192 protein-coding genes, 5 pseudogenes and 1 riboswitch (1 of these 198 cut by a window edge) are annotated in these 230,686 nt (G+C 67.9%); of the genes and pseudogenes, 86 read left to right on the plus strand and 111 right to left on the minus strand.

Annotation, left to right across the window (positions count from 1 at the left end):
• Positions 1-194: hypothetical protein (locus tag CJ177_RS48025; RefSeq protein WP_218835212.1), on the minus strand; the 194-nt coding region annotated here is incomplete at its 3' end.
• Positions 195-478: 284 nt separating this feature from the next.
• Between CJ177_RS48025 and CJ177_RS44710 the strand changes: the two genes are divergently transcribed.
• The 3 genes from CJ177_RS44710 (at position 479) to CJ177_RS44720 (ending at position 6,329) form a co-directional block, all read left to right on the plus strand.
• The gene (locus CJ177_RS44710; protein ID WP_025432627.1) at positions 479-2,008 is read left to right on the plus strand and encodes a membrane protein; all 1,530 of its coding nucleotides are present in this window, start codon (positions 479-481) and stop codon (positions 2,006-2,008) included.
• A gap of 213 nt (positions 2,009-2,221) precedes the next feature.
• The gene (locus tag CJ177_RS44715) at positions 2,222-3,454 is read left to right on the plus strand and encodes a hypothetical protein (protein ID WP_005246528.1); all 1,233 of its coding nucleotides are present in this window, start codon (positions 2,222-2,224) and stop codon (positions 3,452-3,454) included.
• A 19-nt stretch (positions 3,455-3,473) separates the two neighbouring features.
• Entirely contained in the window at positions 3,474-6,329 is a 2,856-nt protein-coding gene (locus tag CJ177_RS44720) for an FtsW/RodA/SpoVE family cell cycle protein (RefSeq protein WP_005246527.1), read from the plus strand.
• On the opposite strand, the gene CJ177_RS44725 is transcribed toward CJ177_RS44720, so the two are convergent.
• From CJ177_RS44725 to CJ177_RS44740, 4 genes are all read right to left on the minus strand, one after another.
• A complete protein-coding gene (locus CJ177_RS44725; protein WP_061698503.1) occupies positions 6,330-7,319 on the minus strand; it encodes a rod shape-determining protein in 990 nt (329 codons plus the stop codon). It abuts the gene before it with no gap.
• Between the two features lie 98 nt (positions 7,320-7,417).
• Positions 7,418-8,131 carry a TIGR02206 family membrane protein gene (locus CJ177_RS44730; protein WP_005246525.1) on the minus strand — a complete coding sequence of 238 codons (714 nt, stop codon included), beginning with the start codon at positions 8,129-8,131 and terminating at the stop codon, positions 7,418-7,420.
• Between the two features lie 18 nt (positions 8,132-8,149).
• Entirely contained in the window at positions 8,150-9,496 is a 1,347-nt protein-coding gene (locus CJ177_RS44735; protein WP_061698496.1) for a permease prefix domain 1-containing protein, read from the minus strand.
• The gene (locus CJ177_RS44740; RefSeq protein WP_005246523.1) at positions 9,496-9,858 is read right to left on the minus strand and encodes a PadR family transcriptional regulator; all 363 of its coding nucleotides are present in this window, start codon (positions 9,856-9,858) and stop codon (positions 9,496-9,498) included. The genes CJ177_RS44735 and CJ177_RS44740 overlap by 1 nt, the downstream gene beginning before the upstream one ends.
• 131 nt (positions 9,859-9,989) lie before the next feature.
• On the opposite strand from CJ177_RS44740, the gene CJ177_RS44745 reads away from it, so the two are divergent.
• Positions 9,990-10,733 (plus strand): Clp protease N-terminal domain-containing protein, encoded by a 744-nt coding sequence (locus CJ177_RS44745; RefSeq protein WP_005246522.1) that lies wholly within the window; start codon positions 9,990-9,992, stop codon positions 10,731-10,733.
• 31 nt (positions 10,734-10,764) lie between these two features.
• Here CJ177_RS44745 and CJ177_RS44750 read toward each other — a convergent pair whose 3' ends face one another.
• Both CJ177_RS44750 and CJ177_RS44755 read right to left on the minus strand, forming a co-directional pair.
• Entirely contained in the window at positions 10,765-11,661 is an 897-nt protein-coding gene (locus CJ177_RS44750) for a glucose 1-dehydrogenase (protein ID WP_005246520.1), read from the minus strand.
• 108 nt (positions 11,662-11,769) lie between these two features.
• Entirely contained in the window at positions 11,770-12,693 is a 924-nt protein-coding gene (locus CJ177_RS44755; RefSeq protein ID WP_061698497.1) for an AraC family transcriptional regulator, read from the minus strand.
• Positions 12,694-12,843: 150 nt separating this feature from the next.
• On the opposite strand from CJ177_RS44755, the gene CJ177_RS44760 reads away from it, so the two are divergent.
• Positions 12,844-13,926, plus strand: coding sequence for an aldo/keto reductase (locus CJ177_RS44760; RefSeq protein ID WP_061698504.1), 1,083 nt, complete (start codon positions 12,844-12,846; stop codon positions 13,924-13,926).
• 21 nt (positions 13,927-13,947) lie between these two features.
• Here CJ177_RS44760 and CJ177_RS49700 read toward each other — a convergent pair whose 3' ends face one another.
• On the minus strand, positions 13,948-14,457 hold the full coding sequence (locus CJ177_RS49700; protein WP_082833370.1) for an NUDIX domain-containing protein: 510 nt from the start codon (positions 14,455-14,457) through the stop codon (positions 13,948-13,950).
• Entirely contained in the window at positions 14,394-15,212 is an 819-nt protein-coding gene (locus tag CJ177_RS44770; RefSeq protein ID WP_226955487.1) for a hypothetical protein, read from the minus strand. Before CJ177_RS44770 ends, CJ177_RS49700 begins: the two co-directional genes overlap by 64 nt.
• A 271-nt stretch (positions 15,213-15,483) precedes the next feature.
• Between CJ177_RS44770 and CJ177_RS44775 the strand changes: the two are divergent.
• Positions 15,484-15,795: pseudogene (locus tag CJ177_RS44775) on the plus strand (3-oxoacyl-ACP synthase); the annotation flags it as partial.
• Positions 15,796-15,971: 176 nt separating this feature from the next.
• Here CJ177_RS44775 and CJ177_RS49035 read toward each other — a convergent pair.
• Positions 15,972-16,127: a hypothetical protein gene (locus tag CJ177_RS49035; RefSeq protein ID WP_257015099.1), complete on the minus strand. Its 156-nt coding sequence runs from the start codon at positions 16,125-16,127 to the stop codon at positions 15,972-15,974.
• Here CJ177_RS49035 and CJ177_RS49040 point away from each other — a divergent pair.
• From CJ177_RS49040 to CJ177_RS44790, 3 genes are all read left to right on the plus strand, one after another.
• The gene (locus tag CJ177_RS49040) at positions 16,105-16,263 is read left to right on the plus strand and encodes an RGCVC family protein (RefSeq protein WP_226955788.1); all 159 of its coding nucleotides are present in this window, start codon (positions 16,105-16,107) and stop codon (positions 16,261-16,263) included. The two genes, CJ177_RS49035 and CJ177_RS49040, sit on opposite strands and share 23 nt — an antisense overlap.
• 101 nt (positions 16,264-16,364) lie before the next feature.
• Positions 16,365-17,129, plus strand: coding sequence for a haloacid dehalogenase type II (locus tag CJ177_RS44785; protein WP_005246502.1), 765 nt, complete (start codon positions 16,365-16,367; stop codon positions 17,127-17,129).
• Positions 17,130-17,229: 100 nt separating this feature from the next.
• Positions 17,230-17,634 carry a hypothetical protein gene (locus CJ177_RS44790; protein ID WP_005246501.1) on the plus strand — a complete coding sequence of 135 codons (405 nt, stop codon included), beginning with the start codon at positions 17,230-17,232 and terminating at the stop codon, positions 17,632-17,634.
• Between the two features lie 81 nt (positions 17,635-17,715).
• Here the strand turns inward: CJ177_RS44790 and CJ177_RS44795 are convergent, their stop codons facing one another.
• Positions 17,716-18,705 (minus strand): glutamate ABC transporter substrate-binding protein, encoded by a 990-nt coding sequence (locus tag CJ177_RS44795; RefSeq protein WP_025432621.1) that lies wholly within the window; start codon positions 18,703-18,705, stop codon positions 17,716-17,718.
• The gene (locus tag CJ177_RS44800; protein ID WP_060968981.1) at positions 18,705-20,054 is read right to left on the minus strand and encodes a hypothetical protein; all 1,350 of its coding nucleotides are present in this window, start codon (positions 20,052-20,054) and stop codon (positions 18,705-18,707) included. The genes CJ177_RS44795 and CJ177_RS44800 overlap by 1 nt, the downstream gene beginning before the upstream one ends.
• Before the next feature lie 151 nt (positions 20,055-20,205).
• Between CJ177_RS44800 and CJ177_RS44805 the strand changes: the two genes are divergently transcribed.
• Positions 20,206-21,297, plus strand: coding sequence for a substrate-binding domain-containing protein (locus CJ177_RS44805; RefSeq protein WP_095871014.1), 1,092 nt, complete (start codon positions 20,206-20,208; stop codon positions 21,295-21,297).
• Between the two features lie 20 nt (positions 21,298-21,317).
• Here CJ177_RS44805 and CJ177_RS44810 read toward each other — a convergent pair whose 3' ends face one another.
• Positions 21,318-21,740 carry a nuclear transport factor 2 family protein gene (locus CJ177_RS44810; RefSeq protein WP_005246494.1) on the minus strand — a complete coding sequence of 141 codons (423 nt, stop codon included), beginning with the start codon at positions 21,738-21,740 and terminating at the stop codon, positions 21,318-21,320.
• Between the two features lie 161 nt (positions 21,741-21,901).
• On the opposite strand from CJ177_RS44810, the gene CJ177_RS44815 reads away from it, so the two are divergent.
• A complete protein-coding gene (locus CJ177_RS44815; RefSeq protein ID WP_037180785.1) occupies positions 21,902-22,531 on the plus strand; it encodes a bifunctional 2-polyprenyl-6-hydroxyphenol methylase/3-demethylubiquinol 3-O-methyltransferase UbiG in 630 nt (209 codons plus the stop codon).
• Here CJ177_RS44815 and CJ177_RS44820 read toward each other — a convergent pair.
• Positions 22,482-23,252, minus strand: coding sequence for a MerR family transcriptional regulator (locus tag CJ177_RS44820; protein ID WP_060968979.1), 771 nt, complete (start codon positions 23,250-23,252; stop codon positions 22,482-22,484). The two genes, CJ177_RS44815 and CJ177_RS44820, sit on opposite strands and share 50 nt — an antisense overlap.
• A gap of 63 nt (positions 23,253-23,315) precedes the next feature.
• Here CJ177_RS44820 and CJ177_RS44825 point away from each other — a divergent pair, with 63 nt between their 5' ends.
• The gene (locus CJ177_RS44825; protein ID WP_025432620.1) at positions 23,316-23,786 is read left to right on the plus strand and encodes a DUF6194 family protein; all 471 of its coding nucleotides are present in this window, start codon (positions 23,316-23,318) and stop codon (positions 23,784-23,786) included.
• Positions 23,787-23,848: 62 nt separating this feature from the next.
• Here CJ177_RS44825 and CJ177_RS44830 read toward each other — a convergent pair whose 3' ends face one another.
• Positions 23,849-24,190 carry a hypothetical protein gene (locus CJ177_RS44830; protein ID WP_060968978.1) on the minus strand — a complete coding sequence of 114 codons (342 nt, stop codon included), beginning with the start codon at positions 24,188-24,190 and terminating at the stop codon, positions 23,849-23,851.
• Between the two features lie 305 nt (positions 24,191-24,495).
• On the opposite strand from CJ177_RS44830, the gene CJ177_RS49045 reads away from it, so the two are divergent.
• Complete coding sequence (locus CJ177_RS49045) at positions 24,496-24,993, plus strand: alpha/beta fold hydrolase (protein ID WP_231914078.1); 498 nt, start codon at positions 24,496-24,498, stop codon at positions 24,991-24,993.
• Positions 24,994-25,265: 272 nt separating this feature from the next.
• Here CJ177_RS49045 and CJ177_RS44840 read toward each other — a convergent pair whose 3' ends face one another.
• Positions 25,266-26,300 (minus strand): Gfo/Idh/MocA family oxidoreductase, encoded by a 1,035-nt coding sequence (locus CJ177_RS44840; protein WP_095871015.1) that lies wholly within the window; start codon positions 26,298-26,300, stop codon positions 25,266-25,268.
• Between the two features lie 201 nt (positions 26,301-26,501).
• Between CJ177_RS44840 and CJ177_RS44845 the strand changes: the two genes are divergently transcribed.
• The gene (locus tag CJ177_RS44845; RefSeq protein WP_095871016.1) at positions 26,502-27,092 is read left to right on the plus strand and encodes a class I SAM-dependent methyltransferase; all 591 of its coding nucleotides are present in this window, start codon (positions 26,502-26,504) and stop codon (positions 27,090-27,092) included.
• 52 nt (positions 27,093-27,144) lie between these two features.
• Here the strand turns inward: CJ177_RS44845 and CJ177_RS44850 are convergent, their stop codons facing one another.
• Positions 27,145-27,465 (minus strand): hypothetical protein, encoded by a 321-nt coding sequence (locus CJ177_RS44850; protein WP_005246478.1) that lies wholly within the window; start codon positions 27,463-27,465, stop codon positions 27,145-27,147.
• Positions 27,466-27,709: 244 nt separating this feature from the next.
• On the opposite strand from CJ177_RS44850, the gene CJ177_RS44855 reads away from it, so the two are divergent.
• The 3 genes from CJ177_RS44855 to CJ177_RS44865 all read left to right on the plus strand — a co-directional run bounded on the left by CJ177_RS44855 (position 27,710) and on the right by CJ177_RS44865 (position 29,769).
• Entirely contained in the window at positions 27,710-28,420 is a 711-nt protein-coding gene (locus tag CJ177_RS44855) for an SDR family oxidoreductase (RefSeq protein WP_025432617.1), read from the plus strand.
• The gene (locus CJ177_RS44860) at positions 28,417-29,475 is read left to right on the plus strand and encodes an S-adenosylmethionine:tRNA ribosyltransferase-isomerase (RefSeq protein WP_005246475.1); all 1,059 of its coding nucleotides are present in this window, start codon (positions 28,417-28,419) and stop codon (positions 29,473-29,475) included. Before CJ177_RS44855 ends, CJ177_RS44860 begins: the two co-directional genes overlap by 4 nt.
• Before the next feature lie 99 nt (positions 29,476-29,574).
• Positions 29,575-29,769: a CsbD family protein gene (locus tag CJ177_RS44865; protein ID WP_060968974.1), complete on the plus strand. Its 195-nt coding sequence runs from the start codon at positions 29,575-29,577 to the stop codon at positions 29,767-29,769.
• Between the two features lie 22 nt (positions 29,770-29,791).
• Here CJ177_RS44865 and CJ177_RS44870 read toward each other — a convergent pair whose 3' ends face one another.
• The 11 genes from CJ177_RS44870 to CJ177_RS44920 all read right to left on the minus strand — a co-directional run bounded on the left by CJ177_RS44870 (position 29,792) and on the right by CJ177_RS44920 (position 35,761).
• Positions 29,792-30,124 (minus strand): gas vesicle protein K, encoded by a 333-nt coding sequence (locus CJ177_RS44870; protein ID WP_005246472.1) that lies wholly within the window; start codon positions 30,122-30,124, stop codon positions 29,792-29,794.
• A complete protein-coding gene (locus CJ177_RS49275; protein WP_005246471.1) occupies positions 30,117-30,326 on the minus strand; it encodes a gas vesicle protein in 210 nt (69 codons plus the stop codon). Before CJ177_RS49275 ends, CJ177_RS44870 begins: the two co-directional genes overlap by 8 nt.
• A 4-nt stretch (positions 30,327-30,330) precedes the next feature.
• A complete protein-coding gene (locus tag CJ177_RS44880) occupies positions 30,331-31,110 on the minus strand; it encodes a GvpL/GvpF family gas vesicle protein (RefSeq protein WP_005246469.1) in 780 nt (259 codons plus the stop codon).
• On the minus strand, positions 31,097-31,504 hold the full coding sequence (locus CJ177_RS44885; RefSeq protein ID WP_061698502.1) for a gas vesicle protein: 408 nt from the start codon (positions 31,502-31,504) through the stop codon (positions 31,097-31,099). The genes CJ177_RS44880 and CJ177_RS44885 overlap by 14 nt, the downstream gene beginning before the upstream one ends.
• Positions 31,501-31,791: a gas vesicle protein gene (locus tag CJ177_RS44890; protein WP_005246465.1), complete on the minus strand. Its 291-nt coding sequence runs from the start codon at positions 31,789-31,791 to the stop codon at positions 31,501-31,503. The genes CJ177_RS44885 and CJ177_RS44890 overlap by 4 nt, the downstream gene beginning before the upstream one ends.
• A 6-nt stretch (positions 31,792-31,797) precedes the next feature.
• Positions 31,798-32,049 carry a gas vesicle protein GvpG gene (locus CJ177_RS44895; protein ID WP_005246463.1) on the minus strand — a complete coding sequence of 84 codons (252 nt, stop codon included), beginning with the start codon at positions 32,047-32,049 and terminating at the stop codon, positions 31,798-31,800.
• 3 nt (positions 32,050-32,052) lie between these two features.
• Entirely contained in the window at positions 32,053-32,841 is a 789-nt protein-coding gene (locus CJ177_RS44900) for a GvpL/GvpF family gas vesicle protein (protein ID WP_005246462.1), read from the minus strand.
• The gene (gene gvpJ, locus CJ177_RS44905; RefSeq protein WP_060968971.1) at positions 32,841-33,254 is read right to left on the minus strand and encodes a gas vesicle protein GvpJ; all 414 of its coding nucleotides are present in this window, start codon (positions 33,252-33,254) and stop codon (positions 32,841-32,843) included. Before gvpJ ends, CJ177_RS44900 begins: the two co-directional genes overlap by 1 nt.
• Positions 33,251-34,429, minus strand: coding sequence for an SRPBCC family protein (locus CJ177_RS44910; protein WP_095871033.1), 1,179 nt, complete (start codon positions 34,427-34,429; stop codon positions 33,251-33,253). The genes gvpJ and CJ177_RS44910 overlap by 4 nt, the downstream gene beginning before the upstream one ends.
• A gap of 5 nt (positions 34,430-34,434) precedes the next feature.
• Positions 34,435-35,151, minus strand: a complete 717-nt coding sequence (locus CJ177_RS44915) for a hypothetical protein (RefSeq protein WP_005246455.1) — start codon at positions 35,149-35,151, stop codon at positions 34,435-34,437.
• 280 nt (positions 35,152-35,431) lie between these two features.
• The gene (locus CJ177_RS44920; RefSeq protein WP_226955486.1) at positions 35,432-35,761 is read right to left on the minus strand and encodes a hypothetical protein; all 330 of its coding nucleotides are present in this window, start codon (positions 35,759-35,761) and stop codon (positions 35,432-35,434) included.
• 1,010 nt (positions 35,762-36,771) lie between these two features.
• Between CJ177_RS44920 and CJ177_RS44935 the strand changes: the two genes are divergently transcribed.
• From CJ177_RS44935 to CJ177_RS44945, 3 genes are all read left to right on the plus strand, one after another.
• Positions 36,772-37,971 (plus strand): serine hydrolase, encoded by a 1,200-nt coding sequence (locus CJ177_RS44935; RefSeq protein ID WP_061040934.1) that lies wholly within the window; start codon positions 36,772-36,774, stop codon positions 37,969-37,971.
• A gap of 93 nt (positions 37,972-38,064) precedes the next feature.
• Positions 38,065-39,114, plus strand: a complete 1,050-nt coding sequence (locus tag CJ177_RS44940; protein ID WP_063886918.1) for a sigma-70 family RNA polymerase sigma factor — start codon at positions 38,065-38,067, stop codon at positions 39,112-39,114.
• Between the two features lie 205 nt (positions 39,115-39,319).
• Positions 39,320-39,706 carry a hypothetical protein gene (locus CJ177_RS44945; RefSeq protein ID WP_061700137.1) on the plus strand — a complete coding sequence of 129 codons (387 nt, stop codon included), beginning with the start codon at positions 39,320-39,322 and terminating at the stop codon, positions 39,704-39,706.
• An 11-nt stretch (positions 39,707-39,717) separates the two neighbouring features.
• Here the strand turns inward: CJ177_RS44945 and CJ177_RS44950 are convergent, their stop codons facing one another.
• The gene (locus CJ177_RS44950) at positions 39,718-40,644 is read right to left on the minus strand and encodes an LLM class F420-dependent oxidoreductase (protein ID WP_025432612.1); all 927 of its coding nucleotides are present in this window, start codon (positions 40,642-40,644) and stop codon (positions 39,718-39,720) included.
• A 173-nt stretch (positions 40,645-40,817) separates the two neighbouring features.
• Between CJ177_RS44950 and CJ177_RS44955 the strand changes: the two genes are divergently transcribed.
• Positions 40,818-41,318, plus strand: a complete 501-nt coding sequence (locus tag CJ177_RS44955) for a DoxX family protein (protein ID WP_063819493.1) — start codon at positions 40,818-40,820, stop codon at positions 41,316-41,318.
• Between the two features lie 30 nt (positions 41,319-41,348).
• Here the strand turns inward: CJ177_RS44955 and CJ177_RS44960 are convergent, their stop codons facing one another.
• From CJ177_RS44960 to CJ177_RS44985, 6 genes are all read right to left on the minus strand, one after another.
• Entirely contained in the window at positions 41,349-41,615 is a 267-nt protein-coding gene (locus CJ177_RS44960) for a hypothetical protein (RefSeq protein ID WP_218835210.1), read from the minus strand.
• A gap of 41 nt (positions 41,616-41,656) precedes the next feature.
• On the minus strand, positions 41,657-41,974 hold the full coding sequence (locus tag CJ177_RS44965; protein WP_061040926.1) for a chorismate mutase: 318 nt from the start codon (positions 41,972-41,974) through the stop codon (positions 41,657-41,659).
• A 135-nt stretch (positions 41,975-42,109) separates the two neighbouring features.
• Complete coding sequence (locus CJ177_RS44970) at positions 42,110-43,513, minus strand: phenylacetate--CoA ligase family protein (RefSeq protein WP_061040932.1); 1,404 nt, start codon at positions 43,511-43,513, stop codon at positions 42,110-42,112.
• A gap of 129 nt (positions 43,514-43,642) precedes the next feature.
• Positions 43,643-43,900 carry a hypothetical protein gene (locus CJ177_RS44975; RefSeq protein ID WP_082764373.1) on the minus strand — a complete coding sequence of 86 codons (258 nt, stop codon included), beginning with the start codon at positions 43,898-43,900 and terminating at the stop codon, positions 43,643-43,645.
• 101 nt (positions 43,901-44,001) lie between these two features.
• Positions 44,002-44,733, minus strand: a complete 732-nt coding sequence (locus CJ177_RS44980) for a hypothetical protein (RefSeq protein WP_061700134.1) — start codon at positions 44,731-44,733, stop codon at positions 44,002-44,004.
• 94 nt (positions 44,734-44,827) lie between these two features.
• Positions 44,828-46,432 carry an AMP-binding protein gene (locus CJ177_RS44985; RefSeq protein WP_005246426.1) on the minus strand — a complete coding sequence of 535 codons (1,605 nt, stop codon included), beginning with the start codon at positions 46,430-46,432 and terminating at the stop codon, positions 44,828-44,830.
• Positions 46,433-46,623: 191 nt separating this feature from the next.
• Between CJ177_RS44985 and CJ177_RS44990 the strand changes: the two are divergent.
• From CJ177_RS44990 to CJ177_RS45005, 4 genes and pseudogenes are all read left to right on the plus strand, one after another.
• Positions 46,624-46,746, plus strand: a pseudogene (locus CJ177_RS44990) (LuxR C-terminal-related transcriptional regulator); the annotation flags it as partial.
• Between the two features lie 488 nt (positions 46,747-47,234).
• Positions 47,235-47,858 carry a transglycosylase family protein gene (locus CJ177_RS44995; protein WP_095871017.1) on the plus strand — a complete coding sequence of 208 codons (624 nt, stop codon included), beginning with the start codon at positions 47,235-47,237 and terminating at the stop codon, positions 47,856-47,858.
• A gap of 67 nt (positions 47,859-47,925) precedes the next feature.
• Positions 47,926-48,213 (plus strand): hypothetical protein, encoded by a 288-nt coding sequence (locus CJ177_RS45000; RefSeq protein WP_005246421.1) that lies wholly within the window; start codon positions 47,926-47,928, stop codon positions 48,211-48,213.
• Positions 48,214-48,343: 130 nt separating this feature from the next.
• Positions 48,344-49,180 (plus strand): CoA ester lyase, encoded by an 837-nt coding sequence (locus CJ177_RS45005; RefSeq protein WP_061700132.1) that lies wholly within the window; start codon positions 48,344-48,346, stop codon positions 49,178-49,180.
• Here the strand turns inward: CJ177_RS45005 and CJ177_RS45010 are convergent.
• Complete coding sequence (locus CJ177_RS45010; protein WP_061700131.1) at positions 49,177-50,586, minus strand: MFS transporter; 1,410 nt, start codon at positions 50,584-50,586, stop codon at positions 49,177-49,179. The genes CJ177_RS45005 and CJ177_RS45010 overlap by 4 nt on opposite strands.
• A 50-nt stretch (positions 50,587-50,636) precedes the next feature.
• On the opposite strand from CJ177_RS45010, the gene soxR reads away from it, so the two are divergent.
• Positions 50,637-51,077, plus strand: coding sequence for a redox-sensitive transcriptional activator SoxR (gene soxR, locus CJ177_RS45015; protein WP_005565550.1), 441 nt, complete (start codon positions 50,637-50,639; stop codon positions 51,075-51,077).
• 168 nt (positions 51,078-51,245) lie between these two features.
• Positions 51,246-51,548, plus strand: a complete 303-nt coding sequence (locus CJ177_RS45020; protein ID WP_061040921.1) for a hypothetical protein — start codon at positions 51,246-51,248, stop codon at positions 51,546-51,548.
• 52 nt (positions 51,549-51,600) lie between these two features.
• Here the strand turns inward: CJ177_RS45020 and CJ177_RS45025 are convergent, their stop codons facing one another.
• The 4 genes from CJ177_RS45025 to CJ177_RS49055 all read right to left on the minus strand — a co-directional run bounded on the left by CJ177_RS45025 (position 51,601) and on the right by CJ177_RS49055 (position 53,565).
• Positions 51,601-51,795: a hypothetical protein gene (locus tag CJ177_RS45025; protein ID WP_005246414.1), complete on the minus strand. Its 195-nt coding sequence runs from the start codon at positions 51,793-51,795 to the stop codon at positions 51,601-51,603.
• Positions 51,796-51,863: 68 nt separating this feature from the next.
• Positions 51,864-52,325 (minus strand): Rrf2 family transcriptional regulator, encoded by a 462-nt coding sequence (locus tag CJ177_RS45030; protein ID WP_061040931.1) that lies wholly within the window; start codon positions 52,323-52,325, stop codon positions 51,864-51,866.
• A gap of 59 nt (positions 52,326-52,384) precedes the next feature.
• The gene (locus CJ177_RS45035) at positions 52,385-53,134 is read right to left on the minus strand and encodes an SDR family oxidoreductase (RefSeq protein ID WP_061700416.1); all 750 of its coding nucleotides are present in this window, start codon (positions 53,132-53,134) and stop codon (positions 52,385-52,387) included.
• A 308-nt stretch (positions 53,135-53,442) separates the two neighbouring features.
• Positions 53,443-53,565 carry a hypothetical protein gene (locus tag CJ177_RS49055; protein WP_257015054.1) on the minus strand — a complete coding sequence of 41 codons (123 nt, stop codon included), beginning with the start codon at positions 53,563-53,565 and terminating at the stop codon, positions 53,443-53,445.
• Positions 53,566-53,784: 219 nt separating this feature from the next.
• On the opposite strand from CJ177_RS49055, the gene CJ177_RS45040 reads away from it, so the two are divergent.
• Positions 53,785-54,105, plus strand: a complete 321-nt coding sequence (locus CJ177_RS45040) for a hypothetical protein (RefSeq protein ID WP_005246405.1) — start codon at positions 53,785-53,787, stop codon at positions 54,103-54,105.
• 92 nt (positions 54,106-54,197) lie between these two features.
• Here the strand turns inward: CJ177_RS45040 and bla are convergent, their stop codons facing one another.
• The gene (bla, locus tag CJ177_RS45045; RefSeq protein WP_061700415.1) at positions 54,198-55,151 is read right to left on the minus strand and encodes a class A beta-lactamase; all 954 of its coding nucleotides are present in this window, start codon (positions 55,149-55,151) and stop codon (positions 54,198-54,200) included.
• 147 nt (positions 55,152-55,298) lie between these two features.
• Here bla and CJ177_RS45050 point away from each other — a divergent pair, with 147 nt between their 5' ends.
• Positions 55,299-56,192 carry a LysR family transcriptional regulator gene (locus CJ177_RS45050; protein WP_061700414.1) on the plus strand — a complete coding sequence of 298 codons (894 nt, stop codon included), beginning with the start codon at positions 55,299-55,301 and terminating at the stop codon, positions 56,190-56,192.
• Positions 56,189-57,097 carry a serine hydrolase gene (locus CJ177_RS45055; RefSeq protein ID WP_061700413.1) on the plus strand — a complete coding sequence of 303 codons (909 nt, stop codon included), beginning with the start codon at positions 56,189-56,191 and terminating at the stop codon, positions 57,095-57,097. The genes CJ177_RS45050 and CJ177_RS45055 overlap by 4 nt, the downstream gene beginning before the upstream one ends.
• Positions 57,098-57,102: 5 nt before the next feature.
• Here the strand turns inward: CJ177_RS45055 and CJ177_RS45060 are convergent, their stop codons facing one another.
• Genes CJ177_RS45060 through cobG form a run of 3 tightly spaced genes read right to left on the minus strand, consistent with a single transcriptional unit; the run spans position 57,103 to position 60,386 of the window.
• A complete protein-coding gene (locus tag CJ177_RS45060) occupies positions 57,103-58,605 on the minus strand; it encodes a precorrin-2 C(20)-methyltransferase (protein WP_061040915.1) in 1,503 nt (500 codons plus the stop codon).
• A complete protein-coding gene (locus CJ177_RS45065) occupies positions 58,602-59,228 on the minus strand; it encodes a precorrin-8X methylmutase (RefSeq protein WP_005246397.1) in 627 nt (208 codons plus the stop codon). The genes CJ177_RS45060 and CJ177_RS45065 overlap by 4 nt, the downstream gene beginning before the upstream one ends.
• A 24-nt stretch (positions 59,229-59,252) precedes the next feature.
• Positions 59,253-60,386 carry a precorrin-3B synthase gene (gene cobG / locus CJ177_RS45070; RefSeq protein ID WP_005246396.1) on the minus strand — a complete coding sequence of 378 codons (1,134 nt, stop codon included), beginning with the start codon at positions 60,384-60,386 and terminating at the stop codon, positions 59,253-59,255.
• A 6-nt stretch (positions 60,387-60,392) separates the two neighbouring features.
• A riboswitch (cobalamin riboswitch) is annotated at positions 60,393-60,536 on the plus strand.
• Positions 60,537-60,591: 55 nt separating this feature from the next.
• On the opposite strand from cobG, the gene cobN reads away from it, so the two are divergent.
• From cobN to CJ177_RS49060, 5 genes are all read left to right on the plus strand, one after another.
• Positions 60,592-64,194: a cobaltochelatase subunit CobN gene (gene cobN / locus CJ177_RS45075; RefSeq protein WP_061697358.1), complete on the plus strand. Its 3,603-nt coding sequence runs from the start codon at positions 60,592-60,594 to the stop codon at positions 64,192-64,194.
• 31 nt (positions 64,195-64,225) lie between these two features.
• Complete coding sequence (locus tag CJ177_RS45080; protein WP_005246394.1) at positions 64,226-64,627, plus strand: PPOX class F420-dependent oxidoreductase; 402 nt, start codon at positions 64,226-64,228, stop codon at positions 64,625-64,627.
• 200 nt (positions 64,628-64,827) lie between these two features.
• Entirely contained in the window at positions 64,828-66,195 is a 1,368-nt protein-coding gene (locus CJ177_RS45085; protein WP_231913868.1) for an NAD(P)/FAD-dependent oxidoreductase, read from the plus strand.
• A 354-nt stretch (positions 66,196-66,549) separates the two neighbouring features.
• On the plus strand, positions 66,550-67,302 hold the full coding sequence (locus tag CJ177_RS45090) for an ABC transporter substrate-binding protein (protein ID WP_231913870.1): 753 nt from the start codon (positions 66,550-66,552) through the stop codon (positions 67,300-67,302).
• A gap of 466 nt (positions 67,303-67,768) precedes the next feature.
• Positions 67,769-68,086 (plus strand): hypothetical protein, encoded by a 318-nt coding sequence (locus CJ177_RS49060; RefSeq protein WP_231913871.1) that lies wholly within the window; start codon positions 67,769-67,771, stop codon positions 68,084-68,086.
• On the opposite strand, the gene CJ177_RS45100 is transcribed toward CJ177_RS49060, so the two are convergent.
• The gene (locus tag CJ177_RS45100) at positions 68,047-68,631 is read right to left on the minus strand and encodes a TetR/AcrR family transcriptional regulator (protein ID WP_005246388.1); all 585 of its coding nucleotides are present in this window, start codon (positions 68,629-68,631) and stop codon (positions 68,047-68,049) included. The genes CJ177_RS49060 and CJ177_RS45100 overlap by 40 nt on opposite strands.
• Before the next feature lie 79 nt (positions 68,632-68,710).
• Here CJ177_RS45100 and CJ177_RS45105 point away from each other — a divergent pair, with 79 nt between their 5' ends.
• Positions 68,711-69,898, plus strand: a complete 1,188-nt coding sequence (locus CJ177_RS45105) for a DUF418 domain-containing protein (protein WP_061697361.1) — start codon at positions 68,711-68,713, stop codon at positions 69,896-69,898.
• Here the strand turns inward: CJ177_RS45105 and CJ177_RS45110 are convergent.
• The 5 genes from CJ177_RS45110 to CJ177_RS45130 form a co-directional block, all read right to left on the minus strand.
• A complete protein-coding gene (locus CJ177_RS45110; protein WP_061040909.1) occupies positions 69,867-70,214 on the minus strand; it encodes an ANTAR domain-containing protein in 348 nt (115 codons plus the stop codon). The genes CJ177_RS45105 and CJ177_RS45110 overlap by 32 nt on opposite strands.
• Positions 70,211-70,417 (minus strand): hypothetical protein, encoded by a 207-nt coding sequence (locus tag CJ177_RS45115; protein ID WP_005246380.1) that lies wholly within the window; start codon positions 70,415-70,417, stop codon positions 70,211-70,213. The genes CJ177_RS45110 and CJ177_RS45115 overlap by 4 nt, the downstream gene beginning before the upstream one ends.
• A gap of 218 nt (positions 70,418-70,635) precedes the next feature.
• Positions 70,636-71,997, minus strand: a complete 1,362-nt coding sequence (locus tag CJ177_RS45120) for a metallopeptidase TldD-related protein (RefSeq protein ID WP_061697362.1) — start codon at positions 71,995-71,997, stop codon at positions 70,636-70,638.
• Complete coding sequence (locus CJ177_RS45125; RefSeq protein WP_025432602.1) at positions 71,994-73,514, minus strand: TldD/PmbA family protein; 1,521 nt, start codon at positions 73,512-73,514, stop codon at positions 71,994-71,996. Before CJ177_RS45125 ends, CJ177_RS45120 begins: the two co-directional genes overlap by 4 nt.
• A 22-nt stretch (positions 73,515-73,536) precedes the next feature.
• Positions 73,537-74,304, minus strand: a complete 768-nt coding sequence (locus CJ177_RS45130; protein WP_061697363.1) for a TSUP family transporter — start codon at positions 74,302-74,304, stop codon at positions 73,537-73,539.
• Positions 74,305-74,350: 46 nt separating this feature from the next.
• Between CJ177_RS45130 and CJ177_RS45135 the strand changes: the two genes are divergently transcribed.
• A complete protein-coding gene (locus tag CJ177_RS45135) occupies positions 74,351-75,514 on the plus strand; it encodes a sensor histidine kinase (RefSeq protein WP_005246372.1) in 1,164 nt (387 codons plus the stop codon).
• 10 nt (positions 75,515-75,524) lie between these two features.
• Here the strand turns inward: CJ177_RS45135 and CJ177_RS45140 are convergent, their stop codons facing one another.
• The 3 genes from CJ177_RS45140 to CJ177_RS45150 form a co-directional block, all read right to left on the minus strand.
• Positions 75,525-75,929 (minus strand): hypothetical protein, encoded by a 405-nt coding sequence (locus tag CJ177_RS45140; protein ID WP_005246369.1) that lies wholly within the window; start codon positions 75,927-75,929, stop codon positions 75,525-75,527.
• A gap of 117 nt (positions 75,930-76,046) precedes the next feature.
• A complete protein-coding gene (locus CJ177_RS45145; RefSeq protein ID WP_005246368.1) occupies positions 76,047-77,702 on the minus strand; it encodes an amidohydrolase in 1,656 nt (551 codons plus the stop codon).
• 64 nt (positions 77,703-77,766) lie between these two features.
• Positions 77,767-79,293 carry an APC family permease gene (locus CJ177_RS45150; RefSeq protein WP_061697364.1) on the minus strand — a complete coding sequence of 509 codons (1,527 nt, stop codon included), beginning with the start codon at positions 79,291-79,293 and terminating at the stop codon, positions 77,767-77,769.
• A gap of 171 nt (positions 79,294-79,464) precedes the next feature.
• On the opposite strand from CJ177_RS45150, the gene CJ177_RS45155 reads away from it, so the two are divergent.
• Positions 79,465-80,193 (plus strand): TetR/AcrR family transcriptional regulator, encoded by a 729-nt coding sequence (locus CJ177_RS45155; protein ID WP_061040905.1) that lies wholly within the window; start codon positions 79,465-79,467, stop codon positions 80,191-80,193.
• A gap of 48 nt (positions 80,194-80,241) precedes the next feature.
• On the opposite strand, the gene CJ177_RS45160 is transcribed toward CJ177_RS45155, so the two are convergent.
• On the minus strand, positions 80,242-80,688 hold the full coding sequence (locus CJ177_RS45160) for a nitroreductase/quinone reductase family protein (protein WP_231913873.1): 447 nt from the start codon (positions 80,686-80,688) through the stop codon (positions 80,242-80,244).
• 265 nt (positions 80,689-80,953) lie between these two features.
• On the opposite strand from CJ177_RS45160, the gene CJ177_RS45165 reads away from it, so the two are divergent.
• The gene (locus CJ177_RS45165; RefSeq protein ID WP_063886783.1) at positions 80,954-82,375 is read left to right on the plus strand and encodes an FAD-binding protein; all 1,422 of its coding nucleotides are present in this window, start codon (positions 80,954-80,956) and stop codon (positions 82,373-82,375) included.
• Here the strand turns inward: CJ177_RS45165 and CJ177_RS45170 are convergent.
• The 4 genes from CJ177_RS45170 to CJ177_RS45185 form a co-directional block, all read right to left on the minus strand.
• Complete coding sequence (locus CJ177_RS45170) at positions 82,347-83,900, minus strand: hypothetical protein (protein WP_061697365.1); 1,554 nt, start codon at positions 83,898-83,900, stop codon at positions 82,347-82,349. The two genes, CJ177_RS45165 and CJ177_RS45170, sit on opposite strands and share 29 nt — an antisense overlap.
• Before the next feature lie 198 nt (positions 83,901-84,098).
• The gene (locus tag CJ177_RS45175) at positions 84,099-84,770 is read right to left on the minus strand and encodes a PAS and ANTAR domain-containing protein (protein WP_005246357.1); all 672 of its coding nucleotides are present in this window, start codon (positions 84,768-84,770) and stop codon (positions 84,099-84,101) included.
• Positions 84,771-84,892: 122 nt separating this feature from the next.
• Positions 84,893-85,177, minus strand: a complete 285-nt coding sequence (locus tag CJ177_RS45180; RefSeq protein WP_005246356.1) for a YciI family protein — start codon at positions 85,175-85,177, stop codon at positions 84,893-84,895.
• Between the two features lie 11 nt (positions 85,178-85,188).
• Positions 85,189-85,617 carry a CBS domain-containing protein gene (locus CJ177_RS45185; protein WP_005246355.1) on the minus strand — a complete coding sequence of 143 codons (429 nt, stop codon included), beginning with the start codon at positions 85,615-85,617 and terminating at the stop codon, positions 85,189-85,191.
• A gap of 177 nt (positions 85,618-85,794) precedes the next feature.
• Between CJ177_RS45185 and CJ177_RS45190 the strand changes: the two genes are divergently transcribed.
• Positions 85,795-86,454 carry a response regulator transcription factor gene (locus tag CJ177_RS45190; protein ID WP_005246353.1) on the plus strand — a complete coding sequence of 220 codons (660 nt, stop codon included), beginning with the start codon at positions 85,795-85,797 and terminating at the stop codon, positions 86,452-86,454.
• 27 nt (positions 86,455-86,481) lie between these two features.
• Here the strand turns inward: CJ177_RS45190 and CJ177_RS45195 are convergent, their stop codons facing one another.
• Entirely contained in the window at positions 86,482-87,099 is a 618-nt protein-coding gene (locus CJ177_RS45195; protein WP_095871018.1) for a hypothetical protein, read from the minus strand.
• Between the two features lie 202 nt (positions 87,100-87,301).
• Here CJ177_RS45195 and CJ177_RS45200 point away from each other — a divergent pair, with 202 nt between their 5' ends.
• The 5 genes from CJ177_RS45200 to CJ177_RS45220 all read left to right on the plus strand — a co-directional run bounded on the left by CJ177_RS45200 (position 87,302) and on the right by CJ177_RS45220 (position 121,631).
• Positions 87,302-87,808, plus strand: coding sequence for an FxsA family protein (locus CJ177_RS45200; protein WP_005246351.1), 507 nt, complete (start codon positions 87,302-87,304; stop codon positions 87,806-87,808).
• A 12-nt stretch (positions 87,809-87,820) separates the two neighbouring features.
• Complete coding sequence (locus CJ177_RS45205) at positions 87,821-89,425, plus strand: amidohydrolase (protein ID WP_061697366.1); 1,605 nt, start codon at positions 87,821-87,823, stop codon at positions 89,423-89,425.
• Positions 89,415-91,118, plus strand: coding sequence for an apolipoprotein N-acyltransferase (gene lnt, locus CJ177_RS45210; RefSeq protein ID WP_095871019.1), 1,704 nt, complete (start codon positions 89,415-89,417; stop codon positions 91,116-91,118). Before CJ177_RS45205 ends, lnt begins: the two co-directional genes overlap by 11 nt.
• The gene (locus CJ177_RS45215) at positions 91,045-91,827 is read left to right on the plus strand and encodes a polyprenol monophosphomannose synthase (protein WP_037180769.1); all 783 of its coding nucleotides are present in this window, start codon (positions 91,045-91,047) and stop codon (positions 91,825-91,827) included. The genes lnt and CJ177_RS45215 overlap by 74 nt, the downstream gene beginning before the upstream one ends.
• A gap of 269 nt (positions 91,828-92,096) precedes the next feature.
• Positions 92,097-121,631, plus strand: coding sequence for a non-ribosomal peptide synthase/polyketide synthase (locus CJ177_RS45220; protein ID WP_257015059.1), 29,535 nt, complete (start codon positions 92,097-92,099; stop codon positions 121,629-121,631).
• Positions 121,632-122,162: 531 nt separating this feature from the next.
• Here CJ177_RS45220 and CJ177_RS45225 read toward each other — a convergent pair.
• A complete protein-coding gene (locus CJ177_RS45225) occupies positions 122,163-122,501 on the minus strand; it encodes an RNA polymerase-binding protein RbpA (protein WP_005255751.1) in 339 nt (112 codons plus the stop codon).
• Positions 122,502-122,673: 172 nt separating this feature from the next.
• Between CJ177_RS45225 and CJ177_RS45230 the strand changes: the two genes are divergently transcribed.
• The 7 genes from CJ177_RS45230 (at position 122,674) to CJ177_RS45260 (ending at position 155,577) form a co-directional block, all read left to right on the plus strand.
• A complete protein-coding gene (locus CJ177_RS45230) occupies positions 122,674-123,006 on the plus strand; it encodes a hypothetical protein (RefSeq protein WP_005246337.1) in 333 nt (110 codons plus the stop codon).
• 215 nt (positions 123,007-123,221) lie between these two features.
• Positions 123,222-150,008, plus strand: coding sequence for a non-ribosomal peptide synthase/polyketide synthase (locus CJ177_RS45235; protein ID WP_095871021.1), 26,787 nt, complete (start codon positions 123,222-123,224; stop codon positions 150,006-150,008).
• Between the two features lie 117 nt (positions 150,009-150,125).
• Positions 150,126-151,346 (plus strand): lipase family protein, encoded by a 1,221-nt coding sequence (locus CJ177_RS45240; RefSeq protein WP_061045196.1) that lies wholly within the window; start codon positions 150,126-150,128, stop codon positions 151,344-151,346.
• Positions 151,347-151,466: 120 nt separating this feature from the next.
• Positions 151,467-152,153 (plus strand): SDR family NAD(P)-dependent oxidoreductase, encoded by a 687-nt coding sequence (locus CJ177_RS45245; protein ID WP_005246329.1) that lies wholly within the window; start codon positions 151,467-151,469, stop codon positions 152,151-152,153.
• Positions 152,154-152,228: 75 nt separating this feature from the next.
• On the plus strand, positions 152,229-154,586 hold the full coding sequence (locus CJ177_RS45250; RefSeq protein WP_061045194.1) for a LuxR C-terminal-related transcriptional regulator: 2,358 nt from the start codon (positions 152,229-152,231) through the stop codon (positions 154,584-154,586).
• 275 nt (positions 154,587-154,861) lie between these two features.
• A complete protein-coding gene (locus CJ177_RS45255; protein WP_025432597.1) occupies positions 154,862-155,251 on the plus strand; it encodes a Zn-ribbon domain-containing OB-fold protein in 390 nt (129 codons plus the stop codon).
• Between the two features lie 5 nt (positions 155,252-155,256).
• Positions 155,257-155,577, plus strand: coding sequence for a hypothetical protein (locus CJ177_RS45260; protein WP_005246323.1), 321 nt, complete (start codon positions 155,257-155,259; stop codon positions 155,575-155,577).
• Positions 155,578-155,587: 10 nt separating this feature from the next.
• Here CJ177_RS45260 and CJ177_RS45265 read toward each other — a convergent pair whose 3' ends face one another.
• From CJ177_RS45265 to CJ177_RS45275, 3 genes are read right to left on the minus strand one after another with little or no spacing between them, the layout of a single operon-like run.
• Positions 155,588-157,684 (minus strand): xanthine dehydrogenase family protein molybdopterin-binding subunit, encoded by a 2,097-nt coding sequence (locus CJ177_RS45265; protein WP_005246311.1) that lies wholly within the window; start codon positions 157,682-157,684, stop codon positions 155,588-155,590.
• Positions 157,681-158,673: a xanthine dehydrogenase family protein subunit M gene (locus CJ177_RS45270; protein ID WP_095871022.1), complete on the minus strand. Its 993-nt coding sequence runs from the start codon at positions 158,671-158,673 to the stop codon at positions 157,681-157,683. The genes CJ177_RS45265 and CJ177_RS45270 overlap by 4 nt, the downstream gene beginning before the upstream one ends.
• A complete protein-coding gene (locus CJ177_RS45275) occupies positions 158,670-159,197 on the minus strand; it encodes a 2Fe-2S iron-sulfur cluster-binding protein (RefSeq protein WP_061698083.1) in 528 nt (175 codons plus the stop codon). The genes CJ177_RS45270 and CJ177_RS45275 overlap by 4 nt, the downstream gene beginning before the upstream one ends.
• Positions 159,198-159,322: 125 nt before the next feature.
• Here CJ177_RS45275 and CJ177_RS45280 point away from each other — a divergent pair, with 125 nt between their 5' ends.
• Genes CJ177_RS45280 through CJ177_RS45295 form a run of 4 tightly spaced genes read left to right on the plus strand, consistent with a single transcriptional unit; the run spans position 159,323 to position 162,337 of the window.
• A complete protein-coding gene (locus CJ177_RS45280; protein WP_061045190.1) occupies positions 159,323-159,988 on the plus strand; it encodes a glycosyltransferase family 2 protein in 666 nt (221 codons plus the stop codon).
• Entirely contained in the window at positions 159,985-160,950 is a 966-nt protein-coding gene (locus CJ177_RS45285) for an acyl-CoA dehydrogenase family protein (RefSeq protein WP_061698082.1), read from the plus strand. The genes CJ177_RS45280 and CJ177_RS45285 overlap by 4 nt, the downstream gene beginning before the upstream one ends.
• Positions 160,951-160,952: 2 nt before the next feature.
• Positions 160,953-161,726, plus strand: coding sequence for a PIG-L deacetylase family protein (locus tag CJ177_RS45290; protein ID WP_061698081.1), 774 nt, complete (start codon positions 160,953-160,955; stop codon positions 161,724-161,726).
• Positions 161,720-162,337: a class I SAM-dependent methyltransferase gene (locus CJ177_RS45295; protein ID WP_061698080.1), complete on the plus strand. Its 618-nt coding sequence runs from the start codon at positions 161,720-161,722 to the stop codon at positions 162,335-162,337. The genes CJ177_RS45290 and CJ177_RS45295 overlap by 7 nt, the downstream gene beginning before the upstream one ends.
• A 13-nt stretch (positions 162,338-162,350) precedes the next feature.
• On the opposite strand, the gene phoU is transcribed toward CJ177_RS45295, so the two are convergent.
• Positions 162,351-162,998 carry a phosphate signaling complex protein PhoU gene (phoU, locus tag CJ177_RS45300; RefSeq protein WP_005246296.1) on the minus strand — a complete coding sequence of 216 codons (648 nt, stop codon included), beginning with the start codon at positions 162,996-162,998 and terminating at the stop codon, positions 162,351-162,353.
• 39 nt (positions 162,999-163,037) lie between these two features.
• Positions 163,038-163,307, minus strand: a complete 270-nt coding sequence (locus CJ177_RS45305; protein ID WP_095871023.1) for a DUF4235 domain-containing protein — start codon at positions 163,305-163,307, stop codon at positions 163,038-163,040.
• Positions 163,308-163,440: 133 nt separating this feature from the next.
• Here CJ177_RS45305 and CJ177_RS45310 point away from each other — a divergent pair, with 133 nt between their 5' ends.
• Both CJ177_RS45310 and CJ177_RS45315 read left to right on the plus strand, forming a co-directional pair.
• Positions 163,441-164,763 (plus strand): NAD(P)/FAD-dependent oxidoreductase, encoded by a 1,323-nt coding sequence (locus CJ177_RS45310; RefSeq protein ID WP_061698088.1) that lies wholly within the window; start codon positions 163,441-163,443, stop codon positions 164,761-164,763.
• Positions 164,764-164,805: 42 nt separating this feature from the next.
• Entirely contained in the window at positions 164,806-165,024 is a 219-nt protein-coding gene (locus CJ177_RS45315; RefSeq protein ID WP_061698087.1) for a hypothetical protein, read from the plus strand.
• Here the strand turns inward: CJ177_RS45315 and CJ177_RS45320 are convergent.
• The gene (locus tag CJ177_RS45320) at positions 165,021-165,710 is read right to left on the minus strand and encodes an HAD family hydrolase (RefSeq protein WP_061698079.1); all 690 of its coding nucleotides are present in this window, start codon (positions 165,708-165,710) and stop codon (positions 165,021-165,023) included. The two genes, CJ177_RS45315 and CJ177_RS45320, sit on opposite strands and share 4 nt — an antisense overlap.
• A gap of 112 nt (positions 165,711-165,822) precedes the next feature.
• Here CJ177_RS45320 and CJ177_RS45325 point away from each other — a divergent pair, with 112 nt between their 5' ends.
• Both CJ177_RS45325 and CJ177_RS45330 read left to right on the plus strand, forming a co-directional pair.
• Complete coding sequence (locus tag CJ177_RS45325; protein ID WP_025432592.1) at positions 165,823-166,266, plus strand: SRPBCC family protein; 444 nt, start codon at positions 165,823-165,825, stop codon at positions 166,264-166,266.
• Positions 166,267-166,270: 4 nt separating this feature from the next.
• Positions 166,271-167,884, plus strand: a complete 1,614-nt coding sequence (locus CJ177_RS45330) for an NAD(P)/FAD-dependent oxidoreductase (protein ID WP_061045185.1) — start codon at positions 166,271-166,273, stop codon at positions 167,882-167,884.
• On the opposite strand, the gene CJ177_RS45335 is transcribed toward CJ177_RS45330, so the two are convergent.
• Positions 167,881-168,291 (minus strand): NYN domain-containing protein, encoded by a 411-nt coding sequence (locus CJ177_RS45335; RefSeq protein ID WP_005246270.1) that lies wholly within the window; start codon positions 168,289-168,291, stop codon positions 167,881-167,883. The genes CJ177_RS45330 and CJ177_RS45335 overlap by 4 nt on opposite strands.
• Before the next feature lie 76 nt (positions 168,292-168,367).
• On the opposite strand from CJ177_RS45335, the gene CJ177_RS45340 reads away from it, so the two are divergent.
• Positions 168,368-169,351 carry a magnesium transporter CorA family protein gene (locus tag CJ177_RS45340; RefSeq protein ID WP_005246268.1) on the plus strand — a complete coding sequence of 328 codons (984 nt, stop codon included), beginning with the start codon at positions 168,368-168,370 and terminating at the stop codon, positions 169,349-169,351.
• 558 nt (positions 169,352-169,909) lie between these two features.
• Here the strand turns inward: CJ177_RS45340 and CJ177_RS45345 are convergent.
• Both CJ177_RS45345 and CJ177_RS45350 read right to left on the minus strand, forming a co-directional pair.
• On the minus strand, positions 169,910-171,055 hold the full coding sequence (locus tag CJ177_RS45345; protein ID WP_025432590.1) for an RNA polymerase sigma factor: 1,146 nt from the start codon (positions 171,053-171,055) through the stop codon (positions 169,910-169,912).
• A gap of 6 nt (positions 171,056-171,061) precedes the next feature.
• Positions 171,062-171,469 carry a YciI family protein gene (locus tag CJ177_RS45350; protein WP_218835211.1) on the minus strand — a complete coding sequence of 136 codons (408 nt, stop codon included), beginning with the start codon at positions 171,467-171,469 and terminating at the stop codon, positions 171,062-171,064.
• A gap of 309 nt (positions 171,470-171,778) precedes the next feature.
• On the opposite strand from CJ177_RS45350, the gene CJ177_RS45355 reads away from it, so the two are divergent.
• Complete coding sequence (locus tag CJ177_RS45355) at positions 171,779-172,003, plus strand: hypothetical protein (RefSeq protein ID WP_061700151.1); 225 nt, start codon at positions 171,779-171,781, stop codon at positions 172,001-172,003.
• 73 nt (positions 172,004-172,076) lie between these two features.
• On the plus strand, positions 172,077-172,226 hold the full coding sequence (locus tag CJ177_RS47875) for a hypothetical protein (protein WP_156517671.1): 150 nt from the start codon (positions 172,077-172,079) through the stop codon (positions 172,224-172,226).
• A 24-nt stretch (positions 172,227-172,250) separates the two neighbouring features.
• On the opposite strand, the pseudogene CJ177_RS49065 reads toward CJ177_RS47875, so the two are convergent.
• The 3 genes and pseudogenes from CJ177_RS49065 to CJ177_RS45370 form a co-directional block, all read right to left on the minus strand.
• Positions 172,251-172,922, minus strand: a pseudogene (locus tag CJ177_RS49065) (endonuclease); the annotation flags it as partial.
• 11 nt (positions 172,923-172,933) lie between these two features.
• The gene (locus CJ177_RS45365) at positions 172,934-173,284 is read right to left on the minus strand and encodes an STAS domain-containing protein (protein ID WP_061700152.1); all 351 of its coding nucleotides are present in this window, start codon (positions 173,282-173,284) and stop codon (positions 172,934-172,936) included.
• Between the two features lie 366 nt (positions 173,285-173,650).
• Complete coding sequence (locus CJ177_RS45370; protein ID WP_061700153.1) at positions 173,651-174,376, minus strand: GAF and ANTAR domain-containing protein; 726 nt, start codon at positions 174,374-174,376, stop codon at positions 173,651-173,653.
• Positions 174,377-174,580: 204 nt separating this feature from the next.
• Between CJ177_RS45370 and CJ177_RS45375 the strand changes: the two are divergent.
• Positions 174,581-175,902: pseudogene (locus tag CJ177_RS45375) on the plus strand (HNH endonuclease).
• Positions 175,903-176,017: 115 nt separating this feature from the next.
• A complete protein-coding gene (locus CJ177_RS45380; RefSeq protein WP_005246256.1) occupies positions 176,018-177,745 on the plus strand; it encodes a cutinase family protein in 1,728 nt (575 codons plus the stop codon).
• On the opposite strand, the pseudogene CJ177_RS45385 reads toward CJ177_RS45380, so the two are convergent.
• From CJ177_RS45385 to CJ177_RS45420, 9 genes and pseudogenes are all read right to left on the minus strand, one after another.
• Positions 177,711-178,330, minus strand: a pseudogene (locus CJ177_RS45385) (DinB family protein). The gene CJ177_RS45380 and the pseudogene CJ177_RS45385 sit on opposite strands and share 35 nt — an antisense overlap.
• Positions 178,327-178,650, minus strand: a complete 324-nt coding sequence (locus CJ177_RS45390) for a hypothetical protein (RefSeq protein WP_061699846.1) — start codon at positions 178,648-178,650, stop codon at positions 178,327-178,329. The pseudogene CJ177_RS45385 and the gene CJ177_RS45390 overlap by 4 nt, the downstream one beginning before the upstream one ends.
• 38 nt (positions 178,651-178,688) lie before the next feature.
• Positions 178,689-178,838, minus strand: a complete 150-nt coding sequence (locus CJ177_RS47880; protein WP_179443474.1) for a hypothetical protein — start codon at positions 178,836-178,838, stop codon at positions 178,689-178,691.
• A 14-nt stretch (positions 178,839-178,852) separates the two neighbouring features.
• Positions 178,853-179,089 (minus strand): DUF3618 domain-containing protein, encoded by a 237-nt coding sequence (locus CJ177_RS45395; protein WP_061699844.1) that lies wholly within the window; start codon positions 179,087-179,089, stop codon positions 178,853-178,855.
• On the minus strand, positions 179,086-179,529 hold the full coding sequence (locus CJ177_RS45400; RefSeq protein WP_061699845.1) for a phage holin family protein: 444 nt from the start codon (positions 179,527-179,529) through the stop codon (positions 179,086-179,088). The genes CJ177_RS45395 and CJ177_RS45400 overlap by 4 nt, the downstream gene beginning before the upstream one ends.
• 76 nt (positions 179,530-179,605) lie before the next feature.
• Positions 179,606-180,133: a DUF6328 family protein gene (locus CJ177_RS45405; protein ID WP_061044850.1), complete on the minus strand. Its 528-nt coding sequence runs from the start codon at positions 180,131-180,133 to the stop codon at positions 179,606-179,608.
• A gap of 118 nt (positions 180,134-180,251) precedes the next feature.
• A complete protein-coding gene (locus CJ177_RS45410; RefSeq protein WP_037232227.1) occupies positions 180,252-180,530 on the minus strand; it encodes a GlsB/YeaQ/YmgE family stress response membrane protein in 279 nt (92 codons plus the stop codon).
• Between the two features lie 99 nt (positions 180,531-180,629).
• Complete coding sequence (locus tag CJ177_RS45415) at positions 180,630-180,866, minus strand: general stress protein CsbD (RefSeq protein WP_025432584.1); 237 nt, start codon at positions 180,864-180,866, stop codon at positions 180,630-180,632.
• Between the two features lie 41 nt (positions 180,867-180,907).
• Positions 180,908-181,447 carry a Dps family protein gene (locus CJ177_RS45420; RefSeq protein WP_005246242.1) on the minus strand — a complete coding sequence of 180 codons (540 nt, stop codon included), beginning with the start codon at positions 181,445-181,447 and terminating at the stop codon, positions 180,908-180,910.
• A gap of 483 nt (positions 181,448-181,930) precedes the next feature.
• Between CJ177_RS45420 and CJ177_RS45425 the strand changes: the two genes are divergently transcribed.
• From CJ177_RS45425 to CJ177_RS45435, 3 genes are all read left to right on the plus strand, one after another.
• Complete coding sequence (locus CJ177_RS45425; protein ID WP_043943796.1) at positions 181,931-182,176, plus strand: cold-shock protein; 246 nt, start codon at positions 181,931-181,933, stop codon at positions 182,174-182,176.
• Between the two features lie 146 nt (positions 182,177-182,322).
• Positions 182,323-182,754 carry an ATP-binding protein gene (locus CJ177_RS45430; protein WP_005246240.1) on the plus strand — a complete coding sequence of 144 codons (432 nt, stop codon included), beginning with the start codon at positions 182,323-182,325 and terminating at the stop codon, positions 182,752-182,754.
• Positions 182,754-183,551 (plus strand): SigB/SigF/SigG family RNA polymerase sigma factor, encoded by a 798-nt coding sequence (locus CJ177_RS45435; RefSeq protein WP_005246239.1) that lies wholly within the window; start codon positions 182,754-182,756, stop codon positions 183,549-183,551. Before CJ177_RS45430 ends, CJ177_RS45435 begins: the two co-directional genes overlap by 1 nt.
• Positions 183,552-183,560: 9 nt before the next feature.
• Here CJ177_RS45435 and CJ177_RS45440 read toward each other — a convergent pair whose 3' ends face one another.
• Positions 183,561-183,815, minus strand: coding sequence for a hypothetical protein (locus tag CJ177_RS45440; protein ID WP_005246238.1), 255 nt, complete (start codon positions 183,813-183,815; stop codon positions 183,561-183,563).
• A gap of 1 nt (position 183,816) precedes the next feature.
• Between CJ177_RS45440 and CJ177_RS45445 the strand changes: the two genes are divergently transcribed.
• Both CJ177_RS45445 and CJ177_RS45450 read left to right on the plus strand, forming a co-directional pair.
• Positions 183,817-185,058, plus strand: coding sequence for an aromatic acid exporter family protein (locus tag CJ177_RS45445; protein ID WP_231914112.1), 1,242 nt, complete (start codon positions 183,817-183,819; stop codon positions 185,056-185,058).
• A gap of 85 nt (positions 185,059-185,143) precedes the next feature.
• A complete protein-coding gene (locus CJ177_RS45450; protein WP_005246233.1) occupies positions 185,144-185,914 on the plus strand; it encodes a GAF and ANTAR domain-containing protein in 771 nt (256 codons plus the stop codon).
• 21 nt (positions 185,915-185,935) lie between these two features.
• On the opposite strand, the gene CJ177_RS45455 is transcribed toward CJ177_RS45450, so the two are convergent.
• The 3 genes from CJ177_RS45455 to CJ177_RS45465 all read right to left on the minus strand — a co-directional run bounded on the left by CJ177_RS45455 (position 185,936) and on the right by CJ177_RS45465 (position 188,429).
• A complete protein-coding gene (locus CJ177_RS45455) occupies positions 185,936-187,375 on the minus strand; it encodes a trehalose-6-phosphate synthase (RefSeq protein WP_061698789.1) in 1,440 nt (479 codons plus the stop codon).
• Positions 187,372-187,827, minus strand: a complete 456-nt coding sequence (locus tag CJ177_RS45460; protein ID WP_095871025.1) for an STAS domain-containing protein — start codon at positions 187,825-187,827, stop codon at positions 187,372-187,374. The genes CJ177_RS45455 and CJ177_RS45460 overlap by 4 nt, the downstream gene beginning before the upstream one ends.
• 368 nt (positions 187,828-188,195) lie before the next feature.
• Positions 188,196-188,429 (minus strand): CDGSH iron-sulfur domain-containing protein, encoded by a 234-nt coding sequence (locus tag CJ177_RS45465; protein ID WP_005246226.1) that lies wholly within the window; start codon positions 188,427-188,429, stop codon positions 188,196-188,198.
• Positions 188,430-188,453: 24 nt separating this feature from the next.
• On the opposite strand from CJ177_RS45465, the gene CJ177_RS45470 reads away from it, so the two are divergent.
• Positions 188,454-189,500 carry an iron-containing redox enzyme family protein gene (locus tag CJ177_RS45470; RefSeq protein ID WP_095871034.1) on the plus strand — a complete coding sequence of 349 codons (1,047 nt, stop codon included), beginning with the start codon at positions 188,454-188,456 and terminating at the stop codon, positions 189,498-189,500.
• Positions 189,501-189,503: 3 nt separating this feature from the next.
• Here CJ177_RS45470 and CJ177_RS45475 read toward each other — a convergent pair whose 3' ends face one another.
• From CJ177_RS45475 to CJ177_RS45485, 3 genes are all read right to left on the minus strand, one after another.
• Entirely contained in the window at positions 189,504-190,889 is a 1,386-nt protein-coding gene (locus CJ177_RS45475; RefSeq protein WP_025432581.1) for a wax ester/triacylglycerol synthase family O-acyltransferase, read from the minus strand.
• Between the two features lie 119 nt (positions 190,890-191,008).
• Positions 191,009-192,175, minus strand: a complete 1,167-nt coding sequence (locus CJ177_RS45480; protein WP_061698791.1) for an AI-2E family transporter — start codon at positions 192,173-192,175, stop codon at positions 191,009-191,011.
• Positions 192,172-192,621 (minus strand): DUF6292 family protein, encoded by a 450-nt coding sequence (locus CJ177_RS45485; protein WP_061044859.1) that lies wholly within the window; start codon positions 192,619-192,621, stop codon positions 192,172-192,174. The genes CJ177_RS45480 and CJ177_RS45485 overlap by 4 nt, the downstream gene beginning before the upstream one ends.
• 121 nt (positions 192,622-192,742) lie before the next feature.
• On the opposite strand from CJ177_RS45485, the gene CJ177_RS45490 reads away from it, so the two are divergent.
• On the plus strand, positions 192,743-193,453 hold the full coding sequence (locus CJ177_RS45490) for an enoyl-CoA hydratase/isomerase family protein (protein ID WP_025432580.1): 711 nt from the start codon (positions 192,743-192,745) through the stop codon (positions 193,451-193,453).
• Between the two features lie 106 nt (positions 193,454-193,559).
• On the plus strand, positions 193,560-193,976 hold the full coding sequence (locus CJ177_RS45495) for a cupredoxin domain-containing protein (RefSeq protein WP_005246219.1): 417 nt from the start codon (positions 193,560-193,562) through the stop codon (positions 193,974-193,976).
• A 5-nt stretch (positions 193,977-193,981) separates the two neighbouring features.
• Here the strand turns inward: CJ177_RS45495 and CJ177_RS45500 are convergent, their stop codons facing one another.
• The 5 genes from CJ177_RS45500 to CJ177_RS45520 are packed head-to-tail and all read right to left on the minus strand — an operon-like array spanning position 193,982 to position 198,001.
• Positions 193,982-194,434 (minus strand): nitroreductase/quinone reductase family protein, encoded by a 453-nt coding sequence (locus tag CJ177_RS45500; protein WP_005246218.1) that lies wholly within the window; start codon positions 194,432-194,434, stop codon positions 193,982-193,984.
• Positions 194,435-194,442: 8 nt separating this feature from the next.
• On the minus strand, positions 194,443-194,847 hold the full coding sequence (locus CJ177_RS45505; protein ID WP_061698794.1) for a Rid family detoxifying hydrolase: 405 nt from the start codon (positions 194,845-194,847) through the stop codon (positions 194,443-194,445).
• Between the two features lie 7 nt (positions 194,848-194,854).
• On the minus strand, positions 194,855-196,099 hold the full coding sequence (locus CJ177_RS45510; protein WP_061698796.1) for a MalY/PatB family protein: 1,245 nt from the start codon (positions 196,097-196,099) through the stop codon (positions 194,855-194,857).
• Positions 196,096-196,569: a DinB family protein gene (locus tag CJ177_RS45515; RefSeq protein WP_061698799.1), complete on the minus strand. Its 474-nt coding sequence runs from the start codon at positions 196,567-196,569 to the stop codon at positions 196,096-196,098. Before CJ177_RS45515 ends, CJ177_RS45510 begins: the two co-directional genes overlap by 4 nt.
• Positions 196,570-196,603: 34 nt before the next feature.
• Positions 196,604-198,001, minus strand: a complete 1,398-nt coding sequence (locus tag CJ177_RS45520) for an MFS transporter (protein ID WP_061698801.1) — start codon at positions 197,999-198,001, stop codon at positions 196,604-196,606.
• A gap of 153 nt (positions 198,002-198,154) precedes the next feature.
• Here CJ177_RS45520 and CJ177_RS45525 point away from each other — a divergent pair, with 153 nt between their 5' ends.
• Complete coding sequence (locus tag CJ177_RS45525) at positions 198,155-198,715, plus strand: ABATE domain-containing protein (protein WP_061698804.1); 561 nt, start codon at positions 198,155-198,157, stop codon at positions 198,713-198,715.
• Here CJ177_RS45525 and CJ177_RS45530 read toward each other — a convergent pair.
• Entirely contained in the window at positions 198,712-199,593 is an 882-nt protein-coding gene (locus CJ177_RS45530) for a DUF4436 family protein (RefSeq protein ID WP_025432579.1), read from the minus strand. The genes CJ177_RS45525 and CJ177_RS45530 overlap by 4 nt on opposite strands.
• A 14-nt stretch (positions 199,594-199,607) precedes the next feature.
• On the minus strand, positions 199,608-200,768 hold the full coding sequence (locus CJ177_RS45535) for a zinc-binding dehydrogenase (RefSeq protein WP_095871026.1): 1,161 nt from the start codon (positions 200,766-200,768) through the stop codon (positions 199,608-199,610).
• Between the two features lie 133 nt (positions 200,769-200,901).
• Here CJ177_RS45535 and CJ177_RS45540 point away from each other — a divergent pair, with 133 nt between their 5' ends.
• Positions 200,902-201,438: a carboxymuconolactone decarboxylase family protein gene (locus CJ177_RS45540; RefSeq protein ID WP_025432578.1), complete on the plus strand. Its 537-nt coding sequence runs from the start codon at positions 200,902-200,904 to the stop codon at positions 201,436-201,438.
• 41 nt (positions 201,439-201,479) lie between these two features.
• On the opposite strand, the gene CJ177_RS45545 is transcribed toward CJ177_RS45540, so the two are convergent.
• Positions 201,480-201,905 carry a hypothetical protein gene (locus CJ177_RS45545; protein ID WP_061698807.1) on the minus strand — a complete coding sequence of 142 codons (426 nt, stop codon included), beginning with the start codon at positions 201,903-201,905 and terminating at the stop codon, positions 201,480-201,482.
• 46 nt (positions 201,906-201,951) lie between these two features.
• The gene (locus CJ177_RS45550; protein WP_061698809.1) at positions 201,952-202,638 is read right to left on the minus strand and encodes a phosphatase PAP2 family protein; all 687 of its coding nucleotides are present in this window, start codon (positions 202,636-202,638) and stop codon (positions 201,952-201,954) included.
• Positions 202,639-202,743: 105 nt separating this feature from the next.
• Between CJ177_RS45550 and CJ177_RS45555 the strand changes: the two genes are divergently transcribed.
• Entirely contained in the window at positions 202,744-203,421 is a 678-nt protein-coding gene (locus CJ177_RS45555; RefSeq protein ID WP_005246198.1) for a response regulator transcription factor, read from the plus strand.
• On the opposite strand, the gene CJ177_RS45560 is transcribed toward CJ177_RS45555, so the two are convergent.
• The 3 genes from CJ177_RS45560 to CJ177_RS45570 form a co-directional block, all read right to left on the minus strand.
• Positions 203,394-204,797 (minus strand): cell wall metabolism sensor histidine kinase WalK, encoded by a 1,404-nt coding sequence (locus tag CJ177_RS45560; RefSeq protein ID WP_061698811.1) that lies wholly within the window; start codon positions 204,795-204,797, stop codon positions 203,394-203,396. The genes CJ177_RS45555 and CJ177_RS45560 overlap by 28 nt on opposite strands.
• Positions 204,798-204,812: 15 nt before the next feature.
• On the minus strand, positions 204,813-209,213 hold the full coding sequence (locus CJ177_RS45565; protein WP_095871027.1) for a non-ribosomal peptide synthetase: 4,401 nt from the start codon (positions 209,211-209,213) through the stop codon (positions 204,813-204,815).
• Positions 209,214-209,349: 136 nt separating this feature from the next.
• Entirely contained in the window at positions 209,350-210,831 is a 1,482-nt protein-coding gene (locus CJ177_RS45570; protein ID WP_005246193.1) for an MFS transporter, read from the minus strand.
• A gap of 250 nt (positions 210,832-211,081) precedes the next feature.
• Here CJ177_RS45570 and CJ177_RS45575 point away from each other — a divergent pair, with 250 nt between their 5' ends.
• Positions 211,082-211,759 carry a hypothetical protein gene (locus CJ177_RS45575; RefSeq protein WP_061698814.1) on the plus strand — a complete coding sequence of 226 codons (678 nt, stop codon included), beginning with the start codon at positions 211,082-211,084 and terminating at the stop codon, positions 211,757-211,759.
• Positions 211,760-211,770: 11 nt separating this feature from the next.
• Here the strand turns inward: CJ177_RS45575 and CJ177_RS45580 are convergent, their stop codons facing one another.
• Both CJ177_RS45580 and CJ177_RS45585 read right to left on the minus strand, forming a co-directional pair.
• The gene (locus CJ177_RS45580) at positions 211,771-212,010 is read right to left on the minus strand and encodes an antibiotic biosynthesis monooxygenase (protein WP_025432576.1); all 240 of its coding nucleotides are present in this window, start codon (positions 212,008-212,010) and stop codon (positions 211,771-211,773) included.
• Between the two features lie 38 nt (positions 212,011-212,048).
• On the minus strand, positions 212,049-212,903 hold the full coding sequence (locus CJ177_RS45585; protein WP_061044835.1) for an alpha/beta fold hydrolase: 855 nt from the start codon (positions 212,901-212,903) through the stop codon (positions 212,049-212,051).
• A gap of 158 nt (positions 212,904-213,061) precedes the next feature.
• Between CJ177_RS45585 and CJ177_RS45590 the strand changes: the two genes are divergently transcribed.
• Entirely contained in the window at positions 213,062-213,808 is a 747-nt protein-coding gene (locus CJ177_RS45590; protein WP_061044834.1) for a response regulator transcription factor, read from the plus strand.
• Here CJ177_RS45590 and CJ177_RS49070 read toward each other — a convergent pair.
• Positions 213,784-214,029, minus strand: coding sequence for an alpha/beta fold hydrolase (locus tag CJ177_RS49070; protein ID WP_257015079.1), 246 nt, complete (start codon positions 214,027-214,029; stop codon positions 213,784-213,786). The genes CJ177_RS45590 and CJ177_RS49070 overlap by 25 nt on opposite strands.
• 13 nt (positions 214,030-214,042) lie before the next feature.
• On the minus strand, positions 214,043-214,750 hold the full coding sequence (locus CJ177_RS45595; RefSeq protein WP_231914114.1) for an alpha/beta fold hydrolase: 708 nt from the start codon (positions 214,748-214,750) through the stop codon (positions 214,043-214,045).
• 53 nt (positions 214,751-214,803) lie between these two features.
• On the opposite strand from CJ177_RS45595, the gene CJ177_RS45600 reads away from it, so the two are divergent.
• Entirely contained in the window at positions 214,804-215,343 is a 540-nt protein-coding gene (locus CJ177_RS45600; RefSeq protein ID WP_061698816.1) for a TetR/AcrR family transcriptional regulator, read from the plus strand.
• Positions 215,344-215,382: 39 nt separating this feature from the next.
• Here CJ177_RS45600 and CJ177_RS45605 read toward each other — a convergent pair whose 3' ends face one another.
• Positions 215,383-217,026: an ABC transporter permease gene (locus CJ177_RS45605; protein WP_061698818.1), complete on the minus strand. Its 1,644-nt coding sequence runs from the start codon at positions 217,024-217,026 to the stop codon at positions 215,383-215,385.
• The gene (locus CJ177_RS45610) at positions 217,023-217,952 is read right to left on the minus strand and encodes an ABC transporter ATP-binding protein (RefSeq protein WP_061698820.1); all 930 of its coding nucleotides are present in this window, start codon (positions 217,950-217,952) and stop codon (positions 217,023-217,025) included. The genes CJ177_RS45605 and CJ177_RS45610 overlap by 4 nt, the downstream gene beginning before the upstream one ends.
• Positions 217,953-218,139: 187 nt before the next feature.
• Between CJ177_RS45610 and CJ177_RS45615 the strand changes: the two genes are divergently transcribed.
• The 3 genes from CJ177_RS45615 to CJ177_RS45625 all read left to right on the plus strand — a co-directional run bounded on the left by CJ177_RS45615 (position 218,140) and on the right by CJ177_RS45625 (position 220,492).
• Positions 218,140-219,636 (plus strand): DUF4389 domain-containing protein, encoded by a 1,497-nt coding sequence (locus CJ177_RS45615; protein ID WP_061699727.1) that lies wholly within the window; start codon positions 218,140-218,142, stop codon positions 219,634-219,636.
• A complete protein-coding gene (locus CJ177_RS45620; protein WP_061699726.1) occupies positions 219,633-220,175 on the plus strand; it encodes a flavodoxin domain-containing protein in 543 nt (180 codons plus the stop codon). The genes CJ177_RS45615 and CJ177_RS45620 overlap by 4 nt, the downstream gene beginning before the upstream one ends.
• A 74-nt stretch (positions 220,176-220,249) precedes the next feature.
• Positions 220,250-220,492: a PLDc N-terminal domain-containing protein gene (locus CJ177_RS45625; protein WP_061699730.1), complete on the plus strand. Its 243-nt coding sequence runs from the start codon at positions 220,250-220,252 to the stop codon at positions 220,490-220,492.
• A gap of 15 nt (positions 220,493-220,507) precedes the next feature.
• Here the strand turns inward: CJ177_RS45625 and CJ177_RS45630 are convergent, their stop codons facing one another.
• Both CJ177_RS45630 and CJ177_RS45635 read right to left on the minus strand, forming a co-directional pair.
• Positions 220,508-221,515: a TrkA family potassium uptake protein gene (locus tag CJ177_RS45630; RefSeq protein WP_061699725.1), complete on the minus strand. Its 1,008-nt coding sequence runs from the start codon at positions 221,513-221,515 to the stop codon at positions 220,508-220,510.
• A 41-nt stretch (positions 221,516-221,556) separates the two neighbouring features.
• Complete coding sequence (locus CJ177_RS45635) at positions 221,557-222,096, minus strand: universal stress protein (RefSeq protein ID WP_061699724.1); 540 nt, start codon at positions 222,094-222,096, stop codon at positions 221,557-221,559.
• 828 nt (positions 222,097-222,924) lie between these two features.
• On the opposite strand from CJ177_RS45635, the gene CJ177_RS49080 reads away from it, so the two are divergent.
• The 4 genes from CJ177_RS49080 (at position 222,925) to CJ177_RS45665 (ending at position 227,683) form a co-directional block, all read left to right on the plus strand.
• Entirely contained in the window at positions 222,925-223,860 is a 936-nt protein-coding gene (locus tag CJ177_RS49080; protein WP_231914224.1) for a GyrI-like domain-containing protein, read from the plus strand.
• The gene (locus CJ177_RS45655) at positions 223,857-225,401 is read left to right on the plus strand and encodes an FAD-dependent monooxygenase (protein WP_095871035.1); all 1,545 of its coding nucleotides are present in this window, start codon (positions 223,857-223,859) and stop codon (positions 225,399-225,401) included. Before CJ177_RS49080 ends, CJ177_RS45655 begins: the two co-directional genes overlap by 4 nt.
• Before the next feature lie 128 nt (positions 225,402-225,529).
• Positions 225,530-226,888, plus strand: coding sequence for a phosphoribosyltransferase family protein (locus CJ177_RS45660; protein WP_061699361.1), 1,359 nt, complete (start codon positions 225,530-225,532; stop codon positions 226,886-226,888).
• Positions 226,889-227,131: 243 nt separating this feature from the next.
• Positions 227,132-227,683, plus strand: coding sequence for a GNAT family N-acetyltransferase (locus tag CJ177_RS45665; RefSeq protein ID WP_257015082.1), 552 nt, complete (start codon positions 227,132-227,134; stop codon positions 227,681-227,683).
• Here the strand turns inward: CJ177_RS45665 and CJ177_RS45670 are convergent, their stop codons facing one another.
• From CJ177_RS45670 to CJ177_RS45680, 3 genes are all read right to left on the minus strand, one after another.
• Positions 227,684-228,103, minus strand: a complete 420-nt coding sequence (locus CJ177_RS45670) for a hypothetical protein (protein WP_061699390.1) — start codon at positions 228,101-228,103, stop codon at positions 227,684-227,686. It abuts the gene before it with no gap.
• A gap of 153 nt (positions 228,104-228,256) precedes the next feature.
• On the minus strand, positions 228,257-229,132 hold the full coding sequence (locus tag CJ177_RS45675; RefSeq protein WP_061699362.1) for a universal stress protein: 876 nt from the start codon (positions 229,130-229,132) through the stop codon (positions 228,257-228,259).
• Between the two features lie 83 nt (positions 229,133-229,215).
• A protein-coding gene (locus CJ177_RS45680; RefSeq protein ID WP_061699391.1) for an MBL fold metallo-hydrolase RNA specificity domain-containing protein crosses the window boundary here: on the minus strand, positions 229,216-230,686 show its 3' portion. 101 nt of this gene lie beyond the right edge of the window; the window shows 1,471 of its 1,572 coding nt (coding positions 102-1,572); its start codon lies beyond the right edge, outside the window; the stop codon is at positions 229,216-229,218.

The raw sequence follows: 230,686 nt of genomic DNA on the forward strand, positions 1-230,686 counted from the left end.
TCGCTGAGTTCGTGGACACCGGCGGGGCTGATGGCCACGCGGTATTCGTGGTTCTTGATCTCGCGGGGGATGCCGATTTTCACGGGTAAAGCTCCTGAGCCTGTGGGTGTGGGTTGTGCGCGACGGGAGTCGCGGCGAACGGTGAATGTGAGGCGCATCACTTCATCGCGGAACCAAGTATGAATATTCGCCAATTCAGTGCCAAGAGAACTGCAGATAATTCTGTTTGGAAGCGTGTCGGATGCTGAAGATTCAGTTCGAGGAGTGGATGCGGCCCCGGAACCGAAGCATGTTCAGGAGTCGAGCGATCACCCGAGCCTGCCCAACCGCCGGGGACATGGGCGGGAGGACATCCGGGTCGCATCGACGCAGCGGGGGCTGTCCGATCCAGCTGGGTCGGCCGCGGACCTGACAACCTGTCCTGCGTGGTCGCCGCACGGGTTGTGCAGGACCACGAACAGCGAGTACAGCGAAAGATATGACGTCGACGAAGTGGACGCGGTGGTCGCCGTTGGCCGCCGCCGCGGTGCTCGTCGTCGTGCTCGCGGCGAGCGGGATAATTCCCGTCTGGCCGGGACTGCTGCACCTTGTTGCGCTGCCGCCGCTGGATCAGTTCGCGGACCTGCGACTTCTGCTGGTACGTACTGCCTCGTGGCCCCAGTTCCTGATGTTGCTGGCCGTGGTGTCGGCCGCGCGGGTCATGTTGATGGCCTGGCTTCTCGGTGGACTCGATGCCCGACGCCTCCGCTTCGCCGCGGTGTTCTACGCGACGGCGTTCGGCCCCGTCCTCCTGGCGACGCTCGGTGACGCGACCGCCTACGCGACGCTGTACTCGCGGGCGTTCTGGCCGGCGGTGGCGCTGGTCGGGCTGCTGGTCCTGATACTCGGCCCGGTCCCGTGGCAGGGTGGGGTGACCCTGCGCGGGGCGATGGCGCGGGTGTGGCGTCGCGGCCTGCGGATCGAGGTGATGGCGCCGTACTGCGCGGCGGTCCTCGGGCTCGGCGCTCTGGCCGACCGGGCCCCGGCCGTCACTGTGCTGCTCGTGCCGATCTCGGCTGCGGCGACAGGGCTGACGGTGTGGGCGATGGACCGTGCGCCGCTCACCCGGCCCGTCACTGCGCTCGCTGCCGTCCTCGTCGCATTGAGTGTGATGTCGGTGGTCTTTGTTCAGACACGACGGTATGACGATCCGGAACCCGGGTCACGACAGGCCGGTTCGCTGTTCATCATGTCCGGAATCAATTCGCGTTCGGGTCAGGGGAGCATCCACCGGGCGGACGTGCACCGGCTGGGTTACGAATGCGATCAGGTCTATTACTTCTCCTACGCCGGCCCCGGTGACGGGCAGCCTCAGCGCGACTCGACGTGTCCGATCAGATCGGGTGCCCCGTACGAACCTGCCGACACCCAGCGCCCCGTCGAGGAACAGGTCGCCTTGTTTGCCGAACAGACCGCAAACCTGCAGCGGCCGTTGGTCGTTGCCGCACATTCCCATGCCGCCTGGATTGCGTGGGAAGCGGTTGCCACGGGTCGGGCGCGGGTCGACGTGCTGGTGCTGGTGGGTGTCTTTCCGGAAACCCCGCTCGGCTTTCCGCCTCCGGACGTCGACCGACGGGGCAGGGTGTTCGGCGACCTGTTGCGCTGGGCGGCGCCCGCGACCGACATCGTCTTCTTCCACTTCGACCCCGATACGCCCGCGGCGCGGCAACTGCTCGGCACCGCGGGCAGTGCCCAGGCCATTCTCGGCGAGCCGCTGCCCGGGGAGGTGCGTGTTCTGAGTATCACCTCGGCTGCCGACCTTCCACTGATGCCGCACGGCTGGCGGCTGGACGTCGCACGCAATGGCTGCCCGGTCCGCGCCGAACACTCGTCGCTGCCGACATCGGCTGCCTTCGACGACGAGGTGATCCGGTTCCTGGACCGCCGGGATCCTCCACCGTGCCCGATGTGGCGGGACTGGGGTGCGGTCGTGATGCAGGCGTTCGGGGTACCGCCGAGCGTGAGCTGACCGGCACCGTGGCGAACCAGCTGTCTGATCGACGACACACAATTGTGTCGAAGCGGACGGGGCGATTTCTCGGACGCCGGAGCACGGCCCGGAGTTAAATGGAATGACAAAGGCGTAAAGGATTTCGGCAGCGAGTAAGCCCAACTCAAGGTCCGCCGCCGCCCGCTCCGGTGTCGTCCCAACCGTGCGGGAGGCATAGCGTCGGGGTGCACGATGATCGAAGCAGTGACAGGGCTCCTTGCGAGGAGAACCGAACCCGCCGATGCCCGCCCCGACCCGCCCGAACACATCGATCACCACGAACGTGTCCGCGGTGTCGCACTCGGACGACTTCTTGCGGTCGCGGCCCTGACACCAGCCCAGGCTGCGTTACTCGTCACGGATGCGCTCGATCAACTCGAACCTGCGCGCAGCGAAGGGCCCTACCCACTCCACCTCCGGGACGTGACGGTGTCCGAAAGCGGACAGCTCACGATCGGGTGCACGGGCAGTGCGTCACGGCAAGGCATGAGCGAGGCGGTGATCGAGCTCGTCCGACGTATCGCGACGAACTGTCGCGGTTCGGCATTGGCCGACCGGTTGCACGAAACGCTCGCCGAAACAACAGATCTGGATGCGTTGGTGCAACGGGTCCGTCATGCGATCACACCCGACGTCGACCCGGCACAGGAGAGCAGGAAACGCTGCCAACTTGCCGGGCTCGTCGCAGCGACGATGGGACTGCCGCGTACTGACAGTCGAGTCGTGGGGGAGCGGACGGACGTACAGGACTGGCCGTATGTTGCGGAGGAATCCACCCTCGCACCGTCAGGTTGGTTCCCGCCGGTCCGGAATCCGTGGCATCGCAAAAGGAGACGACCGTCGCGGCGGCAGGGAGCGCTCGGTCTGATCGCGATCCTGATACTTGTCGCTGCAGCGTTGATGGCTCCACGGGTGTGGTCCGAGCTGCGCCGGGGGTGGGACGCCGTCCTGAATCCCGTGAATCCCGCGGAGCAGAATCAGATTCGGCCCGTGTCGCCGCCTCCACCGGAACCCCCGGCTGATCAGGCCGCGCCGGCGACGACCGATGTCGGCCGGGCGCCGTCGTCCGTCGACGTCGGTGCCCCCGGGAGCGCAGGGCCGATCACCCTCGTCACGGCCACGCGCGCCAACGGTGGGTGTCGCCCCGGGCAAGCGTGCGCGGTCCGGGTCGACGTTCACCTCGATCCGGCGGCAGCTGTCGGCGCCGTGACGTGGCGGGTGAACGTGTACGACCGCTGTTCCGGCGAGGTGCGGACGGGCAGTGACGTGACGCTGCCCGTTCAGTCCGGGTCACAACAGGTCTACGGCATCGTCCGGACCGATCTGCCGCCGAGCGCCGCGCTTGCCGTCGCGGCCGTCACCAGCGCCCCGGCGACGGCCGCGTCCGAGCCGCTGCTGGTGCCCGCCGAAAACGCTCGCTGCTGAGCGCCGGGGGAGGGGTGGGATGCACGACGACAAGCACGACGACAAGCACGACGACAAGCACGAATCCGACCCGTGGATCGTCGGTGCGGCGATCGTTCTCGTCGTGCTCGGCCTTCTGAATTTGCTCTCGACAGGGAAGACAGCAGACGCTGTTCGCCACACGCTCTTCGCCGTTGCCGGTCTCGGCATCATGTATGTGGTGTCCCGCCTGCGGATGAGTGATCTCCGCGCCTTCGGCTGGGCAGTGTTCACCGTGGCCACCGTGTTGCTGGCGGTCGTGCCGCTCGCGGGGGTCGCGACCAAGGGTGCTCAACGCTGGCTGGACTTCGGCGTGTTCACCGTCCAGCCGTCCGAACTGGCGAAGCTCGCCCTGGTTCTCGTGCCTGCGAGCATGCTCGCAGGTGGGTTCACGCCGGCACGATTCGTCGCGACCTTGGCGATCGGGGGTGTACCCATCGCACTCGTCGCACTCCAACCCGACCTGTCGACTGCCGTCGTCCTTGTCGCGACGTTGGGATTCATGCTCATCCTCGCCCGCGTCCCGCTGCTGCCTCTGGTTCCGCTGTTCGTGCTGGGTCTCGCGTCGCTTCCGCTGGCCGTGCTCTTCCTTCGCCCCTACCAGCTCGAACGGGTCCACGTGTTTCTGTCGAGCAACGCCGACCCCGCCGGCGCGGGATGGGCCGAGTTGCAAGCGAACATCGCGATCGGCAGCGGTGGCCTGTGGGGGCTGGCGCGCGACCCGATGTACGCGGTGCGGGCCGAGTATCTTCCCGAATCGGAGCACGATCTCGCGTTCGCCAGCCTGGTGTACGGGTGGGGTTTGATCGCCGGCTTGGCTGTCGTGGTGGCAACTTCGGTCATCGTGTGGCGGGCTGCACTCTCCGCGCGCACGGCGCGCACTCGCGAGGCCGCACTCGTCGCGGCCGGAATCGGCGCGTTGTTCGGCATCCACGCGCTGGTGTCGATCGGTCAGAGTCTGTCGCTTCTGCCCCATACCGGCATGCCGATTCCCCTCTTCAGCTACGGGGGCACCGCCGCCATCGTCGGTTTCGTCGCCATCGGACTGGTGCTCGCGGTGCGCCGAGACGGCGTCGCGCGACCGCTGTGGACCCCGGATCCCCGACGGCGACGCCGCCCGCGCGGAATGTCGGCGGGCACCCTGACGATGACCGCGGCATTCGTCGCGATGTCGGTATTCGCGTGGCAGTTGCAACACGACCGGGGTGCGGAGTTCCGGGCGATGAGCGACCAGCAGATGATGCGGTGCATTCGCCTGCCCGCAGAGCGCGGACTGATCCTCGACCGCAACGGTATTCCGCTCGCGGTCAATGTCGCCGAGTACGCCGTGGCGGTGGTCGCTCGGATGTTCGAGGAGAACGACGACGACACCCGCAACCGGTTGGCCGCTCTGCTAGCCACGTCTCCCGACGAGTTGGCGGACCTGATCGAGGCCGGTGGCGAGGGGGAATCTCAGGTGGCGGTAGGCAGAGTCGCGCCCGACCAGGCTCGCCGCATCGTGGATGCGCGACTTCCCGGTGTGCTCGTGGTGCCGTCCGGTCGCAGGCAGTACCCGTACGGTGCCGTGCTCGCCTCCGTCCTCGGACACGTCGGGGTCGCCGACGCCGACGACATGGAACGCTGGCCGCATCTCGCGCTCGGGTCACGCGTCGGCAAGGCGGGACTCGAGAAGCAGTACGACGCTCTGCTCCGCGGCAGCGACGGCAAACAGTGCATGTACGTCGATCCGTCCGGGCATCCGGTGGCGGCCGGCGAACGCGTGGACCCGGTACGGGGCCACGATCTGCGCCTGCACCTCGACATCGGGGTCCAGAACCTGGCCACCGACGCGCTCGTGGAGGCGATGCGCACCAGCAAGGGCGACCTCGGTGCCGCCGTCGTGATGGACGCGCGGAACGGAGCCGTGCTGGCCCTCGCCAGTGTTCCCGGGGCCGACAACAACGTCTACGGACCTCCGGCCGACCTCGTCGCCCTCGCGGCGCAGAGTCAGACCCCGGGGCCGAGCCCGTTGCTCAACAACGCCACCCAGACCGCGGTCCCGCCCGGTTCCACCTTCAAGATCGTCGTCGCGGCGGCGAATACCCGATACCCGGTGCTGTCGCCGGACACGGTGATCGACACCGGCGCCGCCTACACCTACGGCGGTCACACGTTCCGGAACTGGCAACCGATGGGCCCGCACAATCTGCTCCAGGCGATCCAGTGGTCCGACAACGTCTACTTCTACAAGCTCGGTGAACTCCTGGGCCCGGAGAAGATGGCGGACGTCGCGGGGCAACTCGGCGTCGGCCGGCGGTCCGGAATCGACCTACCCGGCGAGGCCGAGGGGTTCCTCGGCACCCCGGAGAACGTCGGAAGTATCGGGGCCACCTGGTATCCCGGGTCGACCCTGTTGATGGGCATCGGACAGGGCACCGTCAGCGCGACCCCGATACAGGTGGCGCGCTGGACGTCGGGGATCGCCACAGGCGCGATGGTGACGCCCCAGCTCGCCGCGGCGTACGGGTCGGACTCGGTGCCCATACCGACGGCGGCGCCGCAGCGTCTACCCTTCGCCGACCTGCTGGGTCCCGTCCGGGCAGGAATGCGGGCGTCCGCGTCGGCGGGGACCGCCGGGCAACTCGCGGACCTCCCGGTCCCGGCCGGCGCGAAGACCGGCACGGCGGAGGACCCGTCGGCGCCCGGAGAAGGACTGAACGCCTGGTTCTCCGCGGTCGCGCCTTTCGACGCACCCCAGATCCAGGTGTCGGTGCTGATCCGCGGTGGTGGCTTCGGGTCGGCGACGGCGGGCCCCGTGGTCAAGAAACTCCTCGACCACTACTTTCCGCGACCACCCGCGCCGGCGCCGATTCGGTGATCAGGCGCTGTAGGCGGCAACCACCTCAGGGTGCACCAGACACGCCGTAGCGCCCTCGGCGACGCAGGTGAGCGGGCGCTCGGCGGTCTTCACCGGGAATCCGAAGGACTCTTCGAGCAGCTGGGACAGCCCGCGGAGCAACGCGCCGCCACCGATGACGAGCAGCCCCTCCGACATCACGTCACCGATGGCCTGCGCGGGGAGGTCGTCCAGGCATTCCGTCAATGTCTGCACGATTCCGGTTGTCGTCGGCCGCAACGCCTCCACGATCTCTTCGGTCTCGAGTGTCACCAGGCGTGCGCGGCCGGTCACGGCGTCGCGGCCCTCGACGACGAGCGACTGCCCCTCGGCGCTGTCGGGTTCACCCAACTTGGCACGCTCGGCGGTGAGTTCGCCGACGACGATCTTGTGCTCTGCCTTCAGGTACTGGTATAGCGCGTTCGTCAATTCGTCGCCCGCGACGCGGCAACTACGGTGAGAGAGAATGCCACCGAAACAGATGGCGGTGACTTCCGAAGTGCCGCCGCCGATATCGACGACGAGGTGTGCGCGTGGTTCCATGGGGTTGATTCCGCAACCGAGCGCACCCGCCACCGGCTCCGGTATCAACCCCACTTTCCGCAAACCGGCCTCGTGGCCGACCTCGAGCAGGGCCCGACGCTCGAGCGGGGTGGCACCCGCGGGGACCGAGATGACTCCCTTGGGCCGCAGCCCGTATCGCCGTGCAGAGGAGACCCGCTTGATGACGGCCGTGACGAATGCCCGCGCCGACTCCAGGTCCACGATCACCCCGTCACGCATCGGTCGAACCGGCGTGATTCCGATAGGAGTGCGGCCGACGAGACTTCGCGCCTCCGTGCCGATCGCGAGAGCACGGTGCGGATCCTTCGTTCGAACGAGCATGAAGGACGGCTCGTTCAGTACGATGCCGTCGTCGGGAGTTCCGACGACAGTGTTGGCAGTTCCGAGATCGATACCAAGTCCACCCACGTCGGCCTCCATCGGGATTCCAGCGAGATGGATCTGATGTTACGCAGCGGCAGCGTCGTTCGGAAGATAATGCGCGACACCAAAGACCCGGGACAACGTCAGGACGGCAGGGGGCCTTCCTCGGCGCGCCGTCGTGCCCGCTCCCACGGCCAGGTCATCAGGGCCCACACGACGAGAATCAGTGTCGTCGCCGTCAGTAGGTACACCGGCCACGGACCCAGAACGTCCAGAAGGGTCGCGGTGGCGGGCTTTCTGTTGAGGAATCCGTAATTGGTTCCGGCGACACGGTTGAACGTGAAGGTAGCCGCCGCCCACACGACCGTGACCAGGACCGTGAACCGGTAGCTGCGCCACCGAGGCCGCATCCTTCGGCCCCACGTCAGATAGATGGCCGCCCACACCACGAGCAGGTGAATCGCCCAGAACGCGAGGAACTGGTAGTGGGGGAAGTCCGGACCGGTCAGAACAGGCGAGATCAACGCCTGGGTGCTCAGCACGAGTCCCCAGTAGTACGTGAGCGCGTAGGCCCACTGCGCCCGGGACCACAGCGCACAGGCCGCCGCCACGGTCGCGAGATCGGTCAGGCGCAGCGGTACCGAGCCGCCGATCGTGGGCGGAAACGAGAAATAGACCAGCGTCGCGCCGTAGATCGCGGCAGTCAGCACCGCAAGGACGCGGCCGAGGCGTCGGGCCTGCGATTCGGTCTGGCGGCGTCCGCGCCAGACCAGAATCGCGGACCCCACGACGAACAGCGCGATCATGGCCCAGTAGGACGGGCCGTATGCCGTGAATTCCCTTTGCGAGGAAAACAATCTCGATCAGCTCCGTGGTCACACGAAGTCGAAAACCGGTGGGAGAACGCCGACCATCAACGCCGCCCACACGCCGAAGACGGGAAGGTAACGGGTCTGCCAGCGTTCGGTGGAGCTGAAACCGCGGCGGCCGCGCAGGAACCCGAGGATGAGATGAGCCGACCAGGTCAGGTTGACGAGGAGGACCAGGTTCATTCCGAGTGCCGCCACCTTGTTCGGGGTGAAGCCGAATTCCGCGATTCGAGTGAGCATGGCGAACAGCATCAGCAGGTCGACCGCGAGGGCACTGACGACGAGGACGAGTTGGAGGCGGTCGAAGAGGTCGGGTGGCAGGTAGGGGTCACGGGCGGAAATCGCGTACAACAGCAATCCCAGGACGACGACGAGAATGAGATCCATCAGGATCAACAGGTTTCGGTCGACGTCGACGACGCTGCCGGTCGTAACGAATGCCGTGAGCAGCACGAGCAGCATGAGAGTGGTCAGTGGGGTGAACACGCGGGTGAGGACTGGGGCGATGTTCTCGACTACATTCTGTTTCGCCTCCACGAGCCATGCTGCGACGATGACCGCGCCGGCCGCCCCGAACGGCAGCACCCAGTCCTCGATGAACCACTCGACACTCAGGCCGAGCGCGTCGAACGCACCGATCGTCAGGCCGATGAGGACGCCGCCGCCGAGGGCGAGGAGGGTCAGGTAGACGACCCATTCGCCGGTGAATCTGATGAAGTCCATTCGCCGCCGATCCGATCGCCACTGACCCCCGACATACGCGAGACCGACGGCGAACCACAGCGCGATCGGTGCGTGAATCGCCGCGATCACCTCGGTGGAACCGTTCGACGCGAACGGGAAGACGTTCAACAGAACCGCCGCCAGGGCGAACGGCACCAGCAGTACCGCGGCGAGACGGGCCGTGACCTGTCGCTTCCAGGCGAAATATCCGGCGAGGAACGGAAGAACGAACAGACTGACGTTGCGTGCGAGGTCCTGCTCGCCGAGTGTCGCCACGCCTGCCTTGACCGACAGTGCCGCGCCGACGGCGAGCCCGAGAACGACGAACAGCTCACGTGTGGGGCGAGTGCCGCCGCCATCCGACGCGGACGGCATCAGAACGAGTTGCTTCCAGAGCCGATCGGAGTGCTCCCGCGCGAACTCGCGGGAGATGTCGTCGACGTTGCCCATGCGTTTGACCGCGACCAGGAATGCCTCGTCGGTCCTCAGCCCGGCGGCGGACAGGTCCGAAATCTGATCACGTAGATGGTCTTCCATCTCGTCGGTGTCGGCGGCGGATATCGCGTGACGGCGCTCGACGAAACCCCGCCACTGACCGATCTGCGATTCGAGTTCCTTGTCGGTATCCATCACGACCATCCTTCGGCGGAGGCTGGGGGTAGCTGGACGGAGCGCCAGACCTGGCTCAGAGCGTCCGCGACGACGTCCCATTGGGCGCGTCGCTCCGCGAGCATCTCCCGGCCCGCAGCGGTGATCGTGTAGTGCTTGCGCCTTCGCCCGCTGTCGGAGGCCCCCCACGACGCCGACACGTATTCCAACCTTTCCAGGCGATGCAGGAGGGGGTACAACATTCCGTCGGTCCACTGAATCCGTCCACCGGACAAGTCGTTGACTCGCTTCAAGATGGCATACCCATAGGACTCGCCTTCCGCGAGAATTCCGAGCACGAGGGGAGTGGCCGAAGCTGCCACCAGATCTTTCTCGATATGCATAGAACCCCTATCCCTAGAACTGCTAGTCATCAAAGTTAGCAGATCGGGTCGCGGGTCCGTGTGCAGCTCGTGGAAGTCGACATCGACAACCTGGGGTTGACGCTCGCTGTGCGTCAACCTAGAGTTGACGCATGGAGAATTCGGATCGTACGACCCCACCCATCCGACTCGACGAGCTCATCGACGCGATCAAGAAGGTGCACGCCGAGGCCCCACTCGAGCAACTCACCGACGCGGTCCTCGCCGCCGAACACCTCGGTGAACTGGCCGACCATCTCATCGGCCACTTCGTTGATCAGGCCCGCCGCTCGGGGGCATCGTGGACCGAAATCGGCAAGAGCATGGGCGTCACGAAGCAGGCCGCGCAGAAGCGGTTCGTCCCCAAGGATCCCGGGCAGGCCTCCGACCTCGACCCGAATCAGGGATTCAGCCGGTTCACTCCGCGCGCACGACAGGTGGTGGTGGTCGCGCAGAACGAGGCCAGGGCGGCGCGCAACGCCGAGATCCTGCCCCAGCATCTCATCCTCGGACTCCTGACCGATCCCGAAGGGCTCGGCGCCCGGGCGATCGCCGCGCAGGGCGTGAACCTGGATTCGGTCCGGCACGCCGCGACCGCGACGCTGCCCCCCGTGGTCGAGGAGATGCCCGCACTCGTTCCCTTCGATGCTCAGTCACGCAAGGCGCTCGAACTGACCTTCCGTGAGGCACTACGTTTGGGGCACAACTACATCGGAACCGAGCACATCCTGCTGGCCCTCCTCGAGGTCGAGGACGGGGTCGGTGTGCTCACCGGACTGGGTGTCGACAAAGCTGCCGCCGAGGAGAACATCGCCGCCAACCTCGACGCCATCGTCGCCGCCCGCGAAAAGGAGTGACCTCGCAGGGCCTCCGTCACCCGCGCGGTGCTCAGGTGAAGGGCGTCCCGCCGGTGACGCCGAGCACTTCTCCGGTGACGTAGCTGGATTCGTTCGATGCGAGGAATACGTACGCGGGTGCCAGTTCGGCCGGCTGGCCCGGCCTGCCCAGAGGCACGTCGTCCCCGAACTGCCGATAACCGTCGGCGGGCATTGTCGCGGGGATCAGTGGCGTCCAGATGGGCCCCGGCGCAACGGCATTGACCCGGATTCCCCGCTTCGCCACATCGGCCGCCAAACCCTTGGTGAAATCGATGATCCCTGCCTTCGTGGTGGCGTAGTCGAGAAGCCCGGGAGACGGATTCATCCCCTGGATCGACGAGGTGTTCACGATCGTCGATCCAGGTTCCATGACCGCGATGGATTTCTTGCACAACCAGAACAGCGCGTAGAGGTTCGTGCGCAGGACACGGTCGAACTGCTCGGTGGTGATGTCGGCGATACCACCCGCCTGCACCATCTGAAAGGCCGCGTTGTTGACGAGTATGTCGAGACCGCCGAGTTCACGGACCGTCAGGTCCACGAGCGCCTGACAGTGGTCCTCCGACGTGATGTCGCCGGTCGCGACGACGCCTTGTCGTCCGGCCTCGTCCACCAGTCGCACGGTCTCCCGTGCGTCCGACTCCTCGGCGTCCAGGCAACTGACCACGACATCGGCACCCTCGCGAGCAAACGCAATCGCGACCGCTCGTCCGATGCCCGAATCCGCGCCGGTGATCAGGGCGCGGCGACCGTCGAGGCGCCCGCTTCCCCGATAGGACTTCTCGCCGTGATCCGGGGCGGTCACCATGTCGGAGGTCAGTCCTGGGTGCGGTAGCTCCGGTTGGTGTTCGCGATCGGGGGCGGGGTATTGCGTAGTGGGATCCTGCCGGGCGTACTGGTCGGCCATTCTCGTACCCTTCGTCTTCTGTCGAATCGGCAAGCAGGACCGACAAGTTCGTCGAATCAGTGAGGCGCTTCCCGTCACGCTTACCCCTTCGAGAGCACCCGGAAACCGTCAGGGCAGGGGACCGGTGTGCGATAGTGCGGTGTTCGTGCGTAGGCCTTGGGCGTCTTTGCCGGGGGAGGCGCCGAACAGGCGGCGGTATTCGCGATTGAAATGTGAGGGGCTGTCGTAGCCGACGTGATGCCCGACGCCCGCGACGTCACCGGGGTGGGCGACCAGCATCGAGCGGGCTTGTTGCAGTCGAATCCGTTTCTGAAACTGCAAGGGGCTCATGGCCGTGACGGCTCGAAAGTGCCGGTGAAACGCTGATGGACTCATGCTGGCCAATCGTGCGAGATGATCGACCCGCATCGGCTCGGCGTAGTTGTCGCGGATCCAGTGGATCGCCCGGCTGACATGCGACAGGTCGCTGTCGGCCATCCCGATCTGGCGTGTCGTGCTCCCGTGTGGGCCGGTGAGTAGCCGCCAGAGGATCTCCTGCTCGATCAGCGGGGCCAGCACGGGCGCATCCGCGGGATGATCGAGCAGCCGCAGCATCCGGGCCGCGGCGTCGAGTAGATCGTCGTCTGCGTCGCCGGTCTCGATCGCCGGCAGGCCGGCGGTGCCGCGGGACCACCGTTCGGTCGGGGCCTGCAGCATCAGTGCGGCGATGGTGGCCGGGCGCAGCACCAGTCCCATGGCCAACGAGGGCGCGCCTTCGCTGATGTCGATGTAGTGGCCGGTGACAGGCAGACTGGCGGTGACGACAAGACATTGCCTCGCCCGGTACTCGTAGACCCGGTCGCCGAGCAGGAGCCGCTTGCCGCCCTGGGCCATGATCACCAGCAGCGGTTCGGTCAGCGAATACTCCTGGACCGCCGACGTGGCCGTCACTTTCGACAGCAACAACCCGTCGATCGGCGTCTGCAGATCCGGCCGGGCATGGAGCGTGATGCCGGCGCGGATCTCGTCCAGCAGGTCGGGGGAGTTGCGCACAACTCACGAAAGCATCCGTGTGGCAGTCCGGCAACCCGATCGTGGCGACATCGAGAGGATCGTGCAATGCCCAGCGTCGATCGATCTACCGCCGTCACCGCAGGTCGCGTTTCGATAGATGTGCACATTCCGATACACAAGGAGCAGATCATGCGACTCGATCAGTACGTCACACTCGGCCGCTCGGGACTGCGAGTCAGCCCGTTCGCCCTCGGAGCGATGACATTCGGCGAAGACGCCGGTGGCGCCGGCTGCAGCGTCGAGGAATCCGAGAAGATCCTCGCCACCTATCTCGACCTCGGCGGCAACTTCATCGACACCGCCAATTTCTACACGAACGGCCACTCGGAGAAGATCCTCGGCGACTTCTTCGCCGCCCATCGCGGTCGGCGCGAGCGGGTGGTGCTGGCATCGAAGTTCTTCGCGAACCTCTATCCCGGCGACCCGAACGGCGGCGGTGCGGGCCGCGCGGCCATCATTGCCCAACTCCACGAGACCCTTCGCCGCCTGCGCACCGACTACGTCGACGTGTACTGGCTGCACAACTGGGACCGCCACACCCCGATCGAGGAAACCCTGCGCACCCTCGACGACCTGGTTCGCGCCGGCAAGATCCGCTACATCGGGATCTCCAACAACCCGGCGTGGGTGACCGCGCAGGCCCAGACCACGGCGTTGTTGCGCGGCTGGACCCCGCTGATCGCACTGCAGGTCGAATACTCACTGCTGGCCCGCACCGTCGAGGGCGAACTCGCGCCCCTCGCACTCGATCAGGGCATGGCGCTGGTGCCGTGGAGCCCACTGAAGAACGGTTTCCTGTCCGGCAAATATCGCCGCGGCACAGAGGTCACCGACTCCGCCCGCACCGCCTTCGTCGGCGGCCCGACCGACGCCGAGTTCGTAGTCATCGACGCCGTCGCCGCAATCGCCGACGACCTCGCGACCACCTCGGCCGCCGTCGCGCTGGCCTGGCTGCGTGCCCGATCCGGGACCGTCGTGCCCATCCTCGGTGCCAGGCGCGTCGAACACCTCACGGACAACATCGCCGGCCTGGAGGTGACCCTCAGCCCCGAACACCTCCGCACGCTCGACGAAGTCTCGGCGCCGACGTTGAACTACCCGGTGCCGATGCACGGCGAGCAGCGGGCGATGCTCCAGTTCGCCGGCACCACCGTGGACGGGGAATCCTCCACCGTGTATCCGCCGCTGCTGCAGAGCGACGTCCGGTACTGACGGCCCACATACTTGTGCGGATCACGCTGTGCGTGCCGCAGGTGGCAGTCCCGAATTCGGCGACGCCTGCCAGCGACGGGGGTCGGGGCCCAGCAGGCGGAGCCTCCGCACCTGTTCCCGACAGCACGGTTTCAGAGACCGCGCATCGCCACCCGCCCGTGCGACGAGGGCAGTCCACGGAATCCAGGCAAGGATCTCCACTTCGTTCGGATCAGGGTGGACCAGCCGGGTGTGGGCGGTGACCCGATAGACCGGGCAGATCGAGTTCTCGAGGATGCCGGCCTTCGTGACTGTCCGGCACCGGAAATCGGGAAGAATCAGTGTGATGTCGGCGGGGATGATTCCGAGTACCTCGTCGACGCGGCGTGCGACCGCCGCCGGTAGCTTCTCGCCGCGGCAGGGGTGACCGGAACAGCTGTTGGTCCAGAACCCGGTCGACTTCCACCGAGCCGGCAGAGAGGCTGCCCCTAGTTCGCCGGCAATATCCGCCGAACCGCGCGAATCGTGGCGGCCGGGCTCGCTGGATGCCAGACCTCGCGATCAGAGTAGGACCAGGCGTACGTCGGACTACCGTCACAAATGCAGTCGAGCAGCCTCGGCTCGTCGAGTTTTTCGGCTGACCATTCGTACAATCGCTGCAGTCGCGGCCCGATCAGGCCGTAATCCAGCATCTCGCCCACGTTGTGCTCAGCAGCGACATATGCCGCGACGTCGTCCCCGAGGGGATATCGGTCGGGGAGGACCCGAGAAAGGGACAGGAAGATCCCGGTCATCGAGAGACGGGGATCTCCCAGAAGAGGACCGGCCGGCGCGAGCCGCCCGAGCGCCAGACGCGGCGCCGCGACCAGGGCATGGGCATAGAGAACACGGAGCAGTACGACGTTGAGAAAGAAGCGCTCCGGGCGGCTCTCGGTGCAGGCAAGGTCGCGATGGTCCAGGTAGGCGGAGGCGATGCTCGCATTGTGCGCCCGGTACCACGTGCGTGCGGTCGGATCGGCAACGAAGAGCATCCACAGATCGACCGTGTGCGAGGACGGCGTCCCTCCCATTCCGCCGCTCCGGGCGACAGCCTCGCAGCCGTCGCGCATCAGCCGCTCGTTGACCGCTCGCCACCACGGACTGCCGGGCGGCATCGCACCGAGCGGCGCCAGCACGCCGCGGCGAATCTGCCAGCGCATGAACGACAAAGCCGCACGGCGGAACGGCAAGTGCCGGGGTGCGCGGCCGATCGGACCGTGATAAGTACGGGCGATCAGCTCGTGACGGGCTGCAGGGTCGTCACGCACGGCGTGGACCTGACTCAGCGCCCACTCTGCGGCGGAAGGTCGAGAACTCACGCTCCCTATTGTCGGACCCACGGGCGCGGGGCGGAAGTGTGCGATTTCTACTCGACTACCTCGCCGGTCGGCCGCTGATCGGTCGCCGACACCGGGAGGGTGCCGTCATCTCCACCCTAGGGTGGCTGTCTCGCGCCGCGGCTCACGCGGACACTGGATGGCATTGCCACCCGGCGGATGCCACCGATGAATGTCGCGGGTGCAACAGCGGAGAAGCCCCATTACTGCCTCGATAGCCAATGCAGAAGAGCTACAACACAATTCCATTCTTGGGTTGGGGGTCTACCGGCCGGAGCGGGTGGTGACCAATGACGAGATCTGCCGGCAGATCGACTCCACCATCGGCTGCGTGATCGTGGCAACCTCGACCTATCCCTGTCAGACGCCGGCGGCCGGCCCGCAGATCGCGCACCGGCTGGGGATCGTGGGATGCTCGTTCGACGTGTCCTCCGGGTGCGCGGGCTTCTGCCTCGCCTTGGCTCTCGCCTCCGATGCCGTCCGCGGCGGCACCGCCCGCAATGTACTCGTTATAGCGTGACGACCTGAGCGGCATACGTGAGACCTGCACCGAATCCGATGAGCAGTGCGGTGTCTCCCCCGCAACGCCATACGCTCCCTGACGGCTCGGCGATCGCCCGGGGATCGGCGGGGGTTGGGCGGCGGGGGGAGTAGCGTGGTGGGTGTCGAGGGTTATTCGAATATGCGCGGTCATGCCATGTCGTCCTCGGCGCCCACACCGGCCCGCAGTCCAAGGGCCGAGAACTGGAGCGCCGCCATGGCGTCGAACCCGACTGATGTGTCGAATTTACTCGTGTCCGAGTCACCGAGCTCCGCGCTGACGGTGGAATCGGCGGCGTCGTGCACGGCATGCCCACACAGCGCGGATTCCCACGATGCGCTCGGGATTCGGTTCTGTGCCGTGACCTCGGCGCGAAGCCTCGATCGTAAATGCATCTGCGCCGGTGAACAGGTGAGTGGACAGCACTACTCCCGGTACTGAAAAAGACGCTCACACATGGGCGCTCCGTTCGATTCGCCGACGGCCTTGCATGACGGCACTATTCTGATGCCACGTCGTACGTTCGAGTCGAAAGGACGCCCATGGCTGGTGTGCCGTTCCGGTCCCCGTCGACGGGACGCGCTGTTCGCGCCGTGTTGTTCGATACCTTTGGCACCGTTGTCGACTGGCGCACCGGTATCGCCGCCGCTGTCGCGGACTACGCGGCGCGCCATCAGCTCGACGTGGACGCAGTTGCGTTCGCCGACCGGTGGCGCGCCCGTTACCAGCCATCCATGAACGCCATCCTTTCCGGCGCCCGCGAGTTCGTGACTCTCGATATCTTGCACCGCGAGAACCTCGATTTCGCGCTCCGTGAATCGGGCATCGACCCCACGAATCACGATGCCGGAGCGCTCGACGAGCTCGCGCGCGCCTGGCATGTGCTCACCCCCTGGCCCGACAGCGTGCCAGGTCTCACGGCACTCAAGACCGAGTACATCATCGGTCCGCTCTCGAACGGCAACACCTCACTTCTGCTCGACATGGCCAAGAACGCCGGAATCCCGTGGGACGTGATCATCGGATCCGACATCAATCGGAAATACAAACCTGATCCCCAGGCTTACCTGCAAACGGCGCAGTTTCTCGGTCTTCACCCGGGCGAGGTCATGCTCGCCGCCGCCCACAACGACGACCTCGAAGCCGCGCACGCCACGGGACTGGCTACAGCGTTCGTTCTCCGGCCCGTCGAACACGGACCGCACCAGACCGATGATCTGGCGCCAACAGGCAGCTGGGACATTTCAGCCACCGACATCACTCATCTCGCAGCGCAGCTCCGTGCGGAATCGGCAGGGTTCAGGTGAGGTGGCGAACCTTCGGGTCGCGTGACTCACCTCTGTCAGGTAATCCTTGACGCCGCGTACCACTCCTGTCAGGCTATACCTGACAGAGATGGAGGTTGTCATGGAATTAGTCGAACGCGCCGTCAGCGCGGATATCGACGCCGCTGCTCGCGCGGTGATAACGGCTGCGGCCGCCGAAGCTAGCCGTCACGCTGACGAAATCATCGGCACCGGGCCGCTTCCCGGCACCGCGGAATGGGACGCCGAGCAGGGCACGGACATCCCCGACCAGCGAACCCTTGCCTGGCACCTACTGAGTCTTCGCATCCAGCTCGCCGCCGGGCTGGACGGCATCGAAACCGTTCTCGGCCTGCGCTTTCAGGGAGCAACATGGGCAACCATCGGCAGGGCCGCCGGGATGACCCGTCAGTCCGCGCACGAGCGATGGGGTTCCCGCACGACCGCCCTGCTCGACCCGATGGGGACCGGCTTGCCCAAGACCGTCGCCGACGACGATCCGAGTTGACCTGGGACGTGGTCTGTCGCCTCACCCGTTCGCCATCTGTCGGGACTGCGCGCGAGTACGAGCGCTCGCGGTCTGGGGTCGTCAGTCCCGGTACTCCGGGGCCGGCGGTCCGGGTGCCGGGCCGAGCGACGACAGCCACCGATCGTAGAGAGCAGTCCAGGTTCCGTCTGTGCGCAGCCGTTCCAGTGTGCCGTTGACGAACCGGACGAGGTCGTCGTTTCCGGGAGCGAGGCCGATGGTGTATTGGGCGGAATCGGTTTCGGGACCGACGATTTCGAGATTCGGATCCTGGGCGACGAGGCCGGCGAGGACGGCAGCGCCTGCGACCGCGTCGACCTGCCGCTGCTGGATGGCCATGAGGCAGTCGTCCCAGTCGGGTACCGCAAGGATCGTGGCTTTGGGGGCGATACGCGACAGCGCCGACACCGACGCCGGATCGTTATGCGTGCAGACCCGTCGCCGGGCAAGGTCGGCCGGACCGGAGATGCCCGACCCGTCCCGCACCACGAGCCGGCGGGATGCCTCGAGATACACCGTGGAGAACGCCAAGTCCTGGGAAACCTCACAGGGGAGGGCAACCGGACGCACGACCATGTCCGCGTCGCGGTGGGCGAGCATCTCGGCGCCGTCATCGGTTCCGAGCGGCCGGAACTCGACCTTGGTGGGATCGCCGAGTAGATCACGTGCGACCTCCCGCGCGAGGTCGACACCGAATCCGGTGAGGGTGCCGGTAGTCGGGTCGCGGAAGCTGAACAGGTTGGTGTTCTGGTCGACCGCGACGACCACCGTGCCGCGGGCACGGATATCGTCGATCGTGCCGCCGAGGCTCGGCGCCCCCGGACGGAGACTGGCCTGTGCTACACATGCCGACGGCTCCGTGGCCGGTGGCGGCGCCTCGGACGGTGCGATGAGCTGGGCGCCGGCCGACAGGGGAAACTCCGTGAAGTCGCCGGAGAACCTCGGGGTGGGTGCATCGGGCGCGCCGCAGCCGGCAAGCAGGACAGCTCCGAACGCGAGGCTGCCGAGCAGCCGGGCGGAGCGCGGTCGCCGATCCGAGTGTGGTCGCACCATCAGTGATACTCGCTCACTCTGGGCTCGATCCCCGCGACGACGGCGAGCGCTGCGGAAACGGCGAGCACGATGCCACCCACGGCGAGCGCCGCCATCGTGCGGTACGACTCCCGCATCGCGTCGAGTTCCTCGGTGCGCAGGGCCGTCATGGCGTCTTCGAGCCCTTCGTCGAGGGCCCGGAACTGGGCCGTCGATGCCGTCGATCCCGGACCGACCGCAACGTCCGCCGCGCCCTGGTAGTCGCCGTCTGCGAGCTTCTGCTGCAGATCCCGGTGGGCGGCCCGCCATCCGTCGAACGCGGCGGACGCATCGTCGACGGTGTTCCGCGACGCGTCCGAATTCAGAATCTCGGCGAGTGCGTCCGTGTGCCGGGTGTAGTCGCTCCCGGCCGGATCGAAACCCGGACGAAGCAGTCCGAGCGTCTCGTCGGCGCGCGCCTGCTGGGCGAGGATCCTCGCCTTCGTGACCGCCGCGAGGGGCTCCGCGCCGTCGATCCGTGCGCGTTCGCTCGCCGACGTCGACAACAGCCCGGCGACCACGATCCATACGACGAGAGCAGCCAGCAGGACGGTCGCGCACGCCAGTCCCGGATTGACCCGGCGGCGGCTTCGATGAGCCACGTACGCGTGCGCGACGGCGAGGACGACGACCCCGGCCGACGCGACGATTATGGCGGTGGCGGGCAACCTGGCGGTGTGGGACTGCGTGTCGGCGACGGCGCGGGCCTGGTCGTTGTAGAGGCGTTCGGCCAAGGGCAGGATGGTGTCCTGCATCAGAGCCGAAGCGGTTCCGAGATACGCCACCCCGACCGGATTTCCCGCGGAGTCGTTGGACCGTGCGGTCGCCACCAGGTCCGTGTACACGGCGACGTGCCGCGACATCTCGGTGAGCAGTCGCAGCGATTCCACATCGCCGGAGGTGACGCCGTACGACGCGGTGACGAGTGCGTTCGACGCGTCGCCGATCGCCTGGTTGTACCGGTCGCGTACCGCCAGCGGCTCGATGGCACCCGCGATGAACGACGACGTCGCTGCCGCGTCGGCGATCGACAACGAGCTGAACAGGTTCTGCGCGGCGTCCGCGAGCGGTTCGGTGTGGGCGCGAAGGGTTTCCATGCGCTGCTGCCGTGCGGCGACCACGGCGGACGTCACGAGGCCGGCCGTCAGCGCCACCGCGACGAGGACGACGGCCAGGAGGGACAGGCGTCCGGGCGTGGACGCGAGGAATTCGCGCCAGGGGCGGCGGTGGACCTCGGGTTCGACGAGCAGGGATTCGTCCAGGAGATGCTCGTCGGCCGGCGAAGTGTCACGATCTGCGCTGGATACGGCGCCGCGGTCCTGGTGGTACACCTTCTCCTCCTCATCCCTGCACTCAGTGTGCGCCGATCACGGTCGGAAAACACCGAAAGCATCGACGAGCGCGAGTAGCCTGCCTTGCCTGCGGGTACCTCCAGACTGGGCACGATCAGACTGGAGATGCTCGGGTCATGAAGGCAGGCTCATGAGGAAAAGGGTGCGCGCGTCTTCCGTCGCCGCCGCGGTCGCAGCGGTGGTGCTCGGGGCTTGCGCGGTCCCTGCGCAGCAGGGTGACGACGCACCGGAGAAGGTCTACTTTCTCTTGCCGAACACGACGACCACCCGATTCATGGAGCGAGACGAACCCCTGTTCACCGACTTCCTGGAGCTGTTCGCACCGGAGGCGACGGTGACGGTCTGCAACGCCGAGGGCGATCCTGCCCGTCAGCAGAGCCAGGTCGAGTCGGCGATCGCGGAGGGCGCGTCCGTGCTCGTGCTGATCTCCGCGGACGCGAGATTTTCGGGTGGAGCCTTGACTGCCGCCGCCGAGGCGAACGTTCCGGTAGTGCTCTACGACCATGACGCGGTCGGTGGACCGGCAGACGTTCAGGTGATCTTCGATCCACTCGAGGTCGGCCGACGGCAGGGGAGCCGCGCCGCGGATCTGATCGCCGCGATGCCCGGCGACGGTGTGAAGATCGCCCGGGTGGAGGGAAACCTCGGTGAATACGGAACCCGTCAATTTCGGCTCGGTCAGGACGAGTATCTGCAGCCACTCGCCGACAGTGGCAAGATCCGCGTGGTCTGCGAGACCGCGATCGACGACTGGGACCCGGCCGAAGGTCAGGCATTCGCGGAGGAATGCCTGACCCGCGAGAACAACGACATCGCCTTGTTCGTCACCATGAACGACGACCTGGGAGGCGGAATCGTCGCGGCACTGGCCGGCCGCGGGCTCGCCGGACGGATCCCGGTCACCGGGGGACAGGACGCCAATCTCGCTGCGCTGCAACTGATCGCGCAGGGGACTCTCGACAACACGATCTTCAAGAATCTGGCCGACCAGGCGAAGGTCGCCGCGCAGCTGACCACGTCGATCCTCCACGGCGAAGGCATTCCGGAGGAGATGATCAACGGCACGATCGACAACCAGTACATGGCCGTGCCGACGGTGTTCCTGCCCGTGCAGAACATCACGAAGGACAACCTCCAGGTCGTGGTCAACTCCGGCTTCTACACGTGGCAGCAGATCTGTGCGCCGGATCCGGCATCCGCGGTGTGCGGGGAGCACAGCTGAGCCGGTGGAACTCGGCGAGTTCAGCTCAGAGGCGCGATGACACCGCGGTCGCCGATTTCGGCGCGAACGTCGATCACCCGCCCGGCCAGCAACCAGCCCGACGGTTCGCGTCGCCACTCGTCGCGGTACTCACCGAGGCATTCGTACGTCGCGCCGGCGCGGTCGCCGAGGCCGACGTGAAACGCCCGGAAGTAGCACCGAGTGCGCGCCGCATCGCCGTCGACGTCGACGCGGATGTTGCCGAGCAGGTGCTGGGTGGCGCCGCAGACGTCGAGGTGGGAACGGACGCGGGCGACCACGTCCGCCGGCCCGGTCCGCCCGTAGGCCACGACATCTTCGGTGAGCGTCGCCGCGAACCCCGGCCAGTCCTTCGTGTCGAGCAGGACGGCCACGACGTGCAGGCGGTCGGTGATCCGGACGCGGTCGGGAGCGGGCTCGGGCATGGCTCGATCTTCCTCGGAGGTCCGGCTGCGTCGGCCCGGAGTCCCGCTGATCGAGACTGTCCGGTGGCGTAACACCGTCGGGCTGCGGGTGGGGTGCCGAGGTCGGGTCGCATACGGTGGCAGTGGCTCGCCGGGCGGGCCGGATCGAGGAGGAATCGGTAATGAGTGCACGTAGCCCCAAGGAGCGCATCCCCAGCCAGTGGGAGGAGATCACAGCCGCCGACCCCGGGCACTCGACGTGGTACGTCGAGCGGTTCCGGGCGATGGCGGCGCAGGGTAAGGACATCGTGGGGGAGGCGCGTCTGGTCGATGCAATGCTCGGCCGTGGCGGTCGGGTACTCGACGCGGGGTGCGGACTGGGCCGCCTCGGTGGCTATTTGCACGATGCCGGTCATGTCGTGGTGGGTGTCGATGTGGATCCTGTGCTCATCGCCGTGGCGGAGGAGGATCACCCCGGTCCGACGTGGCTGGTCGGTGATCTCGCAGAGTTGGATCTGCCGGCCCGCGGGGTAGCAGCCGATTTCGAAGTGATCGTCTGTGCGGGCAACGTGATGACTTTCCTGGCGCCGACGACCCGCGAGTCGGTGCTGGCGGGATTCGCCTCCCATCTCGCCCCGACCGGCCGAGTGGTTGTGGGGTTCGGTGCAGACCGGGGCTACGAGTTCTCGCAATTCCTCGCGGATGCTCGGGCCAACGGCCTCACGCCAGATCTGCTGTTGTCTACGTGGGATCTGCGCCCGTTCACCGAGGATTCCGACTTTCTCGTGGCAGTGTTTTCGCGCGCGCACTGACCAGCCCTTCCTGGAGCGAGAGGAGCACGGTGAGGGCAGCGGTTGCGTCGAGCAAGGCGCGGGAGCGTGCTGTGGTGGCCTGGTCGCGGGCAGTCAGCGCGGCGCCGATGTCACCCGATCCGGGTGTGCGCCCGAGTTGTGTCATGACCCCGCGGAGAGGTGCGATGCGGTAACCGGCCTTGCGAAGCTGATGCACGACGCGAGCGTCGCGGACCTGCGTCGGGGAGTATCGGCGCGCTCCGGTGCGTGTGTCCCGGTCCGGGACGACGAGTCCCTCTGTGTCCCAGTGTCGCAACGTGGAGGGGCGGAGACCGAGGGCGACGGCGAGTTCGCTCACGCCCATCCAGTCCGAGGCCTGCACGTCGTCGATCGGTTCGGTCGAGATCACATCGGCGGCCTCCTTCGCCAGGGCCAGTTCGGTTCGTTCCGCGTGGAGTCGGGCGTGTGCTGCATCGAGGAGGGCGACCGTTGTCGCGGCCGGGCACGTGTGCACGCTGCGCACGATCCGTTTGGCTTCGACAGGACCGGCGCCGACGGCGAGTTCCCGATAGGCGAGCGCGGACTGCACATGCACCTCGGTGTAGATGCGGTATCCGGCGTCTGTGCGGGTTGCGGGGGGCAGTACCCCGTCGCGTTCGAGGTTGCGCACGTGCTGCACGGAGCACCCGGCACGCCGGGCGACATCGACGGTCCGTAGATGAGGTGATTGGAGACTTGGCACCGTATTTCTCCTACGTTTGCTCGTCGAGGTCTCCACGAGCACTTTAATGAAACGCTGGAAGCTATGACCATGGACGACATCATCGAATTCGTCGAAGGCCTCGGCGACGTTCTGACACTCAGGCCTGCCCCCGGCGACGGTTCGCCCGAGATCAGCTGGGGTGACACCTTCTTCTACTACTCACCGGATCGGATCGTTCCCGACAGGACCCAGCCCTTCGCCACCATCGTCACCAAGAACTACCCCGGGGACGAAAGCTCGGGTCTGGACCGCGCGGGCGCGTTCCGGGTGAACATCCACGCAGGGAAGGAGGCGTTCATCGAGGCAACCGGCCACGCACCGCGAGAACAGGGCGTCGCCGACGCCGGTGCGCCCGACACCGTCATCGCGCATCCCGTCTACGGCCCCTTGAGCTGGCTGGCGGTCATCGACCCTGGCTCTCGCACCGGCAGAGTCGTTCGAGAGTTGCTGCGCGGGGCGCACACCCTGGCTCGCTCGCGCTACGAGCGACGAGCGGAATCCACCCCACGCTGATACGAGAAAGGCACGCGGCACCGAGGACGACGAAAAATGGCGTCGTCCCCGGTCACGCGTCGTCACATCTGGTAGATCTGGCTGCTGTTCCAACCGACGAGGAGTTCGTCGAGCGTCATGCTCTGGTCCCTGCGTTCTTGCCGTTGGTCGCGTTGTCGGTCGTGGCGGGGGCCGTCACCGTGGTCACCGCGATCGCCGGGGATGGTGGGTGCGGCGACTGTCGTGACGGGGTGTTCGGCCGCTGTCGCGATGGCGGTGGCGGCTCCGAGGGGGATGACGGCGAGCGCGGCGGCGACGGCGGCCGTGGCGAACCGGTTTCGCAGGGGGATTCGAGGGAGACGGTTCACTGCGCCCGACGGATTCGCCGCGTGCGAAGTCTCGGAGTGGGGAAGTGAGGTGTGCATTTCGTAGTCCTGTTCGAATGCGTGGGCCCAGCGTCCACAGCTATTCGAATGGTGTCTGCGAGGGCCCGGAACGTTACACCCGCGGTGCAGGAATCTCGGTTCCACAGTGAATCCGCGCCGGAGTGGAGATGTTCTCCATGGATGGATTCCCGTGTCCGTACTACCGTCGCAGTGACCGCAGGCGGGCACCATGGCGCGTCAGCCGGGACCAGTGGGGGAGAGGAGAAGCAGTGCCTTCCATCGAATCCGGCGGGGCTCGAATCGACTACACCGTGCACGGTGACGGCCGATCCTCGTCGAGCGTGATGTTGCTGGCGGGTTTCACAGCCCCCGCCACGTCGTGGCGTTATCAGATCCCGTCGCTGACCCAGGCAGGTCACCGCGTCATCGCGGTGGATCTGCCGGGCCACGGAACGGCTCCCGCCATGCCGCACGGCACGACGATGCAGACACGCGCCGGACTCGTGCACGCCCTCATCGAGCAACTCGACCTGCGGGATGCGGCAATGATCGGAGGCTCGATGGGCGCAAACACGATCTGGTCGTACGTCGACACGTACGGCACGGGGCGGCTTCGTGCCGCGGTTGTGGTCGATCAGACTCCGCGGATGCTCAATGCGCCGGAGTGGGCGTACGGGTCTACGGCTACGACCAGGAGAAGGTCGACACGTTCTTCGCGAACGGGATTCCCTCGACCGGCCACGGCACCCCGATCTGGAAACGCGGTATGCGGTTGGTCCGCCTGCTCGCCGCGATGGGCCGCGTCGACCGATCCCTGTCGCCACCGGAACTCGCCCTGTTGAACGATCATGCGAAACGCGACTGGTGTTCGACGATCCGTGCGAGCGATCTTCCCGTGCTCATCGTTGCCGGTTCCGACAGCGAGTTCTGGCCGTCAGCACACGCCGCCGCGGCCGCAGCACTCGCACCGAACGGAGCGTCGACCGTCGTCGCACGCGCAGGCCACGCGACGAACATGGAACGACCACATTCGTTCAACAGGGTTGTCGCCGAATTTCTCGATTCCGCGTCCTGAGCCCCGAACCGTGGCAAGCGCCGCCGCAGTCGCTACCGGTCAGTCGACGGACTGCACGACGACCGTGCCGCCGCTCTCCGCGGCTTCACGCGCCGCTGCCAACACCGCGATGGTGCCGAGCGCGGTGCGGGCAGGCACCGGTTGCTCGCCGGTGCCGGCAACGGCGGCCGCGAATTCCGTGTAGTAGTCCTGATACGAACCCCGTTGCGACGGGACCGTTTCCGCGCCCTCTGCTGTATGGAGGACGCCCCAGCGTTCCCGTCGTTCGTAACCCCACCCGGCGGGATCGTCGACGGGCCGCGTCCCCGCGAAGAGAGTCTGTGCCTGCACGTCCGTACCGTCCGCCACATAGGCGCCCAAGCTGCCGAACGCCCGCAGCCGTCGTCCCTCGAAGTGGTTGACCTTGCTCGACGAGACGCTCGAATAGACCCCGCTGCGGTGAGTGATATTGACGACGAAGCCGGCGTCGGTGCGCCCCTCTGGGCGGTCGACATAATCGAGGTGGGCGTCGACCCTCTCTGCCGGACCGAACAACCACAGCATCTGGTCGACGACGTGTGCGCCCATGTCGCGCAGCAACCCGCCAGTCGGGCCGGTTTCGAGCGTGTCGGCACCGTCCAGGTCGAATTGGGATTCGATACGCCAGATGTCGCCGAGTCGCGGCAACACCGACCTCAGCGTGCGGATGTCGGCGTCGTATCGACGGTTGTGATAGACGCTGAGCAGCACGCCGGCGTCGTCTGCGGCTGCTACCAACTCTCGGGCCGTCTCGACATCCGGCGCGAAGGGCTTGTCCGCGACCACGTGCACACCCCGCCCGATCGCCTCGAGTACGAGTTCGCGCCGCGTCTGCGGTGGGGTGGTGATCGTGACGGCATCGACGCCGGAGTCGATGAGCTCGCCGAGGCTCGAGAACACCGGTATTCCAGGGAAGCCTGCGGCAGCCTGGGCGACACGTGAGGCGGAGCGGGTCACGATGCCGCCCAGTGTGATTCCCTCGGCCGCTTCGACGAACGGTGCATGGAAGTAGCGGCCGCCCAGTCCGTACCCGACGATTCCGATATTCATACTCATGCGTGGATTATATGTTAAGACATTCGAACAATCTATGTCTGTAGAGCAGGCAGTCGCGGTGTCGAGGGTCGAGAACCGCGCAGTGCCGTGCCAGGATGAGGTGGCACGATCACTTGCAGGGAGGCGACGACATTGTCGGAGCGATCAGGATCCCACGCCGACGATCCGTTCAGCGGTCGGCAGCCAACCAGTCACGAACGGATGACGGGACGGCCCTGGGATGCGTCCTACCACGAGGGGCCTGCGCCGTGGGATGTCGGCCGGCCGCAGCCGGCGATCGTGCGGGTGGCATCCGAAGGTGGATTCGCCGGAGCGGTGCTCGATGCGGGATGCGGGACCGGCGAGAACGCTCTTCACGTCGCCTCGCTGGGATTGCAGGTTCTGGGCGTCGACGTGGCTGCGACGGCACTGGCGATCGCCCGGGAGAAGGCCGACGACCGCCGGATCGAGGTCGAGTTCGCAGTGGCAGACGCGTTCCAGTTGGACAGTATGGGGCGCCGGTTCGGGATCGTGCTGGACTGCGGACTGTTCCACACGTTCGACGCCGCCGAGCGACCACGCTACGTGGCGAGTTTGGCGTCGGTGACCGAACACGGCGGAACCGTGTATGTGTTGTGCTTCAGCGACGATGGTCCCGATACCGGCCCGCACCCCGTCAGCCGGGAGGAGCTGAGAGCGGCGTTCGACCCCAGCGATGGATGGAAGGTCGCCGCCATTGAACCGGACCGGATCGAGACGCGATTCCACGACGACGGCGCACCGGCCTGGTTTGCGACCATCGAGCGGATCTAGCCGGCGGGCGGGTCGGCCCGGTGAACGGTCGGCATTTCGTTAGTGCGTGCCGTCATTCGGCGTTTCCGGTCGGGAAGTAGACCGACCCGTCGCTACCGACGCAGCCGCCCTGGACGGGGCCGGGCCCGAAGTATGCGCCGTTGACCTGACCGGCGCCACCGGAGGAATTCGACCCGACTCCGGCTCCCGCGACGCCGACTGCCCCGCAGGTGTAGCTGTTCGAGTCGCCCGGCTCGCTCTCGACCTGAACCTGTGTGCCCGGAGTGTTCGGATCCCCGTGCAGGTTCGGTGCCGCGGCCGCGACCCCGGGTGCGGCGAAGATGGCGAGTGCGGCGGCCGCCGCGAGCGCCGAGCGCACTGCGAATGTGTTCATGCGATTCACCCTCGATTCGGTGGGCGCCCCGGATTCAGCTCGCCGGGTTCCGGGCGGGTCGTCTCCCGTGACGCATTCGTCTCACGGTAGGACCCCAATTATCGTCCGCTCCACCCGGAAATCCCACCCCGGGTATGCGCCGCGTGAATCGGCCAGGCGGCACGCTCCACCCACCGTCCTTGACATGAAGTGGACTTTAGGTTTCACGATGGTCGCAGATGTCACTGGAGGCAAGGAGTCTGCGATGAACGGCACCGGGACGGCGCTGATCACAGGAGGATCGGCAGGGCTGGGACGGGCGAGCGCACTCGCGCTCGCGGAGCGTGGCTGGGAGGTGATCATCACCGGGAGGCGGGTCGAACCGCTCGATCGGGTTGCCGCGCGGGCACACACCATCACCGCACTCCCCGGTGACGTGACCGATCCACGGCAGCGCGAGCGCATCGCCGTCGAGATCGCGGCGCGGGGACGACTGGATCTGTTGCTCAACAACGCCAGCGCGCTCGGACCCAGCCCGATGCCCACCCTCGCCCGGTATCCGGAGGACGCATTGGCGCAGGTCTTCGCGACCGATGTGCTCGCCCCGCTCGCCTTGATCGCCGCGCTGATCGCGCATGTGCGGGACGCGGGCGGGACCGTGATCAACATTTCGTCGGATGCCGCGGTCGAGGCGTATGCGGGCTGGGGCGGGTACGGGGCCGCGAAGGCGGCGCTCGACCACGCGACCGCGGTGCTGGCGGTCGAGGAACCCGGCCTTGCGGTCTACGCCTTCGATCCCGGCGACATGCGCACCGAGATGCACCAGGCGGCGTTCCCCGGCGAGGACATCTCGGATCGGCCCGATCCGGAGACCGTGGTGCCTGCGCTGCTGCATTTGCTCGACACGAGCCCACCCAGCGGCCGGTACCGCGCCGCGGACTTCGCGGTCGCAGCGAACACAGGGGTGACGTCGTGACCCGCGCACACGTCCCCTCCGCGGCCGAGTTCCGGTTCGCGCTGCCTCGGCGATTGGAGGCGAGTGGTCCACCGGAGAGCCGGGGGCTGCCGCGCGACTCGGTGCGGCTGCTGGTCTCCGATCGGGGCAGGGTGGAACACACCAGATTTCACAACCTGCCGCACTTCCTCGAGGCCGGCGACGTGGTGGTGGTGAACGCGTCGTCGACGTTGGCCGCGGCGGTGGACGGGACCGTCGACGCGGTGGGACCTGTGGTCGCGCACTTCTCCACCGACCTCGGGAACGGGGACTGGGCGGTCGAGGTGCGAGCGCCGGGACCGGCCTCCGGCGCCCTCGACACGGTCGCGGCGGGAACGCGGATCATTTTGCCGCGCGGCGTTGTTGCGACCCTCGTGGAACCCTGGCCCCACGGTTCGACCAGGCTGTGGAGGGCCTCGATCGACGGCGTCGCCGATGTAGCCGCGGAACTGCTCGCCACCTCGGGCCGTCCGATCACCTACGCGTACGTCCACGAACGCTGGCCTCTGTCGTCGTACCAGACGATCTTCGGCCGTAGTGGCGGAAGCGCCGAGATGGCCAGCGCTGCGAGGCCGTTCACCCATCCGATGGTCACCGACCTGGCGACCTCGGGGGTGGTCGTGGCGCCGATCCTGCTGCACACCGGTGTCTCCTCGCCGGAGCGAGGGGAGCCACCGATACCGGAGCCGTACGAGGTGCCGGAGCAGACGGCGCGTCTGGTCAACGACCGGCGCGCCGCCGGAGGTCGCGTCATCGCGGTCGGCACCACCGTGACGAGGGCCCTCGAGACCCAGGCCACTTCTGACGGCATGTCGGTGGCGGGCGCCGGCTGGACGGACCTGGTACTGAGCGCGGAGAGGCCGGCACGGGTGGTGGACGGCCTGGTCACGGGCTGGCACGCGCCGGGGGCGTCGCATCTCATGCTGCTCGAATCGGTGGTGGGGGAGGCGGCAGTCCGTCGCGCCTACGACGAGGCTCTTTCACGCGGATACCTGTGGCACGAGTTCGGGGACAGTGCGCTGTTGCTGCGACAGTGACGATGCAATCGCGGTTCTCGACAGCGGCGCCGTGGGCGAGTTGACTGAAACTGGTGATCTCGGCAATTCAGAAGGGATCACAGAGGACAGGACGTCGTCATGAACATCGGAAAGAAGATCCGGCACAAGGTCGAAACCGCCGAAGGCGCCACCAAGAAGGCAGTCGGCAAGGCCACCGGGAACGCCCACCTCGAAGCCGAGGGGAGCAAGGAACAGGCCAAAGGCAACACCAAGCAGATGGGAGACAAGGTCAAGGACGCGGGCAAGAAGATCAAGAACGCCCTCAAACACTGACCGAACCTCGGGCGAGTCCGGACTACTCGTTCGACAGCAGCGGCCCCAGCGGCCCGAGGTCGATGTTCAGGTCCTCGGGCGTGAGATCGAAATGCTCACGCAACTCCGCCATCCGCTCCTCGAGCAGCATGAGCGTCGTGCCGATGCGTTCGATCTGCTCGTCGCTGAGATCGCCGTGCTCGACTCGGCGTATCGCCTGCCGTTCCATCAATTGGCGTAAGAGCTCGACGATCGTCAGGACCAGCGTGACCAGGCCCTTCTCGACGGATTCGGGGTCGGCGTCGATTCGCTGTGGCAGAACCCGACGACCGATGTCGGTCGGGGCATCCGAATCGATGGGCTCGGACTCAGTCATCGGCGGGCTCCGGCCCGACCGGGTCGGGGACGAGTGCGCTGACCGATGCGATGAGCGTGCGCAGCGAGATCCGGACCATGTCGACGTCGGCGAGCGACAGGGTGATCTCGCCGGTGATGACGACACCACCGCCGAGCACCCGATCGAGCAGGTCGACGAGCGCGATGCGGCGAGTGTCGTCCGCGGGGACCATCTCGCTCATGGCCTCACCCGTCGATCCCGGCGAAGGAGTACGGCGGCCACGGTCCGGTCAGATCCAGTGTGATGCCCGGGCGTTCGGCGTCGAGTGCCGACACGAGCGCAGCGAAGTCGTCGATCCGTGCGTTGTCCACGAGGTAGGTGCCGTTGAAGATCATCCAGGCCCGTTTACCGGTCAGCACCGGATCGGTGACTTGCCGTCGAAGCCCGTCGACGGCACGGCCCAGGAGCGCGGAGTGAATCTCGCCCGCGTGGCCGGCCGCCCTGCGTTCCACGTCTTGCTGTGCGCTCAACTCCGCACGACGACGCAGCAGATACGCGGTCCCCTTTCCCTTCGCGCCGGTCGCGGAAGGTTCCTCTTTCACGTTCTGCGCCAGCACCTTTGCGTCTCCGAACGCTTTGACACCCCACTCACTCCGTCCGGTCACCCGGCGCAGCGCTGTGCTGAACTCCTCCTGTCGTTCGTCGAGGAGGAGGCGAACGCGATCGTCGTCGAGGTAGAGGGTTGCCAACCGCAATGGAACCGTGGGACCGCAGCGCAACACGGCAGCCACCACACTGTCGTGTGCTCTCGCGGTTGCCGCAAGCCAGTCGAGGTCCTCGAGGTTGCGCTGCAGAGGTTCCTGCCCGAATTCGCTCAGGCTCACCGTCCCCACCACCGCGGCGAGACCCGCCGACGCCACCGCGCGGACCGGCTCGCCGGCCACACCGGTGACCCCGGCGAGTTGTGCGTCGCCGATGCTGTCGGTGGTGATGCTGTAAAGCCAGACACCCTCATCCGCCGTCATCGCCGGGCTCCTGACGTTTCGCCTCCACCTCGACCGTTTCCGCGGCCTCGACGGCAGGGCGAACCGACCTGTCGGACTCGAGTTCGGCGATCCGCTCCCGAAGCTTCCGGTTCTCGAGTTCGAAGTCGCTGTTCCTGCCGGTCAGCCAGGGGTCGTGCTCCCACCAATCGATGCCCACCTCCTTCGCGGTTTCCAGCGAGGCGATCACCAGTCGCACCTTGATGGTCAGCAGTTCGATGTCGAGCAGGTTGACCTGGATGTCTCCGGCGATCACGAGCCCCTTGTCGAGCACCCGCTCGAGGATCTCGCCGAGGTTCGTCGACTGGTGCCCGCCGCCCATTCCGCCGCCCGAACTCTGCGGAAGGTTGCTCGCGCCGCCGCCGGCGATGGTCATGACTGCGTGCTCCCACTGTCACCGACACCGCGGATGTAGCGGCGGGTTCTGCGGTAGGACAACAGCTCTCCATCCAGATCCAACACCACCTCGTACATCGCGAGCATGTCCGTCGACGACGGGATTCGTCGATCCTCGACTACCTCCACCTCCACCGCCCAGCCGTCGTCGGTCGGCATGACCGAGGTCGCACCCAGTGGTTTCTTGCCGGTCAACTGCGCAATGTCACGCGTCGCGATCTCGGCGATCTCGGGTGCCGGCAACGGTGGTGGCTCCTCTTCTGCCATCGCCCGTCACTCCCTCTCCGGACCGGTGGGATGTGCCGTTCCGGTCATTCGATCGAGGATGGCCTGCTGTGCCTGCTCTTCCTCCTCGGCGGAGATCTCGCCTGCCGCACGTGCGTCCTCCAGTTCCTCGAGTGCGCGGCGCGCACTCGCGGGATTGTGGAGTTCCTCCTCGACCTGTTGCTGTATCAACTCGGCTAACGAGATCACCCCGCGAACGGGGGCAAGCGGCAGCGTGGCGATGAACGACAGGAGACCCATCGGTCAGCCCTCCGGTTTCTGCGTGACCACGAAGTCGTAGGCGGCGAGCGGTCCGAGCAGGCGCATGTCGACCCGGCCGTCCCACTGCTCGGCCAGTTCTCCCACTGCTTTCTCGAGTTCTTCCTGCCGTGCGACCTCGACGAGGACGGCTACTTGCGCGGCCTCCTCCTCGTGAGTCGGTTCCCGGACGTTGACCGAATCGGACAGCGAGTCGAGTGCCTCGACCACCTTGCGGGTGTCTTCGTCCCGCTTGGCCTCGATGGCATTACTGACGATTTCGCCGAGGGCCATCCGGGCGTCGCGGGTGGTCTCCTCGGGCTGATCCCGGATCGTGCCGAGCAGCTTGCTCGCCTGTTCGTTCTCTTCGATTATTTCTCGGAGGATCGCCTGCTCGACGTATCGCCCCTTCACGACGTATTGTGCTCGGCCTTCGAGTTCCTCCAGCGCGGCGGCGAACTCCTCGGCGTGTGCCGCGAGTAACTCCTCCGCGACAGCGTCCTCATCGGTCATGACTGCCCCGAAACGAAGCGGGAGCACCGGTGCCACACGAGACGTGCCATCCAGCACGTGCGCGTGGGTTCGGAGGTCCTCGGGCTTGCCGAGCGGCCTGTCCACCGAAATTTCGCTCACGAGCGCTGCGATGTCGCCGTGCTTGACGATGCTGACCGGTCCGTCACACACTCCGACCGCGTCTTTTTCGGCTTCCACATCGGCGGGCACGATGCCGTACACGTAGACACCGCTGGTGCGCGGCTCGTCGGGTGCGTCGGTGCTCTGGTTTGACGTAGACATCACTTGTCCCCTCGAGTGGACTTGCGCGAAACACGTTCGCGCTCAGGTTCTTCCTGCCCGCCGCCGAGGATGTCGCCGAGTTTCTCACCCGCGGACTCGATCGCGCCCTTGGTTTTCGACTTGGCGCCGCCCTCGGTGACGTCCCCAACCAGATCCGTCAGGCCCTTCGGCTCGCCACTGCCGATTTCGAGCCGGTTCACGGCCTCCGCGAACCGCAGGTAGGTGTCGACACTGGCGACGACGACGCGTGCATCGATCGTCAGCAGTTCGATGCCGACCAGCGAGACACGCACGTAGGCGTCGATGACGAGACCCTTGTCGAGGATTGTGTCGATGACGTCGGCGAGGCTACTCGAGCTGGGACCGCCGCTGACGCCGCCACCACCTCCCCCCGCCGGTTGTATTGCCGTCATCGTCGTGCTCCTTGTCGCGAGCTCGCCGTCTTCGCGGCAGTCTTGCGCGGGCGCCCTCGCCGTTTCGGGCCCTGGTCCTCAGCGGCAGCCGCGGTCTTGCGCGGGCGACCTCGGCGCCGCGGCGGCGGTGCTTCTGCTTCCTCCTCCTCGTCTGATTCCGTGCCCGCGTCCTCGTCGGTTTCCTCGGTGTCGTCTTCGTCGGTTTCCTCAGCCTCGTCGCCTTCGGCCTCGTCGCCTTCGGCCTCGTCGCCCTCAGCCTCGTCGCCCTCGGGCTCGTCGGTTTCCTCGAGCTCTTCCGACTCTTCCGGCTGCGCCTCGTCCTCTTCGGGCTCGACTACCTCGCCGTCCCGGATCTCTCCGCGCCAGCCCTCGACTTCGTCGGGATGGAGAACGGACTGCGTCATGACATGGCGTGCAAAGTGTTTCAATTCCAGCCGTGCTCGTCGTCCCTGTGCACGCCACAGGTTTCCTGTCTTCTCGAATAGTCCTTTCGGGTGATACTCGAGGATCAGAACGATGCGGGTGAGGTCGGGAGTCACCTCGTGGAACGTCACCGCCCCGTCGATGAAACCCTTGGCACCCTTCGAGCGCCACACGATCCGCTCGTCGGGAACCTGCTCGATGATCGACGCTTCCCAGGTTCGGTGCGACAAGAAGATCTGAGCCTTCCACTCGACCTTTTCGTCCGATTCCTGTTCCACCCGCTCGACCTTCTTCATGAAGGAGGGAAAGTCGGCGAATTGGGTCCATTGGTTGTAGACCAGCTGGACCGGCACTCCGACATCGATCGTTTCGACGATATTGGTCAACTTGAGCTTCTTGCCCTTACCGCCACCGCCACCGCCACCACCAGTGACCGCGTCCTTCACATCCGACGCCGTGTCCTTCACCTTGTCCGTCAACCCGGAGAACAGTGACTTGCCATCGCCCTTCTCGTCCCCGTTGCCGTCACCCTGCTGCTCTTTGCCGGTGACCGCGGACAGCAGGCTTCCGCCGCCACCCTCGGCGTAATCGGTGAGCCTCCCGGATGCACCCTGCACCTTGTCGGAGACAGTCGAGAGTGCCTTGTCGGCCACCGTGCCGACCAGCCTCTGCATTGCTTCCTGGAGCACGCTGGACGATCCGTTGCCGTCACCCGGTGCGGTTTCTCGCAGTTTCTTCGCGGCGTTCGTCATCGTGCTCACCGTCCGCCGCGCCGGACGGGCGCAGAATTAGTCGTGGCCTTCGCCCGTGTCTTGCGGCCCCTGGTTGGGGCCTCTTCGTCATCCTCGTCGGATTTCGCGCTCCGCGACCTGCTGGTCGGCCGGGAGCTGCCGTTGCTGGAAGTCCGTCGACGCGCGGCGGGCCGCTTGCGTGGGGCGGGTTCCTCGTCGGCGGTATCTTCCTCGGCGGCGTCTTCCTCGTCGGGCTCCTCGTACTCGTCTTCCTCGTCGGCGTACTGTTCGTCCGGCTCTTCCTCGACTTCGGACTCGTCGTACTCCTCGTCCTCGGACCGGCCGCGTCGCTTGCGACCGAGTTTTCCGAGCCTGCTGAGCTTGCCTACGGAATTGCCGACACCACTCGCAGCGTCGTCCACGGTGTCGCCCACGTCGCCGACGACTTCTCCGCCGCTGGACAGGAGGCGGTTGTTGAGCGAATTGATGCGTTGGCTTGCGGCGGTGACCGCTGCGGCCTTCGCCGCGCTGACCAGCTCTTCGCGCACCGAGTCGCTGATCTTGGCGAACTCGGGGGAGCTCGCGAGCATCTTCGTACCGCGTTCCAGTAAATCGCGTGGCCCGCCGGGGAAGCGTCCGGTCGCGCCCGCGGCCGCGAGCATCAGTGCCATCTTCATCCGGTGTGTACGGCCCAGCATGTATCCTGCGCCGACGGCCAATGCCACCTGACCTTTGGTTTTCATCGTCGAACCCCTTTACCGAGTAGTCGCCGGCGCACCGCTCGCCCACTTCGGCAATGTGTGGCAGAACCGTCCTCGGAAATGTCTCGCAAAACCGTGCGCGGTATGGGGCGCCGCTTGTCGACTACCCCAGCCGCGGGACACTCAACCACCACCAAAAAATTCGGTTCGGGCAGCTTTCCGCGGCCACGCATCCACGCGGACTGTCTCGAGATTGCGGATTGGCACCGAAAATCGGAAGTGCCTCAGCGGCAACCCTGTTCACGGTGAAGATTGTGGGCGTTCACTTGGCGGCGGCGCGCACCGCCGCCACCAGCGCCGCGACGACGAGCACGAGCAGGAGGACCACGAGCAGTACCGGCGCGAGCAGGGACCCGAGGACCAGGACGAGAACCAGGGCGACCTTGGCCTTGCCGCTCAACCCGGACACGAGCGCTTTGATCGCGGCCCACACAGGATTCTTGCCGGTCAGGGCGGCCCGAATGCCTGCAATTACGGCGTTGATCCCCGCGTCGCTCTGCGCGATCGTGTCGACGAGCGTGTCCATCCATTCCCGGAACTGCTGCCGAATATTCTGCATCACCGTCTCGGTGTGTTCTCGCATCGCGTCCATGAGCCGGTGAACGTGGTTTTTCAGCCATGCGATGACCGCCTCGACCGACCGCGACAAGAGTCCGCGTTCGGTCTCGTGCGAGATCGGGTCGGGCCTGCGCTGACGGGTCGGCGTGGTGGACCGAGGGCGCGCCGTTTCGTGGGACCCGGTGTCTCGGGGATGCTTCCGGGCCGTCGGCTTCGTGGGGTGGGCCGTTCGCGACGGTGGGGGCGCCGGCTTACTTCTCCGGGGGACGCTGCGGCGTGACGTGGAGGGTGATTTCTCGGCTGCCGGTCGCCTGGGGGGCAACGGTCGTCTTCGTGGCAGCCGCCCCGAGGCTGCGCCCGAGGGCGGCGTCGACTTCTTCGCAGTCTGGTGCGATCGAATTGTCGCCGACGTGGCGGTGGCCATCGGGCTGTCGTTGTCCGTGGTCTTGCTGTGAGAGGAAGTGCCTCCACGGTCAGGCCTGGCCGGTGTGCTCCGGCCGCTTGTCCTCACTCGTGCGCCCATACACCGCAATTACCCTCGCGACCATTCTTGAAACGCGAGCGGATTTTCGTGGGCGCTACAGGTGCGGCGGATGTACTGATCTCCGAGGCCGCGTTCGTCTGGGCGGGTTGTTGCGGGTGACGATGAGCGGGTCGGAGGAGGTGAGCCGGTGATCGGGTGTCCGTGCGGTTCCCGCATTCTGTCTCCCGGGGGCCGATCGTGAAGGAGAAGTATGTTTTTTCCGCGGGAGATTGTTCCGGTGAAGTCGAAGGAGCGGGCGGGCACCGGGGTTACGATGCACACGGAGATCTGCCCAGCTGGTACCGCTCATCGGCGCGGTATCGGACCCTGCCGCAGAGGCGGTGATACTGACGATGAGGGATTCCCCGGCGGAGAACGTGCCGAGCCGGAGGGCCGGAGGGCGTCGTTACCGCACACTGAATACCACCCGCGCCGGTGTGCTCGCGGTGGGCGTTGCCCTTGCGATCGCGGGCTGCTCGACCACTTCCGAGCCGACGACCTCGCCGACGTCGAACGGTGCACTGCCCGCCGCGACGACCGCGGCCGCACCAGAGGGGTCGGCGCTGAAACCCATCGATCCGGCTGCATTCCAGTCCGCCGTGAACGCTGCGGCCGAGGAGCTGCTCGTGCCCGGCGCGGTGGTGCAGCTCCGCACCCCACAGGGGACCTTTGGCGCCGTGGTCGGTACGACCGAACTGGGCGCGCAGACGCCGCCTGACGAACAAACCCATTTCCGGATCGCGTCGAACACCAAGACCATGACTGCGGCGCTGACCGTGCTCCTCGCCCAGGACGGGAAGCTCGAGTTCGGCGACCCGGTGTCCACCTACGTTTCGGACGTGCCCAACGGCGAGAACATCACCGTCGCAGAGCTGTTGACGATGCGCAGTGGGCTCTACAACTATACGAACTCGCCCGAATTCGCGGCCACTCTGGATACCGACCCGGCGAAGGCGTGGACGCCGCAAGAGGTCTTGGATATCGCGTTCCGGCACCCGTCGGAATTCCCGCCGGGCACGTCCTACGAGTACAGCAATACGAACTACGCATTGCTGGGTCTGATCGCCGAGAAGGTCGGCGGGCGCCCGTTGGCCGAGCAATTCCGGGATCGATTGTTCGGACCCCTCGGGTTGCAGCAAACCTCGCTTCCCGCTGCCGCCGACGCCGCGACCATCCCGGATCGCTACTCGCACGGCTACATGTACGGCGAATCGTCCTACGCGATGGTCGACGAGGAGTATCCCGCCGACATGCAGGCCGCCGCACGAGCGGGAACACTTCAACCCCTCGACTACACCAACCAGAATTCCTCGTACGCCACCGCTGCCGGTGGCGCCATCTCCACGGCAGACGACCTGGCCACGTGGATCCGGGCACTGGTGTCGGGCAATGTCCTGAATGCCGAGTACCAGCAGCAATGGCTCCACAGCCTGCAACCCGAGGATCCGAGCACACCCGACGGGCAGCAATACGGGTACGGCATCAGCTATCAGCGTTTCGGGCCGAACGCCTCGATGTACTACCACGGCGGTGAGCTGCCGGGTTTCAACTCGTTCATCGGCTACGACCCGGACAACGACGTCACGCTGGTGATCTGGACGAACCTGACCCTGTCGCCCGAGGGCAAGACCACGGCGAACGCTTTGCTGCCCACCGTTCTCGACGAGGTCTACGCCGGGATGTCGCTGGCGCCCACACCAGCCCCGACCACCACCAGGTGACGTGGTGCGCGGTGCCACGGTCCGATGCGCGCGAGCGCTATGCCTTTCCCGGTCGCCGGCGCGACCGCCGGCGGTCGGGCAGAATCGTCCCTTGTGACCGACATGTCCGCACGAACACCCGACGCGGCGGCAGAAGCCGAGGATGCCGACTTGGCCAGGGCGCGCCACGGAGACGATGCCGCGTTCACCCGCCTGGTCGGACCGTTGCGCCGAGAACTGCACGCCCATTGCTACCGCATGCTCGGATCCAGTCACGACGCCGACGACGCTTTGCAGGATGCGTTGTTGCGGGCGTGGCGCGGTTTTGCTCGGTTCGAAGGTCGCAGCACGCTGCGCTCCTGGCTCTACACCGTCGCGACGCGCACGTGCCTGGACGCCGTCGAATCGCGCGGTAAGCGGGCCCTGCCCGTCGACCTGGGCCCGTCCAGTGATCGTGCCGTCATCGGTGACGTCCCCGTCACGGACGTGGCCTGGCTGGGGCCCTACGCCGCCGCGGGTCTGGCCGCCGGTTCGGCGGGGCCGGCCGCACACTACGAGCAACGCGAGGCTGTCGAATTGGCGTTCGTTGCGGCACTGCAACATCTGCCCGGTAATCAGCGGGCGGCCCTGCTTCTCTTCGAAGTCCTCGGTTTCTCCGCCGCCGAGATCGCCGACACCATGGACACGTCGAGGGCGTCGGTGAACAGCGCGCTGCAGCGGGCACGCGCGGTCGTCGCCGAGAAGATTCCGCCGGTGACGCAGGCGCACACTTTGCGGGAGATGGGCGACACGCGTCTGCGTGCCCTCGTCGCCGGGTACTCCACTGCTTTGGAACGCGGTGACACAGATGCCCTGGTTGCCCTGCTGACGGAAGATGTCACCTGGTCGATGCCGCCGATGGCGCACTGGTACCGCGGTCTCGACGCGGTCACCGATTTCGCGGTCCGGGTCCCGCTCACGGGGTGCGGTTCGTGGCGTCACCTCCCGGTCGGAGCGAACGGGCAGCCCGCCGTCGCCTTCTACCTGTGGGACGAAGACGCCGGCACCCACCTGCGCTGGTCGATCACCGTGCTGACCCTGCGCGGCACCAAGATCGCGGACCTGACCTCGTTCCTCGGGCCGGAACACTTCGAGCCGTTCGGGTTGCCCGAATCGCTGCCCTGACCCCTTTTTCGGCGACATGCTGTGCGCCACGGGCGGCACCACGACGGGCGCGCACATCTTTACATAGACCTCGAGCCGAACATTTCACCCGTGCCGGCGGGCAATCGCCGAGGTAGTCTTCCGATGCCGCGGTTTCGCCACCGATGATGCAGCCGCAGGTTACAGTCGGAACCGGTTTTTCCTTCTTCAGCAGGGTGGGATCGCGATGAACTTGATCAAGAAATCGGCAGCGTCGGTCCTCGTCGCAGCGACGGTGACACTCGGGGCGGGTACGGCCCACGCCGACCCGGTCATACCGAACACGGGAACGCCGGCCCTGGCGATCCCCGGCAGGCACGAGGTCGACAAGCAGAAGGCCCTCGAGAACATGCTCAACGAGCTCGGCGTCGGCTGGGCCAACGGGGGAGCGGCCGGGACGGCGATCGGCGCGCTGATCGGTCTCGGCGTCGGGTGTGTCTCGATGTTCCCCGGCAGTCTCGCCGGTTGCATCGTCGGCACGCCGATCGGGGCGATCACCGGCGCGATCGTCGGTATCGGACAGGGCAACCCCCGGGCGCAGCAGGCCATCCAGGAATACATCAACACCCCGTGAGTCGTTGTCCGTCAACTCTGTTCGCGGAGTTGACGGATCACGGGCGCAAACACCTCCAGATACGGTTCGTGGACGGTGATGTACGAGAAACCGTAACGCTCCCGGTGGCGTCGGAGCTGCTCGGCCATCTCCTCCACGGTCCCCACGAGGACATACGGGGTGTCGAGGACGTCGCCGACCGACATCGTCCCACCGAGCCGGTCCGCGATCTCGCTCGCCGCGGCCCGGCGGTCATCCGTCTCGACGACCATCTGGACCAGTAGATGCCACTCGATGTCTTCGGCTCGCGCGCCGGCATGTGTCCGTACGAACCGAATTCGCTCGGCGGTCTCGTCCGCGGTGGCGAGGCGGAAGGTGCCCGGGGGTCGGCCCGGAATCTGAAATGCCCCCGCGACGCCGACAATGCCTGCGTGGGCCGCCGCGACCCGCAGCACCCGGTCGCCGGTGCCGCCGATGATCAGGGGCGGACCCGAGCCGCCGAATCCGCTCCGCTGCAACGGTCGTGGCAGAGCGCGGCCCTCGGGTAGCTCGTCGAGATCCGCGGTGAAGAAGGTGCGCAGGCCGTCGACCATCTCCGACAACTGTTCCACCCGTCCGCCGAGGGCTTTCCATTCGATACCAGCTGCGTCGAACTCCCACTTCATGTGTCCGGCACCGAGTCCGATGTCGAGTCTTCCGTCGGTGAGGACGTCCGTCGTCGCGATCTCGCGGGCGAGGAGGGCCGCATTCCAGAACGGCGCGTTGAGCACCAGGGTTCCGACTCGCAAGCGGGTGGCATCGGCGACGGCCACCAGCAGCGGAAACGGGGCCGGGGCGCCGAGATGGTCCGCGGCGAACACGGTGTCGTAGCCGGCGCTCTCGCCGAGTCGGCATCGGTCGAGAAGGGCGTCGCGGGACTCGAAGCCGAAGATGTTGAACGAGAATCGGAAATCACGCATGGACTTCACGATGCACCCCGAGTGGCTCGGCCGGTGACCGAATGCGATGAGGAAATCCAGGACCACAGGATAAATGTGATGCTCGACACACGTGGGTCTGTTTTCCCATGTGGCTGTGTCCCATCGACGTGGTGGGGAAACGATTAGGGCAGGCATGCCTTATCTTCTGCGATGTGACAACTAAGAGCATTTCACGCCTTCACGGCCCCAGTGTCGACTATGCCATCGCGGCTTTTCGTGCGGTTATCGGCTTCCTGTTCTTCTGCCACGGCGCGTCGACGCTGTTCGCGTGGCCGACCGCACCTCATGGGGGGCATACCGCAGCGGTAGGTGCCTGGCCGAGTTGGTGGGGCGCAGTCATCCAACTCGTCTGTGGCGCCGCGTTGTTCCTCGGCCTGGGGACGCGAATCGCCGCCTTCATTGCCTCGGGTTCGATGGCGTACGCCTACTTCTGGAGTCATCAGCCGGACGGCGTCCTCCCCATCCAGAACAACGGTGAGCTCTCGGCCATCTTCTGCTGGGCCCTGTTCCTGATGATCTTCCTGGGCGCCGGCGCTCTCTCGCTCGATCGCCTCATTGCTCGCGGTGGGCGTACGGCGCAGTCCGACGACGGCGACGATGGCACCGCCGGCGAACAAGGACCTACCACCGAATTGCGTGAGGTGAACGCCTGAACAGCTTCCCGTGAGCCGGGACGATGACCGTCATCCCCCGGAGGTGAGACAGGCATCGACCGCTTGCTGGAGGCGGTCGAGGGCGGCACCGAACGCACTGAAGTCGCCCCGCGGTGGGGCGTCGCGGAGTTGTTCGAGTGCCGCCTTCAGTTCGACAGCCGCGGTCGCATCCGCCGTCGGAGGATCCGGGGGGGTGACGTCGGGTGGGGGGCGCTTGCGGTGTCGCGGCCGGATCTGGCGCACCGGATTGCGCTGGACAGGCGAACAGTGCCCAGCGTCACGACGACTGCTGGGCACTGCTCTCGTGCTCGGTATCGACCGAGGTGAGAGTGGGTGGGCTACCGAGTTCGGTACGTCGACGAGAAGGGTGGCCGCGCCAGCCGGAGCAATTCCAGGGCCAGCAGCGAGCCGCGGGGACCCAACTCGTCCTGATACCGGCGGATCACGTCCGTCTCCCCGCCGAGCGCGACCATCGGTGCACCGGACTCGACCCGGGTTCGGGCCGCGAGCTGCGCGAGAGCGAGACGGCGATTGACCGCGTCCAGGATCTCCGCGTCGAGGCGGGCGATCTCGGCGTGAACGCGACTCAGATCTGTCGCGGCAGGTGATGCGCCCGCAGCGTTTTCGGCGACCGCACCGCAATCAGTGTCCGTCATCGTTGCTCCTCGACTGGGTGACCGTGTATGACCATCCTCGGACGGGAGTGGCCGTGAAGACAGACACCCTGGGGTGCAGATCGTCGACCCCCGGCCGACTCGACACCCGAGTGGGTACCGCGGTGCACTTCGGGTCTATCGCAGTGCGATGAACCGCTGCAGTTTCCCGCTCGCCTGATGACGCTGCAGATGGTCGACGACCTCGATCCGGACCTGCGGGTCGGCGACACCTTGCCGGCGCAACGCCGCGGTGACAGCCGGCGTCAGCGCGGCGACGTCCGGGTCGCCGACCGCGAAGATCTCCGCTCCGTCGACCGTCTGTCTGACCTGATACTCCGAAATACGCGGGTCTGCGCCGAGGACGTAACGGAAAGTGCTCGCGGGCACGAGCGTCGTTCCGTACCGGAAGTCGTCGTCGCGCCGCCCACCGATGTCGGCGACGCGCGCGAACGCGCTTCCGCACGCGCACCTACCGGGTAGCAATGTGACCTGGTCTCCGAGGTCGTACCGGATGAAGGGAAACGTGCGGTTGGCGAGACCTGTGGCGAGCGTTCGCGCCGCGGGCGCATCGGCTGCGACCGGAGTGCCACTGTCATCGACACGCTCGAGTACAACCTCGTCCTCGCACACGTGCAGGCCCTCGCCGTATCCGCAACCCACGGCCTGCACGCCGATCTCGGTCGACCCCCAGAGGTTGTGGATCGGCACCGACCAGGCGTCGCGGATGGCCTGCCGATCCTCGTCCAGCAGGGGCTCGGAGTTCGTGCTCACCCGCACGGGACTGATCATCAGATCACCCGCCACGGCCGCTCGGGCAAGTCGTCCGATCACCGTCGCATAGCCCACCAGGTGCGTGGGCCGGGCAGCTGCCACCGCGGCGACGACCTCGTCGAACGGTGCGCCCGCCGGGATCACGACGGTCTCCATCCCCAGTGCGGTCGGCACGTCGAACAGTGGGGTGCTCGCATGCGGGGGGACACCGGCCGCCAGCACGGCCAGCCGTGCGGGAGACCGCACCGACGGCGTCCGCCGTTCCTCGCGCGCCTGTACCCGCCAGGCAAGGCACGCCGCCGAAACGTAGAACTGCCAATCCCAGACGTAGACGCCGCGGACACCACTCGACCCACCCGAACTGAAGATCTGCTCGTCGCCCGACGTGTACGAAAACCATTGCTGCTCGGACAGAATCCGTTCGGCGCGTTCGCGGTCGAGGTCGCGAACCGTGACGATCGCATCCCACTCGTCCTGGGCGTCCCGCTTCGTCATCATCGGCAGCGACGCCAGGTCGGCGACCGAGGCCGAGGACGGATCGAGACCACGAAGTCTCCGGGCATGAAAGGGCGACCGCTCGCGTGCGTGCGCGAGGAGGGCCCGCAGCCGCTCGGTGCGGTAGCGCTCGATCTGATCTCTCGACCAATCCAGGCGTCCCATGTGATCCTCGAGGGCGGCCTGAACCGCATTCACCTGGCCGGCGCGCACACGGTCGTACGCCGTGTGCTCCGCGTATTCCGAAGCACCTCCGGGAACCGATCGGGACATGACGCCCTCCGCATCACAATGGTCCGGCGCAGCACGTTCGTACGTGCCCTTCCGAGTTTTGCACAGCGCCGCACCGGCCGTCAGGCACGTGCGCGAACCCAGCTCGGTGCCCACACGTCTCCGAGCGGCTCAACCCCGCCGGCCCGGGGGTACGTCTCGCTGTATCAAGCGGAGTTCGGTGGCTGGGATGACACCGGGGAAGTAGTAGTGGCCCTCTGGAGATTGGATCAGGTCGTCAGCGTTGATCCCTCGGACCTCCCACACGTCCACCGACCCTCCCGTGTTGTTCATCTGAATGAACCAGTCGCGTTCCCACTCGTTGGCGGCGAGAAAGCAACCCTCCTGCTCCGGCCGCCGGCTGCCGGCAATACCGGGGGCAGCACTCATTCGGCTCCAGTCCAAGCCGTGGCGCGAAATTGATGCGCGTTTCAGCACGGAGGTGACGTGGTAGCGGAGAGGCATCTTCCCAACGTAACGGGGCCGGGCCTTCAGAGGTCGGCGGCCGGTGCGCGTTCGTCGGTGCGAACCTTTCGCAGGAGCCGTTTCAGTGTTCGGGAGTCCCTCCACCCGAACGATGTGTGGTCTGTGGCGCGGCGGTGGAGCATGTCGAAGATTCGTGCGGGGACGACCACCCGGTGTCTCGCCGCACTTGCCACGACCTCGACGACCGCGCGCTGGGGCCGGTCGTCCTCGAGCGCGAAGCCCGTGTCGTGCAGCGCCGCGGGAGGCAGTGCCGGCCGCAATGCCGAGATCACCTCGTGGGCAAAGGCGTTGAAGTCTTCCCTGCCGAAGGCGTTCGTGAGGGTGACCGTGGCGACGGAACCGAGCAGTTCACTCTCGCGGGCCAACCGGGGGAGTTGCCGTTCCCAGTCGGGCGTAGAGGTGATGCCCGCCCCGGCGATCACGCCGACCGCGCCGAGGGCTCGAACGTGGTCGATCCACCCGTGCGGAGGTACGACGACGCCCTCGAAGAGCACGTCCGTGTCGTCCTCGATCAACAGGGTGCGCCCGTCGACCGATCGCAACGACAGCACTGCCGACGTCACGCCGTCGACGCCGTCGAAGACGGGGCTGGGATCCCGCCATCCACGCCCCGCCAACCTTCGCAGCAAGCGTTGTTGCATGCCGGGTTCGACGCTGTAGTCGAGCGCCACCATCGGTGTGACCCGGTGGCCCGCTGCGTGGTAGATGGCGATCGCGTCGACTCCCGGTTCCCCCATGGACCGTTACGATGCCATAGAAAAAGTCCGACTGGAAGGTTTTGTTCTCCGTTTTCGCGACCGAGTCGGCGCCCACACGCTGCCTGCGAGACAGTCAATTCGAGTTTCGAAGTTCGAACTTGAGGACCTTCCCGGTCGGGGTGCGGGGGAGTTCGTGGGGAAAGACGATCTCATCGGGGACCTTGAACTTCGCGAGGCGCCCACGGGTGTGCTCGACGAGTTCCTCAGCCGTGACCGTGGCCCCCTTCCTCACAATGACGAATGCCTTGGGCCGCTCACCCCACTTGGGATGTGGGACACCGATGACCGCGACGTCGAGTACGGCGGGGTGCGTTCTCAATGCCTGCTCCACCTCGATGGTCGAGATGTTCTCGCCGCCGGAGATGACGATGTCCTTCGCGCGGTCCTTGAGCTGGATGTACCCGTCCGGGTGCAGGACGCCGAGATCGCCCGTGTGGAACCAGCCGCCCGCGAAGGCTTCCTCAGTGGCCTCCGGGTTGCGGTAGTAGCCGAGCATGACGTTGTTGCCGCGCAGCACGATCTCGCCCATGGTCTCGCCGTCGGCCGGGACGTCGTTCATCTGAGCGTCGACGACGCGGGCGTTCTCCGCCTGCACCATGCCCACGCCCTGCCGGGACAGCAGGGAGGCGCGTTCCTCGGGGGTGCGCTCGCTCCACGACTCCTGGTACTCGCAGATCGTGTACGGCCCGTACACCTCGGTCAGCCCGTACACGTGGACGACGGTGACGCCGATCGCCTCCAACTGGGCGATCACAGTTGGTGACGGCGGCGCCGCGGCCGTGGTGATCCGCAGTGCGTCGACCGGATGTGCCTGGGGCGCTTCGGCAATTGTGGAGCACACGGCGGGAGCGCCGCACAGGTGAGTGACACCGAGGGTGTCGATGGCGTCCCAGATCGCATCGGCGCGCACCGCGCGCAGGCAGATGTGCGTGCCGGCGGCCTGCGTGACCGCCCACGGGGTGCACCATCCGTTGCAGTGGAACATCGGCAGCGTCCAGAGGTATTTGGTGGACCCGGTGAAGCCGTTGTGGAACGTCTCGCCCAGGGAATTGAGGTAGGCACCGCGGTGCGTGTACATCACGCCCTTCGGTTTCCCGGTGGTCCCGGACGTGTAATTGATCGCGATCACCTGCTGTTCGTCATCGACACCCCAGTGCAGCAGGGTGCCGTCGACGTCGTCCGCGGCCGCGAGGAAGTCGGCGTACAGCCCGGTCGTGATCCCCTCCGGGACCACCGGCCGCGCGATCGTGGAGTCGGGGATCTCGATCACCTCGCGCAGACTCGGGACGGCGGCGCGGGCGGTCGCGACGGATCCGACCAGTTCGGAGTCGACGAACAGCAGGCTCGTCCCGGAATGCTCGAGGATGTACTCCAATTCGCGGCCCGCCAGTCGCGAGTTCAGCGCGATGAAGACGCCACCTGCGAGGGGCACCGCGAAGTGGGCGAACAGCATCTCGGGGGTGTTCGGGCACAGGAACGCAACGCGGTCGCCGGGCTCGATCCGGCTTCGCAGGACCCGGGCGAGTCTCTCGACCTCGTCGCCGAACTCGCGATAGCTGTAGCGTCGGTCGCCGTGAATGACGGCGACCCGGTCCGGGAACACGGTCGCCGAGCGCTCGAGGAAGCGCAGCGGACTGAGCGGTGTGTGGTTCGCGGGCGAGAGGGTCGGTCCGGACACTGGAAACCTCCGAGATGTGGTGAAGGTGCTCTGACGGGCGATACACGCCCACGATGACGTTATGGAACAACACGCCCGCACCGCTACCCTCCGAGGTGGGATGCCGAAGCGGTGCTGCGCCCGATCGGGGTTCAGGACTACTCGAACTCGCGGCCGATCACGCACGGGGTGAGAACGACACCCTGGCGCACGAGCGGCTGTCGCTGAGCGTCGAGACCGTCAGGTCGTACATGCGCAATCTGATGGGCACGTTGGAGGTGCGCAGCAGGCAGGAAGCTGTCGTGGAAGCCCGGCGACAGGGTTTGCTTCCCTGACCTGTCACCGTCTCGGGTACTGATTCCGAGATGCCCTGCGTTCGAAGGCTGTTCATCTCGTTCGGATCGGCCGTCCGGGCAGAGTGCTGCCACGACGACGGGCTCGGAGGGTGCGCCGCGCCGGCGCCGTGTCGAAATCGAGACCACGCCGCCGAGCGGGAATGGGTGAGCCACTGTGGCATTCACGAGCCCCTCTGGCGCGTCACGGATTTGTCACGACATGACGTCGAAACGGTATCGAAACCTCAGAACAGCACAATTTTCACTCGCGTTTCTCAATAGTCGAACATCCGTACCTTGTTCATGCCGTGTGAATTTCGGGAGGAGGCCACGTTCGGGGGCCCGCCGCTGCAGATCTGCCGACGCGGGTTCGTAATCCCGACACCTTCGAGGCGCGGGACGAGGCACCGAAAGGGATGGCCGGACCGACAACCGAGGCGTTGTCGCCGGCACGCCGCGTCCGCACGCGCGGAGAGGATTGAGCCAGCATGACCACTCGCAACATGGAGAAGCACACCCTCGGCTGGATCGCCCTGATCGGGGCGGCAGTCACCGTTCTGCTCGGGCCGGGCGCCGGAACCGCCGGAGGCGCCCCGCACGACTGGGAAGAAGTCGCGGAGTGCGAAAGCGGCGGCGACTGGACCACCGACACCGGAAACGGGTTCTACGGCGGACTGCAGTTCACACCGGAAACTTGGAAAGCCAACGGCGGAACGGGCGTGGCCTCGGAAGCCAGTCAGGCCGAGCAGATCCGGGTCGCCGAGAACGTCCTGAAAACCCAGGGCCCCGGCGCGTGGCCCGTGTGCGGCCAGTACCTGAAGAAGGGCGGCACAGCGCCCGTCGAGGTACCCCACACCACGCCTGCACCTGCACCTGCACCTGCACCGGCCATCGAAACTCCTGACCCTGTCGAGACGCCGGATGTTGTCGAGACGCCGGATGTTGTCGAGACGCCGGATGTTGTCGAAGCGCCTGCGACCGTCGACGATTCCGCCGCGGTGAAGGCGGCGGTGAAGGCGGCGGCCCAGGAAGCGCTGAACAGCGCCCGTGAACTTGCCGAGCAGAACGGGTCGGGTCAGGTGTTCGAGGAGCGGGCGTCGACTCCCCGGTAACGTCCGACGGTTCTTGTGCGAACTAATCACACAGAACCGTCGTGTCGTCGCCTACGAAGGAGATCTCGTGCAGAAGAAGTCCGCTCGGCGTACCGCAACATTGGTCGGGATACTGTCCGCACCCCTCGTCCTCGGAGCCACCGTGGGGGCCGGAACCGCAAGTGCCGAACCCTGGCACATCGGCCCCGTGTACCGTGCCGAGACGTCTGGTGAAGGCGCGGAATACTTCTGCGGGAAGGCTGCGGCGCTCGAACAGACGTCGGGAGCCGTGATCGTGCCGTGCACCTTCGATGAACCGACCAACGTCTGGTATCGCGTCGTCTTCAACCCGGCCTCCTGGGGCTTCGACTTCTGAGGTGAACTGCCGGGATCGGAGGCGCACCTGACGAAGCGGTGACCGAACACCGTCCCCGCACTCCGCTTCGTCGAGTGCGTCGCCTCCGGGCCGCGCGCAGACTCCTCGGTATGGCCGAGGGAAGAGCAGAATGAGTGTCGAGACAGCCCAGCGCAGCGGGGTCGACGTCGCCATGGCGCGGAGTTGGCTTCTGGTTCCTGCAGTCGGGAGCGAGGTCCTCGCGGCTGCGGCTGCGTCCGGCGCCGACTCGCTGATCATCGACCTCGAGGACGGCTTGCCGTTCGCGGCGAAGGACGAGGGGCGAGCCTGCACCGCCGAGTGGCTCGCACGGAATGCGGGTTGGGTGCGAATCAACGACGCGACCACTCCGCACTGGTACCGAGACCTCGACGCGATCCGCGGTCTGCCCGGATTGCGCGGACTGATGCTGTCGAAAACCGAAGCGCCCGAACAGGTACGGGACACCGCTGCGGAGCTATCCGGTGTTCCGGTGGTCGCCCTCGTCGAGTCCGCGGCCGCGATCGTGGCAGTCGACGACATCGCTCGCAGCGCTCCCGTCTGTCGACTCGCGTTCGGGATCGGCGACTACTGCCGCGACACCGGTGCCGGGCGAACCCCGATGGCGTTGGCGTACGCCCGATCCCGGCTCGTCAATGCCAGCCGGGCAGCCCGGATCGGAGCTCCGATCGACGGACCGACGCTGTCGCGCGACGCCGAGGTCGTCCGGGACGATACGCGACTGGCCCGCGAAATGGGGATGACCGGAAAACTGACCCTCGCGTCTGAGCAGGTGCCGGTGATCAATAACGCGTTTTCACCCGACGCGGACGACATCTCGTGGGCGGAAACGACGATCGAGCGTCTGGGCGCGGACGGAAGCCGCGTCACTCACGGCGGGCATCTGCCACAGCTTGCCCGTGCCCACGACATTCTCCGTCGCGCAGACCACTTCGCGTCTCGAGCCTAGGATGGCCGGGCGACCTCGTGCTCGGCCTGCCGGGTCGCGCGGTACGCGGTGAACACGCCGGCTGCCGCGATGACGCCGAGGCCGAGGAAGAGCACTCGTGCCGAGGTGAGGGCAGAGGGCGCACCGAGGTTGACCAGCACACCGGCGACCGCGGACCCGACGGCCATGGCGATCAACTCGACCGTGTTGAGTCCGGCCGCGGCCTTGGCCCCCTCCTGCTCGTCGTCGGTGCTCCGCATGGCGGCGACCATCAGGTGAGGGAAGGCGAGGCCGATCCCGGCACCGGCGGCGGCCAGGGCGCCCGACCACAGAATCACCACGCCCAGTCCGGCGTCTTCACGCCAGAGGGCCGCTGTGAGGAGCAGTCCGGCGGCGAGGATCAGCGGTCCGGCGATCTTCGCCGCCGTCTGCGCACGCGGGCGGGAGATGTCGGAGCTGAAGATCATGGTCACCGACCATCCCACCGACATCATGGCGCCGAGGAATCCCGCGGCGAACGGCACCAGTCCGGCGAGCCGTTGACCGAACAGGGGTGTGAAGGCCTCCGACACGGTGCCGGACGCGAGCACCGCGATGGTGAGGTAGATCCACTTCAGCGACGACGCCCGGGTGTACGTCGACTGCGGCAGCACTCGGCGCGGTGATCGCCGCTCCCAGGCCAGGAAGAGAACGATGAACGCGGCCCCGACCGCGATCAGGGCCAGCATGTGGGTCCGGTTGCCGAGGATGCCCGCCACGCTGATCGCGATCGTCGCGAGGGTGAGCAGTACGAGAGACGTGGCAGGCGCGGGTTCGCCGCCACGCACACGCTCGGTGCGCGGCAACGCCCGGGGCGCGAGCACGGCGATGACGGCGGCGACCACTGCCAGCGCGACGAACGCGAGACGCCACTGGCCGAGTTGCGCGAACAGCCCACCGATCGCCGGTCCGGCCAGAGTTCCGACGCCCCACATCGCGGAGACCAGCGCGGTCGCGCGGGCCCACAGATGTTCCGGTAGCGCCTCGCGCAGTACCGCGTAACTCAGCCCCGCGAGCAAGCCCCCACCGAGCCCTTGGACCGCTCGTCCGACGAGGAGCACCTCCATCGACGGGCTGACGGCGCAGATCATCGTGCCGACGAAGAACGGAGCCAGAGCGAACAGATACGCACCGAGCGCCCCGCGATGCGCGAGCAGTCGGCTGACGGTCATCGACGAGATCACGGACGCCACCATGAAGACGGTCGCGCTCCACGCGTACAGCGATTCGCGACCGAGCTCGCCGATGGCGGTGGGCAGCAGGCTCGTCGTCAGAAAGATGTTGACGGCGTGCAATCCGACGCCGCCGGCGAGGACGGCGGAGGTGGAGCGGTAACGGGGTCCGAGCAGTGCGGACCAGCTGGCCGGTGACGGGGCGGTCGTTGTCATGCACTCCACGCTAAAATCTCGAGTGGACTCGAGGTCAAGGGGCTGATGCGATGTCTTTGGATCCGAAGGATCTGCTGTCGGTGGGGGAGGTGTCCCGTCGGACCGGTGTCGCCGTCTCGGCCCTCCACTACTACGAGCAGCTCGGACTGATCGCGTCGACGCGGACGTCCGGGAATCAACGCCGGTACGAACGGCACATGCTCCGGCGGATCTCGCTGATCGTGGTGGCCAAACGGCTCGGGATTCCACTGGCCGACGTGGGAACGGTGTTCGAGACGCTCCCGGCAGACCGGATGCCGTCGATCCGCGACTGGCAGCGCGTGTCGAAGCTGTGGCGCGTGCAGCTCGAGGATCAGCGCAAGCGAATCGAGCGCCTCGAACACGAACTCACCGGATGCATCGGGTGTGGTTGCCTGTCGATGAAGGCGTGCTATCTGCTCAATCCCGAAGACCAACTCGCCGTAGAGGGTTCGGGACCGAATCGGCTCTGAACGGATCCCGGCAGTCGGTATGTTGCGATCGATTTCCACAGGGGTGGGGTGATTCCACTCCCAGGGGTGCCGCGAAGCCCCCCGAGGGTTGCTTCAGTTCGGGAGCCGGAGTGGGCAGAGTTGTACCTGTCAACGAAGCACTTTCCGACCACCCTCTGGAGACACTGAATGATCAACGCCCGCCGCACCATTGCCGCCCTCGCTTTCGCTGCCCTTCCCGTCCTGAGTGCCTTCGGGGCGGCGTCCGTCGCTCATGCCGAGCCGATCGGCCCGAACGGTCCCACCGGTGGGCAGTGCCCGATCGTGAACACGGACTCGAACGGAAACGAGACAGTGACGTACGGCAAGCCCGGTGACCGCAACGGTGCCCTGGTCTGCGGTGCGGACGGTGAATGGACCGTGGGCAAGGCCGGCGGATTCAAGGGCGGCCCCGGACAGATCCAGACCCAGCCCGGACTCTCACGCGGCTAGGCAGGGCATGAATTCGCTGGGTCGACCCTTCCTGGCGGCATTGACGGACGGGTCAGAGGTATTCGTGGCGGTGTCCGCACTCGAGGCCGTCGGGGGCCGATCGTGGGCATCGATTCATGCAGTGGAAGACGCGATACCGCTTGCCCGGGGGTAGCGACGCGAAGCCGGCATGGGCGTCCTTGATTTCGTATCCGATCGGACCGCGGCAGAACGAACAGGTCTTGGTCTCGTCGGTTCCGGTCTCCATCCATCGATCGTAGGGCGGTTCACGGTTGGGAAGTCAGGAATCTCGCGTTCGGTCTGCCGCGGGCGACCTCAGGTCGTGGACGTCGCCAAGATGTGTTTGAGGCCGGCGAGGTCTGTCGTCGCGCCGAGGTCGGCGATAGTCACACCCGACAGTGATGCGCGCCAAGCCTGTTCGGCGCCGGCCATGACTTTCGCGATGCCGCATGCAGAGCGGCACTGCTCTGGAGGGGCGGCGAGCACTCCTTGTCGACGGATTTCGGTGCACCGAAAGGCGGGCTCGGTTCCGTCGACGGCCTGGACCACGTCGAGGACGGTGATGGCCTCGGGTGCGCGGGTCAGGACGTATCCGCCGTCGCGGCCCTCGGTGGGGTGGACGAGGCCGGCACGTGCGAGCGACTGCAGGTGCTTGGCGAGGTATGTCTTCGACACACCGTGCAGTTCGGCCAGCCGGGCAGTGGGTACCGGGCTTTCGGCCTGGCTGAGAACGACGCAGCAGTGAAGTGCCCACTCCACACCACCGGAAAGCTTCATGGCCACGACTCTATCCACGCCCCTGTGTCGGTGTTGCGGGGTGGCACTGCGTCATTGTTTCAGGCGTGTTCGCGCAACCACTCGTCCAGAGTGGTCGGTGCGATCCAGGCATTGGCGCCGGGTGTCGGAGTGATCGCAGCGTCATCGAGTTTGGCGCCGAAATAGCCGGCATCGGGGTCGGTCGTCACGGTCCGCTGGTCGCCGGTCGAGGCGAACAGCCGTCGAACGAGTGTATCGATGCCGAGCGGTTCAGGTCCCGCAATTTCGACTGTGCCGCCCAGCGGGGCGCCGACGGCGACCTCTGCTACCCGGGTGACGACGTCTTTCGAGGCGATCGGCTGAAGATGTGCCGGGGTCGCATGCACCGTCTCGCCGACTGTGCCTGCCGCGGCGATGCCGGCGATGAACTCGAAGAACTGCGTCGATCGCACGATCGAGTAGGGGATGGGGCCGGACTTGACCAGATCCTCCTGGGCGACTTTGGCACGCATGTATCCGGAGTCGGGGAGTCGATCGGCGCCGACGATGGACAGGACGACATGGTGCCCCACGCCTGCCGCCTCTTCGGCGGCGAGCATGTGCGTCGTCGATTCGCGGAAAAAGGCCAGGACGTCGTCGTCTTCCCACGACGGCGAGTTGGTGAGGTCCACGACGACGTCGGCGCCCTCCACAGCCTCCGCGACGCCCTTGCCGGTGGTGGTGTCGATACCGTCGCCGCGACCGAGAGCCGCGACGTCGTGCCCGGACTCGCTCAGCGACGATGCGACCTGACTCCCGATGAGTCCGGTTCCGAAAATGACGATCTTCATGCCCGTCTCCTAACTTGGATTTATATTGTCCTAGTTTACTCGGATGATAGGTGTCCGAGTCAAGGGTTGTGCACGTTCCGTGCGCCGGGGCGGGGTGGGCTCCTCGTCCTTCGTGACCCTCATCGGTGATCGGTTGGTCGCGGCCAGGTCTATCGGATCCCTCGCCGCAGTCGAGTGCGCGCGGTGGAAGAACACTCCGGTCGCCGATATGCCGGAGCGGCGTGTTGGCCGACCCTGGCGCCGGCTACTGTCGCAGAGGGTTGCAGGGCCGTCCTCCGGGAAATCCGCCGCGATCCTTCAATACGGCTTCAGCCCTTTCGTTTTCGGATGATCTCCGTCGACTCCTTGGCCTTCGCCCGCTTCTCCGCCCGGCGCTCCTCGAGTGCGCGTGCGGACTGTTTCGAACTCTTGACGGCGGATTTGTCAGCCATTGTCGCTCCATCTTCGAGGGTGGCAACCACGAACTGATCCCGACCATACCCAGGAAAGTGGATAAGTCCACTTCGGCATCCGGCTCGCACGTGGTGCCCTGCTGGAAGCGTCCTTGCGTGAGATCCCAAGAACCCCAGGAACGCTCACGAACTTGCTTATTCCTGGGCGGTGGCTATGGTGCATGCAAGCATCAACGGCATCTACCGGAGGACTGAAATGTGAATGCAGCTACCGATCGTCAATGGGCGGTTCGTGACGCTGTTCTGCGTTGGCTTCTCGCGAAGGCGACGGAAGGGTACCGAAGTCCGATTCTGGACGCGGATGCCATCGGTGAGACCGTCGGCTGGGTGCCCTCGCCCCTGACTCGGGACGAAGTGGCCGATGCGTCGAACTACCTCTACCGGGAAGGGTATGTGACAGGGGTGCCGGTGATGGGTATCGGAATCCCGCGCCCGATGTTGACGGTGGCCGGGCGGCGCGTCGCCAAGACGGAAAGGCCTCTGCGCCGGGCGGTGCGCAGTCACGACGTCGTGAGCTAGCGGCAGCTCGCTCCGTCCGTCGACGCACCAGCTGTTGCCCCACCTGTGCAGTAGAGAGCGAGGTTCGGTACCGGTACACGTGCTCGGATGGCTCACGGCGCAGTCATGCCCTCGATGACGGCCGCGGTGGTGTCGGCGATCGCCTGGTTGTTTCCCTGCGCGCCTTCCTGATTCGTGAGGCTGTCGGTGAGGATGGCGAGGACGATGGGGGCGCCGTCCGGACTCCATGCGACACCGGCATCGTTGGCGGTGCCGAAGCCTCCGCCACCGGTCTTGTCGGCGGCAGTCCATCCGGTGGGCAGACCGGCGCGCATTCGCTTGTCCGACGTCTTGCTCGCCCGCATCCACTCGAGGAGTTGGTCACGACTGGCCGTGTCGAGGGCGTCTCCCAGGAGCAGCGCACGGAAACCCTGTGCGATGCCGTTCGGTGTCGTCGTGTCCCGGGGGTCGTCGCGGAATGCGGTGTTGAGTTCGGTCTCCCACCTGTCCAGTCGTGTGCTCTCGTCTCCGACGACTCGGGCGAAATCGGTGACCGCCTGCGGACCGCCGATCTCGCGGAGCAGGTAGTTCCCGGCAGTGTTGTCGCTCTGCGTCAGCGCTGCTTCGGCGATCTTCCCCAAGGTCATCGGGGTGCCGACCGCTGCGGCGGTGACCGGCGAGTTCTCGACGAGGTCGCCGGGTTCGATCACGACCGACTTGTCGAGTGACGTCGACCCGTCCTCGGTCTTGCGCAGGACCGCGGCGGACGCGTAGGCCTTGAACGTCGAGCACATCGCGAACCGTTCGTCGCCTCGGTGGCTGTAGACCTCGCCGGTCACGGGATTGACGGCCGTCACTCCGATCCGCGTGGAGTACTGCGCCTCCAGGGCGGCGATCGTCGCGTCGAGGGGCCGCCGATCCGGCGCCGCAGCCACCGACGTGGTGGGCTGGGCCTGTTCCGCGGTGGCCGTGCACGCCCCGAGCAGCAGGGGCAGAGCCAGCGCGAGAGTGACGGCACCGCGACGACCGGTGCGCCGTGGCTTCGGATGATTTCGGTATGTGGGCATGGATCCAATGTCGGATGCGGACACTCATAGCGCAAAGACGAAAGCGGCGTGGTCGCGAGTCGGGTGCGCTATCGCCGCAGTTCAGGGCAATGTTTTGTGCCTGGGAACCGGTGGCGTCGCCTGACGGGGGCGGTCGGAACTGGTTCAATGGTCGCCATGGATCTGCTCCGCCACCTGAGTTTCTTTGTCGCCGTTGCGGAAGAGGGACATTTCGGCAACGCCGCATCCCGGCTCGGAATGACGCAACCGCCGCTGTCACAGGGAGTGCGGCGGCTCGAACAGCGACTCGGCGCGGAGCTGGTCCAGCGCAGTGCCCGAGGAGTCGGGCTCACGGACGCCGGACGCCAATTGCTACCGCGTGCGCGGCTTCTCGTCGCCGACGCGGCCCGATTCGAAGACGAGGCGCACCGCATCGCCGGCGGTCGCGACGCGGTGGTGCGATGGGGTGTCCCGCACTCGGTGGCCGACGGTGTGGTGGTGCGGTGCGTCCGTGCCCTTCGCGACGCGGACGAGGCCCGGCCAACTCGCGTGGTGACGACCACGGCGTCCACCACCGAACTCGTGGACGCCGTCCGCTCGGGCAGTCTCGACGTCGCCGTGGTCGAACATCCCGCTCTGCTCACTGGTCTCGACAGTGGGCCGGTGCTGAGGCTTCGACGGTGGGTGGTGGTGCCGGACGACCACCCCGCGGCGGTCGCGAGGAAGGCGCAGGTCCGGATGCTGCGCGGGCTGGTGCTCGCCACCGGTCCACGCTCGGACAATCCGCCTGCCCACGACCTGTTCGTCGACCTGTGGCGGGCCCGGGGTGTGGACCCGGACATCGTGATCGCACCGGGTCCGCGCGAGATTCTCACGCACGTGGCAGCGGGCGGTCATTTCGGGGTGACGGCGACGGCGCCGACGGTCATGCCGGGTGTGGCCTGGGTCGATCTGCTGCGTGAAGATCTCCCGCTGCGCCTACGGATCGTCTGGCGCTCCGGGGCCGACGTCGCACCGTCCGCTGCCGCCCTCGACCGGGTGCTGCTGAGGGCCGATCGATGACCGTGTCGGCGGAGAAGCGGATCCGTGACGTCTTCGCCGACGCCGGGTGCACCGGATGGCTGCACGCCCGCCGCGTCGGGACCCCGATCGACGACGGGGGTGACATCGCGGTCGGCGCGGACGACCTCGTGGTTCTGGCGTCGGTCTACAAACTTCCGCTACTCGTAGCCCTGTGCCGTGCTTTCGAATCCGGGGAGTTGTCGCCGACCGCGACCGTCCGGATCAATCCGGCCGACTGCACTCCGGGGCCGACGGGGGTGTCGACGTTCCGTGATCCCGTGGTGCTGAGCTGGCGGGATCTGGCGATGTCGATGATGACCGTGTCCGACAACGCCGCCGCCGACCTCGTTCTCGGGCAGGTGGGACTGGAGAGCGTCGAGCGGGCGCTGTCCGAGTTGGGCATGACGAGCACGCGCATCATCGGCGGCACAGCGGATGCGCACCGCAGCCTGGTGATCGACGCCCACGCGCACACCACCGCCGAGGCATTCGCGGCACTGGCCGACAATGACGAGGCGTGGACCGTGTCCGCCTACGACCCGTCGTATGCGAGCGCGACGACTCCGCGGGAGATGACCTCGCTTCTCGACGCGATCTGGACCGGAAGGGCGGTGCCCGGGCCGCAGGGCGAGTTCGTCCGGCACGTGATGTCCGCGCAGATCTGGCAGCACCGCATCCGGTCCGGGTTCCCGTATTCCGAGGTGGACGTCGCCGGGAAGACCGGGACCATCGGCGCCATCCGCAACGAGGTGGCTGTCGTGACGTTTCCCGGTGAGACGCCCGTCGCGGTCGCAGTCTTCACCCGCGCCGCCCGAACCGATCCCGTGCTACCGGTGGTCGATGCCGCGATCGGGCACGCCGCCCGGATCGCGGTGACCGAACTCCGCTCCGGCCGCGTCGACTGAGGTACTCAGCCCGGATAACGCCGGGGCGTGAACACCCTCGTTCCGTGTTCGTTCTCGACGACGGTCGTCATGGAGGAGCCCACGATGAGCAGGCACCGCATGTCGATCTCGGCCGGGTCGAGGTCCGCGAGCCGCACGACCCGCACCGACTCCTGCGCGCCGGCCACGTCGCGGCCGATGATCACCGGGGTGTCGGGGGAGCGGTGCTCGAGAACCAGATCGCGCATCGCGGCGACCTGCCAGGTGCGTGACTTCGACGCGGGGTTGTAGACGGCGAAGGCCATGTCGGCGCTCGCGACCGCGGAGATGCGCTGCGCCACCACGTCCCACGGCTTGAGCCGGTCCGACAGCGACAGGACGGCGTAGTCGTGCCCGAGGGGTGCGCCGACCCGGCTCGCGACGGCGTTCGCGGCGGTCATGCCGGGCAGGACGCGCACGGGGACGCCGCGCCACTGCTCCTCGGCCGCGACTTCCAGCACCGCGGCGGCCATCGCGAACACACCCGGGTCACCGGACGACACGACGGCGACGCGGGCCCCGTTCTTGGCCAGGTCGAGTGCCATCGCGGCGCGTTCGGCCTCGACGCGGTTGTCACTGGAGTGACGGCGCTGGCCGGGACGTTCGGGGACCCGGTCGATGTAGGGGCCGTAGCCGACGAGGTCGGTGGCGAGCGACAGTTCGTGCTGCACTTCCGGTGTCGTCCAGGCCTGGTCGCCGGGACCGAGCCCGACGACGACGAGTTCGCCCTGCGGTGCCGCGTCGTCGCGGCGGGCGTTCGACGGGCTGGGCACGATGGCGATCGAGAAGTAGGGGACGTCGCTGTCCGAGACGTCGTCCGCGGCGTCGATCTTCTGCCTGGTCGTGCTGGCCCGCTCGACGTACCACGTCTCGTCGATGCGGCCGGAGTCCTTCAACGCCTGCCGGACGGCCGGGTACGTGCGTCCGAGCTTCAGGATCGCGGCGGCGTCGGTCTCCCGCAGGCGCCGCGTCAGCTCGCCGCGCGGCAGCGTTCCGGGCAGGACCGTGAGGATTTCCTCGCCCTCGACCAGCGGCATCGCCAGCGCGGCGGAGGCGGCGCTGATCGACGTCACTCCGGGAATGACCTCCGCTTCGAAGCGCTGCGCCAGCCTCTTGTGCATGTGCATGTACGAGCTGTAGAAAAGCGGGTCGCCCGCGGCGAGCAGCGCGACCGAACGGCCGGCGTCGAGGTGGGCGGCGAGTCGCTGTGACGCCTCCTCGTAGAACTCGTCCATCGCCCCCTGGTATCCGCCGGGGTGGTCGACGGTCTCGGTGGTGACGGGGTAGACGAGGTGCTCCTCGATCTGGCCGTCTCGCAGGTACGGCGCCGCGACCGCGCGGGAGATGCTCTTGCCGTGCCGGGCGCTGTGGAACGCCACCACATCGGCCTCGGCAATGACCCGCGCGGCCTTCACCGTCACCAGTTCCGGGTCACCCGGTCCGATGCCGACGCCCCACAGTTTGCCGGTCACCCGTTCTTCGGAGCTCATTCGACCTCGCTCGCAATCGCATTCAGCGCCGCAGCCGTGATGGCACTGCCACCCCGGCGGCCGCGGACCACCAGATAGTCCAGTCCGCTCGGGTGCTCGATCAACGCTTCCTTCGACTCCGCGGCACCGATGAATCCGACCGGACCGCCCACGATCGCGGCGGGCCGGGGCGCCCCGGATTCGATCATGTCCAGCAGGTAGAACAAGGCGGTCGGGGCGTTGCCGATCGCGACGACGGCACCCTCGAGTTTGCTACCCCACAATTCGAGCGCGGCCGCCGAACGGGTGTTCCCGATCTGCTCCGCCAGCACCGGGACCCGGGGGTCGCGCAGCGTGCAGAGCACCTCGTTGTCCGCGGGGAGACGCTTCCGGGTCACGCCTGCCGCCACCATCTGCGCGTCGCACAGGATCGGGGCGCCGCCCGCCAGCGCGGCGCGGGCGGCCTTCACGACACCGGGGGTGAACGCGACGTCGTCCACGAGGTCGACCTGACCGCTCGCGTGGATCATGCGGACCACGGCCTGCGAGACGTCCTCGGGAAAGGCACTGAGATCCGCCTCGGCGCGGATCGTGGCGAAGGACTGGCGGTAGATCTCCGCGCCGTCTCGGATGTACTCGATCATCCGCTCACGATAGAGGCACCGCGGTCAGGGCCCCTCCACCCGGTAACCCGTCTCCGTGGCGACGACGTCGGCGACCTCCCCCTTGGGCCGCCCACAGCACCGCTCGCAGCCCGACCAGTGCTGCCGGCCCTCCACCGGGAGTTCGCCGCGCGCGACGGCATCCCGCGCGTCGGACCGCACGTCGGCGAGCGCCTTCTCGCATCCGGGTTGCCCGGTGCAGGCGCTGACGTACAGCCACGGTGAGTTCTCGTCGAAGATCAGGCCCATCGGGGCGAGGACCCGGACCACCTGCTCGGCGGACCACTCGTCGAGATCGCACAGCAACACCGATTTCCACGGCGTGACGATCACCGGCTTCTCGACCGCTGCGAGGAACTCCGCCAGCCGGGCGTCGAGGATCCCGAACGCGAGGCCACCGCCGAGGGTGACGTCGCCGTCCGGTTGGTCCAGCCACCCGATCGGCGGCCGATGCTCGTCGAACCCGCTCACCGGGTCGGCGGTCGGTGCGAGCGTCAACGCCGACAGGACCCGTTCGACCCCCTCGGCGATCTCGGACAGCCGCCAGTGCCGATCGCGCAGCTCCAGGAAGACGCGGGCAGCGTCGAGAAGCACCGTCACCGATTCCGTCGTGGTGATCCGGGCGCCGCTGTCGCGACCGGCGAGAACCAGGGCGACCTCCGTCTCGCTCACCGCATGGACGCCGAAATCGCCGCCGAGCGCCGAGACGTCGCCGCGCCCGTCGTCGAGGGTGAACAAGGTGCGCCCGGGCAGGTCCGCCAACGCGGCGTCCGCGCACAACGTCCGGTCGAGTTCGTCGACCAGATCCCGCAGGTCCGCGAGACCACCGATTCGGCCGGTCAGCGGCGAGACGAGGATGTTGCGGACCCGCTCGTGCGTCTCCGACGGCAGGAGACCTGCGTCGGCGAGCCGGCGGGCGAACTCCTGGGGGTCGCGGACCGCCCGCAATTGCGCGTTGCCGCGGGAGGTCAGTTCGATCTCGCCGTTCCCGAGGTCGCGGGCCGATTCCGCGAGGGTCTGCAGCTGGGTGGAGGTCAGCACACCTCCGGGGAGGCGCACCCGGGCGAGCGCGCCGTCCGCGGCCTGGTGGACCTGCAGCGCGCCGGGGCATGCATCGGGGCGGGAACGGGAGTCGACCATGGTCCCAGGTTACGTCCGGCCCCGGGTAGCATCTCCAGCACTTGCGACAGCAGGAGAGGAAGCCGGTGAAAATCCGGCGCGGTCGCGCCACTGTGAGCTCGCCGAAACCGGTGGGCGAGCCAGACCCTCACCTGCCGTCCTCCGACCTACGGTTCCGCACAGAACCACTGCCACGGGGCGCGACACCCCCAGGAAGGCTCGACTCGTGATCCTGCTGCTCTCCACCTCCGACACCGACCTGCTCAGCGCACGCGCCAGCGGGGCGGACTACCGCTGGGCCAACCCGGCACGGCTGCTGGTCGAGGAGGATCTGCCGGGACTGCTCGACGGCGCCGACCTGGTCGTGGTGCGCATCCTCGGCGGCCGCAGGGCGTGGGAAGAGGGCCTCGACACGGTCCTCGCCAGCGGACTGCCGGTGGTGGTCCTCGGCGGCGAGCACGCCCCGGACGCCGAACTGATGGAGTGCTCGACGGTCACCGCCGGTGTGTCGGCGGAGGCGCACAACTATCTCGCCGAGGGCGGCGCCGACAACCTCGCCCAGCTGCACCACTTCCTGTCGGACACCGTGCTGCTGACCGGACACGGATTCGAGGCGCCGATCCACCTGCCGAGCTGGGGTGTCGCGCCGTTCGCTCCCGATGCGAACCCGGACCGCCCCACGATCGCCGTTCTCTACTACCGCGCCCAGCACCTGGCCGGGAACACCCGCTACATCGAGGCGCTGTGCGACGCCGTCGACGCGGCGGGCGGCACCCCGCTGCCGATCTTCTGCGCGTCGCTGCGCACCGCCGAACCGGAGTTGCTGAACACGCTGCGCCGGGCGGACGCGATGGTGGTCACCGTGCTCGCCGCCGGTGGCACCAAGCCGGCCGGCGTCTCGGCCGGAGGTGACGACGAGGCGTGGGACGTCGCCGCGCTGGCCGCGCTGGACGTGCCGATCCTGCAGGGACTGTGCCTGACCAGCAGCCGTGAGTCGTGGGAGTCCAACGACGACGGATTGTCGCCGCTCGACGTCGCCACCCAGGTCGCGGTCCCCGAGTTCGACGGCCGGCTGATCACGGTGCCGTTCTCGTTCAAGGAGATCGACGCGGACGGTCTCTCCACCTACGTTCCCGACGCCGAGCGCGCCTCCCGGGTGGCGGGCATCGCCGTCCGGCACGCCCGACTCCGGCACATCCCCGCATCCGACCGCCGGATCGCTCTGATGCTGTCGGCGTACCCGACGAAGCACGCCCGAATCGGCAACGCCGTCGGTCTCGACACGCCGGCCAGCGCGATCCGGTTGCTCACCGAGATGCGGGCCGCCGGATACGACCTCGGCCCCGCGGACGGGCCGGATTCCGTGCCGGGTCTCGCGGCCCAGGACGGCGACGCGCTGATCCATGCCCTCATCGCCGCCGGCGGTCAGGATCCGGACTGGCTGACCGCGGAGCAGCTCGAGGGCAACCCGATCCGGATCTCCGCCGCCCGCTACCGCGAGTGGTTCTCGGCGCTGCCCGCCGAACTGCGCGAGGGCGTCGAGGAGCACTGGGGGCCGGCGCCGGGCGAACTGTACGTCGACCGCTCGCAGGATCCCGCCGGTGAAATCGTCATCGCCGCAATGCAGTTCGGGAATCTCGTGCTGATGGTGCAGCCGCCGCGCGGATTCGGGGAGAAGCCGGTCGCGATCTACCACGACCCGGACCTGCCGCCGAGCCACCACTACCTTGCCGCCTACCGGTGGATCGCCGCGGACGCCGCCGCCGGCGGTTTCGGCGCCGACGCCGTGGTCCATCTCGGCAAGCACGGCAACCTCGAATGGCTGCCCGGCAAGACACTCGGCATGTCCGCGTCGTGTGGCACCGACGCCGCACTCGGCGACCTGCCGCTGATCTACCCGTTCCTGGTCAACGATCCGGGGGAGGGCACGCAGGCCAAGCGCCGTGCCCACGCGACCCTCGTCGATCACCTGATCCCGCCGATGGCCCGCGCCGAGAGCTACGGCGACATCTCGCGGCTCGAGCAGCTCCTCGACGAGCACTCGAACATCTCCGCGCTCGACCCGTCCAAGCTGCCGGCCATTCGCCAGCAGATCTGGACGCTGATGCGCGCCGCCAAGATGGACCACGACCTCGGACTGGAGGAACGGCCCGACGAGGACGTGTTCGACGACATGCTGCTGCACGTCGACGGCTGGCTGTGCGAGATCAAGGACGTCCAGATCCGTGACGGCCTCCACATCCTCGGTGCGGCCCCCCGCGACGACGCGGAGGTCGAACTGGTGCTCGCGATGCTCCGTGCTCGGCAGATGTGGGGCGGCGAGCAGAACGTCCCCGGACTCCGCGAGGCGCTCGGCCTCAGCGAGGACGGCGACGAATCCCGTACCCGCGTCGACGACATCGAGCAGCAGGCGCACGCACTGGTGCAGGGCATGCACGACGCCGACTGGAACCCGGACGCCGCCGACACCCTCACCGACGACGCCACCGTCGCGAAGATCCTGCGCTTCGCCGCCACCGAGGTGGTGCCCCGGCTTCGCGAGACCGACAACGAGATCGCCCAGGTGCTGCACGCGCTCGACGGCGGATTCATCGCCGCCGGGCCGAGCGGTTCGCCGCTGCGCGGGCTGATCAACGTGCTCCCGACGGGCCGCAACTTCTACTCCGTCGACCCGAAGGCCGTGCCGTCCCGGCTCGCCTGGGAGACCGGCCAGGCGATGGCCGAATCGTTGCTGGACCGCTACAAGTCCGATCACGGAGAGTGGCCGCGCTCGGTGGGTCTGTCCGTGTGGGGCACGTCCGCGATGCGCACCTCCGGCGACGACATCGCCGAGGTCTTCGCGCTCCTCGGTGTGCGCCCGGTGTGGGACGAGGCGAGTCGCCGCGTGGTGAACCTCGAGGTGATCGACCTCGAGGAACTCGGCCGGCCGCGCATCGACGTCACGGTCCGGATCAGTGGCTTCTTCCGGGACGCGTTCCCGCACGTCCTGGCGTTGCTGGACGACGCCGTCCGGCTCGTCGCCGCGTTGGACGAACCGGCGGAGAGCAACTTCGTCCGCGCCCACGCGCAGGCGGATCTCGCCGAGCACGGCGACGAACGGCGCGCGACCACCCGCATCTTCGGGTCGAAGCCGGGCACCTACGGGGCCGGGCTGCTGCAGCTGATCGACTCCAAGAGCTGGCGCGGCGACGCCGACCTCGCCGACGTGTACACCACGTGGGGTGGTTTCGCATACGGCCGTGGACTCGACGGCGCCCCCGCCGCCGACGACATGCGGACCGCATACCGTCGAATCACCGTGGCGGCCAAGAACACCGACACCCGCGAACACGACATCGCCGACGCCGACGACTACTTCCAGTACCACGGCGGCATGGTCGCCACCGTGCGGGCGCTCACCGGAAAGTCGCCCGAGGCATACATCGGCGACAGCACCCGGCCCGAGTCGGTGCGCACCCGAACCCTGTCGGAGGAGACGTCCCGAGTGTTCCGCGCCCGCGTCGTGAACCCGCGGTGGCTCGAGGCGATGCGCCGCCACGGCTACAAGGGTGCGTTCGAGATGGCGGCCACCGTCGACTACCTGTTCGGATACGACGCCACCACCAACGTCGTCGCCGACTGGATGTACGAGAAGCTCGCCGAGTCCTACGTGCTGGACGACCAGAACCGCAAGTTCATGGAACAGTCCAACCCGTGGGCCCTGCACGGCATCGCCGAACGCCTGCTCGAGGCGGCCGAGCGGAACATGTGGGAGCACCCCGAGCAGCAGACCCTCGACGGCCTGCGGCAGGTGTACCTCGAGACCGAAGGCGAACTCGAAGGAGACTGACGAACCGTCCGGCTCCGCGGTTCGGTCTAGCATGGGCCCGGTGACCACAGAATTCGACCGGGTGTCGTCCGCGAAATATGTCCTGCTCACCACGTTTCGGAAAGACGGCACCCCGGTGGCGACACCGCTGTGGGCCGCCGCCGACGGTGACCGCCTGCTGATGTGGACGGTCACCGACTCCTACAAGGTCAAACGTATCCGCCGCAACCCGGAGGTGACGGTGGCCGCGTGCGATGCTCGCGGCAAGCCGAAGGGACCCGAGGTTCCCGCCCGCGCGGTCATCCTCGACGCCGCCGGCACCGATCACACGCGGGACGTGATCGCCCACAAGTACGGCATCCTCGGCTGGCTCACGATGAAAGGCAGCCTCCTGCGCCGAGGAAAGACCGGCACCATCGGACTCGCCGTCACGGCCGACGACCGGCGTGGGTGACCGGATATTCGAGGGTCGATTCGGCGCGCCCACCTAGGGGTCGATGTGCTCACCCTCGGGTGAGTGAAGGTGACCCCAGGGGGCCTGGTGGCGTTTAGGTGCGGGGATCACGGTGGGTATGTCCCGTAGACGGGAGTATCACCATGAACCACCACATCGCCCTGCGTCGTCGCCTTGACCGATCAATGCGATCGCGGCGCGTGAACGTCCCACGTAAGGGCACGCACGCCGTCGTCATCGGCGGCAGCATCGCCGGGCTGCTCGCGTCCCGCGTCCTGGCGGACTACTTCGGTACGGTCACGATTTACGAGAAAGATCACCTGGTCGACAGCGCCGAGCCTCGTATGGGAGTTCCGCAGGGCCGTCACGTCCACAGCATCTGGAAGCGCGGCCTGAGCCTGATGGAGGAGTCCTTCCCCGGTCTCACGTCCGAACTGATCGAGGGAGGATCGGCCGAAGTCGAAATGACGTCGGACTTCGCCTGGTACCACCGCGGCGTGTGGAAGCTGCGGGTACCGAGCGGGATCTTCATCACCTGCCAGACCCGACCGTTCCTCGAATGGCACATCCGTCGGCGGGTGCGCGAGATCTCCAACATCGATCTCGTCGATCGTTGCTACGTCAAGCGATTCGTCGCCGACGCCACGGCGCAGCGGGTCACCGGGGTGGCGGTCCAGTCGCGCCGAGCCGGCGCCACCGAGGAGATTGTGTCCGCCGACCTGGTGGTCGATGCGAGTGGTCGCGGCTCCCGGACGCCGCGCTGGCTCGAGGAGTTGGGGTACGGCCGACCCGAGATGTCGGTCATCGACGTCGATGTCGGCTACGCGACACGCTTCTATGCCCGGCCGCCGCTCGACGATTGTCCGTGGAAGGCACTGATCGTCGCACCCACACCGCCGGACGGAACACGGTTGGGTGTCATCTTCCCTGTGGAGGGGCAGCGCTGGATCGTGATGCTCGGCGGCTGGAACGGTGATCACCCGCCGCGCGACGATGATGGCCTTCTCGAGTTCGCGCGCAACCTCGAGGCGCCCGACATCTACACGTTCATGCGCGAGGCGGAGCCCTTGACACCGATCGCGGGGTACAAGTTCCGCGCCAACGTCCGCAGGCACTATGAACGGATGCGCCGTTTCCCGGGCGGTCTGATCGTGCTCGGCGACAGCCTGTGCAGCTTCAACCCGATCTACGGCCAGGGAATGACGACCAGCGCCCTCGATGCGATGACGTTACGGGAATGTCTCGAACGGGCTGTCCACAAGGGTGAGAGCTTCGATGCGATGGCCCACCACTTCCTGAAGAGGGTGCCGAGGAGGCTCGAGGCGCCGTGGCGGATGGCCGCCGGCGAGGACATGAACTGGCCTGGAACACAGGGTGATGCGCCGTTCGGAACCCCCTTCATGAACTGGTACTTCGGAAGGGTGCACGCTTTGGCGGCGCGTGATCCGGAGGTGCTGGTCCGTTTCGTGCGTGTGGCGAACATGATCGATTCGCCGGTCCGGATCTTCCACCCCAGAGTCCTGGCGCCGGTCTTCACCCGATCGACGCGGGTCGCGCCGAGTCCGTGACCCCAACGCCCTGTGGGAGCGGCATTCCTCGCACTTAAGAGGTGAGCCATACCTAAGTTGTTGGTAGGGTTCGCGCGTGCCCACAGAACATGACCTCTCGGCAGTCCGTGGCTTCACCCGCATTCCGCGTGAGCGGTCTGCAGCTGTCACCTTCGTCGCCCTGCTCCTGGGCGTGTAGCTGCTGGCTGCCTGCGGATCGGCGACCGGCGAACCCGACTCCAGCGCCGCGCCCGGCGAGACGTACACCGTCGAGCACGTCTACGGCACCGAGGTCCCGCGAAATTACGAACGGGTCGTTTCGGTCGGCTACACCGACGATCAGACGATGCTCGCGGTTGCGTCAAACCCGTGGGCATGGTCGACCAGTATCCGGCCGGCGACACCCCGGACCGCAAAATCTCCTGGCCGTGGGTCGCGGAGCGGTGGGCAGGAACGGTGCCCGAGGTGGTCATGACCAACGGCGAATCGTTGAACTTCGAGAAAGTCGCTGCGCTGCAGCTGGATCTGATCGTCGGTGTGTACTCCGACATCACCGAAGGCGACTACCAGCGACTGAGCGCGATCGCCCCCACCGTTGCATGGGCGCCGGACGTCGCCGACCCTTTCGCGGCCCCCTGGCAGGACACCGCCCGCCAGATCGCGAAGGCCCTCGGCAAGGAAGACGAAGCCGAGGCGTGTATCGCCGAGATCACCGATGGCATCGCCCAGGCGAAGGTCGATCATCCCGAGTTCGGGGGCCAACGGGCTGTCGCGTTCAGTTGGTACGACGCTGCCCTCGCCCCGTTCGCGTCGACCGACGTGCGCGGGAAGCTGCTCACCGACCTCGGCTACCAGCAGGTTGCCGAAATCGACCAGGCGGCCGGCGACAAGTTCTACACCACTCTGTCGCCGGAGCAGGCCCACCTGATCGACGTGGACCGGGCCTTCTTCATCGGGGACGCCGCCGACCGCGCCGCGCTGGAGGCCGATCCGATGTTCACCTCGCTGCCGATCTACCGCGACGGCCGCGTCACGTTCTTCGCCGACTCCGAAGACCCGCCGGTCGGCGCTGCGCTGTCGCAGAGCACAATCCTGTCCCTGCCCTACGCCATCGATCAGGTTTCGTGATCGGCTGAACAAGCCGACAACGTTGCGGTCACGAGTATGCCGTCGCAGACACGCCATTCGGAGGGGCGTCCCTATGTCGTCGCCCATGTTGCGGTCGCCCTGGACGGGGCCTCGACGGGCTTCGAGCCGGATGTGGGCCGGTTCTACGAACTCGCCGCGACCTGGAGCGAAGACGTGACCCCGGTGGGGGCGGACACGATTCTGGCGCAGGAGCACGCGTTGGCTGCCGCTCCCCGCCCCGGGCCGGTCGAAGGCGGGCCGCTGCTGGCCGTTGTCGACAGCCGGGGACGCGTCGGGGACTGGGTGTGGGAGGCGCTGCGGGACATCGGACACTGGTCGGGGTGCTCGCGTTGCACGCCGAGGCCACGCCGCTCGCGGCGGTGGCCGGGCGGTGCCGGAGTTGGTGACAGGTACCGAACGCGTGGATCTGGCTGCTGCGCTGAAGATCCTCGGCGGGCGCGCCGGCGTGGATGTCGTGCGGGTGGATAGCGGGGGTGCGCTGATCGGCGCTCTGCTCGGCGCGGGATTGCTGGATGAGGTGAGTCTGCTCGTCCACCCCCGGCTTCCCGGTGTGCGCACAGATCGTCTGTGGCACGGATCGGCACCGGCAGCGATCCGATTCGACTCATCGCGAGCCGTGCATTCGACGACGGCCTCGTCTGGCTCCGCTACCGGCCCGCGCGATGAGGGAGCGGGTCGGCTTCTCGCGGAACGGGTATGCGGTACCGCATCTTCGGTGAACGGTCAGGCGAGTGCGCGGAGGTGCTCGGCGATCATCCGCTGAGCGGTTTCCGGGGTGTCGGTGTCGCCGAGCAGGACGTGCATGGCCGCGCCGTCGACGAGTGCGTGCAGGCGCATCGCCTCGGTGTCGACGTCGGTGTCGGGTGCGATCAGGGCCCGTTGGGCGAGGCCGGTCAGGATCGCGGCGCAGGCACCACGGAGTTGCCGTTGGGCGTCGAGGGCGATGTCTTTCAGTAGGGGATGGGCGGGGCTTTCCGCGACGAGGGCGAGGTTCACTTCCATTTCGCAGCGTCGGCGGTCGTCGAGCGGAAGAACTTCGTCCAGCACCGCGAGGGCGCGCTGCCACGGGTCGGTGATCGAGGCGTGGGCCTGTGCTCGTTCGCGGACACGCGTTGCGACGAGCCGCATCGAATAGGCGAGGAGTTCGGCCTTGCTCGCGAACACGTGTCGGAGCGATCCGCTCGAGATTCCGGCCTCGGCGGCCACATCGCGTACGGAGACGGCGCCGATGCCCTCGCGTTGGATCACCCGCCACACGGCCTCGGCGATTTCCTGCTGCCTTCGGTCGTGGTCGATGAGCTTCGGCACGCCTCCATGTTAACACGGTCGTGCTAGCATGCCCCTTGTTGGCACGATCGTACTAACAAGTACTGAAGGGGCTGAAGGCATGACGTCGCAACTGTCGAGTTCCCACCGCCATGCAGCGCTCGACGTCATGCGCGGTGCGGCCATCCTGGGCACTCTCGCCACCAACATCTGGATCTTCACCAACGTCGAGGGTCTGGTGGGGTACATCGACGGCACCGGAAGAGCCACCGGCGGCTGGGCCCCCGTGCAGGCTGTGCTGCAGCAGTTCGCGCAGGGCAAGTTTCTCGGCCTGCTCACCATCATGTTCGGCATCGGACTGGTGATCCAGCAGCGTTCCGCGCAGCGACGGGGCCGGCGGTGGCCGGGTGGCTACCCGTGGCGCGCGGGGCTGCTGATGCTCGACGGAGCACTGCACTTTCTGCTGTTCACCGATTTCGACGTCCTGACCGGATACGCCCTCACCGGATTGATCGTCGCCTTCATCCTGACCACAGGCATTCGCGCGCAACGCGTCTGGATGGCGTGTGCGGTGACCGTCCACGCGGCGATGCTGGGCCTCGTCGTCGCGGCGTTGTCCTCGGCGCCCGTACGAGAGCCTCAGCCGCTGTCGCCGAACCCCTATGCGGACGGCAGCTTCTGGGATCTCGTCGTCTTCCGCGTCGACCACGCGTTGCTGTTCCGGCTCGAGGTGCTCTTCATCCTCCCGCTGTCGATCGCCCTGTTTCTCGTCGGCGCACACCTCTACGGTGCGCGCGTCCTCGACCCGGACCGCGGCGACTTGCGTCGCCGACTGATGGTCGCGGGCCTGGCAATCGCACTTCCGCTGGACTTCGCGCTCGGATTGTTCGGCGGAGACGCAGGCCTGATCCTCGGCAGGTACGGGACCGCTCCGGTGGTGGCGTTGGGGCTACTCGCCGCGATCGCGCACCGCTACGCGGGCGGGCGCGAACCCGGCCCGGCCGGCCGGGCGCTCTCGGGAGTCGGCCGCACTGCGCTCAGTTGCTATGTGCTGCAGAACATCCTGTGCTCGATCGTCTGCTACGGCTGGGGATTCGGCCTCGCGGCCCGGTTGAACGGCGCCACCGTCGTTCCCGCGACCATCGTGTTGTTCGGTGCCGTCTCGGCCACCCTGATCGTCGTGTCACGCCTGTGGTTGCGGCGGTTCGATCGGGGGCCACTCGAATGGCTCACGCACCGGGGCTACCAACGTCTCACCCGGGCGGACAGGAACGGAGTCACCGCGCCAGCAGTGTCGTCCATTCCTTGAACTCGAGGGCGTACGACGGTGCGGGCGTCGTCACGGAGGGGCACGGCTGTCGCCGGGTCGCCAACTCCACCAACGACTTCGCTGCCCGCATCACGCTGACGTGGTGATGCCGGGAGACGTCGAGCAGCTCCTCGAACGCCTCGGCGTCGCCGTAACCGCGGGTCGCGATGAGGATGCCTTTCGCGGTGGCGAGAACCTCGCGTCCGTCGGGGTGACGGTGCGGAATCGAATGTGCGGGCGGTGCGGCCTCGAGTACGTCGTTCGACACTGTGATCTCCTGGATTGTGGTGCTTCGCTGATGTCTCGGCGCGGTCATACCGCTGCCACCATCAGGGCCGTGGCGAGGACGACGATCAGTCCTCCTGTCGCGGCGGCGAGAACTGAACCGGTGATGATGCCGATTCCGGTGGCGCAGACGAGGCAGACGAACGTCGTCAGTGCCACGTCGGCGAGAGCAAACCGTCTCGTGACCTTGGTGTGGTCGTGAAGCAGTTCGCGGGTGGTGGTATCGGAGTGCATGAAACCTCCTGGTCAGACGGGCAAGGGACGTACTCGGCGCATGCGCCGGTCACGCGGCGCTACGGTGAGTTTCGGCCCCGTTCTCTGGAGACCTGAATATGACATGCGCGGCGAAACGGCTCTGGAGTGAGCAATCTCATATGCGCGATGTCTGCAGCATTTATAACGGAAACAGTACGGGCTGTCACCTAGACGAGCGTCCGCATAGGATCCGCGCCTCAGAGCGCCTTGCTGACCGACGACATGTGGAAGTCGGGGACACGTAACGGCGGCATCGCGGTCCGGGTGAACCAGTCCTTCCATTCCCGGGGCAGCGTCCGCTCGGTGGCTCCGCCCTGGGTGACCCTCCGCAGCAGGTCGAGGGGGCTCTCGTTGAACCGGAAGTTGTTCACGGCGCCCGTGACCTTCCCGTTCTCGACGAGGTAGACACCGTCCCGCGTCAGTCCCGTGAGCAGCAGGGTGGCGGGGTCGACCTCCCGGATGTACCAGAGGGTGGTCAGCAGCAACCCCCGTTCGGTCTCGGCCACCATCTGGTCGAGCGACACCGAGCCGCCGGCGTCGAGGATCAGATTGTCGCCGGGCACGGTCACGTCGGCACCGAATTCCTTCGCCGCCGCCCGCGGGTACGCGAGCGCATTGACGGTGCCGTCACGGATCCAGTCGACCCGGCCCGCGTCCATCCCGTTGTCGAAGACGGACACGGATTCGGACGACGACCCGGTGACGACGAACGGTGTGTATTCCACGCCGAGCGCGGCCGGATCGGAATAGAGGGTGAGGGGAAGTGCACTCAGCTTCTCCCCGATGCGGGTGCCGCCGGGCGCAGACAGGGCGGAGTGCCCTTCTTCCGCGGCCCGGCCTTCCATGGTCCACATGAGGTAGATCATGAGGTCCGCGACTGCGGACGGCGGCAGGATCGTCTCGTAACGGCCCGCGGGCAACTCCACCCGGTTGCGGGCCCAGTCGAGGCGTGTCGAGAGGTCCTGGAGCAACTTCACGCTGGCCACATCCGTGAAATCCTTGGTGCTGGTGCCCACCCAGGCGCTGGCGTCGCCGCGTTTGCCGTTGATCTCGACCGACCCGGTCGGCTGGGCGAACCGGCGCCGGATCCCGGTCGACGTACCCAGCCAGGTCGTGTGCAGCTGGTGGTGGGCGAAACCGTAGAGCTGGTCGCTGCCGTCGAAGCCCATACTCAGATCCTGGGCGAGTTGTTCGAACGCGCCGATCTCGGTGCGCTCCGCCGAATCGTCCCACCGCTCGTCGGTGTCGGTACCGGTGAGCAACGGCATCGCGTCGGACGCGGGTGTGGCTGCGCGGGCGGCGATTTCGGCCGAGCGGACCACGCCGTCGATGTCGGCGGCGTCGACGGACGCGGACGTGACGATGCCGACCTTCGCGTCCTCGCCGGCCCGGACGATCGAGATGACGGTCCAGCTGCGCGACGTCGACACGCCGTTGGTGGTCATCGAGTTGCCCGCCCACCGCAGGGACGCCTCGCTGGCATCGGTGACGATCACGATGGTTTCGTCCACGGTGGCCCGGGCGAGGACCTGCTCGACGAGCTGCTGCGGTGCGATCATCGGCCGCCTTCCGTCCGAGTGTTCAGTACGTTGACGCCGCGGAAGAGTGCCGACGGGCAGCCGTGGCTGACGGCTGCGACCTGGCCGGGCTGCGCCTTGCCGCAGTTGAAGGCGCCGCCGAGCTGCCACGTGGAGCGGCCGCCGACGGCGTCCATCGAACCCCAGAAGTCCGTGGTCGTCGCCTGGTACGCGACGTCGCGGAGTTGGCCGTCGAGTTTCCCGCCGCGGATGCGGTAGAACCGCTGACCGGTGAACTGGAAGTTGTAGCGCTGCATGTCGATCGACCAGGATTTGTCGCCAACGACGTAGATGCCGTCTTCCACACCGGAGATCAGGTCGTCGGTGCTGCGATCGGCGTCGGGATCGGGTTGCAACGACACGTTGGCCATCCGCTGGATGGGGACGTGGTGTGGCGAGTCGGCGTACGAGCAGCCGTTGGAACGCTCCAGCCCGAGCCGGGGCGCGAACGCCCGGTCGAGTTGGTAGCCGACGAGAATCCCGTCGGCCACCAGGTCCCAGGACTGGGTTTCGACGCCTTCGTCGTCGTAACCGACTGTGGCGAGACCGTGCCGTTCGGTCCGGTCGGCGGTCACGTGCATGATCGGCGTCCCGTAGCGCAGGGTGCCGAGCTTGTCGGGGGTGGCGAACGACGTGCCGGCATATGCGGCCTCGTAGCCGATGGCGCGGTCGTACTCGGTGGCGTGCCCGATGGATTCGTGGATGGTCAGCCACAGGTTGGTCGGGTCGATCACGAGGTCGGTGGGACCGGGCACCACGGTGGGGGCCTTCACCTTCTCGGCCAGCAGGTCCGGGATCCGGGCGAGTTCGTCGGTCCAGTTCCACACCCCGTCGCCGGCGACGTACTCCCATCCGCGGCCGACGGGGGGAGCGAGGGTGCGCATCGTCTCGAACACGCCGGCCGACTGGTCGACGGTGGTGGCTTCGAGTTGCGGATGCAGCCGCACCCGCTGCTGCACGATGGACGAGCCGGCGAGATCGGCGTAGAACGTCTGCTCCTTCACCTGCAGGCATCCGGCGGTGACGTGGTCGACGCCGTCGGAGGCGAGGAGCCTGCGGGAGTATTCACCGAGCAGCGAGATCTTGTCCGAGGCGGGAACTTCGAACGGATCGACGTCGTAATCGGACACCCAGCGGACGTCCGCGTGCACTGGTTCGGCGGCGAGTTCGACGTGCTCCCGGTTCAGTCCACGCAACGCGCGGGCGACGGCGACGGCCTGGTCCGCGGTCGCGGCGGCGGTCGCCGGGGTCAGCTCGGCATGCGAGGCGAAACCCCAGGTGCCGTCGACGACGACCCGCACCGCGAAGCCGAGTTCGCTGGTGTCCACCGCCGACTGCACTTCGCCGTCGCGCAGCCGCAGCGACTGGCTGGTGAGCCGATGCACCCGCAGGTCGGCGTGCGACGCGCCCGCCGCACGGGCAGCGGCGAGCGCCGCGTCCGCCAGCGAACGCAGGGGGAGGGCAAGGAATTCCGGATCAACCTGTCGTGGAGCCGTCACCTGGACCACCGTAGTCGGTCGCTCAGCCGAATTGCTGCCAACCCAACCGGATCACCATCGCGATCACCACGATCAGCAGGGTGATCCGGACGAATCCGGCGCCCTTGCTCAGGGCCATCCGCGAACCGGTGATCGCGCCGATCACGTTGCAGACCGCCATGCCCAGGCCGAGTGCCCACAGCACGTGGCCGGTGGCGGCGAAGAACACCAGCGCACCGAGATTCGATCCCAGATTGATCACCTTCGCCATCGCCGCGCTGCGCACGAATTCCGTGCCCAGGAACGTGGCGAAACTGATGATGAGGAATGTCCCGGTGCCCGGCCCGAACAGTCCGTCGTAGAACCCGAGGAGACCGGCGGACAGCAGGACGACCGCGATTACCTTCCGCCGTGTCGGTGGATCCTTCGCCAGCGTGGTCCCGAGCTGCGGACGGATCGTCACGAACACGGCGACGCCGACGAGCACCGCCATGATGAGCGGGATGAAGACGTCCTTGTCGATGCGCGAGACCGTTGCCGCGCCGAGCGCGGACGCCACCGCCGCGAGCAGACCGGCGGGAACCAGCAGCTGCCAGTTCATGGGGATGCGGCGCGCGAACGTGACGACGGCGGCGGATGTGCCGGTGAACGCGGTGAGCTTGTTGGTGGCCAGTGCCGCCTGCGGCGTCAGCTGCGGTGCGACGAGAAACAGTGCGGGAATGAGGATCAGTCCGCCGCCGCCGACGACGGCATCAACCCATCCGGCGGCCGTCGCAGCGGTGAGAAGAAGCGCCCAGTCACCCACATTCATGGTGCAGACTCAACCACACCCACCCTGAGGTACTTACGCTGTGCACATGCGGAGGTTCAGTCTGTGGCTGCGAGGAAAGCCGACGGTTGCGGACTCGATGTTGGCGGCGATCCTGTTCACCCTCGAGGTGTTCGTGTTCACCGCGTCGGGAGACCGCTCGCCGTGGGTGCAGCTGGTGATGGGTTTCCTGCTGTGCCTGCCGATCGTGTGGCGTCGCAAGTATCCGCGGGCGGCGGCCGGTGCCGTTCTGGTGGTGTCGATCACGATCACGTTCATCAGTTACTCGATCGGTGACCTCGACGCCGAGCATCCCGGTCTGCTGGCCCTCGCCGTTGCCCTCTACACGCTCGTCGCCTACGTCGACCGCCGGACCGCCGCGGTGTACGCGGCAGGCCTCGCAGTGGATTCGGCCCTGTCGATCTGGTTGCTGGAACAGGAACTGCTGGCGGCCGGACTGTTCTCGGTCCTCGTCTTCGCACTCTCCTGGATCACGGCGGAGTTCCTCGGCGCCCGCCGGGCCTACGACGAGGAGGTCGCCGCGCGCCTCGTCGTCGCCGACTACGACCGGGATCGTCGCGCCGAGGACGCGGTGGCGGCCGAGCGGACCCGGATCGCCCGGGAATTGCACGACGTCGTCGCGCACGCGGTGAGCGTGATGATCGTTCAGGCCGACGGCGCGTCCTATGCCTTGAAGAGCAACCCCGACATCGCGAAGCAGGCACTCACCAACATCGCGAGCACCGGGCGGGAGGCTCTGGCGGAACTGCGGCGCACCGTCTCACTGCTGCGCACCGAACCGGCGACCGACGACATGCCCCAGCACGGCACGGCCGGCCTCGCCCGGGTGGTCGACATGATGCGCAGCGCCGGACTGCCCGTGGAACTCGAGCTGACGGGAGAGTTGGACGACATCAGCCCCGCGGTCAGCCTCGGCGTGCACCGGCTGGTTCAGGAATCGCTGACGAATGTGCTGCGGCACGCCGGGGAACGTCCGCGCGCGAAGGTGCGGGTGCGGCGCCGCGAGACGGACGTGCTCGTCGAGATCACCGACAACGGCAACTCGTCCGGGCAGTTCTCGCTCGGATCGGGCAACGGGCTGCTCGGTATGCGAGAGCGGGTCGCCGTCCTGCACGGCACCCTCGAGGCGGGACGGCAGACCGACGGCAGTTGGCGGGTCACCGCGGAGTTGCCGCTCGAGCTGGAGGACTGAGCGGACCCGGTCACTCCGTCTCCGGTGGCGCTGCTTCCTCCGGCTGGTCGAGGACGCTGACGGTGACGCCGTAGGGGAGGAACCGCACCGACCGGTGGGGATCCGTGTTGTGCTTGTGCGCGCGGAGCGCATCGAGTTCGGTGGCATACACCTGCTCGACACGTGCGACGCCCTCGTCGTCGAGCGTGTAGATCGCCCACACACCGTCACCGGTCTCGCCGGCGGTTTCCGGCTTCGACGCGCCGCGCGGCGAGCGGGCGAAGTCCGCGAACACGCCCGTCCACGGAATCTGAGAATCCGCCTGGTCCAGGAACCTGACGATCCGGTCCTTGACGCCCTGCAATTCCTCGCCGGCCTCACGGATCACGCGGTCGAGATCGTCGGGGTCGAACCCGAACGGCCTGTTGTCGCCCATCACTGTCTCCTGACTTCGGCGGGACATCTCCAGTGTGGCCGCGGATGCCGATCGGCGCCACGACGGTCCGCCGATCGGCATCCGCGGCCACAGAACAGGGCCTCCTCCCGCGGGACCTCAGGCGTCCGATGCGGTGTAGACGCGATCACCGCCGACATAGGTCAGGACCGCCCGGCTCCCGCCGATCTCGTCGGCAGTTCCCGTGAACGGATCCCGGTCGAGGACCACCAGGTCGGCGAGCTTGCCCACCTCGATGCTCCCCGTGTCGTCGAGGTGGTTCACGTACGCGGACCCGGCGGTGTAGGCGGTGAGTGCGGCCGTGAGGTCGATTCTCTGCTCCGGGAGGAACACCGGGCGCCCCTGCCCGTCCCGGCCCGGCAGTACGCGATTGACCGCGACATGGATGCCGTGGATCGGGTCGGCGCTGCTGACCGGCCAGTCGCTGCCGGCTGCCAGCGTTGCGCCCGAGCGCAGCAAGGAACCGAAGGGATACTGCCGACGGGAGCGTTCGTCCCCGAGGAACGGAATGGTGAGTTCGTCCATCTGCGGTTCGTGGGCTGCCCACAACGGTTGCATGTTGGCCGTGACGCCGAGCGCGCGGAAACGGGGGATGTCGCCCGGGTCCACGACCTGCAGGTGGGCGAGGTGCGGCCGGGTGTCGCGGAATCCGTTCGTCGTCCGAGCGGCGTCGACCGCGTCGAGCGCATCGCGCACGGCCCGGTCGCCGAGCGCGTGGAAGTGCACCTGAAATCCGAGGGCGTCGAGCTCGGTGACGTAGCCGCGCAGCTCGTCCGGGTCGACGAAGCTGGTTCCGGAATGGGCTGTCGCGCAGCCACATCCATCCAGATACGGGGAGATCATGGCCGCCGTGCGGGATTCGGCGACACCATCGAGCATGATCTTGACGGTGTCGGCCCGCATCCTCCCGACGCGGAGAAGGGACCGTCGCCGGAGCAGGTCGGGGATCTGCTCGGCGCCCCGATCGCGATCCCACCACAGGGCGCCCGCAACCCGCGCCGTGAGGGAGCCGTCGCCGGCCGCGGTCAGGTAGGCGTCCGAGACATCGGAGATCCCGGAGGTGTCGCCCAGTAGCGCGTCCTGCCACGCGGTGATGCCGAGCGAATGCAGGTGCTGCTGGGCGTGGAGCAGTGCCTTCAGCCGGTCGTCGGGGGTGTGCTGCGGGGTATGGCAGCCGACCAGCTCCATCGCAGACTCCTGGAGCATGCCGGTCGGCGCGCCGTCGGCGTCGCGTTCGATACGTCCGCCGACGGGATCGGGGGTGTCTCGGGTGATGCCCGCGATGTCCAGAGCTCTCGTGTTGGCCCATGCCCCGTGGTGGTCGCGGTTGGGCAGAAACACCGGCCGATCCCGCACGACGGTGTCGAGGAGTTGCGCGGTGGGTGTGCCCCCGTCGAACGCCTCCATCGACCACCCGCCGCCGACGATCCACGGCAACTCCGGGTGTGCGACGGCGTAGCTGCGGATGGCGGCGAGGGTGGCGGCGGCGTCGGTGGTGCCGGTGAGGTTGCAGCGGGCGTACTCGAGGCCGGCCACCACGGGATGGATATGCGCGTCCTGGAAGCCGGGCAGTAGCAGCCTGCCGGTGAGGTCGACGACCTCGGTGCGGGTGCCGATCAGCTCCCGGACCTCGTCGTGGCCGACGGCTGATATCCGGCCACCGGTGACGGCGACCGTCGTGGCGCGGCTGCGGGCCGGGTCCAGGGTGGCAATCGATCCGCCGGTGAAGACCAGATCTGCGGGTTCTGTTGACATCGAAAATCTCCTGTCGGGAAGTGCTGTCGTCGGTGTTCGGATCAGGTTGTGTCGCGCTGATCGGTCAGGGGGTGGTCACGGGAACTTCGGTGGGCGCGCCGAGCAGGTTGGCGTCGTCGGCATCCGTTCCGCGGCCGGTGACGAAATAGGGCGACCGACGGACCCACTTCGCGTGCGCGGCCACCACCAGCCCCGAGATCAGGATGAGGACCGGGAACAGCAGCTGAAACCAGCCGTTGGTCGCACTGAATTCGAGATGATCTGCCGAGGTGTAGAAGATCCAGCCCAGGTAGCCGCCCAGGGCCAGCAACACAACGGCGCTGAGTGCGGGAAACACCACCGCGCGCAGTCCCTCCCACGGATGCTCGCGCAGGAGGCCGCGGAACCGGACGGCGGCGGCGAGTGCCGTCAGGCCGTACCAGACGGCGACCACCAGGCCGATCGAACTGATGCCCGCACCGAGAAGGTCGCTGAGCTTGGGGATGACCGTGGCCAGCAGCGCGACCACGGCGGAGATGGCGCCGAGCAGCACGGTACCGGCCGCCGGGGTTCCGAAACGGGGATGGATGCGGGTCCACACCGGGCCGAGAGTGCGGTCCCGGCCCATTGCGAACAGTCCACGCGCGCTGGGTATCACGGTGGCCTGGAGCGATGCGACGACGGAGAACATCAGCGCCACCACGGGGAGCGCGGCCAGCGGCTGCCGGGCGAGTGCCTCGCCGAGAAACGCGAGCCCGACGGTCCCGTTGTCCGCCAGTTCCGCGGGGGTGAGGACGCGTTGGAACGCCACCGCACCGAGCAGGAACAGACCGAGGACCAGGAAGACGGTGATCACTCCGGCACGGGACGCGTCGCGCGGGTCGCGCACCTCCTCGCTCACGCTGAACGCCGCTTCGAAACCCCAGTAGAAGAAGACCGCGATCACCATGCCCTGAGCCAGCACGGCGAACGACGGAATTGCAAAGGGATCGAACCAGGAGAGGGAGAACGGCTGGGCCCCGGCAAACAGCCCGTACGTGCAGAAGCCGATCAACACGACGTACTCGAAGACGAGGAGATACTTCTGCAGCCGTGCCGCGACCGCGACACCGCGGACGGCGGTGAATGTCACCGCCCCCAGGATCGTCAGCCCGAGCATCGTGGACTGCAGCGTGGAGTCGGGATCGAGAGTGAGCCCGCCGATGCTGTGCAGGCCGGCCATGCCGGCGAGTTGCAGGATCGCCGACCCGGCGATCGCGGTGGTGTAGGCCATGAACACGACAACAGCAATGATCGCCATCCAACCGGTGAGGAATCCCAGCCACGGGCTGAGGGTGCGGCCTACCCAGACGTAGCTGTTGCCGCAATTGGGTTCGACCCGGTTGAGCCGGGCGTATCCGCTGGCAATTCCCAGAATCGGGACGAATGCCAGTAACAGCACCACCGGCATCTGGAGACCGACCACGGCGGCGATGACTCCCAAGCCGACACCGATGCTCGTGGTCGCCGCGGTACTCGAGGCGGCGATCGCAATTCCGTCGATGACGCCGAGCGATTTGCGGAGAGCCATCGCCCTCGGCGCGTCGGCCGCGCCGTTGTTCACTGCTGCCATGTGTGCGTCGCTTTCGCTGGAGGGATGGGGAGGGACGAGAGGCCACGACCGATCCGAATTCTCGTGCCCGCGGCCTGGGGCTTCGCTCCCTGCCTGTGACATGCAACACCGTCGTCGTTTACAGCGTCAACGGTGTTGGCATAAGCTTCGGGTCGACGGAAGGAGCCGGGAATGGCGAAGCAGGTGGTCTCGGACTCGGCCCGGAAGAGGCGCAGGCCGACGAAGCAGGGTGCAGTTCTGTCGGAGCAGCTGATCATGGAGACGGCGCTGCGGCTGCTCCGCCACCACGGCAGTGCCGGTCTGTCCGTCCGCCGCCTCGGGGCAGCGCTCGGGGCCGACCCCAGCACCCTGTACCGGTACTTCCGCGGCATCGACGACCTGACGTTGGCGATCGCCGACGAGCTGATCGGCCGGTCGTTCCGCGGGTGGGAACCCACCGGGGACTGGTGGCGGGACCTCTACTCTCTCGGAATACGTTCGCATGCAGCGTATCTGGATCATCCCCAGGCGGCAGTCCTGTCGGCCAGCCGCGTCAGCGGTCGCACCTCGGAGAAAGCGGCCGTCGACACGATCCTCGGAATACTGCGCGAGGCAGGGTTCCCCGACGGCGCAGCGGTGCGCCTCTACCGTGCGTTCGTGGACCAGATGCTGGCCTTCGCCGCCCTCGACGGAGCCGAACTCGCGCTACCCGAGGACGTCCGTGAGTCCGATCGGCAACTGTGGCGATCCTCCTACGCGCAACTGCCGGCCGAGACGCATTCGCACATCGCTGCGACCGCGGGTCTACTCGTCGACCTCTCCGACCGCAGCGCCTATCCCGACGCACTCGAACTGCTCCTCGACGGCGCTCGCGCCCTGCTTCACCGACTCGACGCGAAGCGAGAATCGGCGACGTCGTGACAATCACTCGGCTCGAATCGTGGCCGAACGGGCCGGGAAGCGGCCGGATTACCTGGGAGCATCCCGGAGCTCGATGACGAGCGGCCGACCTGTGTCGAACCAGTACCGGTGCAGGTCCTTGATCTTCGCGCGTGTAGGCAACCCGCGTAGATGCACGGCGCATTCGCCATAGTCGAACACATTGACCGTCTCACAGAGAGCGTCCCGGGCATCGTCGAGCTCCGCACGATCGGTGATTTCTCGCGCGAGTCCTTCGAACCAACCCGTCGGCATCCGCAGCCGAAGCCGTGGGTTCCCACGAATGTTCCATACCCAGCCTGCGACGAAATCCGGGCGCGTCATCGCCAACGCGGGTGGCAGAAGAGAGACCAGGTAGGCACGGTCATCGCGTTGGATCACCCGAATGCACTTTCGCCGCTGTTTGCCGGTCTTGCGCCCAGTCGTCGTCAGTACTGCAAATCCCGTCGGGGGTCGCACGAGGAAGCCCGGCAGCATCAGGGCACTGAGGACTGCCCCATTCCGAGCCGTCCGCATCAGGCGCCCGTGCTTGGACGCCTCCGCCGCCGCCGCATCGCGTACCTTCCGGTTCCGCTCGTGATCATCCGGCGTGCCCGATCGATTGTCGTCAGCTGCCACTCACATCGCCCCGTCCCCGCGTTCCCCGCGAGCAATATAGCAACGGTTCACCGTCGCACGCGCCGGCGTTTCACGTGTCAGGCGGCGAAGAGGGAGTCGTACAATCCTTCGGAGGAGAAACCCGATGGACTCGCATCATCGAAATACACGGACCACCGATCTGCCGCCACCGGCGCTGGACGGCGAGCTGCGTTTCGACCAGGTGGCGCGAGCACAGGCTGCCGACGATTTCGGGCACATCGTGCACACGGCACCGGAGGCCGTCCTGCTGCCGGGATCCACCGACGACGTCGCCGAGACGATCCGCTGGGCCGCGAAGCGGGGCCGCACGTTCGCCGCGCAGGGGCAGCGCCACTCGGTGTGGGGACGATCCGGAGCCCGGAACGGCATCGTGGCCGACATGTCCACACTGCATTCCGTCGGCAGGGTTCAAGGCGACCGGATCGTCGTCGGCGCGGGCGTGACGTGGCGCGAGGTGCTCGCCGCGACCCTGCCGCGGGGAAAGACCCCGCCCGTGCTCACCGACTACCTCGAGCTGTCGGTCGGCGGGACACTCGTCGTCGGGGGCGTCGGCGGCACGACCTCCCGGTACGGCGTCCAGAGCGACAACGTCATCGCGATGGACGTGGTGACCGGTACGGGGGAGGCGATCACCTGTTCGGCGCAGAGCAACTCGGACCTGTTCGACGCGGTGCGGGCAGGGCTCGGCCAGGTGGGGGTGATCACCGAGGCGACACTCGAGCTCGTCGCGGCTCCCGAGCAGGTGCGCAGGTTCGTGCTGTTCTACCCGAACCTAACGGGGATGCTGACGGACGCGCGACTCCTGTCCGCGGACGCCGGTTTCGACGCGGTGCAGGGGGCGATCCTGGCAGCACCGACCGGTGGGTTGTCGTTCCAGTTGGACGTGGCGACGTTCTTCACCGGCAATCCGCCGGACGACGAGCTACTGCTCGCCGGCCTGTCCGACGACCCGGCAAGGCGAAATCCCAGCACGATTGCGTACGTCGACTACCTCGAGCGACTGGCCGGGCTGGAAGCGGCGTTGCGGGCGAACGGCCAGTGGTTCCACCCGCACCCCTGGATCACCACCTTCATCGGAGACTCGCACGTCGAGTCGGTGGTCGACGAGGAGCTGGGCAGCCTTGATCCAGCGATGGACCTCGGTCGATTCGGTCAGATCGTGCTGTCCCCGATCCGCACCGGAGCGATCACCAGCCCGCTGCTGCGGACGCCGTCGGAGGGCCTGTGTTTCGCGTTCAACTTCGTCCGGGTGCCGACGACCGCCGACCTCGACGACGCCCACCGGCTCGTGGAGTCCAACAGGGCCGTGTACGAACGGGTCCGCAGCGCCGGCGGCACGCTCTACCCGGTGAGCGCGTTCCCCATGTCCAACGAAGACTGGCGCCGGCATTTCGGGTCGGCGTTCCACCGCCTCGGTGAGGCCGAAAAGAAGTTCGACCCGGATCACGTCCTCACCCCTGGCTACGACGTCTTCGAGGGCGGGCCGCACGACGGCGTCAGCCGCCGGCGAGCGGCACCAGGGTGAAGTGACCGGCTCCGCGGGCGGCGGAGAACACGTCCCAGGACATCGGACCGCCGGGACCACGGCCTTCCTCGTAGCGGAGGTCGAATGCGGGGTTCACGGGTGCGAGCCGGTAGTCGAAGAAGGCGTAGTTGGCGCGCAGCAATGTTCGCGCCGGTTCGGTGGCCTCCTCGAGACGGGGCACCAACCGGTCCTCGACCACCAATCCGCGGTCGGAGAATTCGTCGACGATCACGCATTCACAGAAGTACGCGAGGGTCCCGATCTCACCGGGGGATCGCACCGGTGCCTCCCCGACGAGGGTCCCGACTGCCCGGCCGACCCGCTCGTAATCCTGCGCGCTCGCCCAGTTACCGAAGATGGGGGGTGCGTCCCACGGGAGACCGCTCTCGACGTCGTAGTACACGGCGCCGGCTCCCAGCACGGCGAGGAGGCCGGCCAGTGTGCCGGCGACAGCGCGGTCCGTGGCGTCGCGCGCGGCGCTCCAGTGGATGCCGGCGGCGAGAACGGCGAACATCGCCAGCGTGGTCGCGGGCGCCACATAATACCAGTGGTACGGCACGGTGTCGAGCACGACGTAGGCGACGTAGTAGAGAGCGCCGGACAGTCCGAGCGCGAGCAGCGGCACAGGCACCGGTCGCTTCCCTGGCCTGGCGTACGAGGCGAGCGCGACGAGAATCAGGACGAGTGCGAGGGACGCGGGACCGAATGCCGCCACGGTCCGCCACGGGTTGGACTCGAAGTACATGATGGGGCCGGTGAGGTAGTTGTAGCCGCCGACATCGGAGGCCTGGCCCTGCTTGATCAGGAAGGTGTCGGGCAGAGCTGAACCGAGGACGATCCAGCTGAACAGATACCAGGGCCCGGCGATCGCGGCGAAGCCGGCGAGGGCGCGGCGCAGTTGCGTGCGAATCGCCGGTGACAGGGCGGCGATGACCACGACGAAGACGAGCAGATCCAGGCGTACCAGCGACGCCAGGCCCGCGGCCGCGCCGAACCAGGCGGCCCTGCCCTCGAGCGCCGACCACACCATCACCGCGACGGCGGCCGGGATCAGCAGCACCTCGAGTCCGACCGCGGACAACACGAACGGGTTGAGCACCACGAGCGCACCGGCGAGCACCGCCCAGACGGTCCCGAGGCCGAGCCGCCTGCACGTCCGCGCCAGCACCCAGCCCAACAGGGCAGTGACCGCGACGTTGAGCACTCCGAGTGCGAACAGGGGATCGCCCGGGCCCCACAACCGGGTCACGAATGTCAATGCCCCGAGCACCAGCACGTTGAGCGGGGACGTCGACGTGTTCGCGGTCAGTCCGTGGACGATCGCCCACTCCCCGTGGACGGCCAGGTTCCTGGCGGCCGACAAACTGATGTAGGCGTCGTCCGTCAGGCTGCGGGAGACGATCCAGAACAACACGGCCGCCACCACCGCGCCGCACACGGCGAGGATCGCCGGGGCCGGGAACGGCCTCGGTACCGGTGGCGGGGCAGACCGCTCGAGCGGTTCGTTCAGCAATCCTGTGGACACCGCGACATCCTAGAGAGTGGAGCCGGGACCGCTGCTCGCAGCCACCGAACTCGGACTCGCTGGTGCCCGTCGACTGTTTAGTCATTCGAGAAGACGGGAAATCGACGCCCCAGGGCCGGAAGCGTCACCGGTGGCACCACCGGCCCAGGTTCCGCGGGTTGAGCCCCCAGGTCGCGGGACCGCCCCCGGGGGCTTTTTCTATCGGCGGTGCCGCTCGTGAGCGGTGAGCAGCAGAGCGTCGAAACGGTCGCGAAACGAAGTGGGCGTGTGGATTTCGTCGCCGAATGCGAGAACGAGTTGCTCCGCGATCACGCGGATCTTCGTGTTCGTCTGCTGTGACCGCCACGTCAGGAGGTCGAACGCGGCGTCGGCGGAGATGGAGTAGACGAGCATCAGCGCACCCTTGGCCTGTTCGATGACTGCCCGCGAACGCACGACGTCGAGCGAAGCGACTTCGGCCGTGTCGAGCAAGCGGGGGTTGTCCCAGATCTCGTCGGTCCTGTCCTGCCACACGAGCACGACGAAGCGGGCGTCCGCGGAGGTGAACGTGGAGGCGAACCCGTGCGCCCACAGCCAGTTCCCGTTCCTGTGCCGGACGCGGGCAAAGCCCGCTCGGGCGGTGCCGGTATCGAGGACACCCCCGACGAGGCCGAACCACCGCGGCGCGTCCGACGGGTGCATCAAACCCGCGAGATCCACACGATCGAATTCGTCCAATCGGTATCCGACGAGGTCGGCCAGGGCAGGGTTCGTCAACACCAGTCGCCGTCGGTCGTCGTAAACGCAGACGGGGCGCGGAAGAGAGACGACCAGCGATGTGAACTCATCGTGGCCGAGGCTGTCGGTCGGTGCGAGGGGGAACCCGGACATACGTACTTCCTTCAATTCTTCGCGCCGACGACGACTCGTACAGCGATCATCGCGGCGTGCGCAGAACGATCCGCTAGAGGTATTCGGAGCCGAGCCCGGTTCGGCTGGGTGTGACGTGCGTCCTACTCGCTGAATTCGCCCATCGCAGGCGTCCATCCGCGGATCTGCACCTTTTCGACAAGATTTTCCTGTGCGAACGGATCCTGCGTGAACAGGCGTGCGACGGCGTCCTCGTCCTCGGCGTCGACGATGAACAGCGCACCGTGGCCGTCGGCGAGGGGGCCGGTCGAACGCATGACCTTGCGTCGGACGAGTTCGGTCAGCCACCCACGATGCTGCGTCCGATGATCGTCGCGCAGGGACGACGTCTCGGGGCTGTACGTGTATTCCACGACGAACAGGGCCATGAGGTTCTCGCTCAGCCGTGGTCGATGTAGGACTCGAGCTGGTCGCGTTCGGTCTGCAGCTCGCCGATCCGGCTCTTCACCACGTCGCCGATGCTGACGATGCCGACCAGCTGCCCGTCCACGATCACCGGCAGGTGCCGGATCCGGCGTTCGGTCATGGTTTCGGCGAGACTGTCCACGGTGTCGGTCGGGAGACAGGTGAACACCGATGTCGTCATGATGTCCACGACCCGGGCATTCAGGATGTCGGGGCCGCGCTCGTGGATGCGGCGCACCACGTCGCGTTCGGTGACGATCCCGACGACGGCGTCGTTCTCCGTCACCACCAGGGCGCCCACATTGTGCCTGGCGAGTTCGCCGATCAGCGTGCTGACCGGCATCTCCGGGTCGACCGTCACCACGGCCGGGCCCTTGTTCCGCAACACATCCGCGATTCGCATCTGGACACCCCGATCTCTGGGCACTCCGACTGGCCGCCGATTCGATCATAGGCAGACTTCGAGCGTATGCCAGAGCTTCTGCCGGTCTTGGTTTGGTTATCTACTCGTGACCGCCGTGTCCCACGGACCGATGTGCGGGTCGGGCGCCCACCGGGACTGCGGTGTTAGGTTGGCGCTGTGCCGATCACCGTGCTACTCGTCGACGACCAGGAACTGATGCGGATGGGCCTCAACATGGTGCTCGACGCTCAGGACGACATCACTGTCGTCGGTGAGGCGAGCGACGGCGCGGCGGCGGTCGCCGCGGTCCGCAAACTCGAACCCGATGTGGTGCTGATGGATGTCCGCATGCCGGTGGTGGACGGGGTCAGCGCGACCGCCCAGATCCTGGAGTCGGGGGTCGCGAGCCGCGTGCTGGTGATGACCACCTTCGACCTCGACGAGCACGCCATGGGTGCGTTGCGGGCCGGGGCCAGCGGCTTCCTGCTCAAGGACACCCCGTCGGAAGACCTGGTGTCGGCCATCCGCAGTGTGGCCGCGGGGGACGCAGTGGTGTCGCCGAAGGTGACCCGCCGGCTGCTGGCGAGGTTCCTCGACGACGGTCCGGGTCCGCTTCGTGACCCGCAGGTCCTCGACGTGCTGACCGAGCGTGAACGGGAAGTGCTGCAACTGGTGGCCACCGGGTTGTCGAACACGGAGATCGCCGGTCAGCTGTTCCTCTCGGAGTCGACCATCAAATCGCACGTGGGCCGGATTCTGACCAAGTTGAACGTCCGCGACCGGGTCCAGGCAGTGGTGCTGGCCTACGAGACGGGCCTGGTGCGACCCGGCTCGTAGGCCGGCGGGTGGGGAAGCGTACTGCCGCTAGACGGTGAAGGTGCCGACGGTCGGGACCACGGTGCACGTGACGGAGTCGGCGTAGCCGACCGTGCCGAACATCGTCGCGAGGACGGTTCCCTTGCCGGTGTCGACGATCTTCGACAGCAGCGGGGTATTGATGATCGGCAGCGTGTCGTCGAGCTTGACGATCCCGCCCTGGAACGTCATGAGGTTGATCCAGGCGACGCTGAGATCGGACGTCTGCGGGATGGCGACGTAGGCGGGGATGGCCTGGAATCGGAGTTGGTTCGCGGTGATCTGGGGGAACAGGTTCGGTCCGCCCTGAGCGCTCGCCAGCGTGACCGTCGCGGGCTTGTCGGCGACGCCGCACCCGAGTGTGGGGGACGGGTACATGAAGTCCTGCGGTGTGGTGAGTCCGACCTCGAGCACGTCCTTCGGGATGAACACGCTGGCGCCGAGAAGAGCGTCCACGGCGGCCGTCGCGGCGGGGGAGACCTCGGTGGCCAGCGCCTGCAGTTCGGCGGCACCCTTCGCGAAGTCGGCGACCGGTGCTGCCGATGCCGGTCCCGAAGACAGCATGCCGAAGGCAGCTGCGGACGCGAGAACGATTGCGGCTCGGCGGAAGACGGTGGAACGAGTCATATCGGCTCCTCGTTGTGCGCGGGGTCGGAAGACCCCCATCGCAGTGAACTGCATCATGCGCAGACTCTCAATGTCAACTTGAGGTTTAGCATTGTGAGCTCTTCGATATCTGCGGCCGGGAGAAAATCGGCGCCGTCGAACGTTGAACGATCAGACGGTTGACCCAGACCCTCGATGACCCGGCCGTCCGAAAGGGGGCGTCATGTACGCCGCACTGTTCCTGTTGTACGTAGTGGTGGAGATCGCCGCGCTCGTCCTGGTCGGTAACGCGATCGGCGTGCTGTGGACCGTGCTCCTCCTGCTCGGTGGAACGCTGATCGGACTGCTGCTGATGCGGTCGCAGTGGCGTCGTGTGATGGACGGCCTGCGCCGGGCGGCGAGCGGCGACGGCTCTCCGGGTGCGGCGGTCGCGGATGGCGCACTCGTCGCGTTGGGCTCCGCGCTGATGTTCGTCCCCGGCCTGGTCACCTCGGTGCTCGGGCTGCTCTTCCTCGTTCCCCCCACCCGGTGGGCACTTCGGCCCGTCGTGGTCCTGCTGGCAGGCAGGCGTGCCGCCACCGTCGCGGCCGGGGCGGAGGCGTTCGCCCGGGCGCCCCGACGCGGTCGCGGCGAGGTGATCGAAGGGGAGGTGGTCGACGAGGTCTTCGAGGGCGAAGTGATCGACGAGGAGCCCCGAACCCCGACCCGTGATCCCCGCGTTCTGCCCTAACAGGCAGACTGGTTGCCTGTGACTACACAACTGCTGGTCGGCGGCCGAATCTACAGTTCCTTTGCTCCAGACGCCACGTCGATGGCAGTGACCGACGGTGTCGTGTCGTGGGTCGGCGACGATCGCGCGGCCCGTGCGCTGCACCCCAGCGCCAACGTGGTCGACCTCGGCGGCGCGTTCGTCACCCCGGCATTCGTCGACACCCACGTGCACGTCACAGCGCTCGGGCTGAACATCGTCGGGCTCGACCTGGTCGGTGTCGGATCGCTTCGCGAATGCCTGGACCGGCTCGCGTCCTTCGCCCGCACCCACGGCGACGCGGTCATCTGGGGACACGGCTGGGACGAATCGGCGTGGCCGGAAGGCGCCGGCCCCACCACGGCGCAACTCGACGAGGCCGCGCCCGGACGCACGGTGTATCTGTCCCGGATCGACGTCCATTCGGCAGTCTGCTCGACCGCCCTGCGCCGGTCGGTCTCGGATCTGAGCGACACCGCCGGGTTCTCGCCGGAGGGGCCGCTGACATTCGAAGCGCACCACGCCGCCCGCACCGTCGCGCGCTCGCTGCTGACGGCCGAGCAGCGTTCCGCCGCCCGCATCGCCGCCCTCGACGCCATCGCCTCCCGCGGCATCGTCGCGGTGCACGAGTGCGGGGGCCCCGACATCGCCGGACTCGACGATTTCCGTGAACTCCTCGCCACCCCGCACGGTGTCGAGGTCCGCGGTTATTGGGGTGAGGCGGTCGCCGACGCCGACGAGGCCAGGAAGTTGCGGAACGCCACCGGCGCCCACGCGCTGGGCGGCGACCTGTTCATCGACGGATCCCTCGGCTCCCACACGGCGTGGCTCAGCGAACCCTATGCCGATCTGGCCGGCGGCACCGGCAAGAGCTACCTGGGAGTCGACGAGATCGCCGCACACGTGCGTGCCTGCACGATCGCCGGAATCCAGGCCGGATTCCACGTCATCGGCGACGCCGCCGTCCGGGCCGCGGTCGACGCGTTCGCCGTCGTCGCCGACGAACTGGGCGGTCCCGCGGTCGCGAAGGCCGGACACCGACTCGAACACGCCGAGATGATGACCGGTGACGACGCGGCGCGGCTCGCGCAGTGGGGTGTGATCGCCAGCGTCCAGCCCGCGTTCGACGCCCTGTGGGGTGGGACCGACGGCCTGTACGCGCAGCGCCTCGGAACCGAGCGTGCCCTCACCCTCAACCCGTTCGCCGCCGCCGCCTCCGCCGGGGTGTCGCTGGCGCTGAGCTCCGACGCACCCGTCACCCCGGTCGACCCGTGGGCGATGCTGCGCGCGGCCGTCCACCACCGCACGCCCGGCAGCGGGATCTCCCCCCGCGCGGCGTTCTCGGCTGCCACGCGCGGTGCATGGCGGGCCGGTGGGGTCCGGGACGGTCTCGCCGGGACGCTCGATCCGGGAGCGCCGGCGTCGTACGCAGTATGGGATGCCGGTGAACTCGTGGTCAGCGCGCCCAAGGACTCCGTGCAGCGGTGGTCGACCGATCCCCGGTCCCGGGTCCCGGCCCTGCCGCGGCTCGAGGACGACGCGCCCACGCCCGTCCTGCTGCGTTCGGTGCACCGGGGGAGCGTCGTCCATGAGCGGTAGCACGACGTCTCGCTGGATCACCGGAAAGCGCGGCGTGCTGGTGCGTTCCGTCCTGTCGGTGGCCGCGGGATTCCTCGTGTTCGCCGGCTTTCCGCCCCGTCCCCTCTGGTTCCTCGCGCCCATCGGCATCGCCCTGCTGACGCTGATCCTCACCGGAGCCGGGGGTGCGGCACCGAGACTGCGCGCGGGCTTCGGCTACGGCTATCTCGCGGGACTCGGCTTCCTCGTGCCGCTGCTCCCGTGGATCGGGGTGTTCGTCGGAGCCCTGCCGTGGCTTGCCCTCGCCGCGGTCGAGTCGCTGTACATCGGACTGTTCGGGGTGCTCGCCGTGCTCGTCTCCCGGCTGCGGTGGGCCCCGCTGTGGATCGCGGCGTGCTGGTCGCTCACGGAATGGCTGCGCGCGAGCGTGCCGTTCGGCGGCTTTCCGTGGGGGCGGTTGGCGTTCGGCCAGTCGGAGGGCTGGTTGCTGCCGCTCGCGAGCGTCGGCGGTGCCCCGCTGCTCAGCTTCGCCGTCGCACTGACCGGTGCCGGACTGGCATCCGTCGCCATGACGGTGCGGGCCCGGGCGCGCGGCGCCACGAACTGGACGCGGCCGCTCGCAGGCGGTCTGGTCGCCGCCCTCGCCGCGACGGTCGTGTCGCTCGCGCTGTGGCCGACACTGCCGGGCATGGACTCGGGAGACCGGACGATCACCGTCGCCGCGATCCAGGGCAGCGTCCCCAAACTCGGACTCGACTTCAACGACCAACGCAAGCGGGTCCTCGACAATCACGTGAACCGCACCCTCGAACTCGCCGACGACGTCGCGTCGGGCGCGGCGCCACAACCCGACCTCGTCGTCTGGCCGGAGAACGCGTCCGACATCGATCCCCTGCGCAACGCCGACGCCGCCGCCGACATCTCCCGGGCGTCCGAGGCGATCGGTGCGCCGATTCTGGTGGGGGCGGTGCTCGTGAATTCCGACCGCACCACCACCAACTCGGTGATCGTGTGGGACGGCAATGCGGGACCGCAGGAGCAGCACGACAAGAAGATCATCCAGCCGTTCGGCGAGTACCTGCCGTATCGCGGGTTCTTCCGTCACTTCTCCTCGTACGCCGACCGGGCGGGCAACTTCGTTCCCGGCGACGGGGACGGGGTCGTTCACGCGGACGGTATCGCCGTCGGAGTCGCGACCTGCTACGAGGTGGCGTTCGACCGGGCGTTCGAGCAGTCGGTGCGCAGCGGCGCCGAACTGCTCGCCGTCCCCACCAACAACGCCACGTTCGGCGACACCGAGATGACCTACCAGCAGCTCGCCATGTCGCAGGTGCGGGCCGTGGAGCACGGCCGCGCCGTCGTCGTCGCCGCGACCAGCGGTGTGAGCGCGATCATCGGCCCCGACGGATCCACGGCGGCGGAAACCGCACTTTTCGTACCCGCGGCCCTGGTGTCGCAGGTGCCGCTGCGCACCGGTACTACGCTGGCAAGTCGGCTCGGCCCGATTCCGGAGGTTCTCCTCTGTGTCGGCGCCGTCGCTGCCGTCGCGTTCGCCGTGGTGCAACGACGACGCACAGTTCGCACACTGATTCAACGCAGTACCGAGAAGGCGCCGGCAATCGCCGGCAGGGAGGATCCTCATGGCATCGGAGACCGATTCCGGGCAGAGCGGGGCACCGAGCGCCCGGACTCTGGTGATCATTCCGACGTATAACGAGCGGGAGAATCTCGGCCTGATCGTGGGGCGTCTGCATGCGGCGCTGCCGCGGACGCATGTTCTGGTCGTCGACGACGGCAGCCCGGACGGCACCGGAGACGTCGCGGACGCCCTCGCGTCCAACGACGACGCCGGTCGCATCCACGTGATGCACCGCACCGAGAAGAACGGCCTCGGAGCCGCCTACATCGCCGGTTTCCATTGGGGTCTGGAGCGCGACTACACCGTTCTCGTCGAAATGGACGCGGACGGCAGCCACGCGCCCGAGCAGTTGCATCGCCTCCTCGACCAGGTGGACGCCGGCGCCGACCTGGTGCTCGGTTCGCGGTACGTCCCGGGCGGCACGGTGGTGAACTGGCCGAAGCACCGCGAGTGGCTCTCGCGCGGCGGGAACATCTACTCGCGGCTCGCCCTGGGCGTGAAGATCAAGGACATCACGGGCGGATACCGGGCGTACCGCCGTGAGGTGCTCGAGAAGCTCGACCTCGCTGCGGTGGAGTCGCACGGCTACTGCTTCCAGGTCGACCTGGCATGGCGGGCCATTCAGGAGGGCTTCGACGTCCGCGAAGTTCCCATCACGTTCACAGAACGAGAGATCGGCGAATCCAAGATGAGCGGCGGGATCGTTCGCGAGGCGCTGCTCAAGGTCACGCAGTGGGGGCTGCGGAACCGGGTCGCCAAGATCAAGGGTGTGACAGCAGGCTAAGGCTCGGCGCCGACCGCTGCCCCATTCCTTCCCGGAAGGAGTGGGGCAGTGCTGTATCTATGGCCCGGAAACAGGATCCACGTGGGTAAACCCGCGCGGTGTCCACATTGTGAGACGCGGTGAAACGGTCCGAACCGTATGTCCGATAGGAACCTGAAGCGTACTCCCGGGTAATGTTCGGTTAATTCCCAGGTTCGCAGGTCACTATGAGTTTCTTCGGTGGCCGGTGGGTTCGTCCCACCGCCGGAGCGGGAAAGAGGACGAACAAGGTGGTCGAAGCTGTGCCGAGTGGTGACGTGACCACCGAGGGTCGCATTCCGGACGGTGCATTTCCGCTCTCCGCCGCTCAGCAGGGCATGTGGTTCGCCCAGCAACTCGATCCCGACGTACCCGTCAATATCGCGCAGTGCGTCGAACTGGTGGGTGCGCTCGACGTACCGCTGCTGTCGGAGTCGATGATCACCGCGGGCCGCGAGCTCGGCTCCGCATTCCTCCGACTCGTCGAGGTCGACGGAGTTCCCTACCAGCTGGTCGATCCGACCCTGGAAGCATCGGTCCGGTTCGTCGACCTGCAGCACGAGCCTGATCCACGGGCCGCGGCGAAGGAGTGGATGCGGCAGGAGTACACCGCCCCGCTCGACGTGTGCCGCGATCGGCTCACTACCTCGGCGCTTCTGTGCATCGGGCCGGATCGCCACTACTGGTACAGCCGGGTCCATCACGTCGCGCTCGACGGCATGGGATCGGTGACGCTCGTCGACCGGACCGCGGAGCTGTACACCGCAGCCGTCGAGGGTCGCGCCCCCGGGCCGTCCAAGGCCGCCGAACTCACCGACGTCGCCCGGGTCGACGACGACTACCGGACGTCGGCGCGCTACCGGGCCGACCGGGAGTACTGGTCCGCGCGGGTGTCCACCATCGGCGAACCGCACAGCCTCGTCGACCGGAGCGCCCCCGCGCGGGCGCGGAGCCGCACGACGGGCGGCCAGATCCCCGACGCCCTCGTCGACCACCTCGAGGCTGCGACGGACCGCCACGACTCGTCGACCGCGTTCGAGGTCATCGCCGCCTTCGCCGCGTACCTTTCCCGGATGACCGGACGCGAGGAGGTCGCGGTCAGCCTGCCCGTGACCGCCCGCACCACCGCGCTGCTCCGCCGCTCGGGCGGCATGGTGTCCAACGTCGTCCCGCTGCGACTGCACGTGCGCCCGGACATGACGAACACGGATCTGGTGGCAGCGGTCCGGCTGGAAGTCACCGCGGCGCTCCGGCATCAGCGGTACCCGCACATCGACATCCGACGCGACGCGGCCACCGAGCATCAGGGCTTCTACGGCCCACTGATCAACGTCATGTTGTTCCACAACGAGATCACCCTCGGCAGCATCGTCGGCCGACTCGAACTGCTGTCGACCGGACCCATCACCGACCTCGCAGTCAACGTATACCACGGGGTCGCCGGCACCAGCCTCAACCTGGACCTCGAGGCCAACCCCGACCTGTACTCCGAAGACACCCTCGCCGAGCATCACGCTCGGTTCACCAGGTTCCTCGGCGCGTTCCTCATCTCCGACACAGAGGGACCACGACGGATCGGCGACCTCGACCTCCTCGACGAGGACGAACACCGCAGCCTGGTACCCGCCACCGGGCGCGCCGGATTCGCACCCGTCACTCTGCCCGACCTCCTCGCGGGTGCGGTCCGCAGCAACCCGGACGGCGATGCCCTCGTCGCACCCGGGCACGGGATCTCCGCCGACACCCTGAGCTACCGCGCCCTGGACGCAGAATCGAACCGCCTGGCGCGACTGCTCGCCGCCATGCAGGTCGGCCCGGAGGTCATGGTGGCGTTGGCGTTGCCGCGGTCGCGGGAGTCCGTCGCCGCAACCTGGGCGGTGGCGAAGGCGGGGGCGGCGTTCGTTCCGGTGGATCCGGGTTATCCGGCTGACCGCATCGCGTTCATGCTGGGGGATTGTGGTGCGCCGATCGGTATCACTACCGCCGCGTTGCGGGAGGGTTTGCCGGAGTGCACGCAGTGGATCGTCCTCGACGACGACGCAGTGGTCGAGGGTCTGGCCTCGTACTCCCCGGAACCCCTGGATGATTCGGACCGCACGGGTGTGTTGTCGGTGGATCATCCGGCGTATGTGATTTATACGTCGGGGTCGACGGGTCGGCCGAAGGGTGTGGCGGTCACGCATCGGGGTGTGGTGAATCTGGCGGCGGATGAGCGGGACCGTCTGGTGGTGTCGTCGGGTTCGCGGGTGCTGCATTTCGCGTCGCCGAGCTTCGATGCGTCGGTGTTCGAGTTGGTGATGGCGGTGTGTGCGGGGGCGACGCTGGTGGTGGCGCCGACCAGTATTTTCGGTGGTTCGGAGTTGGCGGAGTTTGTTGCCGAACACGAGGTGTCGCATGCGTTCTGCACGCCGGCGGCGTTGGCGTCGCTCGATCACCGCGGTCTGGACCATCTGAAGACGGTGGTGGTGGCGGGTGATGTGTGTCCGCCGGAGTTGGTGTCGCGGTGGGCGCCGGGCCGGGTGATGGTCAATGCGTATGGTCCGAGTGAGACGACGATCATGTCGTCGGCGACCGGTCCGTTGGTGCCCGGGCAGCCGGTGAGCGTCGGGTCGCCGACGGTGGGTGTGGACCTGGTGGTGCTGGATCAGCGGTTGCGTCCGGTTCCGGTCGGGGTGCGGGGGGAGCTGTATGTCCTGGGTTCCAGTTTGGCTCGCGGGTATGTGCATCGGGCCGGGTTGACGGCGGGGCGGTTCGTGGCGTGTCCGTTCGGGTCGGGTGGGCGGATGTATCGCACGGGTGATGTGGTGCGGTGGGTGACGGCTCCGGACGGGCCTCCGGTTCTGGAGTTTTTGGGGCGTAGTGATTTTCAGGTGAAGATTCGGGGGTTCCGGATCGAGTTGGGTGAGATCGATGCGGCGTTGGCGGCGCATCCGGTGGTGGAGTTCGCTCACACGGTCGGCTATGGGGACGGGGGTGGGAGCAGTCGTCTGGTGTCGTATGTGTTGCCGGCGCCGGCAACCGACGTCGACACCCGGGTGTTGTCGGAGTTCGTGGGGGAGCGGTTGCCGGGGTACATGGTGCCGTCGGCGATCGTGGTGTTGGATTCGTTGCCGCTGACTCCGGCGGGGAAGCTGGACCGCAACGCCCTGCCCGCACCGGTATTCGCCGCACGCTCGGCCGACATCGTGCGCCCGAGAACGGTCACGGAGGAGATCCTCCTCGGGATCTTCCGCGACGTCCTCGGCCTACCCGAACTGGGCGTCGACACCAGCTTCTTCGAACTCGGCGGCAACTCCCTGATGGCCACCCAGGTCGTGTCCCGCGTGAACGCCGCCCTCAGTGTGCGGATCGGGGTCCGGGACCTGTTCCAGTCGCCGTCGGTGTCGCAGCTAGCGGTCGCGGTGGCGAACACGAGCCCACAATCCGACCCGCGTCCGGTGCTCGAAGCACGGGACCGCCCCGCCTGCGTGCCCCTCTCCGTTGCGCAGCAACGGATGTGGTTCCTCAACCAGTTCGACACGACCTCGGCCGCCTACAACCTGCCGATCGCCCTGCGGCTCACCGGAGATCTCGACCGGGAAGCCCTGCGAGCGGCGCTCGGCGATGTCCAGGAACGGCACGAAGCGCTGCGCACCGTCTACCCCGACACCCCTGACGGACCCCACCAGCTGATCCTGCCCGCCGCGAGCGTGCTGGCCGACACGGCTCCGATCGATGTCGACGCCGAGTCGCTCACCGCCACGGTGACGGCACTCGGCGGTGCCGGATTCGACCTCAGCGCCGACATACCGCTGCGCGCCGGACTGTTCCGGGAGGCGCCCGACCGGCACGTTCTCGTCCTCGTGGTTCATCACATCGCCGCCGACGGCTGGTCGATGACACCGCTGGCCGCCGACGTGATGGTCGCGTACGCGGCGCGCGCCGCCGGTCACGCACCCACCTGGGCGCCGCTCCCGGTGCAGTACGCCGACTACAGCCTCTGGCAGCGGGACCTACTGGGTTCGGAGGACGACCCGAACAGCCTGTCCGCCAGGCAGATCGCCCACTGGCAGGCGGCGATCGCCGGTCTGCCGCAGCTGATCGAGCTGCCCACCGACCGGACACGGCCCGCCGAGATGTCCCACCGGGGCGGGCGTGTCGAGTTCACGATCCCGGCCGACGTGCACGGGCGTCTCGTCGATCTCGCACAGAGCACCGGCACGACGCCGTTCATGGTGACGCACGCCGCGCTGGCGGTGCTGCTCCGCCGTCTCGGCGCCGGATCGGACATCGTGATCGGGACCCCCGTCGCGGGACGCGGCGAGGAGGCGCTCGACCACCTCGTCGGCATGTTCGTCAACACCCTCGTGCTCCGCACCACCGTCGACCCCGGCGACACGTTCGGTGACGTACTCGCCCGCACCCGCGACGCCGACCTCGCCGCGTTCCAGCACGGCGACGTCCCGTTCGAGCGCCTCGTGGAGGTGCTCGGCCCCGCCCGGTCGTCGGCACACCACCCGCTGTTCCAGGTGATGCTTACCTTCCAAAACACGGCGAACACCCGGGTGGAACTCGACGGACTCGAGGTCGAGGCCGCCGAGATCGACGTCCACGTGGCGAAGTTCGACCTTCAACTCACCGTCGTCGAGCAGTTCGACTCCGCCGGCGCCCCCGCCGGGCTGGCCGTGCAACTGTCCTATGCGACAGACCTGTTCGACGAGGACACCGCCGTGTCGATCGGAGAACGGTTCGGCCGGCTCCTCGACGTGGTCGTCGACAACCCACCGATCGTGGTCGGCGATATCGACCTGCTCGACGCGGACGAGCGGTCCGCCCTCACGGCGGCCAACGCAACGCACCACCCCGTGCCGGCGGACACCCTGGTGTCGTTGTTCGCTGCCCAGGCCGCCGCCACTCCCGACGCCGTTGCGCTGGTATTCGAGGACCGGTGGCTGACCTACGCCGAATTCGACCAGCGCACCGACCGCCTCGCCCGCTACCTGATCAGAAGCGGTGTGGGACCGGAGTCCGTCGTCGCGGTCGGGATGCGGCGATCGATCGATCTGCTCGTCGCCATCTACGCGATCGTGAAGGCGGGAGCCGCGTACCTGCCGATCGATCCCGATCACCCCGCCGAGCGCACGGCATACGCGCTCGACACCGCCCAGCCGGTGTGCGTGCTGACGCGCGCCGCCGACGACACCACCTTCACCACCGCGGCACCGGTGGTGAACATCGACACCCTCGACCTCCCCGACGAGGACTCGGCACCGATCTCCACCGCGCTCACCACCGACAACACGGCGTACGTGATCTTCACGTCCGGGTCGACGGGCCGGCCGAAGGGGGTCGCCGTCACCCATGGTGCGATCGTGAACCGCCTGCTGTGGATGCAGCACGAATACACCCTGACCAGCGCGGACGTCGTCCTGCAGAAGACTCCGGTGACGTTCGACGTGTCGGTGTGGGAGCTGTTCTGGCCGCTGCAGGTCGGTGCCACGCTGGTGATCGCCGCACCGGACGGACACCGCGATCCGCGGTACCTGACAGGGCTGATACAGGAACGTCACGTGACGACCACCCACTTCGTGCCGTCGATGTTGTCGGTGTTCACTGCCGAACCTGCTGCGGTGGTGTGTGATTCGTTGCGGTTGGTGTTCTGTTCGGGGGAGGCGTTGACGCCGGAGCAGGTGTTGCGGTTCCGGGCGGTCAGTGGTGCCGATCTGCACAATTTGTATGGTCCGACGGAGGCCGCGGTCGATGTCACGTTCTGGGAGACCGGTGCGGCGGATGTCCATTCGGTGCCGATCGGGCGTCCGGTGTGGAACACGCAGTTGCATGTGCTCGATTCGCGGTTGCATCCGGTGCCGTGCGGGGTGGCGGGGGAGTTGTATCTGGCGGGGGATCAGCTGGCGCGGGGGTATCTGGATCGTCCGGATCTGTCGGCGGATCGGTTCGTGGCGAACCCGTATGTGGTTGGTGGGCGGATGTATCGGACGGGGGATCTGGTGCGTCGCCGCCGTGATGGGGTTGTGGAGTATGTGGGGCGTACCGATTTCCAGGTGAAGTTGCGGGGGCAGCGGATCGAGTTGGGGGAGGTCGAGACGGCGCTGGAGACGCATCCGGATGTGATGCAGGCGGTCGTGGTGGTGCACCGCGACGACCGCGGTGAAGAGGCCCTCGTCGCGTACACGGTCGGTGCCGTGAACGTCGCGGCGACCGATCTCCGCGACCACCTTGCCCGGGTTCTCCCCTCGTACATGATCCCGGCGCACGTCGTGCACCTGGACACCCTGCCGCTGTCGGTGAACGGCAAACTCGACCGCAAGGCCCTGCCCGCACCGGACCTCGACACGGTGACCACCGAATACGTGGCACCGCGGACGCCCGCCGAGCTGATCGTGGCCGGTGTGTTCGCCGAGATCCTGGGGGTCGAGCGGGCCGGTGTCCACGACCACTTCTTCGACCTCGGCGGCAACTCGCTCGTCGCCACCCGACTGGTGTCGCGACTGCGCACGGCGCTCGGCGTCCCCGTGTCGCTGCGCGATGTCTTCGATGCGCCGACCGTCGGCGGGCTCGCACAACGGTACGAGGGCGTCGACCGCGACACGCACACCTCGAGTCCCGCCCTGGCCCCGCAGGTGCGACCCGAGCGGGTGCCGTTGTCGCCCGCCCAGCAGCGGGTGTGGTTCCTCAACCAGTTCGATACCGCAAGCCCCGTCTACAACCTGCCTCTCGCCGTGCGCTTCTCGGGCGACCTGGACGTCACGGCACTGAGTCGCGCGCTCCGTGACGTGCTGAACCGGCACGAATCGCTGCGCACCGTGTTCCCGGGCTCGGACACGGGACCCTGGCAGCGCATCCTCGACGCCCACGACGTCGACCTCGGCCTCACTGTCGTCGAGGCCCGGGAGGCCGACCTCGACAACTCGATCCGGACGTTCGCCCTCACCGGCTTCGACGTCAGTACCGAGATTCCCGTGCGCGCACAACTGCTGCGCGTTCGGGACGACGAACACGTGCTGACCCTGGTGGTGCACCACATCGCCGCCGACGGATGGTCTTTCGCGCCGCTGTCCCGCGACCTGATGCTCGCGTACGCCGCGCACAGCGGCGGCCACGACCTACAGTGGACGCCGCTGCCGGTGCAGTACGCCGACTACACACTCTGGCAACGAGAACTCCTCGGGGAGGAGGACGACCCGAACTCCCGGGCCGCCCGCCAACTCTGCTACTGGGGCACCGCGCTGGCCGGGCTGCCGGACAGCATCGACCTGCCCACCGACCGACCGCGACCCGCCGTCGCGTCGAAACACGGCGCGACCCTGTCGTGGGAGATCTCCGCGGAACTGCACCAACGCCTGCTGACCCTGGCCCGCACCCAGAACGCCACCCTGTTCATGGTCGCGCACTCCGCCCTGTCGGTGCTGCTCGGCCGGCTCAGCGCGACCACCGACATCGCGATCGGCACGCCTGTCGCCGGCCGCGGCGACCGCGACCTCGACGACCTGGTCGGGATGTTCGTCAACACCCTCGTGCTCCGCGCGCAGGTGGACCCGGCGTCGTCGTTTGCCGCGCTGCTGCAGCAGGTCCGAGACGCGGACCTCACCGCGTTCGCTCACGTGGATGTGCCGTTCGAACGTCTCGTGGAGCACCTGAACCCCACCCGCACGGCAGCCCACCACCCGCTGTTCCAGGTCGCGCTGTTCTTCCAGAACCACGCACCCGCACACCTCGAACTCCCCGGCCTGTCGGTGTCGAGCGAACCGGTCGTCCCCGACGTCGCCGCGTTCGACCTGCAACTCGTCCTCACCGACACCCACGGCGCCGACGGCAGGCCCGGCCCCATCGCCGCCGAATTCAATTACGCCACCGAACTGTTCGACGAGAGCACGGTCCGCTCGTTCGGTGCACAGTTCGTCCGGATCCTCGAGGCGGTCACCGCTGCACCGCAGACGCCGGTCGGCGATATCGCGATCGCCGACCCGACTGCGCGCCTCCGGGAGCTGGCCGGGTGGAACGCCACGGACCACGAGGTTCCCGTCGCCACCCTGCCGGACCTGTTCGATGCGCAGGCGGCGCGCACACCCGGCGCGACGGCCCTGGTCTTCGACAGCGCTTCCCTGACCTACGCCGAGCTCGACGAGCGGGCGAACCGACTCGCCCGGTATCTCGTCTCGTGCGGTGTGGGGCCCGAATCGCGGGTCGCGCTGGCGATGCGGCGCTCGCTGGACCTGGTGGTGGGGATGTACGCCGTCGTCAAGGCGGGCGGCGCGTACGTGCCCGTCGACCCCGATCACCCCGCCGACCGCATCGGGTACGTGCTGCAGTCCGCCGGGCCGGTTCGCGTCCTGACCACTACCGCGGATCAGCCCGCACTTCCGTCCGGCGTCGACGTGGTCACCATCGACGACCTGGACCTGACCGACTTCCCCGGCGCGAGCGTCACCGACGCCGATCGGTTGCACCCCCTGCGCCCGTCCAATACCGCGTATGTGATGTACACGTCGGGGTCGACGGGTAAGCCGAAGGGTGTGGCGGTGCCGCATGCGGGCATCGTCAACCAGTTGCTGTGGATGCAGTCGGAGTACTCGCTCACCGGGCGGGATGTGTTGTTGCAGAAGACGGCGACGACGTTCGACGTGTCGGTGTGGGGGTTCTTCTGGCCGTTGCAGGTCGGCGCCACCATGGTGCTGGCCACTCCGGACGGCCATCGCGATCCGGCGTATCTTGCGCGCACGATCGACGGGCACGGGGTGACGGTGACCGATTTCGTGCCGTCGATGCTCGATGTCTTCATCGCCGCGGCCCCGGCAGCCTCCTGCGGCACCCTGCGGCACGTGTTCGTGATCGGTGAGGCGTTGCCGCCGGAGACGGTGGTGCGGTTCGGGGAAATGTCGACTGCCGGGTTGCACAATCTGTACGGGCCCACGGAGGCCGCGGTGTCGGTGACGTACTGGGAGACGTCCGACGCCGACGAGGCGACGGTGCCGATCGGTGTGCCGGAGTGGAACACCCAGGCGTACGTGCTGGATTCGCGGTTGCATCCGGTTCCGGTGGGGGTGCCGGGGGAGCTCTATCTGGGTGGTATCCAGTTGGCGCGGGGGTATCTGGGCCGGGTGGATTTGACGTCGGATCGGTTCGTGGCGAATCCGTTCGGTGGTGCCGGGTTGCGGATGTATCGGACGGGCGATCTGGTGCGGCGCCGGAGGGACGGGGTGCTCGAGTACATCGGGCGTACCGATTTCCAGGTGAAGTTCCGTGGTCAGCGGATCGAGTTGGGTGAGATCGAGGCGGTGTTGCGGTCGCATCCGGATGTGACCGGTGCTGCGGCCCTTGTCTACTCGGATGCCTCGACGGGTGATCATCTCGTGGCGTATGTGGTTCCCGCGTCCGGTCGCACTGTCGACGCCGCGGACCTGCGCCGGCACGCAGCGGGTGCGCTTCCGGCGTACATGCTGCCGTCGGCCGTGGTGCTGCTCGACGAGTTCCCGCTGAACACGAGCGGGAAACTGGACCGCAAGGCCCTCCCCGCACCGGAGTTCTCCTCGGCTGCGGGTGAATACATCGCACCGTCCACGAGCGTCGAGCACTCCGTCGCCGCGGTGTTCGGCACGGTGCTCGGACTCGACCGGGTGAGCGTCCACGACAGTTTCTTCGACCTCGGCGGCAATTCGCTGATCGCCACCCAGCTGGTGTCCCGGATCCGCAGCGAACTCGACGTGCCGCTCGCGGTGCGGGACCTGTTCGAGTCGCCGACTGTCGCGGAACTCGCGGACCGACTGTTGCAGTCGGACAGTGCGGACACTCGACCGGCACTGACCCGGCGGGAGCGGCCGGAACAGATTCCGTTGTCGCCGGCCCAGCAGCGCATGTGGTTCCTCAACCAGTTCGACCCGTCGTCTCCGGCCTACAACCTGCCGTTCGCGGTGCGGTTCACCGGGGCACTCGACCGGGCGGCACTCGAGGCGGCCATCGCAGACCTGATCGAACGCCACGAAACACTGCGCACGGTGTTCCCGGATTCGGCGACCGGTCCGCACCAGGTCGTGCGCGACACCGCCGACGCACCAGTGAATCTGTCGGTCGCCGCCGTCTGTGAGGACGAACTGGAGACCGTCCTCGGACGATTCTTCACCACCGGTTTCGACGTCACGACCGACCTGCCCGTCCGCGTCACGCTGATCCGGGTGGGCGCCGACGATCACGTGCTGGCACTTGTGGTGCACCACATTTCCGGCGATGGCTGGTCAATGGCACCGATGGTGCGCGACGTGATGATCGCGTACGCGGCCCGCACACGGGGAGAGCGCCCCACCTGGACGGCGCTTCCCGTGCAGTACGCCGATTACGCCCTCTGGCAACGTGACCTGCTCGGCGAGGAATCCGACCCGGATTCGCTCGCGGCCCGGCAACTCGACTTCTGGACGAACACCCTCGCCGGAGTTCCCGAGGAGCTGGGTCTCCCGACGGACCGGCCGCGACCCGCGGAGCAGTCGTACCGCGGTCGGCACGTCGACTTCGCCGTCGACGCGTCGACGCACCGCGCGTTGGCTGCGCTCGCACAGTCCCGGCGGGCCACGCTGTTCATCGCCGTGCACACGGCGCTCGCCGTCCTGCTCGGGCGTCTCAGCGCCTCCTCGGACGTCACCATCGGCACCCCCGTCGCGGGCCGCGGCGAACGCGAACTCGACGATCTGATCGGCATGTTCGTCAACACGGTGACCCTGCGGACCCCCGTCGATCCGGGTTCGGCGTTCACCGACCTGCTCGACCATGTCCGGGACGTGGATCTCGCGGCGTTCTCCCACGCCGACGTCCCGTTCGAACGGGTGGTGGAGGTCCTCAGCCCCACCCGGCACGTTGCCCGCCACCCGTTGTTCCAGGTGATGCTCACCTTCCAGAACCTCGAGCAGACCACACTCGAACTCGACGGACTCACACTGCGCGGACTCGACACCGACATCGACGTCGCGAAATTCGATCTGCACTTCACCCTCGTCGAGCGGTTCGATGCCGACGGCGATCCCGAGGGGATCACCGCGCAACTGACCTACGCCTCGGACCTGTTCGACGAGGCCACCGCTGCCGCCATCGCCGCCCGATTCACCGCGATCCTCGACGCCGTCACCACGGACTCGGGCACGCGTGTCGGCGACATCGAATTGCTCGACGCCGACGAGAGCGCCGCACTGACGCTCTGGAACTCGACCGACCACACCGTTCCTGTCGCCACCCTGCCGGACCTGTTCGATGCGCAGGTGGCGCGGACTCCGGGTGCGACGGCGGTGGTGTTCGAGGACGCTGCGCTCACGTATGCGGAGTTCGATGCTCGGGTGAACCGGTTGGCGCGGTATCTGGTCGCGTGCGGTGTGGGGCCGGAGTCGCGGGTGGTGCTGGCGATGCGGCGTTCGCTGGACCTGGTGGTGGGGATGTATGCGGTGGTGAAGGCCGGTGGTGCGTATGTGCCGGTGGATCCGGATCATCCGGTCGATCGCATCGGGTACGTGCTCGATTCGGCGCAGCCGGTGTGTGTTCTGAGCACGTCCGCCGATCGCGGTGATCTTCCCGTCATGTTCCCGGTGATCGAAGTCGACGCGCTGGACCTGTCGGAATTCGGGTCGCACCCGATCACCGACGCCGATCGGTTGCACCCCCTGCGCCCGTCCAATACCGCGTATGTGATGTACACGTCGGGGTCGACGGGTAAGCCGAAGGGTGTGGCGGTGCCGCATGCGGGCATCGTCAACCAGTTGCTGTGGATGCAGTCGGAGTACTCGCTCACCGGGCGGGATGTGTTGTTGCAGAAGACGGCGACGACGTTCGACGTGTCGGTGTGGGGGTTCTTCTGTCCGTTGCAGGTCGGCGCCACCATGGTGCTGGCCACTCCGGACGGCCATCGCGATCCGGCGTATCTTGCGCGCACGATCGACGGGCACGGGGTGACGGTGACCGATTTCGTGCCGTCGATGCTCGATGTCTTCATCGCCGCGGCCCCGGCAGCCTCCTGCGGCACCCTGCGGCACGTGTTCGTGATCGGTGAGGCGTTGCCGCCGGAGACGGTGGTGCGGTTCGGGGAAATGTCGACTGCCGGGTTGCACAATCTGTACGGGCCCACGGAGGCCGCGGTGTCGGTGACGTACTGGGAGACGTCCGACGCCGACGAGGCGACGGTGCCGATCGGTGTGCCGGAGTGGAACACCCAGGCGTACGTGCTGGATTCGCGGTTGCATCCGGTTCCGGTGGGGGTGCCGGGGGAGCTCTATCTGGGTGGTATCCAGTTGGCGCGGGGGTATCTGGGCCGGGTGGATTTGACGTCGGATCGGTTCGTGGCGAATCCGTTCGGTGGTGCCGGGTTGCGGATGTATCGGACGGGCGATCTGGTGCGGCGCCGGAGGGACGGGGTGCTCGAGTACATCGGGCGTACCGATTTCCAGGTGAAGTTCCGTGGTCAGCGGATCGAGTTGGGTGAGATCGAGGCGGTGTTGCGGTCGCATCCGGATGTGACCGGTGCTGCGGCCCTTGTCTACTCGGATGCCTCGACGGGTGATCATCTCGTGGCGTATGTGGTTCCCGCGTCCGGTCGCACTGTCGACGCCGCGGACCTGCGCCGGCACGCAGCGGGTGCGCTTCCGGCGTACATGCTGCCGTCGGCCGTGGTGCTGCTCGACGAGTTCCCGCTGAACACGAGCGGGAAACTGGACCGCAAGGCCCTCCCCGCCCCCGAATTCGTCTCGAACGCAACCGAATACGTGGCACCCCGCAACGACGTCGAGCAGACGGTCGCGGACGTGTTCGCCGACGTCCTCGACGCCGGCCGGATCGGTGTGCACGACAGCTTCTTCGACCTCGGCGGCAATTCGCTGTCCGTCACCCGGGTGACCGCGCGCATCACCGAGGCGACCGGAACCCGGCTGTCGGTTCGTGACGTGTTCGATGCGCCCACCGTGGCCGCACTGGCGTTGCGCATCGACGCCACCACGAGTGCGGTGCGCCCGGCCCTGACTGCAGTGACCCGGCCCGCCCGCATCCCGCTGTCGCTCGCGCAGCAGCGCATGTGGTTCCTCAACCAGTTCGACGCCGACTCCCCGGCCTACAACCTGCCGTTCGCGGTGCGGCTGTCCGGCGCGATCGACACCGCGGCGTTGGCGGCGGCGTTCGACGACGTCGTCGAACGCCACGAGTCGCTGCGCACGGTGTTCCCGGACGGCGAGGGTGGCCCCGAGCAGATCGTGCTGCTTGCCCCCGACGTCTCCGTGACGCTGCGGCCGGTCGACGTCACCGAGACCGACCTCCCCAGCCGAATAGTGGCGTTCGCGTCCCGCGGATTCGACGTCACCGCGGAGATACCGGTACGGGCCACGCTGTTCCGCACGGCTCCCACCGAGCACGTTCTGGCGATCTCGCTGCACCACATCGCGGCCGACGGCTGGTCGTTCGGACCGCTCGGCCGCGACGTCATGGTTGCCTACGCGGCCCGCGCCGACGGTCATGCGCCGCAATGGGCGCCGCTCGAGGTCCAGTATGCCGATTTCAGCGTGTGGCAGCGGGACGTTCTCGGCAGCGAGGACGACGCCGAATCCGTCATGACCACCCAACTCGGATACTGGACGCACACACTCGCAGGCGCGCCCGACGAACTGCGCCTGCCGTTCGACCGGCCGCGTCCGGCTCAGCCGACGTTCGCCGGGCGATCGGTGGGCTTCAGCATCGATCCCGAAACCCACCGCGGCATCCAGCGACTGGCCCGGGAACACGGGGCCACCACGTTCATGGTGGCCCACGCCGCGTTCGCGCTGCTCCTGGGACGTCTGTCGGCCACCGACGACGTCGCGATCGGCACACCGATCGCCGGACGCGGCGAACGCGCTCTCGACGACCTGGTCGGCATGTTCGTCAACACCCTCGTCCTGCGCACAGCCGTTCGCAACGAAGACAGCTTCGCCGAGTTGCTGCACACGGTGCGCGACACCGACCTCGCGGCGTTCGCCCACGCGGACGTCCCGTTCGAGCGGCTGGTCGACGTGCTCGCCCCGACGCGCACCCCGGCGCATCATCCGATCTACCAGGTTGCGCTGTCGATGAACCCGGTACAGGCGGACGCGTACGAACTGCCGGGATTGCGGATCGGCGTCGAGGACGTGGATCCGGGGGTCGCCAAGATCGACCTCCAGCTGACGTTGGGCGAGAATCTCGACGACACCGGTGCACCGTCCGGGATCCGTGCCGAATTCACCTACGCCACCGACCTGTTCGACGAGTCCAGCGTCCGCGACCTCGCGTGGCGACTGCAGCGGATTCTCGAGGCCGTGATCTCCGACCCGGGCACCGCCGTCGGTGATCTCGACCTACTCCACGACACCGAACGGGCAGCTCTCGTCCCGGCAACGGGCAGGCCCGGACTCGCACCCGTCACCGTGCCGGATCTGCTCGCCGGCGCCGTGCGCAGCAACCCGGACGGCGATGCCCTCGTCGCACCCGGGCACGGGATCTCCGCCGACACCCTGAGCTACCGCGCCCTGGACGCAGAATCGAACCGCCTGGCGCGACTGCTCGCCGCCATGCAGGTCGGCCCGGAGGTCATGGTGGCGTTGGCGTTGCCGCGGTCGCGGGAGTCCGTCGCCGCAACCTGGGCGGTGGCGAAGGCGGGGGCGGCGTTCGTTCCGGTGGATCCGGGTTATCCGGCTGACCGCATCGCGTTCATGCTGGGGGATTGTGGTGCGCCGATCGGTATCACTACCGCCGCGTTGCGGGAGGGTTTGCCGGAGTGCACGCAGTGGATCGTCCTCGACGACGACGCAGTGGTCGAGGGTCTGGCCTCGTACTCCCCGGAACCCCTGGATGATTCGGACCGCACGGGTGTGTTGTCGGTGGATCATCCGGCGTATGTGATTTATACGTCGGGGTCGACGGGTCGGCCGAAGGGTGTGGCGGTCACGCATCGGGGTGTGGTGAATCTGGCGGCGGATGAGCGGGACCGTCTGGTGGTGTCGTCGGGTTCGCGGGTGCTGCATTTCGCGTCGCCGAGCTTCGATGCGTCGGTGTTCGAGTTGGTGATGGCGGTGTGTGCGGGGGCGACGCTGGTGGTGGCGCCGACCAGTATTTTCGGTGGTTCGGAGTTGGCGGAGTTTGTTGCCGAACACGAGGTGTCGCATGCGTTCTGCACGCCGGCGGCGTTGGCGTCGCTCGATCACCGCGGTCTGGACCATCTGAAGACGGTGGTGGTGGCGGGTGATGTGTGTCCGCCGGAGTTGGTGTCGCGGTGGGCGCCGGGCCGGGTGATGGTCAATGCGTATGGTCCGAGTGAGACGACGATCATGTCGTCGGCGACCGGTCCGTTGGTGCCCGGGCAGCCGGTGAGCGTCGGGTCGCCGACGGTGGGTGTGGACCTGGTGGTGCTGGATCAGCGGTTGCGTCCGGTTCCGGTCGGGGTGCGGGGGGAGCTGTATGTCCTGGGTTCCAGTTTGGCTCGCGGGTATGTGCATCGGGCTGGGTTGACGGCGGGGCGGTTCGTGGCGTGTCCGTTCGGGTCGGGTGGGCGGATGTATCGCACGGGTGATGTGGTGCGGTGGGTGACGGCTCCGGACGGGCCTCCGGTTCTGGAGTTTTTGGGGCGTAGTGATTTTCAGGTGAAGATTCGGGGGTTCCGGATCGAGTTGGGTGAGATCGATGCGGCGTTGGCGGCGCATCCGGTGGTGGAGTTCGCTCACACGGTCGGCTATGGGGACGGGGGTGGGAGCAGTCGTCTGGTGTCGTATGTGTTGCCGGCGCCGGCAACCGACGTCGACACCCGTGCACTCGCCGAGTTCGTGGGGGAGCGGTTGCCGGGGTACATGGTGCCGTCGGCGATCGTGGTGTTGGATTCGTTGCCGCTGACTCCGGCGGGGAAGCTGGACCGCAACGCCCTGCCCGCACCCGTCTTCGCGCGCCGCAGTGAGTTCACGGCGCCGCAGACCCCGGCCCAGCAGGCGATCGCCGCCGTCTTCGCCGACGTGGTGGGCGAGTCGTCGATCGGGCTGGACGACAACTTCTTCGACCTCGGCGGCAACTCGCTGTCCGCCACCCAGGTCGTCTCCCGAGTCGGGTCGGCGCTGGGAACACGCATCTCCGTCCGCACCCTGTTCGACAACCCCACCGTCCGCGAACTCGCGATCGCCGCGCTGTCCGAGACGACGGTCGAGCGGCCCGCCCTCGTCGCCGGTGAGCGGCCCGCGACGATCCCGCTGTCGCCGGCACAGCAGCGGATGTGGTTCCTCAACCAGTTCGACACCACCTCGGCCGCGTACAACATCCCGCTCGCGCTGCGCATGTCCGGCCGGATCGATGTCGCGACCCTGCGTGCGGCGCTCGGCGACGTCCTCGAGCGGCACGAGGCGCTGCGCACCGTCTACCCGGCGACCGAGAACGGGGCGCATCAGGTGATCGTCCCGGTGGAGTCGATCCCCCTCGATCTGACGCCGTCACGCCTGTCCGGTGAAGACCTCACCGGTGCGATCCTGCGGCACGCGTCCGCCGGATTCGACGTCACCACCGACCTCCCGCTGCGGGTCCACCTGTTCCGCGAGAGCCGCTCGGAGCACATCCTGCTGTTCGTCGTCCACCACATCTCGGCGGACGGCTGGTCGTTCATCCCCCTCGCCTCCGATGTCATGACCTCCTACGCGGCACGGACCGCCGGTACCGCCCCGGCCTGGAACGCGTTGCCGGTGCAGTACGCGGACTACGCCGTGTGGCAGCGGACACTACTGGGCGACGAGCACGATCCGCAGTCGCTGGCCGCCGGCCAGATCGCCTACTGGAAGCGAACACTCGCGGGTCTGCCGGATCAGGTCGAACTACCCACCGACCGGCCCCGTCCGCCCGCTCCGTCGAACCGTGGCGGCACGGTACGGCTGGCCCTGGGCGGCGACAGCCACCTGCGTCTGCTGGACGTGGCGCGCACCCACCACGCCAGCCTGTTCATGGTCGTCCACACCGCACTCGCCGCGCTCCTGTCCCGGATCGGGGCAGGCCCGGACGTTGCCATCGGAACATCCGTCGCGGGCCGCGGGGAGCAATCCCTCGACGGACTCGTCGGCATGTTCGTCAACACCCTGGTGCTGCGCACCGACGTGCAACCGGAATCGACGGGCGCCGAACTGCTCGAGCAGGTCCGGCGCGTCGACCTCGAGGCGTTCTCCCACGTCGACGTGCCGTTCGAGCAGCTGGTCGACGCGATCAACCCGACCCGCTCCACCGCGTTCCACCCCCTGTTCCAGGTGGCGCTCGCACTGCAGAACCTGCAGACCCCCACACTCGAACTGCCGGGACTGGACGTATCCGCTCTCGAGATCGAATCGCCGATCGCCAAGTTCGACCTCAACTTCGTGCTCGGCGAACGCCACGACGAGGAAGGGAACCCGACCGGTCTCGATCTCGAACTCGGCTACGCCAAGGACCTTTTCGACGAGGACACCGCGCTGCGGATCGGTGAGTCGTTCCTCCGGGTCCTGACCGGACTGACCCGCGATCCCCGAACCACGGTCGGCGACCTCGACCTGCTCGGCGACGATGCCCGGCTGCGTCTGCTCGCACTGTCACACGGCGCGACACGGGACACGGCGCAGCCCACCCTCGCCGGTCTCCTCGACGAACAGGCACGGACGACACCGGACGCCCCCGCGGTGCTCTGGCGCGACGAGGCGCTGACGTACGCCGAGTTCGATGCGCGGGCAAACCGCCTCGCGCGCAACCTCATCGGCGACGGTGTCGGCCCCGACGTCGTCGTGGCGGTGGAGATCCCGCGTTCGCTCGACCTGCTCGTCGCCGTCCACGCCGTGGTGAAGGCAGGTGGCACCTACACCCCACTCGATCCCGGTCAACCCGAACAGCGCAACAGCGACATCGTCGAACAGTCCGGCGCATCCCTGGTGCTCACGAGCAGCGACCTGCTCCCACGGACCGGGACGACACGCTACGGGGTGCGGGCGGTCGTGCCCGCAGACCCGGACCCGGCAGAGTTCGGCGGGGAGCCGATCCGCGCCGACGAACGGATTGCACCGCTGCGCCCGGACAACACGGCGTACGTCCTCTTCACGTCCGGTTCCACGGGGCGGCCCAAGGGGGTCGCCGTCACGCACGCGGCGATCGCGGCGCAACTCGAGTGGCTGCGTGCGCAGTACGCGCTGAGCACCGCCGACACGATGCTGTTCAAGACACCGGTGACGTTCGACGTGTCGGTGTGGGAATGTTTCGCGCCGCTCGTCTCCGGCGCTCGGCTCGTCGTCGCCGAACCCGACGGGCACCGCGACCCCGAGTACCTCTCGGGCGTCCTCCGCGCACACGGCGTCACCATCGTGCACTTCGTGCCGGCGATGCTGGCGGCCCTGACGTCCGGCCCAGGCCTCGACGATCTGCCGGCGCTGCGACACGTGCTGGTCGGCGGCGAAGCCGTGTCGCCGGAGACGATCGACGACTTCCGGGCGTCCCATCCCGCGGAGATCGACAACACGTACGGGCCTACCGAGGCGGCGGTGACCACCACCTTCTTCGCGGCGCGGTCCGACAACTCCGACACCGTCCCGATCGGTCTGCCCGTCTGGAACACCCGCACCCTCGTCCTCGACGGCCGCCTGCATCCGGTTCCGGCCGGTGTCGCGGGAGAGCTGTACCTCGGTGGAGTCCAGCTCGCCCGCGGATACCTGGGCCGCCCCGACCTCACCGCCGAACGGTTCGTCGCCGACCCCTTCTCCACGTCGGGCGCGCGGCTGTACCGCACCGGCGACCTCGTCCGCTGGAACGCGGACGGCCGGCTCGAGTACCTCGGGCGCACCGACTTCCAGGTGAAGGTCCGCGGATTCCGCATCGAACTCGGCGAAATCGTGTCGGCACTGCTTCGGCACGAAGACGTGGACCAGGCGATCGTCGTCCCGCATTCGGACCCGCACACCGGCGATCACCTCGTCGGGTACGTCGTACCGCGCCGCGGATTCACACTGGACCGGGACGCCGTTCTCGCCGACGCGGCGGGCAGCCTGCCTTCCTACATGATTCCGTCGCTGCTGATCACGCTGGCGGAACTGCCGCTGACACCGAACGGCAAGGTCGACCAGAAGGCGTTGCCTGCACCGGTGTTCAGTGTGAAGGCGGAGTACACGGCGCCGCGCACCGAGTCGGAACGCATTGTCGCCGGGATCTTCGCCGAACTCCTCGGCGTCCCCCGGGTCGGTGTCGACGACAACTTCTTCGAACTCGGCGGCAACTCCCTGTCGGCCACCAAACTCAGCACCCGCATCGTGGTCGCGACGGGGACACGCATCGCCATCCGCGACGTGTTCGACGCCCCCACCGTCGCGGCCCTGGCCCGGCGACTCGACGGGCACGGTCCGTCCACCGCGATCGCACCCCTGACCGCGGCGGTCCGCCCCGACCGGATCCCCCTGTCACTCGCGCAGCAGCGGATGTGGTTCCTCAACCAGTTCGAAACGTCCTCGCCCGCATACAACCTGCCCGCCGCGGTCCGGCTCACCGGACCGCTGGATACTGCGGCGCTGGCCGCGGCGATCGACGATCTGATCACCCGGCACGAATCGCTGCGGACCGTCTTCCCCGATTCCCGGGGCGGACCGCACCAGGTGATCCTCGAACCAGGAGAGTTCACCCCCGACGTCGCACCGGTCCGCGTGAACGAGACCGGGCTGCGCGCGGATCTCGAGCAGTTCCTGCTGACCGGCTTCGACGTCTCCCAGGCCGTGCCGCTGCGGGTGAAGGTGTACTCGCTCGGCGACACCGAGCACGTGCTCGCTCTCGTCGTCCATCACATCTCCGCCGACGGCGTGTCCATGGAACCGTTGATCCGGGACGTGATGATCGCGTACGCGAGCCGCGCGGCCGGCCAGGCGCCCACCTGGGCGCCGCTGCCGGTGCAGTACGCCGACTACGCGCTGTGGCAGCGGGAGGTGCTCGGTGCCGAGTCCGAACCGGACAGCCTCGCCGCCGCGCAGCTCGAATATTGGACCCGGACACTCGCCGGTGTCCCGGACCAGCTGTATCTGCCGGGCGACCGGGGTAGGCCGGCCGTTCCGTCGCATCGGGGTGCGGCAACGCGTTTCACCCTGGACGCCGACACGCACCGGGCCCTGGCCGAGCTGGCACGCACGCACGGCGCCAGCATCTTCATGGTCGCCCACGCCGCGCTCAGCGTCCTGCTGGGCCGGCTCAGCACCACCTCCGACATCGCCGTCGGCACAGCGATTGCCGGCCGCGGCCGGGTGGAACTCGACGACATCATCGGCATGTTCGTGAACACCCTCGTATTGCGCACGACGCTGGACCCGGGAGCGTCGTTCGTGTCGCTGCTCGAGCAGGCCCGGGACGTCGACCTCGAGGCGTTCGCCCACGCGGACCTGCCGTTCGAGCGGCTGGTGGAGGTTCTGAGCCCGGTCCGCTCCACCTCGCACCACCCGCTGTTCCAGGTGGCTCTCGGCGTGCAGGCGGTCTCTGCCGACGGCCTCGAACTGGACGGGCTGTCGGTGGAACCGCTCACCCTCGACGCGAGCATCGCGAAGTTCGACCTGCACTTCACGCTCACCGAGCGGCTCGACGACGCGGCCGAGGCTGCCGGAATCGACGCCGAACTCGTCTACGCGACAGACATTTTCGACGAGAGCACCGCCGCCGGGTACGCGACCCGGCTGCGGCGGATCTTCGAGGCGGTCGTCGCCGACCCGCAGCGGCCGATCGGTGACATCCCGCTCCTCGGCGACGAGGAATACGCGGCGCTCACCCCGGTGCGCGGCGCCGACGCGCGACCGGTGCAGATCCTGCCCGAGATCCTCGCCGACGCCGTCGCCGCGGCACCCGACGGACCCGCCGTCGTCTTCGAGGGTGAGAGCCTCACGTACCGGGACCTCGACGAACAGTCGAACCAGCTGGCCCGGTTGCTCGTCGACAGGGGAGTGGGACCCGAAACCCGGGTCGCGCTGGCGCTGCCGCGGTCGTTCGAATCCGTGGTGGCCGTCTGGGCGGTGGCCAAGACCGGTGCCGCGTTCGTGCCCGTCGACCCCGGCTATCCCGCAGACCGCATCCTGCACATGGTGCAGGACTCCGGGGCGATGGTCGGGATCACCGTGTCCGCGAAACAGGCTCTCCTCCCGGACTCGATCCGGTGGATGTTCCTCGACGACCCGGCGCTCGAGGTGCGCTGCACCCACGAATCCCGGTTGCCGGTCACCAACCGCGACCGCATGCGGCCGATCCTGTCCGACCAGGTGGCCTACGTCATCTACACGTCGGGGTCCACCGGCCGGCCCAAGGGGGTCGCGATCACACATCGCGGTCTGATGAACCTGGTGACCGACGAGCGTGAGCTCCTCGGGATCACCTCCCGTTCGCGGACACTGCATTTCGCGTCCCCGAGCTTCGACGCCTCGGTGTTCGAGATGCTGATGGCACTCGGCGCGGGAGCCACGATGGTCATCGCCCCGCCCACGATCTTCGGCGGATCGGAACTCGCGGAACTGCTCGCTGCCGAGCACGTCACCCATGCGTTCTCCACTCCGGCGGCGCTGGCGTCGGTGGATCATCACGGGCTCGACGACCTCGCCGTGGTCGTGGTCGCCGGTGACGTGTGCCCGCCGGAACTGGTCGCCCGCTGGGCGCCCGGGCGTCGCATGGTCAACGCGTACGGCCCCAGCGAGGCGACGATCATGTCGTCCATCACCGAACCCCTCCGCGCCGGCGAACCGGTCACCATCGGCGGCCCGAGCCGCGGAGTGCGGGCACTCGTGCTGGACGGCCGGCTGCGTCCCGTGCCGGTGGGTGTGCCGGGCGAACTGTACGTCGGAGGCCCGAGCCTCGCCCGCGGCTACCTCGGACGGCCGGGACTGACTGCCGAACGGTTCGTCGCCGACCCGTACGGCGAGCCCGGCGACCTGATGTACCGCACCGGCGATCTCGTCCGGTGGCGGGAGAACCGCGTCCTCGATTTCGTCGGCCGCACCGACCACCAGGTGAAGATCCGCGGATTCCGGATCGAACTCGGCGAGATCGACGCCGCGCTCACCGCACACCCGCAGATCGAGTACGCCACCACGATCGGATACGAGCACCCGAACGGGGAGACCTCCCTCGTCGCGTACGTGCTGCCGTTCACCGGTGAGGACGTGGACCGGGTCGAGGTCGCGAATTTCGTCGGGCGCACCCTGCCCGCCTACATGGTTCCCGCCTCCGTCACCCTCCTCGACGCCCTGCCACTCACCCCGGCGGGCAAGCTCGACCGGGCTGCGCTGCCCGAGCCGATCTTCGCCGCCGCGGCCACCACATTCGAGGCACCGCGGAACCCGATGGAGGTGATCGTCGCCGGCATCTTCGCGGACATCCTCGCGTTGCCCGAGATCGGCATCCACGACAGCTTCTTCGATCTCGGCGGCAACTCGCTGCTCGCCACCCAGGTGGTGTCGCGGATCAACGCTGCACTCGACGTCCACGTCGGGGTCCGTGAAGTGTTCGAGTCGCCGACCGTCGCCGCGCTCGCGGCACGCATTACCGAGACCACCACCCACGGTGTGCGACGCCCCGCGCTGACGGCGAGGCCCCGGCCCGAACACATTCCGCTGTCGCTCGCCCAGCAACGGATGTGGTTCATCAACCAGTTCGACACCGCATCGCCCGCCTATAACCTGCCGGTCGCGCTGCGGCTGTCGGGCGAGGTGGACCTGCGTGCCATGCAGATCGCGATCGCCGATCTCGTCGGGCGGCACGAGGCGCTGCGCACCGTCTATCCCGACTCCGCTGACGGCCCGCACCAGGTGATCGTTCCCGCCGGGGACGCGGTGCCCGACCTGACGCCGGTGGCGGCGCACCCTGACGACGTCCTCGAGCGGGTGCTCGCACTCGTCACGACGGGCTTCGACGTGACCGCGGATGTGCCCCTGCGGGCGCGGATGTACCGCGTCGGCCCCGACGACTACGTGCTCGTGATGGTCGCCCACCACATCTCGGGCGACGGCTGGTCGCTCGCCCCGCTGGCCCGCGACGTCATGCTCGCCTACACCGCCCGCGCCGAGGGACACGTTCCCCGCTGGACGCCGCTGCCGGTGCAGTACGCCGACTACAGCCTGTGGCAGCGGGAACTCCTCGGCGACGAGGCCGATCCCGAATCGGTCGCCGCCGCTCAGATCGCCTACTGGACCCGCACGCTGGAGGGTCTGCCGGATCGGCTGTCCCTGCCGACGGACCGTCCCCGCCCCGCGGTCGCGTCGCACCGGGGGGCGCACGTGCCGTTCACCATCGACGCCGGCACCCACCGCGCCCTGCTGGCGCTCGCGCGCGGCCGGAACACCTCCCTGTTCATGGTGATGCACACCGCGCTCGCGGTACTGCTCGCCCGACTGAGCAACGAGTCCGACATCGCCGTCGGCGCACCCATCGCCGGCCGCGGTGAGGAATCCCTCGACGAACTCGTCGGCATGTTCGTGAACACCCTGGTACTGCGCACCCACGTGGACCTCTCCAGTTCGTTCGCGGACAGCCTCGCCGACGCACGCTCTACCGATCTGAGTGCGTTCGCGCACTCCGACATTCCGTTCGAGCGCCTCGTCGACGTGCTGAACCCGGCCCGGTCCCGCGCGCACCACCCGCTGTTCCAGGTCGCGTTCTCGTTCCAGAACCTCGCCACCACCACACTCGAACTTCCCGGGCTGCACGTCGAGGGACTCGACGTGCCGAACACGATCTCCAACTTCGATCTGCACCTGACACTGTCGGAGAAGCATGACGCCGACGGGTCCCCCGATGTGATCGAGGCTCAGTTCACCTACGCCACCGACCTCTTCGACGAATCGACCGTGCGGGCATTCGCGGAACGCTTCACCCGCGTCCTCGAGTCGGTCGTACAGGATCCGGACGTGGTGGTCGGCGCCATCGACCTGCTCGACGGTCCCGAACGGCAGTCGGTGCTCGCCGAATTCAACGACACCGGCGTCGATCTGCCGCCGACGACGCTCGCCGAACTGTTCTCCGCCCAGGTGGCGCGCACACCCGACGAGGCCGCCGTGTTCTTCGAGGGCACCGAACTGACGTACGCAGAGTTCGACCGCCGTGTCGACGCGCTCGCCCACCGGCTGATCGATCGCGGAGTGGGGCCGGAATCCGTGGTGGGACTGGCGATGAACCGGTCGATCGAACTGCTGGTCGGGATGTACGCGGTGCTGCGGGCCGGCGGCGCGTACCTGCCGATCGATCTCACCCATCCGGCCGACCGGCGCGCCTACGTGCTCGAGACCGCCCGCCCGGTGTGCATCCTCACCACATCCTCGGACGGGTTCGCCGCCGAGCCCGTCCCGGTCATCGAGATCGACACCCTCGACCTCACCGCCTCACCACATCAACCGGTGACCGATGCGCATCGCCTCGCCCCGCTGCGGCCGGAGAACACGGCGTACCTGATCTTCACGTCCGGGTCCACCGGCCGACCCAAGGGTGTCGCCGTGACGCACGCCGCCATCGCGAATCAACTCCGCTGGAAGCAGCACGAATACCCGCTCGACGCCACCGACGCCGTCGTGCAGAAGACCCCCGTCACCTTCGACCTGTCGGTGTGGGAACTGTTCTGGCCGCTGACCTCGGGCGCCCGACTCGTCATCGCCCGCCCGGACGGTCACCGCGACCCGGCCTACCTGGCGGACCTGATGCGTCAGCAGCGCGTCACGACAGCACATTTCGTGCCGTCCCTACTGGAGGCCTTCCTGGCGACCCCGGGTGCGGGGCAGCAGCCGGCCCTGCGGCGGGTGCTGTGCATCGGCGAGGCGTTGCCCGCCGACACCGCGGCACGCTTCCGTCGCCGGTTCGGGACCGTCTCGCTGCACAACCTGTACGGGCCCACCGAGGCCGCCGTGTCCGTGACCGCCTGGACACACACCGCCACCGACGTCGACACCGTTCCCATCGGCCGACCCGAGTGGAACACGCACGTGTTCGTGCTGGATGCCCGCCTGAACCCGGTCCCCGTCGGGGTGGCGGGTGAGCTGTACCTGGCCGGCGACCAGCTGGCGCGCGGCTACGTCGCCCGCGCCGATCTGACCGCCGAGCGCTTCGTGGCCAACCCCTTCGGCGCACCCGGTTCACGGCTCTACCGCACCGGTGACGTGGTGCGCTGGCGCGTCCGGGACGCGAGGGCGACCCTCGAATACCTCGAGCGCTCCGACTTCCAGGTGAAGGTCCGCGGGTTCCGCATCGAACTCGGCGAGATCGAGTCCGCACTGATGTCGAGCACGGGGGTGGGCCAGGCCGTCGTCGTCGCCCACCAGCACCCGCACACCGGGACCGCCCTGGTCGCGTACGTGGTCCCCGAGGACGGCGCCACCGTCGACTCCGCCGCGGTTCTGGCCGAGGTCGGCGCCCTGGTGCCGAGCTACATGGTGCCCGCCGCCCTCGTCGTGCTCGCGCAACTGCCCCTGACCTCGAACGGCAAACTCGACCGCAAGGGCCTTCCCGTGCCCGACTTCGCCTCGGCAACAGTCGAATACCGCGCTCCCGCGACACCCACGGAGGAATCGGTGGCCGCCGTGTTCGCCGACGTGCTCGGCGTCGAACAGGTCGGTACCGCCGCGAACTTCTTCGACCTCGGTGGCAACTCCCTCGTCGCCACCCGGGTGGTCGCCCGGCTGTCCGAACGACTCGGGCGCCGCGTGGAGATTCGAAGCCTGTTCGAGGCTCCCACGGTCGCCGCCCTTGCGGCACTGCTGGATTCGATCGACGCGACAGTACCCGCCCGCCCGACGCTGACGCCGGCCGTGCGTCCCGAACGGATTCCGCTGTCGTCGGCGCAACACCGGATGTGGTTCCTCAACAGGTTCGACCCGAACTCGGCGGTGCACAACATTCCCGCGGCGGTCCGGCTGTCGGGCGCGCTGGACGTCGACGCACTGCAGCACGCGGTCGCCGACGTCGTCCGCAGACACGAGTCACTGCGGACGGTGTACCCGGACTCCGCGGAAGGCCCGCACCAGGTGATCCTGCCCACCGACCGGGAGGGGGGCGAACTGTCCGTCGTCGCGACGGACGAGGCCGCGCTGCCCGCGCTGATCGCCGCCCTGGTGACCACCGGATTCGACGTCACCACGGAGGTTCCGGTGCGGGTGCGGATCTTCCGCATGTCCCCGACGGAGCACGTTCTCGCCCTGGTGGTCCACCACATCTCCGGCGACGGCTGGTCGATGGCGCCGATGGTGCGCGACGTGATGACGGCGTACGCGGCGCGGTCGGCGGGCACGACGCCGGACTGGGCGCCGTTGCCGGTGCAGTACGCCGACTACGCACTGTGGCAGCGGGCGCTTCTCGGCGACGAGACCGATCCCGAATCGGTTTCGGCACGGCAACTCGCGTTCTGGACGCGCACCCTCGCGGGCGCACCGGATCAGCTGGACCTTCCCGCCGACCGCCCGCGTCCCGCGGTGGCGTCGTACCGGGGCGGCACCGTCGACTTCGCCGTGCCGGCCGACCTGCACGGCACACTCCTGGCTGCGGCGCGGGACGCGAACGCGTCCCTGTTCATGCTCGTGCACTCGGCGCTCGCGGTGCTGCTGAGCAGACTCTCCGGCACCGGGGACATCGCCATCGGCACCCCCGTCGCGGGACGTGGCGAACGCGAACTCGACGACCTGATCGGCATGTTCGTCAACACGCTGGTCCTGCGGCACCAGGTCGACGGAGGCAAAACCTTCGCCGAACTGGTCGCCGACGTGCGCGAGACCGATCTCGCCGCCTTCTCCCACGCGGACGTTCCGTTCGAGCGCCTCGTGGAGGTGGTCAATCCGTCGCGGTCCACCGGGCGGCATCCCCTGTTCCAGGTGATGCTCACGTTCCAGAACCTCGACCAGACGACCCTTCGACTGGGTGACCTGTCGGTGAGCGGCGTCGACTTCGATGTCGACATCGCCAAGTTCGACCTGCAGCTCACCCTGATGGAGCAGTTCGACTCGGAGGGAAGTCCGGACGGGATCGCGGCCCGCCTCACGTACGCATCCGACCTGTTCGACGAGCCGTCCATGCACGTGTTCGGACAGCGGTTCCTGCAGATTCTGCGCGCGGCCACCGACAGTCCGGACACCGCGGTCGGCGACATCGACGTCCTCGGCGACGGCGAACGGAAGCAGATCGCCGGTACCAACGCGACATCGCACGACGTGCTCGCCGGGACGCTGGCGTCGCTGTTCGACACGACGGTCGCGGCGGACCCCGACCGGATCGCGGTGGTCTTCGACCGGGACGAGTTGACGTACGCCGACTTCGACGCCCGCGTGAACAGGCTGGCACGCCGGCTGATCGAGCAGGGCGTCGGCCCCGAGTCGGTGGTGGCGGTCGCGATGCGCCGGTCGATCGATCTGCTCGCCGCGATCTACGCCGTCGTGAAGGCCGGTGGCGCCTACCTGCCGGTGGATCCGGACCATCCGGCCGAGCGCACCGCGCATGTCCTCGACACCGCACAGCCGGCATGTGTGCTGGTGAGCGGCGCCGGACTCGCCGGCGGCGGATCGGTCCCCGTCATCGACGTCGCGTCCGAGGACGTCTCCGGCTTCGACAGCTCGCCCGTCACCGATGCAGACCGGCTGTGGCCGCTGTCCCCGGCGAACACGGCGTACGTGATCTTCACGTCCGGGTCGACGGGCCGGCCCAAGGGGGTCGCCGTCACCCATGGTGCGATCGTGAACCGCCTGCTGTGGATGCAGCACGAATACACCCTGACCAGCGCGGACGTCGTCCTGCAGAAGACTCCGGTGACGTTCGACGTGTCGGTGTGGGAGCTGTTCTGGCCGCTGCAGGTCGGTGCCACGCTGGTGATCGCCGCACCGGACGGACACCGCGATCCGCGGTACCTGACAGGGCTGATACAGGAACGTCACGTGACGACCACCCACTTCGTGCCGTCGATGTTGTCGGTGTTCACTGCCGAACCTGCTGCGGTGGTGTGTGATTCGTTGCGGTTGGTGTTCTGTTCGGGGGAGGCGTTGACGCCGGAGCAGGTGTTGCGGTTCCGGGCGGTCAGTGGTGCCGATCTGCACAATTTGTATGGTCCGACGGAGGCCGCGGTCGATGTCACGTTCTGGGAGACCGGTGCGGCGGATGTCCATTCGGTGCCGATCGGGCGTCCGGTGTGGAACACGCAGTTGCATGTGCTCGATTCGCGGTTGCATCCGGTGCCGTACGGGGTGGCGGGGGAGTTGTATCTGGCGGGGGATCAGCTGGCGCGGGGGTATCTGGATCGTCCGGATCTGTCGGCGGATCGGTTCGTGGCGAACCCGTATGTGGTTGGTGGGCGGATGTATCGGACGGGGGATCTGGTGCGTCGCCGCCGTGATGGGGTTGTGGAGTATGTGGGGCGTACCGATTTCCAGGTGAAGTTGCGGGGGCAGCGGATCGAGTTGGGGGAGGTCGAGACGGCGCTGGAGACGCATCCGGATGTGATGCAGGCGGTCGTGGTGGTGCACCGCGACGACCGCGGCGAGGAAGCGCTGGTGGCGTACCTGGTGGGACGGCCCGCGGCCGATTGGTCCGACGTGCGTGCACACCTGTCGGCCCGCGTCCCGTCGTACATGATCCCGGCACGCGTCGTGCACCTGGACACCCTGCCGCTGTCGGTGAACGGCAAACTCGACCGCAAGGCACTGCCCGCACCGGCCGTCCGGTCGGCGGCCGACGAGTACCAGGCACCGCGGACGGCGGCCGAGCGCGCCGTCGCCACGGTGTTCGCCGACGTGCTCGGCATCGACCGCGTCGGAGTCACGGACAGCTTCTTCGACCTCGGGGGCAACTCGCTGGTCGCCACCCGGGTCGCGTCCGCGCTCGGATCCGAGCTGGGAATCGACTTCCCGCTGCAATGGATGTTCAGCGACCCCACGCCGCAGTCGCTGGGACAGCGCATCCAGAAGTGGACGAACGACGGGGTGGACGGTGCCGGTGCGTCGCTCGACGTGCTTCTGCCGATCCGCACGAGAGGGACGGCGGAGCCGCTGTTCTGCGTGCATCCGTTCATCGGGCTCGCCTGGAGCTACGCCGGGCTCGGCCGCGAGCTGACCCAGGACCGGCCGATCTACGGGCTGCAGTCGCCGGCGCTGACCGAGGACGAGCCGCATCCGGAGACGATCACCGACTTCGCCGGCCGCTACGTCCGGGAGATCCGTTCGATCCAGCCGCACGCCCCGTACCACCTGGTGGGGTGGTCGCTGGGCGGGGTCATCGCTCACGAGATGGCAGTGCAGTTGCAGGACGCCGGTGAAGAGGTGCGTCTGCTGGGGCTCCTCGACAGCTATGTCGGGATCGACCGCAGCGTGGAGAACTCCGCAACCACCGCGGATCTTCTCGGCGGTGTCGGCCTGGACCTCCCGGACGACAGCGTGCTCGACGAACTCGCGCCGGACGGGCAGTTCGACGCCGAGCGGGCGGCGGCACTGCTGCGGGTCGTCGGAGGACCGCTGGCGGCACTGACCGCTCCCGAACTCGAGCGTATCTACCGCAATGCGCAGCGAGCGCCCGAACTGATCGACGCACACCGGCCGAAGGTGTTCGACGGCGAACTGGTGTTCTTCACCGCCGCCCTGGACGATGGTTTCCACGTGGACCCGGTGACCTGCTGGGGCCAGTTCGTGCGCGGGAGCATCGACGAGCATCCGGTGGACGCGACGCACTGGACGATGACGACGCCGGCTGCTCTCGCCGCGATCGCACCGCACCTCGAGCGTTCGCATCGTCGGCCGCGGCACGCCGCGCCCGACACCGGCAGGGACAGCGATCCCGATGACAGCGCGAACCGGCCGCACTCGGTGCGCTGACCGCAGCACCGCCCGACAGACCGGAAGGTTTGGTTTGGGCGGTGATGGGGGTATACCACGAAATGTGAGCGGTTGTACAGGAAACGAGCGGTTGACCACACGGAATGTCGGGGATGCCCGACCGGCCGTGGTTTCGGGGTGCCGATTTCATACCCCAGGTGTGAGATCTAGCCGAAGAGAAGACCAAACCCTTGACTCCGCGGTACCGAATAGTAGATTGAGAGCGGTCATGTGACCTACCTCTCAAATGGTATGGAAGCCCGAGAGGTCGGTCATACGTGGTTTCTTCGACTGCGTGTTCGGGGCGTGACGCTCGGTGCTTTGTGTGCTCGGAATGTAACGCGCCCGCGTTCAGCAGATCGGAGTACTTGGATGAGTCCTGTCGAGACGGTGACCAGCCCAGTGACCAACAGAAGCTTGTCCGTGTCGAACACCCCGTCCGCGCCGAAGCCGGGGTCGCAGTCTCCCCGGACGCGCCGAACGCCGCCCCGGCAGAGCCGAGACGGCGTTCGTACGGTTCGGTTGCCTGTGTCAGGCTCCGCGGCGCTTCGCCTTCAGCAGGTCGAGGCGCTCCTTCAGCAGCTCCTCCAGTTCCTCCTTGGAACGGCGTTCGAGCAGCATGTCCCAGTGGGTACGCGGCGGCTTGACCTTCTTGGCCTCGGGCGCGGTGCCCTCGACCAGGGTTCCCTCGAGGCCGTTACGGCACAGCCACGTGCCGGGAATCTCGGCATCGTCGGCGAAGGGAATGTCGAAGACCTCACCGTTGTCGCACCGGTACTTGGCCATCCGACGGGGCGCGAGGTCGTGGTCACGGTCGGTCTCGTAGCTCACCGCTCCGAGTCGACTTCCTCGAAGTACGCGATCTGCCATGGTTGTGTCCTCTCCTCGATCGTCTCCGCGCGAGTACGCCTGGACCAGAACCAAGCGTTCACACTCATCTACAACGCCACGGCCTCCCGATTGGTTCCCGCACGCCGCGCAGATGCAACCTCGACATCTTACCGGGCGGGCCTCGAGGCGCCGCGCAGTAAGGTGGTTGACCATGACCGGCGCCTCCCGCAGACCCGATTCCTGTGTGTGGTGCGGGAGGGAAGTGGCCGAGACGGGGATGGGGCGGCGTCGCCGGTACTGCCGCCAATCCTGCCGGCAGCGCGCGTACGAGCAGCGCAACCAGGTCAAGGGCACGAGTATCCCCGCCGATGCGGTGGTGCTTACCTCGGAGGAAGCTTCCGCCATGGTCGACCGGGTTTTCCAGGTTCGATGTGCCGCCGAGGACGTGGCGACAGCCGTTGCCGAAGGTGCGGCGGCCCATGAGGTGGAGTCGCTGTGCGCCGACCTCGTGCAACTCGCACGTGAGGCCGAACGCTTCCGCTGAGCCTCGGACAGAGGCGGGGGAGCGTAGGACGCACTCTGCTCGACCGGTCCGACCTTCGCCTGACGATGGCGATTCCGAAACGAACATCACGAATCGACGCACACCGGGCCCACGCGTACAGCACGATCAGTACAGCGTGGGAGACCGGCGTCGGTTGGTCCGTCTCACGCGCAGGACTTGCGCATCCAAGGTCTTCTACCCGCTGGGGGAACGAGATGACGAGTGTGAATTCGCCGCAGCCGAATAACGGCGCCGAAGATGTGAACGTTCCCGAAGGGGCATTCCCGCTCTCCTCGGTGCAACGGAGCATGTGGTTTGCCCAACAGCTGAGCCCCACGGTTCCCAAGTTCATCGCCCAGTACATCGAGTTGCGGGGCGAGATCGACCTGGACCTGTTGAGCGACGCGGCGGTGCGGGCCGGTCAGGAGTTCCAGTCGCCGTTCCTGCGACTGCTGGACGTCGACGGGGAGCCCTACCAGGCGGTCGATTTCAGCATCGACCCGTCGATCGGCTTCCTCGACTTCCGGGGCGAGTCGGACCCGATGGCCGCCGCGCAGGTGTGGATCGACGAGGATTACGCGACGCCGCTGCGGCTCACCCGGGACCGGCTCGTCGAGATGACCGTCCTGCAGGTCGGTGAGCAGCACTACTTGTGGTACACCAGGATTCACCATGTCGCGCTCGACGGGTACAGCGGAATGACCATGGTGAACCGGATCGCTGCGCTGTACACCGCAGCGGTCGAGGGCGCCGAACCGGAACCGAACCGTGCGCTGGATCTGCGCGACCTCTACGAGCTGGACCAGAAGTACCGGGCGTCGAGCCGCTTCGAGAACGACCGGTTGTACTGGGCCGAACGCATTGTCGGCATCGAACACGGTTCGACGCTCGCCACCCACGACGCCCCCGCGGCGGCGAAGAGCCGGCTCGAGAGCGCGAAGATCTCCGAAACCGCACTGGGTTTCCTCGGAGAGTCGGATCAGCGGGTCGGCGCCACGTCGGCGGCCGTGCTGCTCGCCGGGTTCGCCTGCTATCTGTCCCGTATGACGGGCAAGCGGGACGTGCTCATCAACCTGCCGGTGTCGGCGCGCACCACGGCGCCGTTGCAGCGGTCCGGTGGGATGCTCGTCAACGTCGCCCCGCTGCGGATCACCGTCCGCCCGGACGACACGGTGGCCGAGCTCGTGCAGCGGACCCAGCTCGAACTGATGGGTGCGCTGCGCCATCAGCGGTGCAGCCTCGAGGACATCCGCCGCGATGCCGGACTCGCCGGGACCGCGGAGGGCCTCGCCGGCCCGATGGTGAACGTCATGCTGTTCCACCAGGCGTTCACGCTGGGCACGGTCACGGGCGAGTACCACATCGTGACGTCGGGACCGGTGGACGACCTCCTGGTCAACATCTATCAGAGCGGTGACGGCCAGACGCTCCTCGATTTCCGCGGCAACCCCAACCGGTACGGCTCGGAGGAGTTGCGCGCCCACCACCGCAGGTTCGTGGAGCTGGTCGAGGAGTTCGTCACGGCCGAGCCGCAGACGCGGACCGCCGACATTCACGCCGAGAGCGCACGCCTCGGCGCGCGGTTCCTCGAGCGGGAGGCCCAGCTCGCGTTCTGGAAGCGGGAGTTGGTGGGCCTGCCGGACGTGACGGCACTGCCGCTGGACCGGCCCCGCCCAGCCGAGCGGTTCGGGGCGGGCGAGGTCGTCGGGTTCGCCGTCGACGCGGACGTGCAGCGCCGCGCGGCACAACTGGCCGAGGAGGCGGGCACCGGGATCTTCACCACGCTGCACGCCGTGCTCGCGGTCCTGCTGGGCCGGCTGGGCGACACCGACGACGTGGTGATCGGAACGCCGATCGTCGGGCGCGAGGCGTCCGACTCCGACGACCCGGAAGCCGGAGCATTCTTCAACAAGACCGTCTTACGGTCGCAGGTGGATGTTGCATCGTCGTTCGTCGACCACCTGAGCCGGGTCCGGGACGCCGACCGGGCCGCGTTCGCGCATGCGGCGCTGCCCTTCGACGATCTCGTTGCCGCCCTCGTGGCCGAATCCGATCCGTCGCACTCGCCGCTGTTCCAGGTGATGCTCGAATTCACCGACGGCGGGCACCCGCACGACACGTCCGGGAACGTGACGGTCAGCCCGATCCAGCGCGAACATCGGGCGCTGGGACTGGATCTCGTGTTCTCCCTCACCGAATCGGAGACGGGCGGCATCAACGGCCGGCTGCGGTTCGCCACGGACGTGTGGGACCGCGACAGCGCGGAGGCGCTCGCCGCGCGCTTCGTCCGCATCCTGCAGGCGGTGACGTCGGACCCCGCCGCACCGGTCGGGGACGTCGACCTCCTCGAGCAGGTCGAGTACGCGGAACTCGCGCCGGTCCGCGACGAGCCCTCGGTGGAGCCCCGCACGCTTCCCGCGCTGCTCGCGCGCGCCGTGGAGGCGGGCGGCGCCGGGGACGCCCTCGTCTACCAGGGACGCACGCTGACCTACCCCGAACTCGACGATCAGTCGGATCGCCTCGCCCGCATGCTGATCGACCACGGAGTGGGGCCGGGTTCGGTTGTGGCGCTGGCGATCGCGCGGTCGATCGAGTCGGTGCTGGCCACCTGGGCGGTCGCGAAGTCCGGGGCCGCGTTCGTCCCGGTCGACCCGAACTATCCGGCCGACCGCATCGAGCACATGCTCACCGATTCCGGTGCGGTTGTCGGTCTCACCGTGGCGGCGCACCGGTCGTCGCTGCCCGAGACCACGCCGTGGCTCGTGATGGACGACGCGTCGTTCGGCCGGGACCTGGCGAAGCACGCGGCCGGCGCGGTCACCGACGCCGACCGTCTCCGCCCGTTGCGGACCGCGGATCCGGCCTACCTGATCTACACGTCCGGCTCCACCGGCACACCCAAGGGTGTCGTCGTGACCCACGTCGGCCTGGCGAATTTCGCCGAGGACGAGCGGCAGCGGTTCGACGTGACCGTGGGGGCCCGCACCCTGCACTTCTCCTCGCCGAGTTTCGACGCGTCCATCCTGGAACTGCTTCTCGCAGTGGGTGCCGGCGCCACGATGGTGGTGGCACCGTCGACGGTGTACGGCGGCACCGAACTCGCGGACCTGTTGCGCCGCGAACGGGTGACGCACGCGTTCGTGACCCCGGCCGCGCTGGCATCCGTCGATCCCACCGGGCTCGACCACATCCGGTGCGTCGTCACCGGTGGCGAGAGTTGTCCGCCTGCGCTGGTGGCACAGTGGGCGCCGGGGCGGGTCATGTTCAACGCATACGGACCGACCGAGGCCACCGTGGTCGCGAGCGTGGCAGGACCGTTGACGGTCGGCGAACCGGTGACGATCGGCCGCCCGTCCCGCGGTTGCGGTCTGCTGGTGCTCGATTCGCGGTTGCACCCCGTCCCGAGAGGGGTCCCCGGCGAGCTGTACATCACCGGCGACGGTGTGGCACGTGGGTACCACAATCGGTCGATCCCGACGGCCGAACGGTTCGTCGCCGACCCCCATGGCGCGCCGGGCGAGCGAATGTACCGCACCGGAGACCTGGCGCGGTGGAACGCTGCCGGTCAGCTGGAATACCTGGGCCGCACCGACTTCCAGGTGAAGATCCGCGGCTTCCGCATCGAACTCGGCGAGATCGACGCCGTCGTCCGCTCGCACCCGAGTGTGGCGTTCGCGACCACAGTCGGACGGACCGCGCCGTCCGGCGACACGGTGCTGGTGACGTACGTGCTCCCCGAGGACGGGACGGACATCGTCGTCGGCGACATCCTCGAACACGCCGCCGCCGCGCTGCCCGCGCACATGGTGCCCGCCCGGGTGATGGTGCTCCGCGAGGTCCCGCTGACCCCGGCGGGCAAACTCGACCGGAAGGCGTTGCCGGAACCGCAGTTCGAGGCCACCTCCACCGTCTACCGGGCGCCGGTGACACCCACCGAGATGCAGATCGCGGAGGTGTTCGCGGCGCTTCTGGGGGTCGAGCGCATCGGCGTCGACGACAGCTTCTTCGACCTGGGCGGCGACTCCCTCGTCGCGACCCGCGTGGTGTCCCGGGTCAACGCGGCCCTGAGCACGGAGATCGGGGTGCTCGATCTGTTCGAGGCGCCCAGCGTCGCATTGCTCAGTGCCCGCGTGGACGCGCTCGGGCCCCGCACCTCCGCCCGCCCCGTGCTCGCTCCGCGGGCCGGGTCCGGCCCGGTGCAGGTGTCGCTGGCGCAGCAGCGGATGTGGTTCATCAACCAGCTCGACACCGCCTCGCCCGCATACAACATTCCCGTCGGTATCCGGCTGCGCGGCACACTCGACGTGGAGGCGCTGCGGACCGCGGTGAGTGACGTCCTCACCCGGCACGAGTCGCTGCGGACGGTGTTCCCGAACACCCCCAACGGTCCCATCCAGGTGGTTCTGCCGGTCGCGGAAGTGAGCCCGCCCCTCGACACGGTCGAGGTGGCCGAGAACGAGCTCGAATCCCGCCTGATCGCCGACGCCGCAGCCGGGTTCGACGTCACCGTCGAACCGCCGATCCGGGCGCAGCTCTACCGCACCGCGACCGACGATCACGTGCTGGTGTTCGTGGTGCACCACATCGCCGCCGACGGCCTGTCGATGACGCCGCTGACCCGAGACGTGATGGTGGCCTACCACGCCCGCGCCGCCGGCGACACGCCGCAGTGGTCGCCGCTCGAGGTGCAGTACGCCGATTTCGCGGTGTGGCAGCGCGAGCTGCTCGGTTCCCCCGACGATCCGACGAGCCTCCTCGCCCGGCAGCTGGCGTTCTGGGCCCGCACCCTCGACGGCGCCCCCGAGGTCATGGATCTGCCGACCGATCGGCCGCGCCCCGCCCGGCAGTCGATGATCGGCGCCACCGCCGACTTCTCCATCCCGGCGCGCATCCACGCCGCGCTGCTCGAGATCGCAGTCGCCAACGACGCCAGCCTGTTCATGGTGGTGCACGCCGCCCTCGCGGTCCTGCTGTCCCGGTCGAGCGGATCGTCCGACGTGTCGATCGGATCCCCGGTCTCCGGTCGTGGCGAACGGCAACTCGACGACGTCGTCGGCATGTTCGTCAACACCGTCGTCCTGCGCACCACCGTCGACCCCGATCGCAGCTTCCCCGAGATCCTCTCGCACACCCGATCCGTGGATCTGGAGGCGTTCAGCAACACCGATCTGCCCTACGAGCGGCTCGTCGACGAACTGAAGCCGACCCGCTCCGAGGCACATTCACCGCTGTTCCAGGTGATGCTGGTGCTGCAGGGATTCGCGAACACGCGGCTCGAGCTGCCCGGACTCGATGTGGAGGTCGAGGCCCTCGAGACCGGCGCCGCCAAGTTCGACCTGCAGGTCATCCTCACCGAGCACACCGAGGGATCCGGCGCCCCGGGGGCGATCGACGTCCAGTTCTCGTACGCGTCGGAACTGTTCGACCCGCCGACGATGACGGCGCTGGCCGAACGCTTCGTCACCCTCCTCGAGACCATCACCGCGGGTTCGGACGCGAAGGTCGGCGACATCGACCTGATCGGCGCGGACGAGACCCACCGGATGCTCGAGCAGTGGATCCACACCGACGTCGCCGTGCCGGACTCGGCGACCCTGGTCAGCCTGTTCGAGGCACAGGTGGCACGGACCCCGGACGCCGTCGCCGTCGTGTTCGCCGAAGAGGAACTGCTGTACGCGGAGTTCGATGCCCGCGCCAACCGGCTGGCACGCGAACTCCTCGCCCGCGGCGTCGGACCCGAATCCCGGGTCGCCGTCGCCCTGCGCCGGTCGCTCGAGCTGATGATCGCGATCTACGCGGTGGAGAAGACCGGGGCAGCGTACGTTCCGCTCGACCCCGACCACCCGGCGTCGCGAATCGCCTACGTGATCGAGAGTGCCGAACCCGCATGTGTTCTCACCGCCTCCCGCGACCGGTGCGAGGGCGTCGACGGCGCGGCCGGTGCCTCCGTGATCGAGATCGACACCCTGAACCTGTCCCGGCGGCCGAGCACCCCGATCACCGACGCCGAGCGGGGCGGTCCGATCCACCCCGATTCGACCGCCTACGTGATCTACACGTCCGGATCGACGGGCCGCCCCAAGGGTGTGGCCGTCAGCCACCGCGCGATCGTCAACCGGTTGCTGTGGATGCAGGACACGTACCGGATGGATCACACGGACGTGGTGCTGCAGAAGACTCCCGTCACGTTCGACGTGTCCGTGTGGGAACTGTTCTGGCCCCTCGAGGTGGGTGCGCGACTCGTCCTCGCCGCGCCGGACGGACACCGCGACCCGACGTATCTGTCCCACATCATCGCCGACCACCAGGTCACCACCATGCACTTCGTGCCGTCGATGCTGGCGGTGTTCACGGCGGGCGCCGAACCGGAACTCTGCGGTTCGCTGCGTCAGGTGTTCTGCAGCGGTGAGGCGCTCCCGCCCGCCACCGCCGACGCATTCCGGGAATTCGGATCCGCGGCGCTGCACAACCTGTACGGCCCGACGGAGGCCGCCGTCGACGTCACCTACTGGGAGTGCACGGAAGGCGATCGGGCCTCGGTCCCGATCGGCGCGCCCGTGTGGAACACGCAGCTGTACGTCCTCGACTCCCGGCTGCACCCGGTGCCGGTCGGGGTGCACGGCGAGCTGTACCTGGCCGGCATCCAACTGGCCCGCGGCTACGTCGGGCGCAGCGATCTGACGTCGGACCGGTTCGTGGCGAACCCGTTCGGCGCGCCGGGACAGCGGATGTACCGCACCGGCGACGTCGTCCGCTGGCGTGCCGACGGCAACATCGAATACATCGGCCGCCGCGACTTCCAGGTCAAGCTCCGCGGTCAGCGCATCGAACTCGGCGAGGTCGAGGCGGCGGTGCTGGCGCACCCGTCGGTGGCGCAGGCCGTCGTGACCGTGCACCGCAGCGAGGCCACCGGCGAAAGCCTCGTCGGCTACGTGATCCCCGTGGCAGGCGCCGACATCGACACCGCCGTCGTGCGCGACGCGGCGGCGGAGACGCTGCCCGCCTACATGGTGCCGACCCGGATCATCGTCCTCGACCGGTTCCCACTCGGGGCCACCGGCAAGTTGGACCGGGGCGCCCTGCCCGAGCCGGAATTCCTCAGCCCGTCTGCCGAATTCGTCACCCCGCGCAACCCGATCGAGGAGATCCTCGCGTCGATCTTCGCGGATCTGCTCGACGCTCCCCGTATCGGTGTGTACGACAGCTTCTTCGACCTCGGCGGCAACTCACTGGTGGCCACCCGGCTGGTGGCGCGGGTCAATGCCGCGCTGGGCAGCCGGATCGGGGTCCGGGAGATCTTCGACGCCCCGACCGTCGCGACCCTGGCCACCCGGATCGAATCCGAGGCCGTGCAGGGCGCCGAACGCCCGCCGCTGGTGGCCGGGGTGCGCCCCGACCGACTGCCGGTCTCGCTGGCGCAGAAGCGCATGTGGTTCATCAACCAGTTCGACCTCGACTCCCCGGCCTACAACATCGCGCTCGCGGTGCGGTTGACGGGCGATCTCGACGAGGATGCGATGCAGGACGCCGTCGCCGACGTGATGGACCGGCACGAGTCGCTGCGCACCCGGTTCCCGATGGTGGAGGGCGAACCCGTCCAGGTGATCTTGCCGACCGAGGACGTGGTGCCGGATCTGTCGCCGGTAGCGACGACGGAAGCGGAACTGCCCGAGCACATTTCGCGACTGGCGGGCGCCGGCTTCGACGTCACGGTGTCGGTGCCGGTGCGCGCCGCACTGTTCCGCACCGATCCCGGCGAGCACGTTCTCGTCATCGTCGTCCACCACATCAGCGCCGACGGCTTCTCCATGGCCCCGCTTGCCCGGGACGTGATGACCGCCTACGCGGCCCGGACCGGGGGACAGGCGCCGGACTGGACGCCGCTGCCGGTGCAGTACGCCGACTTCGCGCTCTGGCAGCACCGGGTGCTCGGCAACGCAGAGGACCCCGACAGCCTGCTGGCCGCCCAACTCGACTACTGGACGCACACGCTCGCCGGGCTTCCGGAACTGCTCGCGCTGCCGACGGACCACCCCCGGCCGACGCAGCAGTCGATGCGCGGCGGCATCCACTCGTTCACCATCGATCCGCAGGTGCACAGCCGGTTGATCACGACTGCCCGCGAACACAATTCGAGTGTGTTCATGGCCGTGCACGCCGCGCTGGCCGTGCTGCTGGCCCGGCTGGGCGACACGGACGACGTGGCGGTGGGCACCCCCATCGCCGGTCGTGGCGACGCCGCCCTGGACGACATGGTCGGCATGTTCGTCAACACCCTGGTGCTGCGCACCCCGGTCGAACCGGCAGGCACCTTCACCGACCTGCTGTCCACGGTCCGCGACACCGACCTCAACGCCTTCCACCACGCGGATCTGCCGTTCGAGCGACTGGTCGACGCGATCTCGCCCGAACGCGCGACGTCGCATTCGCCGCTGTTCCAGGTGGTGCTCGAGTTCCGCAACAACGAGCGGCCGCGGCTGGAGCTGCCCGGGTTGACCGTCACCGGCCTCGACCTGGCCACCGACATCTCCAACTTCGACCTGCAACTGACGCTCACCGAGGAGTTCGGGGTGTCGGGCGAGCCCGCCGGGATCTCCGCGGCCTTCACGTACGCGTCGAGCCTGTTCGACGCGTCCACGATCGCCGGTTTCGCCGATTACCTGCAGCGGATCTTCGACGCGGTGACGTCCGAGCCGGGCATGGCCGTCGGTGACATCGACCTGATGGTGGCATCCGAACGTGCGGCGCTCACCCCGGTGATGGACGGGCCCGACGCCGAACCGCGGACCCTGCCCGAACTGCTCGCGGCCGCGGCCGCAGTGAACCCCAAGTCGGCCGCGCTGTCCTACGAGGGCAGTGAAGTGACGTACCGCGAACTCGACGAGCGGTCGAACCGTCTCGCCCGCTTGCTGATCGGGCGCGGCATCGGCCCCGAATCGGTGGTGGCGCTGGCGCTGGCGCGGTCGCCGGAGTCGGTGCTGTCACTGTGGGCGGTCGCCAAGACCGGTGCCGCGTTCGTCCCGGTCGACCCGAACTACCCGACCGACCGGATCGTCCACATGCTCAGCGACTCCGGTGCGGCGCTCGCCCTCACCGTCGCCGAGTTCCGTCCCACACTGCCGGACTGCACGTCCTACGTCGTGGTCGACGCACCCGGATTCGACGACGAGGTGAGTGCGCACTCCGCCGCGGTCGTCACGGACGCCGATCGGACACACCCCCTCGCGCTGGAGAACCCGGCCTACCTGATCTACACGTCCGGATCCACCGGCACCCCGAAGGGCGTCGTCGTCACCCACCGCGGCCTGGCGAACTTCGCCACCGACGAACGCGTCCGCTTCGGGGTCACCCCGCGGTCGCGCACGCTGCACTTCTCGTCGCCGAGCTTCGACGCGTCGATCCTGGAACTGCTGCTCGCGGTCGGCTCCGGCGCAACCATGGTGATCGCTCCGGCGTCCGTCATCGGCGGCACCGAACTCGCCGACGTGCTCCGGGAGGGCCGGGTCACGCACGCGTTCATCACCCCCGCCGCCATGGCGTCGGTGGACCCCGCGGGCCTCGACCAGCTCGAGTGCGTCGCCACCGGCGGCGACGTGTGCCCGCCGGAGCTGGTGGCGCAGTGGGTGACCGGGGACAGGCGGATGTTCAACGCCTACGGCCCCACCGAGGCGACGGTCGTGTCGAGCGTGACGGGACCGATGCTTCCGGGTGAGGGCGTCACCATCGGCCGTCCGCCGATGGGAACCGGGGAGATGGTGCTCGATTCACGCCTGCACCCGGTGCCCAACGGGGTGACCGGCGAACTGTACGTCACCGGTTCCGGTCTGGCCCGCGGCTACAAGGACCGGGCGGGCACGACGGCGGAGCGTTTCGTCGCCAACCCGTACGGGGGCCTCGGGGCCCGCATGTACCGGACCGGTGACCTGGCGCGCTGGAACGGTGACGGCCAGCTCGAGTACCTGGGCCGCAGCGACTTCCAGGTGAAGATTCGCGGTTTCCGCATCGAACTCGGCGAGATCGAGACCGCCCTCACGCGCTACCCGGGGGTCGCCCGTTCGGTGGTGTCCGCGCACAAGGGCAGCACCGGCGCCAACCGGCTCGTCGGATACCTCGTCCCCACGGCGGGTGCCGAACTCGACGCGGAGGCGGTCCTCGATTTCGTCGGCGGATTCCTGGCCCCGTACATGGTGCCGTCCGCACTGATCGTCCTCGACGAGTTGCCGCTCACTCCCGCAGGCAAGCTGGATCGCCGCGCGCTGCCCGAGCCGGACTTCGGGGCCCGGGTGTCGGCCGGCCGCGCGCCGGTGTCGGAGATGGAAGAGGTGCTCGCCGGACTGTTCGCCGAGGTCCTCGGTCTGGAATCCGCCGGTGTCGAGGACTCGTTCTTCGCCCTCGGCGGCGACAGCATCATGTCGATCCAGTTGGTGGCCCGCGCGAAGGCGGCGGGTGTGGTGCTGACCCCGCGGGACGTGTTCGAGGCCAAGACCGTTGCCGGTCTCGCCGCGGTGGCGTCGTGGGTGGGCGCCGCCGACATCGTCGTGCTCGACGAACTGCCCGGTGGCGGAGTCGGCGACATGCCGACCACCCCGATCACGAAGTGGCTGCTCGAACGGGGCGGCGAGTTCAACCGGATGTCGCAGTCCGCGCTGCTGACCGCACCGCCGAACCTCCGCGAACTCGAACCCCTGATCGCCACGTTCCAAGCCGTCCTCGACCGGCACGACATGCTCCGCGCGCAGCTGATCGTCTCCGCCGAGGACTCGCATCTCGCCGTCCGCCCGGTCGGTGCGGTCGACGCGCAGGACCTGATCCGCCGGGTCGCCGTGTCCACGGCCCCGGGAACCCCGGTGTTCGCGGCGACGGTGATCGCGGAACTCGACGCCGCGCTGGACCGGCTCGACCCCGCGGCCGGCGTCATGGTGCAGGTGGTGTGGTTCGACGCCGGGGAATCCGGTGGCCGCCTGCTCGTCGTCGCGCATCACCTCGTCGTCGACGGTGTGTCGTGGCGCATCCTCGTCCCCGACCTCGCGACCGCGTGGGCGCAGATCTCTGCAGGCCAGGAACCGATCCTCGAACAGGTCGGCACGTCCATGCGCCGGTGGGCGCACGGACTGGTCGACGAGGCGACGAACCGGGCAGGCGAACTCGACCTGTGGCAACGCATCCTCGACTGCGAGGACCCGCTCGTCGGCAGCCGTCCGCTCGACCCCGACATCGACGTCAACGCGACCGTCGGCCGCGTCACGGTGCAGCTGCCCGCCGAGGTCAGCGAGGCCGTCCTCACGGCTCTGCCGGAGGCGATCCACGGCAGCGTGAACGACGGACTGCTCACTGCGCTGGCGATGGCGGTCACCCAGTGGCGGCGCACCCGCGGCCACACCCTGCACGGCAGGTCCGTCGACGGGACACTGGTGAGCCTCGAGGGACACGGCCGTGAAGATCAGGTCGTGCCGGGCGCCGATCTGGGCCGCACCGTCGGCTGGTTCACAGCGATGTTCCCGGTGCGTCTCGACCTGTCGGGCATCGACCTCGACGACGCGTTCGACGGCGGGAAGGCCGCCGGATCCGCGATCAAGGCGATCAAGGAACAGTTGCTCGCGATCCCGGACCACGGCATGGGTTACGGCATGCTGCGGTACCTCAACGCCGACACCGCACCGCTGCTCGCGGCGCGCTCGCTGCCGCAGATCAGCTTCAACTACCTGGGACGCTTCGCCGCCGACCTGTCCGAGGCGGCCACCCGCGCCGGCTGGACGCCGACCGGTGAAGTCGACATGGATCGTGCGCAGGACCTCGACACCCCGGTCACCTCGGCCATCGACGTCAACGCGGTCACCACCGAGGTGGAGGACCGGCCTCAGCTGCGCGCCACCTGGGCGTACGCGGCCGGTGTCCTGACCGTCGCCGATGTCCGCGAACTCGCCGGACTGTGGGTCCGGGCGCTCACCGCGCTCACGACGTACGCGGCCCGCCCCGACGCCGGCGGCGTGACCCCGTCCGACCTCGAACTGGTCAGCCTCGACCAGGACGCCATCGACCGCATCGAATTGCGCTTCCCGGCACTGTCCGACATCTGGTCACTGTCGCCGCTGCAGTCCGGACTGCTCTTCCACGCACTGCTCGCCGATCAGACGATCGACTCGTACACCGTGCAGGTGACACTCGAACTGCGCGGTGCCGTGCCGTCCCGCATGCGGGTGGCCGGGCAGGCCCTGCTCGACCGGCACGCGAACCTGCGGGCGTCGTTCGTGTACGACGAGGGCGGCACCCCCGTCCAGGCGATCCACGGGTACGCCGAACTGCCCTGGACGGAGATCGACCTGTCCGGTCTCGACGCGGAGAGCCGCGAAGCCGAGATCGCGCGACTCCTCGACGCCGATCGGCGCCGCGGGTTCGACATGGCCACCCCGCCGCTGTTGCGGTTCATGCTGATCCAGATCGGTGGGGACGAGCAGCGCCTGATCGTCACCAATCACCACATCCTGCTCGACGGCTGGTCGATGCCGCTGCTGATCCGCGACCTCCTGACCCTGTACGCCACGGAGGGTGACGCCACGGCGCTGCCGCGGGTGCACCCGTACCGCGACTACCTCGCCTGGATGTCGCACCGCAGCACCGAGGACTCTCTCGGTGTGTGGCAGCGTGCCCTCGCCGGGGTGGAGGAGCCGACGCTGCTCGCCCCTGCCGACGCGTCGGTCCAGAGCGACACGCAGTCCAGTGAACTGCTCGTCGAACTCGACGTCGACCGCACCGATCAGCTGAGTGTGCTCGCACGCGAGCACGGTCTGACCTTGAGCACCCTGATCCGCACCGCGTGGGGAATCGTGCTGGGCGGCTTGGTCGGCCGCTCCGACGTGGTCTTCGGTGGGACGGTGTCGGGTCGGCCTCCGCAGATCGCCGGGATCGAGTCGATGGTGGGTCTGTTCATCAACACCCTGCCGGTGCGGGTGGTTCTCGATCCGCGGGAAACGCTGGGGGAGTTGCTCGAACGCATTCAGGGCGAGCAAGCCGCGCTGCTGGACCACCACTACGTCGGATTGACGGACATCCAGTCGGTGGCCGGTCCCGGTGCCGGTTTCGACACGCTGACCGTGTTCGAGTCGTATCCCGTCGACCGGGAGGGGCTGACCGATCAGACCGACATCGCCGGCATGCACGTCCTCGACGTGCACGACAGCGCGAACGCCGCCCACTACCCGCTCGCGCTGATCGCCTCGGCGCACGAGAATCTGCAGCTGAAGCTGGAGTTCGTCGAGGAACTGTTCGACCGGGCCGACGTCGAGCGGATCGGCGACCGGATCATCCGGGCGCTGATCGCGCTCGCCGAGCACCCCGGGATGAAGCTCGCGCAGCTGCGCCTGCTCACCGAGGCCGAGGAGGCCGAACTGGTTCCCGCCCGCGGCGTGCCCGGCCGCTCCGTGCGCACACTGCCGCAGATGTTCACCGACACGGCCGCGACGTCGGGCGACGCGACCGCGCTGGTGTTCGGGGACCGCCGGATGTCCTACCGGGAACTCGACGAACGGTCCAACCAGCTCGCGCGCCTGCTCATCGACCGCGGCGTCGGCCCGGAAGACATCGTGGCCCTGGGTATCTCACGGTCCATCGAATCGGTCCTCGCGGTCTGGTCGATCACCAAGACCGGCGCAGCGTTCGTTCCGGTCGATCCGACCTACCCGCGTGAGCGGGTCGAGCACATGGTCACGGATTCCGGGTGCACGTTCGGTCTCCGCCTGGACGCCGACCACGGCCGGCTCCCGGACACGGTCAGCTGGCTGACCCTCGACGACCCCGACACCGACGCCGCCATTCGGGCGATGTCCACCGACCCCGTGACCGACGACGACCGCGTCGTGCCCCTGCGCTTCGCGCACCCGGCGTACGTCATCTACACGTCCGGTTCCACCGGCAAGCCGAAGGGCGTGGTGGTCAGCCACCGCGGCCTCGACAATTTCGCCGAGGAACAGCGGACCCGCTACGCGACGGATTCGACGTCGCGGGCGTTGCACTTCTCCTCACCGAGCTTCGACGCTTCCGTCCTCGAATACCTCCTGTCGTTCGCCGTCGGCGCGACCATGGTGATCGTGCCGCCGTCCGTGTACGGCGGCGAGGAGCTCGCGGAGCTGATCCGCACCGAGGGCGTCACCCACGGGTTCGTCACCCCCGCGGCGCTGGCCTCCGTGGACCCCGACGGTCTCGAGGTGTTCCAGAACGTGGTCGCCGGCGGCGAGGCGGTCCCTCCGGAACTGGTGACCCGCTGGGCCCCGGGCCGCACCATGTACAACGGCTACGGTCCCACCGAGACCACCATCATGAGCAACCTCAGCGACCACCTGCAGGTGGGGGAGACGGTCACGATCGGTGGCCCCGTCCGCGGCGTCTCCGAGGTGATTCTCGACTCGCGGCTGCAACCGGTCTCCGTCGGCGTCGCCGGCGAGCTCTACATCTCCGGTGAGGGCCTGGCCCGCGGCTACCATGCACGCGCCGCGCTGACCAGCGAGCGGTTCGTCGCCAACCCCTACGGCGACCCGGGCGACCGGATGTACCGCACCGGCGACCTCGCGCGGTGGCGGTCCGATCACACGGTCGAGTACCTGGGCCGCACCGACTTCCAGGTGAAGATCCGCGGCTTCCGCATCGAGCTCGGCGACATCGACAGCGCGCTCGCTGCGCACCCGACCGTGTCGTTCGCCGTCACCCTCGGGCGCCCCGGGCCCGCCGGCGACACCGTGCTCGTGTCCTACGTGCTGCCGGAGGCCGGATCGGTGCTCGAACCGCCGGAGCTGAAGGAGTGGACGGCGAACCTGCTGCCCGCGCACATGGTGCCGTCCAGCATCATGATCCTCGACGAGATCCCGCTGACCCCGGTCGGCAAGCTCGATCGGGCTGGGCTGCCCGAACCGCAGTTCCTGCCCACGTCGGACGACTTCCGGCCGCCGTCGACGGTCCTCGAACACACGATCGCCGACGTCATCACCACGGTCCTGGGAATCGAACGAGTCGGCATCGACGACAACTTCTTCGACATCGGCGGAAACTCGCTGATCGCAACCCGTGTCGCCGCACGCCTGACCGCGGAACTGGACACCGACATCGGCGTTCGCACCCTGTTCGAGGCACCGACGATCCATCAGCTGGCCCGCCTCATCGAGTCGACGGCATTCGCACCCGCGCAGGACGGCGCCCACGTCCGGATCCCGCTCGGCCCGATGCCGCGGCCCGCGCACGTGCCGGTGTCGCTGGCGCAGAAGAGGATGTGGTTCCTCAACCAGTTCGACACGTCGTCGGCGGCCTACAACATCCCCCTGGCCGTGCGGCTGACCGGTCACCTGGACGTGGAGTCGCTGCGTGCAGCGGTGACGGACGTCTTCGTCCGCCACGAATCGTTGCGGACCGTGTTCCCGTCCCACGACGGCGAACCGACCCAGGTGGTGCTCTCACCCGGTCAGTGGACCCCGAACCTCGAGATCGTCGAGGTGTCCGAGGACGAACTCCGCGAGCACATCGCCGGTCTCGCGACCGCCGGCTTCGACGTGACGGCCGACGTGCCGATGCGGTCGGCGCTGTTCGCACTCGCCCCCGACGATCACGTGCTCGTCATCGTGGTGCACCACATCTGCGCCGACGGGTTCTCGCTCACCCCGCTCGCCCGGGACGTCATGACCGCGTACGCGGCCCGCATCGCGGGGAGCGCACCGCAGTGGAACCCGCTGTCGGTGCAATACGCCGACTACACGCTGTGGCAGCTCCAACTGCTGGGCGACGAGAGCGACGCCGAATCGCTGATCTCCCAGCAACTCCGGTACTGGACGGATCAGCTGGCCGACCTGCCCGAACTCCTGCAGCTGCCCACCGACCGGGCGCGACCGGTCCAGCAGTCGTTCCGCGGTGCGCAGGTCGACTTCACCATTCCGGCGGACGTGCACCGGGCGCTGGCGGCGTTGGCGCGCAAGCACAACTCCACCATGTTCATGGCCGTCCACGCGGCCCTGTCGGTGCTGCTGTCCGCGCTGTCGTCCACCGAGGACATCGCGGTCGGCACACCCATCGCGGGCCGTGGTGACGCGGCACTCGACGACATGGTCGGCATGTTCGTCAACACCCTGGTGCTGCGGAGCGCCGTCGACCCGGCAGAGGGTTTCGGTGCCCTGATGGATCAGGTGCGGGCCACCGACCTGGCCGCGTTCCACCATTCGGACCTGCCGTTCGAGCGGCTCGTCGACGTCCTCGCGCCGGAGCGCTCCACCGCGCACTCGCCGCTGTTCCAGGCACTGCTCGAGTTCCGGAACAACGAGACACCGCGGCTCGAGCTCCCGGAACTGACCGCGGCCGCCGTCGATTTCGATCTGGAGGTCGCCAAGTTCGACCTGCAGCTCAGCGTCGAGGAAGGATTCGACGCGGACGGTGTGGCGTCGGGTATCGCCGCGTCGTTCATCTTCGCCACCGATCTGTTCGACGCCGGCACCGTCCGTACGTTCGCCGACCGGTTCCTGCGCATCCTCGGCGCCGTCACCTCCGACCCGCACGCCCCGGTCGGTGACATCGTGATCACCGACGCCGCCGAGCGGTCGGCGATGGCGACCGAATGGAACACCGCCGGACTCGACGCGGGCACCGACACCCTCGCGGACCGCTTCGCGCAGAGCGTGGCCCGGTTCCCCGATGCCACGGCGGTGACGTCGGAGGATGTGGCACTGACCTACGCCGAGCTCGACGCCCGGTCGAACCGACTGGCCCGCCTGCTCATCTCCCAGGGAGTGGGGCCGGAAACGCTGGTGGCCGTGGCACTCCCACGCACCTGCGACCTGATCATCGCCCTGCTGGCGGTGATCAAGACCGGCGGCGGCTACCTGCCCGTCGACATCACCTACCCGGCGGACCGGCTGGCGTTCGTGTTCGAGGACGCCGCACCGAACTGTGTCATCACCACCACGGGAGACGTCTCCGCTCTGCCCGACTCGGAGACCCCGGCGATCCTGCTCGACGACCCCGAGACCACCGCGGACCTCGCGCAGCAGACGCCGGCGACGATCACCGACGCCGACCGGGTGACACCTCTCGACTCCTCGTCGGTGGCGTACGTCATCTACACCTCCGGGTCGACGGGCCGCCCCAAGGGCGTGGTCGTCTCGCACCGCAACGTGCTGACGTTGTTCGCGAACACGCAGCCGCTCTACGGGTTCGACGAGAACGACGTGTGGACGATGTTCCACTCGTACGCATTCGACTTCTCCGTGTGGGAGCTGTGGGGTCCGCTGCTCTACGGCGGCCGACTCGTCGTCGTCGACTACTACACGGCGCGGTCGCCGGAAATGTTCCACGAACTCCTGCGGAACGAGCAGGTCACCGTCCTCAACCAGACCCCGACCGCGTTCTATCAGCTCGCCGAGACCGACCGCATCGTCTCGGAGATCGACGTGAACGCGGCGGCACTCGCGCTGCGGTACGTGATCTTCGGTGGTGAGGCTCTCGACCTCGGTCAGCTCGGCCGCTGGTACTCGCGGCACGACGACTCCGCCCCGACCCTGGTGAACATGTACGGCATCACCGAGACGACGGTCCACGTCAGCTACCTGGCGCTCGACCGCGAGTTCGCCGAGTCCGCGTCGGCCAGCGTGATCGGCCGCGGAATCGCCGGGCTGCACGTGCACGTCCTCGACCGGCGCCTGCACCCGGTTCCCCCGGGCACCATCGGGGAGATGTACGTCTCGGGTGACCAGGTGACCCGCGGCTACCTCGGCCGGGCCGGGCTCAGTTCGACCCGGTTCGTGGCCGACCCGCTCCGTCCCGGGGCGCGGATGTACCGCACGGGTGACCTGGCGCGCTGGAACACCGACGGCCAGCTCGAGTACCTGGGCCGCAGCGACTTCCAGGTGAAGATCCGCGGGTTCCGCATCGAACTCGGCGAGATCGAATCCGCGCTGCTCCGATACCGCGGCATCGCCCAGGCCGTCGTCCTCACCCGCGGCGACGGGCACGGCGGTCACCGGCTGATCGGCTACGTGGTTCCGGAATCCGGCGCCACCGTCGAGGTGTCCTCGGCGCTCGAATTCGTCGGCACCCAGCTCACCTCGTACATGGTGCCCGCCACCCTCGTGGTGCTGGACGCGCTGCCGTTGACGAGCAACGGCAAACTCGACCGCCGCGCGCTGCCGGAACCCGACTTCGGGGCCCGGGTGTCGGCGGGCCGCGCCCCGGCCACGGAGATGGAAACAGTCCTCGCCGGTCTGTTCGCCGAGGTGCTCGGTCTGGAATCGGTGGGTGTGGACGATTCGTTCTTCGCACTCGGCGGCGACAGCATCATGTCGATCCAGTTGGTGGCCCGCGCGAAGGCGGCGGGTGTGGTGCTCACCCCGCGGAACGTGTTCGAGGCCAAGACCGTTGCCGCGCTCGCCGAGGCCGCCTCCTGGGCGGGCGCCGCCGACATCGTCGTGCTCGACGAACTGCCCGGCGGCGGGATCGGCGAGATGCCGGTCACCCCGATCACCGCGTGGCTGCTCGAACGGGGCGGCGACTTCCGCCGCTACACCCAGACCGCGCTGCTCTCCCTGCCCGCCGCGGCCGACGAGACGCTGCTGAAGCGCACGATCGCGGCCGTCGTGGATCACCACGACATGTTGCGGGCGCGTCTCCTCGGTGCCGAGCCGCAGTGGCGGATCGAGGTACAGGCCGTGGGCGCGGTCGACGTGGACGACGTGCTGCACCGGGTCGAGGTCGCGTCGGTGGTCGGTTCTGGATTCGCCGAGACCGCCACCCGGGAACTCGATGCCGCGGCAGGACGACTGGACCCCGAGGCCGGGGTGATGCTGCAGATGGTGTGGTTCGACGCCGGCGACGAGGGCGGGCGGCTGCTGGTCGTCGCGCACCACCTCGTGGTCGACGGTGTGTCGTGGCGGATCCTCGTCCCCGACCTCGCGACCGCGTGGGCGCAGATCTCCGCGGGTCAGGAACCGGCCCTCGAACCGGTCGGCACGTCGATGCGGCGCTGGTCGCACGGACTCGTCGAGGCGACACGCGACCGCGCCGACGAGATCGAACTGTGGCGCCGGGTGCTCGAAGCCGACGACCCGCTGATCGGATCGCGTCCGCTCGACGCCGCGATCGACGTGGCGGGGACGGTCGAGAAGGTCACCGTGGAGGTGCCCGCCGACGTCACGGACGCACTGCTGACCCGTGTGCCCGAGGCGTTCCACGGCGGCGTCAACGACGGACTGCTCACCGCGCTGGCGCTGGCGCTGGCCCAGTGGCGGCGCACCCACGGCGACTTCACCCGGGAGTCGCTGGTCAGCCTCGAGGGCCACGGCCGCGAGGACCAGGTGCTGCCGGGCGCCGATCTGGGCCGCACCGTCGGCTGGTTCACGGCAATGTTCCCGGTGCGCCTGGACCTGTCGGGCATCGACCTCGACGACGCGTTCGCCGGTGGCAAGGCCGCCGGGTCCGCGGTCAAGGCGATCAAGGAGCAGCTGCTCGCGATCCCGGACCACGGCATCGGCTACGGCATGCTCCGCTACCTGGACCCGGAGAGCGCCGATCAGCTGCGGGCGCTGGCGAAGCCGCAGGTCACGTTCAACTACCTGGGCCGGCTGGGCGGCGCGACGTCCACCGACATCCACGGTCACGCCTGGGTTCCGGTGACGGACACGAAGCTCGACGACATTCCCGCCTCCGACATCCCGGTGGCGTCGGCGCTCGACATCAACGCCGTCACCGGCACCGGGGCCGACGGCAACCGGCTGCGGGCCACGTGGGCGTTCCCGACCGGGGTCCTCACCCCGTCCGAGGTCCGCGCGCTCGCCGATCTGTGGGTTCAGGCGCTGACCGCGCTGACCACCCACGTCGCGCGGCCCGACGCCGGCGGAGTGACCCCGTCCGACCTCGACCTGGTCACCCTCGACCAGGACGCGATCGACCGGCTCGAGGCCAGGTTCCCGGCGCTGTCGGACATCTGGTCGCTGTCACCGCTGCAGTCCGGGCTGCTGTTCCACGCCCAGTTCTCGGACGCCACGGTCGACCCGTACCTGGTGCAGCTGGCGCTGAAACTGCGCGGCGACATCGACCCGGACCGGATCCGCCGGGCCGGGCAGGCCCTGCTGGACCGGCACCCCAACCTGCGGGCCGCGTTCGTCCACGACAGTGCGGGCGCCTCCGCACAGATCATCCAGCAGCACGTGGTACTGCCGTGGTCGGAATTCGACCTCTCGGCACTCGACCCCGACGAGACCACCCGCGAATACGACCGGATCGTGGCACAGGACCGGTCGGTGAAGTTCGACATGGCGAACGCGCCGTTGCTGCGTCTCGCCCTCGTCCGGCTGACCGAGGACGACTACCGGCTGATCCTGACCAACCACCACATCCTGCTCGACGGCTGGTCGACTCCGCTGGTCATCCGCGACCTGCTGACCCTGTACGCGTTGGACGCCGACGGCAGCCTGCTGCCGCGGGTCCACTCCTACCGCGACTACCTGTCGTGGATGAAGCGCCACGACACCACGGACTCCCTCGACGCCTGGCGCACCGCGCTCGACGGGGTCGAGGAGCCGACCCTCCTGGCCCCGTTGGAGCGGGGTGAGGCGCACTCCGTTGTCGCGGAGGAGACCGCCTTCACACTGTCGGAGGAGCAGACCACCCGGTTGCGGGACCTGAGCCGCGAACGCGGGCTCACCCTCAACACCGTCGTCCAGACGGCGTGGGGAATCGTGCTGGGCGGCTTGATCGGCCGCTCCGACGTGGTGTTCGGCGGGACGGTCTCGGGCCGGCCGCCGCAGATCGCGGGCATCGAATCGATGGTGGGTCTGTTCATCAACACCTTGCCGGTGCGGGTGACCCTCGACCCGTGGGAATCACTGGGCGAGCTGCTCGAACGTGTGCAGAGCGAACAGGCCGCGCTGCTCGATCACCACTACCTGGGCCTGACGGACATCCAGTCGGCGGTCGGCGGCGGCGGTGCCTTCGACACGCTGACCGTGTTCGAGTCGTACCCGGTGGACGAGGCGGGGCTGACGGAACAGACCGACATCGCCGGGATGTTCGTCACCGGCATCGACGGCAAGGACTCCGCGCACTACCCGCTCGCCGTCGTCGCCTCCGGGGACGCGCGGCTGAACTTCAAGTTCGAGTACCTCCCCGAGGTCTTCGACGAGAGCACGGTCGACGAGATCGCGGACCGGCTGCAGCGGGTGCTCGACGCCCTCTCCGACCGGCCCGAGATTCCGCTCGCTCACATGCAACTGCTCACCGAGGCCGAACTCGCCGAGTTCGCGCCGGTACGCGGCCGCCCCGGGTTCTCCGTCCGGACGCTGCCGCAGATCTTCGAGGACGCCGCCGCCCTGGATCCGAACCGCACGGCACTGACGTTCGAGGGCCGCAACGTCTCCTACCGGGAACTCAACGAACGCTCCAACCAGCTCGCCCGAGTTCTCATCTCCCGCGGCGCGGGCCCGGAGACGTTCGTGGCGCTCGGCATTCCCCGATCGATCGAGTCGGTACTCGCCGTGTGGGCGGTGGCCAAGACGGGCGCCGCATTCGTCCCCGTCGACCCGAACTACCCGATGGACCGAATCGAGCACATGCTCACCGATTCGGGCGCCACCATCGGACTGACCATGGCCGCGTACGAGAAGGCGCTACCCGACTCGGTGCCGTGGCTGCAGCTCGACTCGCCCAAGTTCGAGAAGGCCTGCCAGTCGAAACCAGCTCTGCCGGTGGCAGATTCGGATCGACGGTCGCCGATAAGCCTCGACAACGCCGCCTATATCGTCTACACCTCCGGTTCGACGGGCAAGCCGAAGGGCGTCGTGGTCACCCACGAGGGCCTCGACAACTTCGCCGAGGACCAGCGTCAGCGTTTCGCCGCCGCGCAGACGTCCCGCACACTGCACTTCTCGACGCCCAGCTTCGACGGGTCGGTGTTCGAGTACCTGCAGGCGTTCGGGGTCGGCGCCACGATGGTGATCGCACCGCCGACGGTGTACGGCGGAGCGGAACTGGCCGAACTGATCAGGTCCGAACACGTCACCCACGCCTTCGTCACCACCGCGGCGCTGTCCACGGTCGACCCGGAGGGGCTCGACGAGTTCCAGCACGTCGTGTTCGGCGGCGAGGCGTGCCCGCCGGAACTGGTGACCCGCTGGGCGCCCGGCCGGCAGCTGTCCAACGCGTACGGCCCCACCGAGACCACTGTGATGGCCAACATCAGCGACCCGATGACGGTGGGCGACCCCATCACCCTCGGCGGCCCGATCCGCGGAGTCGGTGAGCTCGTGCTGGATTCACGTCTCCAGCCGGTGCCCGTCGGAGTGCCCGGCGAGCTGTACATCACCGGTGCGGGTCTCGCCCGCGGCTACCACCGGCGCCCGGAACTGAGCAGCCAGCGGTTCGTCGCCAACCCGTTCGGTGAGGCAGGGGAGCGGATGTACCGCACCGGCGACATCGTCCGGTGGCGGGCCGACCACACCGTCGAGTACGTGGGCCGCAGCGACTTCCAGGTGAAGATCCGCGGATTCCGCATCGAACTCGGCGAGATCGACAACGAGATCGCCACGTTCCCCGGGGTCAGCTTCGCCGCGACCCTCGGTGTTCCCGGCCCGTCCGGTGACACGGTGCTGGTGACCTACCTGCTGCCCAACACGGCCGGCGGCATCGACCCGGCCGAGCTGACCGCGCACCTGTCGACCCGGCTCCCCGCGCACATGGTGCCGACGAGCGTCATGTTCCTGGACGAGATCCCGTTGACCCCGGTGGGCAAACTGGACCGGTCGGCGCTGCCCGCACCCGAGTTCCACGTCACCACCACCGAGTTCCAGCCGCCGACCAACGATCTCGAACGCAAGATCGTGGACATCTTCGCCGACGTCCTCGGTATCGAACGGATCGGCATCGACGACAACTTCTTCGATCTCGGCGGAAACTCGCTGGTCGCCACCCGTGTCACGGCACGGTTGCGGGACGCCCTCGACACCGACATCGGTGTGCGCGCCCTGTTCGAGGCGCCCGACGTTCGGTCACTGGCCGCACGAGTCGCCGACAGCGTGAGCGGCGGCGCCCGCCCCGCACTCGCACCGGTAGAACGGCCCGACCGGATTCCGCTGTCGCTGGCGCAGAAGCGGATGTGGTTCCTCAACCAGTTCGACACGTCCTCACCCGCCTACAACATTCCGTTGGCCGTCCAACTGACCGGAACCCTGGACGAGGACGCCCTGCGGCTGGCGATGGCCGACGTCCTCGAACGCCACGAGACGCTGCGCACCGTCTTCCCGACGGTCGACAACGAACCGACCCAGCGGATCCTGCCCGCCGCCGAGGCGCAACCGAACGTCGACACCGTCGCGGTGGCGGCGGAGGACCTGCCGCGGCACATCATGGATCTGGTGTCCCGTGGGTTCGACGTCAGCACCGACGTGCCGGTCCGGGCGGCCCTGTTCCGGATTGCGCCCGACCTTCACGTGCTGACGATCGTGGTGCACCACATCAGCGCGGACGGATTCTCCCTGGCGCCGCTCGCCCGCGACGTCATGGTGGCGTACACGTCACGGCTCGGCGGCGACGGCCCGCAGTGGGATCCGCTGCACGTCCAGTACGCCGACTACACGCTGTGGCAGCACGCCGGACTCGGCTCGGAGAACGACCCCGAATCGATGATCAACCGGCAGTTGCGGTTCTGGTCGGAGACGCTGGCCGGGTTGCCGGACGTCATCCAGTTGCCGACCGACCGGCCGCGCCCGATCCAGCAGACGTTCGAGGGTGATCGGGTCGAGTTCGCGATCGACGCCGACCTCCATCAGCGGCTGACGGCACTGGCCCGGGCCAACAACGCCACCATGTTCATGGCCGTCCACGCCGCGCTGGCCGTTCTGCTGTCGAGGCTCGGCAGCACCGACGACGTCGTCATCGGCACCCCCGTCGCCGGGCGCGGTGAAGCCGCCCTCGACGACATGGTCGGCATGTTCGTCAACACCATGGTCCTGCGGAACCGGATCGACCCGGCGTCGACGTTCACCGAACTGGTGCAGCAGATCCGGGAAACCGACCTGGCCGCGTTCCAGCACTCGGATCTGCCGTTCGAGCGCCTCGTCGAGGAACTCAACCCGACCCGGTCCACGTCGTACTCGCCCCTGTTCCAGGTGGCCCTCGAATTCCAGAACAACGAGAACCCGACACTGGAACTGCCGGACCTGCGGGTCGAGAACGTGGACCTCGAAACCAAGGTGGTGAAAGAGGATCTCGAGGTGATCCTGGCCGAGCGGTTCGATCAGGACGGCGCGCCCGCGGGTGTCGCCGGCGGACTCGACTTCGCGGTCTCCCTCTTCGACCCCGCCACGGCACGCTCGATCGCGGACCGCTTCGTCCGGATCCTCGCGGCCGTCACCGCCGACCCGGACCGGCCGATCGGCACCCTCCCGCTGCTCGACGACGCGGAGATCGAGGAGATGGTCCCGGCGCGCGGCAAGCCCGACGTGCGCCCCGAGGTGTGGCCCGACCTGCTGACGGCCGCCGCGGCACTCGACCCCGATTCGATCGCGTTGTCCTTCGAGGACCGGCAGGTCACCTACCGCGAACTCGACGAATGGTCCAACCGGCTGGCGCGGGTGCTGTGCGCCCAAGGCGTCGGGCCGGAGACGTTCGTGGCCATCGGTATGCCGCGATCGATCGAGGAAGTGGTGTCGATCTGGTCGGTCGCGAAGTCGGGTGCGGCGTTCGTGCCCGTCGACCCGACCTACCCACGGGACCGCATCGACTACATGCTGACCGACTGCCGGGCCTCCGTCGGCCTGACCGTCGCCGATCGTCGCGACAATCTGCCGGACACCGTGCAGTGGCTGGTGCTCGACGACGAGTCGTTCGCCGAGCAGGTCGCGGCCGTCTCCTCGGCGCCGGTCACCGACGCCGACCGCACGCGCCCGCTCCATCTGGCCAACCCGGCGTACCTGATCTACACGTCGGGATCGACCGGTAAACCGAAGGGCGTCATCGTCACTCACCGCGGCATGGCCAACCTCACCGCGGAGGAACACGAACGGTTCCAGGTCACACACGACTCCAGGGTCTCGCATCTGGCGTCCCCGAGCTTCGACGCGTCGATCTTCGAGCTGATGATGGCGTTCGGGGCGTCGGCCCGGGTCGTGATCGTGCCGCCCACCGTCTTCGGTGGCACGGAGCTGGCGGACCTGTTCCGGCGCAACGCGGTGACGCACGCGTTCATCACACCCACCGCGCTGTCGTCCATCGAGGACGTGGGACTCGAATCGCTCCGCGTCCTCGCGGTGGCCGGTGAGGCCTGCCCGCCGGAACTGGTGGAGATCTGGGGCAGGCACCGCAACATGCACAACGGGTACGGGCCCACGGAGACCACCATCCAGGCGAGCGTCAGCGCCCCGATGCGTCCGGGTGGGGTCGTGAACATCGGCGCACCCGCACTGGGATTCGGTTCGCTGGTCCTCGACGAACGCCTGCAGCCCGTCCCGGCGGGTGTGCCCGGCGAGCTGTACATCACCGGACCCGGACTGGCACGCGGGTACCACAACCGGTCGGCGCTGACGTCGGAACGGTTCGTCGCCTGCCCCTTCGGGGAGCCCGGTCGCCGGATGTACCGCACCGGCGACGTGGTGCGCTGGCGCGGCGACCACACCATCGAGTACATCGGCCGCACCGACTTCCAGGTGAAGGTCCGCGGATTCCGCATCGAACTCGGTGAGATCGACGCCGTCCTCGCCCGCCACCCCGCGGTCGCGTTCGCAGCCACCATCGGTCACACCGGACCGTCCGGCGACACGCTCCTCGCGTCATACGTGCGGGCGGCCGAGGGACACGATCTCGAGCCGGCGGAGGTGCGTACCCACGCGGCCGACCGCCTGCCCGCGCACATGGTCCCGTCGGCCGTGGTCGTCCTCGATCAGATCCCGATGACCCCGGTCGGCAAACTCGACCGCAAGGCGCTGCCCGCGCCCGAGTTCGGCACCACCGGCGCGGCCTTCCGGGCCCCGACGACGGCGACCGAGAGGATCATCGTCGAGGCCTTCGCCGAGGTGCTGGGCGTCGACCGGGTCGGCACCGCCGACAGTTTCTTCGACCTCGGCGGCAACTCGATCGTCGCCACCCGGGTGATCACGGTGCTGCAGGAACGCCTCGGACGGCAGATCCCGTTGCAGTCCATGTTCCTCGACCCGACACCCGCGGGCCTGGCACTGCGGGTCGACACCGAGAACGCGGCCGGGTCGCCGGTGGACGAGGCGCTCGGTGTGGTCATCCCGCTGCGGCCGACAGGGGAGAAGCCGCCCCTGTTCTGCATCCATCCCGGCATCGGCCTGTCGTGGGGTTATGCGGGACTCCTGCAGCACCTCTCGCAGGACCGGCCGGCGTTCGGCCTGCAGTTGCCGATCATCAGCGGCGGCCCGAGCTTCGAGTCGATCGAGCAGCTGGCGCATCAGTACGTGCTGGAGATGCGCAAGGTCCAGGCGTACGGGCCCTACCACCTGCTGGGCTGGTCGCTCGGCGGCGTCATCGCCCACGCGATGGCCGTCGAACTGCGGCGGGAAGGCGAGGCGGTCGACACGCTGGCCGTCATGGACAGCTACGTGACGAACGGGACCGACCAGGGCCCGGAGAGTCTCACCGTGTCCGAGTTGCTCCACGGGCTCGGACTGGACCTCGAGTCCGTCTCCGGGGAGGAACTCACCTACGAGCGCGCTGTCGAGTTGCTGGACGACGCATTCGGGCAGAAGACGGGACTGACGCCGCAGCACCTCGAGCGGATCAGCGCCGGATTCACGAACTCCTCGCGGATCATGAACAACTTCCGCCCGCAGGTGTTCGACGGGGATCTGCTGTTCTTCACCGCCGCCGGATCAGGGTCGACGGACCAGCATTCACCCGAGGAGTGGCGGAGTTCCGTCACCGGAGGCATCCGGGAAGTGAAGATCGAGTGCGAGCACAACCAGATGATCGAACCCGAGGTTCTGGCCGTGGTGGGGCCGGTCCTCGAGGATTATCTGAGCACGCATTGACCCGTTTTCGTTGCGGCGGGCCCGCCGTCCATTGCATTGCCGTAACGGGCGGGCCCGAATACCGATATCTCCTGCGAACTCGGTAACAATCGATCTCTAGGCAAACTAGGAGGCGGCATGAAGCGTGCACGTATCACGAGCCTCACCGCGGGTGCATTGTGCGCCGCATTCGTCGCCTGTATCACCGTCGCGAATGTCGGAGTCGCGGCCGCCGTGCCGATCTATCCCGCCTCGGACCCCGACCCCTTCTACCTGCAGTCGCAGGGGCTGGCCGCTGCAGCGGTCGGGGAGCCCCTCGCGGTCCGTCCGATGCCGCCGCTGCTCGCCTTCCCCGACACCGACGTCTGGCAGGTGAAGTACCGCACCACCAACTCGGAGGACCACCCGATCTCGTCGGTCACCACCGTCCTGGTACCCCGCACCCGGCCGGTGAACGGGCCGCTGCTGTCGTATCAGCACATCATCAACGCGCTCGGACCGCGGTGCGCGCCGTCGCGGACCCTGTACTCGAACGACCCCGACCTCCAGATCAAGGAGGCGCCGGCACTGAACCTCGCACTGCAGCGCGGCTGGACGGTCGCGCTTCCCGACCACCTCGGCCCGAACAGTGCCTACGGTGCCGCGAGACTCGGCGGAACCATCACCCTGGACGGCATCCGCGCGGTTCAGCGGGTGCCCGAACTCGGTGTGGCGGAGAGCCCGGTCGCGCTCGCCGGATACTCCGGCGGCGGCATGGCGTCGGCGTGGGCCGCGGCGCTCGCACCCACGTACGCGCCGGAACTGAACATCGTCGGTGTCGCCGAGGGCGGTGTGCCCATGAACATCGGCAAGATGGCCAACGGACTCGGCATGCAACCGCATCCGGCATTCGGTCTCGCGATGGCGGCGGCACTCGGACTCGAGCGTGAGTACCCGGACCGCCTGCCGATCAGCGAGCAACTCAACGATCGCGGCCTGGCGATGCGCGACGAGATGGTCAACGCGTGCACCAACGGCATTCTGGCGGCCGGCGCCGGTCGCAGCGCGACGGAGGTCGCCAAGACTACCGACCTCATGAGCAGCCCGCAGGCCTGGGAGGTGCTGAACGAGAACAGCGTCGAGCTGTACCCAGGTATTCCGACCGCACCGATCTTCGAATGGCACAGCCCGACAGACGTACTCATCCCGGTCGACTCGATCGAGGCGACCGTCGCGCGATACTGCGCCGCCGGCGCCAAGGTGCAATCCGATCTGTTCCCGAGTCCCGACCACCTGACCACCGCCGTGCTGGGCCTGCCGACCGCCCTGGACTACCTCGACGCCCGGTTCCGGGGCGACCCGGCGCCGTCCAACTGCTGATTGGTGCGGCGGCGATCAGCGACGGGTTGCGTGTGCGGCTCGTCGCCGGATTGTGTTCTGCCCGTACACAGTCCGAAAGTTGAGCGTTTGAGCAGATCTACCAGGGGGTATTCCGAAGTCATGCACCCCAGCACACGCACCGCAGTCGTGACGGGATCGGACTCGCCGATGGGCCGAGCGGTCGCACTGGCGCTCGCGGACGACGGCTTCCATATCGGCCTCGCCTACGCCGCGGACCGGGACAGCGCCGAATCCACCGCCGCCGACGTCCGGTCCAGATCGGTGAACGCAGCCGTGCAGCGCATGGATCTGGCCGACCTGCCCGACTCCGCGGCCGCCGTCGACGAGTTCGCCCGGGAATTGGGCGGAATCGGCGTTCTCGTCAGCTGCCCCGGCAGTACCGCCGTCGAGTGCATCCAGCGCGCCGTGCGTTACATGATCGCGGGCGGGGAGGGCGGCCGGATCGTCAACATCACCCCCTCGTCGTCGGGGCTCGGCGGAGTCACCGGCCTCCTCGCCGCCGAACTGGCGCGATACTCGATCACCGTCAACTCGGTCGTGGTGCCCGCAGTCGAACCGGACTTCGCATCGCTCGGCCCCGACGACCGGGAAGTCGCCGCCGTCGCGTCGTATCTGACCGCGCCGGCCGCAATGTTCGTCACCGGGGCCGCCTACGTGGTCGACGGCGCCCGGATCGCCATGATCCCGCACAGCCTGACCGAGGCCGCCACTCGGCGGCCGGCCCGCCGCGCCAACCGCATCCGGTCCTACACCGGTCGCTGGGCGCCCACCCGCTGGACGCGGTGATCCGGTTCGCGGGGCCCCGAGACTCGCGGACCCGCAGCCGAAAGCGTCGTTGCCGCCGCGCACCGGGAGTACCGTGTGCGCAGGGGGCTGCGAGTCGAGAGTGACGGTGTGATGCCGGCGGCAGTGAAGGGCACAGTGGGAAACCTGCCCCACGAACTGACGAGTTTCGTCGGCCGTCGCCGTGAGGTGACCGAGGCGCGACGTCTGCTGTCCGTGTCACGTCTGGTGACACTCGCCGGGATCGGCGGTGTCGGGAAGACCCGGCTGGCGTTGCGGGTGGCCGCCGATGCGAGCCGCGCATTCGAGGACGGCGTGTGGCTGGTCGAGCTGGGGGAGCTCGACGACGACACGACACTCGTCGACGCCGTGTCGGCGGCACTGCGACTGCGCGAGCAGCGCTCCGGGAACCCGGAGGTGCTGCTGACCGAGTACCTCGCCACCCGGCAACTGCTGCTGGTGCTCGACAACTGCGAGCACGTGGTCGCCGCGGCCGCCGCGTTGTCGGAGACGTTGTTGCGGAGCTGCCCGGAGTTACGGATCCTCGCGACGAGCCGCGAACCGCTGGCCATCGGCGGCGAGGCGGTACTGCGGGTGCCGCCGCTGACGGTGCCCGAACCCGAACGCTCGTCCCTGCAGGGCCTGCCGCAGTACGAGGCGGTGACGTTGTTCGTCGAGCGGGCGGCCACAGCGGTGCCGGAGTTCGAACTCACCGAGGACAACCATGTGGCGGTCGCCCGGATCTGCCGCCGGCTGGACGGGTTGCCGTTGGCGATCGAGCTGGCGGCGGTGCGGCTGCGGGTGATGTCGGCGGAACAAATCCTGCAGCGGCTGACCGACCGCTACCGGTTGCTGACGGTCGGATCGCGGGGCGCGCCGAGCCGGCAGCAGACCCTGCGGCTGTGCGTCGACTGGAGTCACGAGCTGTGTACCGAGGAGGAACGCGAGCTGTGGGCGAGGCTGTCGGTGTTCGCCGGCGGCTTCGAACTGGACGCGGTGGAGGGAATCTGCGCCGGCGACCTGCCGGTGGAGAACGTCCTCGACGTGGTGGCGTCGTTGCTCGACAAATCGATCCTGATCCGTGAGGAGTCGGGGCCGGCGGTGCGGTACCACCTGCTCGAGACGGTGCGCGACTACGGTCGCGAGAAACTGCAGGAGACCGGGGAATACGTGTCGCTGCGCCGGCGGCACCGCGACTGGTACGAGCAGCTGGTGGTGCGGTGCGAGGCCGAGTGGATCGGACCCCGGCAGGTGATGTGGATCAGCCGGCTCGACGCGGAGACGCTGAACGTGCGGGCGGCCCTCCATTTCTGCCTGACCGAGCCGGGGGAGGCCCAGACGGGGCTGCGGATCGCCGCCGCCCTGTACCCGTACTGGCGCGCCCGCGGACTGCTCCGCGAGGGTCGCCGGTGGCTCGGACAGCTGCTGGGACGGCACCCGGGCGGCGCGAGCCGCGAACGGATCGAGGCGCTGTACGTCGACAGTGTGCTCGCGGGCATGCACGGCGACCGTGAGGCCGCGAAAGCACTGGTCGACGAGGGCGCCGTCCTCGCCGAGAGGAACGGTGACACGCTGATGCGTGCCCTGGTGGTCCATGCCGCCGGCTGCTGCGCCATGTTCGCCGGGGACCTCCCGCGCGCACGGGCATGCTTCGAAGATGCGCTCGCCGAATTTCGTGACAAGGGCAATCGGCTCCAATTGACGTGGGGACTGCTCGGGTTGGCGCTGGTGAGCGGCATGCAGGGCGACGGGGCAGTGGCGAAGATGTGCGGGTCCGAGATCTTCGCCCTGACCGAGGCCCACGGCGAGTCCGTGTACCGGGGCTGGTCGCTGTGGGCGGCGGGAATGGCGGCGTGGCAACGCGGGCACCTCGCCCTCGCCGACGACTACGTGAAGCAGGGGCTGCGGCTCTCGCATCTGGTCGACGACCGGATCAGCGCCTGCGGGGCACTCGAGGTGCTCGCCTGGGTCGCCGTCGGCTCCGGCCGGGCCCAGCAGGCCGCCGAACTGATGGGCGCCGCGGAGGCCGTCGCGCAGACCGTCGGCAACCCCAGCACCGTCTACCCCAACCTGCTCGTCCACCACGCGGAATGCGAGCAGCAGGCACGCGCCGTGATCGGGGACCGCGCGTTCGACGCCGCCTTCGACCACGGTATGCACACGTCGTTCGACGATGCGGTCGCCTACGCGCTCGACGAGCAGCGGCCGGAGGCGGTGTCGGCGTCGAACGGGGCGACGCACCTGACCCGACGCGAATGGCAGGTCGCCGAACTGGTCGCCGACGGGCTCACCAACAAGGCGATCGCGGCCCGGCTGGTGATCTCGCAGCGCACGGCGCAGGGGCATGTCGAGCACATTCTCGCGAAACTGGGTTTCAACTCGCGAACCCAGATCGCGGCGTGGATCGTCGAACACGCACAGGACCCGCACCCCTGACCGGGCACCTGCACGGGACGAAATAGGTATGTCCCCGGGTCGTTCAGCCGCTGTACTTCGCCGCCGCGGACGGGATGCTCGTACGCGTCCCCCCAATCCGGCTCCAGACCGAGGCCCCCGATGTCCACTGAACCCCGAACACACCGAAAGCCCGACCCCCAACTTCCACGGCCCCCGATTCTCTGTCGGGCGCACACCGACCGGTGTCTTGTGTGGATCGGGGGAAACCGAATGGCAGACGATGTGGTGGGGCAGGAACTCACGGGGGTGACGGCGTGACCACGGACGGCATGACCCGCTGGCAGGGACTCGCCCAGAAATGCGAACTGATGATCCAACGCTGCCTCAACTGCACGACCCTGCTCGCGCCGTTGATGGCCACCTGCTCCGCTTGTCAGGGTTCGAACCTCGAGCGGGTCCCGTCGTGCGGCATCGGATCGATCGTGTCCTCGAAGGTGGTCCACCGTGAGGTGAACGAGGTGGACCGTGGTCTCGTCCCGTGCACGATCGCGATCGTCGAACTCGACGAGGGGCCGTGGGTCTACACCTGGATCGACGGCGACGTCCCGGCACCGTCCGACTGTCCGGTTCGCGTCGAGTTCCGCCCCGCGTCGAGGGCGGAACAGTTGCCGGTGTTCGCGGTCCGCTCCGCCGGTCAGCGGTGATCGGCGTGACGACACAGACCGCGGACGAACCGGAGGAAGCGTTCGGCACCGAGTGGCTGCGCCTGGCGCTTCGCCGGTGCGATCTGCTCGCGCAGATGCACTCGGTGAGCTCGGATGCCCGGTGGATGATCAGCTTCGCGATCCAGTGGGCACCGTTCGGTGGTGCCAGCGCGGCGGAACTGCTGGAGCGATTCGGTGTCAGCCGCCGACGCTTCATGGAACTCGTACTCGAGGGACTCGCACCGAAATCCACCGATGTCCAGAAGATCCGTGCGATGAAAAGTCACCTGCGCACGTCCCTCGCGCAGGCGTGGGACGTGCGGTAGTCCCGGTCGATCACCCGGGCAGCAGATCGTCCAGGTGGATCGGCACCTTCCGGACCCGGACCCCGGTGGCGTGACGAACAGCGTTCGCCACCGCGGCCGCGGCCCCGACGATGCCGATCTCACCGACGCCCTTCGATCCCATCGGGTTGGCGTGCTCGTCGACGTCGTCGAGGCACACCGCGTCGAGGTACCTGATGTCGGCGTGCGTGCTGACGTGATAGGAGGCAAGGTCCTGGGTGACGACGTGACCGAACCGGGGGTCGTTCACACTGCTCTCGTGCAACGCCATCGAGATCCCCATCGCCATACCGCCGAGGAGTTGCGACCGAACCGTGCGGGCGTTGATCACCCGGCCGATCGCGAACACCCCGAGCATGCGTTCGACGCGGATCTCGCAGGAGTCCCGGTGGACGTGCGCCTCCACGAAGTGGGCACCGAACGAGTGGAGCGCGAACTTCTCGGCGTCGGGGTTGTCGGGCGTCCCCGCACTCGTCTCCGCGCCCGGGGCGGGGGACGTGCCGTGCTCGTCCCGGAACGACCGGGCCGCCGCGACGATCGCACTGCCCCAGGAACTGGTACCCGTGGAGCCGCCTGCGACGGTCGCCGACGGAAAATTCGTGTCGCCGATCTGCAGGACGATCGCGTCGAGGGGACAGCCCAGCGCGTCGGCCGCGATCTGCGTGAGCGCGGTCCATGCGCCGGTACCGATGTCGACCGACCCGATCTGTACGGTGTACGTGCCGTCGGATTCGTACACGATCCGGGCAACCGACCCCGGTGACGTGTTCGCGGGATACGTTGCGGACGCGACGCCCATCCCCACCTGCCACTCGGAATCCGACCGGGCCGACGCCGTCGCGTTGCGGTCCGCCCACCCGAAACGCCGGGCGCCCTCCCTCAGGCAGTCGGTGAGGCGCCGCCCCGACCAGGGGCGGCCCGTACTCGGGTCGACCCCGGGTTCGTTGCGGATCCGCAGTTCGATCGGGTCGAGTCCGCAGGCCTCGGCCAGTTCGTCCATCGCCACTTCGGCCGCGAACATGCCCGGGGTCTCGCCGGGGGCACGCATCCAGGAGGGGGCGGGCACGTCGAGGGACGCGAGACGATGGGTGGTGTACCGGGTGCCCGCGGAGTACATCAGCCGCGACGGGACCGCCGCCTGTTCGGCGAATTCCTTGATCTTCGCGGACTGCACGATCGCCTCGTGGGCGAGCGCGGTCAGCCGGCCGTCCTCATCCGCCCCGAGCCGGATGTGCTGCACCGTCGGCGTGCGATACGCGGAGAGGGCGAACATCTGCTGCCGGGTGAGCGCGAACTTCACCGGCCGGCCTTCCACCCGCTGCGCCGCCATCACCACGAGCACGTCGTGCGCGTGCGGCAGACCCTTGGAGCCGAAGCCGCCGCCGACGTACGGGGCGATCACCCGCATCTGCTCGACTTCGAGTCCGAACAGCGGTGCCAGCGTCTGCCGCACGGAGTGGACACCCTGCGTCGAATCGTGCAGCGTCAGAACCGGTCCGCTGCCGCCCGGGGTCCACCGGGCGATGGCGGCGTGCGGTTCCATCGGATTGTTGTGTTCCATCGCGGTGGAGTACACCTGATCGACCGTGACAGCGGCGGCGGCCAGTGCCGCGTCGACGTCGCCGTCCTCGGTGTCGGTCGGGAACCCCGCATTCACGTCCTCGGGGGCGTAGAGATCGTCTCGGCCGGAATGGAAGTCGGTGTCGTGGGATTCCACGTCGTAGTCGACGCGCACGAGGCTCGCGCCGTGCCGGGCGACTTCCGGTGTCTCCGCGACCACCGCACCCACGAATTGGCCGCGGAAGTGGACCTGGGGGTCCTGCAGGATCGCGAGTTCCCCGTCCGAGGTGTCCGCGAGGCGGGGCGCATCGAAGACCGTCAGGACCGCGAGCACCCCGTCCAGGGCTTCTGCGTCGGCCGCGTGCATCGCCGTGACCCGGCCGCGTCCGATCGTCGACAGGATCGGATGCAGATACGTCGGCTCCTCCACGGGGTGCTCGAACGCGTACAACGCCGTACCGGTCACCTTGTCGTGGGCGTCCAGCCGTTCGGCGGAGGTTCCGATCACCTTCGGATCGACGAGCGTCATCGGCGCGCCTCCTCGGCGAGTGAACGAAGTACCGACGCGAGTATCCGCCGGGTCAGTGCGACCTTGAATTCGTTCCCCGGAAGCGGTTGTGCCGGCGCGAGTTCCGCTGCAGCAGCCTCGGCGAACGTGTCCTCCGTGGCCGGCGACCCGACGAGGACCTCCTCGGCGAGCGTGGCGCGCCAGGGCCGGTGCGCGACCCCGCCGAGAGCGACCCGGGCCGACGTGATCGACGCATCCCCGATCGTCAGCTCGGCGGCCACCGACACCAGCGCGAACGCGAAGGAGGCACGGTCGCGCACCTTCCGGTACGCGGACCGGTTCCCGTCAGGCGGCGGGGGCAGCTCCACGGCGGTCACGAGGTCGCCGTGCGCGAGGACGGTGTCGTGGTCGGGCCGGTCTCCGGGAAGCCGGTAGAACTCGCTCAGCGGGATTCGCCGCTCACCGTCGGCACTGCGCACCACCACGACACCGTCGAGCGCCGTCATCGCGACCGCCATGTCGGACGGGTGCACGGCGACGCAGTGCTCCGACGCACCGAGAATGGCGTGGTAGCGCACGTAACCGCCGATCGCGGAACACCCGGTGCCGGGCTCCCGTTTGTTGCACGGCGTCGTGACGTCCTGGAAGTACGCGCAGCGAGTCCGCTGAAGCAGATTTCCCGCCGTGGTCGCGACGTTGCGCAGTTGTCCCGACACACCGGAGAGGAGCGCGCGCGACAGCATCGGGTACCGGGCGCGGACGACGTCGTGCGCGGCGAGATCGCTGTTGCGGACGGCCGCCCCGATCCGGAGCCCGCCGTCCGGAAGTTCGACGACGTCGTCGAGGGGGAGACGGCTCACATCGACGAGGAGATGCGGGTGCGCGACCCCCAGCTTCATGTGGTCGACGAGGTTGGTCCCGCCGGCGAGGAACGACGCCCGCGGGTCACCCGTGACCGTGGCGACGGCACTGTCGACGTCGGTGGCCCGCTCGTAATCGAAGGGAATCACGCCTCCGCCGCCTGCCGGATCGCCGCAAGGATGTTCGGGTACGCGCCGCACCGGCAGAGGTTTCCGCTCATCCGCTCCCGTATCTCGTCGTCGGTGAGTTCGGGCGGAGCGGTCAGGTTCTCGGTGACGGCGCTCGGGTGCAGGGCAAGGAACTCGTCGAACATCCCGATCGCCGAACAGATCTGACCGGGCGTGCAGTACCCGCATTGCAGTCCGTCCTGCTCGACGAACGCTTGCTGAACGGAATGCAGCACGTCGCCGTCGGCCAGTCCGTGTGCGGTGACGACGCGGTCACCGTCATGGGCGACAGCGAACGTGAGGCAGGACGTGGCCCGTCTGCCGTCGAGGAGGACGGTGCACGAGCCGCACTGCCCGTGATCGCAACCCTTCTTCGGTGCGGTCACCCCGAGATGCTCGCGGAGCGCGTCGAGCAGCGTCGTGCGGGTGTCGACTTCGAGGGTCCGTTCCTCACCGTCCACGGTGAGGGTGACCTTCCGATAGCGGGGGCTGTCCGCGACCTTCATGGCGGGAGGTTACCCGCGGTGACGGATCCCGAATCAGTCTCGGCGGTGCCACGGCTGTGGTTCCCCTGACGACGGACTGGGTACTTGCTGAACCCGGAAACAGTGAGTGATCAGGAAGGGACGTCATGCGCGTCGAGCACATCACGGTGGTCGTGCCCGCCCACGACGAGGAAGCGCTGTTGCCGCGTTGTCTGGAGGGGGTGCGGGCCGCTGCCGGGGCGGTGTCCGTGCCGGTCACGACGGTGGTGGTGCTCGACGGGTGCACCGATGGCAGCGAAGCCGTCGTCCGCAGGGCGGACGTCGACGTCGTGGTCCTGGGTGCGCGGAACGTCGGCGCGGCCCGGCGTGCGGGTTTCGACTCGGTCGCCCCGCGCCCACACGAGTGGTTCGCCACGACGGACGCGGACTCGCGCGTCCCCGCGCACTGGTTGTCGTCCCACCTGCAGCACGCGAGTCGTGGGGCGCAGTTGGTGGCGGGCACGGTGGCGGTCACCGACTGGTCGGGGTGGCCCGACCATGTCCGGTCGCGGTACGGCAGCGCCTACCGGTCCGGCGCCGCCCATGGGCACGTGCACGGCGCGTCGCTGGGATTCTCCGCGGATCTGTATCGGGCGGTGGGAGGTTTTGCCGCACTGCCCGCGCACGAGGACGTGGATCTGGTGCAGCGGATGGTCGGGCGGGGAGCGAACGTGGTGTGGAGTATCGACGCCCCGGTGGAGACGTCGGCGCGCGTCGGGGCCCGAGCCCCGCAGGGGTTCGCCACGTACCTCGAGGGATTGCGGGACCGATGAGCGCCGACGTGACCCAGAACAGCAGCCCCACCGCCGCCGCAGTGCGGGCGATCATCCGTTCGGGGGACGCGGAACTGCCGCTGCCCGGCGGCGGGTCGACCGCAGCCCGATGGGCGCGGCTGACGCAGTGGTGCCGCCACGACCTCTCGGTCGGACGGCTCCTCGAGGCACACGCAGACGCGGACGCGATCCTCGCCGAAGTCGACGGGACCCGCGCCGGCCGGAACGAGTTCTGGGGTGTGTGGGCCAGCGAGCCACCGCACCCCGTGCTGGACGCGTCCCACGACGCGGCCGGGTGGCGCCTGCGGGGGACGAAGGCATGGTGCTCCGGGGCGTCGATGTGCACGCATGCCCTGGTCACGGCGCGAGTCGGGGAGCAACCCCGGCTGTTCGCCGTCGACCTGCGGGAACCGAGGGTCGCGGCGGGCCACGGAGGCTGGCGGAATCCGGGGATGGCGGCGACCGACACCGAATCGGTGACGTTCGACGGCGTTCCCGCGCGACCGATCGGCGCGCCCGACGAGTACCTCGACCGTCCCGGGTTCTGGCACGGCGGCATCGGGGTCGCGGCGTGCTGGTTCGGGGGCGCGCTCGCCGTCGCCGAACCGCTGCGGGTGCGAGCCCGGAGTGGCCGCGCGGACAGTCACCAGCTCGCGCACCTCGGCGCGATCGACGTCGCCGTCAGCGCGGCCCGATGGGCGTTCGAGGCCGCGGCCGGGGAGGTGGATGCGAGTCCCCTCGATCGGAGGTCCGCCCAGACGCGCGCGTTCCGGGTGCGGGCGCTGATCGAGCGGACCGCGAGCGACGTGATCGACCGCGTCGGCCGCGCGCTCGGCGCCGCGCCCCTCGCGACGGACGCCGGCCATGCCCGCAATGTCGCGGACCTACTCGTGTACATCCGGCAATCCCACGCCGAGCGCGATCTCGCGGCACTCGGCGCACTTGTCGCGGGGGAGGACTGACAGTGGACAACGCCACCAGATTCCGGGAGATCCCGGTGGCCGCGCGCGGCACACCGGAGGACGAATGGCAGCCGTGGCTGGCGTCCACCCCCTTCCTGCCGGCTCCACTCGCGGAGTGCGACCGGTTGGTCGTCGTCGCACCACATCCCGACGACGAGGTACTCGGTGTGGGCGCGCTGATGGCCACCGCCGCGGCCGCCGGTATTCCCGTCATGGTGGTGGCGGTGACGGACGGTGCGGCGTCCCACCCCGACTCGCCGACGCTGACGCCCGACGCGTTGGCCGCCGCACGGATCGCGGAATCGAACCAGGCGACAGCACTGCTGGGTATCGGCGAACCACTGCGACTCGGAATACCGGACGGCGCGGTGAGCGCGCACGAGCACGAACTCATCACCCGCCTCGTCGACGTGCTCACCGCGACCTCCGGAGAAGGGGAGAGGGTGTGGGTGCTCGCCACCTGGCGAGGCGACGGCCATCCCGATCACGAAGCCACCGGAAGAGCTGCGGCAGAAGCATGTTCGATGACCGGTCACCGCCTGGTGGAGTATCCGGTCTGGATGTGGCACTGGGCACGGCCGGCCGATCCGGCGGTGCCCTGGAACCGGATACGCGTCCTGACCCCGGCCGCGGAGATCCTGGCACGCAAACGCCGTGCCGTCGACGAATTCCGCACCCAGATCCTCCCGTTGTCCGAGGATCCGCGGGACGCCGCGATCCTCCCGCCGTGGGTGCTCGCGAGACTGATGCGGACAACGGAATGGGTGCTGTGGTGAGCGCGATGGATCCCGGCTACTTCGAAACGATGTATGCCGAATCGGCGGACCCGTGGGGCTTCGACGAACGATGGTACGAGCGCCGCAAGTACGCGCTCACTCTCGCGGTCCTGCCCCGCCCGCACTATCGGCGGGCGTTCGAACCAGGGTGCTCGATCGGCGTGCTCACGGCGCACTTGGCACGACGCTGCGACCGGGTCGTCGCAACGGACGTGGTTCCCCGTGCGCTGGAGAGCGCACGGGACCGTCTGCGGCGCGAAGGAGTGGCCGACCGGGTGGAACTCGGCCGGGCATCGCTGCTCGACCCGTGGCCACCCGGCGCTTTCGACCTCGTGATGCTCAGTGAGGTGCTGTACTACCTCACCCCCGCCGACCTCGCGACCACGCTGGGACGTGCCGTCGATGCCCTGGAACAGGGCGGCACCCTCGTGGCGGTCCACTGGCAGCATCCGGTACCCGAGTATCCGCAGACCGGCCGGGCGGTGCACGAGACGGTCGCGGCGACCGACGGCCTCCACCGTGCCGGGGCGTATCGGGACGCGGACTTCCGCCTCGACGTCTACACCCGGGGTCCGGTGCCCTCGGTGGCCGCGGAGGAAGGGTTGAGCTGACCGGGCGTCGCCCTCATTGTTCGGGCAGGCTGCCGGTCTCGAGGAAGATGACGCGCCTGCCGATCTCGACCGTGTGGTCGCAGAACCGCTCGTAGAAGCGGCCGAGCAGGGTGATGTCGACGGCCGACTGGACACCGTGCGGCCAGTCCTCGGCCTGGGTGATCGTGAACAGGCTCCGATGGAGATCGTCCATCGCCTCGTCCGCCGTCAGCAATCCGCGGGCGCGCTCGGGATCCCGATATTGCAGCACCTGCTCGGTTTCCTTCGCCTGCGCGACGGCGACGGCGCCCATCTCGGTGAACACCTCCAGGACCTCGTCGGGAACGACGTGGTCGGGATGCCGTCGGCGGGCAATCTTCGCGATGTGCACCGCGAGACCGCCCATGCGGTGCAGATCCGCGGAAATGTGGAGGCCTCCGACCATGAATCGGAGGTCGTGCGCGACCGGTGCCTGCAGCGCCAGCAGGGCGAAGGCGCGCTTCTCCCAGTGCGCCGCGGCATCGTCGAGCTCGCCGCTCACGTCGATCACGTGCTCGGCGAGCTCGAGGTCTGCCTGCAGCAGTGCGTCGCTCGCCTCCGACATCGCGGTAACGGACAGCCGGCACATGGAGGCGAGATCGCCGGACAGGCTGTCGAGGTTTTCCGCGAAACGTGTACGCATCGGCTCAGCCTAAGGGTGTTCTGTGACAACTGCCTCGATCTACCTGGGGTCGGCGTGGGCCAGTTTCCGGTACCCCCGCGCGCCCGCGCGGTCGACCGCCGCCTTGACCATGCCGAATACGGTGCCCTGCACGGCCGCCGCGATCAGCACCTCGCGGGTGCTGCGTGAGAGATCCTTGGGGTCGGGAGCCTCGGATTCGCCGGCGACACGCTTCCACACCTGACCGAAAACCGCACTGGCCGCGATTCCGCCGGCGACACTCGCGGCCAGCGCCAACGGTTTGTACATTGCCTTCGATACGGCACTCATGTTCCCGCCCTTCGCATTCGATCCCGTCGATCGCTCTCGGTACGGCGAGTACCCGTATTCGCCGTCCTCACACCGCGACGCCGCGACGCCGGTGATTGTTTCGTTCGAGGCCAGGGTGGGGACAGTGTTCTGTATGACCCACGAATCAGCTGGAGAACCAACTCGCATCGTCTTGGTGGGAAGCGGCTTCGCCGGATTCGAATGCGCACGCGCTCTCGCGCGGCGCCTCCGGGGGACCGATGCCCGCATCACCATGATCGCGCCACACGACTACATGCTGTACACCCCGCTCCTGCCGGAGGTGGCGGGCGGAATCCTGGACGCTCGGTTCGTCACCGTTCCTCTGTCCGAGGCGCTGCCGCACGTCGAACTGGTGAAGGGCAGCGTCGATTCCGTCGACTTCGGAGCCCGCACCGTGCACGTGACCGACTGCGAGCAGGGCGTCGAGGACGTGGCCTGGGACCGGCTGGTGCTCACCCCCGGATCGGTGACCCGCCTGTTCGACATTCCCGGGCTCGCCGAGCACGCGAGGGGGCTGAAGACGCCGGCCGAGGCGCTGTACTTCCGCGACCAGCTTCTCACCCAGATCGAACTCGCCGAGCGGGACACCGACCCTTCGGTCGCCGACGCCCGCCGGACGGTCGTCGTGGTGGGTGCGTCCTACGCGGGCACGGAACTCACCGCACAGCTGCGCGCCCTCGCCGACGAAGCGGCCGCGCGGCGAAACCTCGACCCCGCGAAGATCCGTTTCCTGCTGCTCGACGCCGCCGACACGGTGATGCCGGAGGTGGGGGAGAAGCTGGGCGGCAAGGTGCTGGACGTGCTGCGTTCCCGCGGCATCGACGTGCGCCTGGAAACCACCCTCGCAGAACTCGGACCCGAACATGTCACGCTCGACGACGGCACCGTGATCCCGACCCGCACCGTCGCCTGGGTGACGGGAGTGACCGCCGGCCCCCTCATCGACACGCTCGGATTACCCACCGAGAAGGGGAGGTTGACGGTGCGCCCCGACCTCTCGGTGGACGGGCATCCCGACGTCTTCGCGGGCGGCGACGCCGCGGCTGTTCCCGATCCGAAGAACAGCGGATCGGTCACCCCTCCCACCGCCCAGCACGCCGTCCGGCAAGGACAGGCCCTGGCCCGCAACGTCGCGGCAAGCCTGGGCGTCGGCGACCCGAAACCGTACAGCCATCGCGACATGGGCCTGGTCGTCGATCTCGGCCCGGGGTTCGCCGTCGCGAACCCCCTCGGCATCCAGCTGTCGGGGTTCCTCGCGAAGGTGGTCACGCGCGCCTACCACCTCTACGCGATGCCGAACGCCGCCAATCGCTGGGCGGTCGCTCTCGCCTACCTCACCGATCTGCTCTTCCCCCGCCCACTCGTGTCGATCGGGCTGGTCACCGATTCGGAATCACGGTTCGCGGCCGGCGAGGGCGTCGGAGCACAGTCGTGAAACCACGGCGTTTTTCGGCACGACGCAACGAAAGGAAAGATGATGACTGAGAGTAAGAAGGAATTCGTCGCACTTCGCCTCGACGAGGTGATCCACGAATGGGAGGCGGACGCGCCTGCCGGAGGTTCGGGATCCGCGGGGCCGTTGGTCACAGCGCAGCGCCATCGGGCCGAGATAGACTCCGCGACCGACGAGCGTGTCGACGAGATCGCGCAGACGTATCCCGGGATCGCGCAGGCGTGGTCGTCGCGCGGAGCCTAGGACACCAGCAGTTTCGCCAGCGGACTGGACTCGAGGTTGTCCAGTAGGTCCTGTGCGTCCTCGAACACCGCCGCCGCGCCGGCCTCCGTCAAGTCGGCGCGGGAAATACCCCCGCTGAGGAGACCGACGAAGGTGACACCGGCCCGGGACGCCGCCTTGCCGTCCCACACAGCGTCGCCCACCATCACCGCAGTGTCCGAGGACGTGGACGAGCGGTCCATCGCTGCGCGAACCACTCCGGGATCCGGTTTGGCGTGATCGACGTCCTCGGACGACGTGGTGTGCGCAATGTACGAGTCGACCGACAGGATCTCCCGCAACACGTCCAGCTCCTCCTCGGGGGCGGAGGTGGCGAGGACGACCTGCACACCGCGCCCGTGCAGTTCGCGGATCAGTGCCCGGGCACCGCGCAGCGGCCGCATGCTGTCCCGCGCACCGAGGTAATACGTCTTGTGGAGGTCCTTCGCGCGGTCCCCGAGCGTGTCCGCGTGGTCGCCGAGTAGCGATTCCAGAAGAAGTGACGAATCGAGTCCGATCGCGCGATGCACCCGCCATGCGTCCACGTCGTGCCCGACTTCCCGGAACGCCCGTTGCCATGCTCGGACATGCAGATAGTTGGAGTCGACCAGGGTGCCGTCGACGTCGAACAGCGCTGCTCTGACGGCGGTGGAGGATTCCGAAGACATAGGCTCGAGCAAACCACAGTGCCCGGTCCGTGGCGACCATTGCGTAGCTCACGTTTTCGATCCGGGGTACGTGGGTAAGCGCAGGGAGTCCGTGAGGTACTCGTTCGAGGGAGTGGTCGTCATCGAGGCACATTGCGACACGTCGGCTTCGGCTTCGGACGTGTGGTCCGTTCTCGCCAACGGGTGGCTGTACCCGTCTTGGGTGGTCGGAGCGTCACGCATGCGTGCCGTCTCCGCCGACTGGCCCGCCGTAGGAAGTCGTTTGCACCATTCCGTCGGCGCTTGGCCCGCGTTGATCGACGACTCCACCGAGGTCCTCTTCGCCGAAGAGAATCGTGAACTTCGGCTGCTGGCCCAGGTGACGCCCACGAAGGCTGTTGTGCGACTGCGACTGGAGCCGCGTGGATCCGGCTGCCACCTCCAGATGTCCGAGGCCGCCGCCTCCGTACCGCTGAAGTGGGTTCCGCGGACGGCGCAGGACCTCGCGGTCCTCCCGCGAAATCTGGAGTGCCTGCGCCGGCTCTCGTTCCTCGCCGAGCGAAAAACGAAACCCTGACGCCGTGACAGTGCGGACAGTCGACGCCGTCGTCATCGGAGCCGGGCCCAACGGTCTCGCCGCGACGGCCACCCTGGCGGAGGCCGGCTGGGATGTCGTCCTCCTCGAACAGCAACCGGAACCGGGGGGCGCCGTCAGGTCGGCCGAACTCTTCCCGGGTTTCCGTACCGACCTGTTCAGTGCGTTCTATCCCCTGGCGGCGGTGTCGCCGGCGATCCGGCACCTCGACCTCGAGGGTGTGGGTCTGCGATGGAGTCAGGCACCCGCCGCGGTCGGGCACCCCAGGCACCCCGACGACGACGATGCCCCGCTGATCCGCCGGGACCCAACTGACACAGCGGCCGACCTCGAGCGCAGGCAACCAGGGGACGGGCAGGCGTGGCTCCGGCTCTTCGAGCAGTGGAAGGACGTCAAGGAACCTTTCCTCGACACCCTGTTCAGCCCGTTTCCCCCCGTCCGCGGACCACGACGACTGCTGTCGCAGCTCGGCACCGCGGAGGCCCTCCGGCTCGTGCGTTTCCTGATGCTGCCCGCACGCCGGATGACGCACGAGCTGTTCGACGGGGAATCCGCCCGGGTGTTGTTGCTGGGCAACGCAATGCACGCCGACACGCCGGTCGATTCACCGGGCAGCGGAGTCATGGGATATCTCCTGACCATGCTCGCGCAGGACGACGGGTACGTCGTCCCGGTCGGCGGGGCCGGCGCCCTCTCCGCCGCGATGGCGGAACGAGGGAGACGGAACGGCGCAGAAATTCGTTGCGGCGAGGAGGTGACGTCGATCGAGGTCACCGGGGGAGTGGCGACAGAGGTTCGGACTGCGGGCGGCGACCGCTATCTGACAAGACGCGCGGTGCTCGCGGATGTCTCGGCGCCCGCACTGTACGGACGGTTGCTGGATTCCTCCGTGGTCCCGGCGGGCGTCCGAGCAGACCTGGAGAAGTTCGAATGGGATACCCCCGTCGTCAAGGTGAACTACGCACTCGACCGCAAGATTCCGTGGCGCTCGCGGAGCCTCGAATCTGCCGGAACCGTGCATCTGGGCGCCGACGACAACGGACTGGTTCGGTGGATGGCCGACCTGACCACAGGCGTGATCCCGACACACCCCTTCCTGTTGTTCGGTCAGATGACGACGTCCGACCCCAGCCGTTCGCCCGAAGGAACCGAAAGCGCCTGGGCCTACACCCATCTGCCGCGGGGAATCACGGACGACGAGTCGGCCGAGTTGCTGGCCCATCGGGTGGACGCGATGCTCGAATCGCACGCGCCGGGATTCGCCGAGCGGGTGGTCGGGCGGAACGTGCAGCGTCCGGGCGACCTCGAGGCGAGCAACGCGAACCTGCACGGCGGCGCCGTCAACGGCGGCACCGCCCAGCTGTACCAGCAGCTCGTCTTCCGCCCGACCCCGGGTTCGTCCGGGCCCGACACGTCGATCGACCGGCTGTACCTGGCGAGCTCGGCCACCCATCCGGGCGGCGGTGTCCACGGTATGTGTGGATACAACGCGGCCCGTGCCGCGCTGGCCGACCACGGACGGTGGGGGTTGGTGCGGAGGAAGGTCCGCGGCCGCATCCTCGACCTCGTGGTCACCGACGGTGAGCGGCGGGACTGCTAGGAGTCGATACGGTCCAGGAGCCAGCGCGGACCGAACGTGTGGGCCCCGAGCGCCTCGACTCGGTTGCGGAGTCCCCGGTCTGCGGTGACGACGATGATCGGCCGGTCGCCGTCCGCCTCGGCGGCTGCGGCCACCACGTCGACGATCGTGTCGTCGCCCGAACCGTCCGCCGATACCACCTGCAGGCCCTCGAATTCCGCGCCCGTCGCACCGGTGACGGCGGCCTTCGCCGCGCCCTCGAGGACGACCACCACCTCGGCGGGCCGATCCAGGTGCTGTTCGAAAGTGGCGAGCTCGGCGAGCAATCGTCGGGCCGCGCCGGCACGATCACGCCACCAACCGTCGGGTCGCGAGCCGACGACGTTCGCAGCATCCACCACAACCAGCACAGTCCTGTCGTCAGCCACGTGCTCAGTCTCCTCTCTCGTCTCTGCTCGCAGTGCTATGACAGAGGTGACGGTCCGTCGTGGCGAGGAGGCCGATATGGATATCCGCTTCATCTCCCGTGACGGTGTGCGTTCGTGTGCGGTGACCGAACTGAGGGAGTTGCTCGACCGCCCCGACGGGTTGGTCTGGGTGGATGTCCCGACCTGGGACGATCAGGCGGACGACGCATTGACCACGATTTTCGGCTTTCACCCTCTCGCCGTGCGGGATTCGATGAACCGCAATCAGGTGCCGAAGGTGCACAGATATGTGGACCACTTCTTCGTCGTCCTGCACGCGCCGCAGTCGGGAGCGCACGGACACGTGCATTACGTCGAACTGGACCAGTTCATCGGCAGCCGGTACCTGGTGACGGTGCACGGCCCGGTAAATCCCGCTATCGATCCCTCGACCGCAATGGTCGAGGTGAATGCGGTACTGGGCCGGCTGGAGTCGGGGAAGTTGCAGCCGGTCACCGGGTTCGAATTGTCGTTCGCGTTGCTCGCCGCGTTGACGGCTCGGATGCGGGCGTACACCGCCGAGTTGACCAAGGACGTGTGGAAGCTCGAGCAACAGGTGACCGGCGGGCACCTCGGCAACCCGGAAACTTTTCTCGACGAGATGTTCCGGGTGCGACACGGTCTGCTCACGGTCGGCACCATGGCCGCGTTGAGCCGAGAGGTCTACGGCCGAATGGTCACCATCGAGGCGTTCGGCACCGGCAAGGGGCAGGATCTCCTGCTCGACGCGGTCGACCAGTTCCAGCATCTGACCGTGATGGCCAAGGGCCAGAAGGACTACCTCCAGGGCACGATCGAGTTCTACCAGGCACGCACGAACACCAAGATGACCATCGCCGCCGAGCGACTCGCCGTCATCGCGGCCGTCACGTTGCCGATCACTGCCCTGTCCTCGATCCTCGGCATGAATGTGATCGTGAACGAACGGACGCAATGGCTCTCGGTCGCCGCGATCGTGCTCGTGATGCTCGCCATGTCCGGGGCACTCCTCGTCTGGGCGAAGCGCAAAGGCTGGTTCTGAAGTCCGTTCACCGGGGGAGTGGGGGACTCGGCGGCAGGGCAGTACGTGGGATCCCCACCGTGTGTGTCCTCTCTGCATGAGAGTCGGCAACGCCGCATCAGGCCCTCAGATCCAGACGCAGCTGACTCGGACGCGGACGGAACGCACTGATTACCCGAATTCTGGCGTAGCTATTTCACGGAACCGGGGTAGTGGCACTACCACTGGCAACTCCCGACCTCAGTCACAACCGGTTCCCATTGCTCGGACGCTGGGGATCAGCCCGATGCCAGGGTGGGGGAGAGGGCCCGGCGGGCCGGCCGAGCGGTCACGGGGGAGTGGAACACATCGGCCGACACTCAGGCACTCAGGGGACAACTGGATCGCGAATCGCGCAACCGCTGGTCGTTGCCGCTCAATCTTCATCCCTGACGAGGATATGACTCGGCCCGCGACGGAACACCCTGATTTACAGAATATCACCGTAGTCACGTGAGCAGAAACCAACCGTACCCACCACGCCCACCAAAGTTCCTCTCCACAACCCATCACCACAGCAACAGGCACATACAACGCGGCTCAACTGCGCAGCTGCGTGTTGAGCCGCGCGGCCTGTCGGGTGAGGTGGTCGCGTTCGGGGAGGTTGGGCGCCGACCGGGCAGCTTCGCCGTAGAGCCGCGCTGCGGTCACCGGGTCACCGTCGCGCTCGTGTAGGTACGCCGCGGCCGCGGAGTACCTGGGCAGGGTGGGGTCGAGCCCAGCAAGGGCCGCCAGGCCTGCCCTCGGGCCGTCTGCCTCGCCGACCGCGACGGCGCGGTTGAGGCGGGCCACCGGGCTGTCGGTGAGGCGGACAAGTTCGTCGTACCACTCGACGATCTGCACCCAGTCGGTCTCCTCGGCCTTCTGGGCGTCGGCGTGGAGCGCAGCGATGGCGGCTTGGGCTTGGAACTCGCCCAGTCGGTCGCGGGTGAGGGCTGCCTGGAGCACGACGACGCCCTCGGCGATCAGGCGGGTATTCCACAGGCTGCGGTCCTGCTCGGCAAGTGGCACGAGGCTGCCGTCGGTGCGGGTCCGTGCCGGGCGCCGGGCGTGGTGGAGCAGCATGAGCGCGAGCAGGCCCGCGACCTCCTCATGGTTGGTTTTGGCCGCCAGTTGGCGGGTGAGCCGGATCGCCTCGGCGGCGAGATCGACGTCACCGGAATAGCCCTCGTTGAAGACCAGGTAGAGCACGCGCAGCACCGTGGCGACGTCGCCGTGCTGGTCGAACCGGACGCTCGAGACGGTCCGTTTGGCCCTGCTGATCCGCTGTGCCATGGTCGACTCGGGCACGAGGAAGGCCTGCGCGATCTGACGCGTGGTCAGGCCGCCGACGGCGCGCAGCGTGAGCGCGACGGCCGAGGCCGGTGTCAGGGACGGGTGCGCGCACAGGAAATACAGCTGGAGTGTGTCGTCCACCGCCTCGCCCGGGCCGGGTACGGGCTCTGAGTCGACGAGCACCTCACGGTGTCGACGGGAGCTATCGGCGCGGGTCGCGTCGAGGAACTTGCGCCAGGCCACGGTGACCAGCCAGCCCTTGGGGTCCCGCGGGGGGTTGTCCGGCCACGCGCGCACGGCCTCGATCAGGGCGTCCTGCACGGCGTCCTCGGCCGCTCCGAAGTCGGCTCCGCGGCGGACGAGGACGCCGATCACGGTGGGGGTGAGGGTCCGCAGAAGGTCGTCGTCCACTGTGCGTCACTCCGTGACGGTCGGGTGCGCGGCCAGGAACGGGCGCACCTCGAGCCATTCATGGATCGGCTTGCCACCCGCACCCGGGGCCGCGGACAGCTCGCCGGCCAGCTCGAGCGCCCGCTCGTGGGTCTCGACGTCGATCACCATCCAGCCGGCGATCAGGTCCTTGGTCTCCGCGAACGGGCCGTCGGTGACCGGCGGCCGCCCCTCGCCGTCGTAGCGGACGAACGTGCCCTCCGCGGAAAGTGCCTGACTGTCGACGAACTCGCCGGTGCCCTCGAGCCGGGCGGCGAAGTCGTTCATGTACTGCACGTGAGCGGAGATCTCCTCCGGCGTCCACTGGTCCATGGGCACGTCGTTGAGCGACGCCGGCGCGCCGCGGTAGTGCTTGAGCAGCAGGTACTTGGCCATCATGTTCTCCTTTGGTGCGGTGCGGCCCATTGTGGCCGTTTCACTCCGGGGACGAAGCCGCGCGCGAGTTCTCGACATCCCTGCACGGATATCTCTCCATTGTCGTTTTCCGCGACAGACCGTCAGCTGATTTGCTCCGCCAGTTCGGCATTGACCCCCTCGGGCTGCGGACGTAGCAGAGCCGGTAGCTGAGCGTCTGCACGTGGCGTGGACGGCACCGACTGGCGCGAGGGGCATGTTGTGATGTACAACATACTCGTAAGTTTGTGACTCAGGTCACTCAGCTGCTACAGCGGGGTACGCCAACACATGACCCGCACCACGGTGCACCAGGACGATCAGCGCACGATGCCGCCGCCCTCTGTCGAGGAGCCGCCGCGCCGCCAGACGTTACGTCCGACCGTGTACATCGCCTCTGTCTCGGCTGCAACCGCGACCGCGCCTGCCGTCGTCGTGACGGGATCCGTCCTCGTAGCCGTCGCCACTTCCCTGTCAGTACTGGCCGCCGTAGCACTCGCCGCGCTCCTGATCTGACCGTCCGCCTCGCGGACGCACCCTTCGACCACCCACGCGGCACTCGCCGGCGCAGAAGACAGAAAGCACTCACATGAACACCTTCACCACGCCCACCTCCGCTCGCGGTCGCGGCTTCGCCCCCTCCCGTGGCTCGATGAGCACGATGGAGATCAAGAACCGCATCGAAGCAATGTTCCGCGAGGACGACGAGCGCGAGTCGAAGGCAGTCCGAGCGGAGTAGTACCGGCGCCGGCCCGCAGCACGTATTGCCGCGCACAACCTCACGAAGTTGCGAGTCGAGAGAGACCCGCACCAGGGCTGCCGCCAGTTCCGCGACTCGGCCCTCCGGGACAAGGGCGGACAATGCGTCGGGATCGTCCGGTAGCCCCAGTTCACGCGCAGACTTGCTCGCTCGCGTGTCGAAGTAGGGGAGCACCCACGTCCACACGTCCTGAACTTCCCGGAGAAAGATGTCGGCACCCACCGGGCCGATTCCGTCGAACTCCGTCAGTAACCGAACCGCGGCGGAGATCTCTTGATCGCAGGCTCGGGCGAGCCGTCGCAGGTCGCCGCCGTACTGGTCGTCGACTCGAACTGCGGCGGCGTGCAGACGGGTAGCCGTGCTCTCGTCATAGCGCACGTAACTCGCTCTGGCGAGTGCGGAGATGATCGTGCGACGGTCCGCCGCTCGTACCGCGCGGGGGCTGCGCAAGCCCGCTCGGAACAGTTCCCGGGCCGCCGCGACAGCGATCTCCGAGGAGATCCGCGTGCTCAGCAGCAAAGACAGCGTCAGCAGTTGGAAAAGCGGCGCCGGGGTGTCCTTCAAGGTCACGTGCGACTCGGACGCGTACGTCGGTCCGGCCTTGTCGAGAAGCACACGCACGGTCGCCGCGACGCGTGCCGTCGGACGCCCACGAGTGGACGGCTTCCCGGACATGTCGACTCCGATCAGCTGTGTGCGATTTTCTCCACCCTGTCGAAGGCGTCGCGAACGGTACGGCACGTGGGGATCATTGCGTCGAGGCCCATAGCCTCGACAGGCCGGAGGACCGCTCGATTACCCGCGAGCACCCATGTAATGTGCTGCCGCCTAGCAGATTCCGCAAACTCGGACAGTATCGACAATCCCGAGGTTCCGACGAAGTCGACTGCAGTCATGTCGACGATGATGCGTGAGGAGGAGCCCCCGTCGGTCAGGTGCGCGAGGGCGAGCGCGAAGGAAGGAGCGGCGAGCACATCGATGTCGCCGGAGATTCGTCCCAACGTGGCGTCGGCGTCCGGCGCGAATTCGACTGCCATCTGTAGTCCCCGGCCACGGGTGAGCGCATCCCGTGTGACGTGGCCGGTCGGCTTTGCGGTCGGGGGAGTGGCTCGGAACGACGTGCGTGATGGTTTCATGACCCTCCGATCGCGTGCAATCTGTGAGTGTCCGTGCGCCGAGAGGAGCGCAGCGGCACTGAGACCGCAGTGGGAGTGCACACAATTTTTGCCCACCGCGTACTGCTGCGGCCTTCGGGCAATCTGCGGCTGTGTTCTCAACCACGCGCGATCAACATTACGTCTACACCAGACCGGCATCAACCGATTGCCAAGGCGGTCGAACGGAGGCATGCACAACCGCAGGAATCGCCGTGATCCTGCCCGATCTCGAACGGTGAGTTCGCGTCAGTCGAACTTCGAATTGTGATGCGCGATGACTTCCCGGGCGACACCCGTGAGCTTGATGTTCATGTCCTGCGACGTCTTGCGCAGCAGGTCGAAGGCTCTGCCTTCGGAGATGTCGTGGAAGGCCATCAACAGTCCGATCGCTTTTCCGATCTCGCGGTTGCTGGCCAGGCCTTCACGCAGGGTCTGCGCTTCCTGGTGTTCGTGGAGCGCTGTCAGTGTCACCGCCGCGAACGCCGTGATCAGAATCGCCTGATCGATCGATTCGTCGGTGAATTCTCCGGGGTTGTCCGAGAACAGATTGAGTGCGCCGACCTTGCGTCCGCGGATCATGAGCCGGAACCCGGCAGCGCCCCGGACCGGAGTTTCGGCAATGGCCCGACGGGCAAGGCGTGGCCACTGGGTCGAACGGGCGAGCTCGGTCTCGACCTGCGGTGCGTCGTTCTCGATCGCATCGAGGCAGGGCCCTTCCTGCTCGGCTCGCTCGAGCGCGTCGACCTGGGCTGCGATGCCGTCGCTCGCGGCCACGGTGACGTGGCGATCGTTCTCCTTCAGCATGAGGCTGGCGTGGGCACACCCGGGGACCAAGGTGGCGGCGGCATCACAGATGGCCTGGTAGACCTGAGCGAAGTCGTCGCCGTTGTACACCATCTCGGCCAGCTTCGCGAAGACAGCGCTGGGTCCGTCGTCTCCGGTCCGCGTCATCTCCGAAGGATCATTCGGCATCATTCGCCTCCCGAAGTGCACCAACGCGGCGTGAACCGGCGCCGCAATTCTCGCGACGTCCGACCAATTCTGCCAGAACGGGAACGACCACCGGTGAGCCGAGGGTGCATCGCGCGCGGGGAGTCTTCCAGCGGGGTATTGCCACGCGTGCGGCAGCTCGCTAGACTCGAACATGCATTCGAACGACCTTGGGGGAGGTTGGTTGTGGGGGAATTGGTGGCAGCGGATCTGGACGAGTTGCGTGCGTTCACGGCGCGGCTGCGATGCGTCGAAGCGGGTGGGGACGCCGGGTTGGGGATCGAGTGGCTCGATGCGATCGAGGCGTTGAAGTCGGTCGGGTGCGCGGTGCAGGCGGTGATCACCGACGGCGTCGCGACGAGTATTCGCGAGGACCGCAGGGCTCGGGGGTTGCCGCGGGTGGCGTGGGACCGGGGCATCGCGTCGCAGATTGCGTTGGCCCGCAGGGAATCCCCGAACCGCGGCGGGCGACATCTGGGGTTCGCACAGGCTCTGGTGCACGAGATGCCGCACACCCTGGCCATGTTGCGGACCGGGCGGTTGAACGAATGGCGAGCCACGCTGCTCGTGCGGGAAACGGCGTGCCTGTCGGCGGCCGATCGGGGCAGCGTGGATCGCCGGTTGTGTTCGGACCCGGCCATTCTCGACGGCGTCGGCGACCGCGGACTGATCGCACGGGCCAGGGCGCTGGCGGTCGAACTCGACGCCGCAGCGGTCGTGGCCCGGCACCGAAAGGCGGTGTCCGAACGACGGTGACGACGCGACCGGCGCCGGATTCGATGGCGTATCTGAGTGTGCTGATGCCGGTCGAGCAGGCGGTCTGCCTGCAGGCCACGCTGGGGCGGGATGCGGACAGTCTGATCGCCACCGGGGACAGTGGTGGCCGCACCCGCAATCAGCTGATGGTGGATCTGCTGTTCGACCGCGGCACCGGAGCACCAAAGGCATCGGGTGTTCCGGTGGCGGTGAACCTGGTGCTCTCGGACGAGACGTTGCTGGCCGGCGGGCACGAGGCCGCGCAGCTGCAGGGGCTCGGGCCGGTGCCGGCCGCGATCGCCCGGCAGCTGGTCGCCGACGCCGTCGATGGTGACACCGAGACGTCGCTGCGGCGGGTGTATTCCTGCCCGCAGTCGGGAGGGCTGACCGCGATGGAATCCCAGGCGCGCACGTTCCCGAAGAGCCTGCGAAAGCTGATCGACCTCCGCGACCGCACGTGCCGAACCCCGTGGTGCGATGCCCCGATCCGGCATCATGACCACATCCGGTCGCGCCGAGAATCCGGTGCCACGACGGCGGACAACGGGTCCGGGCTCTGCGAGGCCTGCAATTACGCGAAGGAAGGCGACGGATGGTCCGCCCGCCCCGTACGCAACCCTGGCGGCACCCACCTCATCGACCTCGGCGCCCCGACCGGACACCACTACCGATCTGCGGCCCCGCCGCTCCCGGCAGCCGCACGACAGTCGGAGGTCGAGACCGTTCTGGGCACACACCTCCGCGCCTCCTGAACGACACCTTGCGAGGCGGAGGTGTAACGCCGTTGCTGTGATGTGCGACTTGTCTGTTAACGCGTTGACACCTACTCGGGTGTTCGACACGGGCTACGAACGGATGGGGTAGACCATGGAACGTCGCGTTTCAGCACGCAAGGTCGCGCATCGACGAAGGATCGCAGGCAGTCTGATCGCGCCCGGCGCGTTGGGGCTGGCGGCGCTGCTCGCGACCCCGTGGTCGAACCCGGGTTCACCGGCCACGACGGCGACAGCTTTGACTGCGGCGGCCTCGGACACGTGCTACGACATGGTCAGCATCGCCGTTGCCGGCCGCGGTGACACCCCACGCGAGGGGAACCGGATGCTCGTGGCGTCCGACGGCACACGCCTCCCTGCGTCGTACTCCAGCGACTACAGCAGTCCCTGGATCGACGAGGTGGTGAATGCGCCGCAGCAATCCGTGGGCGGAGGGTCCTACGCCGCGGTCTATATCGAGTATCCGGCCAACATGAATTCGTACGAGGACGCCGTGAACGCCGGCGTCGACAACACCGAAACCGTCATGCGTTCGATTCACGCTTCGTGCCCGGACACGAAGTTCTCGATCGTCGGCTACAGCGAGGGCGCCGATGTGGCGCGGCGGGTTGCGATGGAGGTCGGCAACCAGGACGGCCAGGACGGCTCGTACGACATTCTCGATCCCGCGTCCGTGGTCGGCGTCGTCATCCTGGCGGATGCCGGCCGCAACCTCGGGGGAGGACCATTTCCCGGCGCCGAGAACGAATTCCGCAATCCCGACGGCTTCGACCTTGCGTACCAGTCGGGGCAGTCGGGCACGTCCGGGCGGGGAGCATTGCCCGGCACGTCGGGCAGCTTCGGCGCCCTGGACGGGAAGGTGGCATCGTTCTGCTCGGAAGGCGACCTGACCTGCTCCGCACCCGAGAACATTGCGCTACTGCAACTCGCGATCAACGTGGGACGGCAGCTGAACGTCGACTCACTGCAGAAGGATGGGCTGACCCCCGCGACGGGACAGGATCTTGCGGTGGTGCTCGGGCAGCTCGCCCTCGCCGCGTTCGCGGACATTCAGTCGCAAGACAATTGGATGCAGTCCGATGAGACGTTCCTCGACGTCCTGGTCAAGGTGTCGGATCCGGCGTACAAGCCCGATACCGCTGCGGCGCAATCGGACACGTCAGCTGGTCCGATCTCGTCGAATCAGGCGGTCGACCTGGTCTACCTGCCCGCGAAGGTGCGGAACGAGATCATCGGGTTCATCGCCGACAACCAGAACACGATCCAGGTGGCGATGAGCGACCCGTATCAGCAGACGCTGGGGGAGGGGACGGGCCATCACTTCGACTACTGGCGTGATGCGAACGCCGGCAGCGGGAAACCGCTGACGTCTGCCCAGTACGCTGCGGCCTGGTTGACACACCTGGCACAGGAAGCGGAGAAGGGAGAAGCGCGGACGGCCGCAGCGGAACCGTCGACCGCGAAGCTCGCCGCCGCCTCCACGAAGGAAACAGAAACGACTGAGGCCGCTCCCACCACCACCGGCAGCGCGAAAAAGGCTGAGTTGGCAAGCAACCCGGTCGGCGCGACCACGACGACCAGCAGTTCGCCGACACCCACGACGACGGTCGCGACGACTACGTCACCGGAACCCACGACAGTCGTCGAGGTAGCTGCAGAACCGACGACCTCGGCGCCGGCGCCTCAGGCCGTCGCGGAAACAGTGGAAACACCCGTGGCGACCACCACTGCGGCGGAACCTACCGCGACCACGGCATCGGAGTCGTCGACGACCACCACGCCGGTGATCACCACGACGACGGTTCAGCCGGCGGCCGGGTGACGCCCGATCGCTGCTCGGCTTCGCGTGCCGCACGTTCGAGGCGGGTCCGGTAGCTCTGCCACCACGTCCGGTCCGCTGCGGGCAAGTTGGTGTTGTCAGGCCGCAAGCCGACCGTCCCGTCGACGAGTTCGCGAACGATGTCGGCGTGCCCCGCGTGCCGTGGGTTTCGGCGATCACGTGCACGAGAATCCGGTGAAGTGTGACGTCGCGGCGGTCGTCCGGCCAGTGCGGTATCCGACCGGGGGCGTCGAGCGGGAGCGTCCGGATGGTGTCGTCCGCGTGCGCCCACGCTGTGCGGTACTGCCCGACGATGTATTCGCGTGACTCGTCGGGGGTCGCCCACATGTCCACGTTGTCTTCGGCGTCGTCGGTCACCCACGGTGGGACTTGGACAGATCGGCCGAACGTCTCGCCGAAGTAGCCGATCTCGACGCCCGTCAGGTGTTTGACCAGCCCCAGCAGGTTCGTGCCGGTCGGCGTCATCGGTCGACGGATGCCGTATTCGGACAGCCCGTCCAACTTCCACAGCAGAGCGTCGCGGGCGGCTTGGAGGTAGTGGTGAAGGTCCACTTTCGGATCTGTCAATGCCCTTCCTGATCGGTCAGTTCCTTGCCTTCGAGGGCCTTGACGCGACGCCGTTCGAAGAGCACGAGACCCGTGCCGAGGACGAGGCAGAGGATGCAGGCGATCCCACCGATCAGCGCCCAGCCCTCGAATCCGTAACCGGCCGCGACCAGCGTCAATCCGAGCACGGCGATTCCGGCGGCGATGAGGATGTATCCCGGCCAGTTCCGGCTGTCGCTGATCGCCTCCCCGGCGTGATTGCGCATGGTGTGGGCATCGTCCTGCGGGTGGTGCTCGGAGTTCAACTCACGGCTGGGTCCGTTGTCCGGCTGATACGTCACTGCAGTCCTCCTGTGCTCGAGCGGTGATCCGAGTTTCATCAGTCGGTCTCGGTCTCGGCGTCGGCGGAGTCTTCCGCCAACTCGGGTGCGTTCTCTCTCGTCGCCATGCCGCCGTCCTTACCGTGATCGACGGGACCGGGACGGCCACCCTTGGGCTCGTCCGTCTCTCCGTGAGTGTCTTCGGTCATGGTCACGCTCTCCTTCAGTGGCTGCGCCGACGGCGTTGTCGCACGGCGAGGTAGGCGACGACGAATGCGCTCACGAGTCCGGCCGCCACGGCACCGCGGGGTTGCTGCCGAACCCTGTCGAGTTCGTGACGCGCGCCGGCTTTCGCGCGTGCGGGCACGTCCACTTTGCGGTGTAGCGCATCCAGAGTGGATGCGAGTGCGGCTCGCTGTTCGGCGACGGAAGGTTCCGGTTGCGGCTGTGGGTCGGTCATCGAAGACCTTCCTTCACGGAGTCGACGTCGGCGCGAACGCTGTCGGCCGTCCGCTCGGGTACGGGCGGCAGCGCGTTTTTTGCGCGGCGGGCTCCGACCGCCGCCACGACACTGCCCACGGCGATCAGCACGGCAGCCACGATCAACGCGGCCAGCCACGGATCGAGTGCCGTCGCCAGTCCCAGAATGGCGGTGGCGACGAGGGCCCCGAATCCGTACAGCAGAAGCAGCACGCCAGCTCCGGAGACACCTGCTCCGATCCCGAAGCGCGTTCCCTTGTCTTTCACTTCGGTGAGGGCGTGGGTCATCTCGGTCCGTACGAGTCCCGTTACCTGATCGGTGAGTCGTTCGACGAGTTGGACTGTCGACAGCTCGTCGAGATCGTGTGCAGCGCTGGGCGGTTGGACCCGCAGGGCATCGGCGCGATGGATATCGGTCATGTCCGTGCTCCTTCCTCGTCTCTGCTCCGCCTACCCGGGAGCGTTCCTGGCGAAACAGGATGGTCTCCCGCCGTGCTCATCGCTCGGCGGAGTCTCCATCGGTCGAGCGATGCCGCGATTGCAGAATCGCAGCGAAGCCCCAGAGTCCACAGAACATCGCGAAGGCCACCGCCGCGGCGACCGCTCCGGCGACGGGTGAGATCACGAAGCTGAAGATCAACGCCACCACACCGATCAGCGCCAGCGCGAGGGTGGCGATGCCGCAGATCGCGAGGCGATGGGAGGCAAAGACGAGATCCGGGAGCGCGTGCCGACGGAAGAGCATGCGGTGCAGGCCGGCAGGGGCCACCAGGAGCATGGTCGACGTCACCGACAGTGCGACGGTCGCCAGATAGATGGCGACCTCGCTGTCCGAGAGGTCCTCGAAACGCTGCTGGAACGGCAACGTCAACAGGAAGCCGGTGAGAAGTTGCACGCCGGTCTGCACGACACGCAGTTCCTGGAGAAGGCCGCTCCAGTTCCGGTCGAGCCGTTGAGTCTCGGTCTCGTGCCGGGCGCGGAAGTTCCAGTTCGCATCGTCGCGATCCAATCCTCGACTGTCCATCCCTCTGGAGTACCCCATCCCGGCGGTGAGGGCACTATTTCGCGCCGAATACGGGGAAGCCACGTAACCGGGCCTGCCCATCGTGAGATGGACAGGCCCGGTTACGGAGTACGGGGGCCTAGCGTCGACCGGCCGTGCTTCGTCCGGTGACGAGCTTGACCAGGAACAGGAGTATCACCGCGCCGAGGAGGCAGGTGAAGAAACTGAACCAGAGACCGCCACCTTCGACGTCGGTGCCGAAGAGGCTGAGGATGAAGCCGCCGAGGAGGCCGCCGACGATTCCGACGACGATGTTGAGGATGATTCCCATCTGAGCGTCGGTCTTCATGATCTTGCTGCCGATCCATCCGGCGAGGCCGCCGATGATGATCCAGCCCAGAATTCCCAGTCCTAGCACGTATCAGTCCTTTCGGGGGAGAGTGGTGACCGGCGACTGCCGATTCCACTCGGTGAAGAGACGCTCGGTGCGGGCCGGTCTGATCCGGCCCGCACCGTCTCACTGCTCGGCGCGCTGGCGTGCTTCCTGCGCTTCGGCCTTGCCTCGGGCCTTCTCCGCTTCGGCTTCCTTTGCGGCGGCTTCGCGTTGGGCGGCGGCTTTGTCCTGCTGCGCCTTGCCCTCGCGGGTGAGATCGTCCTGACCGGACACCGCACCTGCGGCTTCCTTCGCTTTACCCTTGACGTCTTCGACGACGCCCTTGACGGCCTCGGCCGGACCGCTGTTGTTCTCAACCATGTTCGTCACCTTTCGGTTGTGGAGGGGAGATTCGGCAGTGCTCACCGCGCTTGCGCGGCTGCCTGCTTCTCGGAGTGCGCGCCGTTGTTGGAAAGGCTGCCGCCGGAGTTCTCGAGGTGGGCGCGGACGAACCACTGGAACTTCTCGAGTTCGCCGGTCTGCCCGATGAGAAGGTCCTCGGTGATCGGGTCGAGGTCGCCCGTCTCGGAGATCGCCTTGCGGTTGTCCTCGACGACACCGCTGTAGACGAGGTCGAGGGCACCGAGGTGCGCCTGCGCCGTGTCACGCTTCACCGAGTAGTCGTCCCAGGTGCGGTCGCGGGCGATCGCGGCCGGGGTGCCGTCGGGCGACTGCCCCAGCGCGGCGATGCGTTCGGCGACGGCGTCCGCGTAGCCACGCACCAGCTCGACCTGCGGGTCGATCATCTCGTGCACGCCGATGAAATTCGGACCCACCACATTCCAGTGAATGTGCTTGAGCGTCAGATGCAGATCGTTGTATGCGCTGAGCCGCTTCTGAAGTATGTCGGCGACTCGCGCTCCCTGATCGTCGGAAAGACCTGGCACGGTGAACTTCGACATTCTCGGTCCTCTCTTTCGCTACTACCTGCCGGCGGAACTTCGAGGCATGGGGTGCCGCGCCTCGGTTACTCGGGGGAGACGAGGCGCCGGCTGAACTCACCGCGTACCCGTGGTGAGAAGTCTCGAATCGCCGGGACCCTGCCCCACCGCAACCTACGTTCGTGTCGAACAACGTTCCTGACTCGCTCGCTGAAGTTCCGACAACTCGACGGTACTACAAAATCTATGTCGCGCAAATCAGATCTTCTGCGGTGTTCGAAGCGGATGCGCTGGGATCGGCAGATCTCGATTGCGCAAACGCTCCGCCGGAATCGCCCCGCACCCGACAGAGAGGCACTACCTTCGGTCTGATTCGACCAGGGTTCGACCGTGCGCACACCGAGGAGGAGCAATGCTCAACGTGGCTCTACTTGTGGTTCTGCTCGTTGCGAGTCTGTGGGGCGGCGCTGCGCTCCACGGCCTGGCCGATCGAAGGGCGGCACGATGAGCGCCGGGCACACGCTGCCTGCCCGGCAATCGACAGCACTACGCACGGGGACGGTGCGATGGTTCAACACCGAACAGGGTTTCGGTTTCCTGGCCCCGGCCGACGGATCCGACGACATCTTCGTGCACGTCTCCGAAATCGCCGGAGACGGTCACCGCATTCTCGAGGAAGGACAGCGCGTCAGCTTCACCGTCTGCCGCACCGAGACCGGCAACCAGGCGCGCGACGTCCGGGTCGCCTGAGCTCACCGAATCGTGTTCGTCGAACCGGCAAGTCGGGACGCATTCGGCACAAGCTTGCACTTTCGTTCGCCGGCGGGTTGAGGGTCGCGGCAGCTGGGTACGCTGCCGAGAGTCGCAGAAACCGACGACACAGACGTGGAGTGCAGATGGCCGAGGTCGACGAGGTTAGACGAATGAAAACGAGATCCGGTGTGCCCGTGGAACTTCGTGTGGCGGCGGAGTTCGAACAGTTGCCTGTGGTGCGCGCCGTCGCGGAAACTCTCGCCGTTCTGGGAGACTTCACGCTCGACGACGTGGCCGATATCAAACTTGCCGTGGACGAGGTGTGTTCGGAACTGATCGCGGCTACGCCGGGAAGTGCCGAACTGACGTGTTCGTTTGCCGTCACGGAGACGGGGTTGCACGTGACGATCAGTGCACCCCTCACGCGAGGCGGAGTGCCCAACCGGGAGAGCTTCGGCTGGCACGTGCTCGAGACGTTGATGAATGCGGTTTCGGTATCGGAGGGACCCGTCGGCAACGGGTCCGTCGAACGGACCGTGGCGGTGGAACTGGTCAAATACCGGGGCACCATCTAGTGTCGCCGATTCCGGAACGCAGCGAGCGGCACCGTCCCGGCAGAGACGACTACAAGGACGTGGCGCCCGCGGTTGCGCGCCTGCGAGCCCTGGACGAATCGTCCGGGGAGGCGTCCGCGCTGCGCGACGAAGTCATCACACGTTGCCTTCCCCTCGCCGATCACATCGCCCGCCGATTCGGTGGGCGCGGCGAGGCGCACGAGGATCTGCTGCAGGTCGCCCGACTCGGTCTGGTCAAGGCCGTCGACCGTTTCGATCCGGACCGCGGCTTCGACTTCGTGTCCTACGCGGTGCCCACGATCATGGGGGAGGTTCGCCGGTACTTCCGCGACACCGGCTGGTCGATGCGGGTGCCCCGGCGCATGCAGGAACTCCACGCGTTGATCACCAAGGCCGTCGACGAGCTGTCGCAGGAACTGGGACGGTCACCCTCGGCCAGTGAGATCGCCGCCGAACTCGAACTCGACGTCCGGGAAGTGTCCGAGGGCCTGCTCGCGAAGAATGCCTACCAAACCTTGTCGATGGATGCGGCCATGGGTGACGATCCCGACGACCTTCCCCTCGCCGAGACTCTCGGCGAGGAGGACCCGGAGCTCGCGAACGTGGAAAGTCACGCCGCCGTGCGGCCGGCGTTGGAGAAACTTCCGCCGCTCGAACGCCGCGTGCTGATGTTGCGGTTCTTCGGCTCGATGACCCAGACGGAAATCGCCCAGCGGGTGGGCGTCTCGCAGATGCAGGTCTCGAGGATCCTGGCGCGCACCCTGTCCGGGCTGCGGGAGCAGCTGGGCGGCGGCTGACCACCCGCGTCAGCCACCCAAACCGGAGACCGTCGATTCGAGCGACGCGGCGTGAAACTCCAGATCGCTCTGCGAGCAGTCGCGGTCCTTCGGGAGCTGTTCGCGCAACTCGTCCCGGGTCACGATGACCAGGGACTGATGCTCGTCGCCCAGCTCACCCGAATCGACGATGGTGGGGGCGCCGCTCTGCAGGATCAGGGCGGGATCCGGCAGTGGCGAATCGAGAAGTGTCTGCAGGTGGGTCGCGGTCACGTGGGTGTTCATAGTGCCCGGCATACCCGGACGTACCGCGTTCGAACCCCGCCGGTTGATGCTGCCGCGAGTCGGGCACACGGCACTCGTCGTCGCACGAAGGGAGAGACTGTTGCACGTCACCGCGCTCCGGCGCCTGCGCTCCTGGGCGGGGGACGGTCAGCGACACACCGTGGTGGTGCAGTCGGTGAAGGCTGCGACCGCCGCCGTGCTCGCGTGGATTCTGGCCGAGCGCCTTCTCGGATTGCCGCAGCCGTTCCTCGCGCCCTACGCGGCGGTGTTCATGATCGAGGTCACGGTGTCGCGATCACTGCGGGTGGCCGGCGAACAACTCGCGGCGGTTTCACTCGGGGTGATCCTGGCCGCGGTGGTCGGACTGCTGTTCGACTCGGTCACCGTCGGTGTCGGTGTGGCGGTGCTGACAGGTCTCCTGCTCGGCCGTTGGCGCCGGTTCGGTTCGAGCGGGGTGTGGGTGGCGGTCACCGCGCTGCTGATGGTGACGTACGGCGATTCCGATCAGCCGGCGATGCTCGGCGACCGCATCCTGGCGATCGCGCTGGGCGCCGGAACCGGGGTGGCCGTGAACGCGCTGCTTCTACCTCCGCTGTATCTGCGGCGATCGGAGCGCGCGCTGACCGGGCTGGGTTCGACCGCCACCGCGCTGTTGTGCGACGTCGCCCGGGAGCTGCGAGAACCCGGAACCGGTGGACAGCCCGATCGTTGGGCCGAACGGTCGGCGCACGTGCGGGTGCAACTGGACGACGCCCTGGACGCCGTGGCCTGGACGGCGGAGAGCGCGCGCGCCAACGTGCGACGCGCCGCCGGTCCGGTCGCCGCCGGAAGGAAGTGGGAACAGGCGGTCGTGGCGCTGTCCGAGGGCTGGCCCCAGTGCACGGAGATCGTCCGCGCCACCTCGCTGGCGCTGGCACCGCAACCTCCGTTCGGTCCTCTCGACCCGGAGATCCGTGACAGCGCGGCCGCGTTCGTGGAGGCCCTGGCAGACGTGATCCGAGCCGACTTCGCCTTCGCCGACAGCCGCGACGCTCACGTCGCCGCCTGCCGGACGGCGGAGGAACGGCTCCGCAACTTCGAGGATGCGGTGTCCTGCCACAGCGGTCTGACCCGGGGTTCGACGATGAGCGCCGGCAGCATCCTCCGGCCGTGCGCGGCGGCGCTGAGCTTGCTGACCGGGGAATCTCCCGCCTCGCCGTCCGGGGCGGGATCGGTGGACGAAGACGGTCCCGGGGTCGAGTAAAGTCTTCTCGACGGTAGAGACAACTGCTGCGTTCGTTCAGTGGGTGTCCTGTCGGTTACACCCGGAATTTGAGGTGTATCCGAGAATGGCCGAGACTGCGGGTGAGCGCCCTGGGTCGATGTCCCCCGATCTCGACAGCGCGACGATCGCTGCCCAATTGGGCTCCTTGGCAACCGCGTTGGACGAGTTCAATCGCAATTCCGGTTCGCAGGTGGAGATGAGCCTGCTGCTTCAGCGGGTCTGCGATCAGGTGGTGGACGCCATCGCCGACGCCGACATGGCCGGGATATCGCTGCTACGCGACGGGCGGGTGGTGACCGTCGCGTACACGGACGAGGCGGTCCGGGAGATCGACATTCAGAACTTCCAGGCCATCGACGGCGACTACTTCGGTGTCGCCGGAACACGGAAGGTCGTCAAGGCCCGGCTCGGGGAGGCCGCGGCCCGGTGGCCGTCGGTCGCGGACAATCTCGACCAGGCCGGTATGCGCAGCTTCCTGTCCGCGCCGCTCGCCGTCGACGAGGCCCTCGCCGGCACCCTCAACATCTACGGGCAGGGGGATCACGGATTCAGCGAACTCGACGCGGTGGTGCTGCTCGTGTACACGACGGCGATCGAGGGTTTGCTGAGAAGCGCCCGCAGCGTGGAGTTGGCCAGGAACGAGGTCTCGGGCCTCACGAGGGCCATGAAGACCCGCGCGGTCATCGAGCAGGCCAAGGGTATCGTGATGGCGCTGCGGGGCGTTCCCGCGGACCAGGCGTTCGAGATCCTCGTGGCGCAGTCGCAGCAGGAGCACATCAAGTTGGCGGAGGTGGCGCGCCGCATCGTCGAATCGGTGACGACGAATCCCGAGTGAACCGGGCCTGGGACCGGGCGATCAGTCGGCGACCGGAGAAAGCGCGCCGAGGAAGGACTGCGCCCACCGGTGCACATCGTGGTCGAGCACCTGACGGTGCAGCCGCGACATGCGGCGCCGTCCCTGCTCCCGCTCCGGGTCGAGCGCGGCCATGATCGTGTTCTTCACTCCGTCGAGGTCGTGCGGGTTCACCAGGTAGGCACCCCGGAGTTCGGCGGCGGCACCGGCGAACTCGCTGAGCACCAGCGCCCCACCCAGATCCGCTCGACACGCGACGTACTCCTTCGCGACGAGGTTCATCCCGTCACGCATCGGGGTGACCAGCATGACGTCGGCGGCCAGGAACAGCGCGATCAGCTCGCTGCGATCGACCGGCTGATAGAGGTAGTGCACGACCGGCCGGCCGATCTGACCGTGATCACCGTTGATGTGGCTGACCTGCTCCTCGATGGAACTGCGCATCTTCATGTAGTGCTCGACGCGTTCACGGCTCGGGGTGGCGAGCTGCACCATCACGGTGTCCGACGGGTCGAGGCGGCCCTCGTCGAGCAGTTCGCCGATAGCCGAGAGCCGCAGGTCGATGCCCTTCGTGTAGTCGAGTCGGTCGACTCCGAGGAGGATCTTGCGGGGGTTCCCGAGCTCGCGGCGGATCTCGGCGGCCCGTTCGACGATGGCGGGATCGGTGGCCTGTTCGACCAGTTGCCGGGAGTCGACGGAAATGGGGAACGCGCCGACCTGCACGACGCGGTCGTCGAGTGTCACCCGGCCGAGTGCGCTGCGCACGCCGACGCCTGCGGTGGTGGTGTCGAGTCCCAGCAGCCTGCGCGCCAGGAACAGGAAATTGTTGGCGCCGCCGGGCAGGTGGAAGCCGATGAGGTCGGCGCCGAGCAGCCCCTCCACGATCTCCTTGCGCCACGGCAATTGCATGAACAGTTCGACGGGCGGGAAGGGGATGTGGAGGAAGAACCCGATGGTCAGGTCGGGGCGCATCTCCCGCAGCAGACGGGGCACCAGCTGCAGCTGGTAGTCCTGCACCCACACGGTTGCGCCCTCGGCCGCGGTCCGCGCGGTCTCCTCGGCGAAGTGGCGATTCACGTCCAGGTACGAGTGCCACCAGTCCCGGTCGAAGACCGGTGCCACCAGCACGTCGTGGTACAGCGGCCACAGCGTCGCGTTCGAGAATCCTTCGTAGTACAGCGAGACCTCGTCCGAGCTCAGCTCCACCGGGTACAGGTCGACCCCGCCGGAGACGATCGGTTCGACCTTCGTGTCGGGCACACCGGGCCAGCCCACCCAGGAACCGCGTTCCCGGTCGTGAAGGATCGGTTCCAGGGCTGTGACGAGGCCTCCCGGGCTCCGCTTCCAGCGTGTCGTCCCGTCGTCGAGTGTCTCCATGTCCACGGGCAGTCGGTTGGCGACCACCACGAAGTCGGACGTGCCGTGCGGGGCAGTGTCTTTCACGCCGAGCGCCCACCCTGGTGAATTCCCTGGGCGACCAGCCGGAAGGCGTCCTCGAGGTCGGCGCAGAACGGGATCTGTGCAGCCATGTGCATTGCCGTCAACGGTCTGCGGAGGGCGTTGTTGCCGGTCACCGCCCACGGCACGGTGAGCCTGCGGGCGCGACCGGCCATGATGTCGAGTATCGGCAGGGCCGACGCGCAGAAGAACTGCACATCCGTCAGGTCGAGCACGAATGGAAGTCGTTCGTTGATCGCCTCGTCGAGGTGATTCCCGAAGGTGTGAAGTGTGGTGACGTCGATGTCACCGGATATCCGGACGACGAGAATCCCGCCGGCACCGGGCGCACTGACGACGGAGAGCCGCCCGTGCTCGGGCTCGACGGCCCAGCTGAACAGCGTCGAATTGTCGGCAGGGTCGTAGCGTGTCGGCAGCGCACTGAGAACTGATTTCATGTCGTTTCCTCACGGTCGAGCGACGTAGGAGACAGGCACGAAATTAGGCGCGTGAACCGTGCCCGTCCATTGCGGCTGGGGGCTCAACCGTGCAGGACTCTGACGTTACCCCATGGTGTCAATGGCGGGGGCGCGCCTCTCACCCCGACATCTCCGCCGACATGCCGCCGTTCGCGTTTTCGGTTGTCCCACTGCACTTCTCGCCGGCGCATCCGGCGGCACAGCGGGAGCCCGGCGTAGCTTGTCGGCGAATTGGGTAATCGGCGCGAATGGAAATCATCGCCATCGTGATCCTTGTCGGCGTCGTGACGTTCGTGATCGCGCGCCGCCGTGCGCAGAATCGGAGGCAGCACTGATGCGGGACAGTCCTACGGGCGACGCCGCTTCTTGTGCGAACTGTCGCAGAAGGGAGCGATGCTCGTCCGCCCGCACCGGCACAGCGCCACGGTGGCCCGATCGCTGCCGAGCGAGTTACCTTCGGTGTCGAGGATCCGCGCAGCACCACGCACCAGGAGTGGACCATCAGGGCAGACCGTGATCGTGACGTCGGATTCGTCGGCCCCGGCAGATTCGTCGGCCCCGGCAATGGGAATGGAGTTCATATGACTACCTTGCACTCTCCGTCGATGTCGGACACGGTGGCGCAATCGGGAACGTCCATGCCCTTTCCGAAGCCGCGCGGTCCCGTCAGCGATCTCCTGTTCTCCATTCTGCGCGCCGACGGCGCCGATGCCGAACCGTTCGTGGCGGCGGCCCGCTCCCTCGCCTCGTCGGCGCGCGACAGTCCGCGGGCGTTCCTCTTCGACGAGGACGCGCAGATCTGCCTGACCGCGCTCTACGAACTGCACCTGCAGGGGATCACCGGTGTCGGCGACGAGTGGGAGTGGAACAGCGACCTGATCGCCGCCCGGTCGGCGCTCGAGGTTCCGTTCGACGCGGCGATCCGCGACGTCGCCGACGCACCGACCGGCGCCGACGACGTGGTGGCGGCGCTGTGGGCGATGACCGCCCCCAGCACAGCGCCGGGACTGTCCGGTCACATGGCCCACGACGCGGATCTCACCCAGTTCCGGGAACTGCTGATCCACCGTTCCCTGAACCAGTTGCGTGAGGCCGACGTGCACACACTCGGCATCCCGCGGCTCGCGGGCGCACCCAAAGCGGCGCTGGTGGAGGTGCAGTCCGACGAATACGGCGGCGGCAGGCCCGAGCGGATGCACTCGGCACTGTTCGCCACCACGATGCGCGAACTGGGGCTGTCCGACGGCTACGCGCACTACATCGACGCGGTGCCCGCCCTCACGTTGGCGTCCCTCAACGCGCTGTCCCTGTTCGGCCTGCACCGCAGCCGTCTCGGGGCCCTGGTGGGGCACCTGTGCGCAGTGGAGACCACGTCCGCGTTGCCGAGCAAGAAATACGCCGCCGGACTACGCCGCCTCGGATTCGGGAAGGCGGCCACCCTGTTCTTCGACGAGCACGTGGAGGCCGACTCCGTGCACGAACAGATCGTCTGCCGCGACCTCGCCGGCGGGCTGGTCGCGGCACGGCCCGCAGTGGCCGACGACATTCTGCTGGGGGCCGCGGCCTGCCTCGCCTTCGACGACCTCGTCGGCGACCATGTCACACGGTGCTGGGAGGCGAACCGCACGTCGCTGCGGCAGCCGCCCGGTTAGGGGTCAGGTGCCGGACGCGGCGACCGCGTGCTCGAGATCGCTGAGCGACGTCTCCAGGTGCGTGATGATCCGCTGAAGGTGGGGGACGGCGTGCCGATCGCCCACGACGCCGACGTCGAGCTGACCGGACCGGCTGGTGAGGGTGATGCTGAGCGCCTGCCCCCCGAGGACCGTCGGCGCCGGATACACCGCGTCGAGGCGGGCCCCGTTCCAGTACCGCGGCCTCGACGGGCCCGGCATGTACGAGATCATCACGTTGAACGGCGGGGGAGTGTCGTCGACGAACCGGCGGACCGGCTCGAGCAGGATCGGGCTGATCGCCAGCGCGCTCATCAGCTGGAACTGGGTGTGGCTCAGCGCGCCGAACACACGGTTTGTGTGCTCGACCGATTCGCTGATGCGGGCGAGGCGTGCCGCCGGATCCGCTTCGTCGGTGGCCAGGCCGACGACCATCGCGCCGACGCCGTGATCGCGGCCGCGCGGACCGATCATCGTGCCGCCCAGGTCGAGGGGCACGGGCAGCATCGCCGTCAACGGCGCGTCCGGCAGCGCGTACTGCTCGAGGAGATACCGGCGCAGCGCCCCCGAACACATCGCGAGCACCACCGCGTTGATCGTGGTGCTGGCCGCGGTGGCCACCGACACCAGGCGCCGGATCGGCCACGACCGTGCCGCCAATTTCCGGGCCCGGCCGACCGGAACGTTGAGCATCGTGGGCGGCGACTGCAGGGGAAGGGTCAGATGCTGCTCGCGGACGCCGTCGTAGGCGACCTTCGCGAGCGCAGGCAACACCCCGACGATGCTGGTGGCGGCCCGCACCCCGGCCCGCACCACGGCCACCGGCAGCACGGATTCCCGCCGCGACGTGCCGGCGACCCCGGGCGTCCACGGTGCGGGGCAGTCGCGGGCGTCGGGGTCCGTCGACAGGGCGTGATGGAGAAGCCGCAGCCCGGCCGGTCCGTCCATCAGCGACAGGTGAATTTTCGAGAACACGGCCGTCCGTCCGTCGGCGAGCCCCTCGATGACGTGCATCTCCCACATCGGGTGCTGCGGATCGAGCGGCATGCCGTGCATCTGGGACACCAGCGACAGCAGGTCCTCCATGCGGCCCCGGCCCGGGACCGCGGTGTGCCGGACGTGGTAGCCGAGATCGATGTGGTCGTCGAACGACCACCAGGGGTAACTGGCGCCGCGGAGCGGGCGTACGGCGCGCCGGCGGAACGTGTCCGACGCGCCCTCGTGCGAGATCAACGCCTCGAACATGGACCGGGCATGATCGGGCCCCGACTCGCGCGGCGGTTCGAACAGTTCGAGCGCACCCACGTGCATGGGATGCGACGGCGTCTCGAACAGCACGAACATCGCCTCGGTGGGACTCATCACCGACATCCAGCGCCTCTTTCTCATGCTCGGGACACGGCCCGAGCATGCCCCGGCGCATCCCACGTCTCCAGGGTAAGCAGAACACGGAAACTTCTTCCGCAAGGCCGTTTTCGTGCCCCGCCCGCTCAGCCGCGATCGAGCTGCGGAAACACCGTCTCGCGGGCGAGAAGCAGAACGGCGGCCGCGACGGGTATCGCGAGCAGCGCCCCGACGATCCCCAGCAGTGCGCCGCCGATGAGGACGGCGACGACGGTGACCATCGGGGGCACCTTGACGGTTCGGCCGATGATGCGGGGAACGAGAAGATAGTCCTCGAACAGACGGAGCGCGATGAAGAAGACGATGGTGGCCAGTGACACCGGCAGGGACACGGTGAGGGCGACCAGCGCCACCACGACACCGGCGAGGGTGGATCCGACCACCGGAATCAGGTCCAGCACGGCGACCAGGACGGCCAGCAGCAACGGGTAGGGGACGTCGAAGGCCACCAGCCACACGAACGTGAGGACGGCGGTGATCAGCGAGATCAGGAGGTTCCCGAGCACGTATCCGCCGACCTTCGCGAAGATTTCGTCGCCGATCAGAATCGTGCGTGGACGCCGCGAGTTCGGGGCCAGGCGGTAGATCGACGACCGGATGTGTGCGAAGTCGGCCAGGAAATAGGCGGTGAGCACGACCACGATCACGGTGCCGCTGATGGCGCTGAACACGAACTTGCCCGCACCCACGATCCCGCCGACCACGATCGGCACGTTGCCCGCATCGAGTGCCCGGCGCAGTTCGTCCTGCAGATGGAAGCGGGTGCTGAGTTCCCCCAGTACCGGGTAGTTCTGCTCGAGGTGCCCCAGGTAGTCCGGGGCGTTGTGCACGAGTGCGCCGCCCTGCGTCACCATCGGCGGGATCGCCGCGGCCAGGAACCCGGCCAGCACAGCGAAGGCGAGGACGAAAACCGTTGCGACCGCAGCCCATCGGGGAAATCCGTGCCGCACCAACCAGGACACGGCAGGTTCGAGGCCGATCGCGAGGAATGCGGCGACGGCGATGAGAACCAGCACCCCGCGGGCCGCGAGAACGACCTCGATCAGGGCGTACGTGACGGCGACACCGGCGGCCCCGGCCAGCCCGATGAAGAACGGGGATCGGCGATCGAACCGCGGTCCGGGCCTCCCGAGCGGATGCGCGGCCGTGCTGATGCGCGCCGCGCCCTCCTCCGCGGCGATGATCGGCTGCTCCTCCGCGGGGGAATGCGGTTGGGCCACGTTGTCGTCGTGGCCCCCGGCGCCCGTGGTCACGGTCGTCTGACGACTCTGTCCCGCCGTCCACCGCCGGCAGTGTCCCGTCCGATGCGGGAGCACCGATCGGCGGCGGTCGATGTGCCGGGCCCGGTTGTCGGCGCAACCGGCGATGCGGGTGTCGAGCGGCAATAGTCGTCGATCAACTCCACCGCTTTTTCCGCGCACACGGCGGGTGACGGCATCCGCCCGATACCGAGGCCGTCGATCACGATGACGCTGCGGCGGCCCAATCCTTCGACGCCGAGCGACCAGCCGAAGGTCCGGTTCCACGCCAGCACCGCGTTGCGTCCCGGCAGATAATGCAACCGGAGCGGCAGAACGAGGACGACTTCGATGCCGTCGCTGTCCCACCAGTCGATGGAGTCGGCGTGAACGCTCCTGGCCACCGTGTGGATGTAGTCCCGAACGGTGCGGGTGTCGGCAATGCCTGTTCCGCTCTTCATCGTCCACCGCCTCAGCTGTTTGACGATCGACATACCCTGCCCCGCGACAGTTGAAACTTCACCCACCGAGGTGTGGGTGCTCGAGGGGCGCGACGCGCCCGTCTCCGGGTAGCCTCGCCGCATGCCTTACGTGGAGCGCTCGGGAGATGTGTTCGTCCTGTACTTCGGTGAGGAGGGAGAACCCGACAGCGAGAACGCCTTCCACCCGGATTGGATCGACAGGGTCGACGGCCTCCTCGATCAGGTCGAGAAGCACGACGGTCCCGCCGCACTGGTGACGACGGGGCTCGGAAAGTTCTACTCGACCGGTCTCGACACCGCCTGGGTCGTCGCCAACACCGACAAGCTGAACTCCTACATCGACCGTGTGCAGGGCCTGTTCGCGCGGATCCTCACCTTCCCCCTGCCGACCGTGGCCGCGCTGACCGGGCACACCTTCGGCGGCGGCGCCATCCTCGCGGCGGCCCACGATCACCGGGTGATGCGTGAGGACCGCGGCTACTTCTGCCTGCCGGGCATCACCATCGGGGCGAGTTACGCGCCGGGCAGCATCGCGCTGCTCGCGGCCCGGCTGCCCGCGCGGGCCGTGCACACCGCCCTGGTGACCGGCCGTCGGTACGGTGGCGTCGCCGCGAGCGAACTCGGGTTCGTCGACGAGGTCGCCCCCGAGCAGCACGTGCTCACCAGGGCCGTCGAACACGCGCAGGGGCTCGTCGCGACCCGCGGTCGCACACTCGGTGAGATCAAGTGCTCCCTCTACGCGGACGCCGTCGCCTCGCTCCGCACCCCGGTGGCGAACCTCGAGTCACAGGAGGCGCTGAACGGCGGCTGACGAGTCACGGGCACACCGAGGGGTGTCTGCCGTGAAAACGGGTACTACTCCCGCGAGGAGCGGGGCGTCGGGCATCCGTTCTCACCGTCATCCGGAGGCGACCACCATGAAACGCGTTCTGACACTTGTCCTGCCGATCCTGCTGGCCGTCTTCGCGCTGGCCGCGTGCGGAAGCGACGGTGACGACTCGTCCGGTTCGGCGGAAACGGCGCACGGCGGGGACCATCCCATGTCCGGCATGCCGTCGATGTCCATGTCGATGCCTGCGGGGGCGGCTCAGCGGGAGATCGTGATCTCCGATTTCAAGTACACCCTGCCCGGCACGTTCGCGCCGGGAGAAGAGGTCACCGTCCGCAACGACGACACCGCCGAACACACCGTGACGGCGGACACCGGCGACCTGTTCGACGTGGAGGTCGAACCGGGTGCGACCGCGACGTTCACCGTCCCCGGTCAGCCGGGCACGTTCGCGTTCCACTGCACCTATCACCCGAACATGGTGGGCACGCTCGAGGTTCGGTGATCCCGTCAGTCGAGCGGCTCGATGCGGAAGACCTCGCACCGGTCCGCGGCGGCCGCGAACGCCTCCGGGGAGGAGTTCGCGACCGTCCCGGCCTCGAGGAACATGGTGACCCCGTGCGGCACCCGGGTCGGGAACTCGCGAAGGATCCGGCCCCGCTCCGACACCGGCAGCGCGACCAGTCGGACACGCTCGCGTCGCCGCCCCCGGGTCAGCTCACCACGCCCGGCTGCCCGGGCGTTCTTCGCCCAGTCCGATTCGGCGTATCCCGCGACGACGTAGCGCCGGCCGTCCACCTCGTACGGTGAGACGGGCGTCGACCGCAGCACGCCCGTCTTCCGGCCGGGGACGGTGAGCGCGGGCATCGGCATCGGTACGCCCAAGCGATGCAGCCCGACGATCACCCTGTTGACGTGGGCGAGATACCAGGGCGGCAGCACTCTTCCGGTCCGGCGCACCATGTCCTCGACTATTCCGAACTCGGCGCTCTCGTGGCAACCACCTCGATCTCCACGAGCGCATCCCGGTGCGGGAGTGCGCGCACGGCGATGCAGGATCGGGCGGGTTTGATGCCGGCGAAGGTTTCGGCGTAGACGGCATTGACGGCGGTGACATGCTCCATCGACGTGAGGAAGATCGTCGCTTTGACGACGTGCTCGAGGGAGCTGCCTGCCGCGGCGAGCACCGCGGCCACATTGGCGAAGACCTGGCGCGTCTGGGCCCGGGGATCGTCCTTTCCGACGAGCACGCCCGATTCGGCGGTCAGGGGCAGTTGCCCACTGCAGAACACCAGGTCGCCGACCTGGATGCCCTGGTTGTAGAGATGCGCCGCGGACGGCGCGTGGGTGGTGGCGATGGCGGTGTTCACGTGCATCGGTCCTTTACGTCAGAGTGCAGGGGTCGAGTTGGGTGGACGGCGCGGCGGGGTCCGGGTGTCCGCCGGTGAGCGCGCCGGTGATGCCGGACAGGACCCGGTCGAGCAGGGTCTCCGAGGTGGCGAAGTTGATCCGGATGAACCGGTCACCGGCCTTCCCGAAGGGCGCACCGCCGTCGACGAGCACGTGCCCGGCGCGGCGGATGCGGTCGATCGGATCGTCCACCGGCAGGGCCGAGACGTTCACCCAGCTCAGATACGTGGCCTCGGGCAGGTGGTGCCGGGCCTCGGGCAGCGCCCGGGTCAGGACGTCGTGGACCCGTGCGCGATTGCGGTCGAGGACGCGGATGAGGGTGTCCTGCCACGCCTGCCCGTGCTGCCATGCGGCGAGGCATCCGACGACCCCGAGAACCGACACCGCGCCGTAGAGGTCGGGTGGTTCGTTGTCCCGGACCGCCAGCAGGTCCTTGGGACCGTAATGCAGCACCGCGCAGCGCAGACCGGCGAGGTTGAAGGCCTTCCCGGCGGACGTGACCGTCACGGTCCGCGATGCGGCGTCCTCGCTGATGGATGCGAACGGGATGTGCCGGTGCGGTTGGTAGATCAGTTCGGCGTGGATCTCGTCGCTGATCACCAGCAGGCCGTACCGTTCGGCGAGTTCGGCGATGCGCTCGAGTTCGCCGCGCGTGTGCACTCGACCCGTCGGATTGTGCGGATTGACGAGGACGAGCACCTTGGGACGATTCTGCGCCAGGGTCCGCTCGAACTCGTCGAAGTCGAGAGCCCACCCGTTCTCGGTGTCGACGAAGGGGAATTCGACGGTGCGCCGCCCCATCGTTTCGATCGTCGCCAGGAATGGCGGGTAGTTCGGGGTCTGAATGACCACCGCATCCCCGGGTCGGGTGCCGAGACGAAGGATCAGCTGCAGGGCCTGGATCAGATCGGTCTGCTCCCGCACGTCTGCAGGGTCGACCTGCCAGCCGTAGCGGTCGGACATCCGCCGGGCGAACTCGGCACGCAGGGGAGTGCCGCCCAACCAGTTCGGGTACCCGAGGTCGCCGCGGTCGATGACGTCCTTCAGCGCGTCGCGGATCTCCGGGGTGACGGGAAAGTCCATGTCGGCGACCCACGACGGGAGTGCCCCGGCTTCGACCGCGCGCGCCCATTTCACCCCGGTGCGCCGGGACAGCGCACCGAGGTCGAGGTCGTCGAATCCCGGGAACAGGGAGTGGGGTGTCGTCGAGGTAGTCACAACGCTGCTTCCGCTGGGACGGTCGACAGGGCGTCGCGGGAAACCTCGACCTGTCCGTGATGTTGGGCGAGTTCCTCGAGCACGTGGAGGAGGACCCCGTTCGGGGTCAGTTGGCGGCTCGGCCCCTCGTAGTCGGCCGGTGGGGTATTCGTCAGCGGCGCAGCGGGGTCGAAGCCGTCGAGGTCCTTCTGCAGGTTCGCCCGCACGGCGGCGATGGTGCGGGTGAGGTCTGCGATGGTTCCCCGGGCGGTGAACTCGGCCTCTCTGTCACGGTTGCTCTCGCGGCCGCCGATCAGGTGCCCGATCCAGTAGTCGGCCACCTGGGTGCAGTGGTAGGTGATGGCCCAGGGGGAGTTCGCGCCGTCGAAGGGTGGTGCCTGATTGGCGCGCTCGTCGCCGAGTTCGCCGAGGACGGCGAGCATGCCGTCGAACGCGCGGTCGAGGAAGTACAGGTATTCGTCGGTGTTCACGGGATTCGCTTTCGTGGTGGGAAGGTGCGGAAAGTCAGTGGATCTGTTCGAGGACAGCGTCTTTCGTCTCGGGCAGGCGGGTGAGCACGATCAGTGCGCCGATCGCGAACAGGACCGCGCTGGTGGAGAAGACCAGTCCGGTGCCGCCGAAGCCGAGCAGGAAGGGGACCGCGATGGGGCCGAAGACCGAACCCAGCCGTCCCAGGGCGGTGGCGGAGCCGACTCCCGCGCCGCGACTGCGGGTGGGGAACAGTTCCGGGGTGTAGGCGAAGATCGAGGAGAACATGCCGAAGAAGAAGAACTGCAGGAAGGATCCGGCGAGGATCAGCTCGAACGTGCCCGAACTCTGGCCGTAGAAGAAGGCGGCGATGCCGGATCCGATGGTGTACCCGGCCAGGCAGTAGCGCCGTCCGAGCCGCTCGATCAGGTACGCGGCCGACAGGAATCCGGGGATTCCCCACAGGGCCATGGCGAGGACGAACCCGATGCTCTTGGCGACGTCGAGGCCGTTGTCGGTCAGGAGCTTGCCGATCCAGGTCGTCAGCCCGTAGTAGCCGGTCATCAGGCAAAACCACACTGCCCATACCGTCAGGGTGCGCGCTTTGTGTGCGGGAAGGAAGAGTGCCCGGAAGCCACCCCGTCCGGTGTCCTCGCCGTGCGCGCCGCGCACGGGTTCGGGCTCGGGTAGTGGCCGGCCGGTCGCGTCGCGCACCGCGCTTTCGATGGAGGCCAGGGTGCGTTCGGCTGCGGCCGTGTGCCCCCGGGAGACCTGCCACCGGGGTGACTCCGGCAGGTTGCGCCGAATGATCAGTGCGACCACGGCCAGGGCGGCCTGCATGAGAAAGAATCCGCGCCAACCGAACGTGGAGGCGACCAGGAGGTAGGACACCGCGCCGGCCGTGATGAATCCGATCGGCCAGGCACCCTCGAGCAGGGCGGCGTAGCGCCCGCGCTTCGACGAGGGCATGAATTCGGCGAGGATTGCCGCGGCCACCGGGAACTCCGCTCCCATGCCGATACCGAGCAGGAATCGGAAGGTGAGCAGGGATTCGAAGTTCCACGACAGGGCGAGTCCGATGCTCGCCAGGCCCCAGGCGATGATGCTGTACTTGAAGACCCGCCGGCGTCCGAATCGATCGGCGATGGCACCGGCCCCGACGGCTCCGAAGAACATTCCGGCGAAGCTTGCGCTGCCGAGTACCCCTGTCTGTGCTGCGGTGAGCGAGAAGTGGTGGCTGATCGGTGACAGCAGGAAGGTCATGGCGCCCAGGTCGATCGAGTCGAAGAACCAGGCGGTGGCAATCACCAGGAAGAGGTTTCGCTGGACACGGCACCACGGCAGTCGTTCCATCCGGCCGGCGATCGTGGCGCTGGTCAGGGGAGGCGCGGTGGGCCCTCGTGTCGGTGCGGGGACGCGCGCATCGTCGTACATGGAATCCGGGCTCCTTTTGGTGAGAACGCTGTGTGAATGAGTCCCGTCGCTGCCACCGAGACGAATCACCCTCGCTGGCGTCACCACCCTAGGGGGTGACGGGAATCATGGAAGAAGTTTGAACTCGTTCGCGTCACCTGTCAAGATGGTGACGTGAACGAGTTCGTGTATGTGAGTGGACGGCATTGCCTGGATTTCGCCGGCACCATCCTGTGGCGCCGGACCCTGCGTACCGAGCTGCTCGAGAATCCGGACGATCTGTGCCGGTGGGTGGCCGGGGCGAACCTGTGCGACGAGATGGAACCGCCGTCCGCCGACAGCGTCCGCGACGCACGGCACCTCCGGGAGGCGATCTACAGCGCCGTCGGTGCGGCGCTGACCGGCAGCACCCACCGAGCGACGGAAGCCGAGGTCGGCCTCCTCAACACCGCCGCCGCGGGTCCGCTGCCCACCCTCACCCTCACCCGCGAGGGCGACACGACCAGCACCGGCACACCAAGCAACGCATTGAGCCTCCTCGCCCGGGACGCCATCGATCTGATCGGCTCCCCGGCGATGGCGAAGGTGAAGGAGTGCTCGAACCCGGACTGCACCCGGCTGTTCGTCGATCTCTCCCGCGGCTTCTCGCGCCGCTGGTGCGGAATGGCGGAGTGCGGCAACCGGATCAAGGCCGCGGACTACCGCCGCCGCAAGAAATTGCAGAGCATCGACTAGTGGCGATCAGGGCTGGCGGGCGCTTCGCTGTCCCGCCACCAGCAGAACACGAACAGGGCCAGCGACGCGACGAGTGTCGAGACCACCCATACCGTGAGGGCGATGTCGACCCACGACCCGATCGGCGGGCTTCCCGGCAGGATTCCACGCAACGGCACGACGGCGAACAGCATCGCGGCCATCCAGCCCAGCATGTCGGTGTTGACGGCGCGCTTGCGGCGGAACGTCTGCAGCGCGACGAAGGCGGCGAGGCCCGCCAGGATCGTCATCATCAGCAGCAGGATTCCGGCGTAGATCAGGTTCCCGCCCGTGCGCGCGAACATCAGCGCGGCGCCGGTGCCGTTCCGGGAGAGGTCCGTGTCGACCGCCACCGCCTCGGCGCGTGCCTTCCACCCGTCGACCCGGCCCTCCAGCAGCAGGGCCGTGGGCACCAGTTCGCGGTCGGCGCCGAGCCCCTGATAGGCCTCCACCACCATCGGATTCACCTCGAACCGGTCGAACGGCCAGTACGCCGCGTTGCCGGTGGCGATGAACTCGGTATCGAAGGTCGTGGCCGAGGCGCCCGCCCGGAAGACGATCTCCTCGTGGCTGGTGCTCGGGATGAGAAGCAGCGTGATGTCCCGGTTCAGGGTGTCGCCGTTGGCGTGTAGGAAATTCTCACCGACGGTAATCGTCACCTCGGCCTGCACCCGGTCGGTCGTGGGCTGCAGCGACTTCGCCGTCACGAGGACCACGACCTCGTCGCTACCGATCTCGAACGGTCCGTCGTCGTCGCCGGTGCGGCTGCTCAACCCGTACACGATGAGCGACGCGGCGTAGATCAGCGCGAGGAGAAGCGCCGGCACGGCCCACTGGAGCCGGGGATGGTGGGCATTCATGGGCGTTCGGCGAATCACAACGAGACGGAGGTGTTCTCGGGGTCGATCAGGATCTTCGCGTGCACCCTGGGGCTGCCGAGCGCGGTGAACGCGGATTCGACACCGGCCAACCCGACCGTGCCGGTGATCAGCGGCGTCGGATCGACCTTTCCGTCGGCGAGCATCTGGAGTGTGTCGCGGAATTCGCGGGGATCGTAGGCGATGGCGAAGCGCAGGTCGATCTCCTTGTTGATCGCCAGTGCCGGCCGGAAGGTGTCGGTCTCCATGCAGACCCCGACCACGACGACACGTGACCGCAGCGGCGCCCCGGCCAGTATGCCGTCGATGACTCCGGGCATCCCGACACACTCGAAGACGACCGGCCCGGACGGTGTTGCGCCCACCGCGTCGGCGAGGGCGAAGGCATGCCACCACGGCAGCTTCGGGATGCGACGCAGCTTCTCCATGGTGTCCAGCCCGAGGGCGAGCACCTCCGTGATGGAGGTCGTCTCCCTGCGCCGCGGATAGGACGTCCAGGGCGACGCCGCGGCAGGATCGACCACGACGTCGGCACCGCATTGCCGGGCGAGTTCCCGCCGACGGGCGGAGAAGTCGGCGGCCACCACGGCGCGGACACCGGACGCCTTCAGCATGCTGATCACGGCGAGACCGATCGGGCCGCATCCGATGACGATCGCGGTCCGGCCCTTGCCGACGTCACCCTTCCGCACCGCGTGCCACGCCACCGCCATCGGCTCGGTCAGCGCGGCCTTCTCCGCCGACAGCCCGTTGGGCACCGGCAGGGTCATCGACTCCTGCACCACCACCTGTTCCGCGTAGCCGCCCGGTGCCGAGGCCGACAGCCCGGTCAGGTGGATGTCCGACCCGGTGCGGACGATGGGCAACGCAACCACCGCGGTTCCCGCCGGCCACCGTTTCCGGCAGCCGGGCCCGTAGTGCGCAATGGTGCCGCTGAACTCGTGCCCGAGCACGACTCGCTGGTGGGAGCGCATGAAGTCGCGGTAGCCGGTCTCGGCCGCCAGTTCCGCCATCTCGTCGGCGTGCACGCGGGCGTGCAGGTCCGAGCCGCAGATCCCGCACCGGGACACATCGATCAGCACCTGACCCCGGGCCGGGATCGGAGCCGGGATGTCACCCACCTCCAGGCGAGTCTCGGTGCAGATGACAGCCTTCATGCTGGGCTCCTCGGGTGCGGCGCGGTGGGCCTCCGCTCCGAACGTAGAACACTCCCGACGCCCACACACCACGATTGCCGAATGGTCGCCACAGGGGGTTGTCCCGTCCCGGCGATGGGTGTACACCGACAGCATGAGCGTCCTCGGTCAGATGGATTCGTTTCGTCGCGTCTTTCCCACCGCCCGCCGCAACCGGGCAGACCTGTTGCGCTGGTTGCGGCGCCGCCCGCAGCTACTCGCCGCCGTCGGGTTCCACGAGTTCGCGCTCGCGACGAGCGCCAGGGTCGATCCCCGCCTCAAAGCGCTCGGCGAGATCAAGGCGGCCGCGCTGACCCACTGCGAGTACTGCCTCGACATCGGATCGGCGTTCAGCCGCGCTCTCGGAGTGAGCGACGCGCAGTTACGCGCTCTCCCGACATTTCGTGAGAGCAGCGAATTCGACGACACCGAGAAGCTGGTGCTGGAGTTCGCCGAGGCCATCACCCGCACGCCCGCCCACATCGGCGAGGACCTGCGACGCTCACTGCTCGCCGAGTTCTCCGAGGCGCAACTGACCGAACTCGCCGCGGCCATCGCCTGGGAGAACCACCGCGGACGTCTCAATCAGGCGCTCGGTGTCCGGCCCTCCGGGTTCTCCGACAGCGACTTCTGCGTCGTGCCCGAGCAATAGCCGACGGAGTCTCCGAACTCGGTCCGATCGACGCCAGATAGTCAGCGGCAGCGGGAACGGGACAACCCGCCGAGCACGAAACCCAACCCGATGCCGAGCATCCACACGTCCTTGGCGACGGCGATGCCGTTCTCGTTCGGCCAGATGCTGCCGGGGTTACGCAGCGCGGGCGTCCTCGCGTACATGGCCACGAGGCCCCCGGAGAACCCGGTGAGCGCCGCCCCGGCCACGGCGGAGGGCACAAAAGGTGCGAGTAGAGCTGCGCCCGTGCCGATCTCGGCGACCGAGAGCAACTTGATGAATCGTTCCGGCTGAATCGCGTTCAGGAACGGGAACGCTCCCGCCGCCATACCGTGAATCCCCTGGGCGGTCTGCTCGTCCGCCGACCATTTCTGTATCCCCGTATGGAGGATGAACCCCCCCGTCGCGATGCGCGCGGGAAGGTCGCCGAGTGTAGTCAGTCGCATGGTGGTCTCCTGTCGTCCGGGTCGAACCAGAGAACTGTTCCCCTCGTCAGCCTCCCACTCGGTCGACGGCCGGGAGCGGTTTCGACGGAGCGGGGGTGCCGACCGGCGGGTGGACACGCCCGTACGTGGCGGCCCCCACCGTCACGAACACCGCGCCCAGGATCGCGCCGGCGACAACATCGGTGAGCCAGTGGACACCGAGGTACACGCGGGTCGCGGCAACGATCACCACCCCGCACCCGACCACGGCCCCGCCACACACCCGGACGAGGCGGCGACGGCGGCCGAGCAGGATCGCGGCCGTGATGCCGAGCAAAGCCACCGTACCCGTGACATGTCCGGACGGGAACGAGTAATCCGTCTCCAGGACCTCCTGCAGGTCGAGGGCCGGCCGGCTGCGCTCGACCACCAGCTTCAGGGCCGTGCTTGCCGTGGTGGCGGCCCCGACCGTTCCGACGACGAGGACGGCGGGAATCGCGGAACGCCGATGCCACGCGAGCGCGAGCCCGCAGATCACGGCGAGGGCCACGGTGGCGACGGGGCTGCCGAGGTCGGTGACGAGGAGCGCCGCGTGGTCGAGGACCGCGGAACGGTTTCCGACGGCCCACGACGTCACGGGCACGTCGGCACCGGTCAGTGGGCCGCCGTCGTGGACCTGCACGCAGAGCACGGCCAGTATCAGCGTCAGGGCGGACATACGAAGCCCGGCGTGAGCGGCAGAGGTGTGGGGCATCCGGCCAGTGTCGTCACGGCCTGCTGTGGGAACGCTGAGAGCGCGTGGCCGACGCCGTGACGGTCTGTTGTACTGAAAGTCGCGCGGCACAGGGAGGAGACGCTGGTGCGAGTTCTTCTGGTCGAGGACGAGAGGCGTCTCGCGGAGACGGTGCGCCGTGGACTGACTGCTGAGGGGTTCGTCGTCGACGTCGAACACGACGGCGTGTCGGGTTTCGAGGCGGCGCTGGCCGGCGACTTCGACGTGGTCGTCCTCGACATCATGCTGCCCGGGAAACACGGGTACGACATCGTGCGGGACTTGCGGAGCCGTGAAGTGTGGACTCCGGTGCTGATGTTGTCGGCCAAGGACGGCGAATACGACCTGGCGGACGCGTTCGATCTCGGGGCCGACGACTACCTGATCAAACCGTTCTCGTTCGTGGTGCTGGTGGCCCGATTGCGGGCGCTGATCCGCCGCGGCGCGCCACGGCGTCCCCCGGTCCTGACGGCGGACGGCCTGGAACTGGACCCCGCCCGGCATCGGGTCACCCGCGACGGCACCGCACTCGCGTTGACGCCCCGCGAATACAGCGTCCTGGAGTTCTTGATGCGGAACGCCGGGTCCGTGGTCACCAAACAGGAGATTCTGCAGTCGGTGTGGGACACCCACTACGAGGGCGACGACAACATCGTCGAGGTGTACATCGGATATCTTCGACGCAAAGTGGATGCCCCGTTCGGCGGGAACAGTATCGCCACCGTTCGCGGGGTCGGTTACCGGCTGAAGTCCGGAGACGACTGACGAGTACCGTCCACGGGGAGGGTGATCACGAATCGCGCTCCGCCCGTGTCGCTGTCGGTGACGTCGATGGTGCCCCCGTGGGTCGCGACGATCTCGGCCACGATGGCCAGGCCCAGTCCCGCACCACCCGAGTCGCGGGTGCGGGGGGTGTCGAGTCGGACGAACCGTTCGAAGATCCGCTGCCGGTCCGGCGGGGCGATTCCGTGCCCGTCGTCCGTGACCTCGAGGACCGCTCCGTCGTTCGAGGTCCGGCAGATCAGGCGGATCTCACGCCGGGCGTGACGCCGCGCGTTGTCGACGAGGTTGCGCACGGCCCGCGCCAGTTGCTGCGGGTCGCCGACCACTCGGACCGGCGCGATCGCCGCCCGCACCACCAAGTCCGGCGACATGTCCCGCACTCGGGCACTCTCCGCGTACATCAGGTCGTCGACGTCCACGTCCACCGACGTGTGGGTGAGCCCGTTCTCGTCGGCCCGGGCGAGGAGCAGCAGGTCCGCGAGGAGATGGTTCATTCGGTGCGCCTCGGGCAGCAACGACTCATCGACCAGCGACGTGTCGACCAGTTCGGGCCGGGTGTGCGCCAACTCCAAAGCGGCCGTGATCGTGGCGAGCGGGCTACGCAGTTCGTGCGATGCGTCGGAGACGAATCGTTGCTGCGCGCGGTGACCGGACTCGAGACGGCCGAGCATGCTGTTCATCGTTTCGGCGAGCCGCGCGATTTCATCCTGGGTGTCCGGCACCGGGACGCGTTCGTCGAGTCGGTCCGTGGAGATGGCGGCCACCCGCGCCCGGATCCGTTCGACGGGCAGCAGCGCCGCGCCGACGAGTCGATAGCTCGCCACCGCCACCATCGCGACGACGACCGGACCACCGATCGCCATCAGAAGGGCCACCGTGCCGAGGATGCCCTCGATGGGTTCGCGGTCCGCCCCGACCACGACGGTCGCGGGACCCGGCGGTGACTGCGCACCCCGTTCGACGATCCAGTAGTCGGGCTCGCCGCCCAGATCGATGTTGCCCAGATAGCGCGACTCGCCGGGCGGCACCGGCTCGAACGCGACGGGGAGGCGGTCGGCGCCGGGAGAGGCGGCCACGACGGTACCGGCCGAGTCGACGACCTGGATGGTGCCGACCTGGCCGTCGGTCGCGAACAGCGAACTGTCGAGATCCCCCGGTGCCGCGGTCCGGAGTTGCTCGACGATCTGCCGTGCGCGGGCGTCCGCGGCGTCGCGCGCCGAATGTTCCAGTGTCCGGTACAGCACCAGAAGTAGTGCTCCGCCCGCGAGGACGAGGCAGATCGTGACCACCAGCGCGGCAGCCGCCGCGGACCGGGCGCGCACGTTCCACGACCTCGGGTCGAGCAGATTCCGCTCCATACGGTTCAGTGTTGCTCACGCACCGTGATCGTCTCCGATGACCGCCAGCAGGGCGTCGACGAAGGACGTGGCGGTGGACCCGTCGAAGAGGTCGGTGGCGTACACCAGTTCGCCGTCGATTCCGGCCGGCCGGCCTGTGGAGTCATGGCGTTCGGTGAAATGAAAGTGGAGATCGCATTTCGCCACGTCGAGGGGCCGGGGTGTGATGTCGAAGCGCAGCCCGTCAACGTCCAGGGTCGCCGGAGTGAAGTTGTTCAACGACAGCGCGACCTGGAAGAACGGATGCAGTGACGACGACCGGGACGGGTCGACCACCTCGACGAGTCGCTCGAACTGCACATCCGCATGCGCGAAGGCACGCAGTTCGACGTCATGGGAGCCTCGGATCACGTCCGCGACGGTGTCCCCGGGATCGACCCGGGTCCGCAGGACGACGGTGTTGACGAACATCCCGACGACGTCGTCCAATTCCGCCTCGTTCCGACCGGCGACCGGGGTCCCGACGGCGATGTCGGTGTCCCCGCTCAGTCGTGCGAGCACGATCGCGACCGCAGACCTCAGTGCGGTGAACACCGTGGCGTGATGGCGGTGTGCGACCGACGCCAGCGTGTGATGCGCGATCTCGTCGAGCCGGAACGTGACGCGCCCGGCGCGGTACGTCCAGTCGCGTGGCCTGCGACGGTCGAGAGGCAGCCCCACCTCGCCCGGTAGCCCCGACAGTTCCTCGGTCCAGTACGCGAGCTGCCGCGACGCGACGCTTCCCGGATCGTCCTCGGCGCCCAGGACGTCGCGACGCCACACGCTGTACTGCGGGTATGTCACCCGGGGCGGCTCCCGGTCCGGGGGTGCACCCGCGGTTCGGGTCGCATACGCGGAGACGAGATCGCGGGCCACCAGCGCCAGCGACCACCCGTCCGCGGCGATGTGGTGGAGGACGCACGCAAGGAGGTGATCGCGTGTGTCCAGCGCGAAGAGCCGTGCACGCAGCGGGGGTTCGGACCGCACGTCGAAGGGCGCTGCCAGCACCCGATCCACCCGGTCGCCGACGTCGTCGGGTCCGGCGGGGATCGGCGCGAGATCGGGCAGAGCCTCGCCAACGGACAACAGACGCTGATACGGCCCCGACGCCGAGTCCGGGAAGACGGTGCGCAACGAACCATGGCGCGCCAGAACGTCCGCGACAGCGCAGCGCAGCGCGACGACGTCCACCGTCCCCGACACCCGCACCGTGAACGGAATGCTGTGGAGCGGCGGCGTGGTGGCCGTGCGGTCGATGAACTGCTGCGACGGCGACAGCGGCACCCGGTCGGGCACGGCGGTGGCGGCGATACCCGGCCCACTCACCATGCCGGATCCGGAAGCGTCCCGGTCGTCGATCCGCTCCGCCAGCCCAGACACGGTCGGCGTCTCGAACAGCTCACGTACACCGACAGTCGTATCGAGTTCCGCGTTCAGCGTCGCGACCACCCTCGTGGCAGACAGCGAATCTCCGCCGAGATCGAAGAACGAATCGCCCGCCGCGACGGAGTGAACACCGAGCAGTCGGCCGAACACGGCGGCGACCGTGCGCTCGGTCATCGTTTCCGGATCGCGTCGAGGGGCGGTCGTCGTCCCGAAGTCGGGGGCGGGGAGCGCGCCGCGGTCCAGCTTCTTCGTCGGTGTCAGGGGAACCGCGTCCAGCACCGTGATCGATCCGGGAACCATGTAGTCCGGCAGGAACCGTGCGAGGTCGCGTCTCGCCGACTCGGGTGTGGTCTGCGACTCGCGTCGCACCATGATGTAGGAGACCAGGACCGGGTCTCCGGCCGGGTTGCGGTGCACGATCGTGGTGGCGAAGTCGATGTCCGGGTTCCTGCGCAGCGCGGCATCGATCTCGCCGAGCTCGATGCGGAATCCGCGGACCTTCACCTGATCGTCGGCGCGTTCGACGAATTCGAGGGTGGCGGAGTTCGTCCAGCGGACCCGATCACCGGTGCGGAACATGCGGGAGCCCGGCTTGCCGGCCGGATCCGCGACGAACCGGGTGGCGGTCAGTGCCGGTCGTCGGTGGTATCCGCGGGCGAGCGCCGGCGTCGCGAGGTACAGCTCACCGACGGCCCCCGGCGGGAGGGGGCGCAGCCGGGGATCGCAGACCGTCGCCCGCACGCCCCGCATCAGGGACCCGATCGTCACCCGGCTGCCCGGGTCGATGGGATCGGTGAGGGTGACACTGCACGTGGTTTCGGTGGGCCCGTACGCATTCCGCATCGTCCGGCCGACTGCCCACCGATCCGCGAGGTCCTGCGGGCACAGCTCACCTCCGACGATCACCAGCTCCAGGGAATCCAATCCGCCGGGTTCCACGGTAGCCAACGCAGACGGCGTCGACAGCAGATGCGTGATGCGTTCGGCGCGCAACAGTTCCCGCAATTCCGCCCCGCCGTACACGTCGGTCGGCGCGATCACCAGGGTGGCGCCGCCGATGCACGCCGCGAGCACCTCGACCAGTGCGGTGTCGAAGCTGGGCGACGCGAAATGCAGGACCCGCGAACGCGCTGTGACCGCGTACTTGTCCCGAATCTCCTGCACGAGGTTGGCGAGACCGTCGTGCGTGACGACGACCCCTTTCGGGACCCCGGTGGAGCCGGAGGTGTAGATCACGTAGGCGGGGTGCTCGATGCGCACAGGGCTACCGCGTTCCGCGGTCAGCGGATTCTCGTCGCCGTCGTCGAGGCTCAGCCATCGGATGGTGCCGGGCAGGCTATCGCGCACCGAGCGGACGGTGAGACCCAGCGCCGCACCGGAGTCGCCGAGGGTGTAAGCGATCCGGTCGGTGGGGTGGGTCGGATCGACGGGCACGTACGCCGCGCCGCTCCTGACTACTGCCCACAACGCCAGCACCGATTCGTACGACCGCGGAATCGACACCGCCACCAGGTCCTCGAGTCCGACGCCGTGCCCGGTCAGCACCCGCGCCCACCGGTCGGCGGCCTCGTCGAGGTCGCGGTACGTCACCACCCGCCCTCGGTCCCGGACCGCGACGGCGTCGGGGCGGGTAACGACGGTCGCCGCGAGAATCCGATCCAGCGTCACAGGTTCCGAATCCGGCAGTCCGGAAGCCGGAGCGAACGCCTCCCGTTCGGCGTCGTGGAACACGTCGAGTTCGGCGACCAGGCGGTCCGTGCCGGTGGCGGCATGGAAGCGCGCGAGGAACACGGTGAACCGTCGATGGTGCCCGGTGACCTCGTCCTCGTCGTACAGCGCCGGATTCGCCTCGACGTCGATGCGCGGAACCGAGCCGGGTGGTCCCGGATAGATGTTGACGGCCAGGTCGGCCGTCGGACCGGTCGTCAGCACCTGCACGCGTCCGCTGACCGGACCGAGAGTGATCTCCTGCTTGAACAGCATCAAGTTGAGGACCGGACCGAAGTGGGTGAGACCCGTTCCGGCAGAGGCGGTGTCCTTGCCGATGTCCTCGCGGCGGTACCGCTGATGGCGAAGCGCCCCCGTCAAGGCCGTTCGGGCCACCCGCACCGCCTCCCGCACCGTGCCGGTGCCGATCCCACGCAGAAGCAGGGGGAGGACGTTCGACACCGAACCGCCGGTGCCGCGCAGCCGCGCAGACGTCCTGGCGGACACCGGAAGTGACAGGACCACGTCGTCGGTGCCGGTCATGCGGGCGAGGTACGCGGCGAACGCCGCCACCACCACGACGGTCGGGCTGTGCGCGTTCCCGCCATCGGTGGGACGCAGGAGGTCGCTGCTACGGTCCGCGCGGCCGCGCGCCACCAGCACCGAGGCGCCGGCGTCCGGGGTACGTCCGCTGAGGCCGACGGTCGGGGGCAGGTCGCGCACCTGCTCCCGCCAGTAGGCGCGGTCGCGGTCGAAGCGGGGCGAGGACCGATAGTCCGCATCGTCCGCCGCGATCCGTCCCGGATCGATCGCCCGGAACTCCGGGGGTCGGTCGCCGTCGATTCCCGCAACGTACAGTTCGGCCGTGCGGCGCATCAGCATCATCGCCGCATAGCCGTCCATCGCGATGTGATGAGCACGTGAGTACCAGTAGGCGCGCTCGTCGCCCACCTGCAGAATCGTCGACTGGACGAGTGACTCGCCGTACATGTCGACGGGGGAGGTGCAATCCCGCCGCATCCACCGCTCGGCGGCGTCGACCGGGTCGCGTTCGTCCCGCAGATCGAGCACCGGCACCCGCTCCGGCGTTCCGGCGCCGTAAACCTGGTGGGGCCGGCCGTCCACATCCCGCACGGTGAACGACCCCAGTTCGCGGACGGCTCGCGCGGAGGCCGCCGTCAGAAGATCCAGGTGCACCGGACCACGCAGGTCCACGTATTGGGCGATCACGTAGGGAATCCCGGGAGTGAGCTGTTGCGCGAACCAGATGGCATGCTGCGCCTCGGTCAGCGGGATCACCCGCATCAGCGCCTCCTCACGACGACGAGCCCAGGGACGGGACGACCGCCGATGGTGACACACGCGCGCTGTGAAATCGCTGAGGACCGTCGTCGCCGCGCTCCTCGCGGAGCCGCGGCGACGACGGTGCGTGACCGGCGGCTCAGTGGGCGAGGACGACGGCCCCGTCCGTCTCGGCCGCGGCGGCGGACCCCGAACCGGGTGCGCTCAGCTGCGAAATGCGGCGGGGCAACGCGACGGCCACGATCGCGCCCAGCAGCGCGGAGATCGCGCCGATGACGAACGCGATCGTGATTCCGGTGTCCGTGTAGAAGACCGCACCCTGCATGACGGTCGCGATGTGCGAGTTCAACACCGAGAAGGCGATCACCGGGAGGATGGCGGGCAGGATGCTCTGGAACACCGCCACCATGCTCGCCGTCGTCGCCTGCAATTGCGGCGGCACCGCGGCGATGAGCAGGTTCGGGATGGAGGCGTACCCCATGCCCATTCCCACGCCGAGGAGTGCGGCGAAACCGATCAGGAGTGCCTTGTCGTCGTGGATCATCGCCGTGAGCAGGCAGGCGGCGGCCATCACGAGCATGCCCACGACCATCAGGATCCGCGGACGGACGTTCCGGGGGACCAATGTTCCGACGATCAGCCCGCCGATCACCACAGCGCCACCCAACGGTGCCTGGAAGATCGCGAATCCCTCTGCGCTGATGCCGAATCCGTAGCCGAGACCCAGGATCGCCGGGGTCATGCACATCATCGGGAGCATGATCGTGAACACCGAGGACGTGCCGTAGCAGAATCCCGCGCCGAGCGCGGTCAGAAACACCGGCCGCTTACCGAAGAACCGGATGTCGATCAGCGGGTCCGCGAGAAGGCGTGCGGACACGATCCACGCCACCAGCAGGGCCACACCACCGGCGATGAAACCGATCGTCGATCCCGACGCCCAGCCCCACGAGGGCCCGAAGCTCACCCCGACGAGGATGCCGGCGAGTCCTGCGCCGAGGAGCGCCGCGCCGATCAGGTCGATGCGGGAACGCAGCCGCACGGTCGATTCGCCGGTCGTCGCCCGGATCAGGACGCTGAGGATCACCAGGCCGGCGAGGAAGAACCAGAAGATGCTCCGGAAGCCGAAATTGTCGATCAGCCAGCCGGTGAAGAACGGGGCGGGGATCGCGATGAGCCCCATCCCGCTCGTGGCGATGCTGACCGCCAGCGCCACCGTCCGGGCGGGGAAGACGTCACGGATGAGCGAGTAGCTCAGGAACAGGCAGGGCACCAGTAAACCCGTCAGGGCGCGGCCGGCGATCAGCACTGCGTACGTCGGTGCAATCGCCGAGATCAGCGACCCGACCGCCGACAGGCCCACGGCAGTCAGCAGGAGCTTGCGTTTGCCGTGCGTGTCGGCGAGCTTACCGATCAGTGGGCAGGTGATCGCTCCCACCAGCAGGAACGACGTGAGCAACCACGCGCCCTGCGTCGTCTGGTAGTGGGTGACGATCTGCGGCAACGCGATCGAGATCATCATGTAGCTGACCGCGAGCATCTCCAGTAGCAACACGATCGAGGCGAGCGAGAAGATCAGGCGGGGCGTCCATCGCTCGGTAGTCGCGTGGGTGACCATCATCGGGTCCTTTCGAATACCTGCCCGGGAACTCGGGGCGGTGCCGCGGCACAGCGGCGGCCCGAGCCGGGCGGTAGGGGTGGGTGGTCACATTCGGTGGTCGAAGTCTCGTGAATGTGTAATTGACATCACAGTTCTCGGGAATGCGGCACGCCATGCGGCGTTCCGCCCAGCGGGAAACCGACCGGAGTGTGTGTTCGCCGGTTGACGCGAATCGGTGATTCCCGGTCCCCACTCGAGCGAGGATCGACTCATGGCCGAAACACAGCGCGAGAAGGAGTTCCACCGGCTGAGAACGCCACGCTCGGCGGCCGTCGCGGGGATCGTCTTCGCCGTGCTGTTCGCAACGAGCCTCGTTCTCTTGCGGACCGCGCTGCCGGCGGACCCATTCGACGAAACCCCCTGGGTGGGGAGCGGCGAGACGCGGATCAAGGCGGCCCTGCTCCTTGCTCCGTTCGCCGGGATCGCGTTCCTCTGGTTCATCGGCGTCATCCGCGACCGGCTCGGCGACCTCGAGGACCGATTCTTCGCCACAGTGTTCCTCGGCAGCGGATTGCTGTTTCTCGCGATGGGTTTCGTCTCGATGGGGGTGGCGGGCGGCGTCCTCGCCATTGCCCGTCACTCGGGCAGCTCCGCGAACGAGATCGTCTACTTCGGCCGCGAGATCATGCTGCAGATCAACCACGTCTACGCGCTGCGTATGGCCGCGGTGTTCATGATCTCGCTGGGGACGATCTGGCTGCGGACCGGCCTGATGCCGCGATGGCTCGTCGTGACCACGTATTCGCTGGCCTTGGCTCTGCTGATAATCGTCGACTTCAGCCTGTGGACGACATTGGCTTTCCCGGCGTGGGTGCTACTGGTCAGCGTCTACATCCTCGTCACCGGACGCCGCGTGAGCCACGAGGCCGCCAGAGCCGGGTCGCCGTAGACGGCGTTTCGTCAGGCGTGATGCGTCGAGGCCACCCGGTACAGCTGCGGGTCGGCCGCGTAGTTCGCAACGCGGGTGCCGTCCAGCCCGGCGTGAATGTTGGCGGATACGAAACCGGGGCGATGCCGCATCACCTCCTCGGTGGCCCGGCCGAGCAGCTCCACGAGCTGCTGCTGGGTCTCCGGGGTCACCGTGAACACATTGACCAGGGTGACGACGTCGGCGGTGGCGTCGATCGTGGTGGGAGTCATGGTTCTCGCTCTTCCTGTCGCCGAGATCTCGCCGGTGCTCAGGTCCGCGCCGGCGTCGTGGAGACGAAGTCGTCGATGATCTCGACCACCGCGGCGGGATCCTCGAGGTGGGGATAGTGCCCGACACCGTCGAGGACGGCGAGTCGGCTCCCGGGAATCGCCTCGTGCGCCGCATATCCGTGCGCAACCGGGATGATGCCGTCCGAATCGCCCCAGATCAGTTGCGTCGGGAGACCCTCGTTCAGGTACAGACGGCTCAGCGCGCTCACCGCCTGCCCCCGATGGTCGACGACCGCGCGGAGCGTCCGCAGAAACGCCTGCCGGGTATCCGAATCGGACAGTGACGAGTAGGCGTTCCACATCTCGTCACCGCGTACCGAGTGGATCCCGACCGCCGCCAGCCAACCACGGACCTTGTTGCCGGCATCACGAACCACGGCGGGCGCCACCAACGGCAGGAGGAACTCGGAGCCCGGCGCCGCCAGCAACCGCAGGGTCCAGTTCACGTCCGGTCCCAGTCCGCCGCTGCCGATGAGGACCAATCGGTCACACAGTTCGGGATGCTGATAACTGAACTGCATCGCCACACCGCCGCCGAGGGATTGACCGATCACGGTCACCCGTCCGATGTTCAGTTCGTGCAGGAGGTCGCGCAGCCATGCAGCGAACGCGCCCAGCGAGTAGTCGCCACGCGGCTTCGCGGAATCACCGTGGCCCGGCAGGTCCGGTGCCAGGACCCGGTACCGCCGCGCCAACTGCGGGAGAACCGCACGCCAGGTCGCGGAACTTCCCGCCATCCCGTGGACGAGCAGCAGTGTCTCACCCTCACCTCTCCCGCTCAGCCGGTATGCGACTGCGTCCCCGTGCAGTGCGAGGTGCTGGAGTTGGGACATACAACGACCTCCCGATCGGGTGATGCTGCGGCCTCTTCGGTAACGATAGGGGAGTTTCGCTCGATATCGTCATCAACTGCGGCGTGGGAACTTGATCTCAGCCCCCGGTTGATCTAGCCGGCACACCAACGCGAGGCTCGAAAACAGGAGGAACCCGCATGAATGTTGTGTCGAGCCCGGCCATCGCTCGTCCGCGTGTCCTGCTGATCGACGCCGATGTGGAGAGATCCCTCGTCGACCGCCTTCGGGACGCGGGATTCTTCGTCACGAGGACCTACGCCGAACCGGTGCGGTCGCGGATCGAACCTCCCGACGTGGTGATCGTCGACGCGCGATCACCACACCTCGACGTCGACACCACGGTGCGGGCGTTGAAAGCGATGCGATTCGCGCTCGCCGTCGTAGTGATCGGCACCTTCCGTTCCGGCAACCGTCGGGGCGACCTCCTCGAGGCCGGCGCCGACGACGTGATGGAGATGCCGGTCGGGGCGGACGAACTCGTCGCGCGGCTCCGCGCGATCCTCCGCCGGGTGAAACCCGAGGTGCCTGCACAGGCGCCCGCCGACGCGCAGGACGTCTGCCTGTGCGAGGAGCCTCACGAACCCGACCACGACGGGCTGCGCACCACGCTGACCCGGACGGAATTCGTCCTCTTCACCGTGCTCGCGCAGAATGTCGACCGAGTCGTCACCCGCCGCGACCTCATGCTCATGGTGTGGGGTGTGACGGTCGAATCGAAGACGAACGTCCTCAATGCCTATGTCTGCTCGCTGCGGCGGAAGCTGGTGGCCGTCGGATCGCCGTACGTCGTCCACACCGTGCGCGGCGTGGGATTCGCCCTCGGCGAGGTCGAACGTCCGGGAAGCATCGATTCCGCCCGTCAGGTGCCTGTCGCCGCCTCGTGACACGGACCCGGCTGGGCGAAGAATTCGAGCGCGCGTTCGAGCACCACATCCGGCGTCTCGTCGACGAGGAAGTGTGAGGCGCCGTCGATGAACTCGACACCGAAGTCGTCGGTGTGCTCCTCGAATCCGCCGAGGAACTCCGGTCGCACGATGGGGTCTTCGGCGCCGATGAGCGCCCGGGTGGGGGTGCTGAGCCGGCAGTGCCTGTACGAGCCGGTCATGATCCGCGCGGCCTCACGCATGATGAAGCAGCGGTAGAGAGCGGACGCCGCGTCGGCGCGGGCCGGTTCGCGCAGCCGTTCGGCGAACAGTTCGATGTCCAGCTCCGACCAGGCGTTCCGGTTCGTGCGTGAAACCCCGCAGCAGGTGGTAGGTCAGCCGTTGATGTCCCCGGCCGAGCAGGCGTGGACCGACGAACGGTGCGGCGATCACAGGTTCGAACCAGCCGTGCCGGGCGATCGTCAGCAGCAGCCGTGGGTCGAACCGGACGAACGGGTGGGGGACACCGAGACTCACGTACTTCCGGACACGGTGGGGCTCGCTCAGGCACAGCTCGTATCCGAGCAGTGCGCCCCAGTCGTGCGCGATCAGGCAGATGCGGTCGAGTTCGAGCGTGTCCAGCAGCGCCACGACGTCGGCGAGCAACTGCTCACGGTCGTATCCCGTGGGCGGGGCGTCGGTCCAGCCGGCGCCGCGCAGATCCGGGCAGATCACCCGGTAGTGCGCGGCCAGCCCCGGGAGTACCCCGCGCCACTCCCACCAGTGCTGGGGGAAGCCGTGGAGCAGCACCACCGGTTCGCCGTGACCGGCCTCGGCCACGTGCATGCGCAGGCCGGGGAGTTGGAGGTAGCGGTGCCGGACACCGTTCAGTGTGGGAAAGGTGTTGTCCGGCTCGCCGTTCGGGCCGGAAAGTCTGTCGTTTTCGCGGGCCTCGTGTCTCATGACCTCACGCTACTACGATCATAGTGTCAAGTCACTATGTTTATAGTAGCCGTGTGACGCCAACGAGAACGAGAGCGCTCGACGCAGCGATCGACCTGGTCGGAACTGAGGGTCTGCGATCGCTCACCCACGCCCGGGTCGACGAACGCGCCGACCTCCCGAAGGGAACCACGTCCAACTACTTCCGTACCCGGGCGGCGCTGCTCACCGGCACCGTCGGCGCGATCGTGGAACGCGAGATGTCCGAAGTCGGCGTGCTGGCACCGACATCCGCAGACGACCTCGTCGACGCGCTCTGCCGTCTGATCGACTACACGACCGTCGCCAACCGAACCGTCACCGCCGCGCGGCTGGTCCTGTTTCTGGAGGCCGGCCACGACCCCACTCTTCGGGAGGCGCTGGCACGCGGACGTACAGCCATGGAGGCGTCGGCCGTCTCGGCATTCCACCGGCTGGGAGCACGGGATCCGCAGACCGCCGCCACCGCAGTCATGGCCTGTGCAGAGGGGGTGATCCTGCATCGCATCGCCCGGTGGGACACCACGGATCCGCGGCCGACGTTCGACCTGGTGGTGCGGGCGGCGCTGAACTGACATCCCGCGTTCGCCTCCGAGATTCGCTACCGAGATCGGTCACCTCAGGTCGCGTCGGCGGAAGCCGATCAATCCGACTGTGACGAGTGCAGCCGCGATGACCGATTCCCACACAATCGGTGTCGGGTCAAACGCCCCACCAGGCAGTTTCGGAAGATGACTGAAAGGTTCCAGGTCGAGGACCCAGGCCGGGAGGCCGGCGAGGGAGCCGACCGTGAAGATCAGGATGAACGCCACATAAACGGCCCATGCGGCCGGCGCGAGGCGGGGCAGCAGTCCGAACAGTGCCACGGCTACTCCGGCCGATATCCAGATCGCGGGAAGTTGAACCAGTGCGCCGGCGACCGTCGCGGGGAGCTTGTCCGCGATGTCCCCGACGGACGCGCCGTACGTCACTCCGACGGCGACACCGGCGACGACGATGGCGACGGCTGGGCCGAGCAATGCGAACAGCAGGTGGCTCAGTGCCCACCGGACGCGGCCGACCGCTCCCGCGATTACCGGCTCGCCGCGTTGCGCGGTTTCCTCGTAATAAAGCCGGAGGGCGGCGGAAATCGCGTATGCCGACGCGGCGATGCCCAGCATGGTGAGCGCGAGGGCGACGAAGATGTCCTCCACGGTTGCATTGCCGCCGAGGCGGGCAAGGAAGTCGTTGATCGTCCGGCTATCGCCGAGTTGGTTGCCGAGTCCGTGCGCGGCGCTGCCGAACAGCAGTCCGTACAGAAGCAGGGCGACGGTCCACGCGAGCAGCGTCCCGCGGTGCATCCGCCAGGCCAGACCGACGGGCCCCGCGAGAGCAGGCCCGGCGGTCTCGCCGCCGGGGCGTTCCGCGATGAGTCCGCCACCGACGTCGCGGCGGCGAAGCAGCACGTAGGCGGCGGCGGTCGACGCCGCGGTCGCTGCCACATGCAGCAGGAGAACCCACCACCGCTCCTCGGCGAACGGGCGCAGCTGCAACGACCAGCCCTGCGGTGACCACCACGACAATGCCCCGGAACCGGCATCACCGACGGCGCGGAGTGCAAAGAACACTCCGAGTGCGCCCAGCGCGACGCCGCGGGCCGTGCGGGCGGAGGTGGTCAACTGCGCGGCGACGGCGGCTACGCCGGTGAACACGAGACCGCTTGCGGCCAGGGCGGCTCCGTAGCCGATCGAGCCGGCCAGCGGCAGGTCGAACATGCGCAACACGACGCCGAATGCGGTTCCCGTCACGATCGACGCACCCGCGGCCACGACGATCGCGGCGGTCAGTCCGGCGTACCGGCCGACCGCGGTCGAATCGATCAGCTCGGCGCGACCGGATTCCTCCTCGGCCCGGGTGTGCCGGATCACGGTCAAGATCACCGCGACGGCGATCACGGTGTACAGCGCCCCGGCTTTCCAGATCGCCACCGCCCCGGGACTGGGGTTGAATATGGGTCCGTACATGGCGATCTGGGCGGGACTGGCGGCGGTCGCCGCCGCAAACTTCGCCAGATCGGCAGCCGTCGGGTAGACCGATTTGATGCTGCCGGCATAGGTGATCGGCATCAGTACGCCGATGATCACGGTCCACAACGGAAGCACGACCCTGTCGCGGCGCAGGCAGAGTCGAAGAAGGTGCAGTGTGCCGGCGTAGTCCGCCGTGAGACCCGCGCGCACCCCGGCAGCGTCGCGGGGGCCGGTCACGGACGCGGTGGTCATGTCCGCTCCTTCACCCTGCCGGTTGTCGGCTCGTCCGGGGCGCCACCCACCCGATAGTGCCGCAGGAACAACTCCTCCAACGTGGGCGGCGTGCTGACCAGGCTTCGGACGCCCGTGTCCCCGAGCACCCGGATCAGCTGGCCGAGGCCTCCGCTGTCGACCTGACAGTGCAGCGTGCTGCCGTTGATCACGATATCCGCGACGCCGGGGATGTGGTGCAGGTCGCCCGGGTCGCCGAGTAGTTCGGCGGTGATCGAAGTGCGGCTGAGGTGACGCATCGAGTCGACGGCGCCGCTGTCGACTGTCTTGCCTTCACGGATGATCGTCACCCGATGGCAGAGCGCCTCGACCTCGGAGAGGATGTGACTCGACAACAGGATGGTGGCACCGCGGTCGACCGCTTCGCGGGCGCACTCGCGGAAGACTTGCTCCATCAATGGGTCCAGACCGGAGGTGGGTTCGTCGAGGAGCAGAACCCTGGCGTGCGACGAGAGGGCCGACACCAGGGCTACCTTCTGCCGGTTACCTTTGGAGTAGCTCCGCGCCTTCTTGCGCGGATCCAGATCGAACCGATCGATGAGTTCTCCGCGGCGTTGTTCGTCGAGTCCGCCGCGCAGTCGCGCCAGCAGGTCGATCGTTTCGCCACCGGACAAGGATGGCCACAGTGTGACATCGCCGGGCACGTAGGCCACTTCACGGTGCAGCGCGACTGCATCGAACCACGGATCGCGACCGAGCATCCGGGCCTGACCCGACGTGGCGCGCAGAATCCCGAGCAGTACACGGATGGTGGTGGATTTTCCGGAACCGTTCGGCCCGAGGAAACCGTGGATCTCGCCGAAGTCGACGGTGAGATCCAACCCGTCCAGTGCGTGAACGTGACCGAAGTGTTTGTGAAGACTATGCACTTCTATGACGTGTTGCATGTCGGCTCCTGTCCTGCTCAACTGTCGCTGATCCATCGGCCGGTGTACTAGGGCCTTTCGTCCGCGTTCTTTCGTTGCCGCAACACACGCGACCGGTCGGGCGAGGTGGTGACCAATGACCCTGACGCGCCGCTGGAGCCAGGACCCACACTGAGACTTCGGGGACACGGACCGGGAGGAATTTCCTGTGCGAACCGGCAGAGTTGCTGTTCTCGTCTTGGGCTGTCTGAGCGCCCTGACCGGGTTCGCGCTGCTCACTGCCGCGGTGTTTCTGGGGTGGGCCTACTTCATGCAACGCGACGGTGGGCACTTCACCTCGCCGCGTGAGCACTTCGAGACGAGTGAGAGTGCCCTGTTATCGGAGAAGATCGATCTCTTCGAGGGCGCGGACTTGCCGAAAGGGTTCAGCACCGAGGACCTCGGCCGGGTACTGCTGCGAGCCACCGCGACCGATCCCAGCCAGGAGATCTTCATCGGGATCGGCCCTCGTGACGAGGTCGACAAGTATTTCACCGACGTTGCTCGCACCGAGGTGACAGACGTGCAGTTCGATCCGTTCCGACCGACCTATCGGCAGATCCCCGGAACCCGACCCGCGGAAGCACCAGGGGCACAGTCGTTCTGGTCGACCTCTTCAGCGGGTCCCGGAACACAAGAAGTGCGCTGGGAGCTGCAGCAGGGTGCCTGGACGGCTGTCGTGATGAATGCCGACGCCGCCCCCGGGGTGTCCGCCGACATTCAGGCCGGGGCACGCCTCGCCTTCCTCGGACCGCTCGCTCTGAGTGTCCTGATCGGCGCAGTCGTCTTTCTGATCATCGGAATTCCGTTGATCGTGGCAGGAGCAATCGGTCTGGGTCGGCACGGTCCACCGCAACCGCATCCCGTCGGACGGGACGCAGCCGACGACACGTTCGCCGGCGACGTCACCCACCCCCAGGTTCCATGGACCGTCTATCCCACTCGTCTCGTGGGCGAACTCGACGAGCCACTGTCGCGATGGCTGTGGCTGGTGAAGTGGTTACTGGCGATCCCGCACTACTTCGTGCTCTTCTTCCTCGGGGTCGCGTTCGTCGTCACCACCCTGGTGTCCGGATTCGTGATCCTGTTCACGGCGCGGTATCCGCGGGCCCTCTTCGACTTCGGCGTCGGCGTTCTCCGGTGGTGGTGGCGCGTGCAGTTCTATACCTACTCGGCCCTGGCGACGGACCGCTACCCACCCTTCACCCTGAAACGTACCGACTATCCTGCGGACTTCGACGTCGACTACCCCGTGCGGCTGTCCCGCGGACTGGTGCTCGTGAAGTGGTGGCTGTTGGCGATCCCTCACTACCTGATCCTGGCGCTACTCGCGGGAGGGTGGTTCGGGAGCTGGCGTGCCGGAGCGTTCGCCACCGACGGTGCGCACTACGGGCAGCCGTGGCTCATCGGTTCTCTGCTCGGTCTCGTGGTGACCTTTTCGGCAATTGCGCTTCTCTTCACCGGACGGTACCCACACGGTCTTTTCGACTTCGTGATGGGAATCAACCGCTGGGCGTTTCGCGTCGCAGCCTACGCGACCCTGATGCGAGACGAGTACCCACCGTTCCGCCTCGATCAGGGACCATTCGAGCCAGATGAGGCCAGGCCTCACTCGGGCGGAGACGATTCCGGTGCCGACACCTCTCCGGAAAGGCCCCGCCCATGAAAGTACTGGTGGCGTACGCGACAGCGAAGGGCTCGACCCGCGGGATTGCCGAGAGACTCGGGTCGTGTATCGAAGGTTTCGGGCTGGAAGTCGATGTGCGGGCGGCCGCGGATGTGTCACACGTGCACTCCTACGACGTGATCGTTCTCGGTAGCGCGATCCATGACGGGCAGTGGCTCGCCGACGCCTCCGACGCGGTCGAGCGCCTGCGGTCGCAGTTCGAGGGGAAGCGAGTATGGGCGTTCTCGGTGTCGTCGGTGGGCGTCACCAGCACGACCCTGTCCAAGCGGCTGGCGCATTTTCTGCGTCGCATGACACCGGAGCCTCGAGCGGTGCAGTTACTGCGGGATGCGGCCGATGTGCGCGACCACCGATTCTTCGCCGGGGCGATCGCCCCGGGTGATTGGCCAGGATTCGGGCGGGTCGTCTTCAGGCTCATGGGTGGGCACTACGGCGACGCCCGGGACTGGACGGACGTGTGCGCGTGGGCAGGCACCATCGCCGCCGAATCGACCCGGGACACGGAAAGACGGACCTAGATCCAGTGGTCGGCACCGCAGAGGCATTGCTCTCGCGGTACCGGGCCGGTGGAGGTGAGATCGGAGGAGCATCGATGAGTTCATTGAAGAGGCGTGTGACGTGGTCGAGTCTGACTACGCCGCAGCGCGCCGCGCTGGTCGTGGCGGCGGCGGTGCAATTGGTGCTGGCCGTGGCGGCCTGGGCAGATCTGGCGAAGCGTGATCCCCGCGAGATCAGGGGGAGCCGAACGACATGGGCTGCCGTGATCGCGGTGAACTTCATCGGACCCATTGCGTATTTCCGGTGGGCTCGCCGCACCCCGGCGGAGTCACGATGAAGGGCCGGAAACCGTTCAGGGTGAGCCGATTCCCTCACTCTGCTTGACCTCGCGGCGAAGCGCATCGAGCTGCGGCGCGGTTCCGAGCGCAATGACAATGGTATCCGGGTCCAGACGTCGCTCCGGCGGGGGATTGGCAACGAACTGCCCCGTCGGTGACCGCAGCGCCATCAACAGCGAGCCGGTGACCGCCGCGAGGTCCGCTTCCGCCAGCGTCCGCCCGGCCAGCGGCGAGCCAGCCGAGACCTCGACCTCCTCGATCCGGTAGTCCAGTGTCTCGTCGTGCATCACGACGTCCAGGAACTCGGCGACGTGTGGCTGGAGCGCGAAGGCACCCATCCGGCGTCCCCCGATGAGCTGAGGGTTGACGACGCGGTTTGCTCCCGCGCGAATCAGCTTGGATGTCGAACCGTCGTTGCGGGCGCGGGCGATGATGATCAGGTCCGGCCGCAACGCGCGGCTCGAGAGGGTGACGTAGACATTGTCCGCGTCGGTGTCGAGCGCCGTGATCAAAGCGTGGGCACGGCCGATTCCCGCCGCTTCGAGAACCTGGTCGTCCGTGACATCCCCGACTACTGTCGGGACGTCGAGGTCGGCGAGGCGCTCCGGATCTCGATCGACGACGACGACCGGCATCCCGAGCGTGGCCAGGTACTGAACTCCGGCCCGTCCGACCCGGCCGAAACCACAGATGATCGCGTGCCCGGTCATCCGGCTGATGTGTCTGTCCATTCGCCGACGCTCCATGTGCTGACGTAAATGTCCCTCGATGAGTGCTTCGAGGATTACCCCGAAGGTGTACAGAGCCGTACCGGCACCCGCAAGTATGAGCAGGATCGTGAAGATCTGGCCCACCGCACCGAGTGGGTGGACCTCCCGAAACCCGACCGTGCTGATCGTCGTCACGGTTTGGTACAGCGCATCCAGAATGCCGAAGCCCAGGACGACATACCCGAGCGTGCCTGCAACGACGACGAACCCGAAGGCCCCCAGTGCTCGGCCGATCCTCAGGAGGGGACTCATCACGGTCCTCCCGGCCTGCCCGCCGTGGGGTGCCACGGTCACTAGCCTGCGTACCGAAGGCGGCGGTGCGGACCGGCAAAGATGACCGGGCACGTCGCGTGCATGAGGACGCCCGTGGCCGTGCGGCCGAGTATTCCGCGCGGTGCAGCGGGGCCACCGCGTCCGACGATCAGCAACGCGGCCGACGACGAGTAGCGGACCCACACTTCATCCGCCGGCGCCGCCGTGGTGATCGGGTCCACGACGACCTCGAGGAGTGTTGTGAAGGACGTTCCCGCCCGCATCTCCATTCTGATTTCGGTGGTCCCGGGCCGCGTGGGTCCGGAGGCGGCGACGTGGCGGGCGACTTCTGCGGCCTCGGTGAGGTGCATGTGCGCGTCCTGGGCTCGCTGTCGCTCGTGCTCCCCGTGGTGTGCCTCGCCCCGTCGCCCACCTTCGGAGGGATCGTGCACGAAGAGCAGCCGCAGAGGAACACGATGAAGGGCGGCAACTTCCGTCGCCCACGCGGCGGCGTTCAGCGCACCGCGTGAACCGTCGATCCCGACAACGATGTGACGAGGATGATGGGCGGCGTCACTCATTCCATTTTCCGTTTCTCCGGATCGGCTCGGGGCGAAGGCGTGGTCTGGGCAATCCGCGTGAACACCTTGGTCAGTCGATCGACGATCGGGACTGTCAGCGTCACACCGGGCTCGCGCACCCCGATGATCCTGCCGAGTCGGAAATGAACACCTCACTCGTACTGATTCACTACGGCGAGAATGCACGGCAGACATGACGGCTCCGACGTCGACGAACGGGTACGTCTACATCGAAGGCGGCTGGGCGGCATGGCAGTAGGGCCGACGGTCACTATTTGGGGCATTTCTTCAAGGGTGGTGGCCGTTCGCGGAGAGAGGCACTTCGGCCCTGTTCCCACCCGGATCGACACCGCAAGGATCGACCTGGAGCACGGAATACACACGCGTCCGCACACTGGAGAAGCAGGGTGACATGAGCGCGACCACAGCGACGCCGGCGGAGCGGCCGGAGCACCCTCCGTGCGCGGGTCGGCCGAGAGAGAACTCCGCTTTTGCGGAGGGGCCACCAGGCACCGACTTGTGGCCCCCGCCCCGGTATCTCTCCGTTGGCACGATCGGACCCACCACCCGACCCGGGTCCGTCGCCCGGGACCTTCGGCCCTCGCGCCGCCCCACAGGCAGCGGCGATGGTAGACGTATGGGATACCAAGTCGAACTCGTCGAGATCGAGGCACACCCGGCCGGTGTGGTGCGGGACCGCCTCCGTTTCGACCACATCGAGGACTTTCGCGGGCCGGCTTTCGGCGAGGTGGTCACTGTCGCAGAACGGCAGGGCAGGCACGTCGCCGGTGCCCCGTTCGCGCGGTACCGCCAGGCCGAGGACGGGCAGTGGGACGTCGAGGCCGGCTTCCCCCCCACAGCGGCGGCATCGCCGCCCGCGGTCGAGTCGAGCCGACGTCGCAACCGGCGGGCCGCGCCGCCAAAACCCTCCATATCGGGGACTACAAGGGAGTCGGCGCAGCATACGCAGCCGCCACACACTGGATCCCCGAGCACGGCTACGTCCCGTCCGGAGACCCGTGGGAGTCCTACCTGGACGGGTCCGGCGTCGCGGCGCCCCGCACCGAGGTGTTCATGCCCTGCATTCGGAACCCCGCCGTGAACCGGGATCAGGGGCGAGGCGATGCCGTTGCACGCGAGGACGAGACGACGACGGTCTCCAATCCTGGTGCAGAGCACTCCATCCGTGACTCCGAACCACGACGAGTGCCCCTGCGGGTTGCGGCGCCGCGATTGGCCCGGTGTGCCGCGCGTACGGCGAACCTCCTCGCCCGCCGCCGCATTCACCAACCGAAACGGCACAGGGGCCGGAGAATGACCTTCGCTGACGGCACCACCGGAATCGTCTACCGCGAGACCGTCATGAGCGGTGAGTCTCCACCTGATCCGGCGGTCCTCGTCGTCTCCTTCCGACTGCGCGGTGTCCACGGCTGGGGCCACACACTGTTCAGGGCCGAAAGCCTGCTCAACACACCATTGTTCGCGGGGTTCCCCGGATTCGTGTCGAAGCTGTGGCTCACCGCGGACGAAGAGGACCGGTACCGCGGTTTCTACCAGTGGGACGGCGCACGCTCCGCCGAGGAGTACGTCCGGGTGTTGTGGTGGCCTCTCGCGCTGGTGAGCCATCGGTCCTCGATCCGATTCTGCATCTTGCCCGGTCGTCTTCGCGACGACGTTCTCGAAGGCGCCGAGTCAGGAGAGGGCACCGCACCTCCCGACGAGGCGTGGTGGCGGCTCGTCCGGACGGAGACGAAACCGAGATGACCGCGCCGGACGGGCAGCCTCTCGACGTGCTCGTCGTCGGCGCAGGTCCGACCGGACTCGCAGCGGCCCTGATCGCTCACGATCACGGCGCACACGTGCGCATCGTCGACCGCAGACCGGACGCACCCCGATTCTCGCGGGCTTTCCTCGTCCAGCCCCGGACCCTCGAAGTACTGCGGCCGCACGGTGTGACCGATGAACTCCTCGCGCTCGGAGACTCCAACCCGCAGGTGCACCTCCACCTGCGTCGGCGCTGTGTGCCCGTCGACGTGGGTGAAATCCGGCTGCCGGACACCGCATTCCCGAATTTTCTGCTCGTGCGGCAAGCCGACGTGGAAGCCGTTCTGCGACGAGCACTCCGCGGCCGTGGCGTCGAGGTGGAGTGGGAGACGCAGTGCGAGTCCTTCCGGGCGGTCGACGGAGTCGTCTGCGATGTGACGCATCAGGGCATCCGCCGACACATCGCGGCCCGGTTCCTCGTCGGGTGTGACGGCAGCACCAGCACGGTGCGCGCGACGGCCGGCATCTCCTGGGACGGGTCGGTGTACCCGCACGAGATTCTCCTCGCCGACATCGAACTCGAGGGTGACGTCCAGACCGGCGTCACACACGTCGCGGTCCACCGTGACGGGCTACTGTTCCTGCTCCCACTGGGCGAAACCGCTCGCTGGCGGGTGCTCACCGCCCAACCCCCGAACCGCGCGCAGGCCCAGACCGACCGACAGCACCTGCAGAAGATCCTCGACCGGGCTGACGTTCATGCCCGCATCACCCGGATCGCGTGGTCGGAGCGGGTACGGGTCCAGCACCGCGTCGCGTCCCGGTATCGATGCGGGCCGGTCTTCCTCGCAGGGGACGCCGCTCATGCCTTCTCCCCGGCGGGCGGCCAGGGCATGAACACCGGCATCCAGGACTCTGCCGACCTGGGGTGGAAACTCGCGTTCGCGGCACGGCTCCGGCCCGATGGCGACGCCGCCCTGTTGCGGTCGTATGCGGAGGAACGTCGGCGCGCCGCACAGCAGGTGCTGCTGCTGACCCACGTGCTGTTCTGGGCCGAGGCCGGCCGCGGTCGGGTGCCGTCGCTTCTACGCGGCGCCTTCTCCTCCACAGGGGCGCCGCTGGTCCCGGTGCTGCTGCGGCGGCGTCGGCTCGTCGCGCACGCGGTGCGAGTGCTCGCCCAGCTTCGCCGGCACTATCGGCGCGGTCCACTGTCGGTCGAGGGGTCCGGCGATTCCGGTGTCGCCGCCCCGGCCGGTGAACGGATCCCCGACGAGGAGGTGGCCGTCGACGGCGGCCGGCAACGTCTGCACGACCTGATCGCGACGCCGGCAGTGCATGTCCTCCTGCATCGGGACACTCAGTGGGGAATGCCGCCGGCGCCTGACGGACGGCTACGGGTCCACCGAATTCGCAGCTGGTCGGGTACGGGCATCGTGATCGTTCGACCAGACGGATACGTCGGATTTCGGAGCGGCTCCGACACTCAGGGGGCCGCCGAGTGGCTGGAACTGGTCGGAGCGTCTCCGGCACGCTCGACGTGAAGTTGTGGCATCTCCGGTCGGCGGCGGCTGAGGACCGCGATTGGCGACCAAGGGCCCTGGAATGCCTGGATCGGACGGAAGTAGGTTCGGAACAGGCCTGCGAATGTTCCGGGCCCGAGGAGGTTCTGATGGGATTCGCCGATCGTGCTGATGCGGGACGACGCCTGGCCAGACGCCTGCGCGAGTTTCGAGGACGCGACGTCGTGGTGCTGGGATTACCCCGAGGGGGAGTGCCGGTCGCATACGAGGTCGCGAAGTCATTGCACGCCCCTCTCGACGTGATTGTGGTCCGCAAGCTCGGTGTCCCATACCAGCCCGAACTGGCCTTCGGCGCGATCGGCGAAGGCGGGGCTCGGGTGATCAACACCGAAGTCGTAAGTCGGGTCGGTCTGACCGTCACCGACATCGCCGCCGTCGAACGCACCCAGTTGGAGGAACTTCGTCACCGCGCTGAACGATTGCGGGGGAAATTCGGCCGGATCCCGCTGGGGGGACGGATTGCGTTGATCGTCGACGACGGCGTGGCCACCGGTGCGACCGCCCGGGCGGCGTGCCAGGTCGCTCGCGCACAGGGCGCCGCCCGGGTGATAGTCGCGGTCCCGATCGGGTCGCCGCGCCGAATCGACGACCTCGCCGAGGACGCCGACGAGGTCGTGTGCATGCAGACCCCGAAAGGATTGTCCGCGGTCGGACAGGGTTACTACGAGTTTTCCCAGACCACCGACGACGACGTGACCGAACTGCTCGAGCGTGCCCGCGACGGCTTCCGGGAATCTGCCGAGACGGCACCGGTGCGGGACACCGGCGGCGATCCGCCGCTACGCGACGAGGACATCGAAGTAGACGTGGGCCGGGTCCGGTTGGCCGGGCACCTCGTCGTTCCGGAGAACCCCATCGGGATGGTCGTGTTCGCCCACGGCAGCGGCAGCAGCCGGCACAGCCCCCGCAACCGCTACGTCGCCGACGTGCTGAATCGGGCCGGACTCGCCACCCTGTTGTTCGACCTACTCGCTCCCGTCGAAGAAGGCGACCGCACGCTGGTGTTCGACATCGACCTGCTCGCCGAGCGGTTGGTTCAGGTCACCCGCTGGCTGACGACGCAACCGGACACCGCCGGTCTGCCGGTCGGGTACTTCGGGGCCAGTACCGGCGCCGCAGCCGCACTGCGTGCGGGCACCGACTCCCACGTCGATATCAAGGCGATCGTCTCCCGCGGTGGTCGAGCCGACCTCGCCGGTGAGCGTCTGACCGAGGTTCGTACCCCCACGCTGTTGATCGTCGGCTCCCGCGACGAAACCGTCCTCGACCTCAATCGCCGCGCCCAGGCCCTGATCCCGGGCACGTGCCTGATCGAGATCGTGCCCGGTGCCACCCACCTGTTCGAAGAACCCGGCACCCTCGAACAGGCCGCAGTACTGGCCCGCGAATGGTTCACCACCCACCTCCCGTCCACGCTGTCACCCCTGCGCCGAAGTACGGAACGATAGAACCCGAATCCGCAGACAGACATCGACGTGAGTCCGCGAATTGAGGACCGTCGGCCCTACTGGCTTCACCCGATGACGAGTGGACTCGAAGACGCCAGCAACCACGCCCGAATCCTCTGGAGTCCACCATGAGCATTCTGTCCCCCCGCCGCCCATACCAGGACGGCTCCCACGTCAGCGACTGAGACCGCGATCCGCGGCGTCACCATCCGCGCCCTCGGCCCAGGCGACCGTGACGCGGTCGTGCGACTGCACCAGCAGATGTCCGCCCAGGACGCCCACCTGCGTTTCTTCGCTCCGCGCCCGAAACACCTCGGCGAGTTCGCCCAGCTCTGCCGACAGGATTACGCGCATCTCGCGCTCGGCGCCTTCGAAGCTCACGAACTCGTCGGCGTCGCCAACTACGTCGTCACCGACACCACTCCTGGACACATCAGCGCCGAAATTGCACTCACCGTGGCCCGGCACGAACAACAACACGGCATCGGTACCACGCTGGTCCGGCAACTCGGAATCGCCGCCTTCTTCCACGGTGTGGCACACCTGACCGCCGAGATCCTTGCGGAGAACACCCTCATGCTCGCGATCATCACCGAACAGGGCTGGACCGACGCGCTGCACCATCACGGTGCCGCGGTGCATTTCGACCTCGAGCTGGTGTCTCACCGGGAGTTGCACCCCGACCTTCCCGACATTCCGCAGGGAAGGAACCGCAGGCCGGGCCATCCGAAAAGGCAGTCTCTGAACGTAGCTGCTGGTCCGACCACCGCCGCTGGCTCCGGACATCGGCCGTGATCAGTTCTCCGGCAAGCGGGGTTCCGGTGCATCCGCGTGTGGTGTCTGGATCAGCGATTGACGCAGACGGGACCACTGATGGGTCCAGCTCTGCAGGGGTGCCAGTGCCTGCTCGATTACTTCCATCTGATGGTCGAATGCTGACAGTTCTGCTTGCAATGCCTGCACTGTCAACCGCTGGGCGTGTAGTTCCTCGACCACGACGTCGAACTGCGCGGACAACGGTGGGGCCAGCTCGACCAACGTCTGGAGCGACTCCAGCATTCGGGTTACCGGTACCGCGACGGGCTCAGGTATTGCGCTGACCGCCTCGCCTCCCATTGTTCCCATGAGGCGGGCCACGGCGCGTGTTCCCTCGACCAATTCGTCCATCGCCGCGTGAAACAAGCTGTATCGGTGCGTCTCTCCGTGCTCGCTCATCGGCACCACCTTCCTCCAGAATCCTTGCGTACCAACCAGTGTCGACCCGGATTGTGGCGCGCTGATCCCGTGCTTCGCCTGCCAGGTCGTCCGACCTCTGTCGTCGGGCCCGCGCGGACACGGGCAGGCCTACGTCGCGGAACTCCGGAGCGCTCAACGGACGATGAGTAGGGGACACGTGACGGTGTGCAGCAATGCTCTGCTGGTCGAACCCAGCAGCATGCTCGCGAATCCACCCCGCCCACGGCTCCCGACCACCAGCAGTTGCGCCCGCTCGGCCTGCTCACGCAGATTCCGAGCAGGTTGGTCCATGACCACAACCGGCCGGACCTGCACGTCGGGGAAGTCCTCGGCGCGACCGGCCAGGCTCTCGGACAGTATCGCCCGCTCGCGGCTTTCGACCTGCGCCCAGTCGACGTCGCTGGGGAACGGGGCGTACAGGTCGATATCCGACCAGGCGTGAACCGCGACAAGTTCGACCTGCCGCAATGCCGCCTCCTCGAACGCCGCCGAGATCGCCGGCTCGCTGTTCGCCGAGCCGTCGACACCGACCACGACGGGCCCCGAAACGTCGTTGATCTCGGTGTGCGGCAGGCCCCGCACGACAGCGACTGGTGCGTGTGTGTGCGTCACGACCGCCGCACTGACCGATCCCGGCATCGCCCGGTCGAGGATTCCGTGTCGGTTCGCACCGACGACCACCATCAAGGCAGACTTCGACCGCTCGATCAGCTCACCGGAGGGAGCGCCCATGCAGAACGCTGTGTCGACCTCGAGGGTGTGCCCCGGTACGGCCCGGGTGGCCACCTCCTCGGCCCGGACGAGTCGTTTCTTGCCTTCCAGTTCCTCCTCCTCGAAGAAGCTGGCGGGCACCCCGATCGGCGCACCGTAGGCGCCGGGGACGTACCTGGTGGTCACCAGCGTCAGCGGTGCACTCCGCAGCACGGCTTCGTGCGCCGCCCACGCTACGGCCTGCGAGGACGACGGCGATCCGTCGACTCCGACGACGATCGGGCGGCGGGCGGTCATGATGTCTCCTCGGGATTGCACGGATCATCCGGTCCCCACCATCGTCGCCGCAGCCGTGATCGGCGCCGTAGGGGAGAAGGTCCTCATATTCGGTACCGTTCCAGAACTTTGCGCATTTCCGCGACGGCCTTCTGGCGGTTCATCGCATCCGGGATCTGGGCGAGTTGACGCTTGAGGCTCACCGCAAAGTCGGCGTAGTCGTTCTGCCAGTCGCGCCCGATCAGTTGCGCAGCATCCGTGCGGGCGGTGCCGATCAGCTTCGCGGGGGTGCCGGACCGGAGCTGGTAGCTCTCCCCGATGTTCGGGGTGATGATCGAAAGGGAAGGGTCGTCTTCCGACGCCAGTTCGGTCAGCGCCGAGATTGCCCCCGGTTCACCGTGGGTCAGGAAGAGGCTGCCCGAGATTGGCTTCCGCTCCTTGATCCAGTCCAGCAGTTCGGCCTGATCTGCGTGGGCGGAATAGCTGTCGATCCGCCGAATATGGGCTCGCACATCGACGTCGGTGCCGGAAATTTTCACGTGACGTGCGCCTTCGAGGATGACGCGTCCCAGCGAGCCTTGGGCCTGGAATCCGACGAACAGTATCGTCGAATCCCGGCGATGCAGATTGTGCGCGAGGTGATGGCGGATGCGTCCCGCCTCGCACATTCCCGAGGCCGCAATGATGATGACCCCCGACATGCTGTTGATCCGCATCGAGGCGGAAGCATCGTCGACATAGTGGATCGCGGGATGGTGGAAGATGTCCTTGCCGCCGAGATCCTCGAGTTCGCCTGCATGCCTGGCGAAGACGCTGGTCGCGCGGTTGGCCAACGGTGAGTCGACGAAGACCGGAACGTCAGGGATGCGGTTCGCGTCGGCGAGATACGCAATGTCGAGCAGCAGTTCCTGCGTTCGTTCCAGCGCGAAGGCAGGGATCACGAGATTTCCACCCCGCGAAATGGCCTTGTTGACCTCCTCTTCCAACAGGTCACGTCGCTGGTCGATGCTCAGTCGCACACGGGTTCGGCTGCCGTACGTCGATTCACAGATGACGTAGTCCAACGTTGAGGGACCCTCCGGATCGGCGTGAAACGCCTTGTTCTGGGGACCGAGGTCACCGGAACAGAGCAGGAGCACGCCCCCGACGTCGACCTCAGCCGATGTTGCGCCCAGAATATGACCGGCATTCCACAGCCGCGCTCGAAAGCCTGTAGCGGGTTCGAACCATTCCTCCAACGGCACAGGACGGGTCTGCCGCCACGCCGTGAGCCCATCTTGTTCGGTGTAGAGCGGGGCAATTGTCGCCTCTCCGGCACGATCGCGTCGTCGGTTTCGGTGTTGCGCCTCGAACTCCTGGATACGCCCGGCGTCGGCGAGCATGTATTGCAGCAGGTCGGAGGTTTGGTCAGTGCAGAAGATCGGCCCTTCGAAGCCTTGCGCCACCAACTTGGGTAACAGGCCGCAATGATCGATGTGCGCGTGGGTGAGAACGACTGCATCGATCGTGTCCGGCGCGAAGGTGAAGACACCGAAGTTCAAGGTCTCGAGGGTGCGCGATCCCTGAAACAGGCCG

It is taken from the genome of Rhodococcus sp. ACPA1 (assembly GCF_002300195.1).
GTDB classification, from domain to species: Bacteria; Actinomycetota; Actinomycetes; order Mycobacteriales; family Mycobacteriaceae; genus Rhodococcus_F; species Rhodococcus_F opacus.

Coding starts and splice junctions, on each gene's coding strand:
- CJ177_RS44710 (WP_025432627.1), top strand. CDS start 479: ATGACGTCGACGAAGTGGACGCGGTGGTCGCCGTTGGCCGCCGCCGCG.
- CJ177_RS44715 (WP_005246528.1), top strand. CDS start 2,222: ATGATCGAAGCAGTGACAGGGCTCCTTGCGAGGAGAACCGAACCCGCC.
- CJ177_RS44720 (WP_005246527.1), top strand. CDS start 3,474: ATGCACGACGACAAGCACGACGACAAGCACGACGACAAGCACGAATCC.
- CJ177_RS44735 (WP_061698496.1), bottom strand. CDS start 9,496: ATGGATACCGACAAGGAACTCGAATCGCAGATCGGTCAGTGGCGGGGT.
- CJ177_RS44740 (WP_005246523.1), bottom strand. CDS start 9,858: ATGCATATCGAGAAAGATCTGGTGGCAGCTTCGGCCACTCCCCTCGTG.
- CJ177_RS44745 (WP_005246522.1), top strand. CDS start 9,990: ATGGAGAATTCGGATCGTACGACCCCACCCATCCGACTCGACGAGCTC.
- CJ177_RS44750 (WP_005246520.1), bottom strand. CDS start 11,661: ATGGCCGACCAGTACGCCCGGCAGGATCCCACTACGCAATACCCCGCC.
- CJ177_RS44760 (WP_061698504.1), top strand. CDS start 12,844: ATGCGACTCGATCAGTACGTCACACTCGGCCGCTCGGGACTGCGAGTC.
- CJ177_RS44785 (WP_005246502.1), top strand. CDS start 16,365: ATGGCTGGTGTGCCGTTCCGGTCCCCGTCGACGGGACGCGCTGTTCGC.
- CJ177_RS44790 (WP_005246501.1), top strand. CDS start 17,230: ATGGAATTAGTCGAACGCGCCGTCAGCGCGGATATCGACGCCGCTGCT.
- CJ177_RS44795 (WP_025432621.1), bottom strand. CDS start 18,705: ATGGTGCGACCACACTCGGATCGGCGACCGCGCTCCGCCCGGCTGCTC.
- CJ177_RS44805 (WP_095871014.1), top strand. CDS start 20,206: ATGAGGAAAAGGGTGCGCGCGTCTTCCGTCGCCGCCGCGGTCGCAGCG.
- CJ177_RS44810 (WP_005246494.1), bottom strand. CDS start 21,740: ATGCCCGAGCCCGCTCCCGACCGCGTCCGGATCACCGACCGCCTGCAC.
- CJ177_RS44815 (WP_037180785.1), top strand. CDS start 21,902: ATGAGTGCACGTAGCCCCAAGGAGCGCATCCCCAGCCAGTGGGAGGAG.
- CJ177_RS44825 (WP_025432620.1), top strand. CDS start 23,316: ATGACCATGGACGACATCATCGAATTCGTCGAAGGCCTCGGCGACGTT.
- CJ177_RS44830 (WP_060968978.1), bottom strand. CDS start 24,190: ATGCACACCTCACTTCCCCACTCCGAGACTTCGCACGCGGCGAATCCG.
- CJ177_RS49045 (WP_231914078.1), top strand. CDS start 24,496: ATGTTGCTGGCGGGTTTCACAGCCCCCGCCACGTCGTGGCGTTATCAG.
- CJ177_RS44840 (WP_095871015.1), bottom strand. CDS start 26,300: ATGAGTATGAATATCGGAATCGTCGGGTACGGACTGGGCGGCCGCTAC.
- CJ177_RS44845 (WP_095871016.1), top strand. CDS start 26,502: ATGACGGGACGGCCCTGGGATGCGTCCTACCACGAGGGGCCTGCGCCG.
- CJ177_RS44850 (WP_005246478.1), bottom strand. CDS start 27,465: ATGAACACATTCGCAGTGCGCTCGGCGCTCGCGGCGGCCGCCGCACTC.
- CJ177_RS44855 (WP_025432617.1), top strand. CDS start 27,710: ATGAACGGCACCGGGACGGCGCTGATCACAGGAGGATCGGCAGGGCTG.
- CJ177_RS44865 (WP_060968974.1), top strand. CDS start 29,575: ATGAACATCGGAAAGAAGATCCGGCACAAGGTCGAAACCGCCGAAGGC.
- CJ177_RS44870 (WP_005246472.1), bottom strand. CDS start 30,124: ATGACTGAGTCCGAGCCCATCGATTCGGATGCCCCGACCGACATCGGT.
- CJ177_RS49275 (WP_005246471.1), bottom strand. CDS start 30,326: ATGAGCGAGATGGTCCCCGCGGACGACACTCGCCGCATCGCGCTCGTC.
- CJ177_RS44880 (WP_005246469.1), bottom strand. CDS start 31,110: ATGACGGCGGATGAGGGTGTCTGGCTTTACAGCATCACCACCGACAGC.
- CJ177_RS44885 (WP_061698502.1), bottom strand. CDS start 31,504: ATGACCATCGCCGGCGGCGGCGCGAGCAACCTTCCGCAGAGTTCGGGC.
- CJ177_RS44890 (WP_005246465.1), bottom strand. CDS start 31,791: ATGGCAGAAGAGGAGCCACCACCGTTGCCGGCACCCGAGATCGCCGAG.
- CJ177_RS44895 (WP_005246463.1), bottom strand. CDS start 32,049: ATGGGTCTCCTGTCGTTCATCGCCACGCTGCCGCTTGCCCCCGTTCGC.
- CJ177_RS44900 (WP_005246462.1), bottom strand. CDS start 32,841: ATGTCTACGTCAAACCAGAGCACCGACGCACCCGACGAGCCGCGCACC.
- gvpJ (WP_060968971.1), bottom strand. CDS start 33,254: ATGACGGCAATACAACCGGCGGGGGGAGGTGGTGGCGGCGTCAGCGGC.
- CJ177_RS44910 (WP_095871033.1), bottom strand. CDS start 34,429: ATGACGAACGCCGCGAAGAAACTGCGAGAAACCGCACCGGGTGACGGC.
- CJ177_RS44915 (WP_005246455.1), bottom strand. CDS start 35,151: ATGAAAACCAAAGGTCAGGTGGCATTGGCCGTCGGCGCAGGATACATG.
- CJ177_RS44920 (WP_226955486.1), bottom strand. CDS start 35,761: ATGGACGCGATGCGAGAACACACCGAGACGGTGATGCAGAATATTCGG.
- CJ177_RS44945 (WP_061700137.1), top strand. CDS start 39,320: ATGAACTTGATCAAGAAATCGGCAGCGTCGGTCCTCGTCGCAGCGACG.
- CJ177_RS44950 (WP_025432612.1), bottom strand. CDS start 40,644: ATGCGTGATTTCCGATTCTCGTTCAACATCTTCGGCTTCGAGTCCCGC.
- CJ177_RS44965 (WP_061040926.1), bottom strand. CDS start 41,974: ATGACGGACACTGATTGCGGTGCGGTCGCCGAAAACGCTGCGGGCGCA.
- CJ177_RS44970 (WP_061040932.1), bottom strand. CDS start 43,513: ATGTCCCGATCGGTTCCCGGAGGTGCTTCGGAATACGCGGAGCACACG.
- CJ177_RS44975 (WP_082764373.1), bottom strand. CDS start 43,900: ATGAGTGCTGCCCCCGGTATTGCCGGCAGCCGGCGGCCGGAGCAGGAG.
- CJ177_RS44980 (WP_061700134.1), bottom strand. CDS start 44,733: ATGGGGGAACCGGGAGTCGACGCGATCGCCATCTACCACGCAGCGGGC.
- CJ177_RS44995 (WP_095871017.1), top strand. CDS start 47,235: ATGACCACTCGCAACATGGAGAAGCACACCCTCGGCTGGATCGCCCTG.
- CJ177_RS45005 (WP_061700132.1), top strand. CDS start 48,344: ATGAGTGTCGAGACAGCCCAGCGCAGCGGGGTCGACGTCGCCATGGCG.
- CJ177_RS45010 (WP_061700131.1), bottom strand. CDS start 50,586: ATGACAACGACCGCCCCGTCACCGGCCAGCTGGTCCGCACTGCTCGGA.
- soxR (WP_005565550.1), top strand. CDS start 50,637: ATGTCTTTGGATCCGAAGGATCTGCTGTCGGTGGGGGAGGTGTCCCGT.
- CJ177_RS45020 (WP_061040921.1), top strand. CDS start 51,246: ATGATCAACGCCCGCCGCACCATTGCCGCCCTCGCTTTCGCTGCCCTT.
- CJ177_RS45025 (WP_005246414.1), bottom strand. CDS start 51,795: ATGGAGACCGGAACCGACGAGACCAAGACCTGTTCGTTCTGCCGCGGT.
- CJ177_RS45030 (WP_061040931.1), bottom strand. CDS start 52,325: ATGAAGCTTTCCGGTGGTGTGGAGTGGGCACTTCACTGCTGCGTCGTT.
- CJ177_RS45035 (WP_061700416.1), bottom strand. CDS start 53,134: ATGAAGATCGTCATTTTCGGAACCGGACTCATCGGGAGTCAGGTCGCA.
- CJ177_RS49055 (WP_257015054.1), bottom strand. CDS start 53,565: ATGGCTGACAAATCCGCCGTCAAGAGTTCGAAACAGTCCGCACGCGCA.
- bla (WP_061700415.1), bottom strand. CDS start 55,151: ATGCCCACATACCGAAATCATCCGAAGCCACGGCGCACCGGTCGTCGC.
- CJ177_RS45050 (WP_061700414.1), top strand. CDS start 55,299: ATGGTCGCCATGGATCTGCTCCGCCACCTGAGTTTCTTTGTCGCCGTT.
- CJ177_RS45055 (WP_061700413.1), top strand. CDS start 56,189: ATGACCGTGTCGGCGGAGAAGCGGATCCGTGACGTCTTCGCCGACGCC.
- CJ177_RS45060 (WP_061040915.1), bottom strand. CDS start 58,605: ATGAGCTCCGAAGAACGGGTGACCGGCAAACTGTGGGGCGTCGGCATC.
- CJ177_RS45065 (WP_005246397.1), bottom strand. CDS start 59,228: ATGATCGAGTACATCCGAGACGGCGCGGAGATCTACCGCCAGTCCTTC.
- cobG (WP_005246396.1), bottom strand. CDS start 60,386: ATGGTCGACTCCCGTTCCCGCCCCGATGCATGCCCCGGCGCGCTGCAG.
- CJ177_RS45080 (WP_005246394.1), top strand. CDS start 64,226: ATGGGCCCGGTGACCACAGAATTCGACCGGGTGTCGTCCGCGAAATAT.
- CJ177_RS45090 (WP_231913870.1), top strand. CDS start 66,550: ATGGTCGACCAGTATCCGGCCGGCGACACCCCGGACCGCAAAATCTCC.
- CJ177_RS45105 (WP_061697361.1), top strand. CDS start 68,711: ATGACGTCGCAACTGTCGAGTTCCCACCGCCATGCAGCGCTCGACGTC.
- CJ177_RS45110 (WP_061040909.1), bottom strand. CDS start 70,214: ATGACCGCGCCGAGACATCAGCGAAGCACCACAATCCAGGAGATCACA.
- CJ177_RS45115 (WP_005246380.1), bottom strand. CDS start 70,417: ATGCACTCCGATACCACCACCCGCGAACTGCTTCACGACCACACCAAG.
- CJ177_RS45120 (WP_061697362.1), bottom strand. CDS start 71,997: ATGATCGCACCGCAGCAGCTCGTCGAGCAGGTCCTCGCCCGGGCCACC.
- CJ177_RS45130 (WP_061697363.1), bottom strand. CDS start 74,304: ATGAATGTGGGTGACTGGGCGCTTCTTCTCACCGCTGCGACGGCCGCC.
- CJ177_RS45135 (WP_005246372.1), top strand. CDS start 74,351: ATGCGGAGGTTCAGTCTGTGGCTGCGAGGAAAGCCGACGGTTGCGGAC.
- CJ177_RS45140 (WP_005246369.1), bottom strand. CDS start 75,929: ATGGGCGACAACAGGCCGTTCGGGTTCGACCCCGACGATCTCGACCGC.
- CJ177_RS45145 (WP_005246368.1), bottom strand. CDS start 77,702: ATGTCAACAGAACCCGCAGATCTGGTCTTCACCGGCGGATCGATTGCC.
- CJ177_RS45150 (WP_061697364.1), bottom strand. CDS start 79,293: ATGGCAGCAGTGAACAACGGCGCGGCCGACGCGCCGAGGGCGATGGCT.
- CJ177_RS45155 (WP_061040905.1), top strand. CDS start 79,465: ATGGCGAAGCAGGTGGTCTCGGACTCGGCCCGGAAGAGGCGCAGGCCG.
- CJ177_RS45160 (WP_231913873.1), bottom strand. CDS start 80,688: ATGCTGCCGGGCTTCCTCGTGCGACCCCCGACGGGATTTGCAGTACTG.
- CJ177_RS45165 (WP_063886783.1), top strand. CDS start 80,954: ATGGACTCGCATCATCGAAATACACGGACCACCGATCTGCCGCCACCG.
- CJ177_RS45175 (WP_005246357.1), bottom strand. CDS start 84,770: ATGTCCGGGTTCCCCCTCGCACCGACCGACAGCCTCGGCCACGATGAG.
- CJ177_RS45180 (WP_005246356.1), bottom strand. CDS start 85,177: ATGGCCCTGTTCGTCGTGGAATACACGTACAGCCCCGAGACGTCGTCC.
- CJ177_RS45185 (WP_005246355.1), bottom strand. CDS start 85,617: ATGCGAATCGCGGATGTGTTGCGGAACAAGGGCCCGGCCGTGGTGACG.
- CJ177_RS45195 (WP_095871018.1), bottom strand. CDS start 87,099: ATGACTCGTTCCACCGTCTTCCGCCGAGCCGCAATCGTTCTCGCGTCC.
- CJ177_RS45200 (WP_005246351.1), top strand. CDS start 87,302: ATGTACGCCGCACTGTTCCTGTTGTACGTAGTGGTGGAGATCGCCGCG.
- lnt (WP_095871019.1), top strand. CDS start 89,415: ATGAGCGGTAGCACGACGTCTCGCTGGATCACCGGAAAGCGCGGCGTG.
- CJ177_RS45215 (WP_037180769.1), top strand. CDS start 91,045: ATGGCATCGGAGACCGATTCCGGGCAGAGCGGGGCACCGAGCGCCCGG.
- CJ177_RS45225 (WP_005255751.1), bottom strand. CDS start 122,501: ATGGCAGATCGCGTACTTCGAGGAAGTCGACTCGGAGCGGTGAGCTAC.
- CJ177_RS45230 (WP_005246337.1), top strand. CDS start 122,674: ATGACCGGCGCCTCCCGCAGACCCGATTCCTGTGTGTGGTGCGGGAGG.
- CJ177_RS45235 (WP_095871021.1), top strand. CDS start 123,222: ATGACGAGTGTGAATTCGCCGCAGCCGAATAACGGCGCCGAAGATGTG.
- CJ177_RS45240 (WP_061045196.1), top strand. CDS start 150,126: ATGAAGCGTGCACGTATCACGAGCCTCACCGCGGGTGCATTGTGCGCC.
- CJ177_RS45245 (WP_005246329.1), top strand. CDS start 151,467: ATGCACCCCAGCACACGCACCGCAGTCGTGACGGGATCGGACTCGCCG.
- CJ177_RS45265 (WP_005246311.1), bottom strand. CDS start 157,684: ATGACGCTCGTCGATCCGAAGGTGATCGGAACCTCCGCCGAACGGCTG.
- CJ177_RS45275 (WP_061698083.1), bottom strand. CDS start 159,197: ATGAAGGTCGCGGACAGCCCCCGCTATCGGAAGGTCACCCTCACCGTG.
- CJ177_RS45280 (WP_061045190.1), top strand. CDS start 159,323: ATGCGCGTCGAGCACATCACGGTGGTCGTGCCCGCCCACGACGAGGAA.
- CJ177_RS45285 (WP_061698082.1), top strand. CDS start 159,985: ATGAGCGCCGACGTGACCCAGAACAGCAGCCCCACCGCCGCCGCAGTG.
- phoU (WP_005246296.1), bottom strand. CDS start 162,998: ATGCGTACACGTTTCGCGGAAAACCTCGACAGCCTGTCCGGCGATCTC.
- CJ177_RS45305 (WP_095871023.1), bottom strand. CDS start 163,307: ATGAGTGCCGTATCGAAGGCAATGTACAAACCGTTGGCGCTGGCCGCG.
- CJ177_RS45310 (WP_061698088.1), top strand. CDS start 163,441: ATGACCCACGAATCAGCTGGAGAACCAACTCGCATCGTCTTGGTGGGA.
- CJ177_RS45315 (WP_061698087.1), top strand. CDS start 164,806: ATGACTGAGAGTAAGAAGGAATTCGTCGCACTTCGCCTCGACGAGGTG.
- CJ177_RS45320 (WP_061698079.1), bottom strand. CDS start 165,710: ATGTCTTCGGAATCCTCCACCGCCGTCAGAGCAGCGCTGTTCGACGTC.
- CJ177_RS45340 (WP_005246268.1), top strand. CDS start 168,368: ATGGATATCCGCTTCATCTCCCGTGACGGTGTGCGTTCGTGTGCGGTG.
- CJ177_RS45350 (WP_218835211.1), bottom strand. CDS start 171,469: ATGGCCAAGTACCTGCTGCTCAAGCACTACCGCGGCGCGCCGGCGTCG.
- CJ177_RS45355 (WP_061700151.1), top strand. CDS start 171,779: ATGACCCGCACCACGGTGCACCAGGACGATCAGCGCACGATGCCGCCG.
- CJ177_RS47875 (WP_156517671.1), top strand. CDS start 172,077: ATGAACACCTTCACCACGCCCACCTCCGCTCGCGGTCGCGGCTTCGCC.
- CJ177_RS45365 (WP_061700152.1), bottom strand. CDS start 173,284: ATGGCAGTCGAATTCGCGCCGGACGCCGACGCCACGTTGGGACGAATC.
- CJ177_RS45370 (WP_061700153.1), bottom strand. CDS start 174,376: ATGCCGAATGATCCTTCGGAGATGACGCGGACCGGAGACGACGGACCC.
- CJ177_RS45380 (WP_005246256.1), top strand. CDS start 176,018: ATGGAACGTCGCGTTTCAGCACGCAAGGTCGCGCATCGACGAAGGATC.
- CJ177_RS47880 (WP_179443474.1), bottom strand. CDS start 178,838: ATGACCGAAGACACTCACGGAGAGACGGACGAGCCCAAGGGTGGCCGT.
- CJ177_RS45395 (WP_061699844.1), bottom strand. CDS start 179,089: ATGACCGACCCACAGCCGCAACCGGAACCTTCCGTCGCCGAACAGCGA.
- CJ177_RS45400 (WP_061699845.1), bottom strand. CDS start 179,529: ATGACCGATATCCATCGCGCCGATGCCCTGCGGGTCCAACCGCCCAGC.
- CJ177_RS45405 (WP_061044850.1), bottom strand. CDS start 180,133: ATGGACAGTCGAGGATTGGATCGCGACGATGCGAACTGGAACTTCCGC.
- CJ177_RS45415 (WP_025432584.1), bottom strand. CDS start 180,866: ATGGTTGAGAACAACAGCGGTCCGGCCGAGGCCGTCAAGGGCGTCGTC.
- CJ177_RS45420 (WP_005246242.1), bottom strand. CDS start 181,447: ATGTCGAAGTTCACCGTGCCAGGTCTTTCCGACGATCAGGGAGCGCGA.
- CJ177_RS45425 (WP_043943796.1), top strand. CDS start 181,931: ATGAGCGCCGGGCACACGCTGCCTGCCCGGCAATCGACAGCACTACGC.
- CJ177_RS45430 (WP_005246240.1), top strand. CDS start 182,323: ATGGCCGAGGTCGACGAGGTTAGACGAATGAAAACGAGATCCGGTGTG.
- CJ177_RS45440 (WP_005246238.1), bottom strand. CDS start 183,815: ATGAACACCCACGTGACCGCGACCCACCTGCAGACACTTCTCGATTCG.
- CJ177_RS45450 (WP_005246233.1), top strand. CDS start 185,144: ATGGCCGAGACTGCGGGTGAGCGCCCTGGGTCGATGTCCCCCGATCTC.
- CJ177_RS45460 (WP_095871025.1), bottom strand. CDS start 187,827: ATGAAATCAGTTCTCAGTGCGCTGCCGACACGCTACGACCCTGCCGAC.
- CJ177_RS45465 (WP_005246226.1), bottom strand. CDS start 188,429: ATGAACTCCATTCCCATTGCCGGGGCCGACGAATCTGCCGGGGCCGAC.
- CJ177_RS45470 (WP_095871034.1), top strand. CDS start 188,454: ATGTCGGACACGGTGGCGCAATCGGGAACGTCCATGCCCTTTCCGAAG.
- CJ177_RS45475 (WP_025432581.1), bottom strand. CDS start 190,889: ATGTCGGTGATGAGTCCCACCGAGGCGATGTTCGTGCTGTTCGAGACG.
- CJ177_RS45485 (WP_061044859.1), bottom strand. CDS start 192,621: ATGAAGAGCGGAACAGGCATTGCCGACACCCGCACCGTTCGGGACTAC.
- CJ177_RS45490 (WP_025432580.1), top strand. CDS start 192,743: ATGCCTTACGTGGAGCGCTCGGGAGATGTGTTCGTCCTGTACTTCGGT.
- CJ177_RS45495 (WP_005246219.1), top strand. CDS start 193,560: ATGAAACGCGTTCTGACACTTGTCCTGCCGATCCTGCTGGCCGTCTTC.
- CJ177_RS45500 (WP_005246218.1), bottom strand. CDS start 194,434: ATGGTGCGCCGGACCGGAAGAGTGCTGCCGCCCTGGTATCTCGCCCAC.
- CJ177_RS45505 (WP_061698794.1), bottom strand. CDS start 194,847: ATGCACGTGAACACCGCCATCGCCACCACCCACGCGCCGTCCGCGGCG.
- CJ177_RS45520 (WP_061698801.1), bottom strand. CDS start 198,001: ATGTACGACGATGCGCGCGTCCCCGCACCGACACGAGGGCCCACCGCG.
- CJ177_RS45530 (WP_025432579.1), bottom strand. CDS start 199,593: ATGAATGCCCACCATCCCCGGCTCCAGTGGGCCGTGCCGGCGCTTCTC.
- CJ177_RS45535 (WP_095871026.1), bottom strand. CDS start 200,768: ATGAAGGCTGTCATCTGCACCGAGACTCGCCTGGAGGTGGGTGACATC.
- CJ177_RS45540 (WP_025432578.1), top strand. CDS start 200,902: ATGAGCGTCCTCGGTCAGATGGATTCGTTTCGTCGCGTCTTTCCCACC.
- CJ177_RS45545 (WP_061698807.1), bottom strand. CDS start 201,905: ATGCGACTGACTACACTCGGCGACCTTCCCGCGCGCATCGCGACGGGG.
- CJ177_RS45550 (WP_061698809.1), bottom strand. CDS start 202,638: ATGCCCCACACCTCTGCCGCTCACGCCGGGCTTCGTATGTCCGCCCTG.
- CJ177_RS45560 (WP_061698811.1), bottom strand. CDS start 204,797: ATGGAGCGGAATCTGCTCGACCCGAGGTCGTGGAACGTGCGCGCCCGG.
- CJ177_RS45565 (WP_095871027.1), bottom strand. CDS start 209,213: ATGCGGGTGATCCCGCTGACCGAGGCGCAGCATGCCATCTGGTTCGCG.
- CJ177_RS45570 (WP_005246193.1), bottom strand. CDS start 210,831: ATGATGGTCACCCACGCGACTACCGAGCGATGGACGCCCCGCCTGATC.
- CJ177_RS45575 (WP_061698814.1), top strand. CDS start 211,082: ATGGCCGAAACACAGCGCGAGAAGGAGTTCCACCGGCTGAGAACGCCA.
- CJ177_RS45580 (WP_025432576.1), bottom strand. CDS start 212,010: ATGACTCCCACCACGATCGACGCCACCGCCGACGTCGTCACCCTGGTC.
- CJ177_RS45585 (WP_061044835.1), bottom strand. CDS start 212,903: ATGTCCCAACTCCAGCACCTCGCACTGCACGGGGACGCAGTCGCATAC.
- CJ177_RS45590 (WP_061044834.1), top strand. CDS start 213,062: ATGAATGTTGTGTCGAGCCCGGCCATCGCTCGTCCGCGTGTCCTGCTG.
- CJ177_RS49070 (WP_257015079.1), bottom strand. CDS start 214,029: ATGACCGGCTCGTACAGGCACTGCCGGCTCAGCACCCCCACCCGGGCG.
- CJ177_RS45595 (WP_231914114.1), bottom strand. CDS start 214,750: ATGAGACACGAGGCCCGCGAAAACGACAGACTTTCCGGCCCGAACGGC.
- CJ177_RS45605 (WP_061698818.1), bottom strand. CDS start 217,026: ATGACCACCGCGTCCGTGACCGGCCCCCGCGACGCTGCCGGGGTGCGC.
- CJ177_RS45610 (WP_061698820.1), bottom strand. CDS start 217,952: ATGCAACACGTCATAGAAGTGCATAGTCTTCACAAACACTTCGGTCAC.
- CJ177_RS45620 (WP_061699726.1), top strand. CDS start 219,633: ATGAAAGTACTGGTGGCGTACGCGACAGCGAAGGGCTCGACCCGCGGG.
- CJ177_RS45625 (WP_061699730.1), top strand. CDS start 220,250: ATGAGTTCATTGAAGAGGCGTGTGACGTGGTCGAGTCTGACTACGCCG.
- CJ177_RS45630 (WP_061699725.1), bottom strand. CDS start 221,515: ATGAGTCCCCTCCTGAGGATCGGCCGAGCACTGGGGGCCTTCGGGTTC.
- CJ177_RS45635 (WP_061699724.1), bottom strand. CDS start 222,096: ATGAGTGACGCCGCCCATCATCCTCGTCACATCGTTGTCGGGATCGAC.
- CJ177_RS45655 (WP_095871035.1), top strand. CDS start 223,857: ATGACCGCGCCGGACGGGCAGCCTCTCGACGTGCTCGTCGTCGGCGCA.
- CJ177_RS45660 (WP_061699361.1), top strand. CDS start 225,530: ATGGGATTCGCCGATCGTGCTGATGCGGGACGACGCCTGGCCAGACGC.
- CJ177_RS45670 (WP_061699390.1), bottom strand. CDS start 228,103: ATGAGCGAGCACGGAGAGACGCACCGATACAGCTTGTTTCACGCGGCG.
- CJ177_RS45675 (WP_061699362.1), bottom strand. CDS start 229,132: ATGACCGCCCGCCGCCCGATCGTCGTCGGAGTCGACGGATCGCCGTCG.